The organism is Campylobacter armoricus (genome assembly GCF_013372105.1).
GTDB classification, from domain to species: Bacteria; Campylobacterota; Campylobacteria; order Campylobacterales; family Campylobacteraceae; genus Campylobacter_D; species Campylobacter_D armoricus.
The window spans coordinates 1,151,429-1,382,114 of the sequence record NZ_CP053825.1; the positions used below are offsets into that span (position 1 = coordinate 1,151,429).

Sequence of the window (230,686 nt, forward strand, 5' to 3'; positions counted from 1 at the left end):
AAAAATTGCTCTTGCATTATTTATCTACCTTGCAATCTTTTATATCAAAAATTAAAGCTTTTAATTGTTTGTTTTTTCCATTGGAAACAAAACTTTGCGTTCCGTGCTCGAAATTAAAATACTCTTTACTTACATTAGTATCTTTGCATTTTAGGCTTTGCCCTTGTAAAAAAGCATTAAGCGTTTCTTTTTTTAGCACGCCATTTCTTGCGGCACTAAGTTCAAATTTAACTGCAAAAGCTATAGCTAAAATCAGCACTAAAACCAAAATATAATTGCTAATTTTTCCCATTTTCTTACGCAAAAAAATAAAAAAAAGCAAGATTGCAAAAAAAGCTAAGATATATAAAAAAATCTTAAACATATTTTCCCCTAAGCTTTGTGCTTATATCTCCTGCACCAAAACCAATCACTAAACCATTTTCAACTAATTCACCATCAAGATAAATAGCATTTTCTTCTCTTTTGATTTCTTTTATAAATTTAGCTTTTGGGAAATATTTTTGCATATTAATTTCTATTCTAGCTTCTCCTGCTGCATAAACTGGTAAAATATAAAGCCCATCAACGCTAGATAAAACTTCACTAAAATACTCTATATTTGCACTTAGACGCGTATAGCGATGAGGTTCAAATATAGCTATGATTTTTTTGTATCCAGCTAATTTCGCATACTCATTTGCTGCTTTTAGCGTAATTTTAATTTCTGTTGGATGATGTCCATAATCATCAATCAAAGCCATATTTTCATTAGCAAATAAAATATCAAATCTTTTTTTAATACCTTGATATTTTAAAAGTCGAGTTTTAATTTCATCTATACTCGCAAATTCACTTGCGGCTAAAATAGCCAAAGCAGCGTCCATTGCCATATGCTCTCCCATACCAAAAACACTAAATTCCCCTAAATCTTTTAGTGTAAAATATGTTTTTGGTTTGAAATTTTCTACTTTCATATAAACATTTGTGATATCTTTACTTGGATAAAGTTTTTTTACATTACTTAAATTTAAACTTGCCAAAAATTCATCTTCGCCATTAATAACCTGAATCTTAGATAGGTTTAAAAAATCCACATAAGCTTTGTGTAATTTTTCTAAATCATTACTATAATAATCTAAATGCTCTGCTTCAACATTTGTTACTATAGCTAAATATGGATTTGAATTTAAAAAAGAACTATCGCTTTCATCTGCCTCAAAAATAATATTTTCACTTTCTTTATAAAGCATATTAGTGCCACTTTCTTTTAAAACAGCACCTATGATTACAGAAGCTTCTATCAAACTTGCTAAAATACTTGAAGTTGTGCTTTTACCATGAGCCCCTGCAACCGCAAAAACTCTTTTGTCTTTTAAAATCATAGGCAAAGCTTCTTTTCTTGAAAGAGTTGCAATGTTTTGCTCTTTTGCACTGATTAATTCTTCATTATCTTCTTTTATGGCAGCTGAATATACTACTAAATCTACATTTTTAACATTATCTTTATGATGAGGAATTTTTATACTCATTCCCTCTTTTTCTAATTCTTTTGTAATTTTACTTTCTTTAATATCAGAACCACTTATCTTAAAACCTTGTTCTTTTAAAAATCTCGCCAAAGCTGAAATTCCAATACCACCTATACCTATAAAATGAATTTTTTGCATTAATAACCTCATAAATTAGATTAAAAAACTAATTTTACTTATTTTTTATAACAATAATTTTAAATTTAATAAAAAATGAATATATCTTTTATACAATTTCAAATACTAAAAATTACAGGGAAAATTATGAAAGGAATAATCTATAGTAATGGGGGAGGATATAAGTCTCTTTTCTTGGCTTTAACACTCATATCAAGCCTATATGCTCAATCAAAAGAAATAACTTTTCCTGAATTTCCAACTTTGCCAGATTGCAATAATAAAGAAAATTGTAAAACTTATGATGGAACAAATGATTTATCACAAATAACTATTGCAGAACCAACTGCTGGGACAGCAAGTTTTAATTTAAAACTTGATAATAGCTTTGGTTTTGATTCAACAAAAACACAAAGCAATAATACCATCATAATAAAAAGCGCCAAAAATTTAACCGGTGCTATAAGAGCTGCAGTAGGAAAAGAAGCTGAAGTTAGTAACAATAAAATCTATATAGACTTAAGCACAAGCAATGATAAAACCATTAGTTTTGAAAAAAAAGTTGATAATGTTAATAGTTATATGCTAATGGATTATGGCGGTATTGCTGCAGGAAGTGCTTATAAAAATAGTGCTTATAACAACCAAACCTTTATCAAAGGTGCTACCATAGAAAATGCAGGAATTTATGCAGGACATGTTACGCTAAATAAACTTTTTAAAACTCCGGTAAAAGGCGACGATAATACACTTTTTTTAGAACAAACTCATGTTAAAAATGCAAGTTTAGCAGCATTTTATCTTAGTTATGAAGACAATTTTGGGCTTAAAATTGATGCAAACAATAATAAAACTTATATAAAAAATTCAACCATAGAAAACGGAGGAATTTATACAAACAATCTCATCTTATCAAACTCAAATAACAAAACCATTCTAACAGCTAACAATAACATACTGTTTTTAGACAATGTTACCACGAAAGGAAATAGCACTAATGCAAGCAATATAGGTGTAGTGCGCTTTCATAACAGATCGCCAAAAAGTATAGCTAATAACAATGATTTAGTGATACAAAATTCAAAAATCCAAGCAAATGAAATATTTGTAGTTACCGCACCATCAAATACTTTTAACATACCAATAGATATAACAGCTAATCAAAATCATTTAAAAATTAGCAAAAGCAACATCAAAATTAATAACGATAAAAAAGGTATTAGAAATCAAATAGGTATTTTTGCAGTTTATAAAGCTACAAATACTGATGAAAATAGTATTTTACTTGAGGATTTAAACATTGATAATACAAATGAAAGCTCAAATTCTAATACTTTTTACATAAGCACTGCTTTAAGTGTTCAAAATGCAAAAAAAATACCCTAAATCTAAAAAATATCAATCTCTTGAATAATACAAGCAAAGGAAGTGATATAAATGTTGTTATATCATCTATCAGCGCAGACAACAACACTTTAAGTATAGAAAATTCCACACTTGGCGAAAAGACTAATTTCATAGTAGGTGCTAGATTGGTTCAAGCAAATGCAAAAGCAAATAACAATAATATTGTTTTAAAAGATAATATTATTAAAGATGCTATCGTATCTGGAACTTATGCAAGCGCAGATAATACAAGTGCAAATGGAAATTCTATAATCTTAGAAGGAGGTAATTTTAACAACACTAGTATATTTGGTGCTAATATGGGTACAAAAACTGATACTAAAGAAGGTAGTGCTATTAATAATACCATAACCATAAAAAATTCAACTGCCACTAAAGCAGGATCAACATTAACACAGCAAGAAAATAACAATATCTTTAATTTTAAAGATCTTTATGGTGGCTATGCTAAAGATATGAAACAAGCCTATCTTGGCAATACCTTAAATTTACATTCTTTAGTAAGTACTCAAAACTTTGGTGGCTTTCAAAACATCAACTTCATTATTAATGAAAAAGTATTAAGTGAGTTAAATAAAGGAAAAAGCTTTTTAACTATCACAGGCGCCAATCCAACCAAACTCCATTCTAATATAAACAATAACAATGGAGGTTTAAACGAACACAATAATAACATCACTATCTATACCAATTTAAAAGATGGCATAGAAAGTATTAAAGAAGACATAGTGTTAATCTCTAACAACAATGGTATTACTAATTCTAATGGAGATAGACTTACTAAAGAACATTTAGATTCTATGAAATCAAAAGGTGAATTAATCAATTTTAGAAGCTTTGTCACTATACAAAGATTAAATTCAAGTGAATTTGAACTTGCTATGAAAGATAAAGATCAAGATAATATAGATGAGGAATTAATCATTAGCATACCAGAAGAACCTGATATTCCTGATAAGCCTGATAATCCTGATACACTAAATCCACAAACTAAAGCTTTATTAGAAGCTAATTTAGCTTATATACCAACTCTTATACAAAGTGATGACTTGGTTAATCAAACAATGTTAGATAGTAATGCTAATATACAATTAGATCCAAACAACAGCTTTTATGCAGCTACTAAAGGAAGCTTTTTAAGATATAAAAGTGGTTCTCATATAGATATAGATACTTTATCTACTCTTATAGCTTATGGTAAGAATATAAATACTTATAATATATTTAATTCTATATTCCTTGAAACAGGATATACCAAATACAAAACCTTTAATGATACAGTTTTAGGTAACACTTTAGGTGATGGTAAGCATAAGTATTTGGGTATGGGTTATTTTATAAAAAAACAAGATCTTTTTACTCAAGGATTATACACTCATGCTTATGTAAAAGGTGGAATTATTAAAAACGATTATGAAGTTCAAACCACACTTAAAAACATAGATATTGATACTTCAAGTGCTTACTTTGGAACATCTTTAGGTTTGGGTTATGTAAAGAATTTAAAACAAAATATTTTAATGGATTTATATTCAAGATACTATTATGATTATATCCCTAGTAAAGATTTAAACTTAGATGCAAATACTCCTTTACACTATAATGCTATACACGCTCATAGAATCAATCTTGGAGCAAGAATTTCTTATTTAAACTATCAAAACTTTAATCCTTTCATAGGTATAGCTTATGAAAATATTTTAAATGCTAATGCAAGAGGTAGTATAAAAGATAAGATAGTGGATAAAGAATACAAAATTGATAATCCTAAACTACAAGGAAGCACTCTAATAACAGAACTAGGTTTTAAATACTTCTTTAAAGATTTAGAATTTAATAGTGCTTTAAAAGGTTACTTTGGACAAAGAGAAGGGGTTAGTGTGGAAGCAAATGCAGTTTGGAGGTTTTAAGGTTTAAATTTATAACATTTTTATAGTTTTAATAAAAGTATTTTATTATTTAAAAATAATTTATTATTTATTATTTTTTAAACTTTAAAACAATACAATAACGCATCTAAAAATTTTAAGGAACAAGTATGAAAAAAAATGAAGTATTTAGGGGGGGGGGATGTGCAAATTTTCAATCTCTTTAACCTCTTCTTTGATTTTAGCACAAGCTCTTTATGCAGATAGCATATTAATCCAAGATAACAATCATACAAAAAATTTAGGATTTGAAGAAAAAATTCAAGTTGAAAGAAAAGTTACAAATCCTTCTTTTCCAAATTTTCCTGAATTTCCAAGCACTTGTGAAAGCCCTAATTGTAAAAAGTATGCCGGAACCATTGAAAATGTAGGTATTGGAGGTCAAAGTTGGGGAATCAATGTTGCTAATTCTTTTGGTTTTAATCTTGATAAAAACAAAAATCAAACAGAGCAAAATTATCAAGTGTTTATAGATGCTAATTCAAATAATGATTTAAGTAAAATTAAAGGCGTGATTCGAGGAGCTTCCGTAACTAAAGGCATACATGATGTAAATAATGGCAGAGGGGGTACTGCCATAAATTTAAAAAATAATTCTGTTTATATAAAATTAAAAAGTGATTCTGTTTTAAATTTAGATGGACAAAGCACTGATGATACAGATAGTGGTGGAAAAGGAACCATCATGGGAGCATCTTTAGGAAGGGGTGTTGAAGTTTCATCAAATCAAGTGGTTATTGATGGTGGAAGTACTAAAGCAAATGGTGTGGATGGAGGATCAATTACTTCAGGAAGCATAGTAGGTGGATTTTTAACCGCTAAAAAAACTCCCACATCAACTGTTCGAGAGAATATGTTTATAAATGATAATAGTGTTTTCATAAAAGGTGCTAAAATTAACTTACAAAATGGTGGAAATTATTTTAGAGTTATTGCAGGAGGGCTTGTAAGATTTGCAGATGCTAAAACACAATCTATGGCAAAAAACAATAAAACTTTTATAGAAAATAGCGAAATTAAAGATTTTTACAATATTGCAGGATTTTTTACTGACACTTGGGCTCCATATGCTGATTTTGAATTATCTAATAATATAGTTTTTATAAAAAATTCAATATTGGAAAATGCAGAAAAAAAATCAGGAGGTGGAATTTATGGGGCAGGGGTTAGTGCTAGCACTAAAACAAGTACAGGCAATAGCGTTTTTTTAGAAAATTCTATTTTAAAACTCAAAACAAGTACGCAAAGTTTTAGTATAAGGGGAAATAGCGCAAGTTATAGTAAAGTTGAAAATAATGTTGTTTCGATTAAAGATTCACAAATTCAAACCTTGGATGAGGCTAATGAAAATAGCAAAAGCGTTGCTATTTATGCTGCTGTGGCTCAAGAAGCAAATGCTAATAAAGTCTATATCAAAAACTCAACTTTAGGTAAAAAAATGTCTTATATTACTGCTGCATTCGTTCATGGAAATGATGGGTATAATTTTGCAGGAATTCCACCGGTAAATGAAAGTAATTTTCATATAAGAAAAGCAAGCAACAATTCTGTAATCATAGAAGATTCTACTTTAGATAGCGGAATTTTAGCTGGAGCTTTTGTTCAAAAAAATGATTACACAGATACTTCAAAGCCAAAAGTTCAAAGAAGTGCCAACTCAAACTCTCTAAGCATAAGCAATTCTATATTTAATGGCACAACTATGGTTGGAGGATTATTGGGAAGTATTTCAAGCAACCATGATAGAGGTCAAGAAGGTCAAGCAATAAACAATAAAGTTACCATAGGTGAAAATGTTTATAGTGGCACAAAAGACAATCAAAGTGTATTAAATTTAACCAATCTTTATGGTGGCTATGCTAAAGATATGAAACAAGCCTATCTTGGCAATACCTTAAATTTACATTCTTTAGTAAGTACTCAAAACTTTGGTGGCTTTCAAAACATCAACTTCATTATTAATGAAAAAGTATTAAGTGAGTTAAATAAAGGAAAAAGCTTTTTAACTATCACAGGCGCCAATCCAACCAAACTCCATTCTAATATAAACAATAACAATGGAGGTTTAAACGAACACAATAATAACATCACTATCTATACCAATTTAAAAGATGGCATAGAAAGTATTAAAGAAGACATAGTGTTAATCTCTAACAACAATGGTATTACTAATTCTAATGGAGATAGACTTACTAAAGAACATTTAGATTCTATGAAATCAAAAGGTGAATTAATCAATTTTAGAAGCTTTGTCACTATACAAAGATTAAATTCAAGTGAATTTGAACTTGCTATGAAAGATAAAGATCAAGATAATATAGATGAGGAATTAATCATTAGCATACCAGAAGAACCTGATATTCCTGATAAGCCTGATAATCCTGATACACTAAATCCACAAACTAAAGCTTTATTAGAAGCTAATTTAGCTTATATACCAACTCTTATACAAAGTGATGACTTGGTTAATCAAACAATGTTAGATAGTAATGCTAATATACAATTAGATCCAAACAACAGCTTTTATGCAGCTACTAAAGGAAGCTTTTTAAGATATAAAAGTGGTTCTCATATAGATATAGATACTTTATCTACTCTTATAGCTTATGGTAAGAATATAAATACTTATAATATATTTAATTCTATATTCCTTGAAACAGGATATACCAAATACAAAACCTTTAATGATACAGTTTTAGGTAACACTTTAGGTGATGGTAAGCATAAGTATTTGGGTATGGGTTATTTTATAAAAAACAAGATCTTTTTACTCAAGGATTATACACTCATGCTTATGTAAAAGGTGGAATTATTAAAAACGATTATGAAGTTCAAACCACACTTAAAAACATAGATATTGATACTTCAAGTGCTTACTTTGGAACATCTTTAGGTTTGGGTTATGTAAAGAATTTAAAACAAAATATTTTAATGGATTTATATTCAAGATACTATTATGATTATATCCCTAGTAAAGATTTAAACTTAGATGCAAATACTCCTTTACACTATAATGCTATACACGCTCATAGAATCAATCTTGGAGCAAGAATTTCTTATTTAAACTATCAAAACTTTAATCCTTTCATAGGTATAGCTTATGAAAATATTTTAAATGCTAATGCAAGAGGTAGTATAAAAGATAAGATAGTGGATAAAGAATACAAAATTGATAATCCTAAACTACAAGGAAGCACTCTAATAACAGAACTAGGTTTTAAATACTTCTTTAAAGATTTAGAATTTAATAGTGCTTTAAAAGGTTACTTTGGACAAAGAGAAGGGGTTAGTGTGGAAGCAAATGCAGTTTGGAGGTTTTAAAAGCGTAAATAATTTACGCTTTTAAATTAATAATTTTTAATAATCTTATCAAAAGCCCATAAATTTCTAGCTTCATTTACTTTACTAACTTCTACTACAAGCATTTCTTCTTGATCGCCAAGTTGTTCTTGTACTTCTCCAAAAGCATTGATAAAAAAGCTATCTCCATAAAATTTCCACTCATTTTCTTGCTTTAAATTGCCTATGCGATTAACCCTTAAAATGCTTGTTGAGTTTAAAAAAGCTCTAGTTTTTAAAAGCTCTAGCCATCTTTGATTACTCTCAAAAGTACTAGCTGTAGGGATAATAACTAAATCTATCTTTTTTTTCATAATCATTTGCCAAAAGATATCAAAATGAGCTTCAAAACCAAAAAGCAAAGCACATTTTAGCCCTTCATGAGTAAAAGCAAAAAGTTTAAGTTTATCAGTTTTTTTATTGTTAAAAAATTTTTCTTCGTTCCAGTGTGCATAAGGCATTAAAATTTGCTGTTCATATACTTTTACATTTTGCGGACCTACTTTTAAGCATAATTTTTTCAAACCATCGTTTTCCACGCTAATAAATGGAGCTATGATGTTTAAATCATATTTTTTAGCAAGTTTTATCAAACTTGCTTTTTTACTTTGGCTTTGTTCTTTAATCATACTTTTTGGCATGCTCTTAAGCTCACTAAAAAAGCTATTTAAAACATACTCACCTAAAACTACTAAATTTGCACCACTTTCTTTAGCTGCCTTTAAATAATAATCAAGTCTTGATTCACTCAAAGCCAAAGTTGGAAATTGTAAAGCGACAATACTACTCATCTACTTGCTCGATTTCTAATTTTGCTTTTTCAAGTATAGTTCTTGCTTGTTTTATGTTTTTTAAACCTTCTTTGTAAATTTCTACGCAGGTTTTAAGATCTAAATCTTTATTATTAAGTTTTTCCAAAGAAAGCTCAGCTTGTTTGATATGATCTTCAAATTCCATTAATTACTTACCTTATAATTTGGTGCTTCAGCTGTGATGGTTACATCATGCACATGGCTTTCTTTTAAACCTGCTGCAGTAATTTCTACAAATTCAGCTCTTTCTTGGAAAGCTTTAATATCTACTGCACCCACATAACCCATAGAAGATCTAAGCCCACCTAAAAGTTGATGCACTACACTTTTTATACTTCCCACATAAGGCACCCTACCTTCAATGCCTTCTGGCACTAGTTTATCTTGAGCTGTTCCTTCTTGGAAATATCTATCTGAACTTCCTTTTTGCATAGCTCCTAAACTTCCCATACCGCGGTAACTCTTATATTGTCTTCCTTGATAAGTAAATAACTCTCCTGGACTCTCATCAGTCCCTGCCAAAAGTGAGCCTATCATCACGCTACTTGCACCTGCTGCAATAGCTTTTGCAATATCACCTGAGTATTTTATACCCCCATCGGCAATTACTGGCACACCATACTTACCTGCTTCTATCGCACATTCATCTATAGCTGAAATTTGAGGCACACCTACACCTGAAACTATACGCGTAGTACAAATACTACCAGGTCCTATACCTATTTTAACCGCATCAGCACCTGCCTCACAAAGATCTTTAACCGCTTTAGCACTAGCAACATTTCCTACTATCACATCTACATTAAACTCAGCCTTAATTGCTTTTAATGTATCAATAATCCCTTTAGAATGCCCATGGGCACTATCCATCACTATCACATCTACACCAGCTTCCACTAAAGCTCTTACACGATCAAGCTGACCTACACCAACAGCCGCAGCTACTCTTAATCTTCCATAAGCATCTTTATTAGAATTTGGATATTCTTTGCGTTTTTTTAAATCTTTTATAGTAATTAAACCTTCCAAATGATTATTTTCATCTACTATTGGAAGTTTTTCTACTTTATTGGTAGAAAAAATTCTTTCAGCATCATCTAAGGTAGAACCTTTTTTAGCTGTGATTAAAGGCATTTTTGTCATAACATTTTCTACCAAATTATCAAAATTGGTTTCAAATCTCAAATCACGATTAGTTAAAATTCCTATTAAAATTTTATTCTCATCTACTACAGGAACACCTGAAATTCTATATTCAGCCATTAATTCTAGCGCTTCTTTAACACTTGCTTTAGCTCCTATATAAATAGGATCCATAATCACGCCACTTTCACTTTTTTTAACTCTTTTTATCTCTCTAACTTGCGAAGCTATATCCATATTTTTATGAATTACTCCTATACCACCAAGTCTTGCCATCATAATAGCAGTTCTATGTTCAGTAACTGTATCCATAGCAGCTGAAATTAAAGGCATATTTAAAGTGATATTTTTTGTAAGCTTTGTTTTAATATCCACTTCTTTAGGTAAAACTTCAGAGTATTGAGGAACCAATAAAACATCTTCAAAAGTTAAAGCGCGTTTGATGATTTTCATAATTTTTCCTTTATTTGTTTTTGATAATTTCTTCCAAGCTTAAAGCACCATCTAGCAAAGTTTGCTCATCATAGGCTTTACAAATTAATTGAGCTGAAATATTAAGCCCATTTTCATTTTTTCCTACTGGCACACTAATACCACCAAGCCCTGCTAAATTAACCGAAATAGTAAATACATCTTCTAAATACATTTGCACCGGAGTTTTAACATCATTAAAACCAAAAGCCACACTTGGAGCAACTGGCATAAAAATCAAATCACAATCATTTAAAATTTCTTCATATTTTTGCTTGATAAATCTTCTAGCCTTTTGTGCTTTAATATAATAAGCATCATAGTATCCACTGCTTAAAACAAAGGTTCCTAGTAAAATTCTTCTTTTTACTTCTTCTCCAAAGCCCTCACTTCTACTATTTACATACATTTGGTTTAGATTATCGCATTTTTCACTTCTTCTGCCATATCTTACACCATCATAACGGCTTAAATTTGCACTTGCTTCAGCTGCTGCGATGATATAATAAGCTGCAACATCAAATGTAGAATCCATCAAATCCTTATAAACAATTTCATGACCATTTGCTTTTAGCATATCTATGGTTTTTAACAAGGCTTGTTTTACATCTTCATTAGTTTGCTCAACATAATTTTTAATTACAGCTATTTTTAGCTTTTTACTTGCATTAAGTTTTGGCGTAGTTGGCTCAAAAACTATATTTGCACTTGTGCTATCTTTTTCATCATATCCTGCAATAACATCATATAAAATCGCAGCGTCTGTAACATTTTGAGTAATTACTCCAATTTGGTCAAGACTTGAAGAATAAGCAGCTAATCCGTATCTACTAACTCTTCCATAACTTGGCTTAAACCCTATACATCCACAAAAAGCAGCAGGCTGTCTTACCGAACCACCCGTATCTGAACCCAAACTTGCCAAAGCTATTCCAGCGGCCACTGCAGCTGCACTACCACCACTACTTCCACCTGGAACTTTAGCATTATCAAGCGGATTTAAAGTCTTACCATAAAAAGAAGTAGCACTTGTGCTTCCCATAGCAAATTCATCCATATTACATCTTCCAAACGGAGCAAAATTATTTTTGCGTAAATTTACAATAACACTTGCATCATAAGGTGCTACATAACCTTGTAAAATTTTAGAACCACAAGTTAATTCCCAATCTTTTACACTAATATTATCTTTTATAGCAATAGGCACACCTACACCTGAAGTATTTAAGTCTTTCCCTAAAAACTGCTCTACATAAGCACCTAAATGTTTTTGTTTATGTGCTTTTTCATTTAATTCTTTTTTTAAATTTTCTAATTCTTCATTTGAAAATTTTAAAGCTTCTTTTAAAGTTACCATTATTTATCCTTAAATTTTTTAACCAAATAAAATAAAAAAAGCGTGATAAATAAAAAACAAATTAGAGTAATCACAACCACGCTAAAAGGTAAAGCTTGCTCAAACATTTTTTGCTTTTTCTACTCCATTACATCTTGGGCATAAACACTCTTCTTCTTTTGCTAAAAATTTCCAACATCTTGGACATTTATGTAGCGAAGAACGCACGATTTTAAAGCTTAAATTATCTATTTTAAATTCACTTAAAGCTTCTTTATCATCTAAGCTTTCTACTGAGCTTACCATAAACCAATCTGCTATTTCTTCTATATCTTCACTTAAAAGCTCATTTGCACTAGTTTGCAAAGATAATTCTAAAGTCGATTTGATGAGTTTATCTTTTTTTAGTGTATCGATGATTTCAAAGAATTTTTCTCTTGATTTTATAAATAACTCATCTTCTACCTTAAATTCATAATCAAATCCATTTTTTAATACCAAATCAAATACATCTTTAGCATTTTCTTTAATAGCTGCATTTGCATGCTCTAAAGCTTCATCTATAGTATAAGTTAAACTTGGAGCTAAAAGTGTGAAAAGTTTTCTAGCTATTAGCACCATAGCACTTTGCGCACTTATTCTTTTTGTATCATCTTTAGCATTACAATACAATCTATCTTTACAAATATCTAAATAAATCCCACTTAAATCAGCACTTAAGAAATTTAAAAGCACACTAAAGCCTTTTGCAAATTCATATCTTTCAAAAGCATTTTCACAAGTTTCAAAAGCTATTTTAGCACGCATTAAAATCCACTTATCTAAAAGTGTGAAATTTTTTGTTTCTAAAAATTCTATATCATTAGTATTTGCAAGCAAAAATCTTATAGTATTTCTTATTTTTCTATACTGCTCGCTTACTTGCTTTAAGATATTATCTGAAATTTTTAAATCACTTGAATAATCACTAAGCATAATCCAAAGTCTTAAAATCTCTACTCCATAATTTTTAGCTACATTTTGAGGCAAAATCACATTACCTTTAGATTTGCTCATTTTTTGACCCTTCTCATCTACGGTAAAACCATGGGTAAGGATATTTTTATATGGAGCTTTATGATTAATTGCGGTTGAGATTAAAAGCGAGCTTTGAAACCATCCGCGGTGTTGATCGCTTCCTTCAAGATACATCGAAGCTTGATATTCTCCTGCGTCGTATCTGTTTGAATTTAGCACTGCTTCCCAAGTACTGCCACTATCAAACCAAACATCTAAAATATCATAAACTTTTTCTAAGTTATTTGGGTCATATTTGCTATTTGGCGGTAATAAATCTTTAATTTCTAAATCCCACCAAATATCAGCACCATTTTCTTCAAAAAGACTTATCAAGTGATCTAAAATTTCATCATCAAAAACTACCTCTTTAGTAGTTTTATCTCTAAAAAAAGCTATAGGCACACCCCAATCTCTTTGTCTTGATATACACCAATCAGGGCGATTTTCTATCATGGAGCTAAGTCTTTTTACTCCGCTTTCTGGGTAAAATTTCACATTATTTAACTGCTCTAGTGCTAATTCTCTTAAAGATTTTCCATCTAGCTTTTTCTCATCCATTAAAATAAACCATTGCTTTGTTGCTCTATAAATAACAGGTTTATGTGTTCTCCAACAAAATGGATAAGAATGTGTAAATTTAGAACTTTCAAGTAAAGCTTCACCGAGCAATTCTAAAATACGCTCATTTGCTTTAAAAATATGAAGTCCTATAAACTCGCTTAATAAATGTTCTGGTAAAAGTCCTTTAACTCTTAGCGTTTCATCATAACATCCACCATCATCTACTGGCATAATCACTTCAATACCATATTTTAAACATACATAATAATCATCCTCACCATGTCCTGGTGCAGTATGAACAAGTCCTGTTCCACCTTCCATTAAAACATGATCGCCTAAGATTAAAGTGGATTTTCTTTGATTAAGTGGATTGATAGCATTTAAATTTTCAAATTCAGCACCTAAAAGTTCTTTTTGAATTCCGCCCTTAGTAAAACCTTTATTTATCATAGCTTCAAGTAATGCTTTAGCAAAAATAAAACCTTCTTCAGTAATAACATATTTTTCATTTGGATTTAAAGATATAGCTTGATTTGCTGGTAAAGTCCAAGGCGTAGTAGTCCAAATGACTGCTTTTGCTTTTTCAACGCTTAATTTTTCACAAGAGTTTTTATCAAGTTCAAATGCTACAAAAATAGAGTAATCTTCTTTGTCCTCATACTCCACTTCAGCTTCTGCTAACGCGCTCTTAGCAGCCCAACTCCAAAAAACAGGCTTACTTCTTTCTAGCAAAAGTCCTTTTTTAGCTATCTTGCATAAAGCTTTGTAAATGTCAGCTTCAAAAGCATTTTTCATAGTTAAATATGGCTCATCCCAATCAGCTATTACACCTAAAGATTTAAACTCATCTCTTTGAATATTTACAAACTCTCGTGCATGTTCTCTGCAAAATTCACGAATTTCTTTTTTACTAAGACTTTGTTTTTTTTCTTTAAGCTTTACTTCAACTTGCTGTTCTATAGGCAAACCATGACAATCCCAACCCGGAGTAAAACGCACTTTTTTGCCTTGAAAATAATGCATTTTTATAATGATATCTTTTAAAATTTTATTTAAAGCATGACCAATATGCAAATGCCCATTAGCATAAGGAGGTCCATCATGCAGGGTAAAACTCTCATTTACTCCTTGTCTTTTTTGTTTCATTTTCTCATAAGCATAATTATTTTCAAACCACTTGTTAAAACGCTTAGGCTCAAGCTCTGCTAAATTTGCACGCATTGCAAAAGTAGTATTTGGAAGCAATAGCGTATCTTTATAATCCATACTATCCACCTTAAAAATTTAAAAATAGTTAATTCTACTTAAAATACTTTTAATTTGCACTTATTTTTTTGCTATAATCGCACTAAAAAAGGAAAATCATGAAACACTTAATTATTGTCATAGGAAATGAGCTTATTATAAATGAAAATTATATGCGTTATATTCAAGAAGAGTATAAAAAACAATTCTTAGAACTTCATGAGTTAAAATTTATTTCTAAACCTGATAAAGATCTTCCTTTTTTACTTGAAAAACTCTCTCAAAAATATAAATATATAACAATTTTTAGCATAAATGAATACTATGCTACTATAGCAAAAATCATAGCAACATTAAATGATGATGTTTTGATTTTAGAAAATGACACCTTAGTGCCTTCAAAAGCAACTCGTGTAAAAAATAGTTTTATAAGCAGTTTTAAACAATGCTATATTAATCTACTAAACACAAACATAGAAACAAAATTACCTCAAATTTTACAAGAACCGCAATTAAACTATGCATACTTTTGTCTTTTGGATATAGATGAGATGAGTGCAAATATTTTACTAGGAACACTAACTACTTCGTTTGATATACAGATAAAATCAAGTGCATTATTAGAAAATTTAATTTGTATAAGAGCTAGTGCTAGTCAATATGGCAAATTAGAAGGTTTTTTAAAAGGGGTTTTTAAACTTTTCACCGGTAAAGTTTTTTTAGGCAACGACCCTATAAAATTTATAGCAAAAAAACTTTTGGAAAAGAATTTAAAAATTTCCTTTGCAGAAAGCTGTACTGCCGGACTTTGTGCTTCAAAACTAGCTGAAAATTCTGGAATTTCTAGTATTTTTGAAGGCTCTTTGATAACTTATTCTAATCGCTTAAAAAACTCTTGGCTTGGAGTGAGTAATGATACCTTAGAAAGTGTAAGCGAATATTCTGATCGTTGTATTTATTTTATGCTAAAAGGAACATTTAAAACCACAAATTGTGATTTTGCTTTAGCAATTAGTGGTGTAGCAGGAGAAGATGATGATAAAAACACAAAAGCAGGCACCATCTATATAGGAGCTATGTATAAAGATGGAACCTTTTTACAAGAATGTATTCATATACAAGGTAATAGAAACTACACAAGAGAGCAAGCTAGTTTAGCTGCTTATAGCTTAATGCTTAAGTTAAAACCTGAGATTTTCCTTGGTATTTAATTTATCTAAAAAATATATTTTAAGTGATGATTAAAACAAAGGGTTAAAAATACACCCCACCACTTAAATATAATTTCATTCTATGTTCATCATCGTGTTTGTATTTATGTAATGCTCTTGCTCCATCAAGTTTTATATAATACTCATTAGCTTTATTATAAAGTATTTGCAAACCTAGCGCATCTAAGAAATGTTCATCATCTCTTCTATTACCTGAATCTTTTTCATACCAAGCATAACCTACATCATAAAAAGGAGTAAAGTAAAAATTCGTATTTGGTATATTTATTCTTACACCAAAGTTAGCTATGATAGTATTATCTCCATCACCATCTCCATTATCATAAGCTCTTACTCCATAAGCTCCACCTAAAGATGAACTCTCAGAAGAATCAAGTTCAAAATTTCCTAATACCTTTTGATAGTTTATATTAATCGTATGGGTAATGTATTCATTAAAACTATAATAATTATTCACACTAGCATTAAGTTTTCTAAACCAACCAAAGCCTTTAGAATCACTTTTAGAAGTATCTCCAAATATAGTAGTTCCATCATCATTAACCTTACCTACACTTATCTTAGCACTATAGCTTAAGGTATTGTTTTCAAATCCTCTAAATAAACCTTCTAAACCTACACTTCCTACATTAGAGCTTTTATCAAAGGTTAAAAGATCTAAGGTTACATCACTAAGTATTTTATGATAAATACTAGAAGTAAAATATAAAGATGAATTTGTATTTATCCATACAGGATAAGAAAAGTCTATACCAAAATTCCTAGAAGTACCACTAAAACCTAAACCTTCATATTCTCCACCTAAAGAATATGAACCTTGAGATATGCTTGGAGTAACTTTTAAATTTCCTATAAAGAAAGTATAACTTGCTCCATAATTGATTTGTCTTTCATCACTAGTTTGTAAGTAAAAATTATAATAATCTCCCATATTAAGTATAGAATTAAATCCCATACTAATACCAGCTCTATATTCTCCTGCACTCTTAATACCATAATTATCAGCATATAATAATACATTAGCCTTGCTATCAGGTTCTACTTCTATAACTATATCAGTTTCTCCTACATTCTCTCCTGCTTGTAAGCCTGCTAGGGTTTGAACTCCATACATTTCATTGACTTTATATACACTATCTTCTATTAATTTAGTAGAAATGATTTTGCCTTTGATTCTTTGATTTAGCTTACTTTCTAAAAAATGATCTTTGATAGTAGTTTTATTTTTAATAATATATTTGCCTAATACTCCTAAAGAAATATTTATTTGAATACTTTCTTCATCAAATTCTTGTTGAGGAACATAAGCTGTTGCTGCAGGATAACCATTTACTTGGAAATAATAAGCAATGATATTAGATATATCTTGTAAATCTTGTAGGCTAAATTTTCTAGCACTAAATTCACTTACTAAGTTTTGTAAATCTTCTTCTTTAATACCTAGCTTTTCAAAGCTAGTATCTTTATTAGTAAGAACAAACTTATATTTGGTTATAGCTATTTTATTAGTAGTAGTATTGGTATTAGTTTGGCTAGTTGGGTTGTTGTTAGAATTATGATTGGTATTAAAGCTATTATTAGTTGAGTTAGAATTATTATTTGTTTTATCTTTTATACTAGAGTTGGTGTTAGTTTTATTATTGTTTGTTTTAGTGCTTTGGTTAGTTGAGTTTTTATTAGTAGTATTAGTGCTTTGGTTATTAGTTTCTTCATTAGCTTCATCTTCTTGTTTTAGCTTTTCTTTTAATTCTTCTTTTTTTCTTCAAAGTCTTTTTTAGCTTCTTGCCCTTTTATATAGTCTTGTTTGGTTTTTAGATTTTCTTTGATGGCTTTATTTTGAGGGAGGTTTCTATCAGGGGATAATTCTATAACTTTTTCTATATCATTTTTAGCTATGCTAATACTTCCTTCATTAGCATAGATTAAAGAGCTAATTGCTATGGTGCTAAGTAAAAGTTTTTTCATGGTTTTCCTTAATTTTATATTCTTTAAATTAAAATTATTGTTTTTATTATTAGTTGATAAACACAATTATGCTTATATTTATTATAAACACTAGGATAAATCCTAGTGTTTGTTTTATATGTTTATTAGACTACATTCCCCCTACCACACAAGGATTCATAGTTTTATAATTATCACTTACTATGCAAGTTCTTGATCTTTGTTTCATAGAAGCTTCTTCTACTTCTTGCTTTTCATCTTCTTCATATTCAAAAGTAGGTGTTTGTTTTTGAGCATTAGCTACTTGGCGTGATACTTTTTTATAATCTTCATTTTCATTACCATCAACTACTATTTCATCTAAATTAGGTATAAGTAAAGCTACATTATCAAATTTACCTATTATTTTAAAGTGATTATTTGAATCAGTGCTAGTTTTATTTTGATAAGTTTGTAATAATTCTTGATTATTATTTATACTAGCAAAAAGCTCTTTACTAAGATTATCTAATCTATCTACTTCAGCTTTTAAAGCATTTAAAGTTGCATCATTTTTTATACTAGGATTTTCATTGACTTTTTTAACATAGTCATTGTATTTTGCTATGGCTATTTTTAATTGCTCTTGAGCTGTTTTTAAATCTGTTATGTTTTGATTATAATTAACAACTAAATTTTTTAAATCATCACTTAAAAAATCAAATAAATCATTTTTGTTTTTGATTGTTTTTTTAGTATTAGCTATTAAAGTGTTTTTAACACTTAAACCATTTGCTTCAAATTTATCATTACTTGCAGTGCTTAAGCCATTGTTTTCATAAGCTAAAAGAAAGTCTAAACTTTGAACTACTTCTAAAGCTTTTGTTGTATCTCCTTTTAGAAAGTATTTAGCTATAAAGTTAGTTTTTTGTTCCTCATTCATATTAGTATAGTTAGTTTTATCTTTAAGCATATTAAGTAAATTAGCTATATTTAATTCATAATGATTATTAGTAATATCATTTATGATTTCATTGACTATATCTTGGTGTAAATCATTTTCATCTAATTTTACATTAGTATCTGTAAGATCAGGTGGGTTAGATGGATTAGATGGTGGGGTTGGTGGGGTTGGTTTGCTTATAGTATTTGCTTTAGATAAAAAGTCTTGATAGACACTTTCTTGGTTTGAGTTGTTATAAGTGTGAATTTGGATTTTATCATTGCTATTACCCCAGTAGTTTTTATCAGCTGTTGCATTAGTTAATTCTCCATCTTTATGGTAGATATGGACATTGTTAAAGGTAAGCTTACCATATTTATAACCAACAAATTTACCAGCATAATTTTGATTACCACCACTTGCACTTATACTCATATTTGGATTAAAAAATATATAAATGTTTTTAGAAGCAAGGCTGCTATTAATATAACCAACAAAACCACCAGCGTAGCTACCATATCTACTACCACTACTACTACTAATATCCCCTATATTATTTAAAGAAATACTGGTAAAAACTCCACTAGCATCGCCAGCAAAACCACCGGCAGAGCTACGATCATAACTCTTACTACTAATACTACCAATATTATTTAAAGAGATATTGGTATAAGCTCCACTAGCACCACCAGCAAAACCACCGGCATAACTATTACCATTGCTATGGCTACTACTAATATCCCCTATATTATTTAAAGAAATATTAGAAAAAGTTCCATAAACCCAACCAGCAAAACCACCGGCATAACTATTACCATTGCTATGGCTACTACTAATATTTCCTATATTATTTAAAGAAATATTAGAAAAAGTTCCATTACCATTAATACTACCAGCAAAACCACCGATATAACTATAATTACGACCACTACTACTAATATTTCCTATATTGTTTAAAAAAATATTAGTAAAATTTGTGCGTTCAGTACGACCAGAAAAACCACCAGTATGACTATAAAAACCACTACTACTAATATCCCCTATATTATTTAAAGAAATATTGGTAAAAGTTCCTCTAGCTTCACCAGCAAAACCACCGGCATAGTTATCACTATCATTACCACTACTACTAACATTCCCTATATTATTTAAAGAAATATTGGTAAAAGTTCCTCTAGCTTCACCAGCAAAACCACCGGCAAAGCCATTGGCCTTTATACCACCACCCATATAATCTACATTGATATTTTTAATAGTTGCATTTTCAATTTTACCAAATATACCAACATATTTAGGTTTATCACTTAAAGAAGTTGTGTCTATATTGATATTTTTTAAAGTATAACCTTGTCCATCAAAGGTTTTGGTAAAAGCATTAGAGAAGCCAACTATCATAGAAGTACAACCTAAACCATCTATACAATAATTAGCATAGTTTTGCCAGTCTTTACCTGCTTCTCCTTGTCCTTTGTTACCTTTAAAATCTATATCATTTGTAAGTCTATATTCACTAGCTGTATCTCTAAATCCTGCTTTGTTTTCATTCCACCCTTTAGCAAAATGCCACCAATCTATATCAGAACCTATGCTAATATATTGATTATATGTTTTATCCATATTACCTTTAGTAGTAAATACAATATCATTATATTTTTTTGTAGGATTACAATAATAACCTGTAGCACTTAAATAAGCAATTCCTTTATTTTTCGCATCAGTGGTTAGATTTTTAGAATTTATAGTAGAAATATCTACATAAATTTCATTACCTTTTAAATCTATGCTACCTGCTGTGATTTGATTTAATTTTATCTCATTGTTTTCTTTATCCCAATTAGTATCAGCATCTAAAAGTATTTTATTTCCTTGAAATAAAAGACTATCTGCATTAATATTACCCATATTGACTACATTGCCAGCTTTAGATGGTTTAAATACTGGTGAAAAGCTTAAGCCATCATTAAAATTACTCATATTAGCAAATCTTTGCATAGCTGCATTATCCATTGATGAAGTAGAAGCTACAAAGCGATTAGCATTGATAGTTCCATTTTTAGTAATGATTACTCCATTAGGATTGATTAAAAATACATTATTACCATTTGCATTTAATAATCCATCTATAGTAGATTTACTTGTTCCATGAGCAATGTTTAGGTAGTTTTTATTGTTTCCATTAAAATTCACGCTCTCACCTTTACCTATACTAAAGCCACCACCCCATTGAATGACAGAGTTTGTTCCATTACCATTAATATGCATATTATTACCATTTGTAATAATATTACCACTTGTGTTGTGAGTAAATTTACCTCCACTAGGTAGAGCAAATGTAGATGAAAAAAGTAAAGAAGCGACTATATTTGAAAGTAGAATTTGTTTTGATAATTTTTTACAAGAAGAGATTAAATTAAAATTATTCAATTCCCCCCCCCGTGAAGAAAATATTAACATAAAAAAATCCTTTATTAAATTTGTGAATGTTTTTGTTTTTATTGCTTTTATAAATAAATTAATAATACAACTGCTAATAATTTTATAAATAAATATATTTAAAATATTAATATTATGTTTATAAATTTAAGCTTAATAAATTAAAAGTAATTTAATTCTAAATTTTAATAAATAGATGATGGAGATTTTTTGAGAAAAATGAAGGGGTTAAAAAGTTTGCAAGATTTTTATCTTGTTTTCTAAAATACTTTTTGGAGTAAGTCCTATAAATTTTTCATTCATTTTACCATTTTTATCAAAAAAAACCACCACAGGCACACCATAAATTCCATCTACAGCTTTTGATAAAAATGAACTTGCTTTAGCTTCGTATAAAAGTGGTAATTTTAAATTTTTATCTAAAGAAATTTTTCGTGCTTCATCGATGGATTTTACATCATTTAGCACACCTATAATAAGAAAATTTCTTTCTTTATAAAGTTCATTTAGTATAGGAATTTGCATTTTACATACACCACAATCTTGAGTGAAAAAAAATAATGCATAGGCATTGTTTAATTTTTGAATTTTTAGTGTTTTTTCAAAACCATTGTATTTAAAAGTATAATCACTACTTGAATTTAAGGTTTGGAAAATTTTGTCTGTACATGCACTTAAAAACAAAGCAAATATTATAGCCAAGAAGCAATGGACGCTTTTAAATACGACCATGGTTTTTCTCCTATTATTTTATCTTGTACTACACCATCTTTAATGACAAAAGTTGTTGGCACAGCAAAAACGCTAAATCTTTGCCAAGTAATATCTAAATCATCTTGTAAAAATGTAATATTTTTATAATCATATTTTGTAGCAAATTCTTCAAACTCTTTACCTTTATCTATAGAATCTACTGCCAAAATAGTGATTTTTTTAGGATACTCATTAGCTAGTTTTTCTAAAAGTGGCAAGTCCTTTAAACAAGAAGCACAACCTTGCTCTACAAAAGTTAAAACAACAAGATTATCAAAATCAGATATTTTAACTTTCTTACCTGCTAAATTTTTTGCTGCAAGTTCTGGTGCTTTTAAGCCAACTTTTCCGCCATTTTTGTTATTGTTTTCAAAACAAGCACTTAACAAAAATACACACAAACAAGCCAAAATTATATTTTTAATTTTCACTTTTCATTACCCCATGACTTAAAATGATGGTTCTATCAGCAAAAGTAGCTAAATCTGGATTATGAGTGATTAAAACTATGGTTTTACCATCTTTTTTTAATTTACAAAAAAGTTCTAAAATGTTTTTTTCATTAGCTTCATCTAAATTTCCAGTTGGCTCATCTGCTAATAAAATTTCAGGATCATTCACTAAAGCTCTTGCTATACATAGTCTTTGCTGCTCGCCACCACTTAATTGACTTGGTAAATGCGTAAGTCTATGTGATAATCCTACTTTTTCTAAAGCCATTATAGCATCTTTTTGCTCTATGCTAGAATGATAAAATTGAGCTAGCATAACATTTTCTAAAGCATTTAAATAAGGTATTAAGTGAAATTGCTGAAAAATTAAACCAATTTTTTCTCTTCTAATCACGCCTTTTTCTTCTTCACTTAATTTTCCAACCTCTTTATCATCTAAAAAATACTCCCCACTACTTTGAGTATCCATCAAAGAAAGTATATTTAAAAGTGTTGATTTGCCTGAACCTGATGGACCCATAATAGCTAACCACTCGCCTTGTTTTACTTCTAAATTTATATTTTGCAAAGCTTTAACTTCATTAAAATTGCGATTTAAATTTGAAATTTTTATAATATTTTTCATCACTCACCCTTTAAATTTTCACAAACATTTATTTTTAAAGCTTTTTTTAGTGGCAAAAAGCTAGCCAAAAACGCAAATACTAAAGAAACAAAAACAGCAAAAAATACCGAAAGCAACCTAAAATCTATGCTTGCATTAAAAATCAAATATCCAAAAATATTTGCTAAAAAATACCCACAAAAAGCTCCAAATAAACTCGCACTTAAACTTAAAATAAATACTTCAGCTCCAAAAAGCTTGATAATATCTTTATATTTAGCTCCTAGTGCAAGGTGTAAGGCTATTTCTTTTTTTCTTGAAAAAATCACAGCACTAAGCGTAGTATTTACACTCAAAGAACTAATGAGTAAAATCGTCAAACTAATCAAAGCCATTAAAGCTTTAATCTTTTCTAAAATCACACCTTCACTTATAGACACTGAAGCTATAACCTTAGCTTCTATATTGCCTTTACTAAGCTCTTTTGCTTTTTGATCTAAGCTTTCATAATCACCTAGTAAAATAGCTTGAGCATAATTTATCACTTCTTTAGCTGCTAATTCTTGTGCTTTTTTTAAAGAGATGATTAAAACTCCATCTTGTTCGTCATTGCTTCTTAAGATAGCTTTGATTTTTACTTTGACTATTTTAGAAATACTTGGATTATAAATTTGTAATTCTTGTCCTATTTTTAACTCTAATTGCTTTGCCAAATCAGCTCCCACAAAGGCACTATCTTCACTAAAATCGCTTAAAGAAAAACTCCCTTTTAAAATCTCTATAAAAGGTTTAGTAAGTTTTAAATTTGCAAAATCAACTCCAACCACTACTGCACTTGAACTTTCAAGATTATAAAAACCATATAAAAATGGGGTTAAAGCTTTTGCTTTTAATTTTTCTTTAGCTTGATTAAATTCATCCATACTTAAAAACTCATCATCTTTTGGTGTAATGATAAAATTAGCTCCATAAGCTTTTAATTCTTTAGATAATTTTGTATCAATATCAAAATAAATATTAAAAAATGAAGCACTAACCATAGCACCCATAAACACCGCTATAAATATAACACAAACTCTTTTGTAAGAAAAAATAAGAGATTTAAAAACCTCTTGTATAAAAAAATTATTTCCCATATAAAACCTCTGAAGTAGAAAGTTTAGAAATTCCTTTGATAGAAAATAAGCATCCTAAAAATACTATAAGCACTGCAAAAAATAAGCAAATTGGTAAAATAATCCAAGAGATTGCGATGATATGTTCAAATATACTCAAAGCAATAATTTCTGATATACCCATACCAAAAGCAAAACCCAAAACAGCTCCAACTAAAGCCACAACAACACCTTCTAAAACAAAAATCATATAAATTTGCAAAGTGCTAGCACCTAAAGCTTTTAAAAGTCCTATTTCACTTCTTCTTCTAAAAATATCTGCACTCATTAAAGACGAGATGGCTATAGAAGCTACTATTAAGCATATAATGCTAACCACTGCCATTAAAGATTGAATTTTAGATACTATTAAACTTTCTGCGTCTGAAATTGCACTTACAACTTTTGTGCTAGCACCTTTAAAATCTTCTGCAATTTGATAAGCAATAGAACTTACATAAGCAGTGCAATACCACTGATCGTATTCAAGTTGATTTAAACTATCCACATCGCGTCTTGCTTTTTGTGCTAAATCATTTTCAGGTATAGTCAAAGCCGAAACTTCTGCTTTAGCAAATAAACCTTCTTTCTTTGAAAGCTTTTGTGCTAAAAGTAAAGAAGTGATGATTTTATTCGAAAAAGCTTGAGTTAAATCTATAATACCAACAATTTTTACTTTGAAAATTTGCTCATTTTGCACAAGAGATATTTCATCATCTATTTTTAAATCATACTTTTGCGCTAAGTCTTTACCCAACATTACCTCATCTAAGCTATCATCTTTTGGATAATTTCCTTGTATTTTGCTATATTTGTATAACTCTTTAATCCCTGCATAAAAATCATCATCATCTTGCACCTTTATAGCCTTATCAAAATAAGTTCCCACCAAAGATACATTTTCATAATCTGCATCTGAAGTTTGAATTTTTACTTGAGTATCTAAAAATGGCGCAAAGGCATTGATATTATTTCTCCAAAAAATTTCTTTTATAGTGTGAAGCTTGTTTTCTTCTAAGAAATTTTGGTTTTTTAAAGGTTCATAAATTTTATTACCCACCTCTACACTCAAACTTGCACCTTTGGGTAAAACTAAAATGTTTGATCCATAACTTCTTAGTTCTTTTGTAATCTCATTGCCTATACCCAAAGTAAGATTTAACATCGTAGCCATAAGCAAAGTAGCTAAAAAAATCGTTAGCAAAGCTAGAGATTTTTGAATTTTATTTTGGAAAATAGAATTTTTTATAATCTTAATTTGCATAGTCATTTCCTAATAAATTATGAATTCTATATTTTGAAGTTTTATTTATATCAATGTATTTTAAAGGATCATTCTTAAACTCTTCATAGTTTTTTTCATTGGCAAAAAAGTATGTTCTTCCTTTATAAACATAAGATCTTGGTGCTTTTAAATTGATAAGTTCTGTATTATCGATAGGATCATAAACTTTCTTTTCTACTACTTGAGTGAAAAAATTTACCCCATCTAAAATTTCTGAAAAAGGTATGATAACTTTACCATTTTCAAATTTATATTTCATCGGTATAGGATTACATCCACCAGCTTTACCTACACTTGGTAAGAAAATTCTAACATTACAAGAAATACAAATTAATTCTCCGCCTTTTTTAACATAACCCATATCACCACAAATACTACAAGCATCAAAAACCGCCACCGGAGAGTCTTTGTCTTCTCTTTTGTTGATTAAGAAAAATCTTACCACTTTACCCTCATCGCTAATATAAGCAAAGCGGTGTAAATTGTTATCTCTTAAAATCGCTACATCAAAGACAAATTCATCATTTTCATTTGGCTCTACATAACTTGGCTCATCTATGGTTACAGGTCTTGAAGCATGCAAGTCATAAAAAAGAAAAATACAAAGACTTAAAACCATAGCGCTAAAAACGCTTGCACTAAAATTTGTGATTTTTGAATTTTTAGCATAATTTTTTCTAAATTCTATATCAAAATCTTTTTTCTTGGTATTTTCACCCACTCTTTGCTTTAGAGCTAAAACTATACAAATTCCTAACAATAAAAACCATATATAAGTATAAAATTTAGCATAATACACACTTTTTGCTACATAACTTAAATATAAACTTTCAGTTTCTATAACACCTTCTCTCATAAGATGTAATAAAATTTGAGCTAAAGTTTCATTTAGATAAAAAATCACAATAATAAATAAAAATAAATTTAAAAACTTAAATTTAAATTCTCTTAGCCATCTTGTAAAAAGATAAATTCCAAAACATAATACAAAAGCAAGCAAAATGAGCCCAAAAGAGTTAATCGCCAAAGAATCTAAGAAATTAGTGCTTAATATAGGAAAATCTATAGAAATATGTAAGTATTTTATGCCAAAAGCAAAAGATAATAAAAAAAGTAAAATAGCTTGAATTTTTTCTTTTAAAAAATTATTTCGTATAAAAGAAAAAATAATAATAACCAAAAACAATAAAACAAATAAAATATCATTAGAAAAATATAACAAATCATAATTTAGTGTCTTAGCACTAATAAAAAAAGCAAAATAAGAAAAAACAAAACCCACAAAAGCAAGTTTAAACACTAAAGAAGTTTTTAAATTATAAAAAAATAAAGCACCCAAAAGTGCATAAGGAAAAAATACTCCAAAAAAATGTACAAAATAAATCGACATAGGCTCTTCTTTGATAGAATTTATTTATAAAATCAATAATTTCATAAATAAACCCTAGCAAAAGCTAGGGAAAATCACTTAGGTTTTCCTGTGTATTTGAAGTTATATTTAACTGAAAATGGTTCAAACCATTTGCCAACACCTGTTTCTTTATCAACATGGCGACCAAAACCTTGTTTTTCTGGGCTTTCTATTAAAAATACCAGCTCATAATTTCCTATACCTGTATCCATTTTTAAATTTGCACCATAATGAGGACCATCATCTGCAACCATAGGCATAAGAGTTCCTGTTTTTACTTTACCATTATCAAGATTAGTTAGCTTGTAAGCTATGGTTAGATAAGGTATCCAAAAACCTTCTGGAAAACCGTTTTTATTGCCCTTTAATGCATGAATATCTGCTTCAAGGTGAATGTCTGCTAAACTAGCTGCAAGATCAATTCCTCTTGGTTCCATTTCGATTGGTTGTAGATAAACCGCTGCTATTTCCATACCATTTAACTCATAAGGATCACCAATTGGCACCTCTGCTGCAAAAACTGAACTAGCTAAAATACTAGCTGCTGCACCTAAACTTAATAAAGTTTTTTTCATATTTTCTCCCTTTTATTTGAAATTTGCTTTGTTATAAAAATACCCATAATGAGTAAGATTAAAACCATAAACTGAGGTATGATACTCTCATAGTAAGGATAAATTCCAAGCCATAAAATTCCTTCAAAATCAAAAGGAAGTAAGCTTGGTGTGATAACCTTAGCTTCTATGAGCTCACCGATGCCTTTGCCCGTAAAGACAAAGACCATATAAAAAATAATGTATGAAGTTATATAGAAAAATTGTTTCACTGGTATCTTTAAAGCACCAGCTTTTAGTAAATAATAAAGTATGATAAGTATAATTAAACCACTAGCTAAACCTATGAATATAAAACTATAATCTGTGCTTGTTTTTGCATCAAATAATAAAGCCTGATAAAAAAGAATAGTTTCAGCACCTTCTCTATACACAGCTAAAAACACACTAAACCATAAGGTTTTTGCTGAATTATTTGAAATAGCCTCCACTGCTTGAGTTTTTACATAATTTGCCCATTTTTTATTTTGTGCATTTGACAAAAGCCAAAAACCAACATAAAATAGTAATGCTACGGCTATAAGCATAGTAACGCCTTCTAAAAGCTCTCTACTTTGTCCGGCTTGTTCTTTGAAAATCCATGAAATAAAAAATGCAGTTACAAAGCTTAAAAATACCCCGCTCCAAAGTGCTGAATATACTATATTTAAACGCTTTTTATTGCCACTTTGAACTAGGTATGAAACAATAGCTACAATGATAATTAAAGCCTCTAAACCTTCTCTTAAAATAATACCCAAAGCCCATATAAACAAAGACATAGGTGAAGATTCTTGAATTTTATCCAAAGAACTTTCCACTAAAGCACTAAGTTCATCAAAATTTTGTTTTAATTCTTCTTTAGAAGCACTTGCTTTAATTAACGCAACTCCTTTTGAAAAATAACTTTCTATTTTTAATTTTAAAGCACTATCAATAGCTCCGATTTTACTTTCCATACCACTTGCTTCAAAAATATCCAAATAAACATTTTGTAAAGCATCTATGCTATTTAAACTAAATCCTTCATAATTTTGTAAAATATCATTGAGTGCAATTTTAATATCATCATATACTTTAGTATAATTTTTAGTATTCATAGCACTCTCTTCAAATCCTTTAACCTGAAGCAAAGTTAATTCTTCTTTAGGTAGAGCTAAAAACGCTTCATATAATAAATCTGATATAGTTGAAATTTCATCTCTTATAGTTTTTTCATCTAAAACCTTATCGTTAATTTTTCTTACAATGGTTCTAAGTTTGGTTTGAATTTTTTTATCAACACCTGCTTTAGTGTATCTTGCCACTAAAACTTCTACTTTTGAGTTTCTATAATCTTCAAACAATGCTGATTGAATTAAATCTTTAGCTTTTTGATCGTCTTTATTTATAAAAGCTAATGCTGCTTGATCAAGTTTTGAAATCATAGAATCCATTAAAAATTGTAATCTTGCATCCATAGCCGAAGCTTCTTGCAAAGCTAGCAAAGCTTGATCATCTTGAATATTTTTTTCTTGAGTGGTTGTTTGTTGTGTTAAAATTTGTGGGGTTTGACTTTTAACTTCTTCTCCGAGTAAAGCTGCAAACATCGCTTGTGCTTGTGCTTGACGCTCTTTTTCTGCTTTTAAAGATGAGTTTTCAGCTTCTTTTTTATCATAATTAGTATCACTAGCTTCGGCTTTAAGCTGAAAACCTTTTTCCAAAACAGGCACAACTTCATCTAAATCAAAATATAAACTACTAATCAATGCTTCTATTTTAGAAAAATCTGCTTTATCCTTATATAATTTTCTTAAATTAACAAATTTACGCTCCATAACAATGGCTTTTCTGCCTATATTACGACCAATAGATCCTTCCATATTTTCAAAATGTTGAAAGTATGCATCTTCTGCTAGTTTTTTTGCTTCTAAATTTTTATTTTCTTTATATAAAAGCATACTTTCATTTAAAATTTGTTTGATGGTTTGGCTTTCTTTTTGGTAGTCAATATCTCTAGCATAAACTATAGAACAAAATAAAAAAATCATTAATAAACTAAATTTTTTAACACTTATTAACACTATTTTACTCCAAAATGATATTCATTTTTAAAATCATAGTCAGAAGTATATTACTTGATTTCTTAAATTTAGATAAACATTATCATTATTTTTTTCATAATAAATCGCATAAAAAATCTACAAAATGCTACTTTTATATACAAAATAAACTAAAATTTTCTCATTTTTTGATTTTTTGTTTATTTTTTGTTTATTTTAGTAAAAAAATAAGTTTTATTTGTTAGTATTTATCGTTTAAAAATAAAGGAGCTTTTGTGCTAGTTATTACCCAAAAAAAACCAAACAAATTAAAAAAAATGCTTAAAAATTTAGGTTTTTGGGTGATTATAGGTATCATCGCTGGTATTAGCCTTGGCTTATTAGATAAAGAACTAGCTATTGCTAGTAAAATCGGAGTGGATTATTTTATACATGCATTAAAAATTTTAATAGGACCTATTATATTTTTAACTATAGTTTTAGGTGTAATTAGTCTTGAAAGTTTAAAGCAGGTTGGAAGTATAGGTGTTAAAGCCTTGCTTTATTTTGAAATAGTAAGTACTTTTGCTTTAGCTATAGGTATTTTTATAGCAAATATCATGGGACCTGGAAAAGGAATGAACCTTGACCCAAATGCTTTGGATAAAGATAGCGTAGCTCAATTTGTCAATAATAACATAGAAATAAGCGCACAAAATGAAATTTTACATATTTTAAAAGATGCCATACCTACTGACATAATGGCTGCTTTTAGCGAGGGAAAAACTTTACAAATTTTAGTTATAGCTCTAGCTTGTGCTTTTATTGTTTCACTTATGCGAATTGATGAGAGAAAAGCCATACAAAAAACTTTAGAAATAATGCAAAGTTTTGTTTTTAAAATTTTAGAAATCATTATGTATTTTTCTCCTATTGCAGCATTTTCAGCTATGGCATTTTTAGTTGCAAAATATGGACTTGAATCTTTATTCAATTTAGGATATTTGCTTGTTGTTATGTTATTTGCTTCTTTACTTTTCATCTTTGGAGTTTTAGGACTTATTTGTTTTATTGCCAAAGTCAATATTTTTAAATTTATGCGTTTTATTTCAAGAGAAGTTTTGATAGTATTTGCAACAAGCTCTAGTGAATCAGCATTAGCACCACTTATGAGAAAACTTGAAAAAGCAGGAATTTCAAAAGCTACAGTAGGCTTAGTGCTACCAACTGGATATAGCTTTAATCTTGATTGCACTAATATTTATTTAGCTATGAGTTTAATTTTCCTTGCACAAGCTTTTAATGTAGAATTATCTTTAGCACATGAAATTAGTATTTTAATTGTTCTTATGATAGCTTCAAAAGGAGCTGTTGGGGTAACTGGTTCAGGTTTTATCATACTAGGAAGCACGCTTGCAGCTTTATCAAATATGCATATAGCCGAAGCTAATAATGGTTTAGGAGCGAGCTTGGGCGAGGTTTTACCTGTAGCAGCTATTTCTATACTTTTAGGTGTGGATAAGTTTATGTCTGAAATTCGTGCGGTAGGAAATTTATGTGGAAATAGCGTAGCAGCTTTAATCGTAGCTATTTGGGATAAACAAATAGACTGGGAAAAATTCCGCTACGCCCTAGATAATCCTAAAGAATTTGCTAATGTTGGATTTGATTAAAAAACCTCTTTTTGTATTTTTTCTATATATTTTTCTCTTAATTTTTGAGTATAAAAACCCACTTTTCCATCATTAATAATTTTACTATCTGCTTTTATAACACCCAAAACCAAAAAAGTAGCTGCGGATATAAACACCTCATCAGCCTCATATACTTCTTTCATACTAAAAGCTCTTTGATCTATTTTAAGACCTAGCTCTTTTGCAAATTTTAATATATTTTTACGACGAATTCCTGGTAAAATTTCATTAGAAAATGGCTTAGTGATTAATGTTTTATCTTTAATAATAAAAGCTGAACTACTAGAAGCTTCAGTCACTAAGGCATTTTCAACCATAAAAGCTTCAAAAACTTTAGCTTTTATAGCTTCTTCTTTTGCAAGACATTGAGCTAATAAAGAAATAGATTTTATATCTCTTCTTTTCCATCTTAAATCAGCAGTAGAAATAACGCTCACCCCGCTTTTTGCTAACTCATAATCAATCACATTGCACTCAAAAGCAAAAGCCATTATAGTAGGTTTTAAACCCTTTAAAAGAGCAAAATTTCTACTAGCAACCCCTCTAGTAACTTGCATATAAAGCCCACCTTCTTTAAGTGAGTTTTTAATAATTAATTGTTCTAAAACACTTTCAAATTCTTCTTTTGTGTAAGGAATTTGTAGTTCAATTTGTGCTAAACTGCGCTCAAAACGCTCCCAAAATTCTTCTTTATCAGCTATTTTTGCATTTACTATAGGAACTACTTCATAAATTCCATCTCCAAAGATAAATCCTCTATCAAAAACGCTCACCTTAGCTTCACTAGCTTTTACAAACTCACCATTTAGAAAAACAATTTCTTTTTCTTCCACTCTAATCTCCTTTTTTTAATCAAATAAATCAATAATATCTTTTGGCAAATCAAGTTGCTTTGAATAATAAAAATACTTAGCCAAAACTAAAATTCCTATATAAAATTCTATCTTTTCATCTAAAAATTGCTCTATATAAGCATGAGCATTTTGAATGATTTCTTTTGCTCTATGTGGATTAGCTAGATAATAATCAAGCAAAGCTTCTACATTTTCATAATCATCATCAATTAAAGCAAAATGTTCATTAGGAAGTAATTTTCCCTCCATAAACCAAGTTTCATAACGCATTTTTGGTGCCAAAATCAAAGAATTTGTTTTCATAGCCCATTTTAAGTTGCTTGCTACATCATTACCTTCTAATGAAAGTAAAAATTTAAATTGAGTTTGATAAGCTCTGCTGATTTTAAAATTTAAATTTTTAATCCACTTTTCAGCTTGAATTTTTCTGCCACCAACATGAGCGATATCACAACGAGGATTATCAAAATACTTTTCAAAAAATTTAATACGATGTGGTTGATAAATTGCACCTCTGAAAAAAAGCAAGTCTTTTTTATCTTCAAATTGATTTTTATCTTGTATAAAATCAAAATGTCTATTTTTGTCTAATTTTAAAATGATATTATTAAAGCCGTTTTCAACTGGTCTTGATTTGGCTATACTTGGATATTTAAGGTTATAACTAATATCTCCAAAACCTTTAATCCACAAAAAATCATCATTAAAATACTTACTGATTGCATAAGCATCATAAGCATAGGAAGTTTTTTTAAAAGGAAATTTTCCTATTTTTTCATAATTTTCAAATTTTTTTATATCAAAAAAATTATTTTGTAGATTGTAATAATTTAAACGAGTAGTTATATTATCTATATTTTTTGATTTTAAAAGCTTTTTGAAAATATTTTGTAATTGATTTTGATAAATTTTTCTAGGTATAAAACTTTTAGCTATACCTTTAACATTCATCATAAATCTAGAATCTGCCATATTTTTCTTTCTTATTTTTAAATAATACAAATTTTAACACAAGATTTCATTTACAAGACTTAAAAATTTATCTTATTTAAAAGCAAAAATGATAAAATCATAAAAAACACAACTAGGTAATACAATGAAAATTCAGAAATTTATTTTAAATTTTATTTTTAAAGTTTCAAACCAACCTGTTAATTTAAAAGATTTACTTGAAGCAAATGCCTTGTTAAATGAAGGTATGATGGTAGATCCTGCAAAATTAAATTTTAAATTTAAGGTATTTAATTCTTATTTAATTTATGCATTATTTTGTGCTTTAATTATCATTCCTTTGATTTTAATTACGCATTATTTTTTAACTATTATTGATTTCCATATTAGTATTTTAAGTGCAATTTTTGTCACTGCTTGTGTTTTTATTGGTTATGATATTTTTAAAATTTATACTAGAAAAGTTATCAGCAAAAGATTGTTGCAAAAAGCTTGGGTTTTACATTTTCCTTATTTTGCTTATGAAAAATATTCTAAAATCGCTGAAGAAATTTACAATCAAGCTATAAAAGAAGAAATCCCAAAAAACCAACTTGAACAATATGTTTTAGAAAAAATTATTCAAAATCAAAATTAATCTAGAAAATCTAAAACTTGATTTTGAAAATAAAGTGCTTCTAATCTTCTTTGAAGCTCTTTGTTTTCTTCATATAAAACTAATTCTTGTGATCTTAAATCTGCTATATCTCTACTAATATAATAAATTTGATTTCTAATGTAAATTTGTGGAAAAAATATTACTAAAGCAAAAACTATTATCAAACCTGCATACAATAAATTTCTAGGGCTTAAATTTTTATTTTCTTCACTTATAATACCATCTAAAAGTTCATATTTATCTTCTTGATTATACTCATCTTGATTTTCTTCTTGTTTGACTTGTTCTTCTAAAATTTTTTGTTTTTTTAATGCAAGCTTTTCATCTTCTTTTTGCTGTTCTTGAGCTTTTTTTATTTTTTCTTTTTCTATTTTTTTTTGCTCTTTCAATTCCTGTTTGATTTTGGCTTTTTCTTTTCTTTTTTCTTTTAAATCTTGAAATTTTGAAACAACAAAAACATTACTTTGAGTGATAATTTTAGAAAGTTGGATAGAACCATTTCTTATTTGCCCTATTTCTTGTGGATTTTTTTCTTGATTTTTTACCTCTTGTGAAATTTTAGAATTTTTAAAAGATTTAGAGTTTTTATCACTCTTTTTATCAAATTTTTCTTTTTGTTTTTTAAAAAAATTTAATTGTAATCTAAAAGGTTTTTTTTCTTCTAGTTTAACATTAATCAAATCTTCTTTTAAATAAATACTTGATTGTTTTTTAGGTTTTTCTTTATATTCATCGTCAAAATCTGTGAATTTAGGTCGTTTTTTATTTCGAATCCTATTTTTTAATATATGATCGCTTTCGTTAAAATTTTGCTCATATTCTTCATAAGGTCTTCCTTCTTTAATAGCCCTAGAATATTTAAGCATTTTTGCACGAATATCTTGTTTTTCTTTTAAAAAATCATCATCAATCATCATTTACCTAAAATAAAAAATTCTCATTCTCGCACAGCTTGATCTATTATTATAACTTATTTCATCTTTGGAGGCACTTATGGCTTTTTTACTTAAAATTTTACCAAGACTATGGTTATTACCACATTCACACTTCATAGCTCTTGCATCGCATATACAATCTTTTTCCCACTTTTTAAAAGTATTTTTTACCATTCTATCTTCTAAAGAATGAAAACTTATAATTGCGAGTTTGCAATTTTTTAATTTTGCTTTTTCTATATTCTCAAGTAATTGTCTTAACTCTCCAAGTTCATTATTAACTTCTATACGCAAAGCTTGAAATACAAGTAATACTAAGGATATATTGCGACCTTTTAGCTTAGCATTTCCTATAATTTGGCTTAATTCTTTTGCACTTGTAATTTCTTTTTGACTTCTTGCTTTAATAATTTTTTGAGCAAGCATTGCAGCAACAGGCGTTAAATCTCCATAATCTTTAAAAATTTGCTCTAAAGCTTCCTTGCTATAAGAATTAATGACTTCTTTTGCACTCAAAGGGTTATTTTGATCCATTCTCATATCTAAAAAATCAGAATTGATTGAAAATCCTCTATCATTTTTATCAAGCTGTAAAGAAGACACACCAATGTCAGCTAAAATTCCTCTCAAATTTTGCGTAGGAATTTGGTGTAATATTTCTTTAAAACCAGTATGTTTTAATTTTATTCTATTTTGATAATTTTTCAAAAATTCTTTAGAAAACTTCAAAGCTTCTAAGTCTTTATCACAAGCAATTAAATTTAATTTTTCATGTGCTTGTAATAAAGCTTTAGAATGCCCCCCATAACCTAAAGTACAATCTAAAAAATCTCCATCATTAAAATCACTAAAAGTATCTAAAACTTCTTGTAATAAAACAGGAATATGCGGACTTTGCAAAATACACCTTTTTGAATATTTTTTAGTATAATACCTTATTTAAGTTTAAAACAAGGTTTTTAATGAACAAAGAAAATGTTATTTCCCAAATTCAAACCCTATCTTCATCAATGTTTAAAAAAAATTTCTTTGGGATATGTCATGGCTCAGTGTCAGCAAAACTTTCACAAAGTTCTTTTGTCATCAATAAAAATAATGCTTTTTTAAATCAGCTTGATGAAAAAAATTTAAGTATTTTAAAATTTAAAAAAGACTATAGCTGGAATGAAGCTAGTAGTGATTGTGAAATTCATAAAAGCATATATGAAAATATTCCTGAAGCTAAATTTATTTGTTTTGCATACCCAACTTATACTCTATCTATGAGTTTAAATCATGATTTTATAGCTCCACAAGATTATTTTGGAGAAATATTTTTAGAAGAAATTCGCGTATATAATCCTAAAAATTATGAAGACTGGGAAGATAGATCACAAACTGAAATTTATCGTCATATGCTAGAACAAAAACAAAATTTTGTAGTTGTAAAAGGATATGGGATATTTGCTTATGGTAGAACAAGCTATGAATTAGGAAAAATTGTAGATTTAATAGAAAATTCATGTAAAATCATTCATTTAGCAGAAACAAATTTATCATAATTTTTCAAAATTAATTTTTTATTAATCACAAATTATTTATAATTTGTAGTTTAATTTTATTACTTTGATGATTGGGGAAAAAATGCTCACTTGGATGCAGCATCATAAAAAATATTTAGTTATTACTATTTGGATTAGCGTTATAGCTTTTGTTGGAGCCGGTTTTGTAGGCTGGGGAAGTTATGATTTTAACACAGATCGTTCTAATTCTATCGCAAAAGTTGGTAAAGAAAAAATAAGCTATGAAGAATTTAATCTTAAATATTCTCAATTATTTAACTATTATTCTCAACTAAACAATGGCAATTACACTCAAGAACAAGCTAAAAAAGATGGCCTAGACACTTTAGCTATTAATGAATTAATACAAGAAAAATTACTTCTTTCTTACGCAAAAACTCTTGGTCTAGAAGTAAGTGAAGAAGAGGTTGCATATGATTTAGCTCATCAAAAAATCTTCCATAATGCATCTGGTGTTTTTGATAAAAAATTATATTATAGTATTTTATCTAGAAATAACTACACCTCAAAAGCTTACGAAAAGCTTATCCATGATGAATTACTACTTAAAAAAATCAATATGATTTTAAATCTACAAGTTAAAAACGAAGAACTTGATATGTTTGGTGCTAGTTTTTTAATGCAAGATAGATTAAAGATTCAAGTAATTCACGCGAGTAATAATATCGTAATTAATGAAGATGAATTAAAACAAACTTGGGAAAAAAACAAGGAGCTTTACAAAACACAAAAAAATTATGAACTAGCTACTTATTTTTTAAAACCAAATGAAGAAAAAATTGACGATAAAGAACTTCAAACTTATTATGATGAAAATAAAAACAATTATAAAGATTTTTCTGGAAAAATTTTAAGTTTAGAGCAAAGTAAAAATCAAATTATAAAAGATATGAAATTAGCTAAATTAAAACTTAAAGCAAATGAAAATTATGTAGCTTTAAGAAAAAATGAACTTAGTTTTGATCAAAATATTTCTATAAGTGATGCTGATATTTACTATCCTTTAGAACTTATACAAAAGAGCAAAGAAGGCGATTTTATTAAGCCTTTTAAATTTAAAGATGGCTATATGATAGCCAAAATTGTTAAAATCAATCCAGCTCAAATAATGAGTTTTGAACAGGCTAAAAATGAAGTTAAAAAACTTTATATCAAAGAAAAAACAAAATCTCTTTTAGAAGAAAAAGCTAAACTTGCTTTGGAAAATTTTCAAGGCATAGATATAGGAACTTATAGTAGAGATTCTACAAAAACTGCTAAAGTTGGAGAAATGATGAATGATACAGAATTTAGTGAATTTTTAATGCAGGTTTTCGATTCTAATAAAATAAAATCCTATGTTTTATTCGACAACAAAGCAGTTGTTTATGAAATAATAGAACAAACATTAGAAAATAAAAACAAAGAAGAAATTTATAAAATTATTATAGAACAAAGTGCAAGACAAACAAAACAATCTCTACTTAAAGAAGAATTGTTAAAAAAACTTATAGAATTATATCCGATACAACGCTATTACAAAGGAAATACAAATTGAATATCTTAGGAATTGATTTAGGTTCAATACAAACTTGTGCAATATTAGCACAAAAAAATGAAGAAGGTTTAAAGATTATTGGTTTTGGTAAATCCAAATCTAATGGTATTAAAAAAGGAGCAATAACAAATATAGAACTTGCTTCAAAATCCATAGAAGAAGCAGTAGCCGATGCACAAATGATGTCAGGCGTGCATTATGATAAAGTTATAGTATCTATTTCAGGTGCCTATGCTAAAAGCGTTGATAGTATAGGTGTTGTAAATATTCCAAACCAAGAGATAGGAATTAAAGAAATTCATAGAGCGGTTAGTACAGCTAAACACACAGCTAATATACCAAGTGGATATGAAATCATTCATGTATTGCCTTATAATTTTAAAGTCAATGATCTTGAGCATGTTGAAGATCCTTTGGGAATGAGCGGAAATCGTCTTGAAGTTTCTACACATATTGTAATTTCGCAAGAAGTGCATATAAAAAATTTAAAAAAAGCAGTTGAGCTTGCAGATCTTAGGGTAGATAATATAGTTCTTTCAGGCTATGCATCTTCTATAGCTTGTTTTGATGATAGCGAGAAAGAACTAGGTGCTATTTTAATTGATATGGGTGGAGCAGTTTGTGATATGGTAATCCACGCAGGTAATTCTATACGCTATAATGAATGCTTACAAATTGGATCAGTTAATATCACAAATGATTTATCTATAGCCTTACATACTCCTCCAAAAGAAGCTGAAAAACTAAAATTAAATTACGCATCTTTGGTTCAAAATGAAAATTCTATTATACAAATTCCATATATGGGTGATGAAAAAAGAAAAAATGAGGTTTCAGTTGAAGTTATTTCAAATGTAATATATGCAAGAATAGAAGAAACTATCATTATACTAGCTAAAATGCTAAGTGATAATACATGTGCTAACCAGGCAGGTGCTGGTATAGTCTTAACTGGAGGTATGACAAAATTTGCTGGACTTGATAAACTTGCTTCAGCTTATTTTGATAATAAAGCTGTTAGAATAGCAACCGCAAAAAAAGATACTATGGACGGCTTCAAGGAAATTTTTGAAGATGCTGAAAATAGTTGTGCCATAGGTCTATGTCTATATGGTGGTGGGCATTTTACTCCTTATGAATTAGATTCTAATGAAAAACTAAGATACAAAGGAGAACCTGAATTTATTAACAAACAGATCAGACAAAACCTCACCATGGAAGAAAATGAAGAAGAAAATAAAAATTTTGAGGAAATTTTTCAAAATCAAAATGATTTTGAAGATGAAAAAACAGAATTAGCAAAAGTTGAAACCAAAAAAGAAAAAAAGGCAGGTTTTATGCATAATTTTTGGAATAAACTAATAAACCAGTTCTAATTTAGGAGACACAATGAACGAATATCTAGTAGAAGAAATGCAACACGCAAAAGGTGCAAAAATTAAGGTCATAGGCTGCGGTGGCGGTGGCGGAAATATGATAGATCATATGGTAAATATGGGTTTGCATGATCTTGATCTTATTTCAGCAAATACTGATGCACAAGCTATAGCAAAATCTTTAGCAAAAACTAGAATTCAACTTGGTGAGAAAAAGACTAAAGGTTTAGGTGCTGGAATGCAACCTGAAATAGGAGCAGAAAGTGCTAGAGAAAGTTTTGAAGAAGTTAAAGCAGCTTTAAGTCAAAGCGATATAGTATTCATTTCAGCAGGTCTTGGTGGTGGAACTGGCACAGGTGCAGCTCCTGTTGTAGCACAAGCTGCTAAAGAAGTAGGTGCATTAACAGTTTCAGTTGTAACCATGCCTTTTGCTTTTGAAGGAAAACAAAGAAAAAAATTAGCTGAAGCTGGTTTGGCTGAATTAAAAAAAGAAAGTGATTCTATTATTGTAATTCAAAATGAAAAACTTCTTAGCATACTTCCAAAAAAAGCAGGTATAAAAGAAGCATTTAAACTAGTAGATGATATTTTAGCTAGAGCTGTTAGAGGTATGGTATCTATACTTTTAGAAGATGGCGATATTAATGTAGACTTTGCTGATGTTAGAACCGTTATGAGTCATAGAGGTTTAGCTTTAATGGGCGTAGGACATGGTGAAGGTGAAAACGCTATCATGGATGCATTATCAAGCGCTATAGAATCTCCGTTATTAGATGGTATGACTATGAAAGGTGTCAAAGGCGTAATTATACATTATAAAATTGGTCCTGAATGCTCATTAATAGAAATTTCACAGGCTACTCAAAGTATTAGTGATATAGCAGATGAAAACGCAAAAGTAATCTTTGGCGCAACTACTGATGAGAGTATGGGAGATCGTGTTGAAGTAACTATTATTGCAACAGGTTTTGAAGATAAAGTCGAAGCAGAAAGTGCTAAAGAGCAAGAAGAAAGCAAAAAAAATAGTTATATGAATTTGCGTAAAGCTAGCGGTGGTTTTGATGAAGAAGTAATCTCACAATTAGATGTTCCAGCTTTCTTGCGTCGCCAAATGGATTAGCATTTTTTAGTAAAAATCTTTTAATATGAATTCTTCATTATTATGTGATTTTTACGAATTGAGTATGGCCTATGCTTATTTTAAACAAAATATGCATAGGCAGATTGTTTATTTTGAAGTTTTTTTCAGAAAAGCTCCTGATAATGCCTCTTATGCTGTTTTTTGTGGATTAGAACAAATTATAGAACACATAAATAACTTCTCCTTTTCTAAAAGTGATATGGATTTTTTAAAAAACACTCAAAAATTTGATAATGAATTTTTAAACTATCTTTCAACTTTACGCTTTAGTGGAGACATATTGAGCGTAAAGGAAGGTGAATGCATTTTTACAAATGAAACCTTGATGATTATTAAAGCACCTATAATAGAGGCTTTATTATTAGAAACTTTCACACTTTTAACATTAAATCACCAATGTTTAATTGCCACCAAAGCTAGTAGAATCGCTCAAGTGGCAAAAGAAAAATTACTTTTAGAATTTGGCTCTCGTAGGGCTCATGGAGATAGTGCTGCTTTAAATGGTGCTAGAGCTGCTTTTATAGGTGGTTTTCATGCAAGTGCTTGTACTTTAGCTGGAAAAAAATTTAACATTCCTATTAGTGGAACCATGTCGCATGCTTGGATACAAATGTTTGATGATGAATTAAGTGCTTTTAGAACATATTGTCAAACTTATAAAGATAATATAAGTCTTTTAATTGACACTTATGATTATAAAAGGGGTATTGAAAATGCTATTTTAGTTTTTAATGAACTAAATGCTGAAAACACTATGCAAAATTATTCTATTCGCATTGATTCAGGAAATTTACTTAAAATATCTAAATTTATTAGAAAAAAACTAGATCTTGCGGGCTTAAAAAAATGCAAAATTGTAGCTAGCAATGCTTTAGATGAGTTTATCATTGAAAAATTATTAAAAAATAAAGCCCCTATTGATGCTTTTGGAATTGGAGAAAAACTTATCACTTCAGCAAGTTCGCCTATTTTTGGTGCTGTATATAAACTTGTAGCAATCGAAAAGAATGGTGAAATTATTCCAAAAATAAAAATTAGTGCGAGTTCAAACAAAACAACTTTACCACATTTTAAAAAGCTTATAAGATACTATAAAAACGATAAGGCAAATTTTGATATTTTATACGCACACGATGAAAATATCAAAAACTATCAAGATTTCATAGCAAAAAATTTACATGAATCTATTTTTAAAAATGGAAAATTAGTTTATAAGGTTCCTAGCTTAAAAAATATACAAGATTATCACAAAAAAAATATTGCTAATTTAGATATTAAGTTAAAAAAACTTCAAAATCCAAGTATTTATAAAGTAAAAATTTCTAAAAAATTACAAAATTTACAAAAAAAATATTTAGAAAAAATTAATCTTTTTCTCTAAGCTTTACCTCATCTTCCACTTCAAGTAAAAATCTATCTACAAGTTCATCTTCTTTAAGTTTAGCAACCACTTCACCATGTCTTATAATTAAGCCTTGATTTTTACCAAAAGCAATTGCCACATCAGCGCCCTTAGCCTCACCCAAAGCATTTACTACACAGCCCATAACGCTTATATTTAATGGCTCTTTTATATGTTTAGTTTTTTCTTCTACTATTTTAATCGCTTTGATTAAATCACTTTGAATTCTTCCACAAGTTGGACATGAGATGATATTTACACCACTTTTTTGCACTCCACTATCTTGTAAAATTGCTCTTGCTACTTTTATTTCTTCTTCAAGCTCCCCTGTCATAGAAACTCTCATAGTATCACCTATACCTTTTAAAAGTAAATTCCCTAAAGCAATAGAACTTTTTATAGTGCTATGAAATTTGGTCCCTGCTTCAGTAACCCCTAAATGAAATGGATAATCACAAAGCGGTCTTAGGGCTTCATAAGCTTTTATGGTATTTTGCACATCTGAAGTTTTCATAGAAATTTTTATATCAAAAAAATCCAAATCTTCCAATAATTTTATATTATATAAAGCACTTTCAAGCATAGCTTGGATGTTATAGCCATATTTATCACTAAATTGCTTTTCTATAGAGCCATGATTTACTCCTATTCGAATAGGAATTTGCCTTTGCTTACAAGCTTGCACTACCTCTTTGATATTTTCTTTTGAACCTATGTTGCCTGGATTAATCCTTACTCCATCAATAAAATCAGCACAAAAAACCGCTAATTTATAATTAAAATGTATATCTACTATTAAAGGTAAAGGACTTTTTGCTTTAATTTCTTTTAAAGCTCTTGCATCTACCATATCCAAACATGCCAAGCGCACTATATTAGCACCTGCAAAATAAAGCCTATTAAGCTGCTCTAAACAACCATCAACATCTCTTGTTTTAGTAAAAAGCATAGATTGTACTGAAATGGGCGCATCGCCACCTATTAAAACATTGCCTACTTTTATTTGTCTTGTTTTATATCTCATCATTATACCAATCTTAATATCATAATTTTTATATCATAATAAAAAATAAGTATAATAAGGCTTAAAACATTATAATGTTTTACAAAAAAAGGAATTTCATGAAATTATCAACCTATATTAATGCAAATATAAATCCAAATCATGCTAAAAAATTACTACATGCGTTAAAATGTAGCACTAATGAAGATTTTCATAAGCTAATTTTAAACAATATTTCAAGTGTTGTTGAGTGGTTTAATAGTGATGATTTTAAACCTTATCAAAATCATTTATATCCTCCTCTTTTTAATCCAAAAACCTTAGAATTAGACAATAGTCAATATTGTGCCAATCTAGCTTGGGATTGCAACATACCTTTAAATAATTCTAATGTTAAATTTATTTATATTTCTCCACATGGAGTTGGTGCAGCTGCTTTTTTAACACTCTTAAACCAAACATGTAATGTTTTTTGTCCGGCTTCTTGGATGCTTCAAGAAGACGCAAAATATAGATATATGGTAAATTTTATGAATTTTATGGATAAAAATATAGCTATAAATATCTCAGAGATAAATATAATAAATATCGAAAAATACTTGTGCTTATTAGATCCCAAAATTCCTATACTTTATCAAGTAAGAGATCCAATATCTTTATTAAAACATTCTTATGGAAGAGATTGGAGTAAAGTCCAAAGAACTTATGATAAAAATTTTGATTTAAATTATGATTATACATTATATATCAAATATCTAACACCAAATAAAACACATATGAAAGACGATTTTGAAACTTTATTGCATGATACATTTTTTAATCATTATCTACTGCAAAAAATAAATACAAACAATATACAATATATTGATATGAATGAATTATCTAATAAAAAATCATTTAACACTTTAACAAAACTAGCCAATAATTTTAACTTCACCCCCCCCCATACAACAACTAAAGAATTGTTTAATAGAAAAGAATTTAGAGGCTATATAAGATATTTATTACCTTTGGTATTTCATGTAAATCAAAATATAAAATTAACAATAGATAGGTATTATATCAACACTGAACAATATAATATAATGGATAAATTTTGCAATAATAATCTTAAATACGATATAGGAATTTATATTGATAAAAATAATTTAGATATTTTTTTAAATCATAAAAATTATAATCAAATTGTGAATTACCTATCTTCTTTTCTAAACGATATAAAACAAATCATTGATTTAACAGAAGATACCATGATGAAAGAAGATGAAGTTTTATACTATCTAAAACACAATATTAATGCTAGATTAAAATTAAAAAATATTTTAGATATAGAATTATCACATATAAAAAAACATCGTCCTGATATAGTCTCCTCATGGGCTTATTATCAAAATTTCAAAAGTATGTGTAATTGAAATATCATTAAAAAATAAATATGTTTTGAATTTCATATTATCAAATTCTAATGTTAATTTGATAATATATTTTCCTTACTAACCCAAAGATATAAAAAGCTGTTTTAGTATAAATTCTAAGAAAAATCAACTGGATCTATATCACAAGTAATATTTTTAAAATTTAAAGCAAAATGCTCAAATTTTACAAGCTCTTGATGCGTATTAGCACGCAACAATACATAAAAACGCCATTTTTTATTTAGCATTTCAATATCACAAGCTCCATACCCTATCAATTGCACTTGATTTAATTCTTGTACTTTGCCTGCTATAAATTCACACAAATTTAAAGCTTTATTTTTATCTTCATCTTCTATAACCAATCTTAAAAGTCTTTTAAATGGTGGATAAAGCTCTCTTCTAGCATTTAATTCATCATATAAAAAGCCATCATAATTTTGTATATACTTTTCAAAAAAAGCTTTATTTTTAGTTTGTAAAAGCACCCTGCCCTCGCCCTTACGACCTGCACGACCTGCTACTTGCATAGCAAGAGCTAAAGTCTCTTCTAATGCTTTAAAATTAGGTCTAAACAAATACTCATCAAGACCCAAAATCACACTTAAATCCACATTGTGATAATCATGCCCCTTAGCAAGCATAGAAGTACCCACTAAAATATCAATTTTTTCTTGATTAAAATCTTTTAAAATCATATTAAGCTTTTTTACACTGCTAATCTCATCGCTATCAAATCTTTTTATGATAGGATTAAATTCAACTAGTTCTTTTTCTAAAAGCTCACAAAGCTCTGCTGTACCCATTTTTTTAGCTTCAAGCATAACCCCATTACAACTTGGACAAGTTTGATCGATTTCTTTAGTGAAATTACAATAATGACATTTTAATGCATTTTTATTTTTATGCAAACTTAAAGCAATAGAACAAAAGGGACATTTAATAGTACTAGCACATTCTTTGCATAAAATTTGTCTAAAATTTGCTCTTGTAGGTAAAAAAACTATAGCTTGCTTTTTATTTCTTAAACTAATTTTTAACTCCAAAAGCAATTTTGAAGAAACACTAAGCTCACTTTCATCATATAAAAACTGCTTTTTGCTTTCAAAAAAAGTTCCTCTAAGTCTAAAATATGGATGTTTATAAAAACTCACAACACTTGGAGTAGCTGAGCCTAAAAGAATTTTTATATCCATTTTTTTTGCTATAAATAAAGCCAAATCTCTAGCATTGATTTTTGGATTATTAGAAGCTTTGTAAGAATTATCATGCTCTTCATCTATAATAATCAAACCTAAATTTTTAAAAGGTAAAAACAAAGCTGATCTTGCACCTACAACCAACATAGCTCTAGAACAAACTAAATCTTGTAAATATTCTTGCTTTTTTTTCTTTGAAATTTTAGAATGCCATAAAAAAAAATGCTCTCCAAAATATACATTTAATCTTTTTTGCATTTGCGGAGTAAGAGCAATTTCTGGCATTAAAAGCAAAACTTGCTTACCTTGTTCTAGATATTCTTTGATTAAACTAATATAAATTTCAGTTTTCCCACTACCTGTATCGCCAAATAATAAGCTAGCTTGTTTAGATTTTATAAAATCCAAAGCTTTTTGCTGATTTTTACTTAAATTAGGTGTTTTTTCTATATGAATTTTTTCACTTTTATAATCATTAATACTTTCAAACATACCTAAAACAAAAGCTATTTTACTAGCATAATAATAAGCAATAAATTGAGCAAGTTTATATTGATACTGCGTGAGTTTAAAACCTGTTTTTTCTTTTATAATTTGAGTCTTAAATTCAGGTTTTTGACATTTTTGCAAAATTATAGCTTTGAGGTTTTTCTTTCTTGCAAGATCAACAATTACCTCATCTAAAATTTCAAATTCTTCCTTACTCTCATAAGTTAAAGTATCTAAATAATATCCTTTAATGGCAAGTTGATAATAATTCAAAACCCATAATCCTTACAATTTAAACTCACACATTCTAAGAAAACTTTCTCACTATTATAAGAAAAATCTATATACTTTTTGGTATTTATAAAAAATCTATATTGAGTATTTGCTATTTTCATCCATGATTTTTTACTTGATATAATTGGTTTTTCTAAAACACTATATAAACAACAATTTCCATCTTTACAACCTTGATTTTGTTTATTATTGCAAAAAAATAACTTTTGATTTTCAGTATTTATCAAAGCATCATCTAAGGTTTTTGGGAAATTATTATCTTTAAAGAGATTTTGATTTCTTATCAATGCCAAAGATGAATTTATAATCTCTACTTCACTTTTTAATTTAAGTATTTTAGCATCATTAACACTAAAAGAGAAATGAGGATACGCAATAGCAGAAAGAATAGCAATTATAAAAATACAAAAAACAAGCTCTATTAAAGTAAAAGCTTTTTTAAAAAACATATTATTTTATTTCTTCATCAATTACATTGATAAGTTTATTTAATTCTTTTTTTAATATATAATTTTCATAACTAAGTTTTACAAAAGTATTAATGAAATTTGCAAGCTCTATTTTTCCAGTACCACTAGAAATTAAAGCAATTTCATCTTCAAGATGGTTTGCAAATTCATTACTACAAGTTACCACAAAGTCTTTTGCATAGACATTAATTGTAACTTTTCTTTGATTATTGTTTGCCAAGAACAGCCTCTATTTTTTTATAAATAGCATCACTTTGTGCATTACGAGATTTTAGCTCTTCTTCTAAACGCGCAATTTGATTACTTTTAGCCTCATTTTGTGCTTTTACGCTTACTAATTCATTTCTTAGATTTTCATTTGTTTCACAGACTTCATTGTATTTTTCAATTAACTCATTTACCTTATCTGTCATGGTGTTAATTATTCTTTCATCATACATATTTTTGCCTTTTTTGAATTTAATAGTTTAGAGTATTTAATGCATAATTGTAACAAAAAAAAATTTAATTTTATACACCATTTTGTTTTAAAATTTGAATTTTTACAAAAAATTTTGTGTAAAATTATCAAAAATACAAATTAGGAAATTTTATGTTTGAGCTCACTAGCGAATTTAAACCAAGTCCTGATCAAAAACAAGCTATAGACGGTATAGTAAAAAGTATTAAAGCAGGAAATAAATACCAAACTCTTCTAGGTGTTACAGGTAGTGGAAAAACTTTTACTATGGCAAATATTATTAAAAGTTTAAACATACCAACACTAATTATGTCTCATAATAAAAGCTTGTGCGCACAACTTTATAGTGAATTTAAAGGCTTTTTTGCAAATAATCATGTGGAATATTTCATAAGCTATTATGATTATTACCAACCTGAAGCTTATATACCAAGAACAGATGTTTTTATCGAAAAAGATAGCTCTACTAATGAAGATTTAGAAAGATTAAGACTTAGTGCTAGTGCTTCACTTTTAAGTTATGATGATGTTATTTGCATAGCAAGTGTTTCAGCAAATTATGGTTTAGGAAATCCAAGCGAATATGTAGGTATGGTTTTGATTTTAGAGCTTAATATGCAAATAAATCAAAAAGAGCTTTTAAAAAAGCTTGTAGATATGGGTTACAAACGCAATGATAATTTCTTTGATAGAGCTGATTTTAGAGTAAATGGAGATATTGTGGATATATACCCAGCTTATTATGAAGATGAGGCTATTAGGCTTGAATTTTTTGGTGATGAACTTGAAGCAATGTATCATTATAATGTTTTAGAAAATAAAAAAGGTGAAGATTTAAAAAAATTTATACTTTACCCTACAAGTCAATTTAGCGTAGGTGAAACAAGACTTAAAGAGGCTATCAAAGGCATAAAAGCCGAACTAAACGAACGATTAGCTTATTTTGAAAATGAAAATAAACTAGTAGAAGCACAAAGATTAAAACAAAGAGTAGAATTTGACCTTGAAATGCTTCAAAGTACAGGTATGTGCAAGGGAGTGGAAAATTACGCTTTACATTTAACAGGTTTAAAAAGTGGTGATACACCTTATACACTTTTTGATTATTTTTCTATCAAAAATAAAGATTTTTTAGTAATTGTAGATGAATCTCATGTATCTTTACCACAATTTCGCGGAATGTTCGCAGGAGATAGAAGTAGAAAACAAACTTTGGTTGATTATGGATTTCGCTTGCCTAGTGCTTTAGATAATAGACCTTTGATGTTTGATGAATTTATTAATAAAAATTGTAAATTTTTATTTGTTTCAGCTACACCTGCATCTTTAGAACTTGAGCTAAGCAAGGAAAATATCTTTTATCAAATCATGCGTCCAACAGGACTTTTAGACCCTAAAATAGAAATCAAAGATAGTGACAATCAAGTTGAAATATTATATGATGAAGCAAAAAAAGTCATAGAGCGTAATGAAAGAGTTTTAATCACCGTTTTAACTAAAAAAATGGCTGAAGAACTTAGCAAATATTACTTAGAGCTTGGCTTAAAAGTAAAATATATGCATTCAGAAATTGATGCAATTGAGCGTAATGAAATTATTCGTGGTTTAAGAAGTGGTGCATTTGACATTTTAATAGGTATTAATCTTTTAAGAGAAGGACTTGACTTACCTGAAGTTTCTCTCATAGCGATTATGGATGCAGATAAAGAAGGTTTTTTAAGAAGCACTACTGCACTCATTCAGACCATGGGACGAGCTGCTAGAAATGTAAATGGTAAAGTATTGCTTTTTGCTAAAAAAATTACAAAATCTATGCAAGAAGCTATTGATACTACCAACGAAAGAAGAGTTTTGCAAGAAGCTTATAATAAAAGATACAATATCACACCAACTTCAGTAACAAGGAATATAGAAGAGAGTTTAAAACAAAACCTTGAGCAAGGAGAAATTTATCGCAAAGGCAAAGAACTTGAAAAAATGCCAGCAAAAGAGCGTGCTAAGATGGTAAAAGAATTAAGAAAACAAATGTTAGAAGCGGCTAAAAATCTTGAATTTGAAAAAGCAGCTATGTTTAGAGATGAAATTAATAAACTAAAAATTTTATAGGAGAAAAAATGAAAAAAATACTCACTCAAATTATTGCCTTTTGTTTTTTGCTTGTAAGTATATTTGCTATTAATAGACTTTTCATGCAAAATGATTTTATTCCACAAAAAATCACACAAAGTAATTTCTATGATATAGTAAAAATGTATTTTTATGGAATTTATCATGATATAAGATTTTTAAGTATTGCCTTTTTACCACTTTTACTTTGTGGGTTTCTAGCTTTAATATTTTCCCATATTAACTACAAAAAACCAGTGATACTTATGGGGGGGGGTATATAGGCTATATGGCATTACCTCAAGTATTTATATAGCATTTATAGCCACTATAAGTATAATTTTTTCTTTTGCAAAATATTACTACTATGAGCTTTATGATGATAAATTTAATATTTTCTTATTTAGCATAAAAAATGATAATATTAGCACTATTTTAGATATTATCTATAATGATTATCCCATCTTAAAAATTTCGCTTTTAGCTTTATTTGTTTCTCTATGCTGTGTATTTTTAAATTTAAAAATTCTATATTATAAAACTACCAAAGGCAACTATAAAATTCACACCTTATTGTTTTTAAATATCATTTTAATTTTCATATACACACTAGCTCTTAGAGGACCATTTAAACATGTTGCTATTAATGTGCAAAATTATTCTTTTAGTGAATTCAAGGTTGTAAATGATATCATGCTAAATCCTATAATGGCTTTTGCTTGGGCTTATAAACAATACAAAGAAGAACAAAAAATACTCCCAATTGATGATAACACTGCAAAAGAAATTCAAAGCAAATTGTTTCCTTATATAGATATAAGTCAAAATAACCCTATAGCAGATATTACAAAACCAAGTATCTTTTTAAATATAATGGAAAGTTTTGGTTTAGAAATCAATGAGTATAGCTCTGAAAGAATAAATTTTTTAGGTGAATTAAAACAACATTTTGAGCAAGATTTTTTGTTTAAGAGATTTTTACCATCAAGCAATGGAACTATACCTAGTTTGGCAAATTTGTTATTTGTAAGCCCATTTTCAAATATTTCAACTAGCAAATTTCAAACAATAAAACTACCCCTTACTCCTATTGAAATTTACAAAAAAGCAGGCTATAAAATTATTTTTATAAGCGCTGGAAATGGATCTTGGCAAAATATAAAAGAATATTTAAAAAAACAAGGAGTAGATGAAATTATAGATGAAAACAGCATTATTAATTCTTACCCTCAAGCCAAAACAACACAAAATGGCTATGGAATAGCCGATGAATTTTTATATAAAAAAGCATACAAGATATTACAAGATAATCCCCATAAAACATTAATCATTGCCCTAACAATATCAAATCATCCACCATATTTAGATTATAATATAAAAATCAATCATAATCAAATACCAAATGAGCTATTAAAACTTCTTCCATATAATCATAAAAAGCAACTAGCAATATTAAAAGCATATACTTATGCAAACGATGAATTTGGAAAATTTTTGAGCAAAATAAAGCAAAGTGAGTTAAAAAATCAAATCATTATAGCTGCTACAGGAGATCATAGGTTGAGAGATTTAAAAAATAACCTATATAACACAAAAGCCTTTTCTTACAGCGTTCCTTTTTATTTATATATCCCAAAATCACTGCAATATAATATTAATTATGATAAAAATAGAGTAGGATCACATAAAGATATATTTCCAACCTTATACAATATAAGCCTTAATAATGTAGAATACATTAGCATAGGTGGAAGAAATATGCTAGGTTTAGCCAAAAACAAAAAATTAGAATTTGGGATAAATGATGCATTGTGGATTGATAATAAAGGTGTGTATATTGCAAATAAGGGATATTTTTTTGAAAATAGCACTTCACTCAAAAACACAAATCAAGAGATCATTTTAGACAAGTATCACAAAGAATTTCAAGAACTATATTATAAGTTAAACTGGTGGCAACTTAATAAAAGATTAAATAATTAAGCTAAGATAAACTTAGCTTATTTGTTTGCTCTTTCTATATATTCACCGCGTATAGTATCAACACGAATAACCTCACCTTCTAATACATGGAAAGGAATTTGCACCACTGCACCTGTTTCCAAAGTAGCTGGTTTTTTGTTTGAGCCTTGAGTATCACCTTTAAAATTTGGTGCTGTTTCGATGATTTTTAGCTCCATTACTTGAGGTACTTCCACACCGATTGCTTTTCCATTGTGAAATAAAACATCTACCATAGTTCCATCAAGCATCCATTTTTTAGCTTCACCTACATCCTCATCACTAATTGCAACTTGTTCGTAAGTTTGCGTATCCATAAATTGACAATTTTCACCATCATCATATAGATATTGCATTTGTTTTTCTTCTAAATTTGGAGATTCACATTTATCTCCTGCGTGGAAAGTTTTTTCTAAAACCTTGCCATCAATAAAAGATTTAATTTTAATACGCACAAAAGCAGGACCTTTGCCTGGTTTTACATGTTGATATTCTACGATTTTAAAAGGAATACCATCAATTTCTATTTTTAAACCTTTTTTTAAATCTCCCATTCCATAAGAAGCCATATAATTTCCTTAATTTTAAAATTAAAAAATAATTGTAACAATTAAGGCTTGTAAAAAGCCTTAAATTTCTGCATATTCTGCAAAAATACAAGCATCAACAGCTCTTAACTCTTCAAGCAATGTTTTTGAAATTTTTGTATCAAGCAAAATCACTGCCAAAGCTTTTCCAAAGCCATTTCTACCGAGTCTAAAATCAGCAATATTAACATTATTTTTTGCTAAAATTCCACTAACATTAGCTATAACCCCTGGTATATCGTTATTGTTTAAAATAACCATTTTACCCTTAGGTTTAAAATCCACATCAAAACCATTTAATTCTACTATTCTTTGTTCATTTTCACCAAAAATAGTTCCTGAAATAGAAATATTAGAATTATCAGTAACTACTTTTATGGTGATTTTATTACTATAACCACTACTTGGTAAAATACGAGAAGAAAGTTCAACACCTTTATCTTTAGCTACAAAATTTGCATTAATATAGTTTATGTTTTCTCCGAGAATTCCTCTTAAAACACTTACCGTCGCAAAAGTTAATAAAGACTCATTATACTCGCTAATTTGTCCTTCACTTTCAAGTTTAATAGCCTTAATAGGAGTTTTATCAAGTTGAGCAGCCAAAAAACCCATTTTTGAAATAAGTTCTATATAAGGTGCTACAAAACTTGGTAAATCTTCTGTCTTAATTGGTAAATTTAAGGCATTAGGATAAGAAATTCCTCTTGCTGCATTTAAAGCTTGTTCGCATGCTTGGATAGCAATATTTTCTTGGCTTTCTAAAGTATTTGCACCAAGATGAGAAGTAACTGAAACATTTTCAAAGTCTAAAAATGGATGATTGGTTGCAGGCTCTTTATTAAACACATCAATACCAAGCCAAGCTATCTTACCACTTTTCAATCCCTCACACAATGCATCTTCATTGTAAAGACCACCTCTAGCACAATTTATCAATCTTATACCATCTTTCATTTTGTTAATTTCTTCAAAAGAAATCATATCTGTTGTTTCTTTTGTTTTTGGTGTATGTATGGTAATAAAATCACTTTGAGTTAAAATTGTATCTAAAGAATTCACACATTCAATACCCAAATCAGTCATTTTAGAAGCTACCACATAAGGATCATAAGCTATAACTTTCATACCAAAAGCTTTTGCACGCACAGCCACTCTTGAGCCTATATTACCAAAACCTATAACCCCTAAAGTTTTATTCATCAGCTCAACACCATACCATTTTTCTCTTTCCCATCTTCTTTGCACTTTTAAAAAATTATGCGCATTAACAAAAGATCTTGCAGAGCACAACAGATGATTCATAGTAAGCTCAACCGCTGCTATAGTATTAGCTGTTGGTACATTCATCACTATAACACCTTTTTTAGAGCATTCATCTATATCAACATTATCAACACCTACACCAGCTCTCACTAAAGCTTTTAAATTAGAACATGCATTGATAAATTTCAAATCCACATCTGTTGAACTTCTAGTAATAGCCACATCCACATCATTTAATTTTGTTAAAAGTTCTTCTTTAGGTAAATGTGCTGCTTCAATAAGCTCTATATCATCAGCTTTTCTTAAAAGTTCAACTCCCTTGTCTAATATTGCATCACATACAATAATTTTTTTCATAACCAAACCTCCTTTAATTTTGCATTGATATTGTAAATTTTTAATTTGTCAATCAGAGCATTTAAAACTTTTTCATTATTGGTATCTAAATAAATTGCAACTTCATTTTTACTTTGAGTTAAAGTATATTTAATGAAAAAAGAATGTAGAGTTTGTTTTAAGCAAAACATAGAATATATATCATTTTTATTGACATCTAACATATAAAATTTTTGCTTTGGTTTTACTACAGAATCATCCATATTAAAACTCATATAAAATTCATTAGCAGATGGAGTAAAATCATTAATTTTAAAATTAGAAAATTTGTCTTGCCAAGTTTGTGGTAATTCTTTTTTTATTTCATCAAAAGAGTATTTAACATTTTGTGAGATAGGTAAATTCCCAACATTTACATATCTCACCATAAAAACAAAAGCAATTATTAAAGATAATCCTAAAAAAACTAAAATACCATAAAGGGTATATTTTTTCATCATTTATTAAGATAATTGATCTTTTATAATATCACCTAATGTTACTTTGTCATTATCATTAATTTCATTTAGAGTTTCTCTTTCTTTCATTCTAGTAAGACTTTTAACACTCAAGCGAATTCTATTTTTCTTTTCATCAATAAATACAATCAATGCCTCTATATCATCACCTATTTTTAGATTTGAAAAATCTATATTTCCTAAATCTTCTTTATGAATTAAAGCATCAACACCATCTTCTAGCTCTACAAAAATTCCAAAATCTTTAATATCTCTAATTTTACCAACAACAATATCATTTACTTGATGTTTTTCTGCATAAATTTGCACTGGACTTTTTTGTAATTCTTTTGTACTTAAAGAAATTTTTTGATTTTCTTTGTCTAATTTGATAATTTTTACCTCTAATGTATCACCGATTTTATACATATCTTTGCATTTATCGTTTCTATTCCATGATGCATCTTCATTATGTAGCAAACCTTCTAAATTAGCAATTTTTACAAAGGCACCAAAATTTGTTATAGAAGTAATTTTACCTTTTACCACATCGCCTATTTTGTGTGTTTTTAGGAACTCATCAAAAGGCTTAGTTAATAAATTTTTTAATGAAACTCTTAATCTTCTTTCTTTAGCGTTAATTTCAATTACTTCTACATCAAGTTCTTGTCCTTCGCTAATGTAATCTTTTGGATTTTTTACATTTTTATCCCAAGAAATTTCACTAATATGTAAAAATCCTTCAATATCATTACCTAAATCAACAAATGCACCATAAGGCTCAATATTTGAAACAGTTACTTTAATAGTATCTCCAACCTCTAAACCATCTTTAATTTCATCCCAAGGATCAGGCATAGCAAGTTTAATAGATAAAGAAAGATGTTTTTTATCTTTATCGTATTTCATAACTTTAACAGGAACTTTATCTCCTTCATTGTATAAAGAACTAGGATTTACAGGTCCTTTATACGAAATTTCACTATAATGAACCAAACCATCAATACCACCTACATCTACAAACATTCCATAAGTAGTAATTTTTTTGATAGTTCCTTCTATAATCTCTTCTTGATTTAAAACATTCGAAATAATTTCTTTGCGTTTTCTTCTCTCTTCATCCACTATTTTTTTTCTAGAAACTACTATACTTTGTGTTTCTTTGTCTATTTTAATAATTTTAACTTTGAAAGTTTTGTTGATGATGTTATTTGAATCTTTAAAGCTACTTTGTGATTTTGGTAAGAAAAATTCCACTCCATTATCATCTATAGCTACAAAACCGCCTCTATTCTTTCCAATTATTTTTACATCAAATATACTTTCATCATCTTTATAATTATCAATAAATTCTTTAACTTTTTGCTTTCTTAAAGCTTTTTTGTGAGAAAGTAAAGATCTGCCACTGCGAGAACCTACTATAGCAACTTCTAATGTATCACCTTCTTTAAAGATAAATTCGCCTTTATCATTTTGAATCTCTTCAACTGCTAAAATACCTTCTGATTTTTGTCCTACATTCACAAATACTTCATCACCTTTTATAGCGACAATTATACCTTGAGTAGTTGCCTCCTCATCAGACTTAAAAGATTCTTCAAGCATTTGCTCAAAATCTTCTTCTATAATAATATCCTCTAGTCTGTTTTGAACTTTTTTGTTCACCTCGCTCATCGTGGTCCTTTGTTTTAAATTTTAATTCTTGATTATAGTATTGTTTTCTTTAAACTTAGTTAATTTTGGTATATTCTTTGATTTTTTCTACAACTAATCTAATTACCCAATCAGGCGTAGAAGCACCTGCGCTAATGCCACATTTTTTTTTATCATTAAACCATTCTTTTTGAATTTCTTTTTCATTTTCAATCAAATAACTATCTTTGCAATAATTTTTTGCTATTAAAAAAAGCTGCTTAGTATTGGCTGAGTTTTTACCTCCAACTATTATCATCACATCACTTTTCTTTGCAAGTTCATTGATTGCTTCTTGATTTTTAAAAGTTGCATCACATATGGTATTAAAAACACGCACTTCTTTAACCCTAAGCATTAAAAAATTAACAATTTCCATAAATTTTTCTATTTTTTTTGTAGTCTGTGATACAACTGCGATTTTAGAAGGCAATTTAATATCGAGCAATTCTTTTTCATCAAGCACAACATAAGCTCTAGTGCTTACATAGCTTCTAACTCCTTTAACTTCAGGATGATTTTCATCGCCAAAAATAACGACTTCATAACCCTCATTGCTCATTTGCTCACAAATTTTTTGAGGCTTAGTTACAAAAGGACAAGTTGCATCAAAAATTTCTATATTTTTTTGTTTTAGTTTTTCTAAATCTTGTTTAGTAATACCATGAGTCCTAATGATAGCTTTTTTTTCTACACTTAATTCACTAATATTGTTTAATGTTTTAACATTATAATTTTTCCAAAGCCTTGTAATTTCTTCATTATTGTGAATCAAAGGTCCAATAGTCGCTGCATCTTTAATCTGCTCAGCTTTTTTAATTGCTCTTTTTACTCCAAAACAAAATCCATAGCTTTTTGCTAGTTCAATCTCCAATTTTAGCTCCTATTTGCCTTAAAATATTAATAAAATTTGGAAAAGAAGTTTTTATACATTCACTATCATCTATTTCCATTCCATATTTTAAACCTAAAATCAAAAAACTCATTGCAATTCTATGATCTCCAAAACTTTCTATTTTTGTACTTTTAATTTCACCGCCTTCTACTTCAAAACCATCTTCAAATTCTTTTACTTTTATGCCACATTTTTGCAAATTTAAAACTACAGCTTTAATTCTGTCACTTTCTTTTACACGCAATTCTTTAGCATTTCTTACGATACTTTTTCCTTTTGCACAAGCAAAAGCTATAGCTAAAGCTGGAATTTCATCAATAAGCCAAGCAATATTTTCATTTATCTCAACAGCTTTTAAATCTGCACTTTCAACACAAATTTCTCCAATACTTTCAAAATCTTCATTAGTAATACTATAAGTAATTTTAGCACCCATTTTTTCTAATATTTTAAAAGCTTCAATACGAGTTTTATTTAATAATACATTTTTCAAAACCACTTTTGAATTTGGTAAAATACAACTAGCCAAAGCAAAATAAAATGCTGATGAAGGATCATTTGGCACACAAACTTCAAATGCTTTTAATTTTTCTTTTAAAGGTTTTATTTTTATAGAAGTTTTTTCACTATTTAAATACTCAATACAAGCTCCCATTTTATTGAGTATAATTTCACTATGATCTCTTGATAATTCAACTTCATTAAAATAACTTTCCTTTTTTGCATTCAATGCAGCTAAAATTAAAGCCGTTTTAACCTGAGCTGAAGCAATATTACTAAAAAAATCAAAACCATCAAGTTTTGCTCCTTGTATGCAAATAGGTGCCAAATTTGCATTAGCTCTTCCATAAATCTTAGCACCTATTTTCACCAAAGGCTCACTTACTCTTTTCATTGGTCTAGCATTTAGATATTGATCTCCACTTAATACAAAAAATTCATCTTCAATAGCACTTAAAAAACCTATCAACAATCTCATAGCTGTACCTGAATTTCCACAATCTAAAATACAATTTGGAGATTTAATACTAAGTGGAGATTTAATATAAATTATCCCATTATCATCATAAACTTCAGCACCTAAAGCTTTTATAATTTCTAAAGTATGTAAGGTATCTTGAGCTTTTAAGTAGTTTTTTATCTTGCAAGTTCCTTGAGTTAGCAAGGAAAAAATGGCAAAACGATGAGATATAGATTTATCAGAAGTTATATCTTCAAGCTTTGCTTTAAAACATTTAATAGGTTTGATTTTCATCGGAGCTTTAGACCATATTCATTATTTAAAGCAACAATGATTTTATCAATGTATTTAAGAACTATATCATCTTCTAAAGTTTTTTCAAAATCTCTAAATACTAGATTAATAGTCAAACTATAAAAATCACCTAGTTTTTCATCTGTATATAAATCTACAACTCTAAAGCTTTCTAGTATTTCAATGTTTAATTGTGCAATAGTATGTTTGATTTTTTCATATTCAAAACCTTTTGGTATAACTATACTTAAATCTCTACTCATAGATGGAAATTTAGAATAAACCTTAGCTGTTTTAAATTCTTGTTTCAAACCATCTAAATCAAGCTCACAAATAAAAGTTTTTAATAAATCCTTTTCATTCTCAATACTTAAATGCACTCTACCTATAAAACCTATACGCTTGCCATTTTTATAAACATTTGCTTGCTCATATGGACTTAAAAATTTGTGTTCTGATTTTTGCAAACTAAACTCACCTATAATACTTTTTAATTCAGCTAAAAAGGTATAAAAATCCACCAATACAGGCTTAGCTTTATTTGCTATTTTAGCTTCTTCTTTATAACCACTAAAAATCATTGCAAACTTAGTATGTTCATTTGAAAACTCATCAAAGACACTACCACACTCAAAAAGTTTGATTTTCTTTTTTGAATTTCTTAGATTAAAACTTACTGCATTTAAAAGATGATTTATCAAAGTACTTCTTAAAGTATTTAATTCTTTTGTAATTGGATTTATAAGTTTATTTTTAATACATTTAAAACCTAATCGAGTTAATTCTTCTTCATTATCCAAAACATAATGAATACTTTCAAAATATCCATTATGACTTGCTCTTAATCTTAAATTTTTAAGATCTTGATAATCAAAATATACCTTATTTAAACGATTTTTTTCTCTAAATTCTAATGCTTTTGATGGAATATTATCAATACCTATAATTCTTACTATTTCTTCACTAATATCGGCAATATTAGTTATATCGCTGCGATGAAGTGGAATTTTTATATTAAATTGCTCATCATTAATTATGCTTATTTCAAAGCCTAATTTTCTAAGAATTTTTACTAAAATATTTTTATCTATAGGCATACCTATAATCTTATCTATTTCTGAACCAAAAATTCCTATTACCTTAGCTTCGCTTTCTTTAAAAACTTGTTGGCTTCCTGAAAAAATACTAATAGCATTAATCTTCAAGCATTCATTAAATAAATATTCCATTCCCAAAGCAAGTTTAGGCTCACTACCTCTTAAAGTGCGATAAATGGTATCATTTTTTTTCTTATGAAAAGCTACAGCATTGGCTATAGTTTGAGGATAAGTATAGCTTGCTTCTATGATAATAATCTTGCTTTCATCATTGATTTTAATTTTATCCTCTTGCTCTATGCCTGCTAAAGCAATCAATTCATCTTTATAATAAATTCCATACTCACCATGTTCTTGTGTTTTAATCTCTAAAACAATCTTTTCATCAATTTGACATTCTTTACAAAGTTTATGAAAATCATAAGCACAAAAAATCACCCCGCTTGCATGAGTTGCATAAGTTAAAAGATTTTCTATATTGTTGTTTTTATATGCTTCAATTAATGCAAGACGAATTTGCATGGTGATATTTAACTTAAATTCTTCCTTGATTTCTAATGCTTTATAAGCAAAAAATCCTTCCACATCACTTTGATTTTTTATACTTAATATTCTTCCTATGCCCACGCTATTTTCATTTTCTTTTAAAGGAGTTAATTCTTTTAAATTTAAATCAAGAGCCGCACTTAAATCTCTAGCAACTCCATATAAACTCAAACAATCTCCGCGATTTGGAGTAAGCTCTATCTCAATTAACTCATCATTAAAAAGCTCATAGGTATTTAAAGCTTTTCCTAAAACTAACTCTCCCATGCTTTCATCTAAAACCATAATGCCTTCATTGCTTTTTCCAAAACCAATCTCACTAGAAGAACAAATCATACCCATAGACTCAACCCCTCTAAGCTTAGCAGGTTTTATCTCAAGTCCGCTAGGAAGCACTGCACCCACTAAAGATACAGCCACAAATTGATCTTTGGCTACATTTTTAGCTCCACAAACAATTTGTAAAATTTCACTTCCAACATCTACTTTACAAATATTTAATTTATCCGAATTTTCATGTTTAATTTTTTCTAAAACCTTGCCAATTACAACTTTTTGGGGAGCTTTAACACTTTTAAAATTATCAACCTCCAATCCTATGGAATTTAAAGTATTTACTATAGTTTGTGTTGATATTTCATTTAAATCAATCCATTCATTTAACCAATTTCTACTAATAATCATCTAAATTGCTCCAATAATCTTAAATCACCTTCAAACATAGAACGCAAATCAGGAATTTTATGCAAAAGCATAGCAAAACGCTCCACTCCCAAACCAAAAGCATAACCACTTACATTTTTATAACCCACAAATTTATAAACATTAGGATCAACAACACCACACCCTAAAACTTCAAGCCATCCTGTTTGCTTGCAAACCCTACACCCACAACCTTTGCAAAACACACAAGAAATATCTACTTCAGCCGATGGCTCTGTAAAAGGAAAAAAACTTGGTCTAAAACGCACTTTTACATCGCCAAACATATGTTTTAAAAAATGTTCTAGCATATCTTTTAAATTTGCAAAATTTACCTTATCGCCCTCTTCTACCACAAGTCCTTCTACTTGATGAAACATAGGCGTATGGGTAATATCAAAATCTCTTCTAAAAACCGCACCTGGTGCTATCATTCTAATGGGTGGTTTTTGAGAAAGCATAGTTCTAATTTGCACTGGAGAAGTTTGCGATCTAAGCAAAGTTTTATCTTCAAAATAAAAAGTATCCTGCATATCTCTTGCGGGATGATTTTGAGGTAAATTTAATGCTTCAAAATTATGAAAATCATCCTCAATCAAAGGTCCTTTTTCTACGCTGAAATTTAAAGCAGTAAAATACTCTATGATTTTATCCATAGTTTGCATAATTGGGTGTAAAGCACCTGAGTTGGAAGTTTCATCAAAAAAACTAAAATCTTGCACATCTTGTTTCATTTTTTCACTTAAAGTTTTTTCTTCTAGCTCTTTTAATTTAACTTGATAAGCTTTATTAAATTCATCTCGCAATTTGTTTAAACCATTGGCAAATTCTTTTTTTTCTTCACCTTGCAAATCTTTTAACTTCGCAAATTCCAAAGTTAAAATACCTTTTTTCCCTAAAACATTTACTTTTATATTTTCAAGTTCTGCTAAAGTATTTGCAGAAGCAATTTTTTTTAACATATCTTGCAATTTTAGCTCCAACTAAATTTTTTTTAAACATTCTAATGTAAAATTATTTAAAATTAGCAAAAATAACAAAAAAAGGACTATCAAATGAGAGAAAAAACCATATTTGAACTAATTGTAGAAGGAAAAATTCCCGCCAATAAAGTTTTAGAAAGTGAAAAATTTTTAGCTTTTCATGATATCAACCCTAAAGCACCTATTCATATTTTAATCATTCCAAAAGAACATTTTGAAAATTTCCAAGAATTAAAACCTGAATTAATGAAAGAAATGACACAATTCATACAAGAACTAGCCACTCTTTTGGGACTTGATAAAAGCGGGTATAGATTAATCACTAATTGTGGAAAAAATAGCGGACAAGAAGTTTTTCACTTGCATTTTCATATGCTAGGCGGATTTGAGCTTCCAAAAAATAAAGAAACTCAAATCAATCCTGAATCACTATTCTAAAAAGAGCTTAACTCTTTTTAGATAGCAGGACCAGCTAATTTAAATTCTGCCCCTTCTTTCACATCTTCATAGCGTTTGAAATTTTCTATAAACATTTTTGCAAGTTTTAATTTGGTTTCCTCGTAAGCTTTTTTATCTTCCCAAGTATTGATAGGGTTTAATAATTTACTCTCTACACCAGCTAATTCTTTCGGTACTGCAAGATTAAATAAATCATAATTTTCAAATTCGCAATTTTTTATACTACCATCTAAAATAGCATTAATACAAGCTCTAGTTGCTTTTATACTCATTCTCTTACCAATACCATAAGCTCCACCGCTCCAACCGGTATTTACCAAATAAACATTTACATTATATTTGCTAATTTTTTCACCTAAAAGCTTTGCATAAACGGTTGGATGTAATGGTAAAAATACCTCACCAAAACACGCTGAAAAAGTTGCCACAGGTTCAGTAATACCTCTTTCAGTTCCTGCAACTTTAGCCGTATATCCACTTAAAAAATAATACATTGCTTGTTCTTTGCTAAGCTTACTTACAGGAGGTAAAACACCAAAAGCATCAGCTGAAAGGAAAATAATATTGCTAGGATGAGCTGCACTAAGACTTGGTTCATGATTTAAAATATGTTCTATTGGGTAAGATACTCTAGTATTTTCAGTTTTTGAAGCATCATTAAAATCTACACTTAAATCATCTCTTAAAACCACATTTTCCAAAAGTGCATTTTGCTTTATAGCCCCATAAATTTCTGGCTCGCTTTGAGGATCAAGATTGATACATTTTGCATAACAACCTCCTTCGAAATTAAACACACCCTCATCATCCCAACCATGCTCATCATCACCTATTAATTTCCTTTTTGGATCGGTTGAAAGAGTAGTTTTACCTGTGCCACTAAGTCCAAAGAAAAGTGCAACATCACCTTTTTCTCCAACATTGGCACTACAATGCATAGAAAGTTTATTCTCTAATGGAAGCCAATAATTCATCATTGAAAAAATTCCTTTTTTCATCTCTCCGCCATACCAAGTTCCACCAATAACTGCTATATTTTTTTCTATATTAAAAATTACAAAAACTTCTGAATTTAAGCCATCTTTTTTATAATCTTCATTTACACATTTGCAAGCATTATATACTACAAAATCAGGAATAAAATCCCTAAGTTCTTCTTCTTTTGGACGAATAAACATATTTTTTACAAAATGTGCTTGCCATGCAACTTGTGTTACAAAACGCACAGCTTTACGGCTTTTTAACGAAGCGCCACAATATGCATCTTGAATATAAATATCACTATTGCTAAGTTGTTTTTTGGCTTTTTCTAAGAGTTTTTCAAACAACGCTTCACTGATTGGTTGGTTTATTTTACCCCATGCAATATATTTTTGTGAAGGATCTTGTTTTACGAAATATTTATCCTTGGGACTTCTTCCTGTAAAAATTCCGGTATCTACACTAAAGGTGCCATTTTTAGTACATACACCTTCATTGTTATTTTTTTCATGTTTTAAAAGTTCATCATAACTAAGATTATGAAAAACTTGTCCAATATTTTCTAAACCTAAATTTTCTAAACCTTTCATCTTTACCTCCTTATTTATAAATCATTAAAGCTTGACCTTCGCTTACACTTTCACCAGCGCCAACTAAAAGTTCTGCAATTTCTCCATCTTTACTTGCACTAACTTCAATTTCCATTTTCATAGCTTCAAGCACAGCCACTACCTGACCTGCTTTTACACTATCATTTTCTTTGACTAAAATTTTAAATACATTTGCATTCATACTTGCAACGATAGCATTATCACTTATTTGAGTTTTTGTTTCTTTTGTATTATCTGTGCTTACTTTTACAGCACTTTTTACATTAACATCTCTATCAAAACCCGCACTTACTTCTACATGGTATTTATTACCATTAACCGAAACGGTAAATTGATTTTCATTAATAAGACTTGGTTTTAATTTGCTATTTTTTCTAACATTAACCTTAGCTTCACCTTTTAAAAAAGCTATACCTTTTTCTTTACAAGCTGCAACGATAAAAATATTTTCTTCGCTTATTTCTAAATTCTCTTTTTCTAATAAATTTTTAATATAAGCTATACTTTTACTCTCATCAGCATCAGCAATATCTGTTGCTAATTTTGTAGTTGGTTCTAATTTTAATTGCTCGCTTGCAAGTTTGATTACCTCAAGATCTGGAGAAACAGGAGTTTTTCCAAAATATCCCAAAACCATTTTTCCATATCCATCTGCGATTTTTTTCCAAGGTCCAAACATTACATTATTAAAAGCTTGTTGGAAATAAAACTGCGACACAGGAGTAACTGAAGTACCATAACCACCTTTTTCTACTACTTCTTGCATGGCTTTTATAACTTGTGGGAATTTATCTAAAATATTATTATCTCTCATCATTTGTGTATTAGCAGTTAATGCTCCACCTGGCATAGGCGAAAAAGGAATTAAAGGATTTACAGCTGTAGCTTCTGGCGGTAAAAAATAATCTTTCAAACAATCTTTTAACACTTCTTCATATTTTAAAATTTTCTCTTCATCCAAACCAAGATCAAAGTTACTTCCCTTTAAAGCATGAAGCATAGTTAAAATATCAGGTTGAGAAGTGCCACCACTAACAGGAGCTGCTGCCAAATCTATACCATCAACACCTGCTTCTAAAGCTGCTAAATAACACGCTATACTAACACCGGCTGTTTCATGAGTATGTAATCTTATATGAGTATTTTCTGGCAATTTTTTTCTAGCCATTTTAATAACTTCATAAATTTTATTTGGATTTGAGGTTCCGCTTGCATCTTTAAAACAAATACTATCAAAAGGAATTTGAGCTTGTAAAATTTCTTTTAAAATTCTTTCATAAAATGGCACATCATGCGCACCTTTACATTTTGGAGGTAAGTCCATCAAAGTAATAGTAATTTCATGTTTTAAACCATGCTTAACTATACACTCTCCACTAAATTTTAAATTATTTACATCATTAAGTGCATCAAAATTTCTTATCGTAGTTGTTCCGTGTTTTGCAAACATTTTTGCATGCAAATTAATAATCTCTTTACTACCTGTATCAAGTGCTACAGTATTAACCCCTCTTGCAAGAGTTTGCAAATTTGCATCTTTTCCAATAATAGCTCTAAATTTATCCATCATTTCAAAAGCATTTTCATTTAAATAAAAAAATAAACTTTGAAACCTAGCTCCACCACCGAATTCAAAATGTCTAATATCTGCTTCTTTGGCTGCTTCTAAAGCAGGAAAAAAATCATTCATTAAAACTCTAGCACCATAAACAGATTGAAAACCATCTCTAAATGTGGTATCCATCACATCAATTAACTTTTTAGCCATAATTTTTCCTTATTTTTACATCTTTGCAATTATAACTCTACTTTCTTAAAAAATAAATTTATAAAATTTGATTTAACATAATGATAACAATCGCAATGGGTGCAACAAATCTAAGTAAAAAATACCATATTTCAAAAATACTTTTACTCATAAATTTAGAAAACAAATTATAGATTTTTATTTTATCTACAAAAAATCCAACAAAAATTGCACTTGCAATAGCACCAAGCGGTAACATGAAATTAGAAGTTAATTTATCTAAAATATCAAAAAAACTTAAGCCAAAAAAACTGAAACTAGAGCCATAATTAGCACTAAAAGATAAAATACAACTCATCCCTAAAAGAAAAACCACAAAACCTATAAAAACCAAAGCCTTTTTTCTTGAAATTTTATATTCATTCACAAGATAAAAGGTAAAAGGTTCTATCATGGAAACTGCTGAAGTAATCCCTGCAAAAAACAAAGCTAGAAAAAAATAAAAGGCTAGAAAATGACCAAAAATACTACCTAAATTAGAAAATAAAGTCGTTAAAGATATAAACACAAGCCCAGCACCTTCTGCGGGATTAGCATTAAATTTAAATATAAAAGTAAATACAATAAGCCCCATCATCAAGCCAATACTGATATTTAAAAGTACAATTATGGCTGAACTTGTAATTAAGTTTGTATCATCTTTTAATGAAGCTGCATAAGTGGTAATACAACCTATACCTAAACATAAAGTAAAAAAAGCAAGTCCTAAGGCTGTTAAAACTGAGTTTAAACTAAGCTTAGTAAAATCAGGATAAAACAAATAAACAAAAGCTTCTTTAAAACCATCTTGAAAAAAACAATATACTAGCATTAAAACAAGCATAATAAATAAACTTGGCATAATCCAAACATTAAGTTTTTCTATACCACTTTTAACCCCTCTTGAAACAACAAATAAGGTAAGAAAAAATGCAATTAAAAAATACAAACTACTTTCTAAAATACTATTTTGTATTAAATTTCCAAATAAAAATCCTGCTTCTTGGGTATTAGTAGGTAAATAATAAATCGAAGTTATCATGTATTTTAAAACCCAACCCATAATAACAAGATAAAAAGATAATACAAAAATTCCACCAAGCATAAAAAATCCCGCAAATTTCCATTTTTGAGAATACTTGGTTGCTAAGCTTTTATAAGCATTTACAGGATCACTTTGGCTTAATCTTCCCATAGCAATTTCAGCCAAAAATACACAAAATCCTATACTAATAGTTAAAAGCAAATACAAAAGAACAAAGGCAAAACCGCCATTTTGCCCAACTAATGTTGGAAATTTCCAAGCATTGCCAAGCCCTATTGCCCCACCTGCCACTGCTAAAACAAAGCCTATTTTAGAAAATTTATCATTCATTTTAATACCTTAGAAAAAAAGCTGTCTAGTCATAATTAAAATAACTGCTAGAGGTGAAACATATCTTAAAAAGATATACCAAATTTCAAAATACACCCCGCGCATAAAAGGATGAAATAAAATTTGTAAAGCTTCTTTTTTAAGCACAAAACCTACAAAAAACGCTGTAATTAAAGCAGAAATTGGCATTAATAAATTTTGTATGAAAAAATCTAAAATATCAAAAAAGCTTTTTCCAAAGAAATTTAAACTCGATGCACTTACATGATAAAAAGAAAGTATAGATAAACTTCCCAAAAAATACACAATCACACCCACAAAAACCAAGGCTTTTTTTCTTGAAATTTGATAACGATTTATAAGATAAAAAGTAAAAGGTTCTATCATAGAAATAGCTGAAGTAATTCCTGCAAAAAATAAAGCGATAAAAAAAGCTATGGCTAAAATATTTCCTAAAAATCCTAATTTCGCAAAAAGAGTTGTTAATGATATAAAAATAAGCCCTGGGCCTTGTTGAGTTGGATCAGCTCCAAATTCAAATATAAAAGTAAATACAATAAGCCCCATCATTAAGCCAATAATAGTATTAATAATGATAATATTTAAAGCGCTACTTATAAAATTTGTTCTATCAGGCAAACTTGCTGCATAAGTTAAAATCACACACACACCCAAAGACATACTAAAAAATGCAAGCCCTAGTGCATCTAATATAGAATTAACACTCAATTTTGAAAAATCAGGCACAAACAAAAACTCACTAGCCTTAGAAAAACCCTCCATACTAAAAGAATATCCAAGCATTAAAATAAGCAATATAAATAAACTTGGCATCATCCAAACATTAAGTTTTTCTATACCACTTTTAACACCTTTTGATACTACATAAAAAATCACTATAAATACAAAAGTAAAACATATAAATTGAGATAAAACATCTTGGGAAAGCAAATTTCCAAAAACGGCACCTGCTTCGTTTGTGTCTTTAGGTAATTCAAAAAACCCAAAATAAGCATATTTTGCTATCCAACCTATAACAACACTATAAAAAGACACCAAAATAATAGCACCTAGCATAAAAAATCCTGCATAAGACCATGCTTTTTTATTTTTAGGTGCTAAAGTATAATAAGCATTTACAGGATCTTTTTCACTAAGCTTTCCTATACTAAGCTCAGCTAGAAAAATAACAAAAGCTACACCTAAAGTTAAAAGTAAATATATAACCACAAACGCTGAACCACCATTATTACCTACTAAAGTTGGAAATTTCCAAGCATTTCCAAGTCCAACAGCTGAACCAGCCACTGCTAAAACAAAGCCTATTTTAGAAAATTTTTCATTCATCTTTTAACCTTAAAAAAATAATTGTTTTATCATGATTAAAATCACCGCTAAAGGTGAAATGTATCTTACAAAAAAATACCAACACTCAAAGTACTTACCTTTCATATAAGGATAAAATAAAGTTTGTAAAGCTTCTTTTTTAAGCACAAAACCTACAAATATGGCACCAAATAACCCACCTAAAGGCATCATTAAATTTGAAGCAATAAAATCTAATATATCAAAAAAGCTTTTCCCAAAAAATTCCAAAAAACCCTTACTCCACTCAATACTTGATAAAATACATAAACTACCCAAAATATATACAACAAAAGCTATAAACACCAAAGCTTTTTTTCTTGTAAAATTATAAGAATTGATTAAATAAAAAGTAAAAGGTTCTATCATAGAAACTGCTGAAGTAATCCCTGCAAAAAATAGTGCAATAAAAAAAGCTATGGCTAAAATATTTCCCAAAGGCAAAAAGCCAATTGGATCAATATTTGAGAATAAACTCATTAAAGATACAAAAATCAAACCTGGACCTTGTTGGGCTGGATTTCCATTAAATTCAAATATAAAAGTAAATACAATAAGCCCCATCATAATGCCGATGATAATGTTGATAATTATGATATTAATAGTACTTGTAATGAAATTTGTTTTATCAGATAAACTTGCTGAATAAGTTATAATTGAACCCACTCCGATAGACAAAGAAAAACAAGCAAGTCCTAAGGCACTTAAAAATGCCCCTACTCCAAGCTTAGAAAAATCCGGAGAAAACAAAAACTCACTAGCCTTAGAAAAACCCTCCATACTAAAAGAATATCCAAGCATTAAAATAAGCAATATAAATAAACTTGGCATCATCCAAACATTAAGTTTTTCTATACCACTTTTAACACCTTTTGATACTACATAAAAAATCACTATAAATACAAAAGTAAAACATATAAATTGAGATAAAACATCTTGGGAAAGCAAATTTCCAAAAACAGCACCGCTTTCTTCTATACTCTTTGGCAAAGGAAAAAATCCAAAATAAGCATACTTAACAATCCATCCTATAATCACACTATAAAAAGAGACAATTAAAATAGCACCTATTAAAGAAAAACCAACTATAGACCAAGCTCTTTTATATTTTGGTGCTAAAGTATAATAAGCATTTACAGGATCTTTTTCACTAAGCTTTCCTATACTAAGCTCAGCTAGAAAAATAACAAAACCAACACCTAAAGTCAAAAGCAAATATAAAAGCACAAAAGCAGAACCGCCATTTTGTCCTACTAAAGTTGGAAATTTCCAAGCATTTCCAAGTCCAACAGCTGAACCAGCCACTGCTAAAACAAAGCCTATTTTAGAAAATTTCTCATTCATAAAGATAACCTTAAATTTTATAAACTATAAAAAACTTTTAATGTAGCTAAAAAAAACTTTAATTTATTTTAAAATATATTACTTTAATTTAAATTTCAATAATTTTAAAGTTATATTAGTGTATGATTTTAACTTTACAAATCACGAGTAGGGATACGCAAGCCGAAAGGATTTAAATCTTTATAAGGAAAAATTATGAAAAAAATCGTATTTTTAATGTTAGCTTTAAGCGGTTTTGCATTTGCAGCTGAAGGTTCTATGAATCAATGGTTAGCTTCATTTTCAATTTTAGCAGCAGGTTTAGGACTTGGTGTTGCAGCTTTAGGTGGAGCTATTGGTATGGGCAACACTGCAGCAGCAACTATTGCAGGTACAGCTAGAAATCCTGGTCTTGGTGGTAAATTAATGACTACTATGTTTATCGCTTTAGCGATGATTGAAGCTCAAGTTATTTATGCACTTGTTATTGCTCTTATCGCTCTTTATGCTAATCCATTCCAAGCATTAGTAGCAGCTTAATACAAAAAGCCCTTTTTGGGCTTAATGCGGTTATGGTGGAATTGGTAGACACGCCATCTTGAGGGGGTGGTGCGCTTTGCGTGTGCGAGTTCAAATCTCGCTAACCGCACCATTTCTAAGGAATCTTAAATAAAATGACTTTCTATATTTTAATCAGTGCATTAGCTTTTTTAATTCTTTTTTTTGCTATCAAAAATTATACTTTAAAATTAGATGAGAAAAAACTAATTGAACCTATAAAAACAAATATATATCCTGAATTTTGTGATTTAATCAATGAAGAGATGAGAAAAATAAAAAATAAGGTTTTGCAAAAAGAAATTCAACTCAAAGATGAAAATAAAAATGATGAATTTTTAGAAATACTTAGCAATATGAGTAGAAAACTCAATCATATACAAACAATGAATTTAAGTAAAAAAAATAATTCTTTATGGGAGGAGACATTATTTGAATTTTTAAACAAACTTGAAAACTTCAATGAAAAATATATTAAAAATTATGAAGAAATCAATGAAGAAATGAGAAAATCCCTCCAAGAAAAATTTTCTGCTTTAACAAAAAATTAATATAAAAGATTTTTTTATTTTAAAACTACATATATAATTTCAAAACTTATAATACTAAGGGGTAAATATGTTTGGCAATAAGAAAAAAATAAATGAAAAAATAGTTCAATTAGAACAATCTAATCAATCTTTTCAAGATATATTTAATGCCATTAGCAACACAATGGCTATGATAGAATTCCAAATTGATGGAACTATTATTACTGCAAATGAAAACTTTTTAAAAACAATGAATTACTCTCTAGATGAAATCAAAGGAAAGCATCATAGTATGTTTTGTTTGCCAGAAGTAGTTAAATCTCAAAGATATGTTGATTTTTGGAAAGATTTAAGAAACGGAAAATCTAGAAATGGACTTTTTAGACGCATTGCAAAAGGTGGTAAAGATATATACTTAGAAGCTAATTATCTACCAATTATCAATCAAAACAATGAAGTTTATAAAGTTATTAAGTTTGCAAATGATATTACACAAAGACACTATGAAATGCTTGATTTAAAAAACACCATTGATGCTGCTAATCGCTCTATGGCTATTATCGAATTTAATCCTTATGGAGAAATCCTAAATGCTAATGAAAACTTCACTCAAACTATGGGATATTCACTAAACGAAATAAAAGGAAAGCATCATAGTATGTTCTGTGAAGAAAAGTTTAGAAACTCAAAAGAATACACAATATTCTGGGAGGAACTAAGAAGTGGTAAATTCCAATCAGGAAAATTTATACGCTATGGAAAAAATAATAAATTAATCCATTTAGAAGCAAGTTACAATCCTATAAAAAACGACGATGGAGAAATTTATAAAGTTATAAAATTCGCAACAGATATTACAGATCAAGTAGTTAGAGATGAAGAAAAGTTAAAACTTATTAGCGAGTTAGCTGAACAAAATGACAATCTAACCCAAGAAGGCGATAGTGTTATAGAAAATACGGTTCAAAATATTCAAAGCATTGCTGATATGATGAATAATAGTAGCAATTTGGTTTCTTCTTTAAATGAGCAATCAGAAGAAATAAAAAATATCATTCAAACTATTAGTGATATAGCCGATCAAACCAATCTTTTAGCACTAAATGCTGCCATAGAAGCAGCGCGTGCGGGTGAACATGGTAGAGGCTTTGCTGTGGTTGCAGATGAAGTTAGAAATCTAGCCGAAAGAACTGGACACTCAGTAAATGAAATTACTACCACCATTAATTCTATCAGAAATGTAACAGCTGAAGTAGTTCAAAGTATAAAAGATGGCTTAAGTGGTGTAAATCAAAGCGTAGATTTAGCTAAAGAAGCTAGAGAGTGTATGGAAAAAATTAGAAATAGCTCCGCTCAGGTAGCACAAGCTATGCAAAATAAATAAGAGTTTTAGCCTTTAAAGGCTAAAAACTTTTCCTTTTATAAAATGCTTTATTACTTTGCCTTCTAATTTATCATTTTTATATAAATCTTTCCCATTATAGGAAGTATTTTCATCAAACACAACTAAATCAGCATCATAGCCAATTTCTATTTTTCCTTTATTTAGACCCAAAAATTGTGCTTGATTGTAACTTGTAAAATCACACAATTCTTTCCAAGTTAAAAAACCTTCTTTTACTAAATTAAAACACAAACTCATATACATAGCTATAGCATTAATTCCAAAATCTGCTTCATCAAAAGCCAAATCTTTCCTGGAACTAGGAGTATGTAAAGAAGTTAAAAAAGTGATATTTCCATTTTGAAGCATTCTCATAAGGTGTGAAAGTTCATTTTTAGATCTTAATGGAGGTAGAATTTTTGCATAAGTATTAAAATTTTCACAAGCATTTTCATCTTTAATTAAATGGTGAATTGAAATTTCACTTTGATGATTTTCTAAAAGTTCAAAAGATTTTATAATACCCAAAGCACCAAAACAAGCATTGTTTCCATAAAATTCCACCAACTCTTTCATTTTTGCTACTTCACTAATTTCAGCTATATCGCTAATTCCTATAAGTCCAAGTTCAAAGCTCATCTTACTATCATTCATAACACCATGGTCATCAAAACTCTCATCAAAGCATTTTAAGAATATAGGGCTTGATTTCATACTAGCATATTGCATACATTGTCTTAAATAATTTGCTCCTAAAGTGCTTGAAAGCTCCAAACCTTCAGCACCCAAGTCTATTAAAGTTGCAATATTTTTTAATTTTCCTGTTTTATCTAATACATTAATAGTAGGTAGAATATTAATATCTAAAGATTTTAACTTATCAAAATAAAGTGCATAACCTTGAGTGTTAGCTTCTAAACTATCTTTTAAAACTATAGTTCCAACCCCACCTCTTAAGCATGCTTTTTCTAGATTATATAATTTATCTATACTAAATTCATTATCAAGCAAACTCACATTTAAATCAATAAACGAAGGAAGCAAAGTCTTACCCTCTATGTCAATAATTTGCTCATCATCATTTAAATCATTAGCAATTTGAGTAATTTTTCCATCTTCTATTTTAAGATCAAGCTTTTGCTCACCATAAATTTTTGCATTTTTGATAATCATGATATTTCCTCCTTTGATGACATTAAATCTTTCAAAGATTTCCAAGCATTTTTACCCTCTAGCATTAAGACCACTTCATTAACGATTGGAGTATAAATTTGAAATTGTTTTGATAAAGAATGTATTGCATAAGCCGTTTGCACCCCCTCAGCTACCTCGCCAAGTTCTGTTAAAATATCTTTTATATTTTTATCACTAGCTAAACTCAAACCTACTCTATAATTTCTAGATAAATTACTTGAAGCTGTTAAAAATAAGTCTCCAGCTCCACTAAGTCCTAAAAAAGTTTCTTCTTTGGCATTGAAAAATTGTCCAAAACGATGCATTTCTACCAAACCTCTTGAAACCAAAGAAGCCCTTGCATTATTACCCAAATTTAAACCATCACAAACTCCGCTAGCAATTGCTAAAACATTTTTATATGCACCGCAAACTTCAGCACCTTTAACATCAGAGCTTGTATAAGTTTTAATATAATTTGGAAAAAAACTTGCAAATTGATTACAAAGTTCTTGATTTTCTCCACTAACAACCAAAGCACAAGGTTTTTTTTCTAAAACTTCACTTGCAAAAGAAGGACCGCTTAAAAAACAAAGTCTATCCTTGCTTATAAATTCACTAAAAACCTCATCCATAAATTTTAAACTTTTACAATCAATACCCTTAGAAGCAACAAGAATTTTTTGATTTAAATCTTTAAAATTATTTGCAAGCCACTCATGTATTCCTTGAGCGTATAAAGCAAAAACTAAATATCCATATTCTAAAGCTTCTTTGGTGCTAACAAAATAAGAAAGATCTTTTTCGTGAAAAGAAGTTATTACGCATTCATTTTTAACACTCAATGCATCATATAAAGCACTTCCCCATTTTCCTGCACCAATAACTGCTATTTTCATATTTAACCAAGTTTTGCTTTTAAAATTTCATTCACTTTAGCAGGATTAAATGCACCTTTACCTGCTTTCATTGCTTGACCAACAAAGAAACCAAAAAGTTTATCTTTGCCACTTTTATATTCAGCTACTTTATCTTCATTACTTGCTAAAATTTCATCAATAATCTTTTCAATCGCACCATCATCACTTACTTGTTTTAAACCAAGCTTTTCAATAGCATCATCAATTTCAACTTCTGTGTTTTCAAACACATAAGCTAAGATATCTTTACCTGCTTTAGCACTAATAACACCTTCTTCTATGCGTTTGATCAAAACAGCTAATTTTTCTTGCTTTATAGGTGAGTTTTCTATAGTCAATTCACCTTTTAAAAGTCCCATTAACTCGGTCGTAAGCCAAGTAATACAAAGTTTTGGATTTAATTTTTGATCAATTAAATACTCAAAATATCTACAAAGTTCTAATGAAGATACAATCACTTCACTATCACTTTCTTTAATGCCTAGTTCATTAACAAATCTAGTTTTTTTCTCATCAGGAAGTTCTGGTATATTTTGATTTAACATTTCATTATCTAAAATCACAGGCAAAAGATCAGGATCAGGGAAATATCTATATTCTGCTGAGTCTTCTTTACCTCTCATACTTCTAGTTATTAAATTAACCGTATCAAACAATCTTGTTTCTTGCACCACTTCTTGCTCATATTTCCCATCTTCCCAAGCTTCACTTTGGCGTTTTACTTCATACTCAATCGCCTTTTGGATAAAACGAAATGAATTTAAGTTTTTAATCTCGACTCTAGTATAAAGCTTATTATCACCCTTTGGACGAATGCTAACATTAGCATCACATCTAAAACTCCCCTCTTGCATATTCGCATCAGAAATATCTAAAAATCTTATAATAGAATGCAATTTCTTAAGATAAGCAACCGCTTCATCAGAGCTTCTAAGTTCAGGCTCACTAACGATTTCAAGCAAAGGCGTACCTGCTCTATTTAAATCTACCTTTGAAAAATTACTTTCGTGTATATTTTTTCCTGCATCTTCTTCCAAATGAGCTCTAGTGATACCTATGCGTTTATTTTCTCCATTTACATTGATAAACAACTCACCATTTTCCACTATAGGTATATCAAATTGTGAAATTTGATAAGCTTTTGGTAAATCAGGATAAAAATAATTTTTTCTATTAAAAATACTTTTTTTATTTATAGTTGCATTAACTGCTTTTCCAAATGCTATAGCTTTTTTAACTGCTTCTTGATTTAATACAGGCAAAGCACCTGGTAAAGCTAGGCATGTTGGACATACATTTGTATTTGATTTTTCTCCAAAAGAAGTTGCACATGAGCAAAAAATTTTTGTTTTTGTATTTAATTGTGCATGAACTTCAAGTCCTATAACAACTTCAAACATTAAAATTTCCCTTAAAAATTTTTATTTATTTTAGCGTTTTTTATTTCAAAAAGAGTTTAAAAAAGAATAAAAGAAGAATATTAGAAAAGAAAAAAGCAAAAAATATTTTTTGCTTTTTAAAAATTAATGATGTTCATCAACTATAGTTGCACCTGCTAAATAAACATAAGTTAAAATCATAAAAATAAAAGATTGTAAAAATGCCATAAAAGTTAAAAGCATATAAGCAGGTAAAGGTGCTACCCAAGGCACAAGTGCTAAAATAACTGCCAAGAATAAATCATCTCCTTTAATATTTCCAAATAAACGGAAAGATAAAGAAATAACTCTTGAAAAATGAGAAACAATTTCTATAGGAAACATTAATGGTGCTAAAATTTTTACAGGCCCCATAAAATGTGCAAAATATTTAAAAAATCCTTGAGTTCTAATGCCTTCAAAATGATAATATATAAATACAATAATAGCCAAAGTTGCACTAAAATTTAAACTTGCACTTGGTGCTTCAAATCCAGGAATAATACCTATAATATTACTAAAAAAAACTATAAAACCTATTGTTGCTACTAAAGGTAAATATTTTCTAGCAGCTTCATCACTACCCATGGTATCTTTCCCCATACTTAGAATGCCTTCCATATATGCTTCAGCTAAATTTTGACTACCCCTTGGAACAATTTGCATTGATCTTGTCGCAAGCTTTGCTAGAATTAAAGAAATTACAACCACTATACCCAAATGAAAAAAGTATGCGAAAGTATGACTAGAATCTATAAAAGAACTAAATAAAAATAAATCCTTCATTAAAAATCCTTAGCAGAATGTTTCAAAGCTAATATTATAAAAAAAAAATGCTTATATTTTAATGAAAAAATGCTTATTTTTACATCCACTCCAAAACTTCTTTTAAATCTTTTGCTATAAAGCACTTTAAGCTGAGTTCTTCCATAGGTTTAACCGGAACTATAGCATTTTTAAATTTTTGCATTTTTGCTTCTTTTAAACGCGTATCGAGTGAAAATACCTCCTTAATCTCGCCATTTAAACTAAGCTCTCCCACAAAAACACTATCTTTACTTAAAGGTCTATTTTTAAAACTAGAAATTATAGCCGCAACCACAGCCAAATCAGCTCCTGTTTCATTTATCTTCACTCCACCACTTACATTTATGAAAACATCATATCTTCCAAGTGGAATTTCAAGCTTGCGTTCAAGTAAAGCTATTAACATATCTAAACGATTTTTTTCATATCCTGTAGCACTTCTTTTAGGATAAGTGCTTTCACAAACTAAAGCTTGAATTTCAAGCACCAAAGCTCTACTTCCTTCCATTACTACACTTAAAGCACTTCCACTAACTGCCTTTCCTCTTGTAAAAAATCTATTAGCTACATCTTTAGCACTAATTAAACCCTTTGAAGTCATTTCAAAAATTCCGATTTCACTTATATTTCCAAAGCGATTTTTAAAACCTCTTAAAATTCTTACTTCTTTATTAGTATCACCTTCAAAATAAAGCACTACATCTACCATATGCTCCAAAATTCTAGGACCTGCTATGGCTCCATCTTTTGTTATATGACCTATTATAAAAGTGCTTATATTATTTGCTTTGCAAAAACGCATAAGTTCAAAAGTAATTTCTCTAACTTGAGTTATACTACCTGCTGCTGAAGTGATTTTATTAGAATATAAAGTCTGTATAGAATCAATGATTAAAATTTCATAATCTTTTTTAGAAAGTTCGCTTAAAATATCTTCTAAACAAAGTTCAGTTAATAAAAACAAACTCTCACAATTTGCATTTAAACGATCTGCACGCATTTTGATTTGCGATTTACTCTCTTCTCCGCTTACATACAAGACTTTTTTACCACTTCTTGCTAAATTTGAAGCAATTTTTAATAAAAGTGTAGATTTACCAATCCCGGGAGAGCCTCCGATTAAAACCAAAGATCCAACTACAAGCCCACCGCCTAAAACCAAATCAAGCTCGCTATCTTGAGTGCTTATACGAGTAAAATTTTCTACTATAACATCATTAATACATACTGCAGAACTTGGAGTACTTGAAAAAGAATTTAATTCTTTTAAAATTTTAATTTGTTCTTGTTTTAATTCTATAAAACTATCCCAAGAGCCACAATCAGGACATTTTCCAAGCCATTTACTTTGTTGATTTCCGCAAGCTTGACATTCAAATAAAATTTGTTTTTTAGCCATTTAATCACCTAATTTTTAAAAAATTATATATTAATTAGCTTTTAAATTTCTTTTTACAAGCTCTTCTTTTAAAGGATTTATATTGTTTTTGATCTCTTCTTTTAATAATTTAATATTTGCTATTAAAACCTCAAATAAAAATACATGATCTTTAATCCATGTTATATTTTTACCAAGCCATTCTTCTTCATTTTTAGGATTTAAAACATAAATTCTTGCTAAATTAAATTCAAATTGCTGCAAAAAAGGTCTAATAAATTCATATAAAAAAGTTTTACAATACTCATCAAGTTTTGTTTTATAAATATCTAAATCATTTATACTTTTAATTATCAATTCTTTCTTGTCTTTAAATGCTGTCAAAGCTTGAATTTTATTTTCTATTTGTATTAGATTTTCAAAATAAAGTTCAAAATCTTTAATAAATCCATCACAAAACTCTAAATTATCATTAATTACTTTATAACTTTGCAATAACAAATCATCTTGAGTTTTTTTATCTAATGGCGATGGTTTTTCAAAAGGCTTTGTTAAATTTTCATCTAAAAATTCTTCACAACACTCTTTAAATGGTTTTTCTATAGTGCCTTCTATCCTAGCTCCACCTTCTGTGGCATTATAAAATTTAAAACCTTTTTTGCTAGCTATATAATTTTGTATAGTGAGTCTAAATGTATTCCAAGTACTATGAGTAAAAACTTCGCCATACCCTCCATAAGCTGTAGATAATTCTTTTGTCATATTACTTTCATAACCTGCACCATAAATGTAATCTTTAGGATGCGAACTACCATCTTTCCCATATGCTAAATCTTGACCTATAAAAATGATATTTTCATGATTTAACTCACATGCTATATGCAAAGCATTTAAAGCAACAGTACTACCTGCTGATAAATTACCAAAACTATTTAAATTTAGATTGTCAATAAATTTAGTTGTATAAGGAACTAGTGTATATTTTCTATTTGTTTTTTCCAAATATTCAATTGATAACGAATGCACCAATCCTACTAAAATAAAAATAATATCTTTATCTATATTTTCATAATTTTGTTTTAATAATTCAGATGTTACTTCAGTTCTTTCACTCATTAAAACAAAATCAGGTTTAATATCATTTTTTGCTAATATAGAATAAGCACTATCAACACAAAATATACTAAATTGATCTTGATATTGTTTAAGCAAGGAAAGTTGCTTACTCAAAGATGGTCCAGTAGATACTATAATAGCTGATTTTACTTGATTTTTATTAGAATTTATGAAGACTTGAAGTGGAAAATTACTAATCATTTTAGGCAAATTATAAATAAATTGTGCTATACCTTGTAGAGTATCTTTTATATCATCGCCTTGATATATAACAATAGTTTTTAAACATTGGATAATTTTTTCACTTAAATTTAATATCTTTTCATGGTATATTTCATAATATTCATTATGCAAATGCAAATCATAAAGTCTTAAAAAATTAAAAAATGGAGGAGTTTGAAAAAAATTCATTAAATCTAACTCAGAAATATCACTATTTAAAATTATAAGTCTTTGTTCTTTTAATTCTTGAGAAAAATCTATAAAACTAAAGGCTAAATATAAAATTTCAAGTTCATCTTCAAAAACAACTATATGCTTTAAATGATGATTTTGCAATAAACTTTTATATAAAATTCCATTGCCAAAACCATAAAAATACAAAATAGGATATAAAAGATATTTATCATTATAAAAAGAAATTTTTTCTTGCAAATGTAAATTTGGATTTTGATAAATTGGAGTATTAGTTTGCACATTTAAAAAATTTAACTCTATATACCCCCCCCCATTTTCTATTTTTTGAAATTGATTTATCTTTATATCTTTTAATTTATTATACAAATAAGGATTATTTAATGCGGTTAAATTTTTTGATAAAACACTCATTTAAAAATAGGCTCCAAAATAGCTTCTAAGTATTCTTTAACATTAAATTCGCAAATATCATCCATTTTTTCACCCACACCTACATAAATAATAGGCAACTCAAGCTCTCTTGCTATACTAAATAAAGCCCCACCTTTTGCAGTACCATCAAGCTTTGTAATTACAACCCCATCTAGCTTTACAAGCTCATTAAAAGCCTTAGCTTGTAAAATTCCAGCCACTCCTTGAGTCCCATCTAATACTAAAATTTTTCTATGTGGAGCTCCTTGCATCGCTTTAGCACTAATACGAACAATTTTTTCTAATTCATTTGCTAAATTTTTTTGATTTTGCAAGCGTCCTGCGGTATCAAGCAAAACTCTATCATATCCTTTTGCTAAAGCTTTTGATATAGCATCATAAGCAACAGCTGAGGGATCATGTCCTTGAGAAGTAGCAATGATATCCATATCAAGTTTTTGAGCCCAAAGTTTGAGTTGTTCTATAGCTCCTGCTCTAAAAGTATCACACGCTCCAAGTATGACTTTTTCATTATTTTTTTTATGCAAATTAGCCATTTTAGCTATGCTTGTAGTTTTACCAACTCCATTTACTCCCAAAATCAAATCAACAAAAGGTTTAGCGTTAATAGTTTGTGGCTTATCATAGATAAAATAAGTTCCCATTACACGCTCTAAATCAGCTTTTTTAACCTCATCATTTGGCGGTAAATAATAAATAATTTCTTCTACTATTTCATAAGCCACATCAGCTTCTAAAAGCATTTCTTCTAAAAGATCTTTTGTGATGACTTTGTTGTCTGCTTTGACTAAATTAATACTTTCTAAGGTTTTTTTTAAACCATTTTTTAAAAATCCAAACATTACATTATCACTTTTTGTATATCTATATCTAACATTTCTTCAGGAATCATTCCTAAATATTCTTTAATTTTTTCCCCGTTAGTATCAAATAATACCATAGTTGGAATAGCATTAACATTTAAAATTTTAGAAAAAATAAAATTATTTTCCCCTAAAGCTACCGGAAAATTCATTTTATTTTCTTGTATAAAATCAATTACTTCTTGATTTTTATTTTCCTCTAAAGATAGTGCTATAACTTCGAATCTATCTTGATATTTTTTTTGCAAATTATTTAAATGAGGAATTTGTGCTTTACATGGAGCACACCAAGTAGTAAAAAATACAAACAATTTTGCTTTAGAATTATCATCAAAACTAAAACCTTGCTCATAACTTTTAATAAACATTTTTCTACCATCAATGAATTTTAAAGTAAAATTAATATTATTGCTTTGAGATAGACTTGAATTATCTGAATTTTCAACAGTTGAATTTTTTTTATCATTTGAACATGAAAATAAAAAAAACATAGAAAAAACCATTAACAAAATTTTAAATTTCAAAGAATATCCTTATATTTTTTTAAGCTTAAAAGTATAACATAAAAAGTTAAAACCTAAGGAAAGCTTTGATAAAAAATAGTTTTAGAGTAGAACAAAAAAATAAGCTCAAACAAAAATTAAACTACCAATACAAACAGGATTTTTTAGTCTATAAAGAAATAAAGAAAATACTCAAATTTTATAAAAATTGTAAGAATATTCTTATATATATTCCTTTAAAATACGAAGTAAATCTTTATAAATATAGGCATTTTCTAGCAAAAAAATATCAAATTTTTGTTCCATTTATGCAAGATAAAAGTTTAAAGGTAGTAAAATTAAGATTAGCTCTTGATAAAAAGAGTTTTGGGGTATATGAACCAAAAAATTCTTTTTTACAAACTCAAATAGATGTAGCAATCATTCCTGTTATAGGTGTTGATGCAAATTTAGGTAGAGTGGGTCATGGTCAAGGCTTCTATGATAGGTTTTTCGAATCAATTTCTTATAAAAAACCTTTAGTTATTTTTACACAAATAATAGATGCAAGAAGTCATCAATTTTTTAGTCAAAACCATGATATAAAAGGGAATTTTTATATAAACCCTTATAAAAAATATTTTAGGAAAGTAAAAAACAATGATAGAAATATTAGTCGCATTAATAGCCGTTTTTATAGGCGCAGGGATTGGATATGTAGTCGCCAAAAAGATTAATGATGCAAATTTCAATATCTTTTTAGAGCAAGCAAAAGCAAAAGCAAAAGCTATAGAATACGAAGCTGAATTAGTTCTTAAAGATGCAAAAAATTCTGTGGCTGAAGCTGAATTTAGTGCAAAGAAAAAATTTGATGAAAAATTACAAAAACTTCAAAAAGAGCATTCTAGTAAAATAGAAGATTTAAACAAAAAAGAACAATTTTTAAATCATCAAGAAAAACTTCACGAAGAAAGTAAAAATAAACTCATCAAAGAAAAACAAGATATGAAAGCCTTGATAGAAGAAAATGAGAATTTAAAGCACAAATATACTCAAAAACTCAATGATGTTTTAAAAATTCTTGAACACTCAGCTGGACTTACTCAAGAAGAAGCTAAAACTATAATCTTACAAAAAACCGAAGAAAAATCAAGAGATGAAATCGCACATATAGTTAGAAAATACGAAGAAGAAGCGAGAAATGAAGCTAAGAGAAAGGCTAATTTTATTTTAGCTCAAGCTACTTCAAGATTTGCTGGAGAATTTGCAGCTGAAAGACTTATAAATGTAGTAAATATCAAAAATGATGAATTAAAAGGACGCATTATAGGTAAAGAAGGCAGAAATGTAAAAACTTTAGAAATGGTTTTAGGAGTAGATATTATCATAGATGATACACCTGGGGCAATTATAGTAAGTTGCTTTAACCTTTATAGACGCGCAATAGCCACCAAAGTAATAGAACTTTTAGTAGAAGATGGAAGAATCCAGCCTGCGAGAATAGAAGAAATTCATGAAAAAGTTTGTAAAGATTTTGAAGATAATATCCTAGAAGAAGGGCAAACTATAGTAATGGATTTAGGATTAAATCAAATTCATCCTGAAATTGTTAAATTAATAGGAAAATTAAGATATAGAGCAAGTTATGGACAAAATGCACTAGCTCATTCTTTAGAAGTAGCCCACTTAGCAGGTATAATCGCAGCTGAATGCGGTGGAGATGAAAAACTCGCAAGAAGAGCTGGAATTTTACACGATATAGGCAAAGCCCTAACGCATGAATTTGAAGGTTCTCATGTGGATTTAGGTGCTGAGCTTTGTAAAAGATATAAAGAACACCCAGTGGTAATTAATGCAATTTATGCTCATCATGGCCACGAAGATGCTACAAGTATAGAATCAGCAGCAGTTTGTACAGCAGATACACTAAGTGCAGCTAGACCTGGTGCAAGACGCGAAGTTTTAGAAGCTTTCTTAAAAAGAGTTAGCGAGCTTGAAGATATAGCAAAAAGTAAAGAAGGGGTTAAAAAAGCATATGCAATTAATGCTGGTAGAGAAATTAGAGTCATAGTCAATGCAAAATTAATCAATGATGATGAATCTATACTTTTGGCTAAAGAAATTGCTGAAGAAATTCAAGAAAAAGTTCAATATCCTGGTGAAATTAAAGTTAATGTTATCAGGGAAATAAGAGCTATTGATTTTGCAAGATAAGGTTTTACATGCAAGAAATGATAGATAATCTTAGCACTTATGGTTATTTGATTTTATTTTTTTACTCATTTGGTGGAGGTATGGTAGCTATACTTGCTGCTGGAGTGCTTTGTGCAAGTTCTACTAAACTTGATTTACATTTATGTATTTTTTTAGCTTTTTTAGCTAATACAATAGGTTCAACTTTACTTTTTGTTTTAGGAAAATACTATAAAAAAGACATAATGCCTTATTTTAAAAACCATAGAAGAAAAATTGCTCTTGCAATGATAAAAATCAAAAAATACGGGGACCTGCTTTTAGTAGTACAAAAATTTATCTATGGGGTAAAGACTATTATTCCTATAGCAGCAGGTCTTTGCAAATTTAGCTTTATAAGATTTTTCATCATCAATACTTTAGCTAGTTTGATTTGGGCTATAGTTTTAGGTTATGCTGGTTTTATTTTTGGAAATACTTTAAAAGAAGCTTTTGAGGTATTTTCTAATTATCCTTATATAGCACCTATTTTTATAATCACTTTAATCCTTATAATATGGTTATATCTATCACGCTTTTCTAGGAAAAAATGAGTTTAAAATTCTCTATAAAAGATTCTTATAGAGAATTTTTTATTTTATTTTTATGCTTTATATGTGTCTTTGGTATTAATTTAAGTTATGAATATAAAAAATATCAAAACTTTAAAATTTCAAAGCATTTATTATTAAAAGATAATGTAGTTTTATCAAGTTATTATAAAACAAATAAAAAAGGTAAAAAATATCAAGTTTTAAAATTAAAAAACTCCGATTTTGTCTTTTATACCACTAATTTTAAAGAACTTAATATAAGCAAAAACGATGTATTAAATCTTAGAATTATTACTAAAAATATTAATTTTAAAGATTATCTTAGTAAAAGTTTTTTTGCGCCAAGTTATGATTTTAATATAACTAAAACAAAAAAAGAAAAAGTTATTGTGGAATATTTTTTAAATCAACATCATAATGAAAAAACAAAAGAATTTTTTGGAGCTTTATTTTTTGCAAAAAATATTTCTTATGAGCTTAGAAATGATGTCAATTACTATGGCATTGCACATTTAATAGCTATAAGTGGCTACCATTTAGGATTGTTATTTGCTTTTTGCTTTTTTATACTTGCTCCTTTATATGCCTTTTTTCAAAAACATTATTTTCCTTACAGAAGTTTAAAATTAGATCTTAGTATTTTTTGTTTTTTTCTTTTATTTTTATATATATTCTTAATAGACTTTACACCTTCATATACCAGGGCTTTATGTATGGCATTGTTTGGATTTTATCTACTAAGCAGGGGTATTAAAATTTTAAGCTTTAAATTTTTGTTTTTAAGCATTATTCTTTGCATAAGTATTTTTCCAAGATTACTTTTTAGTGTGGGGTTTTTATTTTCTAGTCTAGGTGTTTTTTACATTTATTTATATCTTTATCATTTTAAAAATAATTTTTCCAATTTAATTCATATAGTATTATTGAATTTATGGACATTTTTAGCAATGATTATCCCCGTATTATATTTTTTTCCTTTGTTAAGCTTCCAACAATTTTTAGCAATTCCATTGAGTGCTATATTTATTATATTTTATCCATTAGTATTATTTTTACATCTTATTTCTTATGGAAATTTGCTAGATGGATATTTATTAAATTTTTTTGAAATAAAATTTTATAGCATAAACTTTTCCATATCTTTTAAATACTACATATTATATTTAATTTTATCTTTTATTGCTATTTTACATAAAAATTTAGCTCTTTTTGTAGTTTCTCTTGGGTTTATTCCCTTTATTTTCTTGATTTAAAAGCAAATAAGTTTTTAATCCTAAAAGATAAATAATCCAGGAAATATAAATCCATAAAAAGAAAAATAAAATTACAGAAAAAGAACCATATACATTTAAATAAGTTTTATTATATACAGCATAATATACAAAAACCATCTTAGAAATATACCAAATCACAGAGGCCCCAAAAGAACTAATCAACAGGGCTTTTAAATCGCCTTTTTTACTTACAGAGCTTGAATAAGATACAAAAAATAAAGCCCAAATAATCACATAAGGTAAAATCTCAAAAAGATTCAATGCAATATTAAATTCATCCAAAGTTTTTTGTATAAAACCTGAAATATAAAAACTCACTCCAAGTCCAAGTGGAGTTAAAGTTGCTAGTGTCCAATAAGAGCTAATGCTATGCCAAAGACTTTTGGAATCTTCCTCTAAAAGCTTATTAATAACATAATCATAGCCTGAAAAAAAAGCTAAAGAAGTTAAGGCCATAGCTAAAAGTCCAATTAAACCCAAATTAACACTATTTTTTAAAAAAGTATTGATATATTGTATGATTATATCTTGTTGAGTTGGGATTAAAAAAGTAAAAATTAAATTTTTAATTTTTTCTTGATATATTTCAAAACTTGGAATTTGAGTAAAAACCCAAAAACACAAAAACAAAAGTGGTATTAAAGATAAAATAGTATAAAAACTCAAAGCTGCGGCATAATTTAAAATTTCTTTATCTCTTAAAGCTAAAAGAATTTTAAATAAGTTTTTAAAATTCATCAAAGTCCCATTTTAAAGGGATTGAGTATATTATTTGGATCAAAAGCCTTTTTGATATTTCTCATCAATTCCATTTCAGCTTCGCTAAAAGCAAGCTTCATAAAGGGAGCTTTTGAAATACCTATGCCATGTTCCCCGCTTAAAGTCCCACCTAAAGATATAGTAAGTTTAAACACTTCTTCTACTGCTTCATAACCCTTTTTTACTAATTCTACATTATTTTTATCACTTACCATTACATTAGTATGCACATTACCATCACCAGTATGACCAAAACAAGGTATTTTAAAACCATATTTTTTAGAAATTTCGGTTATGCCTCTTAAAAGCTCAGGTAGTTTTGAACGCGGCACCGTTATATCTTCATTAAGCTTTAAATTTCCATACATAGCTATACTTTGAGAGCAATTTCTTCTTGCAAACCAAATATCAATAGCCTCTTGCTCATCTTTTGCTATTTTAAATTCTCTTACATTTGATTCTAAAAAGCTTTCTTGTAAAATTTTTAAATCCTCCTCCAAAGCTTCTTCTACATTACCATCAACATCAGCAATTAAAATCGCACCTGCATCTATAGGCAATCCTTTTTGAAATTTTTGCTCTATAGCTTGTATGCTTAATTGATCTAAAAATTCCATTGAAACTGGAGTTACACCTTTAGCTAAAGTTTTATATACTGCATTCATTGCATCATCAATACTATTAAAAATCCCCATAGCTGTTTTTTTAAACTTAGGTAAAGCAACTAATTTTAAAGTAATCTCGCTAAGCACGGCTAAAGATCCTTCACTTGCTATTAAAATTCCAGCTAAATTATAACCTGCTACATCTTTTATGGTTTTTTTACCTGCCCTAATGATTTCTCCATTAGGCAAAACCGCTCTTAGTGCCATTACATAATCTTTAGTTATACCATACTTAGCAGCTCTCATACCTCCTGCATTTTCGCTGACATTACCTCCTATTGAAGAATACTCCATACTTGCAGGATCAGGTGGATAAAATAAACCATATTCTTTTACTTTTTCTTGCAAAGCCATATTTATCACACCAGGTTGAACCACTGCTACTAAATTTTCAAGATCAATTTCTAAAATTTTATTCATATGCTTTTCAAAGCTTAATACCACACCACCATTAATAGCTAAGCTTCCACCAGTAAATCCACTACCTGAACCTCTAGGAATAACTATAATTTTATGTTCATTACAATATTTTAAAATTTGAGCAATATCATTTTCATCTCGCGGAAAGAGTACTCCATCTGGTAAATAATGTTTTTTTGTTGCATCATAACTATAAGCTCTTTTATGAATCGGATCAAAATAAGCATTTTGTCCGCCTAAAAGACTTTTGAAAAAATTTTGATGAATTTCTTGCATTATTTTTCTCTAGTTAAGCTAATTAATTTTTCATAATATATATAATAATTCCCAATCACTTCATCATTTAAGCTAAAAATATCACTTTTATAACCTGTAATTCTTGAGTAGAATGGAATTTGCAAATCCTTTGCTTTAGGAATTTCAAACTCTTGTATTTTTTCAAAATCTTGACAATCAACTATCTCAGCTTTTTTTTCTAAAGCAACTACTAAAAGTCCTACTGCATTTTTTGAACAAAACGATCTAAAATCTGATCTTCTTGGGCTTTGGCGATACTCTTGTATCATATGAGCACCAAATAAATCAGGATGTAAAAAGTAAAGATTGTTTAATTTTTGAGCAATAAAATCATATATGCTTTTATCAGGAGCTATAATCAATGCCCTATCATATAAATAATTTAAAATAACCTTATCACCAACTTGTGGCAAAACATTTGGTAAAGGCATTGCATCTTGTGCTAACATATCAAAAACTTTAAATTCTAATTTAACATAACCATTCTCACGCCCTATTACACTTGCTCTTGCAATAATAGATTTTTGGGTATCAATTTCATGAACTACTATACCACTTGAATGTAATAAAATTTTAGGATCATCTTTTACATAACCATAAATATCATCTACTTTTTCAAGTTTTGTTTGTATTAAATCAAAATTTTTAGCTTGTAAAAACGCTAAAAAACAACAAAGTATTAAAATAATTTTTGACAATTTATACTCCTTAAAGACGACTAAAAATTAAATTATATTGTTTTTTCCTTACAAAATTGTAAGAAAAATTAAGTAAAATACAAATTTATGTTTTAAATTTTATAAGGTTTTAAAATATTATGAAAAGAATATTAATATCATTGCTTATTTCTATAAAGCTTTTTGCAATTTCAAGTGTCGAAGAACTTTCTTGGGAAAATGGTAAAACTTTACTTGATTTTTTACAAGATCATTCTATACCACTTAACTTATATTATAGCCTTGATGCAGAAGACAAAGAACTAAGTGCAGAAATTGCAAGTGGTATAAAATATCAAATGTTAAAAGATGAGCAAGGCGAACTTGAGCAAGTTTTAATCCCAATAAGTGATGATTTACAAATCCACATATATAAAAACACAGAAAATAAATTTGTACTTAATTTTACTCCTATTTCCTACACCAAAGAAACTAGAACTTTATATGTAAAAATCAACAATTCGGCTTATCAAGATGTTTATGATGAAAGCGGTAGTGTAACTTTAGCAAGAGCTATGGTGCGTGCTTTTAGAAATAGTGTAGATTTTAAAAAAGTAAAAAAAGGTGATAGTGTTGTTTTAATCTATGAGCAAAAAAGAAGACTAGGGAAGCTTTTTGGAGATATTAGTATTAACGCTGCTTTAGCAAACATCAGAGGAAAAGAATATTCAGTTTTTTTATATAAAGATTCTTATTATAACGCACAAGGAAAAGAGCTTGAAAATTTCTTTTTAACCAAACCTGTACAATACACAAGAATTTCAGATCGTTTTACTAGAGCAAGATATCATCCTATCTTGAAACGCTATAGAGCACACTTAGGTATTGATTATGCTGCACCTACTGGCACTCCTGTTAAAAGCGCAGGAGAGGGAACTATTAGTTTTATTGGTAATAAAGGTGGATATGGTAAAGTGGTGCAAGTAAAACATATATCAGGATATATGACTTTATATGCTCATCTTAGTCGTTTTGCTAAAATCAAACGAGGACAAAAAGTTAAACAAGGGCAAGTAATAGCTTATGTAGGATCTACTGGTATGAGTACTGGTCCGCATTTACATTTTGGACTTTATTTTAACAACAAAGCAATCAATCCCGAAACTATAGTAAAAATTCCAAAATCAAGTTTAAGTGGTAAAAATAAAGAAGAATTTTTAAAAATAGCAAAAACATATGAAAATCGCTTGCAAAATGTTAATGAAGATTTTAAAAATCCACCAAAAGAGCAAAATATAGAAAATTTTATGGAGCTTTGAGATGTTTAATGATTTTTTAGAAGCACAAGAACTTTTAAAAAATATATCTAAAGACCAAAGCACTTATGAGATTAATGAAGCTTTAAAAACCATTAAAAAACATAATGAAGATTTGTATTTACAAACTTTAAAATCTTTTGATACTTCTACGCTTGCAAATGTTGCTACAATAACTCCTGATCATATTTTAGAAGATATTTTAGAACATTTAAGCATTACTAAAATAGCTAAAATGGTAGAAGAATTAGAAAGTGATGATGCAACAGATTTAATTAAGCGTTTTGAAGAGCTAAATTCTGAAAAAACTCTAGCTATTTTAAATCGCTTAAGCTCAGAAGACAAAGAAGAAATTTTACGCTTAAAAAACTATGATGAAAATACTGCTGGTGCATATATGCAAACAGAAATTTTTACAGCATCAATTGATGAAAGCATAGAAAAAGCTATTAAAAGATATAGAATACTAAAACATTCAGGACAAGTAAATCAAATTTTTCAAATTTATATAATTGACGGAAATGGCAAATTATGTAATTCTATTAATTTAAGCGATCTTTTGCTTTGGGATTTTAAATTGAGTTTTGCAGATATTATTAAAAATAATAGCGAAAAATATAAAAGCTATTGTATTAAAGATTATGAAGATATACAAAAAGCTATTGATATAGTCGAAGATTATGATTTAAGCGTTCTAGCTGTTATAAATGACAATGGAGTGCTTTTAGGAAGAATCACATATGATGATATACATGATCTTATCCAAGAAAACGCAACTGAACAAATTTATAATCTTGCAGGGGTTGATGCAGATGTTGAAGAAGAGAGTGCATTTAAAGCAGCCAAAGCAAGAGCTTTTTGGTTAATGATTAATCTTACTACTTCATTAATTTCAGCAAATATTATCAGTCTTTTTTCAGGAGAGATAGAAAAACTTGTAGCTTTAGCAGTGCTTATGCCTATAGTAGCTTCTATGGGAGGAAATACAGGCTCACAAGCTCTAGCAGTTACAGTTAGAAAACTCTCACTTAATGAAGTCGAATTTAAAGATGCTAAAAAAGTTATACTAAGAGAAAGCGGAATTTCTTTATTAAATGGATTGATTTTTGCAATTATTATGAGCATTATAGCTTTTATATGGTTTAAAACAGCTCTTTTGGGACTTGTTATAGCTTTATCAATGTTAATCAATCTAGCTTTAGCAGGTTTTGTAGGCTCTTTTGTGCCTTTAACTTTAAAAAAATTTAAAATAGATCCCGCAGTAGGTTCTAGTGTGGTTATCACTGCAATTACTGATGGACTTGGATTTTTTAGCTTTTTACTTTTAGCTAAAATGATATTATTATAACAAAGGAAAAATATGTCAACAATAATGTATAAAGAACAAAAAATAGAACTCACAGGAGAAGAAATAAAAGTTGGAGATATGGCACCAAAAATTACCTTAAGAACAAAAAATTTAGCTCCTGTAGAAATAGCACCTATTGGTAAAACACAAATTATCTTAACATTCCCTAGTTTAGATACTCAAATTTGCTCCAAACAAGCAAAAGAAAGCAATAAAAGATTAGCGACGATGAAAAATATTGAAGTAATTATAGTAAGCATGGATTTACCTTTTGCAATGGATCGTTTTTGTGCAACCGAAGGAATTAACAACTTAATCGTTGCAAGTGATTTTGCTTTTAAGGAGTTTGGCACTAGCTATGGGGTTTTAATATCCAATAGTATTTTTGCAGGTCTTTTAGCAAGAGCTGCATTTGTGATTAAAGATGGAAAAATTGTCTATAAGCAAGTGGTAGAAGAATTAATGGGAAAGATTGATTTTAAAGATTTAGAGCTTTTTATGCATAAAAATTATGGTTACTCTTTGAATTAACCTTCAAAGTTAGTAACCACAAAATCTTCTTTTGGAGCTTCAATAAAGCACGATTTTTCTTTTAAGAAAAGCAAATTTATATGTCCTACAGGACCATTTCTGTTTTTACCTATAATGAGTTCAGCCTTTTCTTGTACGGGATTTGGCATAAATTTTCTCTCATAAGTTTTTCCTTCATTTTTTGCTTTATTTTCTCGTTCTTTTTCTTCTTGTTCTCTATAAACTTCGTCTCTATATACAAATAAAATGGTATCTGCATCTTGTTCTATAGCACCACTTTCTCTTAAATCGCTAAGCATAGGACGCTTATTTGCTCTACTTTCTAATGAACGATTAAGTTGTGAAAGTGCTATAACTGGCATATTTAATTCCCTTGCCAAAAGCTTTAAACCTCTTGAAATTTCACTTACTTGTAAATGTCTATCATTAAAAGCTGAATTACTCATCATAAGACCTATATAATCTACCACACAAAGCTCTATACTTTCATCTTGTGCTTTGATTTTTCGCAAAATTGCACGAATATCAGCTATACTTGCATAACCACTATCGTAAATATAGAGATTTTTTTTCGCATACTCATTACAAGCATCTCCTACTCTGCTCCATTCATCATCGTTTAAATCAGCTATAAGAATTTTTTGCAAAGGAATGGAAGTCTTTGCACTGATTAATCTTTGCATAATTTGAGTTGCAGGCATTTCTAATGAAAACATTACAACACCTTTATTTTGTTTTAGCGTTTTTTCTATAAAATTAAGACAAATTGTAGTTTTACCCATGCCAGGGCGTGCTGCAATAATTACAAGATCACCTGGTTTGAAACCTTTTGTCATTTTATTAAGCTCACTAAAACCTGTATCAAGCCCTAAAATATCTTTATTTTCAGATTCTTTTAATTTTTTAAACTCATCCATAAGCTCAGACATAACCATAGTCATATCTTTAATACTATTACTATTAACACGATTTGTAAGATTAAAGATTTCTTTTCCTATCTCATCTGAAATTTGCGAAATACTCTTATCTTCATTTACTCTTGTAGGTATAGTATAAGCAAAATTTAAAAGCTGGCGTCTTATGGATTTTTCTCTTAATTCATACGCATATTTACTAACATCTGCAATAGAAGTAGTAGCTAAAACTTCGGCTAAAACTTGCTCATCTACTTTTTTATGCTTTCTTATAAAACTTGCACTTATAGGCTCACCTGCATTTACACAAGCTAAAATTGCTTTATAAATATCTTGATGAGCTTTAAGTGAAAAATCATTAATTTCAATATCTGAAGACACACTAAAAAATGAATCCACGCTATATATACAAGAACTTAAAATCGCCCTTTCAAGATCTAAATCAAAATGCTCATTATTTTGAATCATAATTTACTCCTTTTTATAAATTTATAAATAAATCTGTAGATAAATATCTTTCTGCTGTATCATTTAGCATAGTTAAAACTTTTTTATTTGGATTTTCTAGAGCAATTTTTTTTGCTATATATACATTTGCACCACTTGAAATTCCTACCATGATACCATTTCTACCAAGCTCTAAAGCTGTGTTTATAGCATCTTCATTACTTACACAAGCTATTTCATCTATAATTTCTTGATTTAAAATTTTAGGAATAAAATTAGCACCTATGCCTTGAATTTTATGACTTGAAGTAAAATTTTGGCTCAAAAGTGCAGATGTAGCTGGTTCTATAGCAATAATTTTAACATTAGGATTGTGTTCTTTTAAAATTTCTCCCACCCCACTAATAGTCCCACCTGTACCAAAACCTGCTATAAAAATGTCAAGATCAGGTAAATCTTTTATAAGTTCTAAAGCGGTATTTTTTTTATGTGCATTTTTGTTATTAATATTTTCAAACTGACTTACCATAAAAGAATTTGGAATTTCACTCAAAAGCTCATTAGCTCTATCTAAAGCTCCTTGCATACCCTTACTAGCTTGTGTAAGTTCTAGTTTTGCTCCAAAAAAACTCATCATTTTTCTACGCTCTATACTCATAGATTCAGGCATAGCAATGATAAGCTTTAATTTTAAACTAGCACATATCATAGCCAAAGCTATACCGGTATTTCCGCTTGTAGCTTCTACGATAGTTGTTTCTTGGTTGATTTTACCACTACTTAATGCTTGCTTAATCATTTCCATAGCAGCTCTATCTTTTATAGAATGACTAGGATTTAAGTATTCACATTTACCATAAAGATTTGGTGCAAATTCTTTTAAAGAAATTATTGGAGTATTGCCTATGCAGTCTAAGATACTATTAAAAATTGACATACTTTTCCTTTAATATTTTTAAAATAATATCAAAAGAAAACTAATATTTATTTATGGAAAAAAACGCAAAAGTATCTAACTTTTGCGTAAAGAATTATTTTTTAGCTTTTTTAGCAGTTTTAGCAGCAGCAACTGCATCTTTAAGGTTTTTACCTACTTTAAATTTAGCAACTTTAGTAGCAGGAATTTTGATTTTAGCACCAGTACTTGGCACTCTAGCTTCTCTAGCAGCTCTTTCAGCCACAGAAAATGTACCAAAACCGATGAAACTAATGCTATCACCTTTAGCTAATACTTCAGTAATAGTAGCGATTACTGCATCAGTAGCTGCAGTAGCATCTTTTTTAGTTAGCCCTGAAGTTTGAGCAACTTGAGAAATAAAATCTGCTTTAGTCATAAAAAGCTCCTTGATTAAAATAATGATTTTTAAAGTTTAGCACATTTATCGAGCTTTTGCAAGGGGTTTTGATATAAAAATTCATAATAACTCTTATTTATTTAAAACACCACTTGTATTTATTTGCTTAATTAAAGGATTTAAATCATAATTTTTGATTTTTTCTACCATAATTTTAAAATACTCATCCATATTTTCAGGCGTTAAAATATTGGTTTGGTTTTTAATAGCATCAAGTTGCATTGAATTCATATCTATGTTATAATGATTTAAATCTTTGTAGTTTGCTATATTATCAGCATAGTCCAAATCATCAAACCCATAAATTTTAACATTTTCAAATGTTTTTGATTTTTGAATAATATATTTTATCAACTCGGTCCATTGTTAGTAATATTGAAAATCAACCTGTGCCATCTTGTGATAAATTCTAGAATAAGTTGGTAAAATTAAAGAAAATTGAATTTTTGGATACATTTTAACATAGTCTAGTATGTAAATATCAATATGATTTTTTAAAATATTAAAATCTATACTCGAATAACCATGTATATAGTTTCCATTGTATAATTGCATAATTTTTTTAATATCCTTTCGGACACCTTCTTCTATATTTTTAACCCAATTTTCAATTCCTCCAAATTGTTTTTGAGCAATTGGACTTTTAATCCACTTTGGCAAATTTTCCAACTCAGTATCACTTCCGACACATTTTTTACCACTGGAAAAACTCAACGCACATAAAATAAATTTTCTATTAAGATAAAATTTTAAATCATCACAATAATTATCATCATATAAAAAATCAAAATTTTTAGTATCATGATTTTCTATGCTCATAATAGCAAATTCATCTAAAGATATTATCAAATGCTTAATATCTCTTTTTCTTAATATATAATCTAAAATAATTTTTCTTTGATCAAGAGTGCTTCCACCTATTGATAAATTTTCCTCCGAGCTTAGAAGATGCTTCAGAGGATGAAGTATTTTGAAGCATTGAAGTACCTAAAATCACAGAATCAAATTCATTATGATCTATTATCCCCCTAGCACCGATAATTACATCGTTGTAATATGTTTTTTTTCTAAACCAAGGTTCATGGTAAAGTTGCAATGGATCATAAACATAAAGCAAAATACCTAAAGATAATATAAATGGTAAGGGTATTACTAAAGAATAAATTACAAATTTTTTATAAGATTTAAACATTTTTATCCTTAGAAATTAAAATAAATAAATTCAGTATAAGGAACTACACCCAAAGTTATTAAAGCTATATATAAAAGAAACATAATTAATAAAGAATTTTTATAGCTAGGCTTAAAATTTTCAAGTTTTTCTATGCTATTTTTAAATCCAACACATAAAATAATACAAATGAAAATATAAAGCAAGGTTTCATTGCTACCACTAATTTGTGCTAAAGATTCTTTCATTATATGCCATTTTATAGGCAACTTTATCCAAGTTATACCAAACATAGCCTTTAATAAATTTATAGCTCCTTGGATATTCTCACTTCTAAAAAATATCCACGCAAGATTAATAAAATTAAAAGTTACAAACCATGCAAATATTTTATAAATAATATTTTCTTTAAATTCAGCATTTGAAATTATAAATGTATATATTCTATGAAGCATCATAGCTAGTCCATGCAACACTCCCCATATCACAAAACCCCATCCAGCTCCATGCCATACTCCACTTACAAAAGCTACTATAAAAAGATTTCTTAAATTTATAATCCTAGCAACCCTATTACCACCTAAAGGTATATATAAATAATCTTTTAAAAATTTGCCTAATGTTATATGCCATCTTCTCCAAAAATCACTTATATTTAATGCTTTATAAGGAGAATTAAAAATTAATAGGAAGTTTTATACTAAAAAATAAAGCTATACCTATAGCCATATCACAATATCCACTAAAATCAAAATAAAGTTGAAAAGTATAAGTGCCCAAGCTTCAAAAATATTTAAAGCATCACCATTTTCAACTATCTTAAACCCTGCATTAGCCCAAAGTGCAAAAGAATCAGCAATATATACTTTCTTAAATAAACCCATGGAAAATATAAATAATCCTTTAGCTATATTTTCCCAGTTAATAAAAGTAGAATTATTCCAAAGCATGCTTTTAAATTGAGGCATCATTTCTTTATGATGAACTATTGGACCTGCTATAAGTTGAGGAAAAAATGTTATAAACAAAGCATAATCTAAAATATTTATTTTATATGAATTTTCACTTTTTAAACCTTCTATATTTGTTCTTTTATAACAATCTACTAAAAAAGCAATTTGTTGAAAAGTAAAAAAAGATATAGCTAAAGGTAGTAATATATGTGGCAAAGGAATATTAAAATCTAGTTGGACTATTTGAAATAATACATTGAAATTTTCTAATAAAAAATCAGTGTATTTAAAAAAAGCAAGCAAGGCTAAATTAAAAATTAACCCACTATAAAATAATAGCTTTACCCCCCCCCTTTTTTTTTTATTGAGTAAAATTAAATTTGCAAGATAAAAATTTACACCCATAGAAAGCAATAAAATCAAGACATATTCAACTTTCCAAAAAGCATAAAAAAACAAACTTGCCAAGACTAAAAATAATTTTGCACTTTGAATATGATTAAATTTTTTAAGCATATAAAATATAATTAAAGTTACGGGTAAAAATATAAATATAAATTCATAAGAACTAAAAACCATTTATACTCCTAAAAGATTTTTTGCTAGATTTATCACTAATTCAGGTTTTAAATCTTTCATACATTTGTGGTGTTTTAAAGGACAAACCTTTTGCATACAAGGCATACAAGCTAAATTTAAATGAGCTATTTTGGCATTTTCTTGCCAAGGTGATGTTTGACTGAATTTAGTCGAGCCAAAAATAGCCACTGTTTTCACCCCATAAACTGCACCTATATGCATAGGACCACTATCGTTTGTGATGAGTAAATCAAGCATAGAAATATTTTTACATAAAGTATAAATGCTAGTTTTACCACAAAGATTTTTTGCTTTTATGCCTTCTTTTAAAAGAAAATGCTCAATTTCATCACAAATTTCTCTCTCACTCTCTACTCCAAAGATTAAAATTTGGTGTGTGGAGCTAAATTCTTTTGCTACCCTTGCAAAATAATTTGCTTCCCATCTTTTCGCACTTCCAAAATGCGCACCTGGATTTATACCTAAAATTTTTTGAGTTGATTTTTCTTTTATAGGAAGTTTTAAAGAATTTGAAGTGGCTTTAAAATTTAAGGCTTTTTCTATGAAATTTAAGTATTTTAAAACTTGGTGTTCTTCTTTTAGAATATTTTTATCAAAATAAAATCTTTTTTTTGCTTTGATTAGATTTAAAATGATCTTACTTGAAAATGCTGAACGAAATGAAAAAGCTAAATCAAATTTGCCAAAGCTTTTTCTGGCTTTTAAAATTTGTTTGTATCTTTGCTTTTTATGTTCTACTAAAATTTGAGTATTTTCAAAACGCTTAAAAAGCTCTGTACTCACAAAAGAACCATAAAAAGTAAATTTAGCTTTAGGATATTTTTCTTTGATAGCATAAATAGCCGAACTAGCCATCACCGCATCACCAAGCCATGTAGGAAGATTGATAAAAATATTCATAATTTTCCTTAAAAAATAAAAGCTATAATTATATCATCACTTTACTTAAAGAGCTAATATGAGTCAAATTTCCATCATACTCCCAACTCATAATGTAGAAAAATATATAGCTAGAGCATTAGATAGTTGTATAAATCAAAGCTTTAAAGATATAGAAATCATTGTAGTAGATGATTGTGGAAATGATAAAAGCATAGATATAGCAAAAGAATATGCTAGTAAAGATAAAAGAATAAAAATTATTCATAATCAAGAGAATTTAGGGACCTTTGCTAGTAGAAATATAGGTGTATTAAATGCAAAGTCAGATTTTATAATGTTTTTAGATCCTGATGATTATTTAGAGTTAAATACCTACAAACTTGGATTTGAAAAAATCAAAAATGCGGATATAGTAGTGTTTGATGCTTATGTTCATAGAGTTAAATTAAAAAAATTTTATAGGTTTAAGCAAGATGAGCTTTTTAAAAAAGAGGAATTTTTAGAATTTTTACTTGAGCAAAAGCATTTTTGCTGGAGTGTTTGGGCAAAAATATATAAAAAAGATTTGATTTTAAAAAGTTTTGAATACATTAACTTTAAAGAAAAACTTTGCTATGGAGAAGATGTGCTTTTTAACTATATAAATTTTATGTTAAGCGAGAGTTTTTTTGTGTCAAAAGAATGTATTTATCGTTATGAATTTAATGAAAATGGTAGATATGAAAACAAAAATAAAGAAATTTTACTTCAAAATTATAAAGATAAAAAAATAGGTTTTAAACTTATAAAAAGGATTTCAAGTAATTTTAATCATAAAGAATTTAATGAAAAACTACTTGAAATTTTAAAAATAGAAACTTTGGGATTAAAAAATAGAATTCTTAATTTTAAATTATCTTGAATATTTTTTGGAAAAATATTTTTTTATAACACTTGGTGTTTTTAAAACATCATATACAAATTTTACAAAGCTATTAGATAATAAATACATTTTTTTATACCTTTTTATAGCTTTTTCACTTGGAAATAATTTAGTTTTAATAGCTTCTTGCGGTTTAGCCATGGGATTATATGTATTATTATTTATATCTTTTGCCAAAGAAATAAACTCATTAATAGGACTTCTTGGGCATATAGAGTAAATTTTAACATTATACTTTTTTTGCAAGAATCTTATGATTTCAATATCTTTATTTTTATGATGAATATTGCTACTTTTTAAATCATACTTATATGTGCTATAAAAATGTGAATTTCCTTGTTCGTAAAAATCCATTCCTGCTATATAAATTTTCTTATATCCACATGCTACAGCACAACAAATCGCATAAGTCCCAGTAAGCATTTCTGCCCGAGCAAAATTGTAACAAACATCAAAATCTATAATGGCACTAAGCTCTGTTAATTTTGAAAAATAAACATCATATCCATTAGTAGCCAAAGGGAAAAAATATTTAAAATTTTCTCTAAATATTTTTTCTTTCCTATCTTGAAAATTATACATCTTACACACTATATTTTCACATTCATAATCACCATTTTGTATAAGTTTTTGCATCATATAATATTGTTCAAAAAATTCTCTAATGATAAAAAAACTAGCTTTTATTTTTCTTCCTAAATAATACTTTTCTTCCAAATAAAAATGATTACATCTAAATACATCATAATCTAATGGTAATAAAGAATAATCAATTTCTTCAATACTAGGACCATTACCAGCTACGACAACAGCTTCTTTCATCTAATCCCCCCCCCCCCAAAAAACGCAAAATTATATCAAAAAAATTATTTAAAATTAAAAAATTATAAACCTTTCAAAATTCTTTGTTCAATTTTTTCTATTAAATTTATAAACCCTCTTTTTATAAGTTCATCTTTTGTTAATACTATGCTTTTTTGTAAAACTTCTTTTTGAGAATCTATATGAGCTATAATAAGTTGTATCCAATTTAAATGTTCTTTTATCCATAACATTGATTTATTATGGCTATCTTCTGGTGTTTTTGGATTTAACACATAGATTCTTGCTAAATTTAATTCAAATTGTCTGATTAAAGGATTAAGCACCTCACATAAACTATACATTAATAAACTTTCTACTTTTATTTTAATCATGTTTATTTTATGCATAATACTTTCTAATAATTTTTTATTATTTTCATGTTTTATCAAATTGATATCATTTGATATTGATTTGAGTTCGTAATTAAAATCTTTACTTAATTTTTCACAATTTTGTATATCTTTATTTATTCTATAATATGCTTTTAATAATAACTCATTTTGTTTATTTATACTTAAATTTGAAAGCTTAGGAAAAGATTTATCTAAATCTTTTTTTAGTAATTTTTCACATACCCTTGCAAAAGGTTCTTCTATAGTTCCATTAATTCTTACTCCTCCTTCCGTGCAATTATAAGTAATAGAAATATGATTTTTAGATATTAAATCTTCTAATATACTTTTAAACCAAAGCCAAATGCAATGTGTTTTTACTAAACTATTTCCACCATAAGCTAAAGTATCCTCATAATTATATAAATCACTTTCATATCTTGATGTATGTTGATAATCTTTAGGATGTGATTCCCCAATATCATTATAAGCTAAATCTTGTCCTATTAGTATAATGTTTTTATGACCTAAATTAAAAGCTAAAGTATATGCCATATGAGCTACACTAGCTCCCATTCCAAAATATCCAAAATGATTAAGCTTTACATTAACAATAAAATTAGAAGGATTAGAAACTACACATATCCTACTCCCTATAGTCTGTTTATTTTCTAAATATTTAATAGTATTTGGATGAACTACAGATTTTACAATAAATAAAATATCTTTATCAAATTCACCAAAGTCGTGATTAAAAAATTCACTTGTAAAATCGGTTCTCTCAAGCGAAAAAACATAATCAGGTTTGATATTTGCTTTTGCAAGTATAGGATAAGCACTATCAGCACAAAATATACTAGCTTTGCTTTGGTATTGTTTTAAAAGTGTAAGTTGCTTGGTTAAGCTAGGTCCTGTTGAGACTATGATAGCTGTATCGCTTAAATTTTTTCTTTTATTTAATAATTCTTTATAGCTTAAATTACACACCATCTTTGGTATATTGCAAATAAAATGCTCAATGCCTTGTAAATAATCTACAGGAGAATTTCCATGAGAAAATATACTTTCTTTAATCACTTCTTGTATTAAAGAATTCAGTTTTAAAATTTCTTCCTGATACCTGCCATCATAATAATTACAATGTATTTCTAAAAAATAAGTCCTTAAAAAGTTAAATATATAATTATTAGAACACAAAACTTTTAAATCATATTTGGTTATTTTTTTTGGGTTGATTAGTAACAATCTACCTTCTTTTAACTCTTTGGAGAAATCTAGAATGCTAAATATAGTATAAATAAGTCTTATATCAGATTCAAAAACTAATATCAATTTATGGTTTTTATTTTGCAAAAGAGCTTTATATAAAATTCCATTTCCAAAACCATAAAAAAATAAAATAGGATATAAAAGATACTTATCATTGTATAAATTTAATGTTTTATTTAATTCTTCTAGTGGCTTATCATAAAGCCTATCCCCCCCCCCGTCTATGATATTTATATCTAAATTGTCATCACCTTGCACTATTTGATAAGCTTGATTTACTTTTTTTAATTGTTCTTTTAAATTATAATCGAACAATGCATTAATGTTATTTTCTAAAATACTCATCAAAGCCCCCATCCATCATCTACTATTATAGTTTGTCCTGTTATAAATTTAGAATAATCAGACATTAAAAACAACAAAGTTCCACACACATCATTAGCATCTAGCATACCTTTAGAGGCACAACACTTTCTATAAGCATCTAAAAAAACTTGAGGCTGATTGTCTTTTATACCACCAAAGGCTACGCTATTTACTCTTATATTTGTATTAAAAAGCTCCTTGGCAAGCCAAACGCCAAGATGGTTAATACCCGCTTTTATAACACTATATTCTAAAGAACTTTGCATGGAAGTTCCTTTATAATTTTCAAATTTAGGTGCATATACACCCATAATTGAACTAAGATTGATGATATTTCCAAAACCTTGCTTTTTAAAAAATTTTACCATTATATTAGCTATAAAAATAAAACTAGCCAAATGTAAATTCAAACTCTCACAAATTTGCTCATAACTTGCCTCATAATATTCAATCTTACCCCAGTCTTTACTGCAAGGATAAGCACAATTAACAAAAGCATCAATTTTTCCAAATTTTAAAACAGCTTCTTTTAAGCAATTCTCAATTGCTTTTTGATCATTTATGTCGATTTTTTTGCTTAAAATGCGTTCTTTATTGTTTAATTTTAATGCTAAGCGAAATAATCCCTCCTCATTAATATCTGCAATAATAATTTTTCCATTATGCTCTAAACACGCTTTGCTTAAAGCACTCCCTATGCGACCACATGCTCCTATTATAAATATTACTTTATCTTTAATCATTAAAAATCTTCCTGTTTTAAATTAGCCTTTTTGATTAAAAATTCTACTATTTCAAAATCAAGCTCACTATCTATATCAAAGGCTGTTTTTTCATCCATTACATATAAACTTGTATCAGAACCAAAAACACTATCGCTATTTAAAAGTCTATTTTTCTCAAATATATAAATACTAGCATTCATATCATAACATTTTGGACTACTTTGACGCGTAGTGAAATTTCCTTTTTTACTTGTGCTTATTTCATTGTCATAAATTTCTATAAGATTAAAATAAGGATTGCGTCTTGCAGGAGTAGCTGTGATTAGATTGGACTTTTTTTCTTGTTTAAAAAGCTCATAGGCTTTACAAATATCTTTACTATTTCGCAAAGGTGCAGAAGCATCAAGATCTATTATGGTTTTAAATTCTTTATTGTAGTATTTTTCACTTTTTAACAAACAATCTCGTATTGCTGGTAATTTTGCCGCATTATCAGATGATAACTCTTTATCTCTTTTAAAAAAAACCTCTCCGCCATACTTTAAAGCAACTTTAGCAATTTCATCACTATCTGTACTAATTACTATATGTTCAAAAAGTTTGGAATTTTTAGCTTGGATTATACTATAAGCAATTAATTCTAAATCATTAATTTTTCTTATATTTTTATTTTTGACGCCTTTACTTCCACCTCTTGCACAAATAGTGCATAAAATATTATCCATTTTTAACCTTATCGCATAATTTCAATACTTTAAAAGCTTCATTTAAAGTGCATAAATTTTCATCTTTTTTTAAAATTGCTTTGTGCATATTTTTTAAAGTATTGATTGTATCATTTTCGTATTTTTTTTCTTCCGTTAAACCATTTTTATCAAAAATAAATAATTGATTTAAAATCAAATCAGCTTTGTAAGATTTTTCTTTAGAGCAAAATACAATTTCTCGTTTAATAAATTTAGAAAAATAATCAAGTCTTATATGAATTAACTTTTTCTTAGCTTTTAAAGCTAAAAAAGCAAAATCATCACTATTTATTTTAAGCTCTGAAATTTTTAAATTTTGACTATACAAAAGTTTTAAATGATTAAAAAAATAAAAAGTTAAATCAATCTCATGAGATAAATCTAGCAAAACCCCTCCACCTAATTCTTTTTTAGCACTATAATTTTGTCTATAATCACAATTTCTCCAATTTGGCAAATATGAAGAACAAACAAATTTGGCAAAATAAATATCTTGATCATTTTGCACTATGCTTTTTAAATCTTTCACCAAGGGATTAAACCTTAAAAGATAAGCTATGTAAATTTGATTATTGAGACTAGGTATGAATTTTTTATATTTTTCAAATAAGGGTTTTTCAACCAAAATGATTTTATCTTTTACATTTTCATCTATGAATTTTAAAGTTTTAAAATGCTCTGTTGTTATATTTGCTATGATAAATAAATCATATTCTTTTAAATTTACTTCACTTATATGAAAAAAATTTCTTTGCTTATAAGTTTTAGAAACTATATCAACTTCATATCCAAGCTCTTTTAAGGCTAAAAAATGCTTTTTACCTATACTTCCAAATCCTATGATTAAAGCTTTCATTGAAAATCTACAACCGCCTTTTCATACTCTTCAAGTCTTCCTATATCAATCCAATAATCTTGCAATACATAAGAATTTATTTTTAACTTTTTATCTAATAATAGTTTGATTAAATTAGGCATATCCAAATATGCATTTTTTTCAATATATTTTAAAACTTGTGGTTCTAATACATAAATTCCCGCGCTAACTAAAAAATTTTGCACAGGTTTTTCTTTTATATCTTTTATAATATTATTAGAAATTTTTACAACACCATAAGGAATTTGAAATTCAAATTCTCTAAGTACAACGCTCATCATCGCTTTACTTTTTTTATGCTCTTTGATAAGTTGTTCAAAATCAAGTTTAGTTAGAATATCTCCATTCATCACAACAAACGAATCTTTCATATCTTTTATTAAAGATAAAGCCCCAGCTGTGCCAAGTTTTTGTTTTTCTTTAATGTAAGAAATTTCAATGCCAAGGTTCTTACCATTTTGAAAATAATCACAAATAACTTCTTTTTTGTAATTTACACAAAAAATAAATTTTTTAAAACCTTGTTTTTTGAAATTTAAAACAATATTTTCAAGTATAGGCTTTTTGCCTACTTTTAACATAGGTTTTGGGGTATTCTTAGTAAGCTCACCTAATCTACTTCCAAGACCTCCTACCATCAACACCACTTCGTTTTCAAAGCTTTTTTCTTTGAGAATTGAAGCAATGGATTTTATAGCTATGACTTCATTTTTATCGTTTAAAACAGGAAAATCATAAATATCAGTTTGACTAGCTAATTTTAAAAGCTCTTCCTTGCTTGTGCTTTCTTTTATAGTTAATGAATTTTTAGTATAAATAGCCTCTATACTATCACTAAGGTTTCCACCACTTAATAAAGCTCTTCTAATATTAGAATCACTAATTACACCCAAGAATTTATTATTTTCTACCACCAAGGCTATTCTAACACGCTCATTACCTATAACTTTTAAAGCCTCTTGTATGCTTGCATTTTTAGTAAGTTTTAGTCTTTCTATACTCATTGTATATCCACAAATTTTTTATATAAAATATCTTTTAATGAAATATTTTTTAAAATATTTTTTATTAATAAACTTGTATTTTTATATTCAAAAGGATTAATAAAGTTTTTTAATTTTTCTTGATATTCTTCAGTTTTAGCATATAAAAATGCCTCTTTTAAATTTACAATATCACAATTTATAATATTATCAGCAAAAATCCTTCCTTCTTGTCTATTGCCTATATTTATACAAGGTATTTTTAAAAAAGGGCTTTCACAAATCCCGCTGGAACTATTTCCTATAAGCATATTTGCTATTTTCATTAAGCTTAAATATTTTTTAGAGCCCAAATTATTAAATAATTTTGCTTTATGTGAATTTTTCATACAATATATACTTAAAAGTTCATTTATATATAAACCATTTTCATCTGCATTTGCTTTAGTAAAAACTAAAGTAGAATTTTCCAAACTATCTAAAAACTCAAGTAGCAATTGTATTTCTTTTTTAATGCTTGATTTTTGTATGGTTTGAGGATGATAAGTTATCAAATACACATTTTCATTAAATTCCATATTTAATTCTTTTTGCAACTCATCTTTACTTAAAAATTTCATATTTTTAATGATTTCTCCACCCAAAGAACCCACATTAAAAACCCTATCTTTACTTTCTCCAAGTTGCAAAATTCTATTTGCGTAAGTTTGAGTACTAACAAAATGCAAATGCGCCATTTTACTAATAGCATGCCTAATACTATCATCAATAGCCCCTAAAGTAAGCTCGCCACCGCAAATATGCGCTAAAGGAATTTGCATCATCAAACAAGTGCTAGCACAAGAAAGCATTTCATATCTATCGCCTAATATCACCACAATATCAGGTTTTAATTCTTCAAAAGCTTCACAAAGTGAAATTTGCAAAAGTCCCATACTTTTACAAATACCTATCCCATCATTGCTATTAAGTAAAATTGGAATTTTTTTATTGATATTAAATTCTTTTTCTATTTCCTGATAAGTAAAACCAAAATCTTTACTTAAATGAGCTGCTGTGATAATAAGTTGTAAAGTTAATTCATCATCTTGTTCAATATGCTTACACAAATTTCTTAACAAATACCATTCAGCCCTAGTGCCACTAATAACACAAATTTTTCTACTCATCAATTAACTCATCTTCAACATAATCTCTACTAGCAATTTTACCTAAATATTTATCATACTTCATAGCACAAATTCCATTTCCTGGACGCTTTGTAGTAAGATTTTCTTCACTAAAGTATTCACCCTTTTTTATAACTTTTTTAGCTACAAGGGATTTTCTAGCTATAATTTTGTTTTTACTTTCACTTTGACTTGGTTTTTTTATGCCATCTCCCAAGGCTTGTTCTAATTCTCTTATGCTCCTAATCATAGCTTTTAACTCATCAGGCTCTAAAGAAGCTTGATGATCAGGACCTTGCATGGTCTTATCTAAAGTAAAATGCTTTTCTATCACACAAGCTCCCATAGCCACAGCTGCTATAGGTATAGTTATACCTAAAGTATGATCAGAATATCCTATGGGTAGATGAAAAGCATTTTTTAAAGTTAGCATAGCTTTTAAATTTACATCTTCAAAAGGTGTAGGATACTCGGTATTACAATGCAAAATGATAATCTTATCTCTTTGGGTGCCATTTTGTATTAAAATTTCTAAAGTTTTTTCAATCTCGCCTAAAGTAGCCATTCCAGTTGATAAAATAATATTTTTATTTAAACTAGCAATTTTTTTTAGATAAGGAAGATTGGTTATTTCTCCGCTTGGTATTTTAAAAATCTCCACACCAAGCTCTACAAGCAAATCAATGCTTTCTAAGTCAAAAGCAGTAGAAAGAAATTTAATATTACATTTTTTACAATGCTTTATTAAAATTTCATGATCTTGCTTAGAAAGTTCTAGTTTTTTAATCATATCAAGCTGATTTTGATTTTCATCAGTAGTTTGAAGTTGATACTCTGCTTTTTTTGCATTCTTACTTACACAATCACCAGCTATAAAGCTTTGAAATTTCACATAATCAGCACCAGCCTCACTAGCTACTTCAATAAGTTTTTTTGCGATATTTATATCACCATTATGATTAACTCCAGCTTCAGCTATGATTATGGTTTTTTGCATTTTACTCCTTTATGCCAATATATATAAAATGATGAGCGCTTCCTTCATCTTCAAAATCAAATATATTTATGGGATCATACTCTCCTAAATATAAAGTTTTAAATGGTTTAAATAAAGCTATCATATCTTGTGCTTTTTCTATAAAATTTATATAACTTTCTTCCTTTAATCTAGCATTTAAAACAACCTTTCTTAAATCGGTATTTTCTTGTTTTATAGAATGCTTATAATAACCATTTTTAGTACTCATCATACTTGCAAAGAAAATTGCACCATCATTGGATAAATCATAAAAATCATTTATAGTATTTTGCAATTGTTTAGATGGTATATAATATAAACTTTGATTAGCAAAAATTAAATCCATTTTTTCTTGAAAAAGATGTTTAAAGCTAGAATTTGGTTCTATGATATGTAATCCCCCCCCCCCTAATGATAACCTTTTCCAGTTTTCTTTTATGCTTGGTATTATATCTATACCAAAAGGTTTAAAACCCTTGCTCTTAAAATAAGCACAATGAGTACCATTGCCACAGCCAAAATCTAGCATATTTCCACTAGTTTTATTTAGTTTATATTTTAAAATTCTTTCATAAAATCTTATTATATGGCCATCTGGATACACTATTCCATAACCTTGTTGGTATTTTTTATCATAAGCTTTTAAAGATGAAATCATAATTAATCCTTTATTGTAATTGATATTTTAATTTATATTCTCCAAATTCATTTTTATAAAATAAATCTTTATTATAATGTTTTTGCACTATTTGCCAAAATTTAGATTTTGAAATTCCTAAAAAATTGCAAAAATCTTCCACACATTTATTATCTAAATTATGATCTTTTTGTTTTACTATTTTTACAGCTTCTTCTCTACTTAGCATACCATATCTTACAAATCTAGCAGCACAATCACTAGCCATAGCATGACCAAATTTAGGATATTTCATCCAAGCATGTATGATATAAGCTATGCTATCTATTTGATCAAAATTTTCAGCACAATGAGTCCTATCCCATTCACCTTGTAAATCGCTAAAACCTCTACTTTTAGCAAAAATATAATTAGAATAAGAATTCCACTTGATAAAATAACTTAAATATATAGGATCTAACTTACCAATATCATCTTGACTAGGATTAAAAAACAACTGCAAATTTTCTTCTTTTATTTCATCATCTATAAATTCATTAATATCCAAATCACTTGCCACTCCATTTAAAAATATATCTTTAGCACTATAGGTTTCTTCACAATACCCCCCCCCATACTCATAAGATACATTTTCTCCATAAACAAGCAATGGAGTATTAAATTTCAAAGCCATAGCAAAAGGATAAGAATATATGAGTCTATCTATAAACCAAGTTGGTTTTCCATATTTTTCAAAGGTTTTTAGCATAACTTTTTTTTGAGTTTTTATATCAGGCTTTAAACTTATAAGATGGCAACCAAATTCTTCAGAAATATTTTTTAAATTTTTCTTACCAGCTTCAGTCATGGTAAAATTATCTTCCACGCTAAATAATATAGGATTCATACCTAATTTTTCTTTCATAATATGCACTTGAAAATGCGAATCTTTGCCACCACTTACAGCTATAGCACAATCATATTCATATTTTCCATTCATCCTTCTATATTTATCACAAAGTTTTTCCAGCTCCTTAAATCTGGCTTTATAATCAATTTTTTCTTTATTTTTATGATTAATACAAGCTGAGCAAATATTTTTATCATCTATATCTTTGCTAAATTTAATACCTGGTCTAGTATCTGGCATCACACAATAATCACAATATGTCATTAAATTGTCCTACTAAATATTTAATATTGCGGCTATGTTATCTAAAATTTGTAAAATTAAATCTTTAATTTCTATATTTTAAAAAATAATTATTATCGTATTTTTCACACATATTGTTATATATTTCATCATTAATAACAATTCCACCTATATAAAAATAAACAAATTGTTTTGAAAATTTTGATTTAAATGCAAACAAACTATCATCATCTTTTACTCCACCTCCTAAAATACATTTTTGTTTTCCTTTTTGATTTGAAAATTCAAAAAAATGATCTAGCAATAAAGCATTTGCATTATTTTTAAGAGTATTTGCACTTAAATGATAATAAGTTATTTCTTCACCCATGAAAAATGAAGCAAAAGCTATATCTTCGTTATTTAATCTTGCTTTAAATACTACATAATCTTCAAAATTCCACAATTTTTCAAAATATTCTTTATCAAAAAAATAAAATTTACTAGCCTTATTTCTTAGCATAGTTTTTTGATAAAGCTCATAAAAATTTAATGTTTCATTTTTATCACATTGTAAAATTTCAATCAATCTTCTAGCTTGATTTACAATACTTTTCATTCTCAAACTATAATTCTTTCGAATTGAAGCAATAGTATTTGTAGTATCTACTATGATTATCTTTTTTTCTTGTCTAAAAAAATTTAAATATTTTTTATAAATATCTATATTTAAATCAAAAGGGTGAAATCTGATAAAAAAGGCTATGATGTTTTGTTTTTTAGCGGTGTTTTTAAATTTTATTATACTTTGCTTGATAAAATTTTCATCATTGCTATTACACGATACCCCCCCCCCATAACCATATACGCTTTGTAAATCAAAATATTTAGAAGATTTTATTGGATATTTATTTGCAATGATTTTAAAATATTTATCACCATCGAAATTTTCAAAGACAAACACTTCTCCATACAATCTCGCATAATTTTCATTAAGATAAATATCATTATTAAACTGCAAATTTTCTACCTTCTATGATTAATAATTCATTATAGATAATTCCATTATTTTCGCAGCTAATTTTATGCAAATGCTCTAATACAAAATCATTTGCATTATAAAGCTCTTTAGAGCTTAACTCATCATCACAACGCAACAATCCTACACCTGTGTAAATACCCTCTTTGATTTCTTGAAGATCAAATTTATGTTTATCAAAACCAAAAGTATTACTTCCTATAGTTGCAGAAATAAATTTGCCATTTGGTTTTAATTTTTTTATACTTTTTTCAAAAATTGCTTTTGTTTTTTCTCTTTCATTGCAACACCATGACAAATTTTCTATGATACAATCAAAACTCTCATCTTCAAATTCATCTAACTTTTCAAAATAATCACCAATTTTTATATCTTTTACAAGGTTTAATAAATTTTCTTCTTTCATTCTTTTTAAAAATCTATCTACTCCATTTTGACTCCACTCTATTCCGCTTACACTAAAACCTTCTCTTGCACAAAACCATAAATTTGCTCCTGTACCAAGTCCTAGTTCTAAGATATTAATATCTTTTCTATTAGAAACATTATAAAAATTTCTAGCTATAAAGCGTATCAAATATTCACTTGGATATTTACCCCATTCTTTATTTGCAAAGATATTTTCCCAAATTTGAGAGTTATTCATAATTTACTTCCTTCTATGATATAAAGCTCTTTTTCTACAATATCTTTTTCTTTTGAAATTAAAGTTTTAACACAATCAACTTTATAATTTGCTCCATTATATAATGATACAATATCTTCATTATCACAATATCTAATTTCCCCGGTAAAAGCATCAGGACCTTGAGTAGGCTTACAAGTATGATAAGCTAAATTTTCATCATGATAAAATCCAAGATTATTAAAACTTGGCGTTGCTGAAATAAATTTAGCTTTTGATTTTAATTTTTTCATAACTTTTTCAATAATTTGTTTTGTTTTATCAAAATCATTATAAGCTAAAGAATAATTATCTATAAAACAATCAAAACTCTCATCTTCAAATTCATCTAACTTTTCAAAATAATCACCAATTTTTATATCTTTTACAAGGTTTAATAAATTTTCTTCTTTCATTCTTTTTAAAAATCTATCTACTCCATTTTGACTCCACTCTATTCCGCTTACACTAAAACCTTCTCTTGCACAAAACCATAAATTTGCTCCTGTACCAAGTCCTAGTTCTAAGATATTAATATCTTTTCTATTAGAAACATTATAAAAATTTCTAGCTATAAAGCGTATCAAATATTCACTTGGATATTTACCCCATTCTTTATTTGCAAAGATATTTTCCCAAATTTGAGAGTTATCTCCTAAATTCTTTGAAATTTCAGAATTTAAAATAAATTTATTTTCCATCATACTCCTTTTTTTAATTTATATGTCTAAACATTATAAATATCGCTTTTATATTTTTTTAAATTTAAAGGATTACTGAACCATTCTATAGTTTGACTTAGACCTTTTTCTATATCGTATTGTGGTATAAAATTAGTAAGATTTTTGATTTTGCTATTATCACATCTAAGTCTAAAAACTTCACTATTTTCAGGTCTAATACGCTCATTTTCTATGATAAATTCCACATTTGAATTCATAAGTTTTTTAATAAGCTCTAAAGTATCTTTAATGCTAATTTCATAATTTGAGCCTATATTTACCACCTCGCCTATGGTATTTTTACATTGAGCTAACTCTAAAAATCCTGCACAAGTATCTTTTACATAGTTAAAATCTCTAGTAGGAGTTACATCTCCAAGCTTGATCTGTTTAGCCCCATTTGCAATTTGTGTGATGATAGTAGGTATAACCGCTCTTGCACTTTGTCTTGGACCATAAGTATTAAAAGGTCTTGCTATGGTTAGTGGAAGATTGAAAGCATTATAAAAACTCATCGCCATTGCATCAGCACCTATTTTACTAGCTGAATAAGGACTTTGTGCTTGCAAAGGATGTTTTTCATCAATAGGCACATACAAAGCAGTGCCATAAACTTCACTCGTGCTTGTATGGATGATGCGTTTTACATTATTTTCAAGCGCACCTTGACATATGTTTAAAGTCCCATTGATATTAACTTCCACATAAGATGAAGGAGCGATGTAAGAAAATGGTATAGCAATCAAAGCAGCCAAATGAAAAATGATTTCTACATCTTTAGTGATATTTTTACAAAAAAATGGATCTCGAATGTCTCCACAAACTACTTCAATATCTTTTAAACACTTGATATCTTCAAGCCATCCCCAATGATTAAAAGAATTATACTGGCTTAAAGCTCTAATCTCATATCCATAAAATGACGACTCTTGCATTTTGCTTTGCTCATAAAGCATTTCAACCAAATGCGAACCTATAAAACCATCTGCACCTGTGATTAATATCTTTTTCATGATTTTTCTTTAATTTTTTGTGTAATGATAGCATTTATATGAAAAATAAAGTAATTTTATGGCAAAATTATTGGGATAAAATATTAAGGTTTAGAATATGAAACAAACAATTTCCAGCTTTTGGTATACACCTAAAGGATATAAAGGTATAGGTTTAATGGAACTTTTATCTATAAAGTCTTTTTTGGATAATGGATATAAATTTGAACTTTATACTTATAATTTAGATGATAGAATTTTTAATAAATTAAATGAAATTTTTGATAATTTTGAATTAAAAGATGCAAATGAGATTATACCATTTAAAAATTATTTTAGCGATGATAGAGGTGCTGGAGTAGCTGCTTTTTCTGATTATTTTAGATTTAATATGCTTTATCTCAGGGGGGGGGTATGGGTAGATCTTGATATGATTTGTTTAAATTATTTGGATTTAAATCAAGAATATGTATTCTCTCAAGAAATTGACGAGGATGAAACAAAACCAAGGATAACAACTTCATTTTTAAAATTTCCTCAATACTCAGATTTTGGAAAAAATCTCATACAAGAAGCTAATAAAATAATAAATAATCAAAAAATTATAGAATGGGGTGCTATAGGACCTTGGTTTTTAGCAAATCATGTAAAAAAAATGGGTTTAGAAAGTTTTGCATGGGATTATAAAATGACTTGCCAAATTTCATATTTGGAAGCTAAAAATTTTATAGATCCTAATAAAAATATAGACACAACACAACCATTTTTGCATTTATTTTCAGAAATATGGAATACCTATCATATAAATAAAAATCATTTTTATAAAAAAGGAATTTATGCAGATTTATTAAAAAAACATGAAATTATGGATTTAACAAAAAAACTTGATTTTGAATTTTCTTTTAAAGATAAGTATTATCCATTGTTCTCAATACTTTTTTACGCAAAATATTATATAAAACATCCTAGAAGAATTTTTATAAAAAATAAGCGAATTTAATCATATATTTTTAAGTAATTTAGCCCATTTTTTTATAATAACTTCTTTACTGAATTTTACTTTTACTATATCCTTTGCACCCCCCCCCATAGTTTTTCTTAAACTTTCATCATCCATTAAAATGCAAAGTTTTTTTGCGAATTCTTTTAAATTTCCATCATTTATTAAAAATCCACTTTTTTCATTTTCTATTAATTCGCTTGGACCTGTGTTTATATCAAAAGATATTATAGGCAAAGCATAAGAGCTAGCTTCTATTAATACCATAGGAAAACCTTCATAATGACTACACATCACATAAACACTAGCATTTAAATATTCTTTTTCTATTTCTTTAGTGAATGGTTTTAAAATGATTGAATTCTCAAGATTATTTTCTTTAATTTTTTCTTCTATGGTGTTTTTTAAATCACCTTCACCAACTATGGTTAAAGTCCAACCTTGATATTTTTTATTTTTTTGCACCAAATTCCAAATTTCAATAAGTCTTAAAAAACCTTTTTCATCATTTAACTCAAATCTTCCTATACTTAAAACATTTTTTTGTTTATAATCGTTGCTTTTTTCAAGGATAGAAGGAATAAAATTTGGTATAACTTGGATATTTTTATGATATTTTTTCCATTCATTTATTTGCTTGTTAGATAAAATAACTAAAGTATTAAAATATTTTAAATTTCTTAATAAATCTTTTGAATAATATATAAAATTTCCATGCATAATTTGAATAGTTTTAACTTTTTCAAAATTTTTCTGATTGAATAAAAAATAATTATTATTAATTACTACATCGTATTTTAAAGAAAATTGTTTTATTTTTTTATTTTGAAAATATATTTGCATTCTTTCATAAAAATACTTATATTTAAATTTTAGTTTAAACAATAAATATAATAAAACATTATATTTATATTTTCTATATATGTCTTTGCTTGTATATTTTTGCTCTTTATCGTTTAAAAAATAAATATTGATTTCTTTATCAATTTCAAAAAATAATTCATTTTTTTTATATACGCTAAGTATATCAACTTGGTGTGTGTTTGATAAAGCATTTGCTAGATTGCTTACAACTCTAGCTACACCACCTTTCAAAGTAATATCTATATCCATAATTAATATTTTCAATCTTATCTCCAAAAAATAAAAAATATAATATAATTTTATTATAAAAATTCAAAACAAGGTTTATTGTGTCACAAATTTCAATCATATTACCAACTTATAATGTAGAAAAATATATAGCTAGAGCATTGGATAGTTGTATAAATCAAAGCTTTAAAGATATAGAAATCATTGTAGTAGATGATTGTGGAAATGATAAAAGCATAGATATAGCAAAAGAATATGCTAGTAAAGATAAAAGAATAAAAATAATACATAATAAAGAAAATTTAAAATTATTAAGAGCTAGATATGAAGGAGTAAAAGTAGCAACTTCGCCTTATATAATGTTTTTAGATCCTGATGATTATTTAGAACTTAATGCTTGCGAAGAGTGTATTAAAATTTTAAAAAATGATAATTTAGACTTTATATGGTTTAATTTTATATATCATACACAAAATGGCATTAAAAAAGATAGTTTTTTAAAGGATAACTTTTTTACAACAACTGATTATTGTCAATATATTTTAATAAGTCAAAAAAACATTTGTCATTGGAATCTTTGCTCAAAAATTATCAAAATAGACACATATAAAAAAGCTTTTACCTATATAGAAAATTTAAACATGAAATTAACTATGGCCGAAGATGCTTTATTGTATTTTTTTATAATTTTAAACTCCAAAAAAATAGCTACTAGTTCATTGCATATATATTATTATTTTCAAAATCAAGAAAGTTCTGTTAATACAAATAATATAATAGAAATTCAAAAAAACTTAAATGATGAAGAAAAAGTTATTAAAATTTTATCCTCATTTTTAAAATCCAATATCAATATAAATAAAAATATATTTATATTTTTAAAAACTATAATTATACAATTAAAAATAAATAATTTAAATAGAGAAATAAATTACAATAAATTAAAATATAACTATATTATATACAAATATAGAAAAATTATTAACAAAATTTTACAAAAATACTATAAATTTATTAATTTTCTAACTTTAAGAATACACAATGAATAATCCTTTAATTTCCATTATCATACCAATTTATAATGTAGCTCCATATTTAAAAGAATGTTTAGAAAGTGTTATCAATCAAACTTATAAACACTTGGATATTATTTTAGTAGATGATGGAAGTAATGATGAAAGTTTAGATATAGCCTTAAAATATCTAGATAAAGATGAAAGAATATTTTTAATTTCTAAGGAAAATGGGGGTTTGAGTTCAGCTAGAAATATGGGATTAGAATTTATAAAAGGTACTAAACTTAGAAGCTTTTTTGAAAATAATAAAGAACAAGACATAATCTCTTTTACTTCAACTCATACTTTTAAAAAAAATACAAAACAAATTAGCAAAGAAACTATTGACTCAAATTTCAAACAAATTCAAAGCAGATATATAAAAACAAATATAGAAAATATAAACGATCTTTTGGTTCAAGAACTACCAGATTCTATAATTCATTTTTTAGATTCTGATGATTATTTTTTAAATGATTGTATAAAACTTTGCATAAAAGAAATGATTGAAAAAAAATTAGATATTTGTATGCATGGTTTTGATGAATATCATGAGCGTAATTCTTACTTTTTAAAAAATCCTCCAACCAACTTGATGTTAAAAAGTGATAAAGTATTTTTTGATAGCGGTATAAAATTATTACAAAAAAACAATTTTCTTCAATTTTATTTTGCTTGGCAAGGAGCTTTCAAATCTGATATTTTAAATAAATATAATCTTCGCTTTACTCATGGAATTTATCACGAAGACCACGATTTTGGAACAATTTTATTTTGCTTGGCAAGAAGAATATTTTATACTGATACAACTTTAATGATTTATAGAATTAGACAAGGCTCTATAACCAACATTCAAAATAATACCATGCCAAAAAAATTACCTAAATACTTAAAAAATCTAGCAGGGGGGGGGCATTTTAATAATTATCAAGAACTTAGAGAGTATTTTCATTTGTATTGCTTGCTTGTTATTGCCTTAAAAATACAAAATTTTAACAATCAAAACTCCTTTTTAAGAAAATCTTCAAAAAGTTATATATATTCCATTATACAGAGAAAAATTACAAAAGATCCATTAGAAATCAAGAATAAAATATATAATTATGTAAAATTTGTTAAACTTTATAAAATATATTTTACCATTAGATTATATTTTAGACATCCAAAAAAAATATTCCAAAGAATATTTTCATTATTTAAAAATTAAAATCATTCTTGTAATTTTATATCCAATTTTTGAAATCTTATAAGATTTTAAAAATTTCAATTTTTCTTTAACACACAAAGGATCTTTGTTAAAACTACTAATCTTAATTGCATTTTTAACATAAAAATACAAAATAACTTTTTTCAAAAATAAAGAGATTGTTTTATCTTGATAACTATTAATAAAACTAATTAATTCTAAGGCTATCAACACCCAACTAGCATATTTAAAATACTCCTTTGCTAAAAACGCATCTCCGTTAAAAGCATCCAATATGTTTCTAAAATGAGGAAGTATGTTATCTTTAATAATTATCTTATCTTGATTTGTTGATGAATTTGCTCGAATTCTGTAATAATAAAATACTTTAGGATAAACATAAATACTTTTAGCTTGAGAAAAAAGCAAAATTCCAAATAAATGATCTTCAGCAAAAATATGATTTTTAAATTTTAATTTTTTCTCTTTTATATAATTAAAATTTATCATACCAGAACACACAAAAGAAAAATCTTTCATCTTACTTTTTGCTAGATATCGTAGCCATTCTAGTGAAGTAATCTTTTTTTCTTGTTTTATATTAATGTCTTTTAGCCTGCTACTTTGACTTTGATTTTTGCAAGGTATTTCATAGTATTTAGCCTCATCAAACCACACCACATCTACCCCATCCATTCTAGACACACATTCTTCTATGCAGTTTAATTCCCAATAATCATCAGAATCTAAAAAGATAATATAATCTATAATAGGATAAGTAAAGTTAGTTAAATCTTGTTCGTTATTAAAAGCTTTATAACTTTTATATACAGTGTATATTTCATAAGGATTATTACCTTCTATGTTAAATTCTATTAAAGAATTTTCTTTTAAATTTTTAGTTTTATTTTTGAGTTTATATTCTCCACTAAAATATTCTATACCTACATTTCTAGCACTACTTTGTCCTCCATTTTTTTTATCAAAAAGAGTGATTCTTTTATCTTTTAAAGTATATTCTTTTGCAATATTAAGTGAGTTTTCATCTATACTACCATCATTTACTAGTATGATTTCTAGATTAGTATAGCTTTGATTGATTACACTATCTAAACATTCTTTTAAATATTTTTCTACATTATATATGGGGATTATTACACCAATGGTTTTCATACACAACCTTAATTATTTTTGATATTATATCAAAAAACTTTTTAGGAATGTATATGCAAATACACCACAACCACTTACTTTATAATAATTTAACAAAAAAACTAAGTTCGTTTATACCTATAAAATCAACAAGAAGAAAATTAAGAAATCATATCCAGTATAAGTTAGAACACCCTAAAGTAGCTAACTATCTTTCAAACAACTATATAAATCCTTTTATAAAAGGAGAAATTCCACAATTTTCTTTTGAAAAAAAATACCATTTTAAAAACGATAAAATCATTTGGCAGTTTTGGTACCAAGGTAAAAATCAAACTTCTTTAGCTATACAAAAATGTTTTAAATCTATACAAAAACATATGGGAAATGAATATACAATCATTATACTGGATAAAGATACTATAAAAAATTATCTTGATTTCCCATCATTTATTATAGAAAAATTAGAAAATAATTTTTTTGGAGAAAAAACCATAACTTTTTTTTCAGATCTTTTAAGGGTTAGCTTGCTTGCAACCTATGGTGGAATTTGGTGTGATGCAAATATTTTTTTGAGTGATAAAATTCCACAAGAATTATGTAAAAAAGATTTTTTCGCTTTTGAGAGATCAAAAATGAAACCGAGCAAAGAAAGATTAAATAAATTAGCAAAAAGTGGATATTTTTCTTATGGATATTTTAACTGGAATGATGATTTTAAGGTTAAAGTTTTAAGTAGCTTTCTAATAGCCAAAACAAATAATAATTTTATAAAAGCTTTACAAGATATATTAATATTTTATTGGAAAAATGAATCATCTAATATAAATCATTATTATTTTGCCCTGCATGTTATCTTTGAACTTTTAAAAGAACATGGCTTTGCAAATGATACTTATAAAAACATGAGTGATATAGAATGCCATTTATTGCAATTTAGCGCCAAAGAAAAATTTAATCCAACTCTTTGGGAAGAAATTCAAAAGCAAAGTTTTTTACACAAACTCACGCATTTTAAGTCTATAAAAAAAGATTCAATGATAGATAAAATCATCTTGCAAGGTTGATTTTATCTAAAAACACCTTTTATTTTTTGCCAAATTTTCCAAAGTTCATAAGGAATTTTTGTTTGGATAAAAGGTTTGATTACAGGTAATTTTTCCTTTAATTTCAAAGGATCTTTTTTAAATTTTTTAATCATCAAAGCCTTTTTTACATAAAAAGGTAAAAATGTCTCTTTTATAGCCAATGTATTTTCACTTTTTTGATCTTTAAAAAATTCTATTAATTCTAAAGCTGTTATCATCCTACTTGCTGCTTTTAAATAATTTTTTGCTTCTTTAGCGTTTTCTCCAAAAGCTTCATATAGATCTTTAAAATACTCTGACACATTTGCCTTTGTAACTTTTTTATCATGATTTGATATACTATTTGCTCTCAAACGACACAAATACAATCTTTTTGGCAAAATATAAATATTATTAGCACTAGCAAACAAAACCATACCAAAATGTATATCTTCATTGATAATTTTATTGATAAATTTAAGTTTTAATTGTTTTAAAAATAAAAAATCTATCATACCACCCCAACTAAATGAAATATCCCTAGAACCTACTTTTATAGCCTGTTTAGCATAATCTCTTGGAGTGATAGTGCATTCTTGAGTAAAATTAAATACACTCATCCTTGTTTTTTGACCCTTATCTTCTATACCATCATCATAAATACAAGCATGGTCAAACCACAATACATCTACATTTTGCATTCTTACAACGCACTCTTCTATGCAGTTTAACCCCCAATAATTATCAGAATCTAAAAAGATAATATAATCAATCTTTGGAATTTCTAGTTTATCATTCACTAAAGCATTTTTATGCTTATAAATTTTATAAATATTTTGCGGATTGTTACCAATAACTTTAAAAATGCTTAATTCATTTTCTTTTTCAATACATTGTGTTTCATATTCACCATAAAAAAATTCTATACCTGTATTTCTAGCACTGCTTAAACCGCCATTTTTTTTATCAAAAAGAGTTATTCTTTTATCTTTTAAAGTGTATTCTTTTGCTATGTTAAATGAGTTTTCATCTGTGCTACCATCATTTACTAGTATGATTTCTAAGTTAGTATAAGTTTGATTGATTACACTATCTAAACATTCTTTTAGATATTTTTCTACATTGTATATGGGGATTACTACGCCTACTTTTTTCATGCTTTATCTCCAAGTTGTTTTTTCATTTTTTATAGTTTCAAGATAAATTTGATGATTGATTTCAAGCATATTTTTGCTATTTTCTTCATGGTAGATATGATAAGCTAGGGCATTAAATTTAAGCCTTTTAAATACTCCATTATTAAATAAAAATCTAGCTACAAACTCACTATCTTCCCTACCCCAGCCTATAAATTTTTCATTAAAACCCTCAATGGCTTCAAAATCGCTTTTATAAAAACTCATATTGCAAGTTTTACTACCTTTAACAAGCTGTGATTTTTTAAAAAATTTCTTAGTTAGCTTTGAAAATTTATATACACATTTAGCTAAAAAAACATTTCTTTGGTTTTTAAAACCCTTTTTATTAAATGCCAAACTAAAATCATTTTCGTTTAAAAGCTCCTTGCTTTCTTTTTCATTTAAAATCACTCTTGAGCCTTGTAAAATAGTCTTTAAGCTAGCAAATTTTAAATGATCATTAATAAAGTTTTTTTCTAAAATCATATCCCCATCGATTAAAACAATATATTCACTATTTGAAGCATTAATTGCTTTATTGCGGCTTGCTGCGGCACGAAACCCCTCATCTTCTTGCCAAATATGCTCTAACTTACAAGGAAAATCTTTTTGATAAGCTTGTATAAGCTTGGCTGTACCTTCCCTGCTTCCATCATCAGCTATTAAAACCTCATCTGGTAAAGGCTCTAAGTTTTTAACACTATCTAAAACTAAAGCAAGCCTTTCTTTTTGATTATAGGTTGTGATGATTAATGCACAAGTTTTTGGCTTTTGCCTTTTAAGCTCATATAATTTCATATATTTAAAAAAAGCTCCTAAACCATTACAAGTACTTATGATAAAGCCTTTATAGCCATAAAAGATTCCCTTTTTTAAAATATAATTTCTAAAAAAAGTCCAAATTCCCCTTAGCAAAGCCTTACAAACACTACTTTCTTTATGTAAATTTTGCAAAGCCCAAAGCTTGGAGTATTTTTGAAGTTTATCTAACAAACTATCGATATCTTCAAAAGCAAAATGCCTCAAACCATTTTGTAACTTAATCTTTTTACTATCTTCATGTAAAATCAAACTCTCATGTACTAAATTTTCATTAAAATTAGTATGGGTTTTATTAAATACTCGCATTACATAATCAGGCCACCACCCACAAGCTTTAATCCATTCTCCATTGTATAAATTTTCTCTTGGTAAGGCTATGATATCTTCTTTATTAGGCTCAATTTGCTTTAGTTCTTGTAAAAATTCTTTTTTAGCAAGTTCATCTGCATCGATATTAAAAATCCAATCATTACTAGCATAGCTTATGGCTAAATTTTTCAAAGGTCCAAAACCTATAAATTTATGCTGATAAATCTTGATATTTTTATAACTTTTACTAAACTCATAAGCGATTTTTAAAGTATCATCACTGCTATCATTTTCTATCAAAACAATCTCGCCAAATTCTTGTAAAGTCTCCAAACAAGCTTTTAAAGTTTTTTGAGCATTTTTTACAATCATTATCACACTAATTTGTTTTAAATCCATTTTAAATCCTACAAGTACAATTCATGATTATATCTTTTAAATCTCTTATGAAAGAAAAAATACTCATCAGGTTTAAATTTTATCATTTCTTCACAAGTTTTTGCTTGGTATTTTGTAAGCTCTTCTATGGAATGCTCATTTGCATCCATAGGATCAAAAGTTTTGATAAAAAATTTATCATCTTTTTGATATACAAAGCAAGGTAAAATCACCCCTTTTACTTTTTTAGCAAGCACACTTGCACCTACTATAAAATTTACTTCTTGATTAAAATATTGTATTTTTATACTTTCACTATCTACCGCATCTTGATCGGTTAAAATTCCAAGAGCTCTACCTTCTTTTAAGGCTTTTAGCATTTTTTTAAGTCCGCCTTTTTTCTCTATAAGCTCTATATTAAATTGTGTGCGATTTTTGCTTAAAATTTTATCCATTATTTTACTATCTAAAGCTCTACCTACTATAGAAATTCCTTCAAATTTGGCTCCACAATAAAGAGCTAAAAGCTCCCAATTGCCATAATGAGCCGTAGTTACGATCAAGGGTCTTTTACTTTGCATTAAATTTAAAATTTGTTTCTCATCGTCAAAACAAATTTTGTTAATGATTTCTTCTTTACTCGCATTTTGATTTTTGATAAAATCAATTCCAAATTTAGCAAAATTTTTATAAATATTAAGGCTAGTTTCATCACGCCATTTTTGATTTTTTTCAGGAAAGCAAATTTTTAAGTTTATATCGATAATTTTGCGGTGTTTATGATTTAACTTATAGGTTATTAAAGCAACCAAATTTGCAAAAGAATTTAAAATTTTTGAAGGTAAAAACATAACAAGAGTTTTTAATATATAAAAAAGTATTAAATATATATAATTTATCATTTTTCCAAAAGCTCACAAGCTAATTTAAAAATATCTTTTTCATCGATATTTTGTATGCAAAAATCACTTTTATCTATATGTTTTGAATGTAGTATTTTTTTACCCGCATTGATAGTTTTATTAATATTTGTTTCATAGGTATTTCTTTGACTAGGCGTTGCCCCAAAGATCGTTATAGAGGGCTTATTTAATGCAAAAGCCAAATGAGTTGGTCCGCTATCATTTCCGATAATCAAATCACTTGCCTTAGTTAAAGCACAAAGCTCACTTAAGCTTAATTTTGGTGCAAGTTCTATTTTTAAATGTTTTAAGTTTAAGACAATATCTTTAGCAAAATTAAACTCACCTACATTGCCCCAACCAAGCATAATTTTTGCATTAGTAAAATACTCTAAAAGCATTCTACAAAGCAATATCAAACGCTCTTTTGGGTAAATCTTATTAGGCGTAGATGATCCTACATGTATGAGTATATTTGGTGTATTTTCTCCTAAAGACAATCTTTGCTCCAAGCTTTCTTTCAACTCATCATCTACACTAAAACAACTTTGTTTTAGCTCTATATCATTATAATCAAAATGTTCATTTAATACATAAGCTACCAAAGAAAGATTACGCACGATAATATTTTCTTCATAATTGCACGCAAATTTATGCGTATAAAAATTACTCGCAAAACTCTCTTTAATACTTTCTTGATCAAAACCAAAAGTATTAGCACATAAAAATTTACTCACTAAAGCAGATTTAATCAAACCTTGCAAGTCAATCACAACATCATATTTGTTTTGTCTTGCTTCAAAAAGCATAGCAAAAACTTCTTTAAATTTTCTATCTTTCAAAGGCAGGGCATATACTTCATTAATCATTGGATGATCTTGCAACAAACCTGCAAATCTTGCATCTACAAACCAATCAATACTCGCCTTAGGATAATGCTTTTTAATAAATTGCAAAACAATCACCGCATGGATGATATCTCCAAGTGCAGATAATTTAACCAATCCTATTTTCATATGCTACTTTATTTTTAAATTTTCTGTTATGATTGTAACAAAGATTTTTTTAAAAAAAGGTTTATTATGCAAGAATATATTTGTGTGTTTGATTGTGAAAGTATTCCTGATATAGAGCTAATTAAACACATTTATGATTTTAATGGCGATGATTTAAGTATTAGCAAACAAGCTTTAAGTAAGCAAAAAGAAGAAAGCGGAAGTGAGTTTTTACCCTTACCTTTTCATAAAATTATAAGCATTTGTGCAGTGATTGCAGATAAATTTGGAAATTTCATAAAAGTTAATAAAATCAAAGGCGAGAGTGAAAAACAAATGCTAGAAGAATTTTTTAACTTCATAGAAAAACACCAACCTCGTCTTGTTAGCTTTAATGGTAAAAGCTATGATATGCCTTTGCTTGTCATAAGAGCTTTAAAGTATAATATCAACGCAAGTGCGTATTTAGATGCAAGTGATAAATGGAATAATTACAAAAGTAAATTTGCTGAAGAAAAGCATTGTGATTTATTAGAATCTTTAGGAAGTTTTGGTCAAAAAGGTTTAAGGCTCGATACACTTTGTGCTATGGCAGGACTTCCTGGAAAGTATGATATGCATGGAAATGAAGTATTAGAACTTTTCTATCAAAACAAAGTAGAAAAAATTCACGAATATTGTGAAAGTGATGTGCTAAATACCTATATGTTATTTTTAAAATACGAACTCATTAAAGGAAATTTAACTCAAGAAGATTATCTAAATATTTTGGAGCATTTTAAAGAACAGCTTTTACAAAAACATAGCGATAAAAGTTATCAAAAACCATTTTTAGAGGCCATAGAAAAAGAAAAAAATAAGTTTTAAATTAATTAAGAAAAGTATATTAAAATAACTATTATTAAACATCACAAAAAGGATAAAAATGAAAATTTTAATCACCGGTGGCGCAGGATACATAGGTTCTCATACTTTAAAACAATTTTTAGAAACAAATCATGAAATTTGTGTGTTAGATAATCTTTCAAAAGGTAGCAAAAAAAGCTTAGATGAACTTTCTAAGATTAAACCTTTTAAGTTTTTTGAGCAAGATTTAAGCGATTATGCTGGGATTAAAAAACTTTTTAAAGAAGAAAAATTTGATGCGATTGTGCATTTTGCAGCAAGTATTGAAGTGCCTGAAAGTATGGAAAATCCTTTAAAATACTATATGAACAACACCGCAAATACAAGCAATTTAATCCAAACTTGTTTAGAAACAGGTGTAAAGAAATTCATTTTTTCTTCAACCGCAGCTACTTATGGAGAGCCACAAACTCCTATCGTAGATGAACAAAGTCCGTTAGCACCGATTAATCCTTATGGGCAAAGCAAACTAATGAGTGAAAAAGTCTTACAAGATGCTAATATGGCTAATCCTGAATTTAAATACTGCATTTTAAGGTATTTCAATGTAGCAGGTGCTTGCATGAGTTATCCTATAGGTCAACGCTATCCAAAAGCTACTTTGCTTATCAAGGTTGCTGCTGAAGTAGCCATGGGAAAAAGAGAAAAGCTTTATATTTTTGGCGATGATTATAATACCAAAGATGGCACTTGTATAAGAGATTTTATCCATGTTGATGATATTTCAAGTGCGCATTTAGCCGCTTTAGAATACCTAGAGAATAACGAAAGCAATATTTTCAATGTTGGCTATGGACATGGCTTTAGTGTAAAAGAAGTTATTGAAACCATGAAAAAAGTAAGTGGAGTTGATTTTAAAGTAGAGCTTGCACCAAAAAGAGCTGGGGATCCTTCTGTACTTATTTCAAATGCAGATAAAATCAAAACTCTAACTAATTGGAAACCAAAATATGATGATTTAGAATTAATCTGCAAAAGTGCTTATGAGTGGGAAAAACAGTGTTAAAAAAACTTTTTTATATACTCAATGCCCATGATAAGAAATTTTTATTTGCTTTACTTATTTTTTCTATTTTTATAGGATTTATAGAAAGCTTTGCTATTTCTTTAATCATGCCTTTTGTATCAGTGGCGAGTAATTTTGAGCTTTTAGAAAAAAGCTCCTATTTTCAACCTATATATGAGTATTTAAATTTACCAAGTTATAAAATTATTGCTTATTTTGGCTGTATATTAATCGCCTTTTATATTTTTAGAGCCTTTTTAAATGCTTTTTATTTTCATTTGCTCGCACGCTTTTCTAAAGGGCGCTATCACAGCCTTGCTTGTCGTATTTTTGATAAATACTTACATCTTGAATATGAAAATTTTACTAATAAAAATCAATCAGAACTTTTAAAAACTATCACTCAAGAAGTATTTCATTTAAGCACTTTAATTAGTGCATTTTTGCTTATGCTAAGTGAAAGCTTTGTGGTGTTTTTGCTTTATACTTTATTGCTAATTATCAACTATAAAATCACCCTAGCTTTAAGTGCTTTTTTACTTTTAAATGCTTTTATTTTGATTAAAATTCTCTCACCCTTAGTGAAAAAAGCTTCCATAGCTAGAGAAGAGGCGATGAAAAATTATTTTGAAATTTTAAATGCAAATTTAAACAATCTTAAAATCATCAAACTCAAAACCAAAGAACAAAGCACACAAAAGCTTTATGAAATTCAAAGTGGGCTTTTTGCCAAAGCAAACATTAGCAATGAAAGCATGTCAAGCATACCTAGAATTTATCTCGAAGGTATAGGTTTTTGTATGCTTTGTTTTATCGTGGTGTATTTGGTTTTAAGATATGAAAGTGATATTTCATCTATTTTAGCAACTATTACCATTTTTGTAGTAGCTCTTTATAGGCTTATGCCAAGTGCAAATCGTATCATTACAAGTTATAATGAAATCACATATTATAAAAACTCTTTAGATATTATTTATAACATACTTAATGAAAAAGAAGAAAAGCTAGGTGATGAAAATATTGAATTTAAAGAAAAAATCGCTTTAAAAAATCTTTTCTTTGCTTATAAGGGTAAGAAAAATTTATTTAAAAATTTAAATTTTACACTTAAAAAAAATGAAAAAATCGCTTTTATAGGCAAAAGTGGGAGTGGAAAAAGCACTTTGGTCGATCTTATCATAGGTCTTTTAAAACCAAGTGATGGAACAATTTTTGTTGATAGTGTTAAATTAAGCGAAAATAATTTAAAAAGTTTTAGAAGTAAAATTGGCTACATACCTCAACAAATTTATCTTTTTAATGATTCTATTGCTAAAAATATTAGTTTTGGAGAAGAAGTTGATGAAAAACTTTTACATAAAGTTATAAAACAAGCTAATCTTGAAAGTTTTGTTAATTCACTTGAAGATGGAGTGCATACCAAGGTAGGTGATTCAGGTTCGTTTTTAAGTGGCGGACAAAGACAAAGAATAGCCATAGCAAGAGCACTTTACCAACAACCTGAAATTTTAGTTTTAGATGAAGCAACTAGTGCTCTTGATCAAGAAAGTGAAGCAAAAATTATGGAAGAAATTTATAAAATTTCAAAAGATAAAACTTTAATCATCATCGCTCATAGACTCTCAACCATACAAGGCTGTGATAGAGTATTTGAAGTAGATCATGGAAATTTAAAGGAACAAGTATGAAAATCACTTTCATTATAGCGACTTTAAATTCAGGTGGTGCTGAAAGAGTATTAGTCACTTTAGCTAATGAGTTTTGTAAAAATCATGAAATAAATATTATTAAATTTCATAAAGAAGACTCATTTTACAAGCTTGATCCAAAAATCAACCTTTTCACCCTAGAACAATTTGACTTTTCTACTCTTTATAATAAAATAGTCTCACGCATTAAAAAATTCAAAGCTTTAAAACAAGCACTTAAAAACCATGAAAGTGATGTTTTTATCTCATTTTTAGATACAACCAATATTGCTTGTATTTGGGCAAACAAAGACTCAAATATACCTTTAATCATTAGTGAACATAGCTCTTATACTTATTTAAAATCTAAAATTTGGAAATTTTTACGCCGTATAAGTTTTCCTTATGCTAATGCTTTAACAGTGCTAAGTAATGATGATAAAAAATACTATGAAAGCTTTGTTAAAAAAGTTATCAATATGCCAAATCCTTGCCATTTTCACCCCATAAAAGAAAATTTAGAAAAAGAAAATAATGTCATTTTCGTAGGCAGACTTGATCATAACAAAAACGCTTCAATGTTTTTAAAAGCTATTGCAAGGTTGGATAAAAATTTACAAAATCAATATAATTTTTTAATAGCAGGTGATGGAGAATTAAGACAAGATTTAGAACTAGAAGCCAAGAGTTTAAATATCAAAGTTCAATTTTTAGGTAAAGTTGAAAATATGCAAGAATTATACAAAAAAGCAAAAATTATTTGTCTTTGTTCTTTTATAGAAGGTTTGCCAACGATTTTACTTGAAAGTTTATATTATCAAGTAGCACGCATTAGTACTAAATACACAAGTGGTCACAAAGATTTAATCGATGATGGTAAAGATGGGTTTTTAGTAGATTTAGATGATGAAAAGGCTTTAAGTGAAAAACTCACCCTTTTAATGCAAGATGAAAATTTAAGAAAAGAATTAGCACTCAATGCTCAAAAACGATGTAAAGATTATGAAGTAGCCAATGTGGCACAAAAGTGGCTTGGTTTAATCAAAGAAGTAAGGGTTTAAAATGAAAAAACTTGCAATTTTTATATATTCTTTAGGAAGTGGTGGTGCTGAAAGAGTTGTATCCACATTGCTACCGATTTTAAATTTGAAATACGAAGTACATTTGATTTTGATGAATGATAAAATTTCATATGATATTCCTGAAGTTAATATTCATTATCTTGAAAAATCAATCCCAAGCGAAAGTAATTTAGCCAAATTTTTAAAACTACCCTTACTAGCTATGAAATACAAAAAACTTTGTGAAGATTTAAAAATAGATTTACAATTTGTATTATTAAATAGACCTAATTATATTGCATTAATGGCAAAATCTCTAGGACTTAAATCAACTCTTATCATCAATGAATGCACCACTCCAAGTGTGATTTATAAACACAATAATCTAAATTCTTTTATCAATAAATTTCTTATAAAAAAGCTTTATAATAAAGCAGATTTAATCTTAGCAAATTCTTTAGGCAACAAAGAAGATTTAATACAAAATTTCAACATAGAAGCTAAGAAATGTGATATTTTATACAATGCCATAGATTTAGAGAATATTTTAGAAAAATCTAAAGAGAAAATAGACTTTAAAGAGCCTTTTATACTAAGCGTTGGAAGGCTTGATCATGGTAAAAATCATACTATGCTTATAAGAGCTTATGCAAAAGTTAAAACTGATTTAAAATTAGTCATTTTAGGTGAGGGTATTTTAAAAGATGAGCTTTTAGCTTTAATTGAAGAATTAAATTTAAAAAATAAAGTCTTTTTGCTAGGTTTTGATAAAAATCCTTATAAATACATGAGTAAATGTGATTTTTTTGCTTTTGCTTCAAGTTTTGAGGGTTTTTCAAATGTTTTAATCGAGTGCTTAGCTTGTAATTGTGCTGTGCTTTGTACTGATCACAAAAGTGGTGCAAGAGAGTTATTTTTAAATGATGAATTTGGGCTTTTAGTAAAGGTAGATGATGAAAAAGCTATGCAAGAAGGTTTAGAAAAAATGTGTAATGATGAAGAATTAAAAACAAACTATAGACAAAAAGCTTTTTTGCGTGCAAAAGAATTTGATAAAATTAGCATAGCAAAGCAATTGTTTGAATTTTTTAATAAGGTTTAAAATGAAATTTCAGCAAAACTTTACTAGTAATAATTCTATAAAATATACTTGTGTTTTAATCCTTCTAGCTTTTGCTTTTAGTATTTTGTGTAGATTATACTGGGTAGCTTGGGCGAGTGAGTTTTATGAGTTTTTCTTTAATGATCAACTTATGATCACAACTAATGATGGTTATGCTTTTGCAGAAGGTGCAAGAGATATGATAGCAGGCTTTCATCAAGCTAATGATTTATCTTATTTTGGAAGCTCACTTTCTACTTTAACTTATTGGCTTTATAATATTTTACCTTTTAGCTTTGAAAGTATTATTTTATATATGAGTACTTTTTTTGCTTCTTTGATTGTTGTGCCTATTATATTAATCGCAAGAGAATACAAACTCACTACTTATGGCTTTATAGCAGCTTTGCTTGCAAGTATTGCAAATAGTTATTATAACCGCACTATGAGTGGGTATTATGATACTGATATGTTGGTTTTAGTTTTACCAATGTTTATTTTGCTTACTTTTATACGCTTAACTATCAATAAAGATATTTTCACCCTTCTTTTAAGTCCGATTTTCATCATGATTTATTTATGGTGGTATCCATCAAGCTATTCTTTAAATTTTGCCATGATAGGACTTTTTGGACTTTATATTTTAGTATTTCATAGAAAAGAAAAGATTTTTTATCTAGCTATTGCTTTAATGATTATTGCTTTAAGTATGCTAGCATGGCAATATAAACTTGCTTTTATTGTATTGTTATTTGCTATTTTTGCTTTTAAAGAAGAAAAAATCAATTTTTATATGATTTGGAGTCTGATTTTTATCAGTATATTGATTTTGTTTTTGAGTGGTGGTTTAGATCCTGTTTTATACCAGCTAAAGTTTTATGTTCTCAAAGCTTCAGATGTACAAAATTTAAAAGATGCTGCTTTTGTATATTTTAATGTTAATGAAACCATTATGGAAGTAAATACCATTGATCCTGAAGTATTTATGCAAAGAATTAGCTCTAGTGTTTTGGTATTTATTCTTTCTTTTATAGGTTTTATCTTACTTTGTAAAGATCACAAAAGTATGCTTTTAGCCCTACCTATGCTTGCTTTAGGTTTTATGGCTTTAAGAGCTGGGCTTAGATTTACCATTTATGCAGTTCCTGTAATGGCTTTGGGTTTTGGATACTTTTTATATGCATTTTTTAATTTTTTAGAAAAAAAACAAATAAAACTTAGTTTAAAAAATAAAAACATCTTACTAATATTCATTACATTTTTTAGCATAATACCTGCCTTATTACATATATATTATTATAAATCATCTACCGTTTTTACTTCTTATGAAGCTAGTATTTTAAATGATTTAAAAAATAAAGCTCAAAGAGAAGATTATGTTCTTACTTGGTGGGATTATGGTTATCCAATACGCTATTATAGTGATGTAAAAACCTTAATCGATGGTGGAAAACACCTAGGAAAAGATAACTTCTTCTCATCTTTTATCTTAAGCAAAGAACAAATTCCAGCAGCTAATATGGCAAGACTTAGTGTGGAATATACAGAAAAATCTTTTAAAGAAAACTATCCTGATATTTTAAAAGCTATGGTTAAAGATTATAATCAAACAAATGCTACAAATTTTTTAGAAAGTTTAAATAATAAAGATTTTAAATTTGATACTAACAAAACAAGAGATGTATATATTTATATGCCTTATAGAATGTTACGCATTATGCCTGTTGTAGCTCAATTTGCAAATACAAATCCTGATAATGGAGAACAAGAAAAAAGTTTATTTTTCTCTCAAGCTAACGCTATAGCTCAAGATAAAACCACAGGTTCTGTTATGCTTGATAATGGAGTAGAAATTATCAATGATTTTAGAGCTTTAAAACTAGAAGGTGCGACTATACCTTTAAAAGCTTTTGTAGATATAGAATCAATCACTAATGGCAAATTTTATTACAATGAAATTGATTCAAAAGCTCAAATTTATTTACTCTTTTTAAGAGAATACAAAAGCTTTGTGATTTTAGATGAAAGTCTTTACAATAGTTCTTATATACAGATGTTTTTATTAAATCAATACGATCAAGATTTATTTGAGCAAATTACCAATGATGCAAGAGCAAAAATTTATAGGCTAAAAAAATGAAAATAGGAATTTTAACCCATAGTGCAATGAGTGTGTATTATTTTCGTCTTGCACTCATTAGAGCTTTAGAAAAAAATAATCATGAAGTTATAATCATCACTCCAAAAGATGATTTTGCTATCAAATTACAAGAGCTAGGCTATAAGGTTTGCTTTTATGATTTGGCTAGATCAAGCATTAATCCTTTGGTTGTTTTTAAAAATCTACTTAGTTTAAAAAATACACTTAAAAGTTTAAATTTAGATCTTTTACAAACAAGCGCACACAAAAGCAATACAACAGGTATTATAGCAGCTAAAATGGCAGGCATTAAATATACTTTTGGCTTGGTTGAGGGCTTAGGAAGTTTTTATATTGATGATGATTTTAAAAGCAAATTAGTAAGAATGAGTATTAACTTACTTTATAAAATTTCTTTTAAACTTGCCAATGGTTTTATTTTTGTCAATGAAAGCAATGCTTTATTTATGAAAAATTTAGGCTTACAAGAAGAAAAAATAAAAATCATTAAATCAGTAGGGTTAAATTTAAAACAATTTTTACCTTTAAAAATTACCACAGAAGAAAAACAAGCTTTTTTAAAAAAATATAATATGCCCGATAAACCTATTGTTTTAATGATTTCAAGAGCACTTTGGCATAAAGGTATTAAAGAATTTTATGAAGCAAGTAAAATTTTAAAAGATAAGGCAAATTTTGTTCTAGTGGGTGGAGTTGATGATAATAAATCTTGTGCTCCATTAGAATTTTTACACTCAAATGATGTTTTTTATCTAGGTGCAAGAAGCGATATTACACATTTATTAAATTTATGCGATATTTTTGTTTTACCAAGTTATAAAGAAGGCTATCCAAGAACCGTTTTAGAAGCACAAGCTTGTAAAAAAGCGTGTGTGGTAAGTGATGCTGAAGGTTGCATTGAAGCAGTGGATAATGCCATAGATGGTTTAATTTGTAAAAGCAAAGATAGTAAAGATTTAGCAGAAAAAATTGCTGTTTTATTAGAGGATGAAAAACTAAAAAATACTTTAGCACAAAATGCTTTTCTTAGGGCACAAAATTATGATGAGAATATCATAGCTTTGAAATATCTTGACTTTTATAGGGGTTTTATAAATGTATAAAAATGGTTTAAAGCGTGTTTTTGACTTTTTTTTGGCTTTGATTTTATTAGTTATTTTTTTACCCTTTATAATACTCATTGCAATTATCTTAAAAATTGTGCAAGGAAGTGTTCTTTTTAAACAAGCAAGACCGGGATTGAATGAAAAAATTTTTTATATTTATAAATTCAAAACAATGAGTGATGAAACAGATAAAAATGGAGAATTACTTCCTGATGAATTACGCCTAAAGCCTTTTGGCAAACTAGTTAGAAGTTTGAGTTTAGATGAATTACCGCAGCTTTTTAATGTACTTAAAGGTGATATGAGTTTCATAGGCCCAAGACCTTTGCTTGTAGAATACTTGCCCTTATACAACCAAGAACAAAAAAAACGCCATAATGTAAGACCTGGTATTACAGGTTGGGCACAAATTAATGGACGAAATGCTATTTCTTGGGAGCAAAAATTTAAATATGATGTAGAATATGTGCAAAATTGTTCTTTTTTATTTGATCTTAAAATATTTTTTATGACTATCATTAAAGTTTTAAAAAGAAGTGGGGTTAATAAAGAAGGAACTGCTACAACGGATAAATTCAATGGACACAACTAAAAGTATTTATATATACGGTTCTAGCGGACATGGCTTAGTCTGTGCTGATGTGGCTAAAAATTTAGGATATGAAAAAATCATTTTTTTAGATGATTATAAAGGCTTAAAATATCATTCAAATTTAGAAAAACACGATATGTTTATTGCTATTGGTGCAAATCATATTAGAGAAAAACTTTTCAAAAAAGCAAAAGAAGATGGATTTAGATTAGTAAATTTGATACACAAAAGTGCTATTATTAGTTCAAGTGCTTTTTTGGACGATGAAGGTATTTTAATTATGCCAAATGTAGTAGTTAATGCTAAAGCTAGTATAGCAAAAGGCGTGATTTTAAATACTGCTTGTGTGATTGAGCATGAGTGTTTTGTAGATGAATTTAGCCATATTAGTGTTGGAGCTAAATTAACAGGAAATGTAAAAATAGGCAAGCGTTGTTTTTTGGGAGTTAATTCAAGCGTTATTCCTTGTATAAGTGTAAATGATGATATAACCTTGGGCGCAGGAGCAGTTGTGGTTAAAAACTTAACTTCTAAAGGCATTTATACTGGAGTTCCTGCTAAGAAAATAAAGGAGGCAAAATGAGATTTTTTTTATCAGCACCACATATGAGTGGAAAAGAATTAGAATATATACACAAAGCTTTTGAAAGTAATTACATAGCACCTTTAGGTGAGTTTGTTAATGCATTAGAACAAAGCATTAAAGATTATACAAAAAGCTCTAATGCTCTTGCTCTAAATGCAGCCACTGCAGCTATTCATCTAGCTTTAAGAGTTTTGGGTATCAAAGAAGGTGATGTAGTGTTAGCTTCAAGTTTTACTTTTATAGCTTCAGTAGCACCGATTTCTTATATGAATGCTACACCTGTATTTATTGATTGTGATGAAACTTATAATTTAGATGTAAATTTATTAAAAAAAGCTATCAAAGAAAGTCCTAAAAAGCCAAAAGCTCTCATTTTAACACACCTTTATGGCAATGCTTCTAAAATGGATGAGATTGTTCAAATTTGCAAGGAAAATGAGATTTTTTTAATCGAAGATGCTGCTGAAGCTTTAGGAAGTTTTTATAAGAACAAAGCTTTAGGAACTTTTGGAGATTTTGGGATATACTCTTTTAATGGTAATAAAATCATCACAACAGGTGGTGGAGGTATGCTTGTAAGTGAAAATTATCTCAACCTTGAAAAAGCAAGATTTTATAGCACCCAAGCTAGAGAAAATTGTCTTCATTATGAGCATAAAGAATATGGTTATAATTATAGAATGAGTAATATCTTAGGTGCAATCGGCACTGCACAAATGGAAATTTTAGAAGAAAGAGTTAATAAAAAGCGTGAAATTTATAGCTGGTATAAAGAATTTTTAAGTGGAACTTTTACCTTTTTAGATGAACTTGAAAATACTAGATCAAATCGTTGGTTAAGTACTACTATACTTGATTTTGATCAAAACAAACTTAATACTTATGAAAAACATTGTATTTGTGAAAATAAAAATGTTCAAATTCAAGATAAAATTTTAAAAATTATTCAAACTTTAAAAGATAACAAAATCGAAAGTCGCCCACTTTGGAAACCTATGCATTTACAAGAGCTTTACAAAGGCTGCGATGCTTACTTAAATGGTAATAGTGAGTTTTTCTTTAGCAATGGAATTTGTCTTCCAAGTGCAACTACTATGAGTAAGGCTGATGTAGAAGAGGTTTCTACTTTAATCTTAAATACCTTAAAGGACTAAGATGGATTATAAAAGCAAACGCTTAGGTTTTTTCCTAAGTGCTGATATTTTACTTTTTGTAATAAGCATTTATTTGTCTTTTTCTTTACGCTTTAGTGCAGATATCCCAAGCAATTTTTATGAAGGTATGTTTAAAAGTGCTGTGATTTTAATCTTACTTAAAATCATTTTTCTAGCATTTTTTAGAATTTATCAAGTTGCTTGGAGATTTTTTTCACTTAATGAAGCACGCAAATTAGTCATTGCGTTAGCTTTAGCAGAACTTGTATTTTTGGCAATTTATTATTTTTATGATGATTTTTTCAACCCTTTTCCTAGAAGCGTTATAGGAATAGATTTTGTTTTATCTTGCATGCTAATTGGAAGTTTGCGTATTAGCAAAAGAATGGTGGTTGATTTTAGAAAACCAAAATACAATGACGAATATCCTTGTATAGTAGTTGGAGCTACTTCAAAGGCTTTGCATTTATTAAAAGGAGCTAAAGAAGGAAGCTTGGGACTTTTTCCTATAGCTGTAGTAGATGAGCGTAAAAACTTAATAGGCACTTATTGTGATAAATTTATAGTTGAAGAAAAAGAAGCGATTAAAAAATATACCGCTGAAGGTATTCATACTGCTATCATTGCTTTAAAACTTGAGCAAGAAGAACTTAAAAAGCTTTTTGATGAGCTAATTGCTTATGGGATTAATGATATAAAACTCTTTTCTTTTACACAAAATGAAGCTAGAGATATAAGCATTGAAGATTTACTAGCACGCAAACCAAAAGATTTAGATAATGCTTGCGTAATTGATTTTATCAAAAATAAAATAGTTTTAGTTAGTGGAGCCGGTGGAACTATAGGAAGTGAGCTTTGCAAACAATGTATCAAATTTGGCGCAAAACACTTAATCATGCTTGATCATAGTGAATATAATTTATATAAAATCAACGAAGAATTAAGCCCGTATAAAGAAAAAATTGAACCTATTATGATGAGTATTTTAGACAAAGAAGCTCTAGAAAAACTTTTACAAGAAAAAAACATAGATTTAATTTTACACGCAGCAGCTTATAAACATGTTCCTTTGTGTGAGCAAAATCCACATTCGGCTATTTTAAATAACATCATAGGTACCAAAAATTTAATCGATCTTGCAAAAACTTATAAGGTTGCTAAATTTGTTATGATAAGTACTGATAAAGCTGTAAGGCCAACTAATATCATGGGTTGTACAAAAAGAATTTGTGAGCTTTATGCGCTAAGTTCAAGTTGTGAAAATTTTGAAGTAGCTTGTGTGCGTTTTGGTAATGTTTTAGGCTCAAGTGGAAGTGTTATACCTAAATTCAAAGCCCAAATTGCTGCTAATGAGCCACTTACCCTTACTCATCCTAATATAGTGCGTTATTTTATGCTAGTAGATGAAGCTGTACAACTTGTCTTGCAAGCTGCTGCTATTGCTAAAGGTGGAGAATTATTTGTCCTTGATATGGGCGAACCAGTAAAAATTATGGATCTAGCTAAAAAAATGCTTTTACTTTCTAATAAAAAATTAGAGATAAAAATCACTGGACTTAGAAAAGGTGAAAAGCTCTATGAAGAACTTTTAATTCACGAAAATGATTTAAAAACGCAATATGAAAGTATTTTTGTAACTACTAGTGAAATTAAGGATCTAAAAATTTTAAATAAGGAAATAGAAAGATTACTTCAAAGCCCAGATCCTACAAAAGTTTTAAAGGAAATTGTACCTGAATTTAATCACAATAAAAATGGAGAATAATTAAATTCTAATTTTATTTTAAAATTGATATAATATACACTTTAATTGATTAATAAAAATAAAAATGATACAATTACATTTTAGTGTAAATTAAATAATCTAATAAAGGAAAAAAAGTGAAGTTATTGGTAGTTGATGATAGTTCTACTATGAGAAGAATAATCAAAAATACTCTTGTGAGATTAGGTCATAAAGATGTTTTAGAAGCTGAACATGGCGTTGAAGCTTGGGATTTACTTTCACAAAATGATGATATTAAAATTTTAATAACCGATTGGAATATGCCTGAAATGAATGGCTTAGAATTAGTCAAAAAAGTAAGAGCAGAAGAAAAATACACTGATATGCCTATTATCATGGTAACCACAGAAGGTGGTAAAGCTGAAGTTATCACTGCCTTAAAAGCAGGTGTAAATAACTATATTGTAAAACCTTTTACTCCTCAAGTATTAAAAGAAAAGCTTGAAGATGTTTTAGGAACTAACGAAGGTTAATTATCTAAGTTTTTTATGCAAACATATTATTACGAACTTTTTTTTCAAACAGACAAGGAATATTTAGATTTATTCCTTGATCTCGTTTTTTCTCTAGATATAGACGCCATAGAAGAAAAAGATGAGGGTGTTTATATACGCTCAGAAGAAGATATAGAACTCATTCAAATAGCCTTACATAATTTTCATCAAAAATTATGTGAAAAATTTAACACTAATATTTATTTTCACTCTACTTTAGAAAAAAAAGAAAATAAAAACTGGATAGAAGAATATAAAAAAGGCATACAAGCTTTAACCATTGATAAAATCCACATCCATACTACTTGGCAAGAAGCAAAAAAAGATAAAATTAATATCATCATAGATCCTGCCTTGGCTTTTGGCTCAGGACATCATGAAAGTACCTATACTTGCATAGAATTTTTACAAAAATACGCAAATAATTCTAAATTTTGCTTAGATGTAGGCTGTGGAAGCGGGATTTTAAGTATCATCATGGCAAAACTTGGAGCTAAAGTTCAAGCTTGTGATACTGATGAATTAGCTATAGTTGCCAGCAAAGAAAATGCAAAATTAAATCAAGTTTTATTTGATGATATTTGGGTAGGTTCTGTTAATAAAAGCTTACATAAATATGATATAGTTGTTGCAAATATCATTGCTGATATTTTAATCATACTAGAAAAAGATCTAAAAGACAAAACCAAGGAAGGTGGAATCTTAATCTTATCTGGTATTTTAAATAAATATGAAGAAAGAATTAAAGATAAATTCAAAGATTTAACTTTATTAGAATGCAAGCATAAAGGAGAATGGTTGAGTTTAGCTTACAAAAAGGAAAAATTATAATGAATAAAAAACCAAACGATCAAAAAGATAATCAAAATAATAGCTTTTTTAATAAAAATCCTATTTTTATTTTCGCTATTTTTGCCATTGTAGCAATCCTCTTATTTAAAGGATTTTCTGATGATGGTAGTATGGGTATTATGGGTGGAGAGAATACTAAAAAAGTTACCTATTCTGAATTAAAAACTCTAATCGAAAACAACCAAATTGCTCAAGTTAATATAGGTCAAACTACCATAAAAGCCGTATCTAAAGCAGGAAATATGGTATATATTACCAAAAAAGTTTCAAACGATGCTACTTTTGTTCCTTTGCTGGATTCAAAAGGTGTTTCTTATGGGGCTTTTAATGAAAGTAATTGGTTTATAGATATCTTACTTTCATGGGTTTTACCAGTATTTATTTTCTTTGGTATATGGATGTTTTTAGCCTCTCGTATGCAAAAAAATATGGGTGGTTCTATCCTTGGTATAGGAAGTTCTAAAAAACTTGTAAATTCAGAAAAACCAAAAGTTAAATTTAATGATGTAGCAGGTGTTGAAGAAGCCAAAGAAGAAGTAAAAGAAATTGTTGATTTTTTAAAATATCCTGAAAGATACATTAATCTTGGAGCAAAAATTCCAAAAGGACTTTTACTTGTAGGTCCTCCAGGTACAGGTAAAACCCTACTTGCAAAAGCTGTGGCAGGTGAAGCTGATGTTCCATTTTTTAGTGTTTCAGGATCATCATTTATAGAAATGTTTGTAGGTGTTGGGGCTAGTAGAGTTAGAGATTTATTTGAAAATGCTAAAAAAGAAGCTCCAGCTATTGTTTTTATAGATGAAATTGATGCTATAGGTAAATCGCGTGCAGCAAGTGGTATGATGGGTGGCAATGATGAAAGAGAACAAACTCTAAATCAACTTTTAGCTGAAATGGATGGCTTTGGCACTGAAAGCTCACCAGTAATTGTTTTAGCAGCGACAAATCGTCCTGAAGTTTTAGATGCAGCATTACTTAGACCTGGGCGTTTTGATAGACAAGTTTTGGTTGATAAGCCAGATTTTAAAGGTAGATGCGATATATTAAAAGTTCATATGAAAGATGTGAAAATTTCACCTGAAGTCAAAGTAGAAGATATTGCAAGATTAACAGCAGGACTTGCGGGTGCTGATTTAGCAAACATTATTAATGAAGCCGCTTTACTTGCAGGTAGAGATTCTAAAAAACATGTAGAGCAAAAAGACCTAGTCGAAGCGGTAGAAAGAGCCATAGCAGGTCTTGAGAAAAAATCACGCAGAATTAATGATAAAGAGAAAAAAATCGTGACTTATCATGAATGTGGTCATGCTTTAATAGCTGAAACCACAAAAGGTGCTAAAAAAGTTAGTAAAGTTTCTGTTATACCAAGAGGACTTGCGGCTTTAGGATACACACTTAACACTCCTGAAGAAAATAAATTCTTAATGCAAAAACATGAACTCTTAGCCGAAGTAGATGTGCTCTTAGGTGGGCGTGCGGCTGAAGAGATTTTTATTAAAGAAATTTCAACAGGTGCAAGTAACGATCTTGAGCGCGCAACTGATATTATCAAAGCTATGATTTCTATGTATGGTATGAGCGAAATAGCAGGGTTAATGGTACTTGAAAAACAAAGAAGTACTTTTTTAAGTGGCGGACAAACTATAAAAGATTATTCTGACAAAATGGCACAAGATTTAGATGAGTATGTGAAGAAAACTCTAGATGAACGCTATGCAGGGGTAAAAGAAATTTTAAAAACATACAGCGGAGCTATAGAAATAATGGTTCAAGCATTATATGAAGAAGAAACTATTGATGGTACTAAAGTAAGAGAAATAATTAAAAATTATGAAGAAGAAAACAATCTTCCAACGCGTTTAGAAGAAAAAGAGTTAGAAACTACTAAGGAAAACTAATGAAAACAAATTTTATTGCAAAGGCTGGTTGGAATTTACTTATAATTCTAGCCATAGTCTTTGTAATAGCTCAATTTATATGGGGATTTTCCTGGCTTTTATGTTGTATTTTTATACTTTTTGCTTATCTTTTTAGAACAAGCAAGATTGATTATATAGCAGATACAAATACTATAATATCTCCTATAGAAGGGAAAATCAAATGCATAAAAACAAGCTCGTATAAAGAACTTGGAGAATGCATAGAAGTGCAAATTGTTAATAGCATTTTTTCACAAGGAAACATTATAGCTCCACTTGATATGGATGTAGAAGAAAGCAGAATTAAACATGGACTTTTTTTATGTCCATTTATGAAAAATACAAATTTAATGAGCGAAAGAATGCTATTTTTAGCTCGTTCTAAAAATAAACAATGGGCTTTGCGTATTATTTTTGGAGCATTGAATAGAAAAACTCATATATACGATTTTGGACATCATTTAAATCATGGACAAAATATAGGCTTTATGCTTGATGGCAGTATAAGCTTATTGCTCCCAAAAGATTCCAGAATTTGCGTCAATGAAAACGACAAAGTTCGTGTTGGTGCATTGATAGGATACTTAAATCCATGAATTTTAAATTAATTTATATTTTACCAAATCTTTTTACAGCTGCTTCGATATTTTTAGGAATCATTTCAGTAATAGCCTCTATCAATCAAAACTTTGATAAAGCTTTAATTTATATCATTTTATCATTAATTTGTGATGGTCTAGATGGACGCGTAGCAAGAGCTACTAATTCTACTTCTAAATTTGGTATTGAGTTTGATTCCTTAGCTGATTTAATAGCATTTGGTGTTGCACCAGCTATGCTTTTTTATATGAGTATAGGTTATGAATACGGTCGCTTTGGTTCTTTAATCGCAGGTTTATTTGTGGTTTTTGGTGCCATACGCTTAGCAAGGTTTAATGTTACTACAGGAACCTATGAACCTTCTGTTTTTATAGGATTACCTATACCTACAGCTGCTGTTGTAAGTGCTTTATGGGTAAGTGCTTATTTGTATTATGATTTTTTGCATGAATATTCCTTATTTATTGTATGCATACAAATGCTTTTAGCATTTTTAATGGTTAGCAATATAAGATATCCGAGTTTTAAAAAAATTGATCTTAAAAGAGCTAATGTTTTAAAAGTTTTAATACTTTTAGTGATTTTATTTTCTATGCTTTATTTATACTTTTTAGAAAGTGCATTGATTGTTGCTAGCTTGTATGTGCTTTATGGTATTACACGAGGCATTTTTACTTTAATGCGTAAATCTAAAAAAGAATAATTTATTTTCACTTCACTTTTTATTTATATACTTTACTTAACAAATTAAGGAGTTAAAAATGAATAAAAATAAATTATTTAGACAAATTCACATCTACATTAGCTTATTTTTCTTGCCACTTGCATTTTTATATGCCATCACCGGCTTTGCTTATATAGCTGGTCTTGATGGGGAAAGTGGAGCTAAAATTCAAGATTATAAAATTCAAGCTGTTATTCAAGAAGGAGCCGAAGCTGAATTTTTAATCGATTTTTTAAAAAAAAATAATCTAAAACTACCATCTTCTTTAGAACCAAAACTTAACAAAAAAGGAAATGGTATAGAAATTGGAACTATTAGCTACACGGCTGGTATCATCAAACTGGATGAAAACCATTATAAAATAACTACCAAATCTCGAAGCTTACTTGGAAATATGATTTTGCTTCATAAAGATAAAGGTATGTGGTATTTTTCTGTACTTGGCTTAGCTTTTGCACTTGCTATGATAATCCTTTATATATCAGGGTTATTAATTACTCTTATAGCTATACGAAAAGATAGAGGTAAGCAAATAGCAATACTAGGAATTGGTTTTGCTATAACTTTAATCATAGCTTATCTTAGTATTTAAATTTTAAGGTATATCTTATAAACAATAAGATATACTTTCCATTTTAATATGGACAGATGGGTGAGTGGCTGAAACCACACCCCTGCTAAGGGTGCAGATCTTAACGGGTCTCGAGGGTTCAAATCCCTCTCTGTCCGCCACCTTTATAAAAATTTACAACTTTTATTGATATAATTACATATTAAGTTTGATTGATTTTTGAAGGTAAGTTAATTAACGCTATGCAAATTTACGCTTCTATAGATTTAAAATCTTTTTATGCTTCAGCTGAATGTGTTTTAAGAAATTTAGATCCTTTAACAACAAATCTCATCGTAGCAGATGAGTCAAGAACAGATAAAACCATTATACTAGCAGTTTCTCCTGCACTAAAAACTTATAATATACCTAGCAGATTAAGACTTTTTGAGTTTAAACAAAAAATCCATTTATTAAATTTTGAAAGACTAAAACAAAACCAAAAGCAACACTTCAAAGCCAAAAGTTTTAATAAATTAGAACTTGAAAATGACTTAAACTTAAAAATAGACTACATTGTTGCTAAACCTAGAATGGCTACTTATATAGAATTTAGCTCAAAAATATATAGTATTTATTTAAAATATTTTGATACTAAGGATATACATATATATTCTATTGATGAAGTTTTTATAGATCTTAGCTCTTATCTTGATAAATATAAACTTTCAGCTTATGAGCTACTTACTAAAGTTTTGCTTGATATTTTACATACAAGTAAAATCACTGCAACAGCTGGCATAGGTACAAATTTATACTTAGCAAAAATTGCTATGGACATACTTGCCAAAAGACAAAAAATAGATGAAAATGGTTTGCTTATAGCCTTTTTAGATGAAAAATTATATAGATATAAAATGTGGCAGCACAAACCTTTAAAAGATTTTTGGCGTATAGGTAAAGGTATTGCCTTAAAACTTGAAAATTTAAACATTCATACTATGGGAGATCTTGCAAGATTTTCTTTAAAACATGAAGCTTTGCTTTATAAATACTTTGGTGTAAATGCTGAACTATTAATCGATCATGCTTGGGGTATTGAAACTTGCACGATGAAAGATATCAAAAATTATAAATCACAAAATCACTCTAAAGTCATGGCTAAAGTTTTACCTTTTGCATATGATAATAATCAAGCAATGAAAGTTTTAAAAGAGCTTGTCGATCATTTAGTACTTGAACTTATACAAAATAACCTTAAAACAAACCATATCACACTAAATATACAATATGATAAAAGTAATTTAGAAAATTCAAGCCTTTTAGCTTCTTATAAAGGAGCTATTACTAAAGATAATTATGGAAGAACTATACCTAAAAATGCTCATGGAAGTATAAATTTAGAAAATTTTACCTATTCTTTAAAAATCATCAATAAAAAAGCCTTAGAGCTTTTTTGCAAAATCAGCGATAAAAACTTAAGCATTAGAAAAATCAGCCTAAGTTTAAATAATATCACAGATAAAGCTCAAGAAAATTTCCAAGAATTAAATTTATTTAGTGATTTTAATGCAATTTTGCAAGAAAAAAATCAACTTGCAAAAGAAGAAAAACTCCAAAAAGCAAGACTTCAAATCATACAAAAATTTGGTAAAAAGGCCATATTAAAAGCCTCAAGCTTAGATGATGAAACCAAAGAAATTTCTTCTTTAATAGGAGGTCATAATGCATGATGATTATAAAGATATAATAGATATAAAATATGAAAAATCAAAACAATTCCCACCAATGTCAAGAGAAAAAAGAGCAGCACAATTTGCTCCATTTTCAGTGCTAAATGGTTTTAGTGAAGCTATTTTAAAAACGCAAAAAGATATGGAAAAAACATTAGAAAATAGTAAATATCAAGAAGAAAACTAAATTCTTCTTGATTAAATTTTATTTTACATTGGAGTATTTTTCAAACTCACCACTTTCATCGATTTCATTGCCATAAAGTTTATACAATTCATAGTAGTATTTTACAAATTCTTTACATTCTTCATCAAGTGGTAAAAATACCTCATCTTCTAAAACACAAAATTCATCTAAATAATTTTTCGCATCTTCTTTTAGCATATAATGTCTTGCCAGCTTGTAATAATTTTGCATAAACACAGCCTTAAAGGCTTCATAAGCTTCCTCATCAAATTTAATGTTTAATTTCTCATTTGCAAAAGATAACACCCCTGATTTAAACAATAATGACAAATGAATCAAACCTTCTGTATAATAAGGCTTAACCTCCTCTACTCTTTGCCAAGCGATCAATCCTATAGCCCTTTTAATAAGCTCATAAAACACAGGAAGCTTTAAATCATCTTCTTCATGCAAAAAGAAATTCACAAGCCCGCCCGCAGTAGCTTTAAACTCTTCTATATTTTTAAACACACCACTTTCATTCATTTTCTTTTCGCTATCATTTGCCACAAAGAAAATATGCCCAAACTCATGACCTATGGTAGAAACCTCATAAATTCTTTTCCATAATTTTTCATTATAAAATAAAATTTCTCTACCATAATCTAAAAATTCTTTTTCAAATACCATAGAAGAAAGCTTCATAAAAGGCTTAGTTTTAGCATTTTCATAAACATAATTTAAAAAAGCAAAAATCTTTTTGCCTGCTATATTGCTTACATATTCATCATTTGGCACTACTTGAGCAGAAAAAAGCCCCTTAAGCTCTGCTCCATAAAAAATCATAGGCATACAAATATAAAGCTGAGTTTTTTCAAGATTAAAATTCACTTCATCAAACAAAGCTTCATCTTCTTCATCTAAATTTGCATACACCATTGCAAAACTTTCTTTAATTTTTTCTTTAAACACGCTCCCATTAAAATCGCTCACATCTTCTAAGCGTATATCCCATTCAAGTGCCACAGCATGCGTATAAGAGTCTTCATAGTATTCTAAAGGATGACCAATTTGTAATGGGCATTTTACTTCCATCCATGCAAGTTCTGCTTCTTGCCATTTTTTAACTACTTCGTTATTATCTTTTTCACAAAAAGCAAATTTTAATTTTTCTATATAATCAATATAAGCATTTTTTTCATCATCTAAAGCACAATTTCTTAGTTTTTCTAATAATTTATCAAACTCATATTCAAGTTTTAAAACCTCATTTTCAAAAGCTTTTGCATAAGGTAAAAATCTCCAAAGAGTTCCAATTTTTACTAAAGCCCCATAACTTCTTTCACAAATTTCACCATCTTGATTAAGCTGATAAAGCTCATTTTGTTTTAAAAACTCCAATGCATCACTTAAATTTGGAAATTGTTCTTTTAAAATTTTATTGTTTGTATCTAAAATTTGCTTACTCCAAACAAGTTCAAATGAATTCATAACTACACCTATATTATGCACACCTTGAACTAAATTAAAGTAAAATTCATCTAATAAATTTTTACTTTTAATCTCATCGATTAAATCTTGGTGTTCTACTTCATAAAAGGCTCTTACTAAAGAAAAAACTTTATATTTTATTTGAGAAATTTCTTCTTCACTCAAGCCTTTTTTCTCAAGTTCTTGGACTAAATTTTCTTCTTTTAAATCCACCAAACGACGCAACATCGCCAACACATTGCTTTTTTCATTTTCAAGATTAGCTAGTTCTAAAGCTCTATCTATCAAAGGATGGTTTTGATTAGTTTGAAGTATATTATAAAGACTATTGATATTTTGTTTCCTATTTTTCACAATTTTTGCTATTTGCTTAAAATCATTCATTTTTTACCTTTCTTTATTTTTAAAACTTAATTATAATGTTTTTTTTAAAACACAAGGAGAATGTATGAAAGATATGGGAGAACCTAAGCTAAGAGTTATAGCTATGCCAAGCAATACAAACCCCGCTGGTAATATCTTTGGTGGTTGGATCATGTCACAAATTGATCTAGCCGGAGCCATTGCCGCAAGAGAACTTTCCCCACAAAGAGTTGTCACGGTTGCAGTAGATAAAATCATTTTTAAAGAGCCGATTTTCGTAGGTGATTTGGTATCTTGCTATGCAAAAATTATCAAAGCAGGCAATACTTCTATCACCGTAGAAGTAGAAGTAGTTACCCAAAGAGCTAATGAATATGGCCGTGTATATTGTATGCATGTAACTTCAGCTGTAGTAACTTATGTAAGCGTAGATAAAGATGGAAATAAATTTCCTATTGATGCTGATTTAAAAAGATTACACGGCTTTTGATATATTTTATTGTATTTTTAAAAAACTTTTTATATCATCACAAAAAACTTTACTAAGGCTTATATATGCGTGGATATAAAATATTTTCTGGTTCAGCAAATGAGGAATTTGCTAAAAAGATCTCAAAATACCTTTCATTGCCTCTAAGCAATGCAGGTGTGAAGCGTTTTAGTGATGGTGAAATTAGTATTCAAATAGATGAAAGTGTGCGTGGTAAAGATGTATTTATCATACAAAGTACTTGTGCTCCAACCAATGATAACCTAATGGAGCTTTTAATCATGACAGATGCTTTGCGTCGATCAAGCGCAAGCTCTATCACAGCTATCATTCCTTATTTTGGCTATGCAAGACAAGATAGAAAAGCAAGTCCTAGAGTGCCAATTACAGCAAAATTAGTAGCAAATCTCATAGAATCAGCAGGAGTAGATAGAGTAGCTACCATAGACTTACATGCTGGACAAATTCAAGGTTTTTTTGATATACCTGTGGATAATCTTTATGGAAGTATTATTTTTAATGATTATATTAAAAATAAAAATTATAAAAATCCTATCATCGCAAGTCCTGATATAGGTGGTATAGCAAGAGCTAGAAGCGTAGCAAAAGCTTTAGGACTTGATATAGTTATAGTGGATAAAAGACGCGAAAAAGCCAATGAAAGCGAAGTGATGAATGTCATCGGTGATGTAAAAGATAAAGAAGTAATTTTAGTAGATGATATCATCGATACAGCAGGAACCATAGTAAAAGCTGCTGAAGTGTTTAAAAGCAAAGGTGCAAAATCTGTGATAGCTTGCTGTACTCACCCTGTACTTAGTGGTGTAGCTTATGAAAGAATAGCCAAAGATGCATTAGATGAGCTAGTAGTAACTGATACTATACCTTTAAAACAACAAATGGATAAAATCAAAGTCTTAAGCGTAGCACCTATTTTTGGTGAGGTAATACGCAGAGTTTATCATAACGAAAGTGTGAATTCTTTATTTGTATAAAAATTTTTGCAAGGTAATCCTTGCAAAAAAACTAAATATTTGTTAATATAAAAGCAAAATTTTTAATAATGGTGGGGGGGGGATATGAATAAAAATGAAATGATTCAAGCTTTAGAAGACATTTTAATGCTAAATCCAGGAGAGTTAAAAGAAGATAGTATATTAAAAGACTATGAAGATTGGGATAGTCTTGCATTTTTAAATCTGATGGCTCTTTTTGATTCAAAATTCAATATGAATATTACTTCGGAAGAAATTTCTAACTTAAAAACAGTAAATGATATTTTGAAACTAGCTAAGATAATATAATCTTAACTCAAAATAAATAAGGACCGATAATGCAAAATTTCTCCAAAGGTAAAATAAGACATATTTGTTCTGTATTGCCAAGTAAAAAAGTTTCAAATTTTGATAACCCATTTTTTAGCGAAAAAGATAAACAAAAAATCATCAAACAAATTGGGGTTGAAACAAGATATATTTTAGATAAAGATAAAAACGAAAAAATAAGTGAGTTATTTATTAAAGCAGCAGAAGCTACTTTAGAAGCACTTAGATGGGAAAAAAATACCATTGATGCAATAATAGTTCTAACACAAAGTAATGAATTTCGTTATCCAGCTATGGCTTGCTATATTCAAGGAAAAATAGGTTTAAGAAAAGAAAATTTGATTGCTTTTGATGTAAATTTAGGTTGTAGTGGCTATGTGTATGCACTTAATATTGCTTATAATTATATATCTAATGGATTAAAGCGTGTTTTGCTTTTAGTTGGTGATGCTTCAAGTGAAACCATTTTACCTGATAATAGGGAAACTGCTTTTTTATTTGGAGATGGTGTTAGTTGCACAGCGGTTGAAGCAGAAAATAGTAAAAGCTATTTCTGTTTTAAAACTTTAGGTGAAGGATATGATCTCATTATAGCTCCATATAAAGATGGATATATGCAAATGAAAGGGATTGAAGTATTTGATTATACTATTAGAAATATACCATTAGCATTTGAAAATATATTAAAATTAGCAAATTTAACAAAAGAACAAATTTCACAATTTTATTTCCACCAAGCCAATTCTTTTGTTTTAAACTATCTTGGAAATAAACTAGGTATAAGTGAAAAATTGCCAAATAATATGCTTAATTTCGGAAATGAAAATTCAAATTCTATTCCCTTATTAATTTGTGATTTAAAAAATCAAAATTATAAAAATGTTATGTTAATGGGTTATGGAGTTGGTTTTTCAGTAGCAACTTGCATTTTAGAAGAATTAGATTGCACTTGCAACATAATCTATAATAAATTGGATAAATGATGCATTGTTGGGACTATAATACTGACATTACACAAAAGAAAGAATTTGAAAATATTTACAAGACATTTTGGCATTTTGGAATTCATAAAAGCGAAATTCAAAACAATAAAGATTATGTTGTCTTAAAAATATATGATTTTGAAATTGTTTTTTATAATGATAATGGTGATATTATTGCTTTTTATAATATGTGTCCGCATCGAGGAGCTAAACTTATGTTTTCTGATGAAAGCAATAGCATTTATTATGGAAATTCTGAAATAAAATGTCAATATCATCATTGGATCTATAAAAATTCAAAACTTTCAATTCCATCAAAAGTAGAATTTAAAGATGCTGAAAAATTAGATCTTTTTAAAATTAATATTGGTTTTTGCGGAGATTTTATATTTTTTTCCCATAACCCATCAACAACACTTAATGAGCAACTTGGTGATTATTATGATGAGCTTAAAAACATAAGCCAAAGCATTCAATGCTTTATTGGCCTTAATAGTCCTATAGATTACAACTGTAATTGGAAAATAGGTATTGAAAATAGTCTGGAAGCTTATCATATTAACTATGTACATCCTTGCTCCTTAGGCATACTCTCTATTAAAGATACACCAAGTTATAGCAAAACAAATTCTAAAACAAATGCTAATATTTATAATAGTAAAATTTATACTAAACTTGAAAAAGTACGAAATATTTTTAATAAAAACAATTACATTGATAATAAATATTTTTCATATCATCTCTTTCCATTTGTAATAATAAGTTCAACATTTGGATATGCCTATTCGATTCAAAATTATTTTCCAAACACTCCAAATAAAACTCATTTTATTTCAAGAAATTATATTAGCAAGTCAAAATTAAATGTGGAAGCTTTTAGCAAAGAAGTTATTAATATGAATAAAACTATATTCAAAGAAGATGCACAAGTTTGCAATTTAATACATGGTAGTAAGTTTTTAAATGGTGAGTTTAAATACCACTATGCTAAAGAATTAGAAAAAAGAATCATTTATTTCCATAATCAATATAATAAATATATGGAAACAGAATGAATACATTTAATCTAACAAATAAAGTTTGTTTAATCATAGGAGCAAGCAGTGGGCTTGGTAGAGCAACTTGTAAATTTCTTGACTCTCTTGGAGCAAAAGTAATAGCTGTCTCAAGAAGAGAAAGCGAACTTAAAAAACTACAAAATGAGTGTTCTAATCTTTCTTACAAAATTCACGACTTTAGTTCCACATATAAAATTAAAGAATTAGTAGATGAAATTGTACAAGAAAATGGAAAAATCAATGCTATGGCTTATTTTAGCGGTGTAGCTTGCGTAAATCCTTTGCGAATGATTCATATTGATAAAGCTAAAGAAATTTTTGATATAAATTTTTTCGGTTGTCTTGAATTATTAAAATGCCTTTATGATAAAAGAAAATCTGAAAAACTTAGCGTTGTTTTAATTAGTGCAGCATCACTAAAAATAAGTATCTCCTCAATGAGTATTTATGATGCTTCTAAAGGGGCTTTAACTTCTTTAACTATAAGTCTAGTAAAAGATTTTGCAAAATTTGGTTTTAGAATTAATAGTATTTTACCTGGACACATTGACACCGAAATGACAGAAAAAATATCTAGCATACGCTCAAAAGAATATGAAAATGAACTTAATAATTTTTATCCTTTAGGTATAGGAAAAGAAAATGATATAGCACATTTATGTGCTTTTCTTTTAAGCCCACTAAGTTCTTGGATAACAGGTCAAAGTATAGTAGCAGATGGTGGGAGAAGCGTCTATTGATCGATTCTAAAAATCGATTCATTCTTCTTAAATTCAACTATCAAATCATCATAAAATTTTCTAGCTTCAATTAAAGCTAAACTAGTATTGCCAAATTTTATTTCATTATAATAGTCTTTTAACTTCAAAAATTGCGTAATTTTTTCATCACTAGTTACTACACCCTGATGTCTTACGAAAAAATTAATCTGTTTTTCATATTGGTTGTTATTTTCATCTATTATTAAACCTTTAAAAATTTTATTATATCTATAACTAATCTTACAACTTTCTTCTGGATAATGTACAAAAGTATAGCATTCTTTATTGCCAAAATTTAAAATTTTGCCATTATTGTAAGTTAAAATTTCATATGTACAATCATTACCAAAACATGAATCACAATCTTTATTTAAAAATAGTTCTTCGCGTGCTCCCTTAATTGCAAAAGAAAATATAGGATCATTTGTTCTTTTTACTCCTTCTTGCTTTCTAAAAAATTCATTCAAAGCCCCTACTGCTGTTTTAGACTTTACCTTATCATAAACTTCATTATTACAAAAGCTATAAGTAAATGTTGGCATTAATAAAGTGCCATCTTTTCCAATAACCTCAAATAAACTTTCAATTAAAGCACTCAAAAATTCATTAATATTTAATAAAGGTATTCCGAAGTTAAAAATTTCACTATGGGCGCATACAATATCACCATTTTTTATTCCTAAATCATATAAAGCTTTAATTAAATCATCTTGTGTATATATTTTATTATTATGTTTTAGTATATTTTTCATTCAATTTTCCAAAATATTATATTGTATTGTTTTCTGGTGGAGACGAGGGGAATTGAACCCCTGTCCAAAAATAAAACAACCACGGCATCTACATGCTTAGCAAAGGTGAAAACTTCATCTAGCCAAACTCACCTTCCAAAATTTCAAGCTAGACTAAGACTTTAACTTCAATTAAAATTTGTCAAATTTCAATCTACACTATCAAAAATGACCAAATTCTAAGCTAGATAGTATCACTTAAAATTCAGGCTCAACTGAACTTACGCAGCTTTAGCGTAAGCAGGAGCAAATTTAACGTTGTTTGCGTTTAATTTTAATTTGAGCTTTATACGCTTTGCTCAAAGCGACATGCCACCAAGGCCACTCTACTCCTGTCGAAGCCAAGTCGTCCCCATTATTTAGAAATTTTATCAGGAACATTTGCAATTTGAGGATTAAACACGCTTAAAAAAGAAGCATTTTTTTCATAATCACTACAATACTTATCAAGCTGTTCGCCCACTAAAAACATCCAATCCACAAATTCATCACTAGCAGGACCATCAAATTTAGCTGCTTCTTGCATAATTTCTTCACAAAAAGTACAAAAATTTGTAATTTCATCTAAATTTAGTCTTTTAGCTGCCCAAACTACATTATGGATATTTTGCTCTAAGTCTTTTAAGGCTTCTTTGTATTTTAAGCTATCGCTGCTTAGCTTTACTATCAAAGGCTCTAAAATATCGCAAAGACTTCTAAAAAAGTATAAAAAACGCTCAATTTCTTCAAGCTCGTAATCTAACTCTAATTGCTCTAAAATTCCCATAAAAACTTCTATAATCTAAGTTTAAATGTTTATTTTAGCAAATTTTAGATAAAATTAAAATTTCTTACAAAATAAAATGGAAAAAATATGGATAGAATCGTAGAGATTGAAAAATTCTCCCCTGATGAAACTTATGAAACAAGCCTTAGACCTTCAAATTTTGACGGCTATATAGGACAAGAAAATATTAAAAAAAATTTAGAAATTTTTATCAAAGCTGCTAAAAAAAGAAATGAATGCCTAGATCATATACTTTTTAGTGGTCCTGCAGGACTTGGCAAAACAACTCTAGCAAACATTATTTCTTATGAAATGAATGCAAATATCAAAACTACAGCAGCCCCTATGATAGAAAAAAGCGGGGATTTAGCTGCGATTTTAACTAATCTTAACGAAGGAGATATTTTATTTATCGATGAAATTCATCGTTTAAGCCCTGCCATAGAAGAAGTGCTTTATCCTGCTATGGAGGATTTTCGTCTTGATATTATCATAGGTAGTGGTCCTGCTGCACAAACGATAAAAATCGATTTGCCTAAATTTACACTCATTGGTGCTACTACAAGAGCAGGTATGCTAAGCAATCCTTTACGCGATCGCTTTGGTATGCAATTTCGCTTAGAATTTTATAAAAATGAAGAACTTGCTATCATTTTAGAAAAAGCGGCTTTAAAGCTTAATAAAACTTGTGAAAAAAAAGCTTCTTTAGAGATAGCCAAACGCAGTCGCTCTACCCCAAGAATTGCCCTAAGACTTCTAAAAAGAGTAAGAGATTTTGCTGATGTAAATGATGAAGAAATTATCAGCGAAAAAAGAGCTAAAGAGGCACTTGATTGTTTAGGAGTAAATGAACTTGGTTTTGATGCGATGGATTTAAGATATTTAGAGCTTTTAACCGAAGCTAAAAGAAAACCTATAGGGCTTTCTAGTATAGCAGCAGCATTAAGCGAAGATGAAAATACCATAGAAGATGTTATAGAGCCGTATTTGCTAGCAAATGGCTATATAGAAAGGACAGCAAAAGGACGCATCGCAAGTTTAAAAAGCTTTGATGTTTTAAAATTAAAATACAACAAGGGTTTATTTGATGAAAAATAGTAATTTTTTCTTAATTAGTTTTATATTGATTATTTTATTTTGGGTGCTTTTTTTATTTAAACCTTTTTTGATGAATATTGCCATAGCAAGTTTGATGGCTGTTTCAACTTCAAACATCAACATAAAATTTCTTAAAATTTTCAAAGGTAAAAAAGTCGTTGCCGCAGCAGCTACAACTATATTTATGCTAGCATTGTTTTTTATACCTTTTGTATATGCCATTATAGAGTTAGCTAAAGCTGCAAAAGGTTTTGATATAAGCTATTTTAACAATACTTTAGAGTATTTTAAAAACTACTCTTTACATTTGCCTGAATCTTTAAGTTTTATTGAACCAAAGATAAAAGAAACTTTAGCAAGTATTGATTTAAATTCTATTTCTAAAAATGTCTTAACCTATCTTTCAAGCATAACCAAATTTGGGACTAAATTTCTAACTGATATAGTGTTAATTTGTGTGTTTTATTTTTTCGCCAATCTTTATGGAACACAGCTTATAGGATATATCAAAACTATAGTTCCTATGAAAAAAGAAGAAACACAAGGTATTTTAAGCGAAGTAAGCAATGTAATGTCGGTAGTATTTTACTCTATGATGATAAATGCTATTTTGCAAGGTGTGCTTTTTGCTATCATTACTAAAATTTATGGATATGATGCTATTTTAATGGGGATATTGTTTTGCTTTAGCTCTTTGATACCTGTAGTAGGTGGGGCTTTGATTTATGTGCCCGTTTCTTTATATGAATTTGCTAACAACAACCTAAGCGGTGCTTTAGTGATTTTCATCTATAGTGTGGTAATGATATCTTTTATCGCAGATACTTTAGTAAAACCTTATGTGATTAAGTGGATTAATGAAAAATTAGTTCAAATTCCAACACAAATCAATGAACTTTTGATTTTCTTTGCAATGATAGCAGGAATTTCAAGCTTTGGTTTTTGGGGTATTATACTCGGTCCTGCTATTTTGACTTTTTTCATCTCTACTTTAAAATTATATGTGCTTTTAAAAGAAAGACATTTTGTATAATCTATACTGCCAAAGCAGTATAGATTTGCTACATTCCCCCTACCACACAAGGATTCATAGTTTTATAATTATCACTTACTATGCAAGTTCTTGATCTTTGTTTCATAGAAGCTTCTTCTACTTCTTCTTTTTCATCTTCTTCATATTCAAAAGTAGGTGTTTGTTTTTGAGCATTAGCTACTTGGCGTGATACTTTTTTATAATCTTCATTTTCATTACCATCAACTACTATTTCATCTAAATTAGGTGTAAGTAAAGCTACATTATCAAATTTACCTATTATTTTAAAGTGATTATTTGAATCAGTGCTAGTTTTATCTTGATAAGTTTGTAATAATTCTTGATTATTATTTATACTAGCAAAAAGTTCTTTACTAAGATTATCTAATCTATCTACTTCAGCTTTTAAAGCATTTAAAGTTGCATCATTTTTTATACTAGGATTTTCATTGACTTTTTTAACATAGTCATTGTATTTTGCTATGGCTATTTTTAATTGCTCTTGAGCTGTTTTTAAATCTGTTATGTTTTGATTATAATTAACAACTAAATTTTTTAAATCATCACTTAAAAAATCAAATAAATCATTTTTGTTTTTGATTGTTTTTTTAGTATTAGCTATTAAAGTGTTTTTAACACTTAAACCATTTGCTTCAAATTTATCATTACTTGCAGTGCTTAAGCCATTGTTTTCATAAGCTAAAAGAAAGTCTAAACTTTGAACTACTTCTAAAGCTTTTGTTGTATCTCCTTTTAGAAAGTATTTAGCTATAAAGTTAGTTTTTTGTTCCTCATTCATATTAGTATAGTTAGTTTTATCTTTAAGCATATTAAGTAAATTAGCTATACTTAATTCATAATGATTATTAGTAATATCATTTATGATTTCATTGATTATATCTTGGTGTAAATCATTTTCATCTAATTTTACATTAGTATCTGTAAGATCAGGTGGGTTAGATGGATTAGATGGTGGGGTTATGTTAGGAAGTTGCACTATAGGTCTTGCTATGGTGTTATCTTGTTGTTTGAATTGATTGTAGGCTTGATTTTTATCATTATCATTATAAGTGTGAATGTTTATTTTATTGCTAACATAATCATTTGTATTAAAATCATTCCAGTAGTTTTTATCAGCTGTTGCATTAGTTAAATCATTAGCATGATGGTAGATATGGACATTGTCGAAGGTGGGATTATAATTATCTTTATAACCACCAAAGAATTTACCAGCATAATTTTGATTACCACCACTTGCACTTATACTCATATTTGGATTAAAAAATATATAAATGTTTTTGAAAGTAGAATGGTTATAATTACTATGATTAATCTCACCAGCAAAACCACCAGCGTAACTATCACTATGACTACTATTACTACTATTACTACTACTAATATTTCCTATATTATTTAAAGAAATATTGCTAAAAGTTCCACTAGCATAACCAGCAAAACCACCGGCATAGCTATCACTATTACTACTATTACTACTATTACTACTACTAATACTTCCTATATGATTTAAAGAAATATTGCTAAAGGTTCCATAAGCACCACCAGCAAAACCACCGGCATAGCTATAAATACCGCTACTACTACCACTAATATTTCCTATATTATTTAAAGAAATATTGCTAAAAGTTCCAATAGCATCACCAGCAAAACCACCGACATTAATACCACTAATATTTCCTATATGATTTAAAGAAATATTGCTAAAAGTTCCTCTAGCAATATTAGCAAAACCATTACCACTAATATTACCTATATTATTTAAAGAAATATTGCTAAAGGTTCCATTATCAATATAACTAGCAAAACCACCGGCATTATCATAACTACTAATATTACCTATATTATTTAAAGAAATATTAGAAAAAGTTCCACTAGCATTACCAGCAAAACCACTAATAAAACCATAGTTAGCTTTTATCCCACCACCCATATAATCTACATTGATATTTTTAATAGTTACTCCACGAATATAACCAAATATACCAACATATAAAGGTTTATTATCTAAAGAAGTTGTGTCTATATTGATATTTTTTAAAGTATAACCTTGTCCATCAAAGGTTTTGTTGTAATAAAATTCCACCATCATAGAAGTACAACCTAAACCATCTATACAATAATTAGCATAGTTTTGCCAGTCTTTACCTTCTACTCCTTGTCCTTTGTTACCTTTAAAATCTATATCATTAGTTAGTCTATATTCACTAGCTGTATCTCTAAATCCTGTTTTGTTTTCATTCCACCCTTTTACAAAGTGCCACCAATCTATATCAGAACCTATACCTACATATTTTGCATTAGAAAAATTAGTATTATTATGATTTATTCCATTATAAGCTTTACTTTCATAATCAAAATTACTAAATGAAGATGGATTATAATAATATCCAGTAGCATTTAAATAAAGTGAGCCTTTATCTTTAGCTGTGATATATAATTTATTTATATCTTTTAAAGTAGCAATATCAGCATGTATTTCATTACCTACTAAATGTATATTTGCTTTTTTATCTTTATCTAAAGCTGTAATTTGATTGAAAGTTTTACTCTTTGTATTAAAAGAACTTTGTAATAAGACTTTATTCCCTATAAGCAATACTTTATTTGCATTAATATTACCCATATTGATTACATTACCTAATTTGTTAGGTTTAAATACTGGAGAGAAAGTTAAGCCATCATTAAAATTACTCATATTAGCAAATCTTTGCATAGCTGCATTATCCATTGATGAAGTAGAAGCTACAAAGCGATTAGCATTGATAGTTCCATTTTTAGTAATGATTACTCCATTAGGATTGATTAAAAATACATTATTACCATTTGCATTTAATAATCCATCTATAGTAGATTTACTTGTTCCATGAGCAATGTTTAGGTAGTTTTTATTGTTTCCATTAAAATTCACGCTCTCACCTTTACCTATACTAAAGCCACCACCCCATTGAATGACAGAGTTTGTTCCATTACCATTAATATGCATATTATTACCATTTGTAATAATATTACCACTTGTGTTGTGAGTAAATTTACCTCCACTAGGTAGAGCAAATGTAGATGAAAAAAGTAAAGAAGCGACTATATTTGAAAGTAGAATTTGTTTTGATAATTTTTTACAAGAAGAGATTAAATTAAAATTATTCAATTCCCCCCCCAGTGGAGAAAATATTAACATAAAAAATCCTTTATTAAAAATTTTATATATGTTAATATTATATTTATAAAAATTAACTTAAATTAATGTGTTAAAATTTAGTTTTAAGTTCATCTTCGCTTGTGATTTTTTTATCATATTTTATAACCAAGAATTTAGCGTTTTTATATACATCTAAAACCCCGTTTAAATTTTTAATCTTATTTAAATCATACTTAATTTCTAAAGGCAAATAAATATTTTTAAAATCTGCTGGACTTTGTAAAAACAAAAGCAACACAAACCAAATCAAAGACAAAGCTATCAAAATAAAAGCAAGAGCAACTAAACTAAAATGGTGTAAAAAATACCCTCCTACAACACCACCTAAAAAGCTTCCAAAATAACCAAAAGCATTAAATACACCCAAAGCTGCACCTTTTTCATTTACCTTAGCAAATTTACTCGCACAACTTTGCATAATAGGCTCATGCAAATTAAATCCTATAAAAAACACTACAACACCCACCATAAACACTAAAGCATTATGTGAAAAAGCAAATATAATATAAGCGATGATAAAAAACGCCACTCCTAAAAGTAAAATTTCTTTACTTAAACCTCTTTTTTCTCCTAAAGAGCCTGATAAACCCATAGCTAAAAAACCAAGGACCATAGAGCTAACATAAACATGCCATAAATTTTCGCTCGGGTAGTTAAACTCATGCACCAAAACCAAAGGTATGCTTAAAAATGCTATACTCATAAGCATTTTTTGCATACAATTAGTAAGATTCATCAAAGCTAGGTTTTTTTCTTTTAGAAGTTTTTTTAATGGGGTTTTTGTATTTTCATGCACGATTGTATGCTCTTTTGGCACTACACTAAATAAAAGAACGATACAAACTAAACTCAAAATCGCACTCAAATCAAACAAACTTGAAAGTCCAAATTTAGCACTCATTAAAGGAGATAGCACCAAAGAAGCTGCAAAAGAAAGTCCTATGAATGATCCCATGATAGCCATAGCCTTGCCACGATTTTCTTCATTGATAAAATCACTTATCATAGCAGTAGCAACAGCACCTATAGCCCCTGCTCCTTGTAATAACCTTCCAAACATCATAGTATAAATATCATTAGCATACGAGCATACCAAAGAACCTACGATAAATACTACAAGCCCTATAAGCATAGTTTTTTTACGCCCTATTTTATCTGAAAGCATTCCAAAAGGCACTTGTAAAGCCATTTGAGTTAAAGCATATACACCTACCAAAAGCCCTACTAAAAATTCATTAGCCCCTTTTAAATTTAAAGCATATAAACTTAAAACTGGTAAAACTATAAATAAACCAAAAAATCTAGTTCCCACTATAAAAGATAAAGGTAAAACGGTTTTTAACATCTTTACTCCTTCATAAAGGATAATTTTACTATGATTTTGATAAACTTTTTTTAAAGCCAAGATAAAAAGAGAATTTTATGAAGAAAAAATTAAAAATCATTCTAGCAACTTCTAATACACACAAAGTAGAAGAAATCAAAAAAATTTTAACTACTTATGAAATTTATGCACTAAATGAAATCATCACTCCTTTTGAAATCATTGAAGATGGTAAAAGTTTTAAAGAAAATGCCTTGATAAAATCTAAAGCTATTTTTAATGCTTTAGGTAAAAAACAAAATGAATTTATAACCTTAAGTGATGATAGTGGTATAAGTGTAGAAGCTTTAGATAATGCACCAGGAATTTTTTCAGCAAGATATTCCAAAGAAGGCACAGATGAAGCTAATAGAAACAAACTCATTCAAGCTTTACATAAAAAAAATCTAACTCAAAGTAATGCTTTTTATACCGCAGCTATTGCTATAAGCTCAAAGTATGGACATTTTAGCACGCATGGATATATGCATGGTCTTGCCATTGACACTCCAAAGGGAAATAATGGCTTTGGATACGATCCTTTATTTATCCCAAAAGGTTTTGATAAAACTTTAGGCGAGTTAGATGAGAAAATTAAATTAAAAATTTCTCATCGTTCTTGTGCGTTAAAACTATGCACTTATATATTAAAAATTATAGAAAGAGTAGAAAATCAATGAAGCAATTTTTAAAATTTTTAGCTATTGTTTTTGTTGCATATGTAGCTTGGATGATGCTTTATTATGATTTTGTTTTAAAATGATAATAACTTACAATAAAACTTGGTAATAAAAATAAAGCACCAAATAAAAGCAAGCTCATCGCCAAAACCGTAAGCAATCCAAAATAAATCGTAGGGATAAAATTACTGCTAATCATTACCAAAAAGCCCAAAATAATAGTAACACTAGTGTAATAAATAGCACTACCTATACCAAAATGAGAAGCTTTTATAGCATCTTCTAAACTTTTATGTTTTAACTCTTCTTTAAAACGATGGATATAATGAATCATATCATCAACCCCTATTCCTATACAAATAGCAGCTATAGTAATACTCATAATATCAAGTGGTATATTTAAAATTCCCATTAAGCCAAATACTAAAGCTAGAGGTATGAGATTAGCTAAAATTGCCACAAAGGCATAAACAAAACTTCTAAAAATCACTACAAACAAAGCAAATATCACAAGCACCACAAAAACTAAAGTATCAAATTGTGATGAAAAAAGACTTTGAAGCATATTATTATATAAAGGCATAATACCACTAATTTTAATCTCTACATTATCATTTTGCAAAAGCTCGTTTAAGTCTTTTTCAAGTTGTTTTAAAAAAGCATCGCGTCTTAAATTTGGATCACTATCTAACATACGCACACTAAATCTTAACTCATTATTTTCTATACTCACAAAAGGAGTTAAAACTTGCTTTTTAAAACTCTCATCTAAATTTTCATATAAAAATGCCAAAGCAAAATCATCTAAAGCTTTACCATCATTGATACTTTTTCCAAGCTCTAATAAACTTTGCAAACTAAGCACAGAACCTACATATTTTTGCTTACTTAAAAACTGATGAACCTTAGTGGCTATTCTTGTCTTTTCACTGCTAAAAAAATACCTATCATCTTTAGCTAAATCATCAAATTCTTGTTCGAATTCATCAACGCTTTCATTTTGTTTTGAGTTATGCTTAAATTTAACAATCACATCTAAAGGCATAGTTCCGCCTAGCTCTTTATCTATAATCAACAAACCTTGTTTTATTCTAGAACTATCCTTAAAATAACTTACAAAGCTATTTTCTACTTTGATTTGTGAAATTCCAAACAAAGCAAATACCACACAAATTACACTTATGCTATAAATAATTTTTCTATGCTTTAAACTTACATTAGCACAAAAACCCAAAAATTTTAAAGAACTTTGATTGAGTTTTTTAAATTCAAAGCGAGGTAAAAGCATTAAAACACTTGCAAAATATATATAAGCTAAAATCAAACTCACACTTATGCCAAGGCTCATCATAATGCCAAGTTTTATTATAGGCTCTATATCTGAAAATACAAAACTTAAAAATCCAACTATGGTAGTTAAAATAGCAAAAAAACTTGGATTTGCTTTATTTAATAAAGTTGAAAGTAATATTTTATAAACACTTGATTTTTGATGTTTATGTGAATTTTCTATAAAATGTACTATTAGATGAATTACCACAGAAACGCTAATAATAAGCACTAAAGCTACATAGTTTGAAGAAACTATGGTAATATCAAAACCCAAAAGTGCAAAAATTCCACTAGAAGTAAAAAGCGAAATCACACAAATTCCCAAAGCCAAAAACACTAAACGCAAAGAGCCAAAAAACCACCAAAGAACAATAAATAAAAGACCTATCAAACTAAGTCCATAAATTTTTAAATCACTCTTTACATAATCAATCATATCATTAGCAATCATTTCCACACCGCCAAGGTGCAAAAAATCCCCGCTTTGGCTATATTTAAAAACTATGTTATTTATTTCTTCTAATCTTTTTGCACTAAATTCTCTTGAACCTTCTTGATGTTTTTTAATCAAGGCTCTAAAATACTCTTTTTCATTTTCATTTTTTGCACTATCCCTTAATTTAATCAAATCATTATAGATAATATCAGGTGCAAGATATATCAAAATTCCTGTTGTTTTTGCATCTTTTGAGATGATATTATTTTTATAAAAAGGGTGATTTAAAATTTCTTTTTTGGCTAAATTTATATCTATATCTTGACTAAAAATATTAGGTATATTTTGAATAAGCTCTTTTAATTCTTTATCTTTAGAACTTGTAAGCAAAGGTGCATTAGCAATAGAAAATACTTTTTCAACCCCTTTGACTTTTGTTAAATCAAGAGTTAAATTTTTGATGGTTTCTAAATTTTCTTTACTAAAAATATCTTTATCTTTAGGAGCAAAAGCGAGCATTAAAAAATTATCATTACCATAGCGTTCTGAAATCTCTCTATATAGTTTCAAGCCTTTATCATGTTCTAAAAGTAAGCTTTCAGCACTTGCATCTACACTTAAATTTTTAGCAAAAAAACTAAAAAATACACAAAAAATTAAAGTAATCCCCAAAGTTAGCTTTGGAAAATTAAGAAAGGTTTTTAAAATTTTACTTAGCATTATTTAGAAAAATCAACACTAGAAAGTTTTTCAAGCAAAGTATTAAAATCACTATTTTGTATAATGTCTTTAAATTGTGAGCGATAGGTTTGTATAATGCTTATACCAAAAATATCCACATCATAAATTTGCCAATCATTGTTTTTATCATAAAATTTAAAAATTACAAAATTTTCTTTTCCATCTACTATCATAGAAGTTTTTAAAAAGGCTCTTTTATTTTTTTCTTCTAATCCAACTACCTTTAATTTTTGCGAATCATATAAAGCAAGTTTATCTGTAAAGCTTTTTTTAAGATTTTTTTCAAAAGCCTTATTAAATCGAGTTTTTTCACTCTCGCTTAATTTTTCATACCTTGTAGAAAGACTAAGTTTTGCCATAAGAGTATAATCAAAAATACCATCAAAAAGAGTAAAAATTTTCTCTGCTGCTTTATTTTTATCGTTTTTATTTTGATCTAAAATTTTTAAACTTTCATCAATTTTTTCTTGCATAGTTTTTGAAATATCTTGCAAATTTAAAGCAAAAGCAAATGCTATACTAAAAAATAATATTATGATTTTTTTCATTAATTTCCTTGTTTTATAAGTTCTTGACGCCTTTGCTCATAAGCATCGCGTATAAAAATATAATAATCTACACTATTTTGGTAAATATCATCAATTTTTTCATACTCAAAACTTAATTCATTAAGTTTTAATGCAGCATTTACACCCACTCCAAGCCAAAAATTATCTATATAAGCTTCAGGAACTAAAAACCAATCTATAGGTAAAGCTAGAGCATCTCTTACATTAGATGGTCCTAAAATAGGTAAAACCAAATGTGTTCCACTATTTACTCCCCATTTTCCTAGAGTTGTTCCAAAATCAACTTCATAACTTTTTAAAGAAGTTTTACTTGCACTATCTAATAAACCAAAACCAAAAATAACATTCATACAAAATCTACCAAATTCCTCGCCTGCTTTTTTAAATTCAAAAGTTAAGAGATGGTTAATAATTTTTGCAGGAGATCTTGTTGTATCAAAAACATTTTTAACTCCAGTTCTTACAAAACTTGGCGTGATACTTTTATAAGAAATAGCAATAGGTCTTAAAATATATGTATAAAGATCATAATTAAATTTACTCATAGCTTTATTATAAGTATAAAAACTATCTTTGACTTCTTTTTTTTGGTATTCTTGTTCGAAATCTTCAAAATCATTAGCTAATATTAAAGTACTAAAAAACAAGCACAAGCAAATTATATATTTTGACAATTTTTTTCCTTAGATTTTATGTATAAATAAGAGTGCGAATTATACAAAAATAAAAATAAATTTTTACACTAAATGTTTTAAAATATTCTTTTTTTGAAAATAAAAATTTTTATTTGCTTATATAATAAGTTTTAGAAAATATGTAAAAAATTCAAATTTATTTTTGCGTTTAAAAATAAGTTATAATTTTTCCAAAATTTACAGCTAAAAGGATAGAAAATGAAAAAGTTTCTTGCACTAATTTTTTTGTGTATTTTTGGATATAGCGCTGATGTAAATATAGCAGCAGCTGCAAATGTAGCTTATGCTTTTAAAGCTTTACAAAAAGAATTTCAAAAGCAAAACCCAGATATTAGCGTCAATGTAAGTTTAGGGGCAAGTGGAAATTTAGTTTCACAGATTAAAAATGGAGCACCATTTGATATTTTTATGGCAGCAAATATGAAATTTGCTCAAAATTTATATGATGATAATTTTGCAAGTACAAAACCTGTTATTTATGCTCAAGGAGCTTTAGCTTTACTAAGCGTAAGAATGGATTTAAGCAAAGGACTAAATACCTTAAATGATGAAAAAGTAAAAATCATCACCATAGCTAATCCCAAAGCTGCTCCTTATGGACAAGCAAGTATAGAAACTATGCAAAATTCTAAAATTTATGAACAAGTAAAAGGAAAAATCGTAGAAGCAAAATCCATAGGAGAAGCTTTAACCCAAACATTAAAAGCAGCTGATGTAGGTTTTATAGCAGCAAGTGCATTATATGAAGATGGATTAAAAAAATACAATCTTGAAGAAGGAAAAAATTATATTCTAATAGATTCAAATCTTTATGAACCTATCAATCAAGGTATTGTTATCACTTCTTATGGAAAAGATAATGCTAAAGCTAAGAAATTTTATGATTTTATACTAAGTCCTGAAGCTAAAGAAATTTTCAAGGCTTATGGTTATATTGTCCCATGATTAAAGCCAAAATAAAAAATATTAAAAATCATGAAAATATTAACTGGGTGGAATTTAGCACCCAAAATCATATTTTTTTTATGCTTTCTTTGGAGCTTAATGAAAAAGCTTGCATTAACCACGAAGTATTACTTGCTTTTAAAAGTAGCGAATGCTTGCTTAGTAAAAAAAACTTAGAAAATTCATTTTTAAATACTTTTTATGCAAAAATCATAGATATTTTCCAAGGAAAAATCATCACTATAATAAGATTAGAAAATGAAGTTTGCACTTTTGAAGCACAAATTAGTACTTTTGAATTTTTAGAACAAAATTACCAACTCGATGAATATATATTTGCTTATATTCACCCTAGTGCTTTATTTATCAAAGAATATTTATGCTAAAACTTGATTGTGAGAAAAAATTCAAAAATAAAGAAAAAGAATTTCATTTAAAGGCTAAATTTGAAATTTACGAAGGTGATTTTTGTGCTATTTTTGGTAAAAGTGGAAGTGGTAAAACTACACTTTTAAGAATTCTAGCAGGTTTTGAAAAAGCACAAGGAGTTTGCACTTTTAATGATACAATTTTTTTTGATGATAAAAACTTTCTAAGCCCGCAAAAAAGAAAAACAGGTTTTGTTTTTCAAGATTATGCTTTATTTGAAAATATGAATGTAGAACAAAATTTACTTTATGCAAAAAATGATCTTAAATTTGCCAACGAACTTTTAGAACTTTTAGATTTAAACAAACATAAAAAAAGCCATATTTTAGAGCTAAGCGGAGGTCAAAAACAACGCGTAGCTTTAGCAAGAGCCATTATGCAAAAACCTAAACTTTTGCTTTTAGATGAGCCATTTAGTGCTTTAGATAATGAGATAAAAGTGCATTTGCATGATTATCTTTTAAATATACATAAAACTTATAAAATCACTACTATTTTAATCAGTCATGATGTTAGTGAAGTTTATAAACTAGCCAACAAAGTCATCATTTTAGAAAATGGAACTATCATCAAAGAAGGCTCGCCTAATGAAGTTTTTTTAAAAACACAAGGCTCGCAAAAATTTGTCATAAAAGCACGCATTTTAAATCTACAAAAGCAAGATAGCATATTTATAGCCATACTTGCTATAGGTAATCAAATAAGCCAAGTAGCACTAAGTCCCTTAGAAGCTAAAGATTTTAAAGAAAATGATGAAGTGTTTTTAAGTCAAAAAGCCTTTGCACTAAATTTAACTAAGATATAAAAAGTAATGTTAAAATAACATAATTAATATTATAGTAAAACTATGAATTACTTATGGATTTTATCTTGAAATTTTATACTAGCTTATGGTTATTTGATAGCCTCTATTACACCACATTTTATCCTTTTGTAATTTCGTTTTTAAATTAAAAGATACAAAATGCATTAGTTAGTTTTGGTAATTAGTATAGTTTTTGAAGAAATTGTAACAAGCTCGATGAATTATGCAAAGCATTAGTAAAAACAATCTTTATTTAATTATTTTTGCGATATTTTTTCATTTTCTTTAACAGACTTTTTTATGTTTTGAAAAAAATTGATTTAAGTATAGCTTATGTGTTTGGGTAGGTTGTGATATAACACTTATTAATATTGTGGATTTTTAATCTTTAAAGAAGAATAACCATTAACAAACTTATTTTTATCGTTTTAATCATTACTAGAGTGGCGGGATAAAACTTAGTGCTTAAACCTTTTGGCTTAAAGCACATTCATACTTTGTATCATTACTTTTGCTTTGCATTCAGCACAACAATATAGTGTTTTTATTTTAGCTTCATCTCCCATAAATTTTGGCTTCATAATGCTAGCGATTTTTTCAACAGCCTTTTTAGTAGCAAATTCTTTTCCACATTCTACACAGGCAAAAAGCTCATCTTGAGCTAAAACCATAAAAGAAAAATACTCTTTTTCTAAATCTATCCCGCTTCTTTGAAGTATCAAAGTATCTTTTTCAGCACAACTTGCCTCACAATATCCACAGGTGGTGCATAAACTTGCATTAAACTTCAAAGAATTATCCTTAGTATCAGCTACTAAAGCTCCTACATTACAAGCTCCTACACAAGAAAGACATAAGGTGCAGGTATCTGTATTGATAGTGATTTTTCCATAGCGTATCCATTCTTTGCTTGGGATATTGCCTAAATTTTCTTCTTTTATAAGCTCTCTTAATCTTATAGCAAAATCTTCTCTTTTTAAAAGCGCAGGATTATAAGAAATAAATTTAAGATTTTCTATAAAATGAGCTTGATTGATAGCTTCTAAAAGTTCTTTTTCTTCTTTAGCTAGAAAAATTGCGTTTTGTTTAAATTTTCTTTGAAAAATTTCATTCATCAAAGCTATCACTTCTAAAGTACCTTGTGATAAACCATCACTATAAAAAATCACACTCGCACCACTTGTTTGAAGCATAGCTAAAAAATGTGCTTGATCAAGATAGTTTTCACCTTTAATCATAAAAGGCATTACATCTTCTTTTAAGGTGATATTTAAATTTTCTATAGGCATTTTTTCAGGAATGATTAAGATGATTTTATCTTCAAAAAATTTTAAAATTTCATAAAAACTATTGCGTGGCATAGGCGCATAATCAAGCGCTCCACTAGGACAAATACCTACACAATCACCACAATTTATACAATCAATATAAGAAAATTCTAACTTTCTTTGCTCATCATCTTTTAAAATAGCCACACTAGGACAAATTTCAGCACATTTTCCACAATGAATACTTCTTCTTCCATGATATTGACAAATACTATCATCATAACTAATGTAGTTTCTAAATTTATATTTTGGAGAATTAGAATTTAAAAGTTTTATAAGTTCTTCTTGACTTAAAGTAGTTAAATCATAGCAACCACTTTGTTGATCAAAACTTTCTTTTTTTACATCATATAAGAAAAAATCACAATCAATTTCTACTTGCTCATTATCTTTTAATGCTATCACGCAAAGCTCACCTACACAACCTAAAACGCCCAAACACTGCTCATTACTTAGCTTTAAAACCTTGTAGTCTTGTTTTTTTAAACTTTCTATAAGCTCATTTTGATCCTCATCACTTGCAATGATTACATTTTTACCCACTTCTTTGGTGTATTCTAAATCAAGCCCTAAATCATAAATTTTAGATCTAATCTTATACAGAAAATCGATGGTTTTTGCTTTTTTAAGCACATCATCTTTAGAATTTTTAAGGTAAAAATTAATCTCAGGTGCATAAATTTCAGGGTTTAAAAGCTTTGAATTTCCTATAAAAACTTCTTCATCACAGGCTTTTTGAACTATGCTAATATTATCACTTAAAGGAATTAAATCTTCATTTTCTAAAAATACAAAATCTTTCATCATACTCTCTTTTAAATTTTTAATTTTAATTATATAAATTTCATTATAAAAAAGTTATAATTTTACTAATTTATTCTTAAGGTTTAAGATGAACAAATTTAGAAATTTTCCACCTATAAACACGCTTATAAATGACAAAAACTTAATTAAATATCCTTTATATTTAAGAACATATTTTTCAAAATTAGTTGTTTCAAATTGTAAAAAAGAGCTTAGTAAAAATGAAAATTTAAATTTTAGTTTGCAAGATTTGCTAGGTAAAATCACTCAAAGTATTGATGAGTTTTTAAATACACAAAGTCAAAGCTTGATCAATGCCACTGGAGTTATCATACATACTAATCTTGGTCGTAGTATTATTGATGAGAGTATTTTTGAAAGAACCAAAGAAATCATCTGCTCTTATTCTAATTTAGAATTTAATATGCAAACTGGCAAAAGAGGCTCAAGATATGACGCACTTAGTGCGAATTTAAAAATATTATTTGATTGTGAAGATTGTTTGGTTGTTAATAACAATGCTTCAGCTGTATTTTTAATCTTAAACACCTTAGCAAAAAATGAAGAGGTTATTACCTCAAGAAGCGAGCTAGTTGAGATTGGGGGAAATTTTAGAATTCCTGAAGTTATGATTGCAGCTGGGGTTAAACTAAAAGAAATAGGCACGACCAATAAAACTCATTTATATGATTATGAAAAAGCTATCAATGAAAATACTAAGATGATTTTAAAAACTCACCGCTCTAATTTTGCTTTTAAAGGATTTTTTGAAGAGGTGAGCTTAAGTGAAATTTATGCTTTAACAAAAAAGAAAAAACTTATATCTTATTATGATTTGGGTGCTGGTTGGTGTGAAAAAATCAATAAACAACTAAGTAAAAATGAGCCAAGTGTGAAAGAGCTTTTAAAACATTGTGATATTTTAAGTTTTAGCGGCGATAAACTTTTTGGCTCTACTCAAGCAGGCATTATACTTGGAAAGAAAAAATACATTCAACAGCTAAAGAAAAATCAACTTTTAAGAATGCTAAGGGTTGATAAAATCACCCTAGCTTTTTTAAATGAAACTACCAAAGCATACTTAGAAAAAGAATATGAAAAAATTCCTACTTTAAAACTTTTAAATGATGATATAAAAATCATAGAAAAAAAAGCTCTTTTTGTTAAAGAAAGAATTTCTACCAAATGTGAATTAAAATCTTCAAAAAGTTTAGTAGGTGGTGGCTCTATGCCCGATAAAAGCTTAGATACTTTTACACTAAGTTTTAACGGCAAAGCTTTGCTTTTACAAGAAAAATTTAGAAAAAAAGGTGTGATTGGACGCGTTGAAAATGAGCATTTTGTGCTAGATTTTAGAAGTATTTTAGAAAAAGATTTAAATAAAATAATAAGCATTATTAAAGAGGTGTTTCATGCATAGTATCATCATAGGCACAGCTGGGCATATTGACCATGGTAAAACTTCACTTATTAAAGCTTTAAATGGTTTTGAGGGTGATGATTTAAAAGAAGAGAAAGAAAAAGGTATTACGATTAATCTTAGCTTTTCAAATTTAAAAAGTGAAAATTTAAATATTGCTTTTATCGATGTGCCTGGGCATGAAAGTTTGATTAAAACTATGATAAGCGGTGCTTTTGGTTTTAGAGTGTGTATGTTTGTCATAGATATAAATGAGGGTTTAAAGGCTCAAAGTATAGAGCATTTAAGGGTTTTGGAATTTTTAGGCGTGAAAGATATAGTGCTTATTTTAAGTAAGGTTGATTTATGCAAGGATTTAGCGCAAAAACAAATAGAGCTTTTAAAAGAATTAAAAGCCTTTAAAATCAATATCTTAAAAGTTTTTCCAACTAGCATTTATAATGAGCAAAGTATATTAAATTTAAAAAATTATCTACTTAGTTTAAAACCTAAAGAAAATGATGAAAATTTGATTTTTAGATACTATATAGATAGGGTTTTTTCTCTAAAAGGTATAGGCACGGTAGTAACTGGAAGTTTAAATGAAGGAAAAATCAGCAAAAATGAAAAAATATTTTGCCTTGAAAATCAAAAAGATATCATTGTAAAAAACATACAAATTCATGAAGAAAATGTTTTAGAAGCAAAAGCTTATAATAGAGTTGCTTTGAGCTTAAATTGTGATTATCGTGAGTTAAAAAAAGGCTATGTGTTAAGCAAAAAAGGTATTTTTAAAAGTTTTAAAAGTATTGATGGAGTTATTTTTACCACAGAAATTAAACATGGAAGTGTTTTAGAATTTTGTAGCGGATCAAAAAAACTTAATGCAAAAATTAGTGTAATCAAAGAATTTGAAGATAAAACTTATATTAGCTTAGAATTTGATAAAAACTTACCTTTGTGTTTTGATGATAAATTTATTTTGCTTGAAAATGGGCGTATTAAAAGTGGTGGCGTGGTGTTAAATGCAGTGAGCGAGCCTTTAAAAAAAGATGCAAAAGCAAAGTATTTAACACTTTTAGAACAAAAAGATTTTAAAAAAGTGTTTGAGCTTTTAAAACAAACTCATAAACTTGGTTTTGGCTTGCTTTCAAGTTATCAGCGTTTCAAACTCACTCATGAACAAGCTTTAAATTTAGCAAAAAGCTTAGATTGTGTTTTTGTCGATGAACAAGCTTTAAATGTGTATGATTTAAATGCCATGCAAACTTTGAAAGAATTTATTAATTTTATTTTTTCTAAAAATCCTTATGCTTTAATCTCGCCTCATTCTATCGCCCTAAGGCTTACTTGGGCAAGTGAGAGCTTTTGTGCTTATACGCTCAAGCAAATGCAAGAAAAACTGGACTTTAAAGATGGCATATGGTTTTTAAAAGGACAAGACTTTGAAAAATTACAAGAAAAGGCTCATTGTGAGCTTTACGAAATTTTAAAAAAAGAAGGTATAAAACCTACCGCACCTTATAATCTTTATGAGTATTTAGAGCTTGATAGGAAAAATGGAGATCTCATCTTAAAAAAACTTACTAAAGAAAATAAAGTCAAAAGACTAGCTCACAATCTTTTTATAGAAAAAAATGCTCTTGAAAATCTTATGCAAGAATTTTTAAAACTATTACAAAATCATCATTTAGATGTAAGTTTTGTAAAAAATCATTTTCAAATTTCAAGAAAATATGCCATAGCCTATTTAGAATATCTTGATAAAAATTACCCTCAAGTAATAAAAATAGATGAAAAAAGAATGTTAAAAATCTAAGTATTAAAATTTAAATTTTATAATATATAAAATTTAAAATAAAGGAAAATGATGAAAAAATCTTTAGCTCTTTTGACCCTTGCTGGCTCTTTATTTGCAGCAAGCAATGAAGAAATTATTAATTTTTTTAAAAAAAATCCAAATTTATCTAATGCAAACATTAGTGTTTCTAGTAGAGAAAAAATTCCTGATACTAACTTTGAAGCCGTGATAGTTAATTTTGAAATTAGTGGTAAAAATTTCCAAGAAATCGTTTTTACTCAAGCAAATATCATTACAACTGAAGTAATTGATGTAAAAAAAGGTGAGTTTTATTCTCAAGTTTATCAAGCAAAACTTATGGAAAAACAACAAGCTGAATTTGCTAAAAAAGCCTTAGTTGAACTTAAAAAAGAAAAAATGTTTATTTCTTTAGGTGATAAAAATAAACCTTTACTTTATGTTTTTAGCGATCCTGAATGTCCATATTGTAGAATGCATTTAGATAAAATAGAAGAAACACTAAAAACTCATCAAGTTAAATTTATCTTAACTCCTATCCATGACACTAGTGCTTTTGAAAAATCTGCATTAATTTATCAAGAAAGTAAAAATGCTAAAAGTGATGAACAAAAAATCACCATTATGAAAAAATATTATGATGAAAATCTTAAAGATTATAAAAAACCTAGTGAAGCTGAAGTTAAAGCAGTAAGAGAAACTTTTGCAAAATACTCTAAACTTGGTCTTCGTGCTGTTCCAACTATAATCGATGCTCAAAAATAATCTTTTCTCGCTTGTGCTTGCACTATTTTTAAGTGCTTGCACAAGTGGTCCTATGCAGACTTTTATACAAACAAGCAATGAGGGTATTTTCCTATATGCTAATAAAAATCAAAGTTTTTCTTTACACATCAATAATCCTTCAAAATTAAATACAAATTTAGAAGCCAAACTCGCTCAAAAATTACAAAATTTAGGTCTTGTTTTAAACAATACTAGCAGTGAATATAAAATTTACATCAATATAGTAGATTTTAAGAAATTTTCCTATGCACAAAGGTTACTTGCTTCTAATGCGAGATTTTTTTATAACGACTTTGATAAAATAGATGATGTATTTGAAATGGAAGTGGAAAATTACTACCTTTTACAAGTTAATTTGCAAATAATTTCTAAAAACTCTACTCAAAGCACCTCACTTTTAGCAAGAACTGCTTATCTTAGCAATATAGATAGAGCCAAAGAATCTTTAGAGGAAAAAATTGCTAATCAAATAGCAAGCTTTTTTTATATGCAATAAAGATGGCATTTAAGCCATCTTTTAATATCCATCAATCACCTAAAATCAGCTACCTTTTGTTAAAACCCACTATATTTAAATCTACTGCTAAATTTTTTTTATGATTGTAAGCTTTTACATATTCATAAGAATTGTCAAAATATTTTTCATTATTTTATGTAATCTTGCATCAACTTTTTCACAATTTCTATTGATACATATTTACACCTTATTACATTTTAAGTTAAGAAGTAACTACTCCTATATATCTAACCAAAATAAAAAATTTAATTTAATTTAAAATCAATAGCTTTAAGCATTTATATATTATCACTTGCCACCATAGCAATTTATAATATCTTGCTGTTTGTTTTAGCTAAAAATTTTTTTAGTGCCATTTGCTCCTTTACTCCTATTTTGTAATAAATTAGCTTCAAGTAAGCACTAATTTCTTTTTGAGAAAGATTTCTTGATTTAGAATAATTTAGCAAAATATATTGTGGAATGAAAATTTTACTTTTTATGAAATTTTTCATCATTTTTTTATAAATAGAAAAATTTTTAACACAAGAAAAGCGAGCAAAAACAAAAGGTAAATTTGTTTTTTCATACCATAATTCACACAAATCAATATAATCTTTTGGATTTTGCAAATAAAGTTTTAAAGCCTTATCACCGATGACAACCTCCCCTTTTTGCTTTAAAACTTTTGCAAGAGCATTAGAAGTTGCAGAACTTGCATCTTCTTTGCTTTGAGAATGTTTTTTCACCAAAACGCTTTTTACCTTTTTGTTTGCACAAATTCCTACATTTAAGGTTTTGTATTTTTTTCTACGACTTTCAATACTTGAAATAATCGCCGCATCAATGCGTCTAAAATACAAATGGCGATTTAGTTTGCTAGGAACCCCTTTTTTGTATTCTGTAGTTTGCTTAACATAGTTAGGAAAAGCTGATTTTTTAAGATAGATATGCAAAGGAAGCAAGTTAAGATAATCTATCTTTCCAAAAATCATCATTACCTTTCTATTATTAAGTTTTAATATCCTATAAAAAAATATCTTAAATATAAATTAATTTAATTAAAAATATTATCAATACTAAAATTTATATCAAAATTTGTCATTTGTTATGAAAAATTATTCTAATCATTGAATATAACTAATCTAAAGATTAGAAGAGAAGAAAGTTTATGGAACTAAAAATTAATCAAGTTTTATTTAAAAAATATTTTTTAAATAAAACTTATCATATAAAATTATTGCAAACTTGTTAGATATTTTTGATAATCAAATTCTTTTGCTAAAGCCACACCATCTTCAACTGCAGCTTTTGCCACAGCAGCACTTACAACAGCTTTTACCCTACTATCAAATGGCTTTGGTATTACATAATCTCTGCCAAAACTAAGCTCTTCTACTCCATAAGCTTGTTTTACCTCATCAGTAACTTCAAGTTTGGCTAAATCTGCCAAAGCTTTAGCTGCAGCTATTTTCATATTTTCGGTGATTTTAGTTGCTTTAACATCTAAAGCACCTCTAAAAATAAATGGAAAACCTAAAACATTGTTAATTTGATTTGGATAATCGCTTCTCCCAGTTCCAACTATAGCATCACTTCTTACTCTTTTTACATCTTCAGGCATTACTTCGGGTACTGGATTAGCTAAAGCAAAAATGACAGGATCTTTAGCCATAGATAAAACCATCTCATCGTCTAAAATTTTAGGTGCACTTAATCCTAAAAATACATCAGCTCCTTTTAAGGCTTCTCTTAAAGTGCTATCTTTAGTATCACTTACAAATTCCAATTTATATTTGTTTAAATCATCTCTTTGGGTATTAATCACACCTTTACTATCTACTAAAATGATATTTTTTACACCTAGATTTCTATACATTCTAGCACTTGCAATACCTGCTGCACCCGCACCACTTACTACCACTTTAATATCTTCAAATCTTTTACCACTAATTTCCATAGCATTCATAAGTCCTGCTGTAGAAATAATTGCTGTGCCATGTTGATCATCATGCATTACAGGAATTCCAAGATCTTGCAAAGCAGCTTCTATTTCAAAACACTTTGGTGCTGATATATCTTCTAAATTTATTCCACCAAAAGTAGGTGCTATAGCCTTACAAAAAGTAACAATCTCATCTATACTATGCACATTTATTTCCAAATCATAGGCATTAACATTAGCAAATTTTTTAAATAAACAAGCCTTTCCCTCCATAACAGGCTTACTCGCACTTGCTCCTATATTTCCAAGTCCTAAAACCGCACTCCCATCACTAACTATAGCAACTAAATTTGCTTTATTAGTGTATTTATATGCTAAAGTTTCATCTTTAGCAATTTCTAAACATGGCTCTGCTACACCTGGTGAATAAGCCAAAGATAAATCATGAGCACTGCTCATAGGTTTTCTAGCTATAATATCAACTTTACCACCTAAGTGATATTCCAAAGCTTCATCTTTTAAATTCATTATTTCCCCTTCATGTAATTTAGTAAATTTTCTATCCTAAGTTTAGCCTTTTGCACTCCTAAAAATTCTAACACTTCAAATATACTAGGACTTACAGAACTTCCAGTGAGTGCAATGCGTATAGCTTGAGCTAGATCTTTTAATTTAAGATTATTTTCTTCTAAGAATTGGTTGGTTAATTCTTCAAATTCACAAGCAACTTTTTGCTCATTCAAAACCATAGCGTATTTTTTCAAATAAGTTAAATTTGTTTCATTAATAAATTTATCTATAGCCTTTTGATCATATTCTTTTGGGTCATTTAGTAACACTTTTGCTCCATTGATTATGTCATGCAAGGTTTTAGCTCTCTCTCTTAACATATCAAGTAAAAAACCTGCTTTTTCAAATTTACTCAAATCAAAATTTAAATCTTTTAATTGTCTATTAATTTCCTCAAAAGATAAAGTTTTAATATAATGAGTATTAAGCCATTCTAACTTTTTAAAATTATAACAAGATGCACTTTTATTAATATGATTTGGATTAAAAAGTTCTTGCATTTTCTCTAAAGAAAAAATCTCATCATCTCCATGACTCCATCCAAGTCTTACTAAAAAATTTAACAAAGCTTGAGGTAAAATCCCCATATTTTTATATTCCATCACATCAGTAGCTCCATGACGCTTAGAAAGTTTTTTGCCATCTTCACCATGTATCATAGCCACATGATAAAATTTAGGAATTTTAAAGCCAAGTGCTTCATAAAGTACGATTTGTTTTGGAGTATTTGATAAATGATCATCTCCTCTTATAACATCACTCACACCCATTAGTGCATCATCAATTACAACGGTTAGATTATAAATAGGACTACCATCACTTCTTGCGATTACAAAATCATCTAAAATATCTTCAGCCTTAAAGCTAACTTCACCTTTAATACCATCTATAAATTTAATCTCTCCACTTTGAGGAGCTTTTATACGCACTACAGGCTCTATACCACTTGGTGGTGTTCCTTTAAATTCCCTGTATCTACCATCATATTTTGGACGCTCTTTAGCTGCTTCTTGCTTAGCTCTTAGCTCATCAAGCTCTTCTTTACTCATATAACAATAATAAGCCTTACCCTCATCAAGTAATTTTTGAATATATTTTTTATAAATATCAAATCTTTGGGATTGATACTCTATCGTCCCATCATAATCAAGCCCACACCATTTAAATGCTTCTATAATAGCTTGCGTAGCTTCTTGTGAATTTCTTTTCAAATCCGTATCTTCAATACGCAGTAAAAATTTACCCTTATTTTTTCTTGCATAAAGATAATTATATAAAGCCGTTCTAAGTCCTCCTATATGTAAATATCCAGTTGGGGAAGGAGCAAAACGCGTAGTAATTTCTTGCATATTTTTACCTTTTTTAAATTTTTATTGTTATAATGCTATATTTACACTTAAATAAAGGTTTCAAAATGAGAAAATTTTTAATATCTTGTTGTTTTGCTGCAAACATTTTATACGCACAATCTCTTGGTGGAGTAGCAATGATAGTAGAAAATCAGCCTATCACCCTTTATGATATAGAACAAACCATGAAAGAATTAAAAACTAATGATAAACAAAAAGCTATTGCTTTTTTGGTAGATGATAAGATTCAACAAAGCGAAGCCAAAAAGTTAGGAATTTATATAAGTACTTTTGAGCTCAATGAAAAGCTAGCACAAATTGCAAAAGGTAATAATACTGATATTAATGGTCTGCAAACAAAAATAGAAAAAGATGGTTTGAGTTTTGAAGTATTTAAAAATAAAGTTAGAAAAGATTTAGAAAGAGAAAAACTTTATAGAAGTATAATGCAAAATGCAAAAATCAATATCGACGATGAAACACTAAAACATTTTTATGAAAATAATCTTGATAAATTCAGCACCTTTTCTAATATAGACTTAGTTGTTTATAATTCTACAAATCCAGAACTTTTACAACAACTTACACAAAATCCTATGTATAAAAATTCTCAAATTAAATCAAAAGCCATTAGTCTAAATGCGGCAAATTTAGATCCAAGATTGTTAGCTTTGCTTAATAATACAAAAATAGGCGGATTTACTCCTGTATTAAATGGTGAAAATACCTATATAACATATTTTATAAAAGAAAAATATGGAAAAAATCCAATCGAATTTAATCTAATTAAAGATCAAATCACCAATGCTTATACAATAAATCAAAAAGAACAAGCTTTAAAAAACCATCTTGATAAAATTAGAGCAAACGCTCATATAGAAGAATTAAGATAGGTAAAACCTATCTTAATTAATGTCTTGAAAGATAATTTGTATCATAATTATTGTTGATAAAATCTGCATTATCCATCATAGCTAAATGAAAATCTTTTGTTGTTTTAATTCCACCTATAATAAGCTCTTGTAAGGCAATTTTCATTTTTGCTATAGCCGTGTTTCTATCCTCTCCCCAAACAACTAATTTTCCTATCATAGAATCATAATAAGGAGGTACACTATAATCTTGATAACAATGGCTTTCCATTCTTACATTGCGTCCTGCTGGTGCTACATATTTTGTAATTTTACCTGGACAAGGCAAGAAAGTTTTAGAATCTTCAGCTGTAATTCTACATTCTATAGAATGACCTTTAAGTTTAATTTCTTCTTGTTTTGGTAAAGGATAACCTTCAGCTACTTTAATCATAAGCTCGATAATATCTACCCCACTAACCATTTCACTCACGCAATGCTCAACTTGTAAGCGCGTATTCATCTCAATAAAATAAAAATCTAAATTTTTATCTACCAAAAACTCAAAAGTCCCTGCACCCTCATAATCAATAGCCTTAGCAGCTTTTACTGCTGTTTCATGAAGCCTTGCTCTTGTTTTTTCATCTAGTAAAATTGCAGGAGATTCTTCTATAAGCTTTTGATGGCGTCTTTGCATAGAGCAATCTCTCTCACCTAAATGAATCACATTGCCAAAACTATCTCCTACAATTTGCACTTCTATATGGCGTGGATTTTGGATATATTTTTCCATATACATAGTTCCATCACCAAAAGCACTCATAGCTTCACTTTCAGCCGACCAATAAGCTTTTTCTAAATCTTTTTCATCTTCAACCACTCGCATACCACGGCCACCACCACCCGCTGCTGCTTTTAAAATCACCGGATAGCCTATTTCTTTAGCAAGTTTTTTTGCTGCTTCAACTCCATTTAAAGCCCCATCACTTCCTGGAATCACAGGCACACCCGCTCTTTGCATTACTTGTTTTGCTTTACTTTTATCACTCATTAGTGCCATAGCAGCTACTGAAGGACCTATAAATTTGATATTGTGTTTAGCACAAATTTCTACAAAATTTTGATTTTCACTTAAAAATCCATATCCTGGGAAAATCGCATCAGCTTCGCTTATTTCAGCTGCACTTATAATCGCTGGAATATTTAAATAGCTTTCTGAACTTCTTGCATTTCCTATACAAATACTTGCGTCAGCATATTTTAAATATAAAGCATCTTTATCTGCGGTAGAATACACACAAATTGCCTTTTTTCCCATTTCTTTAATAGTTCTTAAAGCTCTTAGTGCAATTTCGCCACGATTTGCAATTAAAACTCTTTTAATTTCCATTTTATAATTTCTCCACCACAAATAAAGGCATACCAAATTCTACAGGCTGACCATCTGCTACTAATACTTCTACTATCCTACAATCATATTCAGCTTCAATTTCATTCATAATTTTCATTGCCTCAATAATCGCTATAGTACTTCCTTTTTTAATAGTTTGTCCTGCTTTAGCAAAAGGTGCTGCACCCGGACTTGGAGCTTGATAAAAAGTCCCTACCATAGGACTATTTATAGTTGGTTTATTAGAAGAGTTTGAGCTTGCTTTGGTTTCATTGACTACATTTACATTGATTGGTTGTGGAGCTGGAGTAACAGGGGCTGGAGCTGGTAATTCACAACACAAATCTTTTTCAAGCTCTATTTCAAATCCATCTTGTTCTTTTATTTTAATCTTGCTTATATTCGCTTCTGCAAAAAGTTGCATTAATTCTTTGATTTCTTCTTTTATCATATATTCTCCTTATTTATAAGACTTAATTTATAATTATATATAAAAATATTAAAAATAACTTCAATTATTTATTTTTTACTTTTATTTTAAGATATAATTTAAAAATTCACTTTAATTATAAAGGACAAAAATGGGCTTAAAAGCAGATAATTGGATCAAAAAAATGGCACTAGAGCATAATATGATAGAACCATTTTGTGAAGCAAATATAGGTAAAGGTATAGTTAGTTATGGGCTTTCAAGCTATGGTTATGATATAAGAGTTGGGAGAGAGTTTAAAATTTTTACTAATGTAAATTCCACTGTAGTAGATCCTAAAAATTTCGTAGAAGAAAATGTAGTGGATTTTGTAGGTGATGTGTGTATAGTTCCAGCAAATTCTTTTGCACTTGCAAGAACAGTTGAGTATTTTAAAATGCCAAATGATGTTTTAGCTATTTGTCTTGGAAAAAGCACTTATGCAAGATGTGGAATTATAGTTAATGTAACCCCTTTTGAACCAGGCTTTGAAGGACATATCACTATAGAAATTTCAAATACCACTCCACTTCCTGCAAAAATTTATGCCAATGAAGGTATAGCACAGGTCTTATTTTTGCAAGGAGATGAGACTTGTGATGTAACATATGCAGACAAAAAAGGTAAATATCAAGCCCAAACAGGTATAACTTTGCCAAGAATTTTAAAATAGTTTTATTTTTAGACGATATAAAAAGGTTATCAAATATTAGGAAACAAGTATGTTTAATGGAAAAAACATTTTAATCACTGGTGGCACAGGAAGTTTTGGAAAAACTTATACTAAAACATTACTTCAAAAATACAAACCTAAAAAAATCATCATCTATTCACGCGATGAACTCAAGCAATTTGAAATGGCAAGAGAATTTAACGATATTTGTATGCGTTATTTTATAGGCGATGTAAGAGATAAAGAAAGATTAAATGTAGCTATGAAAGATGTGGATTTTGTAATCCATGCTGCTGCTATGAAGCATGTGCCAATTGCAGAATATAATCCCATGGAATGCATAAAAACCAATATAAATGGTGCTCAAAATGTAATTGATGCATGTTTAGAAAATAATGTCGAAAAATGTATAGCTCTTTCAACTGATAAAGCTTGTAATCCTATTAATTTATATGGAGCTACAAAATTAGCAAGTGATAAACTTTTTGTAGCAGCAAATAATATAGCAGGATCATCTCATACTAAATTTAGTGTAGCAAGATATGGAAATGTAGTAGGCTCAAGAGGTTCAGTGGTGCCATTTTTTAAAAAGCTAATAGAACATGGGGCAAAAGAGCTTCCTATAACAGATGAAAGAATGACTAGATTTTGGATATCTTTAGAAGATGGGGTAAATTTTGTATTAAATAATTTTGAAATTATGCACGGAGGGGAAGTTTTTGTACCTAAAATTCCATCTATGAAAATTGTTGATTTAGCTAAAACTATGGCTCCAAATTTAAAACATAAAATCATAGGCATAAGAGCGGGTGAAAAACTCCATGAAATAATGATTTCAAGTGATGATAGTCATTTAACTTATGAATTTAAAAATTATTATGCAATTAGTCCAAGTATTCAATTTAACACCATAGATGTTGATTTTAGTATAAATGCTAAAAAAGAAAAAGGCAAAAAAGTCCAAGATGGTTTTTCATACAGCTCTGATAATAACACAAAATGGGTTAGTAAAGAAGAACTTTTAGATATAATCAATCACACAGAGCTTGAAAAATGATAACTTATTCTCATCAAAATATAGATCAAAGCGATATAGAAGCTGTTATAAATGCTTTAAAAGATGAAATTTTAACAGGTGGGAAAAAAGTAGAAGAATTCGAACAAGCACTTTGCGAATATGTCGGAGTAAAATATGCTTGCGTTTTAAATTCAGCTACCTCAGCACTTCATCTTGCATATTTAAGCTTAGATGTTAAAGAAAAAATTGTTTTAACTACTCCTATAACTTTTGCTGCTACTGCAAATACTGCTTTAATGGCCGGTGCAAAAGTAGAATTTATAGATGTAAAAAGTGATGGAAATATAGATGAAAAAAAATTAGAACAAAGATTAAAACAAGATAGCAAAAATATAGGTGCAATTTGCGTTGTTGATTATGCTGGCAACAGCGTAGAAATGGATGAGATTTTAAGTCTTTGTAAAAAATATAACATAGCTTTAATAGATGATGCAAGTCATGCTTTAGGAAGTATTTATAAAAATGGAAAAGTGGGAAGCAAGGCTGATTTAAGCATTTTTTCTTTTCATCCTGTAAAACCCATCACTACTTTTGAAGGTGGTGCTGTAGTTAGCAATGATAAAAATTTGATAGAAAAAATAAAATTACTAAGATCTCATGGAATTTATAAAAAAAGACTATGGGATAGTGATATGTGTGATTTAGGGTATAACTATCGTTTAAGCGATGTAGCTTGTGCTTTAGGTATAAATCAACTTAAAAAACTCGATCAAATGCTGGAAAAAAGAGAACAAATAGCAAGTTTTTACGATAAAGAATTTGCAAAAAATCCATATTTTTCTACTATAAAAATCAAAGATTATAAAAAAAGCTCAAGACATTTATATCCTATATTGCTTTATCCTGAGTTTTATTGTCAAAAAGAAATAATTTTTCAAAAATTATTAGATTTGGGTATAGGTGTGCAAGTGCATTATAAACCAACTTATGAATTTAGTTTTTATAAAAATTTATACAAAAATATCTTTTTAGAAAATGCTGATAATTTTTATAAAGCTGAACTTAGCATACCATGCCATCAAGAAATGAGCTTAAAAGATGCAAATTTTATAAAAGAAAATTTATTTAAAATTTTAGAAAATTCTAAAAAGGATTGTAATGCATGAATTAAGCATGTATGAGTTAGCTAAAAAACTTTTTCCAATTTGCAGAAGTATTACAGGAGTTGGTTTTAGAGCTAGTTTAAAAATACTTGATGATGCTATGGGGGGGGGTATTTTAAAAATTCACTCCATAAAAAGTGGGACTAAAGTATATGATTGGGTAGTGCCACAAGAATGGCAAATAAATGATGCTTATATCATAACTCCAGATGGAGAAAAAATTTGCGATTTTAAAAAAAATAATTTACATGTATTAAATTATAGCGAAGGTATAAATGATGAAATTTCACTAGATGAATTGCAAGAGTATTTATACTCCATAGAAGATTATCCAGATGCCATACCTTATATAACAAGCTATTATAAAAAAAGATGGGGCTTTTGTATAGAACATGAAAAAAGAGAAAAACTTAAAAATGGAAAATATAAAGTTTTTATAGATGCAAAACATTTTGATGGGATTTTAAACTATGCTGATTTTATAATACCTAGCACACAAAACAATAAAGAAGAAATTCTAATCTCTACTTATCTTTGTCATCCATCAATGGCAAATAATGAATTAAGTGGGCCTATAGTAGCTACATTTTTAGCAAAATGGCTTTTAGAACAAAAAGAAAGAAAATATAATTATCGTTTCGTGATAATTCCTGAAACTATAGGCTCTATAGTATATATAAATAAAAATTTAAATCATTTACAAAAATATGTAAAAGCTGGATTTGTATTATCTTGCATAGGTGATGATAATGCTTATTCTTTGATCCATTCCCCAAGTGAAAATACTCTAGCTGATAAAGTAGCACTCTATACTTTAAAAAATAAAGAAAATTTTAAAAGATTTTCATTTATAGACAGAGGATCAGATGAAAGACAATACTGCTCACCTTTAGTAAATTTACCTGTAGTATGCATTTGCAGAAGTAGATTTGGTGATTATAAAGAATATCACACTAGTAAAGATGATTTAAATTTCATAAGTGAAAAAGGTTTGCAAGGCGGTTTAAAAGCTATGCAAGAAATTATAATGAATTTAGAAATCAATGAAATTTATAAAAATACAATCTTTTGTGAGCCAAATTTAGGAAAAAGAGGGTTATATCATACTATAAACACTTCATCAACCAATAAAATTCCATTATCTTGTAATTTTTTGGCTTATTGTGATGGAAAAAATGATATTTTGGATATAGCTGATAAATTAAATTTACAAGCTTATGAAATAAAAGAATTAATAGAAAAATTAAAAGAAAATGAGCTTATAATATGAAATACTTTTTAGAGCACAATAATAAAAAATACTCAAATTTTGATTTAATAAAAGCTTTTGAAAATTTAGGCATTAAAAAAGGTGATATTTTATGTGTGCATACTGAATTATTCAACTTTGGCATACCTTTACTTCCTAGAAATGAATTTTTACAAACTATAATTGATTGTTTTTTTGAAGTCATAGGAAAAGAAGGAACACTTATAATGCCGACTTTTACTTATAGTTTTTGTAAAAATGAAGTTTATGATAAATTAAACTCTCCTACAAAAATGGGTGCTTTAAATGAATATTTTCGCAAACGGGGGGGGGTAAAACGCACAAATGATCCTATATTTTCTTTTGCTATAAAAGGTGCTAAACAAGATTTATTTTTAAAAGATACAAAAAGTTGCTTTGGAGAAAATTGTGTATATGAAATTTTAACACAAGAAAATGGAAAATTAATAAACTTTGGAGATACCTTATCTTTTACTTATTTTCATTATCCTGAGGAATATTTTGGAATTTATTATAGGTATAATAAAATATTTAAAGGGCTGGTAATAGATGAAAACAGACAAATATATAAAAAATCCATAAATTTTTATGTTAGAAAAGAAAATTTATATCCAGATACAACTAAAATAAAGAATTTTTTAATTTCAACGCAAAACTATAAAAATATCTCCTTCGGAGGAGATAATATTTTTATATCCAATATAAAACAAATTTTTAATTCAACCCTAGAATCCTTTAAAAATCATCAGTATATATATGTTTGATAACTTCTTAATAAAACAATAATTCTGTAGAGCATTCTAATTTTGCAATATACAAAGAACATATTGAAATTCCAACACCAAATCCTGACAACAAAACATTTCTAGAATTTATTTCTCCTTGCTCTGACATTAAAATAGGAATTGACGCACAACTAGTATTTCCATATTTATGAATATTTATAGGCATCAACTCTTCTATATTATCCACGATATCAAGTTTTCGTGCAATTTCTTTCAATGCAAAAATATTAGCCTGGTGTAAAAAAAATTTTTCAGTGTCTGCAATTTTAAAACCATTGCTTTTCATAAAATTTAAAATACTAATAGGAACAATATTGCACATAAAATCAAAAAGTTCTATTCCTTTCATTTGCATACAAGCCGCAATATTCATATTTCCATCATCATCAATAAATTCTTCAAATGAAGAGGAATTTATAGGATTTTTATTTCCTCCATCTTTTGCTATAATCAATTGACTTTTATTGCCAAATGTTTCAAACATAAATGTATTCTTGTAATTTTCATTTTTTGAATATTCTAACGCAGTACAACTAGCACCATCGCTAAATAAAAATGCAACTGATTTATTTTTAGGATAAACAAAATCATTCATTGCATCACCTACAAATAACAAAATTCTATTATTAGTTGAGTTAATATGACTCATTGCGCTAAACAAACCGTAAGTATATCCAGAACATCCCATTGCAATATCATAAGCAAAACAATTATTATGGATACCCAATTTATCTTGTAAAAGCGCTGCCGTAACTGGAAATCTATATTCATGGGTTTGAGAGACAACTATAATACCTTTGATGGAGTTTTTATCCCAAGATAGTGCATCTATTACATGTTGTCCTGCTTTTATAAATAAACTCAATATTGATTCATCATTTTTTCGATTTAAAACATACCTATTTTCCACCCCTGATGATTTAATGATTCTATTTTTCACCCTATCATCAAATAATTTATTATCGTAATTGTTTATTTTATACGAAGGTAATATACCGCATATATAAGATATTTTTGCATTAGTAATTGTCATTAAAACCTACCGAATTTAATATATCTCTAACATAGATAAATTTTTTAATATCCTCGGGTTTGATTTTAAGATTAAATTCTCTATCAATAAAAACACTTAATTCAAAAAAAGCAATACTATCCCAATCTTGAAAGTTTTCAAGAATATCATCTTCTAATAAAGTATTTTTTGGAATACTTAAAATCTCTTCAATTGCATTTAAAAATTCGTTTTTTTTCATACAATACTCTTTCTTAAGGATTAAAAAAAAATTATATTATGACGATTATACATCAATAATTTCAAAAAAAGGCTTATAAAAATTATGAAAAATAAATTCTATGAAATTTTAGGAAATATTTTAGAAGTAAAAGTTGATGAAAATTCAAATTTAAGTATGGATAATTGTAAAAACTGGACTTCTTTAGCTCATATAGATATAATCATGAGCCTAGAGGAAGAATTTGAAATAAAATTTAATAAAGAAGAATTAGCAAATTTAAAATCACAAAATGATTTATTAAATGCCATAAAGGAAAAATTGTGTTAGAGAATACAAAAGAATTATTCAAACTTATAGAAGAAAAAAACGAATTACATAAAAAATGTTTAGCTAGTTTAAAGCTTTCTGATGAAGAATTCAATGATTTAGAAAAACTTATAATATATTATAAAGATGCTTTAAATATAAGCTTAGAAGAACAAACTCAAAGTTATCTAACTATCTTAAATGATACTTTGGAAGAAACTAAATATTTTATAGAATTTGGTAAATACAGATATAGCACCTTAGCTGAAGTTAAAGATAAGGTTTATTTTAATGAAAACTATATGAAACAATACATGATTGGATTGGCTATATCATCTTTTATATGGAATGCACATATAGAAGTTAGGAGATATTTTGTAGATTTTATAAATGAAAAAAAAGATATAAAAAACACCTATTTAGAAATAGGCCCAGGACATGGAGAATTTTTTATTCAAGCTCTAAGAAGTGCTAAATTTAAAGAATATTATGGTATAGATATATCTCCTACAAGTTGCCAAATGAGTAAAGATATGGTAGAAAATCAAGTTGGAAAAACTGATGCTAAATATGAGTTTATATGTAAAGATTTTGCAAAATGTGATTTTAACAATAAAGCTGATTTAGTTGTGATGGGCGAAGTCTTAGAACATGTAGAAAAACCTTTAGAATTTATGCAAAATGTAAAAAATTTATTAAATGATAACGGGGAAATCTTTGCAACTATACCTATCAATGCTCCCTCAATTGATCACATATACCTATTTTCTCATCCTGATGAAGTAAAAGATTTATTAAATAAAGCAGGATTAAAAATAAAAGAAAGTAAATATTTTATGGCAAATAATTATTCTTTAGAAAAAGCCTTAAAGACTAAAAATGCTATAGTTATGGCTGTGGTATTAACAAAACAATGAATCTTTTTTCACCAAATTTAAAAAGAAATGATTTAATAAAACTTTGCAAAGAAAATAATTTTCAAAGCATAAAAATAAATGTTTTTAGAAATCATTCCTTTGAAGTTATATCAAGCATTATAAATGCATTTTTAGCTTTTAGCAAACTTAAAGCTGAATTTAATATAAGCTCTTATGATGATAGCTTAAATTTTGATAATTATAAAGACGCAAAAATCAATATCATATTTTTAGATTTAAACAATTATAAAAACAATATAGACGATTTTATAAAAGAAAAAATACAAGAATTATCAAATCTTAGCAAAGCACCTATAATAACACTTTTACTAGGCAAAACTTCTTTAAAAGAATATGATATTTATGAAATTTTAAAGCCTTTTATTGATAAAAATTTAATTATAGATGAAAGTAATTTTGAAATAAATGCAAGCAGATTAAGCAATAAAGCTTGTATAAGCTTGGCACAAATTTTAGGCCTTAGCATAATACCCTCTCTTTTAAAACCGAAACTAAAAACCATTATAACAGATCTTGACAATACCTTATATGATGGAATTTTAGGCGAAGATGGAATAAATAATTTAAAATTAAATCAAAATCACAAAAATTTACAAAATGAACTTTTAAATTTAAAAAATCAAGGAATTTTACTAGCCATATGTTCTAAAAATGATGAAAAAGATGTAAAGAATTTATTTGAAAAAAGAAAAGATTTTCCTTTAAAAATAGATGATTTTGCACTTATAAAAGCAAATTGGCAAAGCAAAGATGAAAATATAAAAGAAGTTATAAAATTTTTTAACATAGGCTTTGATAGTGTTTTATTTATAGATGATAATATAGCAGAAATTGAAAATGTAAGATATTTAGGTATAAAAACCTTATTAGCAAATGAAGAAAGTTATTTTGCGTTAAAACTTTTTCCTGGACTTTTGAAAACAAAATTAAGCAAAGAAGATGAACTAAGAAATGCTGACATAAAAGCAAATTTACAAAGACAAGAATTAAACAAACTAAGCCAAAAAGATTATTTTGAAAATTTACAAATTCATTTAAAATTTGAAATAAATAATAAACAAAGCTTAGAAAGAATAAGCCAACTTTTAAATAAAACAAATCAATTTATATCAAATTATTCTCGTATGAGTTTAAAAGAATGTGAAGATTTTATGCAAGAAAATGCTATTTTAACTATAGCTATGAGTGATAAATTAAGCGATAGTGGCATAATAGCCATTTTTATAGCTTGTAAAAATAATGATGATTTGATAATAAAAGATCTTTGTATAAGCTGTAGAGCCTTAGGAAGAAAATTAGAAAAGATTATGTTTTTTAAGGCTTTAGAATTATTAAAAAAATATTTTAACACCAAAAACATAAAGCTTTATTTTCAAAAAGGACCAAGAAATACTCCATTTTTGGAATTTTTGCATTCTTTAAAAAATGATATTAAAGATGATTATGCACTTATGTATGAAGAAAAAATATCTTATGAAGGACTTGTAATTGAAAGCTAAATTTCAAAATGGAACTATATCTGGCATAAGTGTATGTGTGCCACCAAAATGCATAGATATAGATGATTGTTTAGTAAATGTATTTAAAAATGATGAAAAATTGTTAAAACGAATGAAAAAAATTTCAGGATTGCAAAAAAGATTTATAGCTGATGATGATATTAGCACTACGGATTTAGCTTATGAAGCAAGTATAAATTTATTTAATATGCTTGATTTTGATAAAAACGAACTTGATATGGTGATTTTTGTTACTCAAACTCCTGATTTTTTTATGCCATCTTGTGCAAATTATTTGCACAAAAGATTAAATTTAAATCAAAAAACCATAGCCTTTGATATAAATCAAGCTTGTGCTGGATATTTATATGGACTTTTTACTTGTTTTTCTTTTATGAAAAATGAAAATATAAAAAATATTTTATTGCTTTGTGGAGATACTTTAAGTAAAAGTATAAATCCTTTAAATGTAAATTTAGCACCTATTTTTGGAGATGGAGTAAGTGCTAGTTTGATACAAAATAAAAAGAATTTAAGCTTTTTTGAACTTTATTCTGATGGCAATGGTTTTGATAGACTTATCATTGCAAATGGTGCTTTTTCAAAACTTAAAAAAAGCACAAATGAAGATATTTTTAAAATAGATGAATATAGATCTTTAAATAATCTTTACATGGATGGAGCTGAAATTTTTAACAAAGCTTTAGAATTAGAAAGTCAAGGTGTTAAAAATATGCTTGAATTTTGTGGTAAAAATAAAGATGAGATTGATTATTTTTTATTCCATCAATCAAATAAATTCTTAGTAGATAATTTAATAAACGATTTAAATTTAGACAAAGAAAAAGCTCCAAATTTTTTAATGGAAAAATATGCAAATTTAAGTGCTTGTTCTATACCTGCCCTACTTTGTCAAATGCAAAAAAATGATTTTGATGCTATTTTAAGTGCTTTTGGAGCTGGATATGCTTATGGAAGTGCTTATATAAATTTTGATAAAAATTTTAAAACAGATATAATTTCAATTTACAAAGGAGAAAAAAATGACTAAAGAAGAATTATTAAAACAAATCGCAGATGCTATGCATATGGATGAACCATTAAAAGAAGATATGATTTTAGATGATATAGATGAGTGGGATAGTCTTGCCTTTGTTTCTATAATGGTACTTTTTAAAAATGTTTTAAATATACAAATAAATGGTGATAATCTTAAAAAATGTGAAAAGGTAAGCGACCTTTTAGCTTTGGCTAAAATTTAAGTTTTTAGAGATTATTGTTTAATCTCTAACTTTATTTGATTATCTTCTTCCTTAAAAGTATATATCAAATCATCACATTTATAAGATATTTCTTTTTCGCATGATTTATCTTGCAAAGGTTCTTTTAAAATTTCATTTAAATGTTTTTTTATTAAAGTTTTAATTGACATACCCATACCATGTTCTAAATTTTTTATAAATTTCCCATCTATATCTTTTTCACTTGTTATCTTAATAAAATCAATATCAAAACTTAAATTTTTTAAAATATCAAATAATTCTTCTTTGTCTTCAAAAGGTGCAATTTCCATATCAAATTTAGAATGATAAAAAATATATTTTGGTTTTGGATACAGACTTTGGGTTTTCAAATGCTCTTTTACCAATATATCTCTAATCATTCTTCTAGCATTGGAAAAATAATTTGGCGAAGAAGAATTAGAAGTCCAAAAGGTTTTATCAAAACAACAAAGCCTAATATTATTAAAAAAATGAAAAGTGCCAAAACAAAGATATTTTGTATAATCAATCTCTTTACCAAATCCTATAATTCTCCATATCTTCTCAAAGCATACATAAGAAGAATTATCTATAACAGCATCAACATTCCAAGGAGAAATTTTTGCACATAAATTGGATAAATACCCACCATGTGAAGAACCTACCAAAATAGTCTTTATACCCCCCCCCATAATTTTAAAAGGAAGATTGGCTTTTATATATAAAATAGCATTGATTATATCTGTTGCTTGCATAATGCCAAAATTTTGATATTCATCTTTGGTTGGTTGTAAAGTTACACTCAAATCCAAATAATAACTTCTATCAAACTCCCAATTATTTTTCATATCCCCAATTTTTTTGTTAAGATAATCCATAGCAGGATAAAATTCTTCAAAAGTATTTAGCTTTTGTATATTATAAGGAATTTCTATATTTAAAGCTTTTAAACTAGCTTCAAATATAAGTTTATCAATATTGTCTAAATAAAATTTAGCTCCAGTTTGAGGACGATTTCCTATACAATGATAATTTACACTTAAAACAGCTACATTATACTCTGAAACAATAAAATTTGCTAAATGATTTTTATAATTATCATTTGAATCTCCACCAAGTCCTTGTATAATACAAACTAAAGCTTTTATTTCTTTACTATCATCATAAATAAGTTTAAACTCAAGCTTACTTTCTCTTTTTATATTTAATTCTACATCATCGCAAGAATTGATTTCATAGGTTTTGTTGATTATCATTGTTAGTCTTTATTTTAAATTATTTCTAAAACAAATTTATCATCTTTATCCTTAAAAGTAAAAACTTTGTTTTTACAAGGATAACTTATACTATCTTCTTTCATTGTGAAAGTTTTATCTTTTAATTTTTCAAGCATTTTTGGCAATTCTTTGTTGAAAAGGGATTTATCAGAGATATTGCCTCCATGTGTTGCATCTTTAATGTATTTACCATCTATATCTTTTTCATTGATTAAATGAAAAATTACTTCATAGCCTAAAATTTCATAAATCCTCATTAATCCTATTTTATGTTCAGCTAAGACTAAAACATCTTTAGCACTATGATAACTTATATAAACTATATCTTTGTTTTTTTGAGCTTGCAAGATTAAATGATCTTTATTAAGCAAAGCCCTTATTAAATAATTTTCATCAGCAAAATAATAAGATGAATTTGGATCTTTGCGGGTCCAATGGGTTTTAACTTGACAATGCACTATAGTATTTGGATCATAAAAAATATAATCCTCTTTATCAAATTCTTTTCCTAGAAAATATTCAAAAGGAGGTAAGGCGCCACCTGAATTATCTATCACTCCATCTACATACCAAGGAGCTATTTTTGAAATAAGCAACGCTAAATAACCCCCATAAGACCCCCCCCCATAAATCTTAGGTAAAGATTTAAACTCAGGATAATTTTTCATAATATCTTTTAAAGCATTGATATGATCAATTGCAGCCATAATGCCATAGTTTTGATATTCATTGTTGGGTGGGATAAGACTGCCATTAAGATGTGCTCTATAAGGTTGAATCAACAATCCTCGATTTTTTAAATCATCAATAGTTTGATTTAAAATATCCCAATATTTCCAAACATTGTATTCATTTAAAGAATCTGCATTAATATTTAAATTTTCTAATGCTGCTTTAAATTTTGGCAAATCATCTTCCAAAAAAGCAGTAGTAGCACTATACTTATCCACATCAGATTTTCTTTGGCAAAAACAATGATATAAAACACTCACAGCTATTACATCAAATTTTTTAGCTACAAATTTTCTATTAAAATCAACAAAAGCCATATGTGCATTTGCTCCATAACCGCCTATAACAAAAACTATAGCTTTGATATCTTTACTATCATCATAAGTAATTCTATATTCAAGTTTAGATTCTCTTTTTATATTTAATTCTACATCATCACAAGAGTCTATAAAATATGTTTTATTAATAAGCATTTTAAGCCTTTTAAAATTATTATTAAATTATACTTTATTTTAAAAAAATAAAGAAAAAATATGAAAAAAAATCTTTGTATAATACCAGCTCGTGGTGGTTCAAAAAGAATTCCTAGAAAAAATGTAATAGATTTTTTAGGAAAGCCTTTGATATCTTATAGTATAGAAAGTGCTTTAAATTCAGGTATTTTTGATGATGTAATCATCTCAAGTGATGATGATGAAATTATCGAAGTAGCATTAAAATATGGTGCAAAAGCTCCTTTTGTGCGTAAAAAAGAACTAAGTGATGATTATACAAGTTCCACTGCTGTAATCCAAGATGCCATTAAAACTTTAGAAAAACAAGATCAATTTTACGAAAATATTTGCTGTCTTTATGCTACTGCTCCTTTGATAAATGAAGATGTTTTAAAAAAAGCTTATTGTGAATTTATAAAAGAAGATTGCAAGTTTTTATTTTCAGCTTGTGAATTTGAATACCCCATACAAAGAGGATTTTATTTAGATAAGCAAAATAAAGTTTATATGTTTGATGAGTTAAATTATAACAAACGCTCCCAAGATTTAACTAAGGCTTATCATGATAGTGGGGCATTTTATTTTGGTAAAAAAGAAGCATGGCTTAGTGAAGATTTTATGTTTAAACCACATTCTAAGGCATTTTTACTTCCAAGAAATAAAGTTTGTGATATAGATACTCCTCAAGATTTAGAATTTGCTAAAATGCTGTATCAATTTCACAAAGGCAATAAATGTTTATAAACAAAATCAAAGGTTTTAAGTATCCTGATATGGAGCTTGTTAGATGGTTTTTTAAAAATAAGTTAGATAGTTTAAAAAATGCAAAAGTTTTAGAATTTGCTTCTCATAATGGCAACAATCTTTCTTTATTTGCAAATTATGATTACGAATGTATAGGGGTAGAACTTAGCAAACAAAACCATGAAAATGCCATTTATAATTTTAATAATATAATGCATTATAAAAAAGCTAGATTTTTTAATGAAAATATGCTAGATTTTGCAAAAAATCATAAAGGCATAAATGCAGATGTATTTTTAATACCAAATGTTATAAATTATATAAGTAAAGATGATTTTAAAAATTTATTAAAAAATTCAAGATTAAATAATTTATATGGGGGGGGGTATGCTCACTTTTTCTTAAGAGCAAGAAGCATAAAAGATCATAGATATGGTCTTGGAAAAAGACTAGAAAATGGTAGTTTTATACTAGAATATGATGAATTTAGTGGTGAAAAAGATTGTCTTTGTACTGCTTATCAAGAACACGAGCTTGTAGAAATTTTAAAAGAATATTTAGATTTATATGATTTTGAAGTAATAACAAGCGAAAATATAAATATAAAAAATAAAGTTTATATAAAAGATAGTGATATAATAATATATGGAAAAATAAGGAATTAATATGTATATAAAAGATTTAAAAGGATTAAAATTTCCAGATAATGCAATTATAAAATTTTTTTTCAAAAATAATTTACACAATAAATCAAATCTAAAAGTTTTAGAATTTGCTTGTTCTAATGGAAATAATTTATCTTTATTTGCAAATTATGATTATGAATGCATAGGTGTTGATTTAAATAAAGAAAATATAAATAATGCAAATTATAATTTTAAAAATGTCATACAAGCTAAAAAATATGAATTTTTTAATGATGATATTTTAGAATTTCCTATTAAGAACAAAAATATAAATGCAGATGTATTTTTAATACCAAATGTTATAAATTATTTAAAAAGAGATGATTTTATAAAACTTTTGAAATTATCAAAAGAAAATAATATGCATAAAGAAAATGCTTTATTTTTCTTAAGAACTAGAAGTATTAAAGATTTTAGATATGGATATGGTGAAAAAATAGAACATAATTGTTTTAAAGTTATTGATGATACAACGAGTGAGCTAGGTTGTATAAATACTTTATATCAAGAATATGAATTAATACAAATTTTAAAAGAACATCTAGGTTTATTTGATTTTAAAGTTTTAAATTATGAAAGTACAAATGTAATGGGAGATGATGAGATATTAGTAAATGATAATGATATAGTAATTTATGGAAAAATACAATGAAAATTAACATAAAATTCATGGGGGGGGTATATGCATACCACTCAAAAAAGGTTAGCATATGCAAATAGCTATTATGCAACCTACCTTCAATCCTTGGATAGGTTATATGTATATGATAAAAAGTGTTGATACTTTTGTTTTTTTAGATAATGTTCAATTTGAAAGAAGATCGTGGCAAAATAGAAATAAAATTAAACTACAAAATAAAACTTTCATGCTAGGATTAAATTTACAAAAAACATCTCAAAAGACATCACTTCAAGATATTTTATTTGAAAAAGATGATAAATGGAAAATAAAATTTCTAAAAACCATTTATCATGCTTATTCTAAAAGCATTAATTTTGATAAATACTATCATATTTTAGAAAATGCTTTATACAAACATACTCATTTAGTTCATTTTAATATGGAGTTAATTAAAATTTATTGTCAGCACTTAAATATTCAAACACCCATTTTACAAGCTTCTAATCTAAATATAACAAATAAAAAAAAAGAAAAACTTTTACTTGAAATTTGTAAAACACTAAAAGCAGATAAATATCTTTCTCCAGAAGGTTCAAAAAACTACCTTGAAGAAGAAAAAGCACAAGAAATGTTTAAAAATGCTAACATACAAATTAAGTATTTTAATTTCATCCATCCAAGATATGCTCAATTAGGATCTAACTTTATTCCCTATTTGGGGATTTTGGATTTTTTGTTTAATGAAAAAAATCCAAAAGAAAAATTCAAAGAAGTTATAAAAGAAAATGAAAGTTTTAATAAGAAGTGATAGCTCAAGCCAAATAGGACATGGGCATATAAAAAGAGATTTGATATTGGCAAAACAATATGAGAATGTATCTTTTGCGTGTTTAGCCCTTAAAGGATCTTTAATAGATGAGATTCCTTATCCTGTTTATGAATTAGCAAGTGCTAGTATATATGAGCTTATCAATCTTATAAAAAAAGAAAATTTTGATCTTTTGATTATTGATCATTATGAAATCACAGCTAGTGATGAAAAACTCATTAAACTTGAAACAGGAATTAAAATTTTAAGTTTTGATGATGAGATTAAAGAACATTTTTGTGATATCTTACTAAATGTTAATGCCTATGCTAAGGAAAGTGACTACGAAGGGTTGCTTCCAAAATACTGCGAATTAAGATGCGGTTTTTCTTATGCTCTAATACGCGATGAATTTTACCAAGAAAGTAAAACACAACGAGAAAAGATTTATGATTATTTCATTTGCATAGGTGGAAGTGATAATAAAAATCTTTCTTTTAATATAGCAAACAAACTTGATAAAAACAAAACCATTATCATAGCAACAACAAAAGCAAATATTCATTTAAAATCACTTCAAAAGTTAAGCCAACAAAATTCTAATATTCAAGTTCATATAGATTATCCAAATTTAGCAAGATTGATGAATGAAAGCAAAAAACTTATTATCAGTGCAAGTTCATTGGTAAATGAAGCTCTGATTTTAAAAGCCAATTTTAAAGCGATAGCTTATGCTAAAAACCAAGAAAGGCTTGCCATATGGCTTGCCAAAAAAGGCTATGAGGTAGAAAACTTAATATGATTTTTTTAAAAGATTTTAATGATTTAACACAAAAAGAAATTAAATTAGTTTTAAAATGGCGAAATGATGAAAATATTGCTAAATTTATGAAAACACAAAATATTAGTTTAAAAGAACATTTACATTTTTTAACTAATCTAAAATCTGATAAAACTAAAAAATACTTTCTAGTCTATGATGATAAAGATACCATTGGTGTAATTGATTTTATCAACATTACTCAAACTTCATGTGAATTTGGACTTTATGGTATTAAAAAAGGTGTTGGAAAAATATTAATGCAAGAAATTAAAAACTATGCTTTTAGTGTTTTAAAAGTTCAAACTTTAAACGCTTGTGTTTTTAAAGAAAATATAAAAGCTTTAAATTTATATTTAAAGCATGGTTTTGAGGTTATTAAAGAAGATAATAATTTTTATTTTGTAAATTTAAACAATCCTCACAGGGATATTATTTTTTAAAAGCTCATTTTTAACATCATTTGGAGTATATTGACTAAAATGAAATATAAAAGCACCGGCTAATGCATTTGCACCAAGTTGTATAGCTTTTACTCCATCTTGAGGCTTAGAAAGTCCCCCATTGATAATAAGTGGAATTTTTAATTTACCTTTGAAATACTCTAGTAATTCCCAATCATACCCCAAAGAACTTCCTTCTTTATCAACACTTGTTAAAAGTATCTCTCCTGCTCCTAAAGACTCATATTTTAATGCAAGCTCAAGCGGATCAAGATTTAAAACGCCATTATTAAAAACTTTAAATTGATTTTTATCTTTTTTTACATCTATAGAACACACCACACAAGAACTTCCAAAAGTGTTAGTAGCTTCTTTTATAAAATTTGGATTTTGTAATGCTATAGAATTAATACTAATTTTATCCGCACCTATATCTAGCACTTTTCTAATATCTTCTAAAGTTCTAATCCCACCTCCAATAGTCAAAGGCATAAAACATTCATTTGCTATATCTTCTAAACTCTCAAAATCTATAAAACCATTTTTATTAATATCTAAAACTATAAGCTCATCCACATTTCTAGCATTATAAATTCTTGCAGTGCTTTTTAAATATCCTATTGTTCTAAAAGAACTAAAATTTACGCTTTTTACAAGTTGTCCATCTTTTAATAATACACAAGGTATAACTCTAGTTTTAAGCACACTAAGCCTTTAAATTTGCAAAATTCTCCAAAAGTCTTAAACCAACATTTTGACTTTTTTCAGGGTGAAATTGCACAGCAAAAATATTATCTTTTTCAAAACTTGCACAAAAAGGTTTTTCATACTCACAAAAAGAAGTCTCCACACTCTCTAAACACTCTACATAATAAGAATGTACAAAATAAAAATCACTTTTTTCTAAAATCCCATTATAAAGCTTACTTTTTTTATTGCTAAATTGTAAATTATCCCAACCACTATGCAATACTTTTTCTTTACTTAAATTAAATTTTAAAACCTTTGCTCTAACAAAATCAAGCCCTTCGCACTCTCCGCCCTCATATCCTTTGCTAGCAAAAAGTTGCATACCAAGACAAATCCCCAAAATAGGCTTTTTATCTTTTAAAACACATTCTTTTAAAAGTTCATCTAAAGAAAGTTTTTTTAAATTTTCCATGCCTTGCCTAAAAGATCCAACACCCGGTAAAACTAATTTAGAAGCTCTTTTAATATCTTCTTTTTTAGAACTCACAATTACTTCTTGATTAATCTTTTCAAAGGCCTTTAAAACAGATTTAAAATTCCCTAAATGATAATCCACAATACAAATCATTTTAAAATAAACTCATCTTTTTTTATCAACGATCCATCACTATCTCTTAAAAATTTACCATTTTCATCGCGTTTGAAAATTTTTTTATTTGTAAAAGAATCTACTATTTTTTCAAATTCTTTTTCACTAAAACCACTAAATTCTAAGTATTTTTTTATAGCTTTTTTTGGAACTCTTCCATCATATTTATTTACGAGCCTAATACCTTCTTCACGGCTAATATAACCAAGTCTTATATCTAAACACGCATTATCCGTAGCTCTTCCAAAGCCATATTTGCAGTATTTTAAATAATCATGTACATGATTTGAATAACAATCTAAATTTTCAAAATTCTCATAAGTAGTTTCAACTGGCTTAATACTTGTTTTAAAACCATTTTCTTTAGATATTTTTAAATTATACTTATAATCCCATTTGAAATAATACCCTAAAAATAACCCCGTAACCCCTACTTTTTGAAGCTCCTCATCACTTGGATAAGTATAAAAATACAAATCCTTTTCACTTATATCATCAACACCAATCATATCAGAAATTCTATTGCCTAAAAGTCCTCCAAATTCTTCAAGCCATTCTCTACCTAGTATATTTTTTTCTTTAGAACTAGCTGGTCCTCCATATTCTATTTGAGGACTTTCACCCCAAATTATTAAAGGTATATTAAAATTAACTGCAATTTTTGGAACACAAGTAAAAATTCCTAAATGGTTTTGCCATTCATTATCCCCTGTTCTTATCAATGCTTCACGAGATAATTTTTTATATATCAAAGGATTTCTTTTAATATGGATTAAATCTACACCAAGATTATTTAAATTACGAAGATTTTTCTTACCTAATTTAGTAGGGATACTTGGCTCAAAACAAACACATAAAGGATTAAGCCCAAGCTCAAGACATTTCAAAACTTGATAAGTAGAATCTTTCCCACCACTAACTCCTATCACACAATCATACACAGGATGTTTTTTGTATTTTTTTATAAGATCAAAAAATTCTTTTTCGCGTTCTTGCCAATTAATTTCATAATTTTTAGCTTCTTGTGAGCGACATGCATCACAAATTCCATTTTCATCAAAATGCAAATCAGGCTTAGTATTTGGCATTACGCATTTTTTGCAAAAAATCACTCATCCCCCCCCCAAAAAAAAATATATATTCTTTTTATTTTCAAATCGACTATAATTATATTTTCTAAAGCTAAATAATTTTATTATGTTGTAATGATTTTTTTATAAACGAAGGTTTATTATGGATTTAACTTTACTTCCTTATTTGATTATAGGAATTTTTTCAGGTATGGCTTCTGGAGTTTTTGGTATAGGTGGCGGTATGATCATCGTTCCTTTTATGCTTACTCTAGGGCTTAGCTCTCATCATGCTGTAGCAATTTCAGTAGTGCAAATGATCTTTGCTTCTATTTTTGGTTCATATTTAAACTATAAAAAGAAAAATTTAATCTTAAAAGATGGTTTTATCATAGGCTTTGGTGGCTTTTTAGGTGCGATGTTTAGTGGTATTTTACTCTCATATTTTTCAGATATAACCTTAACAAGTATTTTTTTATGTGTAAGTATTATTTTCTTTTTAAAATTTGCTTTTAATCAAAAAAGCACCATTGGAAATATCGATCATTCTAAAGTCCTAAAAAATTCTGTTTTGCTAATTTGTGGTATATTTACAGGAATTTTTGCCATATCTTTAGGTATTGGAGGCGGGCTTTTAATCACCCCTATTCTAGCTTATTTTTTAGGTTATGATACTAAAAAAGTAGTTCCGCTTAGTTTATTTTTTGTGATATTTGCTTCAATTTCAGGAATTAGTTCTTTTTTTTATAATGACATTATCGATAAAGAAGTATTACAAAATGGAAGTCTAGTGGGGCTTAGTTCTATGCTAGGGGTTTATATTGGCATCAAAATCATGGAAAAACTTAATCTTAAATCCCATCGTATAGCACTTTTAGGTATTTATACTCTTTCTATAGCTATGACTATTGTGAGTTTGATTAAAAAGATAAATTTATTTTAATCTATCAGCAAATTTTTGTCTATTAGAAGTATAAACAAAGCTCAAAACTTCCGCTACTGCTTTAAAAAGCTCTGGCGGGATAAGATCATTTACTTCGCAAGATTTGTAAAGTTCTCTTGCTAAAGGTGGATTTTCATAAATCATAACATTATATTCATATGCCATATCTTTTATACGCAAAGCTAAAAAATCCACCCCCTTAGCTAAAACTTTAGGTGCTGATTCTTTAGAACTATCATAACGCAAAGCAACAGCATAATGAGTAGGATTGGTAATTACAACATCAGCACTAGCAACATCTTGCACCATTCTACGCCTTGCTGCTTCCATTTGCAAACGGCGAATTCTTCCTTTTACCAAAGGATCTCCTTCGCTTTGCTTATATTCATCTTTAATTTCTTGCTTACTCATACGCAAATTTTTAAAGTATTGATATCTTACCAAAAGTATATCTAAAAATCCTATAATCAAAAAAGCTATAATAACAACAGCTGCTAAAATTATAGCCTTATCTCTAAGCCATAAAAGTTGAGGATAAATTGTATAAAGTTCTACTCTAGGGAGTTCTTTCATAAACTGCAATAAAAAAACAAAAGCTATACCAAAAACTATCCCAACTTTTAGTATAATTTTTAAAGCTTCAATAATTTTCTTCAAAGAAAAAAGATTTTTAAGACCATTAATAGGATTAATTTTATTAAAATTTGGAGTAATTGGCTTAGTAGTAAAGATAAATCCAAATTGCATTAAATTACCAAGCACACCTGCTACCATAATAATTAAAGTAATAGGCAAAACCATAATAAACATTTCTATCATGGTTTTAACAATAATTTTTTGTAAAATTTTCAAATCAATTTCAATACCTATAAAGCTTTGATAAAATCTATATAAACCACTAATTCTCTCACCTATAAAGGGTAACATAGCCAAAACCACAACTACAGCTATAACAAGCACAGCTACAGCTGAAGCATCTTGACTTTTTGGGACATTGCCCTCTTGTCTTGCATCTTCTATTTTCTTGGATGTGGGTTCTTCTGTTTTTTCTTGATCATCAGCAGCCATAAAAAACCTTACTAAGAATTAAAAGTAAGATTATAACATTTAAATCCAAGTATCAACAAATTTAAATACTTGGATTTTATATCTATCTAAAACCTCTTCTTCCTAGCATCTTCTAAGATATCATTAGCTATCTTATTAACATTATCAGATATTACTGCACTATCATTAGCTATTTTTAAGTTCTCTTGGGTTACATGATCAATTTGAGCTACAGCATCATTTATTTGAGTAATACCTGTAGTTTGTTCTTTAATACTCTCACCCATTTCATTAATAGATTGAACTAAGATATTAGTATTAGCTTCTATTTCACCTAAAGACTTTTGAGTTCTTTCAGCTAGGTTTCTAACTTCATCAGCAACAACAGCAAAGCCTCTACCGTGTTCTCCTGCACGAGCAGCTTCAATAGCAGCATTTAATGCAAGCAAGTTAATTTGATCAGCAATATCACCTATAATAGAAGTAACATTTTTAATCTCTTCACTTTGAGCAATAACTTCACTAGTTTTATGAGATACATTTTGCATAGAAGAAGTAATTTCTTCTAGTGCTGCTGCTGTTTCTTCTAAAGAAGAAGCTTGGCTTGATGAAGAATCTGTTAAATCTTTAACAGCACTTTGTAATTTACCACTTTCAGTAGCAAGTAAAGAAGCAAATTCTGATGATTGTCTTAACATAACTACTATTTCTTTACCTAAGGTATTAGTAGTTACTTCAACTCCACCTTTAGCATTTTTAACTTCAGTTGTAAAGTCTAATGCCTTATAGCTATCAAATACTCTATTAATTTCATTCATATTAGAACCAATTTTTGCTTCTAATACATTAAGCATTTCATTTAATACATTTTTTAATTCTATTAATTGAGGATTAGCAGGAATTGCAGTAATTCTTGCTGTTAGATTACCACTTTCTATTTCTTTAGCTGTATCTACTGATTGTTCTACTGCTTTAGCATCTTGTTCTAGTGCATTTTTAGTTTTAGTGATATTTTCATTGATAGCTTTAGCCATAGCACCAAACTCATCATTAGTATTAACATTAATCATAGTAGAGTCTTTTGTTTTATGATTGATGAAATCAAAGAATGAGTTAAGGCCGGTTTGGATGATAGCGATAGGTTTTAAATTTTTAACAATAGCAAATCTTATTAATACCAATGCTATAACTATAGCTATTAATGCTATGATAATTTGTTGGAATAAAACTTTATTAACTGCTTCTGTATATACAGATTCATTGGTAATAGAACATACAATATATTTAGGGTTTAGTGATTGAGTACAAGTTGCTACTTGAGTTTTACCTTGACTATCTTTAGCATAAAATAGAGTTTCTTCTTTATTTGGGTCAATTAAGTCAGGATTAGCTTTAATTGCATTAGATATATTAATACTTAAATCATTTTTAGTAAGCATTCTATCTTTTTCTTCATGAAAAACTATAGTTCCTTCTTTATCATACACAGCAGCATAAGAGCTATTAGAATGACCTAAAGCTAAAACATCTTTAGCGAAAGTATGAAGATTATAATCACCACCTACAACAGCCAAAAGTTTTCCATTGTTAAAAACAGGAGTTGTATAAGATATAGTTATTGAATCATCTTCTATACTTTTATAAGGATCGCTCACTGTTAATTTTTTAAGTTGCTTTGATTCTTGATACCATGGTCTAGTTCTTGCATCAAATCCTGTTTTTTCAGGACTTCTAACAACTTTATTTGACTGATACAAGCTACCATCTTTTTCAAATCCAATATAAACTACATCAAATCCAGCTGAATTTTTTGTAACTTCTAGTAAATCAAACAATTCATCGGTATTTAAATTTGGGTTTTTTGACACAAGTTCAGCAATAGAGCTAATAGCACTTCTTTTAGATAAAGAGTATATATTATATGCTCCATTTACATCAAACATAGTCTTTTTTTGTATTTCTTCTAAGTAGTAAGCAGTGTTTTGTTTAGTTTCATAATAGTTAATTGCATTAACAACTATTAAAATAATAGCTATTAAAAAACAAACTAGCATTGTAAGTTTGCCAGATAAGCTTTTTGATATAAACATTAAAAACTCCTTTGTTTTTTATTTAAAGCAGGAATTTTATTTTATCAAATTAAATAAAAAATTAATATTTAAATAGTTAACTATCAAAGATATAGAGTAGTAATAATGAAGAAAAAACCAAAAGATAAACTTTTGGTTTTTTAATTTATAGTTTATTTTCATTTTTACTAAGATAATCAGCAACACCTTTAGGATCAGCTTTCATACCTTCATCACCTTTGTTCCAACCAGCTGGACAAACCTCACCATGTTCATTAGTAAATAACATAGTATCAACCATTCTAATCATTTCATCAATATTTCTACCAAGTGGTAAATCATTTATAACAGCATGACGAATTGTTCCATCAGCATCAAGCAAAAAAGAACCTCTTAAAGCAACTGCTTCACCAAATAATACATCAAAATTCCTAGCAATTTGCTTTGTTAAATCAGCCACTAAAGGAAATTTAACTTGACCAATACCACCTTGATTAACTGGCATATTTTTCCATGCAAAATGTGAAAATTCATTATCGCAAGATACACCAATTACTTCAATACCTCTATCTTTAAAGTCTTGATATCTTTTATCAAAAGCTATAATTTCAGATGGACAAACAAAAGTAAAATCTTTTGGATAGAAAAATACTACAGCACCTTTTGGTCCAATATTTTTATAAAGATTAAAGTCTTCAACTATTTCATTACTTCCTAATACAGCTGGTGCTGTAAAATCAATAGCTTTTTTGGTTACTATCATAATTATCTCCTAATTAATAAATTTTATTTGTAACGAAATAATATCATTTGTAAATTTAAAATTATATTAATTGTGTAAAATTATCCATAAATTATTTTTATTATCAAAATTAAAAGATTTTAAGAATAAAATTAAGACTATTTTGATAATCTTATATTCAGTATTTAATATTAAGGAGTAAAAAATGGCAGTTAAAATTACTGATATTTGTATAGCATGTGGTTCTTGTATAGATGAGTGTCCTGTTAGTGCAATCGTAGATGATGCAAACAATCCAGAAGGTGAAGATAGATATTATGTATATGCTGATAAATGTGTTGAGTGTGTAGGACATAATGATCAACCAGCTTGTGCAAGTGCTTGCCCGACTGATGGCTGTATTGTATGGAGTGATGTAGTTAGCGGGCAACCAAGCCGTGACAATATCGGAAACGATTTAAGAGATGGTTCAACTCCGGTATTTGCCTAAATAATACTTTATACAAGTATCTTTAAGCTAAAGATACTTGTAACTTCTTCTATAAAATACTAAATTTATATAATTTTAAAACATTTTTTGTTATAATTAACTCTTTTATAAACATAAAACTTTAGAAGGGAATGATTTTGGAAAAAACACTTTCTATTATTAAACCTGATGCAGTAAAAAAAGGTGTTATTGGTCAAATTTTAACACGCTTTGAAAGCAATGGCCTAAGAATAGCAGCAACAAAAAAAATACAGCTTTCAGAAAAAGAAGCACAAGAATTTTATGCTATACATAAAAATAGACCTTTTTTTAAAGATTTGGTTGAATTCATGATCAGTGGTCCAGTTGTGGTTTCTGTTTTAGAAGGCGAAAATGCTGTATTGAAAAACAGAGAGTTGATGGGTGCTACAAATCCAAAAGAAGCGGCTCCTGGTACTATTAGAGCAGATTTTGCAGATAGTATTGACGCAAACGCAGTTCATGGAAGTGATAGCTTAGAAAATGCAAAAATTGAGATAGAATTTTTCTTTTCAAAAACTGAAATTTTATAATGAAAATTGCCTTTGCAAAACTTAGCTCTGTAGCTTATCCTTTTAAACTAGATCTTGATAATATAGTTTTTGAAGGAACTATTACAAAAGTTAACCCAAAACTAGCTAAAATAAAAGCTAATTTCAAAGGATTTACTTATAGAAATTGCGATCGATGCGGTGATGAAATGGAGCTTGAAATTAATCAAAACATAGAGCTTTTTGCAAGTGATGGAATTTTTAAAGATGAAAATAACACTTTAAGTGACACTATGGAGTTTTTTGACTCTCATATAGATTTAATAGAACTTGCTACAAGTGAATTACAGTCTTATTTAAGTGATTATTTTTATTGCAACAAATGCTTATCAAATTAACAAAGGAGTAAAAAATGGCGGTACCTAAGAGAAGAGTGAGTAAAACTCGTGCAGCTAAGCGTAGAACTCATTATAAAGTTACTCTACCTATGCCTATTAAAGACAAAGATGGTAGCTACAAAATGCCTCATCGTGTAAATCCAACAACTAAGGAATATTAAAAAACAATGATTAGCATTGCTATTGACGCAATGGGTGGAGATTTTGGGGAAAAACCTATTATTGATGGAGTAATCCAAGCTTTAAGTGAGAAAAAATTTAAGGCTGTTTTAGTAGGGGATCCTCAAAAACTAAAAAAAATGATCCCTCAAGAATTAAATTCATTTATAGAATACGAAGAAGCTTACGATGTATTTGCTATGGATGAAAATTCTACCGATGCCTTAAAAAGAAAAAATAGTACTATTTATAAAGCTATCGATTTAGTAAGAAATCAAAAAGCTAAAGCTGTTGTTTCTGCTGGACATAGTGGTGCTACTATGAGCTTAGCTACTTTAAGACTTGGAAGATTAGCCAATATTGCTAGACCTGCAATTGCAACTTTAATGCCAAATATTAATTCTAGAACTCTTGTATTAGATGTTGGAGCAAATGTTGATTGTAAAAGCGAACATTTATTTCAATTTGCTATTATGGGTGAAGCTTATGCTAAAGAAATTTTAAAAATCGACAAACCTAGAGTTGCATTACTTTCCAATGGAGAAGAAGAATGCAAGGGCAATGAGCTTACCAAAGAAACACATCAATTATTAAAACAGCTTCCAAATTTTGTTGGAAATGCAGAAGGGAGAGATATTTTTAATGGTTCGATTGATGTATTAGTATGTGATGGATTTAATGGTAATATTTTACTTAAAACTGGCGAGGGTGTTGCAAGTGTTATAACAAAACTTTTAAAACAAGAAATTCAAAAATCTTTTTTAGCAAAACTTGGTTATCTTTTGGTAAAACCAGCATTTAATGAATTAAAAACACATATAGACTATGAAGAATATGGTGGTGCTCCTTTACTTGGTGTAAAAGAATGCGTTATCATAAGTCATGGAAAAAGTGGTCCAAAAGCTATTAAAAATGCTATTTTTCAAGCGTTAAATTTTGCCCAGTCAAATATCAATACAACGATAGAAAAAGAACTTTCTCATTATGAAATCAAATAAAGCTTCCTTAAAAAGCATAGCTTCATATATACCTGAAAAAATTTTAAATAATTTCGATTTAGAAAAAATGGTTCAAACTGACAATGAATGGATATTAAGAAGAACAGGAATAGAACAAAGACATATAGCAAATGATGATGAAAATACAAGTGATCTTGGCACTAAAGCAGCTATTAAAGCTATACAAAGAGCAAACTTAAATCCTCAAGATATTGATGCTATTATTGTCGCTACTTTAAGCCCAGATTACTTCACTATGCCATCAACCGCATGTAAAATTGCTCATAATTTAGGTTTAAAAAATATCACTGCCTTTGATATCTCTGCTGCTTGTTCGGGATTTATTTATTTATTAGAACTTGCTAAGTCTATGGTTGAAAGTGGTATTAAAAAAAATGTGCTAATAATAGGTGCTGAAAAAATAAGCTCTATTATAGACTATACAGATAGAAGCATGTGTGTTTTATTTGGAGATGGAGCTGGAGCTGGAGTTGTATCATTAGATGATAATTTTCCCATTATAGATATTCACACTGCAAGTGATGGTGAATTTGGTGATTTATTAATGACTCAACGCTCCCAACAAAGTAATATTTGTATGCCACTTTCTATGCAAATGAAAGGCAATGAAGTTTTTAAAATCGCGGTAAATACTTTAAGTAATGATGTAATTAATATTTTAGCTAAAAATAATATCAACGCAAATGAGATTGATCTTTTTATACCTCATCAAGCTAATTTAAGAATTATTAAAGCCGTTCAAGAAAAATTAAATTTTAAAGATCAACAATGTGTAGTTACTGTACAAAAATATGGAAATACTTCAGCTGCTTCTATACCTATGGCTATAAATGATGCTTATGAAGATGGTAGATTAAAGCAAGGTTCTTTAATACTTTTAGATGCTTTTGGCGGAGGTTTTACCTGGGGTTCAGCACTACTTCGTTTTGGAGGAAAAAACGATAAATAATATTTTATTTATCGTTTAAAAGTCCCTATTTGATCTAATACTGATTTTTTAGTTTGATTATCTGATGAATCCACACGAATATAAAATTCGACCCTATTATTTATTTCATCTTCTTTATTGGTAGTTAATGGAAAATTATCACCAAAACTGACAATTATTAATTGAGTTGGATTTATCCCTCTAGAAATCAAATAATCTGCTACAACTTGAGCTCTTTTGCTTGCTAAATCAAAATTTCTTTTAGGATCTTTATCACTTGCATCGGTATAACCTCTAAGCTCTATTTGAGCTTGAGGTGGCATTCTTTTTAATACTTCACCAATACGCTTTAAAAAATCTTGCACATCGGCTGAGTCAATTTGTATGCTACCTCTAGCAAATTCAACCCTTGCAGGCAAATTTAAAATTATATTATTTTCCCTTTGATCTAATGCTGCTTTTAATTTTTCTATGTTTTCTTGTTGAGTAATACTTAATTTTTTAAGTTTTTCAAGTTCTTCAACATTGGCATTAGATGGAGCACTATATTTATTATGAACTTCACTCTCTTTTTCTAAAGGATTCGAAGCAGTAAATTCAAAAATTTTAACAAATTCAGTTTTTAAGGCTTCTGTTTTAGCAGGATTGCTTTCAGAAATCGCCCAAAGAGCGATGAAAAGTGCCAAAAGCAAACTTAAAAAGTCTGCATAAGGCACAGCCCATCTTTCACCTGTTGGACATTCTGGACATTTATGTTTTTTTCCCATTTCTAACTCTTATTTATCAAATTGTGAAATTCTAGGCTCACCTTGCCCAAGATAATTAAACAATTTAGCCTCTAAATCTCTAGGATTAGCACCTTCTGCAATACTTACAATAGCATGTGAGATAACTATTCTTTCTTTAATCAACTCATGAGCATTAGCTTTAATTTTATGTCCCCAAGGACCAAATAAAGCATAAGAACCAAAAATTCCAGTAACTGTTGCAGTAAATGCACCTGCAATACCTGCTGCCATAGCTTGAGGATCATCTAGAAGTTGTAACGCAAGCATAAGACCCATAACTGCACCAACAAGCCCCATAGTAGGACAAGTCTCACCAAAACGAATCCAATATTCAGCAGTTTCTTTATAATACTCTTCCATTTCTTCTATTTGAATCTCCATACTTTCTTTAATCTCTTCTACACTCTTACCATCAACCATCATCATCATAGTTTCTTTTAAAAACTCATTATCAATTTCATTTGTTTTTGATTCTAAAGCCAAAAGCCCATCTCTTCTTGCTATAATAGAGTATTCTACAAGCTCAGCTATCCTTTGACTTAAATTTACACCCGCACCTTTAAATGCGAGTTTTAATTCTTTATATGCTGCTTTAACAAATTTTTTATGAGTTGCAGTCATTGCACAAAAAGCTGCGGTTGGAACCACAATCAAAAATGAACTAAAATGTAAAACATGCAAAGGGTTACCACCCTCTAATATATCCCCTACAGAAATGCTAACAACAGCTAATACCATCCCAAGTATGGTTGAAAGATCCATTAATTATTCTCCTTATTTTAATGCGCCCCAATTTTTGGCAATACTTGATGAAGTTTTCAATTTAACTTTTAATTTTACAATATTTTCCATAATATCACTAGCTTTTTTTGCAAAATCTTGACAAAATTCATCTTTTACTTCAAAAATAAGCTCATCATGAATTTGTAAAATCAAATACTTGTTTTCATCTAAATCTTTCGCAATTTCTATCATTGCAAGTTTTATTATATCGGCAGCAGAACCTTGAAGTGTAGAGTTAATGCTCTCTCTTTCATACATTGCAACTTGCATTGGTTTTGCATTTTCAAAGTCAAAATAACGCTTGCGTCCTAATAGAGTCTTTATAAATCCGTTTTGTTTAGCTTCATTTTTTACTTTTTCAAAATAAGCTTTTATGCTTGTAAAATTTTCAAAATATTTTTCTATATATTCTTTAGCTAATTTTGCTTCAATCTTTAAATTTTGACTCAAAGTTTTATAGCCCATTCCATAAATAAGTCCAAAATTAATGCTTTTAGCAATACTTCTTGTTTCATAATCACTACGATTAAAAATCATAATAGCAGTTTTTGCATGAATATCCTCATCATTAAAAAATGCTTCTAACAATTTCTCATCTTCACTAAAATGAGCAAGCATTCTAAGTTCAATTTGCGAATAATCAAGAGAGATAAAACTAAAACCTTCTTTAGCTATAAAACATGATTTATAATCTTTAGCATATTGGCCATGTGCAGGAATATTTTGTAAATTTGGATCTTTAGATGAAAGGCGTCCTGTAGCTGTTCCTGTTTGTAAAAAACTTGAATAAATTCTTGAGTTATCATCTTTTTTAGCTAGTTTTAACAAAGGTTCACAATAAGTAGAAACTAATTTTGCAAGCTCTCTGTAAGCTAAAATTTCTTTGATAATTGGATGAGTATCTAAAATAGCATTTAAAACCTTTTCATCGGTAGAATAACCTGTTTTACTTTTTTTACCACTTGGTAATTTAAGCTTTTCAAATAAAATATCCCCTACTTGCTTAGGAGAATTAATATTAAATTTTTCACCCGCTAAATCATATATTTTTTCACTAAGTATTTTTATATCTTGATTAAAACTTTGCATTAAATTTTCAAGTTTTTGAGTATCAAGTTTAATACCATTATTCTCCATCATTATAAGTACTTTTATAAATTCAAATTCACTTTTTTGTGCAAGATCAAACAAAGGTTTTTCTAAATTTTTCAAAAAATACAAATAAAATCTCAAAGTAATATAAGCATCCTCAGCAGCATATTTACAAGCTTTTTCTACATCAACCCCTGCAAAATTTTCCCCTTTTTTTACTAAATCCTCAAAATGCAAAGTCTCATAATCAAACAATCTTTTTGCTAAATCATCCATATTTACACGCAAACTTGGCTCTTTAAGCCACGCAAGTATCATAGTATCAGCATAATTTTTTGGAGGAACCAAGCTAAAATTATTTTTTATGATTTCAAAATCATATTTAAGATTGTGACCTATTACCATGCTTTGATAAATTTTTTCTATACCTTTTTTAGCCGCTTGCATAGAAACTTGCTCACAAACTCCTAAGTAATCATGTGCAAGTGGTACATAAAAGGCTTCACTTTCATGAAAACAAAAACTAAATCCTACTATCTTTGCTTCTTTGGTATCTAAGCCTGTAGTTTCTGTATCAAAAGCAACAATGCTTTGCTTATCAATTTTTTCTAAAATTGTAAATAATTCTTTTTCATCTAAAATCAATCTTGCATTAAATCCTAAATTTTTACCTTTATTAATAGGATTAGTGCGTAGTTTTTTTAATAAAGTATTTAATTCATAATATTCTAAAATATCCATAATCTTAAGCAATGGTTCATCTTTTGGATATTCACAATTTAAAAGCATATTTTTTACATTTAAATCTTCATATAAAGAAGCAAGTTTTTTACTTAAGAAGGCATTTTCTTTACCCTCAAGAAGTAAATTTCTACTTCTATCATTACGCACTAAGGCTAAATTTTCATAAATTCCTTCAATACTTTCAAACTCATCTAGTAAATTCTTAGCACCCTTAGCTCCGATTCCTTTTACCCCTGGAATATTATCTGAACTATCTCCACAAAGTGCTAGAAAATCTCTTATTTGACTAGGTTTTACCCCATATTTTTCTAAACATCCTGCTTCATTATAATCATTTTTTGAAATAGGACTATAAATACTAACTTTATCATCTTTTATAAGTTGATATAAATCCTTATCTTGAGTGATAATTCTTATAAAAATATCCTTATCTTCGCACTCTTTAACTAAAGATGCGATGATATCATCAGCTTCATACCCTTCACAAGAAAAGCTTGAAAAACCCATTTTTTCTATCATTTGAATGCAAATTGGAATTTGAACTAATAAATCAGGTGGAGGTGGAGTGCGGTTGATTTTATAATTTGGATCTATTTCGCTTCTAAAAGTTTTTCCTTTACTATCAAGAGCAAAAATAATCATATCGCTAGGATGTTCATTTTTCAAGCTATAAATAAAATTAGCAAAACCACTGATCATATTACTGGGCTCACCTTTTGAATTTTTTAAACCCTTCAATGCATAAAAAAGCCTAAAGAAAAAGCCAAAAGTATCAATTATTGTCAAAGTTTTCATTTTTTTCCTATGTTAAAAAATTAATAATAATTATCACCCAAATTTATTTAAAAATCGGTAAAAAGTTTAAATTTATATTTTAGACATTTTAGATAGAATTACTATTTTGAAAAATCAAAATAAAGGTTTAATCTTGCAAACAAAATCAATCGCGGATGAAAATTTTCAAACACCACAAGGAAAAAAATCTTTTAAAAAGGCTGTATTTTCGTGTTGGCTAGGAACTGCTATGGAATATGCAGATTTTGCGCTTTATGGCTTAGCTGCAGCTACTATTTTTTCAGAAGTTTTCTTTCCTGAACAAACTCCTGTTATAGCGTTATTGCTTAGTTTTGTTACTTATGGAATAGGTTTTATTGCTAGACCTATTGGGGCTTTATTTTTTGGATATTTAGGAGATAAATACGGAAGAAAAAATGTATTAATGAGCACCATTGCATTAATGGGTATTTCAACTACTTTAATTGGTTTTATACCAAGTTATGCAGTAATTGGAATTTGGGCCCCTATATGTTTGGTTATTTTGCGTTTTATGCAAGGCTTTGGTGCAGGTGCTGAACTTTCAGGTGGGACCGTTATGCTTGGAGAATATGCTCCCAGCAAGCATAGAGGTTTAATCTCTTCTATCATTGCTCTTGGATCAAATAGCGGAACCTTGCTTGCAGCTTTTGTATGGCTTTTAGTTACAAGTATGGATGATGCTAATTTTAAAGAATGGGGGTGGAGAATTCCTTTTATAGGAAGTATTTTCATAGCACTTTTTGCTGTTTATATGCGTTTAAATGTAAAAGAAACCCCTGTTTTTGAAAAACAAAAAGAACTAATGCTAAAAATTCGTCATGAAAATGAAATTCATATGAAAAAAGATGAAAGAACTTTTTGGCAAAAAAGTCGCGCATTTTGGACCATGGTAGGCATAAGGATAGGTGAAAATGGTCCTTCTTATCTAGCACAAGGATTTATAGTAGGTTATGTAACTAAAATTTTACTTCTTGATAAATCAGTTGCCACAACTGCTGTTGTTATCGCTTCTTTGGTAGGATTTTTAGTTATACCTTTAGCAGGGTATTTGAGTGATAAATTTGGAAGACGCATTACTTATAGAACTTTTTGCTTGCTTTTAATGCTTTATGCCTTTCCTGCTTTTATGTTACTTGATAGTAAAAATGAAATTATCGTGATTTTAACCATCATCATAGGTATGTCTTTGGCATCTTTAGGGATTTTTGGCGTGCAAGCTGCATGGGGTGTAGAACTTTTTGGAGCAAAAAATCGCTATACCAAAATGGCACTAGCAAAAGAGTTTGGCTCAATACTTTCAGGAGGGACCGCTCCTATGATAGCTTCAGCTTTACTTGCTTATTATGGCACTTGGTGGCCAATAGCCTTGTATTTTGTTATCACCGCAGGCATTGGTTTTATCACAACTTTTTTTGCACCAGAAACTAGAGGCAGGGATTTAAATTTAATAGAAGATGCAATATGATACGCCTTATTTTAGATACTGATATAGGCAATGGCATAGCAGGGGCTAATACTGATGATGGTTTAGCCCTTGGACTTATTTTAGCCTCCAAAGAAATCAAACTTGAAATGATTAGCACTTTAAGTGGAAATGTACAAGCTTTAACCGCTTACAGCGTTGCTAAAGACTTATTAAATAAGCTTGATCTAGACATACCTTTGTATTTAGGTGCTCATGAAGCTTTATATGAGGATAGTCATTTTTGGAGACAAAGACTAGATAAAAGCGTAGAAGAGTTTAAACTTACTCATCTTTGGGATCATATAAAACCTATAAAAATCTTAGAAAACATAAATCCAAATGCTTGTATGAAAATGGGCGAACTTATCATGCAAAATCCAGGTGAAATTTCAATTTGTGCTATAGGACCTTTAACAAACATAGCTATAGCTATGAAACTTTTTAAAGACTTTGATAAAAATGTGAAAGAAATTTTTATTATGGGTGGAAGTTTTGATATGCCTTATCATATCAAAGATACAAATTTTGGCTTTGATCCTGAAGCCGCTAGCATAGTTTTAAACTCAAGAGCTAAAATCACTCTTGTTCCTTATAATGCAACAATGCAAACTATGCTCACACATGAAGATTTAAATGCTTTAGAAAATCAAAATCCTCTTTGTGATTTTTTAGTGCAAACTTTAAGAGTTTGGATTGATTATGCAAGTAAAACAAGAGGTACAAATGGCACATGGATACATGATGCATTAACTATTGCTTACATGCTTAATCCAAATTTAGCAAGTTTTGATGAGTATTTAGTAGATGTTGTTTGTGATAGTACTTTTGCTAGAGGAAGCTCTATAAGATGTTTTAAAGATGCAAAAATGCCTATGAAAAATCACGAGCTAAAAAACACCATAAAAGTTTTAAAAGATATTAATAATGCTAAACTTTTAAGTCTTTTAAAATCAAGACTTTCAAATGGAATTTGCTATGAAAATTACAAAAGCATAACGACTTAATTTACCCAAGGCTATAAAAATACTTGCTTTTAAAAAAGAATACTTAGCAAATCCAAGGCCTAGCGCAAAAAGATCCCCCACTATGGGTAAAAAGGTAAAAAAGGCATACAAAGACCCAAATTTTTTAAAGTTTGCATTGATTTTTTCTAATTTACACAAAGAGCCTTTAAAATATTTTTCTAAAATTTGACTCTCTCCAAAATAAGCTAAAGCATAGGTACTCAAACAACCTAAAGTATTTCCCAAGCTTGCGACAAATAAAACCATATAAGCATTAAAATCTAATTTTACAAAAACAAGCACAAAAGCTTCACTTGCCATAGGTAAAAGCGTGCTAGAGAGAAAACATACTATAAAAAGCCCTATATAACTTATATCATTATACAAAAAATCAAACATTTAAAATTTCTTGGTATTTATTTTCTAAACTATTAATTTTAAAGAATTTTTAATAATAATTATCTTAGAATGTAAAGTCATTTGATAATTTTTAAAGGAAAAATCATGGAAAGGAAAAATTTTTCTAAATTAAATTTAGAATACTCATTTAATAAAGCTTCTTTTTCTTGGCGTTAAGCCTGCCACTACATTTTTAATCATTTTTATTTTACATTTTTAGTTTTTAGTTAATCATTTTTGATTTTAAATTATTAATCATTTTTAAGGAAATACTATGAAAAAATATTATGGAAAATTTGGTGGGCAATTTGTGCCAAATGAGGTAAAAATAGCACTGGATGAAGTAGAAAAAGCTTTTTTAAAATTCAAAAAAGATAAAGATTTTAATACAAAATTAAAAGAGCTCTTAACTAATTATGTAGGAAGACCTACCCCTTTATATCATGCTAAAAATTTAAGCAAACTTTATAATCATGAAATTTATTTAAAAAGAGAAGACTTAACTCACACAGGAGCTCATAAAATCAATAATGCCATAGCTCAAGCATTAATAGCAAAGAAAATGAATAAGAAAAAAATTATTGCAGAAACTGGAGCAGGACAACACGGGCTTGCAACTGCTACTGCAGCAGCACTTTTAGGACTTGAGTGCGAGATATTTATGGGAGCTATTGATGTAAAAAGACAGGCTTTAAATGTCTATAAAATGGAGCTTTTAGGAGCAAAAGTTCATGCGGTAGAAAGCAGAAGTAAAACTTTAAGTGATGCGGTTAATGAGGCTTTAAATTTTTGGGTTAAAAATACCAAAGAAGTATTTTATGTAGTAGGAAGTGCGGTGGGACCTTATCCTTATCCACAAATTGTTGCACATTTTCAAAGCATTATAGGTAAAGAATGCAAAATACAACTTAAAAAATTAAATAAAAAAGTAGATTATATCATAGCAGCAGCTGGAGGTGGTAGCAATGCTGCTGGAATTTTTCATGCATTTTTAAAAGATGAAAAAGTTAAGCTCATAGGTGTTGAAGCAGCAGGTTTAGGAAAAGATACACCTTATCATGCAGCCACGCTTACTAAAGGCAAAGAAGGTATTATCCATGGTATGAAAACCAAAGTTTTACAAGATGATAAAGGAAACGTTGCTCACACCTTTAGTATTTCTGCTGGACTTGATTACCCTGGAATAGGCCCTTTACATGCATATTTACAAGAAAGCAAAAGAGCAAGTTATCATGCTATTAATGATGATGAGTGCATTAATGCGTTAAAATTATTATGTAAAGAAGAAGGTATTATACCTGCTATTGAAAGCTCACATGCATTAGCTTACTTAGAAAAGCTTTGTCCTACTTTAAAGAAAAAAAGTGTAATAATCATAAATCTTTCAGGAAGAGGTGATAAGGATATGCAAAGTATTTATGAGTATAAAAAAGGTGAAATTTATGGTTGAAACTTATTTGGATTATTTTTAGTTTATAATAGTTTAATTATTATTTTAATAATATTTTATAAAAATAAAAAGGAGTTATTTTGGAATTTACTATACTTGTTTTACTTGCAATTTCAATTTTATTGATTTTGATTAAACCAGAAAAAGAAAAATTGATTTTTGGAATTTTTCTATGTGGAGCCTTGCTAAACTATTTTATGTATTTAGTTGCAAGCTTTGATTCTATTATCCCAAGTGGCAATTGGTAAGAAAGAGGTAAGAATTATGAATACTTATTTAAACAAAAATGATCAATATTTTTATCTTTTTATGACTACCGCTGTTTTACTTATTTTAGCTATACCAGTAGGTTTTGCAAATATGTATTTAGGATATTTCCATAATGAATCCCCTTGTACGCTTTGTTGGTTTGAGCGTATTGGTATGATTATAATTGGTGTGCTTGGAATGCTTATATTGCGTTATGGTCCTCAAATAAAATATATTGTATGTGTGTTTTTATTTGCAGGATATGGGATTTATATGGGAATTCGTCATACGGCTAGTTGGTGGCAAAGAGATATTGGTATAGGTTTAGGGGATAAATTAGTAGGAGCACATACTTATACTTGGGCTGTTGTTGTGTATTGGTGTGTTGTTATAGTAATGGGGCTTGCTTTGTTATTTATACGAAAAAATAGCTCAATGATGGAAGATCTTGCTAATAAAGAAATTAAAGTTAAACCTTTAAATGCCTATTCAAAATTTGTTATAGTTATATCTTTTATAGTTGTATGTTCTAATGCTTTCCAAGCTTTAATAATCAATGGTTTGCCTCCTTATACAGGAAAATCAAATCCTGATCGTTTAACATTTGATATGAGCATCATGAGTAAAACTTGGACTACAGAAGTTTGGAGCAGACTTAGCAAATTCAACCTTTTAGGTAAAAATGTTCCAGAAGATGTTTTTATCAAAGATTTAGTAGAGCCAAAAAACCTACATTTTGACAAAAATACTTCAAATGGCGCTTTTGAAATTTCAAAAAAATTAGAACTACTAAATACTTATAATATTGAAATACCAGAATTGATAAAATTTAAACATATTAATGCTATAGCATATAATAAAAATAGCAATGAATTTGCTCTTGTAACCAATGAAATGGCGGTATCATATACTAAAGATTTTAAACAATCTAGTGGTTTTGTTTTATTTGATAAAACCAATGGAAACGATATGAGATATATCGTAGATGCAACATTTATAGGTAATAAATTTGTATTAGGTGCTTCAAATAAAACTTTTACAGGAATAGAAAAAACAGATGAAGTAATTGATGAAATGCTAGAATGGCAAACTTTTAAAGAAACCACAAAAGGCATAGCACCTGCATTTTATACCAAAAAGAATGAAAATTGGTTTGAGCCTTCAAGAAAATATATTTTAACTATAAGAGCAAAGCAAAATTATATACACTCTTATGCCAATGATGGTCAATTTTTGTATTTAATTACCATACCAAACAAATTTAGTAAAAAGCTTGTATTGTCTTATGCAAGTACTAAAGACTATTTACTAAGCGGAGAGAAAATACTTGAGGTTAGTGAAAAATTAAAGCTCAAAGATAATAGAAATATCAATGATTACTATATAGTAGGTGCAGATATTTTCGAAGATAAAATGTTAGCATTAAGTTTAAATTACAGCACATTACTTGTAATTGATTATAAAAATGCAAAAATAATTGATGCTTATGAGATACAAGGACTTGATAATCCAAAATCCCTAGCTATAAAAAATGATGTCATTTATATTTTAGATCGCACAAATGACAAGAAAGATATTATAAAAACTTATAAAAATCCTTTATAATTTTTCCTGCCCTTTCGTGGCAGGAATTTTTGATATTTCGTTTTAATACTTGTTAATTTTTCTTAAGATATCATCTTTAATATCAAACATACAATAGCCATTACCAACCAATTCCTTTAATAATACTCTTTTGAAAAATAAACTTCACAATAAAAACTCAAAAATTTACTACTTCTGATAAACAAAACACAATAAACATCCATATAATTTCAAGATATTAATTGTTAAATCTTTATCTATATTTATATAGCTCATATAACTTAATTTTTATACTTTTGATAATTTTAAATTTCTTAAAATTTATTAGCTAATTTATTTTTAAAATTTCTAATAAATTTCTCATAAAAATAAAACTATAAAATCAATAATTACACAAAAAATTTATTTCACATCATTTTTTCTTTTTAATCAAATTTATTTTTGCTATTATTAAGTTCTAAATTTAAATAATATCCTGTATAAGAACCGGTTTTTTTGTGATTTTTAGCAAGATCTTTCACGCTACCTTTAGCTATAACCTTACCACCTTTAACTCCACCTTCAGGTCCCATATCGATGATATAATCAGCATTTTTAATCACATCTAAATTATGCTCTATTACAAACACGCTATTTCCAAGATCAACTAAATGTTGCAAAACCAAAATGAGTTTATTAACATCCTCAAAATGAAGCCCTGTTGTAGGCTCATCAAGTATATAAAGAGTTCTTCCTGTATCACTTCTACTTAACTCTTTAGCTAGTTTGATACGCTGTGCTTCCCCACCACTTAAAGTAGTCGCATTCTGTCCTAAGGTAAGATAATCAAGCCCAACTTTTACCAAAGTATCTAATTTTTGTCTTATTTTTGGCACAGAAGTAAAAAACTCACTTGCTTCAATAATACTCATATTTAAAACATCAGCTATACTTTTACCTTTGTATTTAATTTCCAAAGTAGCATCGTTATATCTTTTACCATTACATACATCACAAGTTACCATTACATCAGGCAAAAAATGCATTTCTATTTTAATCTCTCCATCGCCACTACATTTTTCACATCTTCCACCTTTTACATTAAAAGAAAAACGCCCTGCTTTATAGCCTCGCATTTTAGCTTCTTTAGTAGCTGCAAAAAGATTACGAATTTCATCCATAGCACCTGTATAGGTAGCAGGATTTGAACGCGGAGTGCGTCCTATAGGACTTTGATCAAGATAAATCACCTTATCAAGTTTTTCCAAACCTTCTATTTTCACTCCACTTAGTTTTTTAACTTTTTTAGCGCGGTTAAGCTCTTCTTTTGCAAAAGGAAGTAAGGTTTGTAAGATTAATGAACTTTTTCCACTTCCTGAAACACCTGTAATTGCCACTAGATTATGTAATGGAAAATTTACACTTAAATTTTGGATATTATTAATACTCACATCTTTTAAACTTATAAATTCTTTTTGTTCTCTATTTTTTTGATGAGCAATTTGCTTTTTACCACTCATATAAAGTGCTGTTTGACTTTTGCTTTTTAACAATTCTTTATAAGTGCCACTAAAAACCACTTCACCGCCAAATGAACCAGCATTTGGTCCAATATCTACAATAAAATCTGCTTCTTCTATGGTCATTTTATCATGTTCTACTACGATTAAAGTATTGCCTTTTTGTTGAAGATTTCTCAAAGTTTTAATAAGTTTTGCAGTATCTCGCTCATGCAAACCAATGCTTGGTTCATCTAAAACATACATCACTCCACTTAAACCACTACCAATTTGAGATGCTATACGAATTCTTTGAGCTTCTCCACCACTAATTGTCCTCGCATCTCTTCCTAAAGACAAATACCCAAGTCCTACATCATAAAGAAAAAATAATCTTTCATTAATTTCTTTAAAAATAGGTTTAGCAATTAACTTTTCTTGCTCGTTCAAATAAGAGAAATTATCTTCATTAAAAAAAAAGGCTGTAGCATTTTCTATACTCATATCTAAAATTTCACCTAAATTTTTATCAGCCACTCTAACTGCTAAACTTTCAGCTCTTAAACGATGACCTCCACAATCTTTGCAAATTTTTTCACTCATATATTCACTTAAATCTTTTTCATCTTTTAGCATTTCATAAGCATATTTTACAGCACCTTCAAATTTACGATTTAATCTATGTCTTTTCCATAAAAAGTTAATTTCTTTCGCATTACCATAAAGCACTAGACGCTTTTCTTCTTCACTTAACTCACTATAAGGAATTTTCACTCTTATATCATTTTGCTCACAAAAGGCCATTAAAAACTTATAATAATAACTTTTATTAAATCCGTATAAAAGTTTTATGGCTCCTGTTTCTAAACTCAATTCTTCATTAATAAGCTTTTTCATATCAAGCGTGTATCTTATGCCAAGACCATCACAACTTGAACAAGCTCCTTTTGGAGAGTTAAAAGAAAAACTCAAAGGTTCAAGTAAAGGAAAAGAAATTTTACAATCAAAACAAGCATTATGCTCACTATAATGAAAATGCTTAGCTATATTTAATTCTTCACTATTTAAAACTTCAATTTCCACTTCGCCAAAACTCTCACTAAGACCTTTTTCTATATCGCTTGCAAGTCTTGCTAGCATATCTTCTTGCACCTCAAGTCTATCTATCACAAGTTTTATTGTATGCTTTTTGGTTTTAGCAAGTTCAATATCCTCATCAAGACGAGTCAAAACCCCATCAATTTGTGCTCTTACATAACCTTTTGCTACTAAATTCTCCAAAAGATCGGCAAAAGTTCCTTTTTTTTCTTTAATCAAAGGAGCATAAATGATAATTTTTGCTCCTTTTGGAAGCTTTAGAATCTCTCCTACAATATCTGCTGCACTCATAGATGAAATTTTTTGTCCACATTGATGACAATGCTGCACTCCAATTCTTGCATATAAAAGTCTTAAATAATCATAAATTTCAGTGATAGTTCCAACGGTTGATCGAGGATTTTTAGAAGTTGTTTTTTGATCAATAGCAATAGCAGGGGTTAGACCTTCTATTTTATCGACATTTGGCTTACCAACTTTATCTAAAAACTGCCTTGCATAAGCACTCAAGCTTTCTATATATCGACGCTGTCCTTCTGCATAAAGTGTATCAAATGCCAAAGTTGATTTACCACTTCCACTAAGTCCTGTAAAAACTATAAGTTTATTTTTTGGAATTTTTAAATTTATATTTTTGAGGTTATTTTCTTTAGCACCAATGATATTTATATTATCATCCATAATTTTCCCTATATTTAAAAATGAATTTTATATTTTACATAAGTAAAATAAAATACTTCTTTATTATTCAAATTAATTTTAAGAATCATATAAATTAAAATATTATATAATGATTATCAAAATTAATTTAAAGGACAGAAAATGAAATTTTCAAAAATTGTTTTTTTAGGATTTTTTATTACTAGTTCTGCTTTAGCACATCAATTTTTTCCAATGCAAACTAATGATGGATATAAAGTAGGTTTTTGGGCTGATGATCATTGGGGCCAATATCAACCTGATAGAATTTTTGGAATTAGTGCAAAAGATTCAAAAGGGAAACTACTAAAAGCAGGATATGACTACCAAAACGATAAAATTTTCATAGATGGAACACCTGCTGTAGCAAGTATTAATTATGATTTTGGATATTATACCTTTACAAGAAATGGCAAACACTACGCGCAAAATAGATCGCAAATAACTGATATTGCCGGAGCAAACGAAGTTGTTCAAACAAGAAAAATATTTAAAATGGGAAAAAGTATTTTTAGTTGGAATGAAGGATCTAATAAACCTTTGGGATTAAAATTTGAAATTATTCCTTTGCAAAATCCATTAATACTAAAAGAAGGAGACAAGCTCAAATTACAAGTTTTATTAGATGGAAAACCAATAAAAGGGGTAGAGTTTGAAGATCAAAATGATGATATTGAAAATATTACAACAAACGATAACGGCATAGCAACAATAACACTAACAAAACCAAAAGAAAGATTACAAATTATAGCTGCAAATATAAAAATTCCATATAATCTAGATAGATATGGTGACACTTTACAACTAACAGCTACTTTGAGTTTTCAATCTAAGTAAAATATATTTTCACTAATATAAACATTTTTATATTAGTGAAATCTCTATTATAATAATTTATTTATAATTTCTTGTTATAAATGAAAGTATCTTAAGCATGTTTTCCAATAAAAAACCTCATAAATTCACTTAACTTTTGAACTTTTTCAACACTGATAGAATTATAAATACTTGCACGAATTCCACCTAGTATTTTGTGTCCTTTAAGCCCTATCATACCATTTTCTTCAGCTTCTTTTACAAAAATTGGTTCTAAATTTCTATCATGAGCTATATTAAAACTAACATTCATTAGCGATCTATCTTCTTTTTTAGCATGACCTTTATAAAAACCATTACTCTCATCAATCACATCATATAAAATTTTAGCCTTTTGTATGTTTTGTTCATTGATTTTTTCTAAGCCACCTTGATTTAAAAGCCATTTCATTTCAAGATTAAACATATATATAGCAAAGGTTGCAGGAGTGTTGAATAAAGAATTATTTTCAGCATAAACACTATATTTTAACATGCTAGGTATATTTTTATTTTTACTACGCTCTATCATATCTTTACGGATAAATGCACATGCAAGTCCTGAAATTCCAGCATTTTTTTGCACTCCACCAAAAAGCATAGCAATATTAGAAAAATCTATCTTTTTAGAGAAAAAATCACTAGAAGCATCAATTATCAAAGGACTTTTAGTTTTTGGATATTCTTTATATTGGGTTCCATAAATAGTATTATTAGAACATATATAAGCATAATCTGCATTATCACTAAATTCAAATTGCGGAATATAATCAAATTCACTTTCTTGACTACTTGCTACTATTTTTGTATTTACTCCTAAAATTTCAGCCTCTTTTATAGCCTTTTTAGTCCAAACTCCAGTATTAGCAAATTCACAAACCCCACCTATATATAAATTCATAGGTATCATAGCAAATTGTAAACTAGCTCCACCTTGCATCAAAAGTACTTCATAATCATCATTTACATCATAAAGCTCCTTTGCCATTTTAATGGCTTCAAAATGAACTTCTTCAAAAACCTTTCCGCGATGAGAAACTTCCATAATAGAAAAGCCTTTACCATGATAATCAAACAAATGTTCTTGTGCTTCTTTTAAAACCTCATCAGGCAAATTTGAAGGACCTGCACTAAAATTCATTACTCTCATTTTCTCTCCTTTTTATAGTATTTGAGCCTCTTTACTCTTATTTATAGAGCAAAGTTTTATAATATCTCCTTTTTTTAGCTTTTCAAGAGAGATATTTTTGCCATCTTTTTGTAAATTTATCAAATTTTTGCTTTTATCAAAAAAAATTTTATGTTGAGTTAAAAGTTCTTCAAAATTACCAAGTTTATTTTCATAATTTAATAATTTTAAATTTAAAATGCTCTCTAATTGACTTTGTAAAAAATCAAGCTTTTGTTTTTTAAGAAAAAAAGCATTTTCTAAAGACTTAGCTTTGGCTAAATTTTGTAAATAATCAACTTTATTTTGATATAATTTAAGATGGTTTAATATTTGATTTTTTAAATGCATACTAAGCTCATCAAGTCCTTGCTCTAAACTTAACTTATTTGGAAAAATCATATCAATAGCTGCACTTGGAGTTGGTGCTCTTAAATCTGCTACAAAATCACTAATAACATAATCTATCTCATGCCCAATAGCAGAAACAATAGGCGTTTTTAGAGAAAAAATACATCTTGCTAATTCTTCATCATTAAAACAAAACAAATCTTCCCTACTTCCACCACCCCTTGCTAAAATGATTGCATCAAATTCATACTCATCAGCTTTTTTTAAAGCATTTATTAAAGAATTTGGAGCACTTTGTCCTTGAGTGAGTGTATTAAAAATAGTTATTTTGCAAAGATTGTATTCTTTTTGCGAAATTAGTTTTAACATATCTTGTAAAGCCGCTGAAGTAAAAGAAGTGATTATGCCTATTTTTTTAGGAAATTTAACAATACTTTTTTTAGAATTTGTATCAAACAAGCCTTCTTTTTCAAGCTTTTCTTTTAAAGCTAAAAATTTAGCCTCTAAATCTCCAAAACTTGTTTTTTGCATACTTTTAGCAATAAATTGATACCTTCCACTTGCTTCATATAAACTCACATAACCTCTAAGATCAAGCATATCACCCACTTTAGGTTTAGCTTGAACAAATTGATTAAAGCCTTTAAACATCACACAAGCTATACTTGATTTTTCATCTTTTAAGTCAAAATACCAATGCCCTGAATTATGAATAGTTATTTTAGAAACTTCCCCACTTAATTCTATATCATCAAGATGAAATTCCAATAAACTTTTAGCTTTTAAATTAAGTTCTGAAACTTTCATTTTTTTCTTGCAATAAACATAGAGCAAACACCAAAACTAAAGCTTTTATACTCTAGCATTTCAAAATATTCTTTCAATTCTTCAATAAAGTCTTCTTTGCTTAAAAAATCTTCTATAGAATTTGGTAAATACTCATATGCACTATAATTTTTACTGATAAAACCGCCTATTTTTGGCAAAATATTTTTTAAATAAAAATCTCTACAAGTTGCTATAAAACCACCTTGCTCCCTTTTTGTAAATTCAAGTACAAGTAAAATACCATTCTTTTTCAATACTCTTGCAAATTCTTTTATAGCTTTTTTCCTATCTACTACATTGCGTATGCCATAACTTATACTTATGATATCTGCACTTTCATTTTCAAGTGGAAGCTCTTGTGCTTTTGCCTGTATAAAAGTTGCATTTGGGATTTTTTTCTTCGCCACTTCAAGCATACCTATACTTGGGTCTATACCTTTGATATTAATAATATTTTTATTTGATTTTAAAGCTTGATTTTGCCACTCTATGATCATATCGCCTGTTCCACAAGCTATATCTATAATATCAAGTTCATTGTTAGAATACTTAAAAACACCTAAACAAGCTTTTTTTCTCCAACTCACATCACTTCCAAAGCTTAAAATTCTATTAGTTTTATCATAAGTTGGTGCTATATCATCAAACATTTTAACTATTTTTTCTTGCTTTTGCATATTTATCCTAACTATATATTTTTAACTTAATGATACTTTTATTGATTTTTTTAATTGTTTTATTACAATTAAGAAGAATATTTTCTAATTTATTATATCTAAAATATAATTTTAATTTATTGATACTTTTTTCTTCAAACATTGTTGCAAAATTACATAATAAAAAATTAATTTTATCTATTTCTTTTTCAATATTTGATTGGGATTTTACAATTTTTTTCTTTAAAAAAACTAATTCTTTTCTTAGTTTAAAGGCCACCAAAGACTTTAAAATTTGATCTCTTTCACCTTGATAAAATTCACAATCATTTTTTAAAATAAAATCTATATCTAAAAAGATATTCTCTATTTTTTTTCCACTTAAAATAAAAACATATTTTTCCAAATCAATTTCATATGTTTTATCTACATCAATTTGCTCTGCTAATGCCAAAAAAATATTTTTAAGTTTTTCCATAATGTTTTTTTCAAAAATATTATGGAAAATTTCTAAAAAAATATTAATTTGATAAAGGTTTAAAGAGAATTGTTTAATAGAATTTACATTTACATTTTGTAAAAATTGGATTTTATCATTTTTTAATCTTTTTAAAAGAACGAAAAGTAAAATTTTACAAGCTACAAAACTTTGAATCTGACTTGGAAAATTTAAATCAATATCTTCTTGCTTATCTAAAATTTTAATAATTTTAGTGCTATTAAAAATTTTTGAAAAATCTCCATATAATGCTAAATTTTTGGTATAAAATTTTTCATTGTCTGTAATTTCTTTGTAATTTTTAAAAAAATGAGGTAAACTAAAATGTTTTGCCTTTTCAAAAGTAGGAAAAATAATCTTTAAAATCACCAAATCTTGCAAATTATCTCTAAATTTATAAATATAAAATTTTAATTCATTAATTTCAAAACAGATTCTAGTTTTATTGATAATATTTCCTATAGCTTTTTTATATTGGTGTTGAAAATCTTTTTTAGAAATTTCATAAGTTTTTTTATCTAAAATATCATGTAACTTATAAAGTGAAAACCGATAATAATTTTGATTTATTTTTTTATATTTAATATCACAAAAAGGATTTATACGCGTAAAAAAAACGCGTATTTTATCTTTAGAATAGGCAATTTTTTCATTATTTAAAATTTTTAAAAAATCATCATTTGGGAGTAAAAAGCGTCTTTGAACTTCACAAACCATTTTATTTTTTACAAGCTTTACAACCATTTACATAAGCAAATACACCTAAATAATCAATAATATTTCCAATTTTTTTCTCAAGATCTTCTTGATACTTGCTAAGACCACTATCTTCATAGCACACATCTTCTATATAATTACATTTGCTACAGATTACATGAATATGAGGATATTCATAAATATCATAACAAGTTTTTTGATTTGGGGTATTAATTTCTACTACTAAACCTTGCTCTTTTAAAGTATTTAAATTTTTATATACGGTTGCCAAAGAAATTGATGGATATTCTTCTTTTATGCTTTCGTATAAAGATTCAATATTAGGATGCTCATGGCGTTGTAAAATTTTTAAAATACAAAGTCTTTGTGGAGTAGCTTTTAAATCACAATTTTTAAGCATTTGAATAAGTTCCATAATAATTCTCCAAATATTTTTTTGTTTAGTATAACAATTTTTTTATAAAAAAATAATTATATTAAAGGATATTTTTTATCTCTTAATAAAATTTAATTTTTTGACATATTGAATTTATATCAAGTTTTAAAGATTCTTCCACTTCACTAGTTTTACCATGTGTTATAAAATGATCATCATATTCGAAACTGACTAACTTTATATGGTGTAAATTTTCATTTTGTAAAAAATTTGCTATTATACTACCTACACCACCTATTTTAACACTATCTGAAAAAATAAACCAAATTTTTGTATTTTGTGCTAATTGCCTTAAGAGTTCCTCATCTATAGGTTTGATAAAAACTAGATCCACTAAACTCGCATAGTCTTTTCCAAGCTCATCTAAAACAAACTTTGCTTTACCCACTCCTTGTCCAAAACCTAAAAATACTCTATCGCTTTGCGTTTTAGATAAAATTTGAGCTTTTCCTAGATTAATTTCACAAGAAGTAAATTCATTGCTTAATAAAAAATTTCCTCTAGGATAACGAAAAGCAAAAACACCTTGATGAAAATAAGCATATTCCATAATTTTTTGCATCATTGCTTCATCTCTTGGAGCAGCTATGGTTACATTAGGTATAGCACTTAAAAAACTTACATCAAAAATTCCTTGATGAGTTTCTCCATCTTCACCCACAATTCCAGCCCTATCCATAGCAATAACTACATTTAAATTCATAATCGCACAATCATGGATTACTTGATCATAAGCTCTTTGCATAAATGTGCTATAAATAGCAATAAATGGTTTAAAACCTTCTTTTGCCATAGCAGCCATTGAAGTAACTGCATGTTGTTCTGCAATAGCTACATCCCAAAAACGCTCTGGATATTTTTCTATAAGTTTATCAAGTCCTGTTCCGCTTGGCATAGCTGCTGTAACACCGACTATATTGTCATATTTTTGAGCTAATTTTAAAAGAGTATTTGAAAAAATTTCGGTAGCAGATCTTGCATTTGAATTCTGTTTTAGACTTTCCCCGTTATTTCTATCAAAAGCACCAACTCCATGCCATTTTGCATTTTTACCTTCGGCTAAAGCAAAACCTTTCCCTTTTATAGTTTGCGCATGGACCACACAAGGTTTATTCATCGCTTTAGCTTGATTTAATGCATTAATAATCTCATTTAAGTTATGTCCATCTATAGGACCTATATATTCAAGCCCTAATTCTTCAAACAAAAGTCCTGGCGTAATAAGCCTAAGACTTTCTTCGAAGCGTTTTGCCATATAAGATGCACCTTGAGGAAAATACTCCAAAAGATTTTCTATGCGTTTTTTAAATTTTTGATAAAACTGCGTTGCCATTGCCTGAGAAAGATATTTTGATATAGCACCTATTGGTTTTGAAATACTCATTTCATTATCATTTAAAATAATTACACAAGGATATTCTCTATCGCCGAGCTCATTTAAAGCTTCATACGCCATTCCTGCACTTAGTGCACCATCCCCTATTAAAACTACAGGTAAGCGATCTTCATTTTTTAATTTTATGGCTTTACAAGCTCCTACCGCTAAAGATATAGAAGTGCTAGAGTGTCCTGCTACAAAATAATCTCCTTCATCAGGTTTTGTATAGCCACTTAAACCATTAAATTGTCTTAAAGTATGAAAACAATTAATTTTATTGTTTAAAAGCTTATGTGGATAAGATTGGTGTGAAACATCAAAAATAAAAGGATCTTTTTGTGTATCAAAAACATAATGCATTCCAATACTAAGCTCCACAACTCCTAAATTTGAAGATAAATGCCCTCCATTTTTACTTACCGTATCTATAATAATTTCACGCAAACTACAAGCTAAACTTTCTAGCTCTTTTATTTGCATATTTTTTATATTTAAATTATTTAAATCTATCATTCATTAGCCATATTTTTTATTTTTTGCAAACGATTGTTAAGATTAGATTCTATATTGCCTGCATCAGACAATATTAAAATACTTCCTTTATTAATAGCATCATCAAGACTAAATTTGATATTATTTTGTTCTTGTAAGTTGGTTTTAACATATTCAAAATCATTAGGATTTAATTTTAATTCTATTTTGGTAGCACTTTTAAGCTCATTCATAAGCTCTTTTGCTAAATTTAATGCTATAAGCGATGAATTTTCTTCAAGTTCTTTTGCAATAACTTCTTTTGCAATAATCACAGCAGTATCGGCTAATTCTTTTTCATTTTTAGATAAGAACTCATTTAAAGTTTGTATTGTATTTTCAAGTTTTTCTATGCTTTTTAGATATTTTTCCTTTAGATCTTCTAGCTCACTTTCAAATTTTTTTTGTGCATCTTCATAGCCTTCTTTGATATATTTTTCTTTTGCATGTTCTAATTCTGTATTTAATCGATTACTAAATTCTGCTTCTTGACTTTCTATTTGCATTTGCAACTTGATGATATTACCTGACATTTCATCAGTTTTTTTAAGCAAATCTTCCACGAAATCAGGTTGAATTTGTGGTTGAGCGGTTTGAACTTGATTTTCTACTACACTTAAATCTTCTGTAGTCACATTGTTTTGAATTGGAAGTGATTGTGATGATTGTTGATTTTCTTCTTGATTTAACTCTTCATTAGAATTCATTTCACTCATTACTTTAAAATGATAGCCTTCTACAACATGACTTGCAATATTATTAGTTGAAATTACATTAGTTAATTTAGCCATAATCTTACTCAATCATCTCATCAGCCTCACCCACTTGGATAAGACCTTGTTCAGCTAGTTTTTGCACTACTTCAACAACTTTTCTTTGGGCTTCTTCCACATCTTTTACACGCACAGCGCCCAAAAATCCCATTTCTTCTACAAATGCTTCAGCTGCACGCGTAGACATATTGGACATAAATTTTTGTTTTAAATCCTCGCTTGCACCTTTTAAACCTATCATTAAATCACGCTTATCAGCAGCTTTTAAAACCTCCCTAATTGCGTTAGTACTAAGTTGAGAAATATCATCAAAGGTAAACATTAGATCTTTAATAGTTGTAGCGAGTCTCTCATCACTTTGCTCAATATAAGAAAGCGTTGTTTTAGAAGCTTTTTGTCCTAAGCGATTAAGTACTTCAGCAACTGCTCTTGGTCCACCCACTTCAACTTTATAAGAAGTAAGGCTTTCAAGTTTGCTTTCAAGTACAGCAGAAACTCTTTTAATAATAGATGGTGAAATATCTCCAAGATTTGCCATTCTTATTACAACTTCAGCTCTTAATTCATCGCTAAAATACTCTAAAGTTTCAGCAGCTTGAGTAGTATCCATATGTGCTAAAATCAAAGCTATGGTTTGCGGGTGTTCTTTAATAATAAAATCTGCAAGTTGTTGTGGTTTAATTTGAGAAAGATAGGCAAAATTTTGGTTATTTTCCATACTTTTGGTGAGTTTTTCTAAAATTTTATTTGCAATTTCAGGTCCAAAAGTTCTAAATAGAATTTCTTTAGCATATTCCAAACCACCACTTTTTAAATATTGGCTTGATTGAAGTAGGGTATAAAATTCTTCAAGAACAGCAGTTGCTACGGGCTTATCTACATTTTTTGCTAAAGCAATATAGCGAGAAATTTCAGTGATTACATTTATATCCATATGAGAAAATAAAACCGTAGTTACATCTTCTCCAAGTTGGATTAAAAATATTGCGACCTTTTCTGGCATAGAAAGGTCATCATAAACCATTTTTTGTTCTTCACTAAGCTTTATCATTAAATATCCTTCTCACCAAATTCAGCTTCATTTTCAACAAGCTTTTGCAACAACAATGCTACTTCTTCGCCTTTTTCATTTGCAACTGCTCTTAATTTCTCAAGTAAAACATCATATTGTAATGCATCTTCATCAAAATTATCTCCAAAACCAAGCTGCTCTTCCACTTTCCTTCTTGCTGCATTAAATTTCTCAATCGCATCTTCTGCTTCATCAATGACTTGTCCATCTTTTCCTTCCATTTCTTCCTCAAGCTTAATATCTGCAAGCATTTTTTGAGAAAATGGAACAATAACCTTTTTGTAAAAAATGAAAAGTAAAATTGCTGCAAATACATACTTAACAGGTGGAATAAATGGTTCAACAAATCTTGAATAAAAAGTTTGCACTTTATTTTCAACTTTAGCTGTTCTATGAAATTCCAAATTATTTACTTCAACTGCATCACCCCTAGCAAGATTAAATCCTATAGCACCTTTAGTAAGATTTTCAATAGCTTTAATTTCTTTATCATTCAAAGGAACATATTCATTGGTGATATTTCCTTGATCATCTGTGATAACTTTATATTTTCCATCCACTACAACTGCTGCAGAAATTCTTTTAACAGTTGCAAATTGCTTAGTGGTATTAGTAATTTTTTTAGAAATTTCATTATTAGTTGTGGTTTGATTTTTAGTGTAAATCTCACGCGCACCTTTATCGTCTAAACCTTCTACAGGTCCTATATTTGAAACAGCTCCTGGCACACCTTGGATTTCCTTATCTTTATAACCTTCTTTGTGTTCTTCTAAAGTTTGCTCACTACGCACAACGGTGTTTGGATCATATACTTCACTTTGTGATTCTTCCTTAGAAAAATCATAATCGATGCTAACCTTTGCCACTACTCTATCATATCCACCTGCAAAAGGAGCAATAGAAGCGACAATTTTTTGCTCTAATTCATATTCTTGATCTCTTTTATATTTAATCTGTGCTGCAATTAAATCACTTTCAAAAGCACCTTCATCATCTAAAGGAATACCCTTTTGATCCATAATTTTTACATTTTCAGGAGTAAGCTTTGTTACCGAAGAGGCAATTAAATTTTTAATCCCCATAATTTGCTTTTTATTAAGCTTTAAACCTTCTTTTATCGTCAAAGCTACTGAAGCTGTTGGTGGGACTTGTTGTTGGGTAAAAAGTGTATCTTTGGCAAAAGCAATATGCACAGTTGCACTATGAATAGGTTCTAAACTTTCAATCGTTCTAGCAAGCTCACCTTCCAATGCTCTTTGATATTTTACTTTTTGCTCAGCCTCTGTTGCTCCAAATTCTTGCTTGTCAAAAAGTTCAAAACCAACTTTATTATCCTTAGGAAGCAACCCCGCAGAAGCAACAGCTAAACGCTGTTTATACACTTGATCATTTGGGACCAAAATAGTTCCTTCATTTCGTAAAATATAAGGAACTCCACTTTTTTCAAGTTGAGTAACTATCATCGCCGAATCACTAGTATTGGCATTTTCAAATAATACCGAATATCCAGCTTCACTAGCCACAGTAGAACCACTTCTAAAAAGGGTTAAAAATACTAAAAATCCAACTACAACTACAATAGAAGCGGCAATAATAATACGCTGTCTTAAACTTAAATTTTGATAAAGTTGACCAACTTGGTGCAGTATAGTTTTATAATCCATTTATTTCCTACAAACTAAAAATTTTTAGAAAATTCTTCAAAAAACCTTGAATTTTCATATGCTGTTCCCATGCTTATACGCACAGCATTTAAACCATAACTTTGTAAATTTCTTATTATTATACCTTTTTTAAGCAATTTTTCAGATAAATCTGTGCTATTTTTTTCATCAAAAAAATAAGTTATAAAATTTGTATAGCTTGGAATATATTTTATGTCATATTTTTTAGCAAAATCTTCATATAATTTCATTTGTGAAAAATTATTTTCTAAAGTTTTTTGCACAAACCCTCCATCATTTAAAGCTGCAACAGCTGCTTTTAAACTTAGATTAGTTACATTAAATGGTGCTCTTAATTTATAAAATGCATTGATAATTTCTTTGCAAGCTATACCATAACCTACTCTCATACCACCTAAACCATAAAGCTTAGAAAAAGTTCCTAGATACACAACATTTTGAAATTTATGGATTAATTCTTTAGGATTGATATGTTTTTTACTATCTTTAAACGAAGCAAATTCATTATACGCTCCATCAATAGCCACCAAACAATCTTCATCAATTTTTTTTATAAATTCAAAAACATCATCTGCATCTAAACACTCTCCTAAAGGATTATTTGGCAAACACAAAAAAATCACTTTTATTTCATTTTTATGCTTTTGATATAACTCATATAACTCGTTTAAATCATGTGTTAAACTCGGAGTTTTATAAACTTTAACTCCAAATTGTTTTGCATAAATTTCATACATAGCAAAACTAACCCCACATTGCAAATAAGCTTTAGAATGATCAAGTTTTGCATGCACAATATATTCTATAATTTGATCACTACCGCTACCTATAATGATATTTTCGTTTGAAATATTATATTTTTGAGACAGAGATTGTTTTAATTCACTCATAGTATCATCAGGATATAAATGAGCCAAATGTGCATTATTTACAATAGCTTCTTTAGCTTTTTTACTTGTTCCATAAGGATTTTCATTGCTTGCTAATTTAATAACTTCTTTTAAACCATATTCTTTAGCAATTAATTCTATATCTTTGCCACTTTCATAAGTTTTAATAGCTTCTAAAAAAGGATTAAATTTCATTACTTTCTCCTGATAAATATGATCCAAGCCATTTTATATGTTCAGCTTTTTTTAAAACTCTTTGAACATTTTCATCATCAATATGTCCTTCAAAATCTATATAAAAACTATGTACAAATTCTCTTGTTTTTATAGGGCGTGATTCAAGTTTTGTTAGATTAATTCCTTCTTTTTTAAACTCATATAGCAAATCACTAAGCCCACCAGGTTTATGTGCAGCTAGTGCTAAAATAGAAGTTTTGCAATGAGGCATTTGTGGTATTTTAACATCACTTAAAATCAAAAATCTAGTGCG

The 230,686-nt window shown here is 28.2% G+C and carries 216 protein-coding genes, 2 tRNA genes, 1 other RNA gene and 3 pseudogenes (2 of these 222 cut by a window edge); 100 read left to right on the forward strand and 122 right to left on the reverse strand.

Annotation, left to right across the window (positions count from 1 at the left end; all coding sequences use genetic code 11):
• The 3 genes from CARM_RS05950 to murC all read right to left on the reverse strand — a co-directional run.
• On the reverse strand, positions 1 to 17 hold the beginning of the coding sequence (locus CARM_RS05950) for an endonuclease MutS2 (protein WP_139426958.1). It extends 2,182 nt beyond the left edge of the window; the window shows 17 of its 2,199 coding nt (coding positions 1–17); its start codon is at positions 15 to 17; its stop codon lies off the left edge, out of view.
• Positions 17 to 292, reverse strand: coding sequence for a hypothetical protein (locus CARM_RS05955; protein WP_217907087.1), 276 nt, complete (start codon positions 290 to 292; stop codon positions 17 to 19). Before CARM_RS05955 ends, CARM_RS05950 begins: the two co-directional genes overlap by 1 nt.
• 64 nt (positions 293 to 356) lie before the next feature.
• Positions 357 to 1,649: a UDP-N-acetylmuramate--L-alanine ligase gene (gene murC, locus CARM_RS05960; protein ID WP_139426953.1), complete on the reverse strand. Its 1,293-nt coding sequence runs from the start codon at positions 1,647 to 1,649 to the stop codon at positions 357 to 359.
• 126 nt (positions 1,650 to 1,775) lie between these two features.
• Between murC and CARM_RS05965 the strand changes: the two genes are divergently transcribed.
• From CARM_RS05965 to CARM_RS05980, 4 genes are all read left to right on the forward strand, one after another.
• Complete coding sequence (locus tag CARM_RS05965) at positions 1,776 to 3,014, forward strand: hypothetical protein (protein WP_139426951.1); 1,239 nt, start codon at positions 1,776 to 1,778, stop codon at positions 3,012 to 3,014.
• Positions 3,015 to 3,034: 20 nt separating this feature from the next.
• Positions 3,035 to 4,945, forward strand: a complete 1,911-nt coding sequence (locus tag CARM_RS05970; RefSeq protein ID WP_139426950.1) for a hypothetical protein — start codon at positions 3,035 to 3,037, stop codon at positions 4,943 to 4,945.
• Positions 4,946 to 5,105: 160 nt separating this feature from the next.
• Positions 5,106 to 7,763 carry a hypothetical protein gene (locus tag CARM_RS05975; protein ID WP_176301009.1) on the forward strand — a complete coding sequence of 886 codons (2,658 nt, stop codon included), beginning with the start codon at positions 5,106 to 5,108 and terminating at the stop codon, positions 7,761 to 7,763.
• 131 nt (positions 7,764 to 7,894) lie between these two features.
• Positions 7,895 to 8,284, forward strand: a complete 390-nt coding sequence (locus tag CARM_RS05980; RefSeq protein WP_425321093.1) for a hypothetical protein — start codon at positions 7,895 to 7,897, stop codon at positions 8,282 to 8,284.
• 26 nt (positions 8,285 to 8,310) lie between these two features.
• Here CARM_RS05980 and CARM_RS05985 read toward each other — a convergent pair whose 3' ends face one another.
• The 5 genes from CARM_RS05985 to ileS form a co-directional block, all read right to left on the reverse strand.
• Positions 8,311 to 9,093 (reverse strand): carbon-nitrogen hydrolase family protein, encoded by a 783-nt coding sequence (locus tag CARM_RS05985; RefSeq protein WP_139426913.1) that lies wholly within the window; start codon positions 9,091 to 9,093, stop codon positions 8,311 to 8,313.
• Positions 9,086 to 9,259: an exodeoxyribonuclease VII small subunit gene (gene xseB / locus CARM_RS05990; RefSeq protein ID WP_139426911.1), complete on the reverse strand. Its 174-nt coding sequence runs from the start codon at positions 9,257 to 9,259 to the stop codon at positions 9,086 to 9,088. Before xseB ends, CARM_RS05985 begins: the two co-directional genes overlap by 8 nt.
• Complete coding sequence (gene guaB, locus CARM_RS05995) at positions 9,259 to 10,710, reverse strand: IMP dehydrogenase (protein WP_139426909.1); 1,452 nt, start codon at positions 10,708 to 10,710, stop codon at positions 9,259 to 9,261. The genes xseB and guaB overlap by 1 nt, the downstream gene beginning before the upstream one ends.
• Before the next feature lie 10 nt (positions 10,711 to 10,720).
• Positions 10,721 to 12,085, reverse strand: a complete 1,365-nt coding sequence (gene gatA / locus CARM_RS06000) for an Asp-tRNA(Asn)/Glu-tRNA(Gln) amidotransferase subunit GatA (protein ID WP_139426907.1) — start codon at positions 12,083 to 12,085, stop codon at positions 10,721 to 10,723.
• A 99-nt stretch (positions 12,086 to 12,184) separates the two neighbouring features.
• The gene (ileS, locus tag CARM_RS06005; RefSeq protein ID WP_139426905.1) at positions 12,185 to 14,950 is read right to left on the reverse strand and encodes an isoleucine--tRNA ligase; all 2,766 of its coding nucleotides are present in this window, start codon (positions 14,948 to 14,950) and stop codon (positions 12,185 to 12,187) included.
• Positions 14,951 to 15,048: 98 nt separating this feature from the next.
• Between ileS and CARM_RS06010 the strand changes: the two genes are divergently transcribed.
• Complete coding sequence (locus tag CARM_RS06010; RefSeq protein WP_176301010.1) at positions 15,049 to 16,140, forward strand: CinA family protein; 1,092 nt, start codon at positions 15,049 to 15,051, stop codon at positions 16,138 to 16,140.
• Positions 16,141 to 16,183: 43 nt separating this feature from the next.
• Here CARM_RS06010 and CARM_RS06015 read toward each other — a convergent pair whose 3' ends face one another.
• Complete coding sequence (locus CARM_RS06015) at positions 16,184 to 17,599, reverse strand: ShlB/FhaC/HecB family hemolysin secretion/activation protein (RefSeq protein WP_244948523.1); 1,416 nt, start codon at positions 17,597 to 17,599, stop codon at positions 16,184 to 16,186.
• On the opposite strand from CARM_RS06015, the gene CARM_RS08445 reads away from it, so the two are divergent.
• Positions 17,511 to 17,720: a hypothetical protein gene (locus tag CARM_RS08445; RefSeq protein ID WP_244948519.1), complete on the forward strand. Its 210-nt coding sequence runs from the start codon at positions 17,511 to 17,513 to the stop codon at positions 17,718 to 17,720. The genes CARM_RS06015 and CARM_RS08445 overlap by 89 nt on opposite strands.
• A gap of 184 nt (positions 17,721 to 17,904) precedes the next feature.
• On the opposite strand, the gene CARM_RS06020 is transcribed toward CARM_RS08445, so the two are convergent.
• From CARM_RS06020 to CARM_RS06065, 10 genes are all read right to left on the reverse strand, one after another.
• Positions 17,905 to 18,126: a hypothetical protein gene (locus tag CARM_RS06020; RefSeq protein WP_176301011.1), complete on the reverse strand. Its 222-nt coding sequence runs from the start codon at positions 18,124 to 18,126 to the stop codon at positions 17,905 to 17,907.
• A 130-nt stretch (positions 18,127 to 18,256) separates the two neighbouring features.
• Positions 18,257 to 21,481, reverse strand: a complete 3,225-nt coding sequence (locus tag CARM_RS06025; protein WP_176301012.1) for a two-partner secretion domain-containing protein — start codon at positions 21,479 to 21,481, stop codon at positions 18,257 to 18,259.
• A 207-nt stretch (positions 21,482 to 21,688) separates the two neighbouring features.
• The gene (locus CARM_RS06030) at positions 21,689 to 22,192 is read right to left on the reverse strand and encodes a TlpA family protein disulfide reductase (protein WP_139425758.1); all 504 of its coding nucleotides are present in this window, start codon (positions 22,190 to 22,192) and stop codon (positions 21,689 to 21,691) included.
• Positions 22,153 to 22,623: a TlpA family protein disulfide reductase gene (locus CARM_RS06035; RefSeq protein WP_176301013.1), complete on the reverse strand. Its 471-nt coding sequence runs from the start codon at positions 22,621 to 22,623 to the stop codon at positions 22,153 to 22,155. Before CARM_RS06035 ends, CARM_RS06030 begins: the two co-directional genes overlap by 40 nt.
• 10 nt (positions 22,624 to 22,633) lie before the next feature.
• A complete protein-coding gene (locus CARM_RS06040; protein WP_139425754.1) occupies positions 22,634 to 23,290 on the reverse strand; it encodes an ABC transporter ATP-binding protein in 657 nt (218 codons plus the stop codon).
• The gene (locus CARM_RS06045; RefSeq protein ID WP_139425752.1) at positions 23,290 to 24,405 is read right to left on the reverse strand and encodes an ABC transporter permease; all 1,116 of its coding nucleotides are present in this window, start codon (positions 24,403 to 24,405) and stop codon (positions 23,290 to 23,292) included. The genes CARM_RS06040 and CARM_RS06045 overlap by 1 nt, the downstream gene beginning before the upstream one ends.
• Entirely contained in the window at positions 24,395 to 25,687 is a 1,293-nt protein-coding gene (locus CARM_RS06050) for an ABC transporter permease (protein ID WP_139425750.1), read from the reverse strand. The genes CARM_RS06045 and CARM_RS06050 overlap by 11 nt, the downstream gene beginning before the upstream one ends.
• Positions 25,677 to 27,098 (reverse strand): Fe-S-containing protein, encoded by a 1,422-nt coding sequence (locus tag CARM_RS06055; RefSeq protein WP_139425748.1) that lies wholly within the window; start codon positions 27,096 to 27,098, stop codon positions 25,677 to 25,679. The genes CARM_RS06050 and CARM_RS06055 overlap by 11 nt, the downstream gene beginning before the upstream one ends.
• Before the next feature lie 74 nt (positions 27,099 to 27,172).
• A complete protein-coding gene (locus CARM_RS06060) occupies positions 27,173 to 27,694 on the reverse strand; it encodes a ferrirhodotorulic acid transporter, periplasmic binding protein (RefSeq protein ID WP_012661874.1) in 522 nt (173 codons plus the stop codon).
• Entirely contained in the window at positions 27,691 to 29,742 is a 2,052-nt protein-coding gene (locus CARM_RS06065; protein WP_139425746.1) for an FTR1 family iron permease, read from the reverse strand. The genes CARM_RS06060 and CARM_RS06065 overlap by 4 nt, the downstream gene beginning before the upstream one ends.
• Before the next feature lie 329 nt (positions 29,743 to 30,071).
• On the opposite strand from CARM_RS06065, the gene CARM_RS06070 reads away from it, so the two are divergent.
• Positions 30,072 to 31,406 (forward strand): cation:dicarboxylate symporter family transporter, encoded by a 1,335-nt coding sequence (locus tag CARM_RS06070; protein ID WP_139425764.1) that lies wholly within the window; start codon positions 30,072 to 30,074, stop codon positions 31,404 to 31,406.
• On the opposite strand, the gene CARM_RS06075 is transcribed toward CARM_RS06070, so the two are convergent.
• Positions 31,403 to 32,266 carry a D-amino acid aminotransferase gene (locus CARM_RS06075; protein ID WP_412842194.1) on the reverse strand — a complete coding sequence of 288 codons (864 nt, stop codon included), beginning with the start codon at positions 32,264 to 32,266 and terminating at the stop codon, positions 31,403 to 31,405. The genes CARM_RS06070 and CARM_RS06075 overlap by 4 nt on opposite strands.
• A 9-nt stretch (positions 32,267 to 32,275) precedes the next feature.
• A complete protein-coding gene (locus CARM_RS06080) occupies positions 32,276 to 33,253 on the reverse strand; it encodes a glycosyl transferase family 90 (protein WP_139425742.1) in 978 nt (325 codons plus the stop codon).
• A gap of 124 nt (positions 33,254 to 33,377) precedes the next feature.
• Here CARM_RS06080 and CARM_RS06085 point away from each other — a divergent pair, with 124 nt between their 5' ends.
• Entirely contained in the window at positions 33,378 to 33,869 is a 492-nt protein-coding gene (locus CARM_RS06085; RefSeq protein WP_139425739.1) for a hypothetical protein, read from the forward strand.
• Here CARM_RS06085 and CARM_RS06090 read toward each other — a convergent pair.
• Together CARM_RS06090 and rsmH are read right to left on the reverse strand one after the other, a co-directional pair.
• On the reverse strand, positions 33,866 to 34,804 hold the full coding sequence (locus CARM_RS06090; RefSeq protein WP_139425737.1) for a 6TM ABC transporter family protein: 939 nt from the start codon (positions 34,802 to 34,804) through the stop codon (positions 33,866 to 33,868). The genes CARM_RS06085 and CARM_RS06090 overlap by 4 nt on opposite strands.
• Before the next feature lie 3 nt (positions 34,805 to 34,807).
• A complete protein-coding gene (gene rsmH / locus CARM_RS06095; protein ID WP_139425735.1) occupies positions 34,808 to 35,725 on the reverse strand; it encodes a 16S rRNA (cytosine(1402)-N(4))-methyltransferase RsmH in 918 nt (305 codons plus the stop codon).
• Between the two features lie 62 nt (positions 35,726 to 35,787).
• Here rsmH and CARM_RS06100 point away from each other — a divergent pair, with 62 nt between their 5' ends.
• The 5 genes from CARM_RS06100 to CARM_RS06120 all read left to right on the forward strand — a co-directional run bounded on the left by CARM_RS06100 (position 35,788) and on the right by CARM_RS06120 (position 41,822).
• Positions 35,788 to 36,366 carry a class II aldolase and adducin N-terminal domain-containing protein gene (locus tag CARM_RS06100; RefSeq protein WP_139425733.1) on the forward strand — a complete coding sequence of 193 codons (579 nt, stop codon included), beginning with the start codon at positions 35,788 to 35,790 and terminating at the stop codon, positions 36,364 to 36,366.
• An 82-nt stretch (positions 36,367 to 36,448) separates the two neighbouring features.
• Complete coding sequence (locus CARM_RS06105; protein ID WP_139425731.1) at positions 36,449 to 37,924, forward strand: peptidylprolyl isomerase; 1,476 nt, start codon at positions 36,449 to 36,451, stop codon at positions 37,922 to 37,924.
• Positions 37,921 to 39,300, forward strand: coding sequence for a cell division protein FtsA (gene ftsA, locus CARM_RS06110; RefSeq protein ID WP_139425729.1), 1,380 nt, complete (start codon positions 37,921 to 37,923; stop codon positions 39,298 to 39,300). Before CARM_RS06105 ends, ftsA begins: the two co-directional genes overlap by 4 nt.
• Positions 39,301 to 39,313: 13 nt before the next feature.
• Positions 39,314 to 40,420: a cell division protein FtsZ gene (ftsZ, locus tag CARM_RS06115; protein WP_139425728.1), complete on the forward strand. Its 1,107-nt coding sequence runs from the start codon at positions 39,314 to 39,316 to the stop codon at positions 40,418 to 40,420.
• Between the two features lie 25 nt (positions 40,421 to 40,445).
• On the forward strand, positions 40,446 to 41,822 hold the full coding sequence (locus CARM_RS06120; protein ID WP_139425726.1) for a nicotinate phosphoribosyltransferase: 1,377 nt from the start codon (positions 40,446 to 40,448) through the stop codon (positions 41,820 to 41,822).
• Here the strand turns inward: CARM_RS06120 and ispG are convergent.
• Positions 41,806 to 42,870, reverse strand: coding sequence for a flavodoxin-dependent (E)-4-hydroxy-3-methylbut-2-enyl-diphosphate synthase (gene ispG / locus CARM_RS06125; protein ID WP_139425724.1), 1,065 nt, complete (start codon positions 42,868 to 42,870; stop codon positions 41,806 to 41,808). The two genes, CARM_RS06120 and ispG, sit on opposite strands and share 17 nt — an antisense overlap.
• Before the next feature lie 95 nt (positions 42,871 to 42,965).
• On the opposite strand from ispG, the gene CARM_RS06130 reads away from it, so the two are divergent.
• The gene (locus CARM_RS06130; protein WP_161593865.1) at positions 42,966 to 44,261 is read left to right on the forward strand and encodes a DUF2972 domain-containing protein; all 1,296 of its coding nucleotides are present in this window, start codon (positions 42,966 to 42,968) and stop codon (positions 44,259 to 44,261) included.
• 116 nt (positions 44,262 to 44,377) lie between these two features.
• Here CARM_RS06130 and CARM_RS06135 read toward each other — a convergent pair whose 3' ends face one another.
• From CARM_RS06135 to CARM_RS06150, 4 genes are read right to left on the reverse strand one after another with little or no spacing between them, the layout of a single operon-like run.
• Complete coding sequence (locus tag CARM_RS06135; protein ID WP_139425720.1) at positions 44,378 to 46,222, reverse strand: primosomal protein N'; 1,845 nt, start codon at positions 46,220 to 46,222, stop codon at positions 44,378 to 44,380.
• Positions 46,219 to 46,692, reverse strand: a complete 474-nt coding sequence (locus CARM_RS06140; RefSeq protein ID WP_139425718.1) for a type II secretion system protein — start codon at positions 46,690 to 46,692, stop codon at positions 46,219 to 46,221. Before CARM_RS06140 ends, CARM_RS06135 begins: the two co-directional genes overlap by 4 nt.
• A gap of 1 nt (position 46,693) precedes the next feature.
• Positions 46,694 to 46,933, reverse strand: coding sequence for a hypothetical protein (locus CARM_RS06145; protein ID WP_139425716.1), 240 nt, complete (start codon positions 46,931 to 46,933; stop codon positions 46,694 to 46,696).
• Positions 46,920 to 47,153: a cell division protein ZapB gene (locus tag CARM_RS06150; RefSeq protein WP_139425714.1), complete on the reverse strand. Its 234-nt coding sequence runs from the start codon at positions 47,151 to 47,153 to the stop codon at positions 46,920 to 46,922. The genes CARM_RS06145 and CARM_RS06150 overlap by 14 nt, the downstream gene beginning before the upstream one ends.
• A 152-nt stretch (positions 47,154 to 47,305) precedes the next feature.
• Here CARM_RS06150 and uvrB point away from each other — a divergent pair, with 152 nt between their 5' ends.
• The 3 genes from uvrB (at position 47,306) to CARM_RS06160 (ending at position 51,262) form a co-directional block, all read left to right on the forward strand.
• Positions 47,306 to 49,279 (forward strand): excinuclease ABC subunit UvrB, encoded by a 1,974-nt coding sequence (gene uvrB / locus CARM_RS06155; RefSeq protein ID WP_139425712.1) that lies wholly within the window; start codon positions 47,306 to 47,308, stop codon positions 49,277 to 49,279.
• Between the two features lie 8 nt (positions 49,280 to 49,287).
• Positions 49,288 to 49,563, forward strand: a complete 276-nt coding sequence (locus CARM_RS08450) for a hypothetical protein (RefSeq protein ID WP_236103490.1) — start codon at positions 49,288 to 49,290, stop codon at positions 49,561 to 49,563.
• Positions 49,564 to 49,927: 364 nt separating this feature from the next.
• A complete protein-coding gene (locus CARM_RS06160) occupies positions 49,928 to 51,262 on the forward strand; it encodes an LTA synthase family protein (RefSeq protein ID WP_236633108.1) in 1,335 nt (444 codons plus the stop codon).
• A 17-nt stretch (positions 51,263 to 51,279) separates the two neighbouring features.
• Here CARM_RS06160 and efp read toward each other — a convergent pair whose 3' ends face one another.
• The 8 genes from efp to pheS are packed head-to-tail and all read right to left on the reverse strand — an operon-like array spanning position 51,280 to position 61,115.
• Positions 51,280 to 51,849, reverse strand: coding sequence for an elongation factor P (gene efp, locus CARM_RS06165; protein ID WP_039667340.1), 570 nt, complete (start codon positions 51,847 to 51,849; stop codon positions 51,280 to 51,282).
• 60 nt (positions 51,850 to 51,909) lie between these two features.
• Positions 51,910 to 53,490, reverse strand: a complete 1,581-nt coding sequence (serA, locus tag CARM_RS06170) for a phosphoglycerate dehydrogenase (RefSeq protein WP_139425710.1) — start codon at positions 53,488 to 53,490, stop codon at positions 51,910 to 51,912.
• Positions 53,487 to 53,969: a hypothetical protein gene (locus tag CARM_RS06175; protein WP_139425708.1), complete on the reverse strand. Its 483-nt coding sequence runs from the start codon at positions 53,967 to 53,969 to the stop codon at positions 53,487 to 53,489. Before CARM_RS06175 ends, serA begins: the two co-directional genes overlap by 4 nt.
• 3 nt (positions 53,970 to 53,972) lie before the next feature.
• Positions 53,973 to 55,640: a 30S ribosomal protein S1 gene (locus tag CARM_RS06180; protein ID WP_139425706.1), complete on the reverse strand. Its 1,668-nt coding sequence runs from the start codon at positions 55,638 to 55,640 to the stop codon at positions 53,973 to 53,975.
• Positions 55,641 to 55,695: 55 nt separating this feature from the next.
• On the reverse strand, positions 55,696 to 56,532 hold the full coding sequence (locus tag CARM_RS06185; RefSeq protein WP_139425704.1) for a 4-hydroxy-3-methylbut-2-enyl diphosphate reductase: 837 nt from the start codon (positions 56,530 to 56,532) through the stop codon (positions 55,696 to 55,698).
• Entirely contained in the window at positions 56,522 to 57,808 is a 1,287-nt protein-coding gene (aroA, locus tag CARM_RS06190) for a 3-phosphoshikimate 1-carboxyvinyltransferase (protein WP_139425702.1), read from the reverse strand. The genes CARM_RS06185 and aroA overlap by 11 nt, the downstream gene beginning before the upstream one ends.
• On the reverse strand, positions 57,805 to 60,135 hold the full coding sequence (gene pheT / locus CARM_RS06195) for a phenylalanine--tRNA ligase subunit beta (RefSeq protein WP_139425700.1): 2,331 nt from the start codon (positions 60,133 to 60,135) through the stop codon (positions 57,805 to 57,807). Before pheT ends, aroA begins: the two co-directional genes overlap by 4 nt.
• The gene (gene pheS / locus CARM_RS06200) at positions 60,132 to 61,115 is read right to left on the reverse strand and encodes a phenylalanine--tRNA ligase subunit alpha (RefSeq protein ID WP_412842193.1); all 984 of its coding nucleotides are present in this window, start codon (positions 61,113 to 61,115) and stop codon (positions 60,132 to 60,134) included. The genes pheT and pheS overlap by 4 nt, the downstream gene beginning before the upstream one ends.
• Before the next feature lie 93 nt (positions 61,116 to 61,208).
• On the opposite strand from pheS, the gene CARM_RS06205 reads away from it, so the two are divergent.
• Entirely contained in the window at positions 61,209 to 61,574 is a 366-nt protein-coding gene (locus CARM_RS06205) for a histidine triad nucleotide-binding protein (protein WP_139425695.1), read from the forward strand.
• A gap of 17 nt (positions 61,575 to 61,591) precedes the next feature.
• On the opposite strand, the gene pckA is transcribed toward CARM_RS06205, so the two are convergent.
• From pckA to CARM_RS06230, 5 genes are read right to left on the reverse strand one after another with little or no spacing between them, the layout of a single operon-like run.
• Positions 61,592 to 63,166, reverse strand: a complete 1,575-nt coding sequence (gene pckA, locus CARM_RS06210; RefSeq protein ID WP_139425693.1) for a phosphoenolpyruvate carboxykinase (ATP) — start codon at positions 63,164 to 63,166, stop codon at positions 61,592 to 61,594.
• 10 nt (positions 63,167 to 63,176) lie between these two features.
• Positions 63,177 to 64,955, reverse strand: coding sequence for a biotin/lipoyl-containing protein (locus tag CARM_RS06215; protein WP_139425691.1), 1,779 nt, complete (start codon positions 64,953 to 64,955; stop codon positions 63,177 to 63,179).
• A gap of 58 nt (positions 64,956 to 65,013) precedes the next feature.
• A complete protein-coding gene (locus tag CARM_RS06220; protein WP_139425689.1) occupies positions 65,014 to 66,348 on the reverse strand; it encodes a sodium-dependent transporter in 1,335 nt (444 codons plus the stop codon).
• A 9-nt stretch (positions 66,349 to 66,357) separates the two neighbouring features.
• Entirely contained in the window at positions 66,358 to 67,695 is a 1,338-nt protein-coding gene (locus tag CARM_RS06225) for a sodium-dependent transporter (protein WP_139425687.1), read from the reverse strand.
• Between the two features lie 9 nt (positions 67,696 to 67,704).
• Entirely contained in the window at positions 67,705 to 69,057 is a 1,353-nt protein-coding gene (locus CARM_RS06230; RefSeq protein WP_139425685.1) for a sodium-dependent transporter, read from the reverse strand.
• A 195-nt stretch (positions 69,058 to 69,252) separates the two neighbouring features.
• Here CARM_RS06230 and CARM_RS06235 point away from each other — a divergent pair, with 195 nt between their 5' ends.
• The 4 genes from CARM_RS06235 (at position 69,253) to cetZ (ending at position 71,508) form a co-directional block, all read left to right on the forward strand.
• Entirely contained in the window at positions 69,253 to 69,576 is a 324-nt protein-coding gene (locus CARM_RS06235; RefSeq protein ID WP_012661906.1) for a F0F1 ATP synthase subunit C, read from the forward strand.
• Positions 69,577 to 69,602: 26 nt separating this feature from the next.
• Positions 69,603 to 69,688 (forward strand) — tRNA-Leu (locus tag CARM_RS06240).
• Between the two features lie 22 nt (positions 69,689 to 69,710).
• Positions 69,711 to 70,145 (forward strand): hypothetical protein, encoded by a 435-nt coding sequence (locus CARM_RS06245; RefSeq protein ID WP_139425683.1) that lies wholly within the window; start codon positions 69,711 to 69,713, stop codon positions 70,143 to 70,145.
• A gap of 67 nt (positions 70,146 to 70,212) precedes the next feature.
• Positions 70,213 to 71,508 carry an energy taxis response protein CetZ gene (gene cetZ, locus CARM_RS06250; RefSeq protein WP_139425681.1) on the forward strand — a complete coding sequence of 432 codons (1,296 nt, stop codon included), beginning with the start codon at positions 70,213 to 70,215 and terminating at the stop codon, positions 71,506 to 71,508.
• Between the two features lie 12 nt (positions 71,509 to 71,520).
• On the opposite strand, the gene CARM_RS06255 is transcribed toward cetZ, so the two are convergent.
• From CARM_RS06255 to CARM_RS06290, 8 genes are all read right to left on the reverse strand, one after another.
• Positions 71,521 to 72,681 (reverse strand): metal-dependent hydrolase, encoded by a 1,161-nt coding sequence (locus CARM_RS06255; protein ID WP_139425679.1) that lies wholly within the window; start codon positions 72,679 to 72,681, stop codon positions 71,521 to 71,523.
• Entirely contained in the window at positions 72,678 to 73,580 is a 903-nt protein-coding gene (locus CARM_RS06260; RefSeq protein ID WP_139425677.1) for an NAD(P)H-dependent glycerol-3-phosphate dehydrogenase, read from the reverse strand. The genes CARM_RS06255 and CARM_RS06260 overlap by 4 nt, the downstream gene beginning before the upstream one ends.
• Before the next feature lie 2 nt (positions 73,581 to 73,582).
• Entirely contained in the window at positions 73,583 to 75,001 is a 1,419-nt protein-coding gene (gatB, locus tag CARM_RS06265; protein WP_139425675.1) for an Asp-tRNA(Asn)/Glu-tRNA(Gln) amidotransferase subunit GatB, read from the reverse strand.
• A gap of 123 nt (positions 75,002 to 75,124) precedes the next feature.
• Entirely contained in the window at positions 75,125 to 75,805 is a 681-nt protein-coding gene (locus tag CARM_RS06270) for a F0F1 ATP synthase subunit A (protein WP_139425673.1), read from the reverse strand.
• 79 nt (positions 75,806 to 75,884) lie between these two features.
• Complete coding sequence (gene radA, locus CARM_RS06275) at positions 75,885 to 77,225, reverse strand: DNA repair protein RadA (protein WP_139425671.1); 1,341 nt, start codon at positions 77,223 to 77,225, stop codon at positions 75,885 to 75,887.
• A gap of 30 nt (positions 77,226 to 77,255) precedes the next feature.
• Positions 77,256 to 79,148, reverse strand: coding sequence for a motility associated factor glycosyltransferase family protein (locus CARM_RS06280; RefSeq protein ID WP_139425669.1), 1,893 nt, complete (start codon positions 79,146 to 79,148; stop codon positions 77,256 to 77,258).
• The gene (gene ftsY / locus CARM_RS06285; protein WP_039665909.1) at positions 79,145 to 80,011 is read right to left on the reverse strand and encodes a signal recognition particle-docking protein FtsY; all 867 of its coding nucleotides are present in this window, start codon (positions 80,009 to 80,011) and stop codon (positions 79,145 to 79,147) included. Before ftsY ends, CARM_RS06280 begins: the two co-directional genes overlap by 4 nt.
• Complete coding sequence (locus CARM_RS06290) at positions 80,011 to 80,556, reverse strand: TlpA family protein disulfide reductase (RefSeq protein WP_236103495.1); 546 nt, start codon at positions 80,554 to 80,556, stop codon at positions 80,011 to 80,013. Before CARM_RS06290 ends, ftsY begins: the two co-directional genes overlap by 1 nt.
• A gap of 65 nt (positions 80,557 to 80,621) precedes the next feature.
• Here CARM_RS06290 and CARM_RS06295 point away from each other — a divergent pair, with 65 nt between their 5' ends.
• The 4 genes from CARM_RS06295 to CARM_RS06310 are packed head-to-tail and all read left to right on the forward strand — an operon-like array spanning position 80,622 to position 84,553.
• A complete protein-coding gene (locus CARM_RS06295; RefSeq protein ID WP_139425667.1) occupies positions 80,622 to 81,251 on the forward strand; it encodes a 5-formyltetrahydrofolate cyclo-ligase in 630 nt (209 codons plus the stop codon).
• Positions 81,175 to 82,728, forward strand: a complete 1,554-nt coding sequence (gene rny / locus CARM_RS06300; protein WP_139425665.1) for a ribonuclease Y — start codon at positions 81,175 to 81,177, stop codon at positions 82,726 to 82,728. The genes CARM_RS06295 and rny overlap by 77 nt, the downstream gene beginning before the upstream one ends.
• A gap of 8 nt (positions 82,729 to 82,736) precedes the next feature.
• The gene (locus CARM_RS06305) at positions 82,737 to 83,300 is read left to right on the forward strand and encodes a DedA family protein (protein WP_139425663.1); all 564 of its coding nucleotides are present in this window, start codon (positions 82,737 to 82,739) and stop codon (positions 83,298 to 83,300) included.
• Positions 83,297 to 84,553 (forward strand): ComEC/Rec2 family competence protein, encoded by a 1,257-nt coding sequence (locus tag CARM_RS06310; protein WP_139425661.1) that lies wholly within the window; start codon positions 83,297 to 83,299, stop codon positions 84,551 to 84,553. The genes CARM_RS06305 and CARM_RS06310 overlap by 4 nt, the downstream gene beginning before the upstream one ends.
• On the opposite strand, the gene CARM_RS06315 is transcribed toward CARM_RS06310, so the two are convergent.
• Genes CARM_RS06315 through CARM_RS06325 form a run of 3 tightly spaced genes read right to left on the reverse strand, consistent with a single transcriptional unit; the run spans position 84,500 to position 87,404 of the window.
• Positions 84,500 to 85,312 (reverse strand): YihY/virulence factor BrkB family protein, encoded by an 813-nt coding sequence (locus CARM_RS06315; protein WP_139425659.1) that lies wholly within the window; start codon positions 85,310 to 85,312, stop codon positions 84,500 to 84,502. The genes CARM_RS06310 and CARM_RS06315 overlap by 54 nt on opposite strands.
• A complete protein-coding gene (locus CARM_RS06320; protein ID WP_139425657.1) occupies positions 85,312 to 86,694 on the reverse strand; it encodes an FAD-linked oxidase C-terminal domain-containing protein in 1,383 nt (460 codons plus the stop codon). The genes CARM_RS06315 and CARM_RS06320 overlap by 1 nt, the downstream gene beginning before the upstream one ends.
• Complete coding sequence (locus tag CARM_RS06325) at positions 86,694 to 87,404, reverse strand: plasminogen-binding N-terminal domain-containing protein (protein ID WP_412842191.1); 711 nt, start codon at positions 87,402 to 87,404, stop codon at positions 86,694 to 86,696. Before CARM_RS06325 ends, CARM_RS06320 begins: the two co-directional genes overlap by 1 nt.
• Before the next feature lie 128 nt (positions 87,405 to 87,532).
• On the opposite strand from CARM_RS06325, the gene CARM_RS06330 reads away from it, so the two are divergent.
• The 3 genes from CARM_RS06330 to tpx are packed head-to-tail and all read left to right on the forward strand — an operon-like array spanning position 87,533 to position 90,566.
• A complete protein-coding gene (locus CARM_RS06330; RefSeq protein ID WP_139425654.1) occupies positions 87,533 to 88,690 on the forward strand; it encodes a peptidoglycan DD-metalloendopeptidase family protein in 1,158 nt (385 codons plus the stop codon).
• A gap of 1 nt (position 88,691) precedes the next feature.
• The gene (gene mgtE / locus CARM_RS06335) at positions 88,692 to 90,035 is read left to right on the forward strand and encodes a magnesium transporter (RefSeq protein WP_139425651.1); all 1,344 of its coding nucleotides are present in this window, start codon (positions 88,692 to 88,694) and stop codon (positions 90,033 to 90,035) included.
• Positions 90,036 to 90,047: 12 nt separating this feature from the next.
• Positions 90,048 to 90,566: a thiol peroxidase gene (gene tpx, locus CARM_RS06340; protein ID WP_139425649.1), complete on the forward strand. Its 519-nt coding sequence runs from the start codon at positions 90,048 to 90,050 to the stop codon at positions 90,564 to 90,566.
• On the opposite strand, the gene CARM_RS06345 is transcribed toward tpx, so the two are convergent.
• From CARM_RS06345 to waaF, 8 genes and pseudogenes are all read right to left on the reverse strand, one after another.
• Entirely contained in the window at positions 90,563 to 91,948 is a 1,386-nt protein-coding gene (locus CARM_RS06345) for a replicative DNA helicase (protein ID WP_139425648.1), read from the reverse strand. The genes tpx and CARM_RS06345 overlap by 4 nt on opposite strands.
• A 13-nt stretch (positions 91,949 to 91,961) precedes the next feature.
• Positions 91,962 to 92,864 (reverse strand): cysteine synthase A, encoded by a 903-nt coding sequence (cysK, locus tag CARM_RS06350; RefSeq protein WP_139425646.1) that lies wholly within the window; start codon positions 92,862 to 92,864, stop codon positions 91,962 to 91,964.
• Between the two features lie 94 nt (positions 92,865 to 92,958).
• The gene (locus tag CARM_RS06355; protein WP_139425644.1) at positions 92,959 to 93,261 is read right to left on the reverse strand and encodes an HU family DNA-binding protein; all 303 of its coding nucleotides are present in this window, start codon (positions 93,259 to 93,261) and stop codon (positions 92,959 to 92,961) included.
• Positions 93,262 to 93,354: 93 nt separating this feature from the next.
• Positions 93,355 to 93,636 (reverse strand): hypothetical protein, encoded by a 282-nt coding sequence (locus CARM_RS06360; RefSeq protein WP_139425642.1) that lies wholly within the window; start codon positions 93,634 to 93,636, stop codon positions 93,355 to 93,357.
• A 12-nt stretch (positions 93,637 to 93,648) separates the two neighbouring features.
• The gene (locus CARM_RS06365; RefSeq protein WP_139425640.1) at positions 93,649 to 94,131 is read right to left on the reverse strand and encodes a hypothetical protein; all 483 of its coding nucleotides are present in this window, start codon (positions 94,129 to 94,131) and stop codon (positions 93,649 to 93,651) included.
• Between the two features lie 52 nt (positions 94,132 to 94,183).
• The gene (locus CARM_RS06370; RefSeq protein ID WP_139425638.1) at positions 94,184 to 94,474 is read right to left on the reverse strand and encodes a hypothetical protein; all 291 of its coding nucleotides are present in this window, start codon (positions 94,472 to 94,474) and stop codon (positions 94,184 to 94,186) included.
• 8 nt (positions 94,475 to 94,482) lie between these two features.
• Positions 94,483 to 95,985 (reverse strand): annotated as a pseudogene (locus CARM_RS06375) (MBOAT family O-acyltransferase).
• A complete protein-coding gene (waaF, locus tag CARM_RS06380; RefSeq protein ID WP_139425636.1) occupies positions 95,986 to 96,906 on the reverse strand; it encodes a lipopolysaccharide heptosyltransferase II in 921 nt (306 codons plus the stop codon).
• 58 nt (positions 96,907 to 96,964) lie between these two features.
• Here waaF and CARM_RS06385 point away from each other — a divergent pair, with 58 nt between their 5' ends.
• Entirely contained in the window at positions 96,965 to 97,789 is an 825-nt protein-coding gene (locus CARM_RS06385; RefSeq protein WP_139425634.1) for a glycosyltransferase family 2 protein, read from the forward strand.
• Here CARM_RS06385 and CARM_RS06390 read toward each other — a convergent pair.
• The 14 genes from CARM_RS06390 to CARM_RS06455 form a co-directional block, all read right to left on the reverse strand.
• Positions 97,781 to 98,632 carry an alpha-2,3-sialyltransferase gene (locus CARM_RS06390; RefSeq protein WP_139425632.1) on the reverse strand — a complete coding sequence of 284 codons (852 nt, stop codon included), beginning with the start codon at positions 98,630 to 98,632 and terminating at the stop codon, positions 97,781 to 97,783. The genes CARM_RS06385 and CARM_RS06390 overlap by 9 nt on opposite strands.
• Before the next feature lie 62 nt (positions 98,633 to 98,694).
• Complete coding sequence (locus CARM_RS06395) at positions 98,695 to 100,620, reverse strand: motility associated factor glycosyltransferase family protein (protein WP_236633240.1); 1,926 nt, start codon at positions 100,618 to 100,620, stop codon at positions 98,695 to 98,697.
• Entirely contained in the window at positions 100,620 to 101,384 is a 765-nt protein-coding gene (ptmA, locus tag CARM_RS06400; RefSeq protein WP_139425628.1) for a flagellin modification protein PtmA, read from the reverse strand. The genes CARM_RS06395 and ptmA overlap by 1 nt, the downstream gene beginning before the upstream one ends.
• A complete protein-coding gene (locus CARM_RS06405; RefSeq protein WP_139425626.1) occupies positions 101,384 to 102,091 on the reverse strand; it encodes an acylneuraminate cytidylyltransferase family protein in 708 nt (235 codons plus the stop codon). The genes ptmA and CARM_RS06405 overlap by 1 nt, the downstream gene beginning before the upstream one ends.
• Entirely contained in the window at positions 102,084 to 102,968 is an 885-nt protein-coding gene (locus CARM_RS06410) for a Gfo/Idh/MocA family oxidoreductase (protein ID WP_139425624.1), read from the reverse strand. Before CARM_RS06410 ends, CARM_RS06405 begins: the two co-directional genes overlap by 8 nt.
• Complete coding sequence (locus CARM_RS06415; RefSeq protein WP_139425622.1) at positions 102,965 to 103,993, reverse strand: nucleotidyltransferase family protein; 1,029 nt, start codon at positions 103,991 to 103,993, stop codon at positions 102,965 to 102,967. The genes CARM_RS06410 and CARM_RS06415 overlap by 4 nt, the downstream gene beginning before the upstream one ends.
• Entirely contained in the window at positions 103,990 to 105,144 is a 1,155-nt protein-coding gene (neuC, locus tag CARM_RS06420) for a UDP-N-acetylglucosamine 2-epimerase (protein ID WP_139425620.1), read from the reverse strand. The genes CARM_RS06415 and neuC overlap by 4 nt, the downstream gene beginning before the upstream one ends.
• A complete protein-coding gene (gene neuB, locus CARM_RS06425) occupies positions 105,134 to 106,138 on the reverse strand; it encodes an N-acetylneuraminate synthase (protein WP_139425618.1) in 1,005 nt (334 codons plus the stop codon). The genes neuC and neuB overlap by 11 nt, the downstream gene beginning before the upstream one ends.
• A gap of 1 nt (position 106,139) precedes the next feature.
• Entirely contained in the window at positions 106,140 to 106,817 is a 678-nt protein-coding gene (locus CARM_RS06430) for a class I SAM-dependent methyltransferase (protein WP_176301014.1), read from the reverse strand.
• A gap of 10 nt (positions 106,818 to 106,827) precedes the next feature.
• Positions 106,828 to 107,949: an N-acetyl sugar amidotransferase gene (locus tag CARM_RS06435; RefSeq protein ID WP_139425611.1), complete on the reverse strand. Its 1,122-nt coding sequence runs from the start codon at positions 107,947 to 107,949 to the stop codon at positions 106,828 to 106,830.
• A 64-nt stretch (positions 107,950 to 108,013) separates the two neighbouring features.
• The gene (locus CARM_RS06440) at positions 108,014 to 108,928 is read right to left on the reverse strand and encodes a hypothetical protein (protein ID WP_139493285.1); all 915 of its coding nucleotides are present in this window, start codon (positions 108,926 to 108,928) and stop codon (positions 108,014 to 108,016) included.
• Entirely contained in the window at positions 108,918 to 109,592 is a 675-nt protein-coding gene (locus CARM_RS06445; RefSeq protein WP_139425610.1) for a class I SAM-dependent methyltransferase, read from the reverse strand. Before CARM_RS06445 ends, CARM_RS06440 begins: the two co-directional genes overlap by 11 nt.
• A complete protein-coding gene (locus tag CARM_RS06450; protein WP_139425607.1) occupies positions 109,589 to 110,311 on the reverse strand; it encodes a class I SAM-dependent methyltransferase in 723 nt (240 codons plus the stop codon). Before CARM_RS06450 ends, CARM_RS06445 begins: the two co-directional genes overlap by 4 nt.
• A gap of 26 nt (positions 110,312 to 110,337) precedes the next feature.
• Positions 110,338 to 111,345 (reverse strand): NAD-dependent 4,6-dehydratase LegB, encoded by a 1,008-nt coding sequence (locus tag CARM_RS06455; protein WP_139425605.1) that lies wholly within the window; start codon positions 111,343 to 111,345, stop codon positions 110,338 to 110,340.
• Between the two features lie 97 nt (positions 111,346 to 111,442).
• Between CARM_RS06455 and CARM_RS06460 the strand changes: the two genes are divergently transcribed.
• Positions 111,443 to 112,324, forward strand: a complete 882-nt coding sequence (locus CARM_RS06460; protein ID WP_139425603.1) for a glycosyltransferase — start codon at positions 111,443 to 111,445, stop codon at positions 112,322 to 112,324.
• Here CARM_RS06460 and CARM_RS06465 read toward each other — a convergent pair whose 3' ends face one another.
• Positions 112,325 to 113,452 carry a glycosyltransferase family 4 protein gene (locus CARM_RS06465; RefSeq protein WP_139425601.1) on the reverse strand — a complete coding sequence of 376 codons (1,128 nt, stop codon included), beginning with the start codon at positions 113,450 to 113,452 and terminating at the stop codon, positions 112,325 to 112,327.
• Between the two features lie 65 nt (positions 113,453 to 113,517).
• On the opposite strand from CARM_RS06465, the gene CARM_RS06470 reads away from it, so the two are divergent.
• Both CARM_RS06470 and CARM_RS06475 read left to right on the forward strand, forming a co-directional pair.
• The gene (locus CARM_RS06470; RefSeq protein ID WP_139425599.1) at positions 113,518 to 114,465 is read left to right on the forward strand and encodes a glycosyltransferase family 2 protein; all 948 of its coding nucleotides are present in this window, start codon (positions 113,518 to 113,520) and stop codon (positions 114,463 to 114,465) included.
• On the forward strand, positions 114,458 to 115,678 hold the full coding sequence (locus CARM_RS06475; RefSeq protein ID WP_139493267.1) for a glycosyltransferase family 2 protein: 1,221 nt from the start codon (positions 114,458 to 114,460) through the stop codon (positions 115,676 to 115,678). Before CARM_RS06470 ends, CARM_RS06475 begins: the two co-directional genes overlap by 8 nt.
• Here CARM_RS06475 and CARM_RS06480 read toward each other — a convergent pair.
• Positions 115,664 to 116,830, reverse strand: a complete 1,167-nt coding sequence (locus tag CARM_RS06480; RefSeq protein WP_139425597.1) for a glycosyltransferase family 2 protein — start codon at positions 116,828 to 116,830, stop codon at positions 115,664 to 115,666. The two genes, CARM_RS06475 and CARM_RS06480, sit on opposite strands and share 15 nt — an antisense overlap.
• A 53-nt stretch (positions 116,831 to 116,883) precedes the next feature.
• On the opposite strand from CARM_RS06480, the gene CARM_RS06485 reads away from it, so the two are divergent.
• The gene (locus tag CARM_RS06485) at positions 116,884 to 117,876 is read left to right on the forward strand and encodes a capsular polysaccharide synthesis protein (RefSeq protein ID WP_139425595.1); all 993 of its coding nucleotides are present in this window, start codon (positions 116,884 to 116,886) and stop codon (positions 117,874 to 117,876) included.
• Here the strand turns inward: CARM_RS06485 and CARM_RS06490 are convergent.
• The 4 genes and pseudogenes from CARM_RS06490 to waaC all read right to left on the reverse strand — a co-directional run bounded on the left by CARM_RS06490 (position 117,860) and on the right by waaC (position 122,481).
• Positions 117,860 to 119,033, reverse strand: a pseudogene (locus CARM_RS06490) (glycosyltransferase family 2 protein). The gene CARM_RS06485 and the pseudogene CARM_RS06490 sit on opposite strands and share 17 nt — an antisense overlap.
• Positions 119,034 to 119,036: 3 nt before the next feature.
• The gene (locus CARM_RS06495) at positions 119,037 to 120,584 is read right to left on the reverse strand and encodes a glycosyltransferase family 2 protein (RefSeq protein WP_139425592.1); all 1,548 of its coding nucleotides are present in this window, start codon (positions 120,582 to 120,584) and stop codon (positions 119,037 to 119,039) included.
• An 8-nt stretch (positions 120,585 to 120,592) separates the two neighbouring features.
• Positions 120,593 to 121,465, reverse strand: coding sequence for a lipid A biosynthesis lauroyl acyltransferase (locus CARM_RS06500; protein ID WP_139425590.1), 873 nt, complete (start codon positions 121,463 to 121,465; stop codon positions 120,593 to 120,595).
• Complete coding sequence (gene waaC, locus CARM_RS06505) at positions 121,462 to 122,481, reverse strand: lipopolysaccharide heptosyltransferase I (protein WP_139425588.1); 1,020 nt, start codon at positions 122,479 to 122,481, stop codon at positions 121,462 to 121,464. The genes CARM_RS06500 and waaC overlap by 4 nt, the downstream gene beginning before the upstream one ends.
• A 66-nt stretch (positions 122,482 to 122,547) precedes the next feature.
• On the opposite strand from waaC, the gene CARM_RS06510 reads away from it, so the two are divergent.
• From CARM_RS06510 to CARM_RS06605, 20 genes are all read left to right on the forward strand, one after another.
• Positions 122,548 to 123,327 (forward strand): 3'-5' exonuclease, encoded by a 780-nt coding sequence (locus CARM_RS06510; protein ID WP_139425586.1) that lies wholly within the window; start codon positions 122,548 to 122,550, stop codon positions 123,325 to 123,327.
• A gap of 58 nt (positions 123,328 to 123,385) precedes the next feature.
• Positions 123,386 to 124,372: a UDP-glucose 4-epimerase GalE gene (gene galE / locus CARM_RS06515; protein ID WP_139425584.1), complete on the forward strand. Its 987-nt coding sequence runs from the start codon at positions 123,386 to 123,388 to the stop codon at positions 124,370 to 124,372.
• Positions 124,366 to 126,060: a BC-type lipopolysaccharide transporter PglK gene (gene pglK / locus CARM_RS06520; protein ID WP_139425582.1), complete on the forward strand. Its 1,695-nt coding sequence runs from the start codon at positions 124,366 to 124,368 to the stop codon at positions 126,058 to 126,060. The genes galE and pglK overlap by 7 nt, the downstream gene beginning before the upstream one ends.
• Complete coding sequence (pglH, locus tag CARM_RS06525; protein ID WP_139425580.1) at positions 126,057 to 127,121, forward strand: GalNAc-alpha-(1->4)-GalNAc-alpha-(1->3)-diNAcBac-PP-undecaprenol alpha-1,4-N-acetyl-D-galactosaminyltransferase; 1,065 nt, start codon at positions 126,057 to 126,059, stop codon at positions 127,119 to 127,121. Before pglK ends, pglH begins: the two co-directional genes overlap by 4 nt.
• 1 nt (position 127,122) lies before the next feature.
• On the forward strand, positions 127,123 to 128,223 hold the full coding sequence (gene pglJ, locus CARM_RS06530) for an N-acetylgalactosamine-N,N'-diacetylbacillosaminyl-diphospho-undecaprenol 4-alpha-N-acetylgalactosaminyltransferase (RefSeq protein ID WP_139425578.1): 1,101 nt from the start codon (positions 127,123 to 127,125) through the stop codon (positions 128,221 to 128,223).
• 1 nt (position 128,224) lies between these two features.
• On the forward strand, positions 128,225 to 130,363 hold the full coding sequence (gene pglB / locus CARM_RS06535; protein WP_139425576.1) for an undecaprenyl-diphosphooligosaccharide--protein glycotransferase: 2,139 nt from the start codon (positions 128,225 to 128,227) through the stop codon (positions 130,361 to 130,363).
• Complete coding sequence (pglA, locus tag CARM_RS06540) at positions 130,360 to 131,487, forward strand: N,N'-diacetylbacillosaminyl-diphospho-undecaprenol alpha-1,3-N-acetylgalactosaminyltransferase (RefSeq protein ID WP_139425573.1); 1,128 nt, start codon at positions 130,360 to 130,362, stop codon at positions 131,485 to 131,487. Before pglB ends, pglA begins: the two co-directional genes overlap by 4 nt.
• Positions 131,480 to 132,082: an undecaprenyl phosphate N,N'-diacetylbacillosamine 1-phosphate transferase gene (pglC, locus tag CARM_RS06545; RefSeq protein WP_139425572.1), complete on the forward strand. Its 603-nt coding sequence runs from the start codon at positions 131,480 to 131,482 to the stop codon at positions 132,080 to 132,082. Before pglA ends, pglC begins: the two co-directional genes overlap by 8 nt.
• Positions 132,069 to 132,665, forward strand: coding sequence for a UDP-N-acetylbacillosamine N-acetyltransferase (pglD, locus tag CARM_RS06550; RefSeq protein ID WP_139425569.1), 597 nt, complete (start codon positions 132,069 to 132,071; stop codon positions 132,663 to 132,665). Before pglC ends, pglD begins: the two co-directional genes overlap by 14 nt.
• A complete protein-coding gene (pglE, locus tag CARM_RS06555; protein WP_139425567.1) occupies positions 132,662 to 133,822 on the forward strand; it encodes a UDP-N-acetylbacillosamine transaminase in 1,161 nt (386 codons plus the stop codon). The genes pglD and pglE overlap by 4 nt, the downstream gene beginning before the upstream one ends.
• A 1-nt stretch (position 133,823) precedes the next feature.
• The gene (gene pglF / locus CARM_RS06560; RefSeq protein ID WP_139425565.1) at positions 133,824 to 135,587 is read left to right on the forward strand and encodes a UDP-N-acetylglucosamine 4,6-dehydratase (configuration-retaining); all 1,764 of its coding nucleotides are present in this window, start codon (positions 133,824 to 133,826) and stop codon (positions 135,585 to 135,587) included.
• A gap of 116 nt (positions 135,588 to 135,703) precedes the next feature.
• Entirely contained in the window at positions 135,704 to 136,081 is a 378-nt protein-coding gene (locus CARM_RS06565; RefSeq protein ID WP_066008527.1) for a chemotaxis response regulator CheY, read from the forward strand.
• A gap of 15 nt (positions 136,082 to 136,096) precedes the next feature.
• Entirely contained in the window at positions 136,097 to 136,933 is an 837-nt protein-coding gene (locus CARM_RS06570; protein ID WP_139425563.1) for a 50S ribosomal protein L11 methyltransferase, read from the forward strand.
• Positions 136,933 to 138,852 carry an ATP-dependent zinc metalloprotease FtsH gene (ftsH, locus tag CARM_RS06575; RefSeq protein ID WP_139425562.1) on the forward strand — a complete coding sequence of 640 codons (1,920 nt, stop codon included), beginning with the start codon at positions 136,933 to 136,935 and terminating at the stop codon, positions 138,850 to 138,852. The genes CARM_RS06570 and ftsH overlap by 1 nt, the downstream gene beginning before the upstream one ends.
• Complete coding sequence (locus tag CARM_RS06580; RefSeq protein ID WP_139425560.1) at positions 138,852 to 139,469, forward strand: phosphatidylserine decarboxylase; 618 nt, start codon at positions 138,852 to 138,854, stop codon at positions 139,467 to 139,469. The genes ftsH and CARM_RS06580 overlap by 1 nt, the downstream gene beginning before the upstream one ends.
• Positions 139,466 to 140,176, forward strand: a complete 711-nt coding sequence (pssA, locus tag CARM_RS06585) for a CDP-diacylglycerol--serine O-phosphatidyltransferase (RefSeq protein ID WP_139425558.1) — start codon at positions 139,466 to 139,468, stop codon at positions 140,174 to 140,176. The genes CARM_RS06580 and pssA overlap by 4 nt, the downstream gene beginning before the upstream one ends.
• Before the next feature lie 58 nt (positions 140,177 to 140,234).
• On the forward strand, positions 140,235 to 140,789 hold the full coding sequence (locus CARM_RS06590) for a hypothetical protein (RefSeq protein WP_139425556.1): 555 nt from the start codon (positions 140,235 to 140,237) through the stop codon (positions 140,787 to 140,789).
• A 50-nt stretch (positions 140,790 to 140,839) separates the two neighbouring features.
• Positions 140,840 to 140,929: transfer RNA gene (locus CARM_RS06595), tRNA-Ser, on the forward strand.
• Between the two features lie 81 nt (positions 140,930 to 141,010).
• Positions 141,011 to 142,480 carry a Y-family DNA polymerase gene (locus CARM_RS06600; protein ID WP_139425554.1) on the forward strand — a complete coding sequence of 490 codons (1,470 nt, stop codon included), beginning with the start codon at positions 141,011 to 141,013 and terminating at the stop codon, positions 142,478 to 142,480.
• Entirely contained in the window at positions 142,473 to 142,667 is a 195-nt protein-coding gene (locus CARM_RS06605; RefSeq protein ID WP_139425552.1) for a hypothetical protein, read from the forward strand. The genes CARM_RS06600 and CARM_RS06605 overlap by 8 nt, the downstream gene beginning before the upstream one ends.
• A gap of 18 nt (positions 142,668 to 142,685) precedes the next feature.
• On the opposite strand, the gene ciaB is transcribed toward CARM_RS06605, so the two are convergent.
• On the reverse strand, positions 142,686 to 144,521 hold the full coding sequence (gene ciaB, locus CARM_RS06610; protein WP_139425550.1) for an invasion protein CiaB: 1,836 nt from the start codon (positions 144,519 to 144,521) through the stop codon (positions 142,686 to 142,688).
• Between the two features lie 64 nt (positions 144,522 to 144,585).
• On the opposite strand from ciaB, the gene CARM_RS06615 reads away from it, so the two are divergent.
• The 6 genes from CARM_RS06615 (at position 144,586) to CARM_RS06640 (ending at position 149,096) form a co-directional block, all read left to right on the forward strand.
• Complete coding sequence (locus CARM_RS06615) at positions 144,586 to 144,990, forward strand: acyl-CoA thioesterase (protein ID WP_039619080.1); 405 nt, start codon at positions 144,586 to 144,588, stop codon at positions 144,988 to 144,990.
• 65 nt (positions 144,991 to 145,055) lie between these two features.
• Positions 145,056 to 145,985 carry a ribose-phosphate pyrophosphokinase gene (locus CARM_RS06620; protein WP_039619082.1) on the forward strand — a complete coding sequence of 310 codons (930 nt, stop codon included), beginning with the start codon at positions 145,056 to 145,058 and terminating at the stop codon, positions 145,983 to 145,985.
• Positions 145,986 to 146,069: 84 nt separating this feature from the next.
• Positions 146,070 to 146,294, forward strand: coding sequence for an acyl carrier protein (locus tag CARM_RS06625; protein ID WP_139425548.1), 225 nt, complete (start codon positions 146,070 to 146,072; stop codon positions 146,292 to 146,294).
• A gap of 29 nt (positions 146,295 to 146,323) precedes the next feature.
• Entirely contained in the window at positions 146,324 to 147,298 is a 975-nt protein-coding gene (locus tag CARM_RS06630; RefSeq protein ID WP_139425546.1) for a ketoacyl-ACP synthase III, read from the forward strand.
• Entirely contained in the window at positions 147,295 to 148,353 is a 1,059-nt protein-coding gene (locus CARM_RS06635; RefSeq protein WP_139425544.1) for an aromatic ring-hydroxylating oxygenase subunit alpha, read from the forward strand. The genes CARM_RS06630 and CARM_RS06635 overlap by 4 nt, the downstream gene beginning before the upstream one ends.
• Positions 148,350 to 149,096: an SDR family NAD(P)-dependent oxidoreductase gene (locus CARM_RS06640; RefSeq protein WP_139425542.1), complete on the forward strand. Its 747-nt coding sequence runs from the start codon at positions 148,350 to 148,352 to the stop codon at positions 149,094 to 149,096. The genes CARM_RS06635 and CARM_RS06640 overlap by 4 nt, the downstream gene beginning before the upstream one ends.
• Here CARM_RS06640 and CARM_RS06645 read toward each other — a convergent pair.
• The 3 genes from CARM_RS06645 to CARM_RS06655 form a co-directional block, all read right to left on the reverse strand.
• The gene (locus tag CARM_RS06645) at positions 149,090 to 149,869 is read right to left on the reverse strand and encodes an AAC(3) family N-acetyltransferase (protein ID WP_139425540.1); all 780 of its coding nucleotides are present in this window, start codon (positions 149,867 to 149,869) and stop codon (positions 149,090 to 149,092) included. The genes CARM_RS06640 and CARM_RS06645 overlap by 7 nt on opposite strands.
• Positions 149,870 to 149,903: 34 nt before the next feature.
• Positions 149,904 to 150,262, reverse strand: a transfer-messenger RNA (tmRNA) gene (gene ssrA, locus CARM_RS06650).
• A gap of 1 nt (position 150,263) precedes the next feature.
• Positions 150,264 to 150,674 (reverse strand): hypothetical protein, encoded by a 411-nt coding sequence (locus tag CARM_RS06655; RefSeq protein ID WP_039667406.1) that lies wholly within the window; start codon positions 150,672 to 150,674, stop codon positions 150,264 to 150,266.
• Between the two features lie 87 nt (positions 150,675 to 150,761).
• Here CARM_RS06655 and ruvB point away from each other — a divergent pair, with 87 nt between their 5' ends.
• Both ruvB and CARM_RS06665 read left to right on the forward strand, forming a co-directional pair.
• Complete coding sequence (gene ruvB / locus CARM_RS06660) at positions 150,762 to 151,772, forward strand: Holliday junction branch migration DNA helicase RuvB (protein WP_139425538.1); 1,011 nt, start codon at positions 150,762 to 150,764, stop codon at positions 151,770 to 151,772.
• Entirely contained in the window at positions 151,762 to 152,805 is a 1,044-nt protein-coding gene (locus CARM_RS06665; RefSeq protein WP_139425537.1) for an AI-2E family transporter, read from the forward strand. The genes ruvB and CARM_RS06665 overlap by 11 nt, the downstream gene beginning before the upstream one ends.
• 28 nt (positions 152,806 to 152,833) lie before the next feature.
• Here the strand turns inward: CARM_RS06665 and CARM_RS06670 are convergent, their stop codons facing one another.
• Both CARM_RS06670 and CARM_RS06675 read right to left on the reverse strand, forming a co-directional pair.
• On the reverse strand, positions 152,834 to 155,998 hold the full coding sequence (locus tag CARM_RS06670) for a two-partner secretion domain-containing protein (protein WP_176301015.1): 3,165 nt from the start codon (positions 155,996 to 155,998) through the stop codon (positions 152,834 to 152,836).
• A gap of 70 nt (positions 155,999 to 156,068) precedes the next feature.
• The gene (locus CARM_RS06675; protein WP_139426815.1) at positions 156,069 to 157,364 is read right to left on the reverse strand and encodes an MFS transporter; all 1,296 of its coding nucleotides are present in this window, start codon (positions 157,362 to 157,364) and stop codon (positions 156,069 to 156,071) included.
• Positions 157,365 to 157,441: 77 nt separating this feature from the next.
• On the opposite strand from CARM_RS06675, the gene rdgB reads away from it, so the two are divergent.
• Positions 157,442 to 158,062 (forward strand): RdgB/HAM1 family non-canonical purine NTP pyrophosphatase, encoded by a 621-nt coding sequence (gene rdgB, locus CARM_RS06680; RefSeq protein WP_139426816.1) that lies wholly within the window; start codon positions 157,442 to 157,444, stop codon positions 158,060 to 158,062.
• 61 nt (positions 158,063 to 158,123) lie between these two features.
• On the opposite strand, the gene CARM_RS06685 is transcribed toward rdgB, so the two are convergent.
• Genes CARM_RS06685 through CARM_RS06695 form a run of 3 tightly spaced genes read right to left on the reverse strand, consistent with a single transcriptional unit; the run spans position 158,124 to position 161,814 of the window.
• Complete coding sequence (locus tag CARM_RS06685; protein WP_139426818.1) at positions 158,124 to 160,550, reverse strand: efflux RND transporter permease subunit; 2,427 nt, start codon at positions 160,548 to 160,550, stop codon at positions 158,124 to 158,126.
• Positions 160,550 to 161,119 carry a Tgt2/MlaC family protein gene (locus tag CARM_RS06690; RefSeq protein ID WP_139426820.1) on the reverse strand — a complete coding sequence of 190 codons (570 nt, stop codon included), beginning with the start codon at positions 161,117 to 161,119 and terminating at the stop codon, positions 160,550 to 160,552. The genes CARM_RS06685 and CARM_RS06690 overlap by 1 nt, the downstream gene beginning before the upstream one ends.
• Positions 161,119 to 161,814 (reverse strand): MlaA family lipoprotein, encoded by a 696-nt coding sequence (locus CARM_RS06695; protein ID WP_139426822.1) that lies wholly within the window; start codon positions 161,812 to 161,814, stop codon positions 161,119 to 161,121. The genes CARM_RS06690 and CARM_RS06695 overlap by 1 nt, the downstream gene beginning before the upstream one ends.
• Before the next feature lie 219 nt (positions 161,815 to 162,033).
• Here CARM_RS06695 and modA point away from each other — a divergent pair, with 219 nt between their 5' ends.
• Genes modA through CARM_RS06710 form a run of 3 tightly spaced genes read left to right on the forward strand, consistent with a single transcriptional unit; the run spans position 162,034 to position 164,014 of the window.
• Complete coding sequence (modA, locus tag CARM_RS06700; protein ID WP_139426824.1) at positions 162,034 to 162,780, forward strand: molybdate ABC transporter substrate-binding protein; 747 nt, start codon at positions 162,034 to 162,036, stop codon at positions 162,778 to 162,780.
• The gene (locus CARM_RS06705) at positions 162,777 to 163,166 is read left to right on the forward strand and encodes a hypothetical protein (RefSeq protein ID WP_139426826.1); all 390 of its coding nucleotides are present in this window, start codon (positions 162,777 to 162,779) and stop codon (positions 163,164 to 163,166) included. The genes modA and CARM_RS06705 overlap by 4 nt, the downstream gene beginning before the upstream one ends.
• On the forward strand, positions 163,160 to 164,014 hold the full coding sequence (locus CARM_RS06710) for an ABC transporter ATP-binding protein (protein WP_139426828.1): 855 nt from the start codon (positions 163,160 to 163,162) through the stop codon (positions 164,012 to 164,014). Before CARM_RS06705 ends, CARM_RS06710 begins: the two co-directional genes overlap by 7 nt.
• Before the next feature lie 479 nt (positions 164,015 to 164,493).
• Here CARM_RS06710 and CARM_RS06715 read toward each other — a convergent pair whose 3' ends face one another.
• A complete protein-coding gene (locus tag CARM_RS06715; protein ID WP_139426830.1) occupies positions 164,494 to 166,146 on the reverse strand; it encodes a 4Fe-4S dicluster domain-containing protein in 1,653 nt (550 codons plus the stop codon).
• 88 nt (positions 166,147 to 166,234) lie between these two features.
• On the opposite strand from CARM_RS06715, the gene selA reads away from it, so the two are divergent.
• Genes selA through CARM_RS06735 form a run of 4 tightly spaced genes read left to right on the forward strand, consistent with a single transcriptional unit; the run spans position 166,235 to position 170,646 of the window.
• On the forward strand, positions 166,235 to 167,566 hold the full coding sequence (gene selA / locus CARM_RS06720; protein ID WP_139426832.1) for an L-seryl-tRNA(Sec) selenium transferase: 1,332 nt from the start codon (positions 166,235 to 166,237) through the stop codon (positions 167,564 to 167,566).
• Entirely contained in the window at positions 167,559 to 169,364 is a 1,806-nt protein-coding gene (gene selB, locus CARM_RS06725; RefSeq protein ID WP_139426834.1) for a selenocysteine-specific translation elongation factor, read from the forward strand. Before selA ends, selB begins: the two co-directional genes overlap by 8 nt.
• A 51-nt stretch (positions 169,365 to 169,415) precedes the next feature.
• A complete protein-coding gene (locus tag CARM_RS06730; protein ID WP_139426836.1) occupies positions 169,416 to 170,129 on the forward strand; it encodes a bifunctional thiol oxidoreductase in 714 nt (237 codons plus the stop codon).
• Positions 170,116 to 170,646 carry a hypothetical protein gene (locus CARM_RS06735; RefSeq protein WP_139426838.1) on the forward strand — a complete coding sequence of 177 codons (531 nt, stop codon included), beginning with the start codon at positions 170,116 to 170,118 and terminating at the stop codon, positions 170,644 to 170,646. The genes CARM_RS06730 and CARM_RS06735 overlap by 14 nt, the downstream gene beginning before the upstream one ends.
• 329 nt (positions 170,647 to 170,975) lie before the next feature.
• Here the strand turns inward: CARM_RS06735 and CARM_RS06740 are convergent, their stop codons facing one another.
• The 3 genes from CARM_RS06740 to gltX all read right to left on the reverse strand — a co-directional run bounded on the left by CARM_RS06740 (position 170,976) and on the right by gltX (position 174,510).
• Positions 170,976 to 171,641: an MqnA/MqnD/SBP family protein gene (locus CARM_RS06740; RefSeq protein ID WP_139426897.1), complete on the reverse strand. Its 666-nt coding sequence runs from the start codon at positions 171,639 to 171,641 to the stop codon at positions 170,976 to 170,978.
• A 242-nt stretch (positions 171,642 to 171,883) separates the two neighbouring features.
• Positions 171,884 to 173,119: a malic enzyme-like NAD(P)-binding protein gene (locus tag CARM_RS06745; protein WP_139426839.1), complete on the reverse strand. Its 1,236-nt coding sequence runs from the start codon at positions 173,117 to 173,119 to the stop codon at positions 171,884 to 171,886.
• Positions 173,119 to 174,510 carry a glutamate--tRNA ligase gene (gltX, locus tag CARM_RS06750; protein WP_139426841.1) on the reverse strand — a complete coding sequence of 464 codons (1,392 nt, stop codon included), beginning with the start codon at positions 174,508 to 174,510 and terminating at the stop codon, positions 173,119 to 173,121. Before gltX ends, CARM_RS06745 begins: the two co-directional genes overlap by 1 nt.
• 65 nt (positions 174,511 to 174,575) lie before the next feature.
• On the opposite strand from gltX, the gene CARM_RS06755 reads away from it, so the two are divergent.
• A complete protein-coding gene (locus tag CARM_RS06755; RefSeq protein WP_161593813.1) occupies positions 174,576 to 175,403 on the forward strand; it encodes a peptidylprolyl isomerase in 828 nt (275 codons plus the stop codon).
• A gap of 16 nt (positions 175,404 to 175,419) precedes the next feature.
• Here the strand turns inward: CARM_RS06755 and CARM_RS06760 are convergent, their stop codons facing one another.
• Complete coding sequence (locus CARM_RS06760) at positions 175,420 to 176,751, reverse strand: acetyl-CoA carboxylase biotin carboxylase subunit (RefSeq protein WP_139426845.1); 1,332 nt, start codon at positions 176,749 to 176,751, stop codon at positions 175,420 to 175,422.
• 1 nt (position 176,752) lies between these two features.
• Positions 176,753 to 177,202 (reverse strand): acetyl-CoA carboxylase biotin carboxyl carrier protein, encoded by a 450-nt coding sequence (accB, locus tag CARM_RS06765; protein ID WP_139426848.1) that lies wholly within the window; start codon positions 177,200 to 177,202, stop codon positions 176,753 to 176,755.
• A gap of 130 nt (positions 177,203 to 177,332) precedes the next feature.
• On the opposite strand from accB, the gene dcd reads away from it, so the two are divergent.
• Genes dcd through CARM_RS06790 form a run of 5 tightly spaced genes read left to right on the forward strand, consistent with a single transcriptional unit; the run spans position 177,333 to position 182,108 of the window.
• The gene (gene dcd / locus CARM_RS06770) at positions 177,333 to 177,893 is read left to right on the forward strand and encodes a dCTP deaminase (protein ID WP_139426850.1); all 561 of its coding nucleotides are present in this window, start codon (positions 177,333 to 177,335) and stop codon (positions 177,891 to 177,893) included.
• A 49-nt stretch (positions 177,894 to 177,942) separates the two neighbouring features.
• A complete protein-coding gene (pseB, locus tag CARM_RS06775; protein WP_139426852.1) occupies positions 177,943 to 178,950 on the forward strand; it encodes a UDP-N-acetylglucosamine 4,6-dehydratase (inverting) in 1,008 nt (335 codons plus the stop codon).
• Positions 178,947 to 180,077 carry a UDP-4-amino-4,6-dideoxy-N-acetyl-beta-L-altrosamine transaminase gene (pseC, locus tag CARM_RS06780; protein WP_139426854.1) on the forward strand — a complete coding sequence of 377 codons (1,131 nt, stop codon included), beginning with the start codon at positions 178,947 to 178,949 and terminating at the stop codon, positions 180,075 to 180,077. Before pseB ends, pseC begins: the two co-directional genes overlap by 4 nt.
• Positions 180,070 to 181,344 (forward strand): DUF4910 domain-containing protein, encoded by a 1,275-nt coding sequence (locus tag CARM_RS06785; protein ID WP_139426856.1) that lies wholly within the window; start codon positions 180,070 to 180,072, stop codon positions 181,342 to 181,344. Before pseC ends, CARM_RS06785 begins: the two co-directional genes overlap by 8 nt.
• A complete protein-coding gene (locus CARM_RS06790) occupies positions 181,341 to 182,108 on the forward strand; it encodes an AAC(3) family N-acetyltransferase (RefSeq protein WP_139426858.1) in 768 nt (255 codons plus the stop codon). The genes CARM_RS06785 and CARM_RS06790 overlap by 4 nt, the downstream gene beginning before the upstream one ends.
• 7 nt (positions 182,109 to 182,115) lie before the next feature.
• Here the strand turns inward: CARM_RS06790 and CARM_RS06795 are convergent, their stop codons facing one another.
• Together CARM_RS06795 and CARM_RS06800 are read right to left on the reverse strand one after the other, a co-directional pair.
• Positions 182,116 to 183,162, reverse strand: coding sequence for a ketoacyl-ACP synthase III (locus CARM_RS06795; protein WP_139426860.1), 1,047 nt, complete (start codon positions 183,160 to 183,162; stop codon positions 182,116 to 182,118).
• Complete coding sequence (locus tag CARM_RS06800; protein ID WP_139426862.1) at positions 183,149 to 183,382, reverse strand: acyl carrier protein; 234 nt, start codon at positions 183,380 to 183,382, stop codon at positions 183,149 to 183,151. The genes CARM_RS06795 and CARM_RS06800 overlap by 14 nt, the downstream gene beginning before the upstream one ends.
• Positions 183,383 to 183,466: 84 nt before the next feature.
• Between CARM_RS06800 and CARM_RS06805 the strand changes: the two genes are divergently transcribed.
• The 5 genes from CARM_RS06805 to CARM_RS06825 are packed head-to-tail and all read left to right on the forward strand — an operon-like array spanning position 183,467 to position 187,369.
• Positions 183,467 to 183,691 carry an acyl carrier protein gene (locus CARM_RS06805; RefSeq protein ID WP_139426864.1) on the forward strand — a complete coding sequence of 75 codons (225 nt, stop codon included), beginning with the start codon at positions 183,467 to 183,469 and terminating at the stop codon, positions 183,689 to 183,691.
• Positions 183,685 to 184,587, forward strand: a complete 903-nt coding sequence (locus CARM_RS06810) for a class I SAM-dependent methyltransferase (protein WP_139426866.1) — start codon at positions 183,685 to 183,687, stop codon at positions 184,585 to 184,587. Before CARM_RS06805 ends, CARM_RS06810 begins: the two co-directional genes overlap by 7 nt.
• Positions 184,584 to 186,107, forward strand: a complete 1,524-nt coding sequence (locus CARM_RS06815; RefSeq protein WP_139426868.1) for an HAD-IIIC family phosphatase — start codon at positions 184,584 to 184,586, stop codon at positions 186,105 to 186,107. Before CARM_RS06810 ends, CARM_RS06815 begins: the two co-directional genes overlap by 4 nt.
• Positions 186,097 to 187,158: a beta-ketoacyl-ACP synthase III gene (locus tag CARM_RS06820; protein ID WP_139426870.1), complete on the forward strand. Its 1,062-nt coding sequence runs from the start codon at positions 186,097 to 186,099 to the stop codon at positions 187,156 to 187,158. The genes CARM_RS06815 and CARM_RS06820 overlap by 11 nt, the downstream gene beginning before the upstream one ends.
• The gene (locus CARM_RS06825; RefSeq protein WP_139426872.1) at positions 187,151 to 187,369 is read left to right on the forward strand and encodes a phosphopantetheine-binding protein; all 219 of its coding nucleotides are present in this window, start codon (positions 187,151 to 187,153) and stop codon (positions 187,367 to 187,369) included. The genes CARM_RS06820 and CARM_RS06825 overlap by 8 nt, the downstream gene beginning before the upstream one ends.
• An 11-nt stretch (positions 187,370 to 187,380) precedes the next feature.
• On the opposite strand, the gene CARM_RS06830 is transcribed toward CARM_RS06825, so the two are convergent.
• The gene (locus CARM_RS06830; protein WP_139426874.1) at positions 187,381 to 188,625 is read right to left on the reverse strand and encodes a DUF2920 family protein; all 1,245 of its coding nucleotides are present in this window, start codon (positions 188,623 to 188,625) and stop codon (positions 187,381 to 187,383) included.
• Positions 188,626 to 188,639: 14 nt separating this feature from the next.
• Complete coding sequence (locus tag CARM_RS06835) at positions 188,640 to 189,851, reverse strand: DUF2920 family protein (protein WP_139426876.1); 1,212 nt, start codon at positions 189,849 to 189,851, stop codon at positions 188,640 to 188,642.
• A gap of 60 nt (positions 189,852 to 189,911) precedes the next feature.
• Here CARM_RS06835 and pseF point away from each other — a divergent pair, with 60 nt between their 5' ends.
• The 6 genes from pseF to pseH are packed head-to-tail and all read left to right on the forward strand — an operon-like array spanning position 189,912 to position 193,995.
• Positions 189,912 to 190,616, forward strand: coding sequence for a pseudaminic acid cytidylyltransferase (gene pseF, locus CARM_RS06840; protein WP_139426878.1), 705 nt, complete (start codon positions 189,912 to 189,914; stop codon positions 190,614 to 190,616).
• Complete coding sequence (locus tag CARM_RS06845) at positions 190,607 to 191,281, forward strand: class I SAM-dependent methyltransferase (protein WP_236633062.1); 675 nt, start codon at positions 190,607 to 190,609, stop codon at positions 191,279 to 191,281. The genes pseF and CARM_RS06845 overlap by 10 nt, the downstream gene beginning before the upstream one ends.
• 1 nt (position 191,282) lies before the next feature.
• Entirely contained in the window at positions 191,283 to 191,954 is a 672-nt protein-coding gene (locus tag CARM_RS06850) for a class I SAM-dependent methyltransferase (RefSeq protein ID WP_139426880.1), read from the forward strand.
• A gap of 58 nt (positions 191,955 to 192,012) precedes the next feature.
• Positions 192,013 to 192,732 (forward strand): WbqC family protein, encoded by a 720-nt coding sequence (locus tag CARM_RS06855; protein WP_176301016.1) that lies wholly within the window; start codon positions 192,013 to 192,015, stop codon positions 192,730 to 192,732.
• Complete coding sequence (pseG, locus tag CARM_RS06860) at positions 192,710 to 193,534, forward strand: UDP-2,4-diacetamido-2,4,6-trideoxy-beta-L-altropyranose hydrolase (protein ID WP_139426882.1); 825 nt, start codon at positions 192,710 to 192,712, stop codon at positions 193,532 to 193,534. Before CARM_RS06855 ends, pseG begins: the two co-directional genes overlap by 23 nt.
• Entirely contained in the window at positions 193,531 to 193,995 is a 465-nt protein-coding gene (gene pseH / locus CARM_RS06865; protein ID WP_139426885.1) for a UDP-4-amino-4,6-dideoxy-N-acetyl-beta-L-altrosamine N-acetyltransferase, read from the forward strand. The genes pseG and pseH overlap by 4 nt, the downstream gene beginning before the upstream one ends.
• Here pseH and CARM_RS06870 read toward each other — a convergent pair.
• Genes CARM_RS06870 through pseA form a run of 3 tightly spaced genes read right to left on the reverse strand, consistent with a single transcriptional unit; the run spans position 193,963 to position 196,446 of the window.
• Positions 193,963 to 194,700, reverse strand: coding sequence for a HisA/HisF-related TIM barrel protein (locus CARM_RS06870; RefSeq protein WP_139426887.1), 738 nt, complete (start codon positions 194,698 to 194,700; stop codon positions 193,963 to 193,965). The genes pseH and CARM_RS06870 overlap by 33 nt on opposite strands.
• Before the next feature lies 1 nt (position 194,701).
• On the reverse strand, positions 194,702 to 195,313 hold the full coding sequence (hisH, locus tag CARM_RS06875) for an imidazole glycerol phosphate synthase subunit HisH (RefSeq protein ID WP_139426889.1): 612 nt from the start codon (positions 195,311 to 195,313) through the stop codon (positions 194,702 to 194,704).
• Positions 195,310 to 196,446, reverse strand: coding sequence for a pseudaminic acid biosynthesis protein PseA (gene pseA / locus CARM_RS06880; RefSeq protein WP_139426891.1), 1,137 nt, complete (start codon positions 196,444 to 196,446; stop codon positions 195,310 to 195,312). The genes hisH and pseA overlap by 4 nt, the downstream gene beginning before the upstream one ends.
• Before the next feature lie 121 nt (positions 196,447 to 196,567).
• On the opposite strand from pseA, the gene CARM_RS06885 reads away from it, so the two are divergent.
• A complete protein-coding gene (locus tag CARM_RS06885) occupies positions 196,568 to 197,347 on the forward strand; it encodes a sulfite exporter TauE/SafE family protein (protein WP_139426893.1) in 780 nt (259 codons plus the stop codon).
• On the opposite strand, the gene flhB is transcribed toward CARM_RS06885, so the two are convergent.
• The 4 genes and pseudogenes from flhB to CARM_RS06900 all read right to left on the reverse strand — a co-directional run bounded on the left by flhB (position 197,339) and on the right by CARM_RS06900 (position 201,226).
• A complete protein-coding gene (gene flhB, locus CARM_RS06890; protein WP_139426895.1) occupies positions 197,339 to 198,415 on the reverse strand; it encodes a flagellar biosynthesis protein FlhB in 1,077 nt (358 codons plus the stop codon). The two genes, CARM_RS06885 and flhB, sit on opposite strands and share 9 nt — an antisense overlap.
• Before the next feature lie 86 nt (positions 198,416 to 198,501).
• A complete protein-coding gene (locus tag CARM_RS08615; RefSeq protein ID WP_414641182.1) occupies positions 198,502 to 199,464 on the reverse strand; it encodes a methyl-accepting chemotaxis protein in 963 nt (320 codons plus the stop codon).
• Positions 199,465 to 199,746: 282 nt separating this feature from the next.
• Positions 199,747 to 200,484: pseudogene (locus tag CARM_RS08620) on the reverse strand (cache domain-containing protein); the annotation flags it as partial.
• A 145-nt stretch (positions 200,485 to 200,629) separates the two neighbouring features.
• Positions 200,630 to 201,226 carry a peroxiredoxin gene (locus CARM_RS06900; RefSeq protein ID WP_139426000.1) on the reverse strand — a complete coding sequence of 199 codons (597 nt, stop codon included), beginning with the start codon at positions 201,224 to 201,226 and terminating at the stop codon, positions 200,630 to 200,632.
• Positions 201,227 to 201,410: 184 nt separating this feature from the next.
• Here CARM_RS06900 and CARM_RS06905 point away from each other — a divergent pair, with 184 nt between their 5' ends.
• The 6 genes from CARM_RS06905 (at position 201,411) to CARM_RS06930 (ending at position 204,729) form a co-directional block, all read left to right on the forward strand.
• Positions 201,411 to 201,695 carry a DUF362 domain-containing protein gene (locus CARM_RS06905; RefSeq protein WP_139426002.1) on the forward strand — a complete coding sequence of 95 codons (285 nt, stop codon included), beginning with the start codon at positions 201,411 to 201,413 and terminating at the stop codon, positions 201,693 to 201,695.
• A 137-nt stretch (positions 201,696 to 201,832) separates the two neighbouring features.
• On the forward strand, positions 201,833 to 202,246 hold the full coding sequence (gene ndk / locus CARM_RS06910; RefSeq protein WP_139426005.1) for a nucleoside-diphosphate kinase: 414 nt from the start codon (positions 201,833 to 201,835) through the stop codon (positions 202,244 to 202,246).
• A complete protein-coding gene (locus CARM_RS06915) occupies positions 202,246 to 202,602 on the forward strand; it encodes a DUF177 domain-containing protein (RefSeq protein ID WP_139426006.1) in 357 nt (118 codons plus the stop codon). The genes ndk and CARM_RS06915 overlap by 1 nt, the downstream gene beginning before the upstream one ends.
• Positions 202,603 to 202,616: 14 nt before the next feature.
• On the forward strand, positions 202,617 to 202,763 hold the full coding sequence (gene rpmF, locus CARM_RS06920) for a 50S ribosomal protein L32 (RefSeq protein ID WP_139426008.1): 147 nt from the start codon (positions 202,617 to 202,619) through the stop codon (positions 202,761 to 202,763).
• A gap of 6 nt (positions 202,764 to 202,769) precedes the next feature.
• The gene (gene plsX, locus CARM_RS06925) at positions 202,770 to 203,759 is read left to right on the forward strand and encodes a phosphate acyltransferase PlsX (protein ID WP_139426010.1); all 990 of its coding nucleotides are present in this window, start codon (positions 202,770 to 202,772) and stop codon (positions 203,757 to 203,759) included.
• Positions 203,746 to 204,729, forward strand: a complete 984-nt coding sequence (locus CARM_RS06930) for a beta-ketoacyl-ACP synthase III (RefSeq protein WP_139426012.1) — start codon at positions 203,746 to 203,748, stop codon at positions 204,727 to 204,729. Before plsX ends, CARM_RS06930 begins: the two co-directional genes overlap by 14 nt.
• A gap of 8 nt (positions 204,730 to 204,737) precedes the next feature.
• Here CARM_RS06930 and motB read toward each other — a convergent pair whose 3' ends face one another.
• The 3 genes from motB to polA are packed head-to-tail and all read right to left on the reverse strand — an operon-like array spanning position 204,738 to position 208,910.
• Positions 204,738 to 205,475 carry a flagellar motor protein MotB gene (gene motB, locus CARM_RS06935; protein WP_139426014.1) on the reverse strand — a complete coding sequence of 246 codons (738 nt, stop codon included), beginning with the start codon at positions 205,473 to 205,475 and terminating at the stop codon, positions 204,738 to 204,740.
• Between the two features lie 9 nt (positions 205,476 to 205,484).
• Positions 205,485 to 206,258, reverse strand: a complete 774-nt coding sequence (motA, locus tag CARM_RS06940) for a flagellar motor stator protein MotA (protein WP_139426016.1) — start codon at positions 206,256 to 206,258, stop codon at positions 205,485 to 205,487.
• A 12-nt stretch (positions 206,259 to 206,270) separates the two neighbouring features.
• Positions 206,271 to 208,910: a DNA polymerase I gene (polA, locus tag CARM_RS06945; RefSeq protein ID WP_139426018.1), complete on the reverse strand. Its 2,640-nt coding sequence runs from the start codon at positions 208,908 to 208,910 to the stop codon at positions 206,271 to 206,273.
• Between the two features lie 130 nt (positions 208,911 to 209,040).
• On the opposite strand from polA, the gene CARM_RS06950 reads away from it, so the two are divergent.
• Entirely contained in the window at positions 209,041 to 210,396 is a 1,356-nt protein-coding gene (locus CARM_RS06950) for an MFS transporter (RefSeq protein ID WP_139426256.1), read from the forward strand.
• Complete coding sequence (locus CARM_RS06955; protein ID WP_176301031.1) at positions 210,396 to 211,400, forward strand: nucleoside hydrolase; 1,005 nt, start codon at positions 210,396 to 210,398, stop codon at positions 211,398 to 211,400. Before CARM_RS06950 ends, CARM_RS06955 begins: the two co-directional genes overlap by 1 nt.
• Here the strand turns inward: CARM_RS06955 and CARM_RS06960 are convergent.
• The gene (locus CARM_RS06960) at positions 211,356 to 211,799 is read right to left on the reverse strand and encodes a YqaA family protein (protein WP_139426022.1); all 444 of its coding nucleotides are present in this window, start codon (positions 211,797 to 211,799) and stop codon (positions 211,356 to 211,358) included. The genes CARM_RS06955 and CARM_RS06960 overlap by 45 nt on opposite strands.
• A gap of 274 nt (positions 211,800 to 212,073) precedes the next feature.
• On the opposite strand from CARM_RS06960, the gene trpB reads away from it, so the two are divergent.
• The 3 genes from trpB to CARM_RS06975 all read left to right on the forward strand — a co-directional run bounded on the left by trpB (position 212,074) and on the right by CARM_RS06975 (position 215,103).
• Entirely contained in the window at positions 212,074 to 213,249 is a 1,176-nt protein-coding gene (gene trpB / locus CARM_RS06965; protein ID WP_139426024.1) for a tryptophan synthase subunit beta, read from the forward strand.
• An 80-nt stretch (positions 213,250 to 213,329) separates the two neighbouring features.
• Complete coding sequence (locus tag CARM_RS06970; RefSeq protein WP_161593803.1) at positions 213,330 to 213,497, forward strand: hypothetical protein; 168 nt, start codon at positions 213,330 to 213,332, stop codon at positions 213,495 to 213,497.
• Between the two features lie 16 nt (positions 213,498 to 213,513).
• Positions 213,514 to 215,103: a disulfide bond formation protein B gene (locus CARM_RS06975; protein ID WP_139426026.1), complete on the forward strand. Its 1,590-nt coding sequence runs from the start codon at positions 213,514 to 213,516 to the stop codon at positions 215,101 to 215,103.
• A gap of 404 nt (positions 215,104 to 215,507) precedes the next feature.
• Here CARM_RS06975 and uvrA read toward each other — a convergent pair whose 3' ends face one another.
• Positions 215,508 to 218,339, reverse strand: coding sequence for an excinuclease ABC subunit UvrA (uvrA, locus tag CARM_RS06980; RefSeq protein ID WP_139426029.1), 2,832 nt, complete (start codon positions 218,337 to 218,339; stop codon positions 215,508 to 215,510).
• A 141-nt stretch (positions 218,340 to 218,480) separates the two neighbouring features.
• Here uvrA and CARM_RS06985 point away from each other — a divergent pair, with 141 nt between their 5' ends.
• Positions 218,481 to 219,194, forward strand: a complete 714-nt coding sequence (locus tag CARM_RS06985) for a DUF4198 domain-containing protein (protein ID WP_139426031.1) — start codon at positions 218,481 to 218,483, stop codon at positions 219,192 to 219,194.
• A gap of 91 nt (positions 219,195 to 219,285) precedes the next feature.
• Here the strand turns inward: CARM_RS06985 and serC are convergent, their stop codons facing one another.
• The 11 genes from serC to pheA form a co-directional block, all read right to left on the reverse strand.
• Positions 219,286 to 220,362: a phosphoserine transaminase gene (serC, locus tag CARM_RS06990; RefSeq protein ID WP_139426033.1), complete on the reverse strand. Its 1,077-nt coding sequence runs from the start codon at positions 220,360 to 220,362 to the stop codon at positions 219,286 to 219,288.
• Positions 220,363 to 220,374: 12 nt separating this feature from the next.
• Positions 220,375 to 221,538, reverse strand: coding sequence for an exodeoxyribonuclease VII large subunit (gene xseA / locus CARM_RS06995; protein WP_139426034.1), 1,164 nt, complete (start codon positions 221,536 to 221,538; stop codon positions 220,375 to 220,377).
• Positions 221,535 to 222,236, reverse strand: coding sequence for a bifunctional demethylmenaquinone methyltransferase/2-methoxy-6-polyprenyl-1,4-benzoquinol methylase UbiE (gene ubiE, locus CARM_RS07000; RefSeq protein ID WP_139426037.1), 702 nt, complete (start codon positions 222,234 to 222,236; stop codon positions 221,535 to 221,537). The genes xseA and ubiE overlap by 4 nt, the downstream gene beginning before the upstream one ends.
• A gap of 7 nt (positions 222,237 to 222,243) precedes the next feature.
• Complete coding sequence (locus tag CARM_RS07005) at positions 222,244 to 223,458, reverse strand: CYTH domain-containing protein (RefSeq protein WP_217907089.1); 1,215 nt, start codon at positions 223,456 to 223,458, stop codon at positions 222,244 to 222,246.
• A complete protein-coding gene (perR, locus tag CARM_RS07010; RefSeq protein WP_139426041.1) occupies positions 223,433 to 223,846 on the reverse strand; it encodes a peroxide-responsive transcriptional repressor PerR in 414 nt (137 codons plus the stop codon). The genes CARM_RS07005 and perR overlap by 26 nt, the downstream gene beginning before the upstream one ends.
• Positions 223,847 to 223,928: 82 nt before the next feature.
• Positions 223,929 to 225,758 (reverse strand): 1-deoxy-D-xylulose-5-phosphate synthase, encoded by a 1,830-nt coding sequence (gene dxs / locus CARM_RS07015; protein ID WP_139426042.1) that lies wholly within the window; start codon positions 225,756 to 225,758, stop codon positions 223,929 to 223,931.
• The gene (gene fliH, locus CARM_RS07020; protein ID WP_139426044.1) at positions 225,755 to 226,567 is read right to left on the reverse strand and encodes a flagellar assembly protein FliH; all 813 of its coding nucleotides are present in this window, start codon (positions 226,565 to 226,567) and stop codon (positions 225,755 to 225,757) included. Before fliH ends, dxs begins: the two co-directional genes overlap by 4 nt.
• A 4-nt stretch (positions 226,568 to 226,571) precedes the next feature.
• On the reverse strand, positions 226,572 to 227,600 hold the full coding sequence (gene fliG, locus CARM_RS07025) for a flagellar motor switch protein FliG (protein ID WP_139426046.1): 1,029 nt from the start codon (positions 227,598 to 227,600) through the stop codon (positions 226,572 to 226,574).
• Positions 227,600 to 229,285 carry a flagellar basal-body MS-ring/collar protein FliF gene (gene fliF / locus CARM_RS07030; protein WP_139426048.1) on the reverse strand — a complete coding sequence of 562 codons (1,686 nt, stop codon included), beginning with the start codon at positions 229,283 to 229,285 and terminating at the stop codon, positions 227,600 to 227,602. Before fliF ends, fliG begins: the two co-directional genes overlap by 1 nt.
• Before the next feature lie 14 nt (positions 229,286 to 229,299).
• A complete protein-coding gene (gene hisC, locus CARM_RS07035) occupies positions 229,300 to 230,391 on the reverse strand; it encodes a histidinol-phosphate transaminase (RefSeq protein WP_139426050.1) in 1,092 nt (363 codons plus the stop codon).
• Positions 230,381 to 230,686 carry the end of a prephenate dehydratase gene (pheA, locus tag CARM_RS07040; protein ID WP_139426052.1) on the reverse strand. Its footprint extends 768 nt past the window's final position, so the window shows 306 of its 1,074 coding nt (coding positions 769–1,074); its start codon lies beyond the right edge, outside the window; its stop codon occupies positions 230,381 to 230,383. Before pheA ends, hisC begins: the two co-directional genes overlap by 11 nt.

Bases quoted from the DNA above. Each gene is read 5' to 3' on its own strand.
- CARM_RS05955 (WP_217907087.1), bottom strand. From the start codon at position 292: ATGGGAAAAATTAGCAATTATATTTTGGTTTTAGTGCTGATTTTAGCT.
- murC (WP_139426953.1), bottom strand. From the start codon at position 1,649: ATGCAAAAAATTCATTTTATAGGTATAGGTGGTATTGGAATTTCAGCT.
- CARM_RS05965 (WP_139426951.1), top strand. From the start codon at position 1,776: ATGAAAGGAATAATCTATAGTAATGGGGGAGGATATAAGTCTCTTTTC.
- CARM_RS05975 (WP_176301009.1), top strand. From the start codon at position 5,106: ATGTGCAAATTTTCAATCTCTTTAACCTCTTCTTTGATTTTAGCACAA.
- CARM_RS05980 (WP_425321093.1), top strand. From the start codon at position 7,895: ATGGATTTATATTCAAGATACTATTATGATTATATCCCTAGTAAAGAT.
- CARM_RS05985 (WP_139426913.1), bottom strand. From the start codon at position 9,093: ATGAGTAGTATTGTCGCTTTACAATTTCCAACTTTGGCTTTGAGTGAA.
- xseB (WP_139426911.1), bottom strand. From the start codon at position 9,259: ATGGAATTTGAAGATCATATCAAACAAGCTGAGCTTTCTTTGGAAAAA.
- guaB (WP_139426909.1), bottom strand. From the start codon at position 10,710: ATGAAAATCATCAAACGCGCTTTAACTTTTGAAGATGTTTTATTGGTT.
- gatA (WP_139426907.1), bottom strand. From the start codon at position 12,085: ATGGTAACTTTAAAAGAAGCTTTAAAATTTTCAAATGAAGAATTAGAA.
- ileS (WP_139426905.1), bottom strand. From the start codon at position 14,950: ATGGATTATAAAGATACGCTATTGCTTCCAAATACTACTTTTGCAATG.
- CARM_RS06010 (WP_176301010.1), top strand. From the start codon at position 15,049: ATGAAACACTTAATTATTGTCATAGGAAATGAGCTTATTATAAATGAA.
- CARM_RS08445 (WP_244948519.1), top strand. From the start codon at position 17,511: ATGATATTAGATATATCTTGTAAATCTTGTAGGCTAAATTTTCTAGCA.
- CARM_RS06020 (WP_176301011.1), bottom strand. From the start codon at position 18,126: ATGAAAAAACTTTTACTTAGCACCATAGCAATTAGCTCTTTAATCTAT.
- CARM_RS06025 (WP_176301012.1), bottom strand. From the start codon at position 21,481: ATGTTAATATTTTCTTCACGGGGGGGGGAATTGAATAATTTTAATTTA.
- CARM_RS06030 (WP_139425758.1), bottom strand. From the start codon at position 22,192: ATGGTCGTATTTAAAAGCGTCCATTGCTTCTTGGCTATAATATTTGCT.
- CARM_RS06040 (WP_139425754.1), bottom strand. From the start codon at position 23,290: ATGAAAAATATTATAAAAATTTCAAATTTAAATCGCAATTTTAATGAA.
- CARM_RS06045 (WP_139425752.1), bottom strand. From the start codon at position 24,405: ATGGGAAATAATTTTTTTATACAAGAGGTTTTTAAATCTCTTATTTTT.
- CARM_RS06050 (WP_139425750.1), bottom strand. From the start codon at position 25,687: ATGCAAATTAAGATTATAAAAAATTCTATTTTCCAAAATAAAATTCAA.
- CARM_RS06055 (WP_139425748.1), bottom strand. From the start codon at position 27,098: ATGTCGATTTATTTTGTACATTTTTTTGGAGTATTTTTTCCTTATGCA.
- CARM_RS06060 (WP_012661874.1), bottom strand. From the start codon at position 27,694: ATGAAAAAAACTTTATTAAGTTTAGGTGCAGCAGCTAGTATTTTAGCT.
- CARM_RS06065 (WP_139425746.1), bottom strand. From the start codon at position 29,742: ATGATTTTTTTATTTTGTTCTATAGTTTATGCTAGAGATATTGACTAC.
- CARM_RS06070 (WP_139425764.1), top strand. From the start codon at position 30,072: ATGCTTAAAAATTTAGGTTTTTGGGTGATTATAGGTATCATCGCTGGT.
- CARM_RS06080 (WP_139425742.1), bottom strand. From the start codon at position 33,253: ATGGCAGATTCTAGATTTATGATGAATGTTAAAGGTATAGCTAAAAGT.
- CARM_RS06085 (WP_139425739.1), top strand. From the start codon at position 33,378: ATGAAAATTCAGAAATTTATTTTAAATTTTATTTTTAAAGTTTCAAAC.
- CARM_RS06090 (WP_139425737.1), bottom strand. From the start codon at position 34,804: ATGATTGATGATGATTTTTTAAAAGAAAAACAAGATATTCGTGCAAAA.
- CARM_RS06100 (WP_139425733.1), top strand. From the start codon at position 35,788: ATGAACAAAGAAAATGTTATTTCCCAAATTCAAACCCTATCTTCATCA.
- CARM_RS06105 (WP_139425731.1), top strand. From the start codon at position 36,449: ATGCTCACTTGGATGCAGCATCATAAAAAATATTTAGTTATTACTATT.
- ftsZ (WP_139425728.1), top strand. From the start codon at position 39,314: ATGAACGAATATCTAGTAGAAGAAATGCAACACGCAAAAGGTGCAAAA.
- CARM_RS06120 (WP_139425726.1), top strand. From the start codon at position 40,446: ATGAATTCTTCATTATTATGTGATTTTTACGAATTGAGTATGGCCTAT.
- ispG (WP_139425724.1), bottom strand. From the start codon at position 42,870: ATGATGAGATATAAAACAAGACAAATAAAAGTAGGCAATGTTTTAATA.
- CARM_RS06130 (WP_161593865.1), top strand. From the start codon at position 42,966: ATGAAATTATCAACCTATATTAATGCAAATATAAATCCAAATCATGCT.
- CARM_RS06140 (WP_139425718.1), bottom strand. From the start codon at position 46,692: ATGTTTTTTAAAAAAGCTTTTACTTTAATAGAGCTTGTTTTTTGTATT.
- CARM_RS06150 (WP_139425714.1), bottom strand. From the start codon at position 47,153: ATGTATGATGAAAGAATAATTAACACCATGACAGATAAGGTAAATGAG.
- uvrB (WP_139425712.1), top strand. From the start codon at position 47,306: ATGTTTGAGCTCACTAGCGAATTTAAACCAAGTCCTGATCAAAAACAA.
- CARM_RS08450 (WP_236103490.1), top strand. From the start codon at position 49,288: ATGAAAAAAATACTCACTCAAATTATTGCCTTTTGTTTTTTGCTTGTA.
- efp (WP_039667340.1), bottom strand. From the start codon at position 51,849: ATGGCTTCTTATGGAATGGGAGATTTAAAAAAAGGTTTAAAAATAGAA.
- serA (WP_139425710.1), bottom strand. From the start codon at position 53,490: ATGAAAAAAATTATTGTATGTGATGCAATATTAGACAAGGGAGTTGAA.
- CARM_RS06175 (WP_139425708.1), bottom strand. From the start codon at position 53,969: ATGATGAAAAAATATACCCTTTATGGTATTTTAGTTTTTTTAGGATTA.
- CARM_RS06180 (WP_139425706.1), bottom strand. From the start codon at position 55,640: ATGAGCGAGGTGAACAAAAAAGTTCAAAACAGACTAGAGGATATTATT.
- aroA (WP_139425702.1), bottom strand. From the start codon at position 57,808: ATGAAAATCAAACCTATTAAATGTTTTAAAGCAAAGCTTGAAGATATA.
- pheT (WP_139425700.1), bottom strand. From the start codon at position 60,135: ATGATTATTAGTAGAAATTGGTTAAATGAATGGATTGATTTAAATGAA.
- pheS (WP_412842193.1), bottom strand. From the start codon at position 61,115: ATGTTAAAAAAAATTGCTTCTGCAAATACTTTAGCAGAACTTGAAAAT.
- CARM_RS06205 (WP_139425695.1), top strand. From the start codon at position 61,209: ATGAGAGAAAAAACCATATTTGAACTAATTGTAGAAGGAAAAATTCCC.
- pckA (WP_139425693.1), bottom strand. From the start codon at position 63,166: ATGAAAGGTTTAGAAAATTTAGGTTTAGAAAATATTGGACAAGTTTTT.
- CARM_RS06215 (WP_139425691.1), bottom strand. From the start codon at position 64,955: ATGGCTAAAAAGTTAATTGATGTGATGGATACCACATTTAGAGATGGT.
- CARM_RS06220 (WP_139425689.1), bottom strand. From the start codon at position 66,348: ATGAATGATAAATTTTCTAAAATAGGCTTTGTTTTAGCAGTGGCAGGT.
- CARM_RS06225 (WP_139425687.1), bottom strand. From the start codon at position 67,695: ATGAATGAAAAATTTTCTAAAATAGGCTTTGTTTTAGCAGTGGCTGGT.
- CARM_RS06230 (WP_139425685.1), bottom strand. From the start codon at position 69,057: ATGAATGAGAAATTTTCTAAAATAGGCTTTGTTTTAGCAGTGGCTGGT.
- CARM_RS06235 (WP_012661906.1), top strand. From the start codon at position 69,253: ATGAAAAAAATCGTATTTTTAATGTTAGCTTTAAGCGGTTTTGCATTT.
- CARM_RS06245 (WP_139425683.1), top strand. From the start codon at position 69,711: ATGACTTTCTATATTTTAATCAGTGCATTAGCTTTTTTAATTCTTTTT.
- cetZ (WP_139425681.1), top strand. From the start codon at position 70,213: ATGTTTGGCAATAAGAAAAAAATAAATGAAAAAATAGTTCAATTAGAA.
- CARM_RS06255 (WP_139425679.1), bottom strand. From the start codon at position 72,681: ATGATTATCAAAAATGCAAAAATTTATGGTGAGCAAAAGCTTGATCTT.
- CARM_RS06260 (WP_139425677.1), bottom strand. From the start codon at position 73,580: ATGAAAATAGCAGTTATTGGTGCAGGAAAATGGGGAAGTGCTTTATAT.
- gatB (WP_139425675.1), bottom strand. From the start codon at position 75,001: ATGTTTGAAGTTGTTATAGGACTTGAAGTTCATGCACAATTAAATACA.
- CARM_RS06270 (WP_139425673.1), bottom strand. From the start codon at position 75,805: ATGAAGGATTTATTTTTATTTAGTTCTTTTATAGATTCTAGTCATACT.
- radA (WP_139425671.1), bottom strand. From the start codon at position 77,225: ATGGCTAAAAAACAAATTTTATTTGAATGTCAAGCTTGCGGAAATCAA.
- CARM_RS06280 (WP_139425669.1), bottom strand. From the start codon at position 79,148: ATGAGTGTTTTATCAAAAAATTTAACCGCATTAAATAATCCTTATTTG.
- ftsY (WP_039665909.1), bottom strand. From the start codon at position 80,011: ATGTTTGGATTTTTAAAAAATGGTTTAAAAAAAACCTTAGAAAGTATT.
- rny (WP_139425665.1), top strand. From the start codon at position 81,175: ATGATAGAAATATTAGTCGCATTAATAGCCGTTTTTATAGGCGCAGGG.
- CARM_RS06305 (WP_139425663.1), top strand. From the start codon at position 82,737: ATGCAAGAAATGATAGATAATCTTAGCACTTATGGTTATTTGATTTTA.
- CARM_RS06310 (WP_139425661.1), top strand. From the start codon at position 83,297: ATGAGTTTAAAATTCTCTATAAAAGATTCTTATAGAGAATTTTTTATT.
- CARM_RS06315 (WP_139425659.1), bottom strand. From the start codon at position 85,312: ATGAATTTTAAAAACTTATTTAAAATTCTTTTAGCTTTAAGAGATAAA.
- CARM_RS06320 (WP_139425657.1), bottom strand. From the start codon at position 86,694: ATGCAAGAAATTCATCAAAATTTTTTCAAAAGTCTTTTAGGCGGACAA.
- CARM_RS06330 (WP_139425654.1), top strand. From the start codon at position 87,533: ATGAAAAGAATATTAATATCATTGCTTATTTCTATAAAGCTTTTTGCA.
- mgtE (WP_139425651.1), top strand. From the start codon at position 88,692: ATGTTTAATGATTTTTTAGAAGCACAAGAACTTTTAAAAAATATATCT.
- tpx (WP_139425649.1), top strand. From the start codon at position 90,048: ATGTCAACAATAATGTATAAAGAACAAAAAATAGAACTCACAGGAGAA.
- CARM_RS06345 (WP_139425648.1), bottom strand. From the start codon at position 91,948: ATGATTCAAAATAATGAGCATTTTGATTTAGATCTTGAAAGGGCGATT.
- cysK (WP_139425646.1), bottom strand. From the start codon at position 92,864: ATGTCAATTTTTAATAGTATCTTAGACTGCATAGGCAATACTCCAATA.
- CARM_RS06355 (WP_139425644.1), bottom strand. From the start codon at position 93,261: ATGACTAAAGCAGATTTTATTTCTCAAGTTGCTCAAACTTCAGGGCTA.
- CARM_RS06370 (WP_139425638.1), bottom strand. From the start codon at position 94,474: ATGTTTAAATCTTATAAAAAATTTGTAATTTATTCTTTAGTAATACCC.
- waaF (WP_139425636.1), bottom strand. From the start codon at position 96,906: ATGAATATTTTTATCAATCTTCCTACATGGCTTGGTGATGCGGTGATG.
- CARM_RS06385 (WP_139425634.1), top strand. From the start codon at position 96,965: ATGAGTCAAATTTCCATCATACTCCCAACTCATAATGTAGAAAAATAT.
- CARM_RS06390 (WP_139425632.1), bottom strand. From the start codon at position 98,632: ATGAAAGAAGCTGTTGTCGTAGCTGGTAATGGTCCTAGTATTGAAGAA.
- CARM_RS06395 (WP_236633240.1), bottom strand. From the start codon at position 100,620: ATGAGTATTTTAGAAAATAACATTAATGCATTGTTCGATTATAATTTA.
- ptmA (WP_139425628.1), bottom strand. From the start codon at position 101,384: ATGATTAAAGATAAAGTAATATTTATAATAGGAGCATGTGGTCGCATA.
- CARM_RS06405 (WP_139425626.1), bottom strand. From the start codon at position 102,091: ATGGATAATATTTTATGCACTATTTGTGCAAGAGGTGGAAGTAAAGGC.
- CARM_RS06410 (WP_139425624.1), bottom strand. From the start codon at position 102,968: ATGAAAGCTTTAATCATAGGATTTGGAAGTATAGGTAAAAAGCATTTT.
- CARM_RS06415 (WP_139425622.1), bottom strand. From the start codon at position 103,993: ATGAGTATAGAAAGACTAAAACTTACTAAAAATGCAAGCATACAAGAG.
- neuB (WP_139425618.1), bottom strand. From the start codon at position 106,138: ATGCAAAAAACCATAATCATAGCTGAAGCTGGAGTTAATCATAATGGT.
- CARM_RS06430 (WP_176301014.1), bottom strand. From the start codon at position 106,817: ATGATTTCATCTTTAAAAGCTTATGATAAAAAATACCAACAAGGTTAT.
- CARM_RS06435 (WP_139425611.1), bottom strand. From the start codon at position 107,949: ATGACATATTGTGATTATTGTGTGATGCCAGATACTAGACCAGGTATT.
- CARM_RS06445 (WP_139425610.1), bottom strand. From the start codon at position 109,592: ATGAATAACTCTCAAATTTGGGAAAATATCTTTGCAAATAAAGAATGG.
- CARM_RS06450 (WP_139425607.1), bottom strand. From the start codon at position 110,311: ATGGAAAATAAATTTATTTTAAATTCTGAAATTTCAAAGAATTTAGGA.
- CARM_RS06455 (WP_139425605.1), bottom strand. From the start codon at position 111,345: ATGAAAAAGATATTAATCACAGGTGCAGATGGTTTTATAGGTTCGCAT.
- CARM_RS06460 (WP_139425603.1), top strand. From the start codon at position 111,443: ATGAAACAAACAATTTCCAGCTTTTGGTATACACCTAAAGGATATAAA.
- CARM_RS06475 (WP_139493267.1), top strand. From the start codon at position 114,458: ATGAATAATCCTTTAATTTCCATTATCATACCAATTTATAATGTAGCT.
- CARM_RS06480 (WP_139425597.1), bottom strand. From the start codon at position 116,830: ATGAAAACCATTGGTGTAATAATCCCCATATATAATGTAGAAAAATAT.
- CARM_RS06485 (WP_139425595.1), top strand. From the start codon at position 116,884: ATGCAAATACACCACAACCACTTACTTTATAATAATTTAACAAAAAAA.
- CARM_RS06495 (WP_139425592.1), bottom strand. From the start codon at position 120,584: ATGGATTTAAAACAAATTAGTGTGATAATGATTGTAAAAAATGCTCAA.
- CARM_RS06500 (WP_139425590.1), bottom strand. From the start codon at position 121,465: ATGATAAATTATATATATTTAATACTTTTTTATATATTAAAAACTCTT.
- waaC (WP_139425588.1), bottom strand. From the start codon at position 122,481: ATGAAAATAGGATTGGTTAAATTATCTGCACTTGGAGATATCATCCAT.
- CARM_RS06510 (WP_139425586.1), top strand. From the start codon at position 122,548: ATGCAAGAATATATTTGTGTGTTTGATTGTGAAAGTATTCCTGATATA.
- galE (WP_139425584.1), top strand. From the start codon at position 123,386: ATGAAAATTTTAATCACCGGTGGCGCAGGATACATAGGTTCTCATACT.
- pglH (WP_139425580.1), top strand. From the start codon at position 126,057: ATGAAAATCACTTTCATTATAGCGACTTTAAATTCAGGTGGTGCTGAA.
- pglJ (WP_139425578.1), top strand. From the start codon at position 127,123: ATGAAAAAACTTGCAATTTTTATATATTCTTTAGGAAGTGGTGGTGCT.
- pglB (WP_139425576.1), top strand. From the start codon at position 128,225: ATGAAATTTCAGCAAAACTTTACTAGTAATAATTCTATAAAATATACT.
- pglA (WP_139425573.1), top strand. From the start codon at position 130,360: ATGAAAATAGGAATTTTAACCCATAGTGCAATGAGTGTGTATTATTTT.
- pglC (WP_139425572.1), top strand. From the start codon at position 131,480: ATGTATAAAAATGGTTTAAAGCGTGTTTTTGACTTTTTTTTGGCTTTG.
- pglD (WP_139425569.1), top strand. From the start codon at position 132,069: ATGGACACAACTAAAAGTATTTATATATACGGTTCTAGCGGACATGGC.
- pglE (WP_139425567.1), top strand. From the start codon at position 132,662: ATGAGATTTTTTTTATCAGCACCACATATGAGTGGAAAAGAATTAGAA.
- pglF (WP_139425565.1), top strand. From the start codon at position 133,824: ATGGATTATAAAAGCAAACGCTTAGGTTTTTTCCTAAGTGCTGATATT.
- CARM_RS06570 (WP_139425563.1), top strand. From the start codon at position 136,097: ATGCAAACATATTATTACGAACTTTTTTTTCAAACAGACAAGGAATAT.
- ftsH (WP_139425562.1), top strand. From the start codon at position 136,933: ATGAATAAAAAACCAAACGATCAAAAAGATAATCAAAATAATAGCTTT.
- CARM_RS06580 (WP_139425560.1), top strand. From the start codon at position 138,852: ATGAAAACAAATTTTATTGCAAAGGCTGGTTGGAATTTACTTATAATT.
- pssA (WP_139425558.1), top strand. From the start codon at position 139,466: ATGAATTTTAAATTAATTTATATTTTACCAAATCTTTTTACAGCTGCT.
- CARM_RS06590 (WP_139425556.1), top strand. From the start codon at position 140,235: ATGAATAAAAATAAATTATTTAGACAAATTCACATCTACATTAGCTTA.
- CARM_RS06600 (WP_139425554.1), top strand. From the start codon at position 141,011: ATGCAAATTTACGCTTCTATAGATTTAAAATCTTTTTATGCTTCAGCT.
- CARM_RS06605 (WP_139425552.1), top strand. From the start codon at position 142,473: ATGCATGATGATTATAAAGATATAATAGATATAAAATATGAAAAATCA.
- ciaB (WP_139425550.1), bottom strand. From the start codon at position 144,521: ATGAATGATTTTAAGCAAATAGCAAAAATTGTGAAAAATAGGAAACAA.
- CARM_RS06615 (WP_039619080.1), top strand. From the start codon at position 144,586: ATGAAAGATATGGGAGAACCTAAGCTAAGAGTTATAGCTATGCCAAGC.
- CARM_RS06620 (WP_039619082.1), top strand. From the start codon at position 145,056: ATGCGTGGATATAAAATATTTTCTGGTTCAGCAAATGAGGAATTTGCT.
- CARM_RS06625 (WP_139425548.1), top strand. From the start codon at position 146,070: ATGAATAAAAATGAAATGATTCAAGCTTTAGAAGACATTTTAATGCTA.
- CARM_RS06630 (WP_139425546.1), top strand. From the start codon at position 146,324: ATGCAAAATTTCTCCAAAGGTAAAATAAGACATATTTGTTCTGTATTG.
- CARM_RS06635 (WP_139425544.1), top strand. From the start codon at position 147,295: ATGATGCATTGTTGGGACTATAATACTGACATTACACAAAAGAAAGAA.
- CARM_RS06640 (WP_139425542.1), top strand. From the start codon at position 148,350: ATGAATACATTTAATCTAACAAATAAAGTTTGTTTAATCATAGGAGCA.
- CARM_RS06645 (WP_139425540.1), bottom strand. From the start codon at position 149,869: ATGAAAAATATACTAAAACATAATAATAAAATATATACACAAGATGAT.
- CARM_RS06655 (WP_039667406.1), bottom strand. From the start codon at position 150,674: ATGGGAATTTTAGAGCAATTAGAGTTAGATTACGAGCTTGAAGAAATT.
- ruvB (WP_139425538.1), top strand. From the start codon at position 150,762: ATGGATAGAATCGTAGAGATTGAAAAATTCTCCCCTGATGAAACTTAT.
- CARM_RS06665 (WP_139425537.1), top strand. From the start codon at position 151,762: ATGAAAAATAGTAATTTTTTCTTAATTAGTTTTATATTGATTATTTTA.
- CARM_RS06670 (WP_176301015.1), bottom strand. From the start codon at position 155,998: ATGTTAATATTTTCTCCACTGGGGGGGGAATTGAATAATTTTAATTTA.
- CARM_RS06675 (WP_139426815.1), bottom strand. From the start codon at position 157,364: ATGTTAAAAACCGTTTTACCTTTATCTTTTATAGTGGGAACTAGATTT.
- rdgB (WP_139426816.1), top strand. From the start codon at position 157,442: ATGAAGAAAAAATTAAAAATCATTCTAGCAACTTCTAATACACACAAA.
- CARM_RS06685 (WP_139426818.1), bottom strand. From the start codon at position 160,550: ATGCTAAGTAAAATTTTAAAAACCTTTCTTAATTTTCCAAAGCTAACT.
- CARM_RS06690 (WP_139426820.1), bottom strand. From the start codon at position 161,119: ATGAAAAAAATCATAATATTATTTTTTAGTATAGCATTTGCTTTTGCT.
- modA (WP_139426824.1), top strand. From the start codon at position 162,034: ATGAAAAAGTTTCTTGCACTAATTTTTTTGTGTATTTTTGGATATAGC.
- CARM_RS06705 (WP_139426826.1), top strand. From the start codon at position 162,777: ATGATTAAAGCCAAAATAAAAAATATTAAAAATCATGAAAATATTAAC.
- CARM_RS06710 (WP_139426828.1), top strand. From the start codon at position 163,160: ATGCTAAAACTTGATTGTGAGAAAAAATTCAAAAATAAAGAAAAAGAA.
- CARM_RS06715 (WP_139426830.1), bottom strand. From the start codon at position 166,146: ATGAAAGATTTTGTATTTTTAGAAAATGAAGATTTAATTCCTTTAAGT.
- selA (WP_139426832.1), top strand. From the start codon at position 166,235: ATGAACAAATTTAGAAATTTTCCACCTATAAACACGCTTATAAATGAC.
- selB (WP_139426834.1), top strand. From the start codon at position 167,559: ATGCATAGTATCATCATAGGCACAGCTGGGCATATTGACCATGGTAAA.
- CARM_RS06730 (WP_139426836.1), top strand. From the start codon at position 169,416: ATGAAAAAATCTTTAGCTCTTTTGACCCTTGCTGGCTCTTTATTTGCA.
- CARM_RS06735 (WP_139426838.1), top strand. From the start codon at position 170,116: ATGCTCAAAAATAATCTTTTCTCGCTTGTGCTTGCACTATTTTTAAGT.
- CARM_RS06740 (WP_139426897.1), bottom strand. From the start codon at position 171,641: ATGATTTTTGGAAAGATAGATTATCTTAACTTGCTTCCTTTGCATATC.
- CARM_RS06745 (WP_139426839.1), bottom strand. From the start codon at position 173,119: ATGAATTTAAAAGATGAAGCTTTGGAATATCACTTAGGTGGTAAAGTT.
- gltX (WP_139426841.1), bottom strand. From the start codon at position 174,510: ATGCAAGAAATTACTACGCGTTTTGCTCCTTCCCCAACTGGATATTTA.
- CARM_RS06755 (WP_161593813.1), top strand. From the start codon at position 174,576: ATGAGAAAATTTTTAATATCTTGTTGTTTTGCTGCAAACATTTTATAC.
- CARM_RS06760 (WP_139426845.1), bottom strand. From the start codon at position 176,751: ATGGAAATTAAAAGAGTTTTAATTGCAAATCGTGGCGAAATTGCACTA.
- accB (WP_139426848.1), bottom strand. From the start codon at position 177,202: ATGATAAAAGAAGAAATCAAAGAATTAATGCAACTTTTTGCAGAAGCG.
- dcd (WP_139426850.1), top strand. From the start codon at position 177,333: ATGGGCTTAAAAGCAGATAATTGGATCAAAAAAATGGCACTAGAGCAT.
- pseB (WP_139426852.1), top strand. From the start codon at position 177,943: ATGTTTAATGGAAAAAACATTTTAATCACTGGTGGCACAGGAAGTTTT.
- pseC (WP_139426854.1), top strand. From the start codon at position 178,947: ATGATAACTTATTCTCATCAAAATATAGATCAAAGCGATATAGAAGCT.
- CARM_RS06785 (WP_139426856.1), top strand. From the start codon at position 180,070: ATGCATGAATTAAGCATGTATGAGTTAGCTAAAAAACTTTTTCCAATT.
- CARM_RS06790 (WP_139426858.1), top strand. From the start codon at position 181,341: ATGAAATACTTTTTAGAGCACAATAATAAAAAATACTCAAATTTTGAT.
- CARM_RS06795 (WP_139426860.1), bottom strand. From the start codon at position 183,162: ATGACAATTACTAATGCAAAAATATCTTATATATGCGGTATATTACCT.
- CARM_RS06800 (WP_139426862.1), bottom strand. From the start codon at position 183,382: ATGAAAAAAAACGAATTTTTAAATGCAATTGAAGAGATTTTAAGTATT.
- CARM_RS06805 (WP_139426864.1), top strand. From the start codon at position 183,467: ATGAAAAATAAATTCTATGAAATTTTAGGAAATATTTTAGAAGTAAAA.
- CARM_RS06815 (WP_139426868.1), top strand. From the start codon at position 184,584: ATGAATCTTTTTTCACCAAATTTAAAAAGAAATGATTTAATAAAACTT.
- CARM_RS06825 (WP_139426872.1), top strand. From the start codon at position 187,151: ATGACTAAAGAAGAATTATTAAAACAAATCGCAGATGCTATGCATATG.
- CARM_RS06830 (WP_139426874.1), bottom strand. From the start codon at position 188,625: ATGATAATCAACAAAACCTATGAAATCAATTCTTGCGATGATGTAGAA.
- CARM_RS06835 (WP_139426876.1), bottom strand. From the start codon at position 189,851: ATGCTTATTAATAAAACATATTTTATAGACTCTTGTGATGATGTAGAA.
- pseF (WP_139426878.1), top strand. From the start codon at position 189,912: ATGAAAAAAAATCTTTGTATAATACCAGCTCGTGGTGGTTCAAAAAGA.
- CARM_RS06845 (WP_236633062.1), top strand. From the start codon at position 190,607: ATGTTTATAAACAAAATCAAAGGTTTTAAGTATCCTGATATGGAGCTT.
- CARM_RS06850 (WP_139426880.1), top strand. From the start codon at position 191,283: ATGTATATAAAAGATTTAAAAGGATTAAAATTTCCAGATAATGCAATT.
- CARM_RS06855 (WP_176301016.1), top strand. From the start codon at position 192,013: ATGCAAATAGCTATTATGCAACCTACCTTCAATCCTTGGATAGGTTAT.
- pseG (WP_139426882.1), top strand. From the start codon at position 192,710: ATGAAAGTTTTAATAAGAAGTGATAGCTCAAGCCAAATAGGACATGGG.
- pseH (WP_139426885.1), top strand. From the start codon at position 193,531: ATGATTTTTTTAAAAGATTTTAATGATTTAACACAAAAAGAAATTAAA.
- hisH (WP_139426889.1), bottom strand. From the start codon at position 195,313: ATGATTTGTATTGTGGATTATCATTTAGGGAATTTTAAATCTGTTTTA.
- CARM_RS06885 (WP_139426893.1), top strand. From the start codon at position 196,568: ATGGATTTAACTTTACTTCCTTATTTGATTATAGGAATTTTTTCAGGT.
- flhB (WP_139426895.1), bottom strand. From the start codon at position 198,415: ATGGCTGCTGATGATCAAGAAAAAACAGAAGAACCCACATCCAAGAAA.
- CARM_RS08615 (WP_414641182.1), bottom strand. From the start codon at position 199,464: ATGATTAATGTTAATACTAATGATGAGTTTGGTGCTATGGCTAAAGCT.
- CARM_RS06900 (WP_139426000.1), bottom strand. From the start codon at position 201,226: ATGATAGTAACCAAAAAAGCTATTGATTTTACAGCACCAGCTGTATTA.
- CARM_RS06905 (WP_139426002.1), top strand. From the start codon at position 201,411: ATGGCAGTTAAAATTACTGATATTTGTATAGCATGTGGTTCTTGTATA.
- CARM_RS06915 (WP_139426006.1), top strand. From the start codon at position 202,246: ATGAAAATTGCCTTTGCAAAACTTAGCTCTGTAGCTTATCCTTTTAAA.
- rpmF (WP_139426008.1), top strand. From the start codon at position 202,617: ATGGCGGTACCTAAGAGAAGAGTGAGTAAAACTCGTGCAGCTAAGCGT.
- plsX (WP_139426010.1), top strand. From the start codon at position 202,770: ATGATTAGCATTGCTATTGACGCAATGGGTGGAGATTTTGGGGAAAAA.
- CARM_RS06930 (WP_139426012.1), top strand. From the start codon at position 203,746: ATGAAATCAAATAAAGCTTCCTTAAAAAGCATAGCTTCATATATACCT.
- motB (WP_139426014.1), bottom strand. From the start codon at position 205,475: ATGGGAAAAAAACATAAATGTCCAGAATGTCCAACAGGTGAAAGATGG.
- motA (WP_139426016.1), bottom strand. From the start codon at position 206,258: ATGGATCTTTCAACCATACTTGGGATGGTATTAGCTGTTGTTAGCATT.
- polA (WP_139426018.1), bottom strand. From the start codon at position 208,910: ATGAAAACTTTGACAATAATTGATACTTTTGGCTTTTTCTTTAGGCTT.
- CARM_RS06960 (WP_139426022.1), bottom strand. From the start codon at position 211,799: ATGTTTGATTTTTTGTATAATGATATAAGTTATATAGGGCTTTTTATA.
- trpB (WP_139426024.1), top strand. From the start codon at position 212,074: ATGAAAAAATATTATGGAAAATTTGGTGGGCAATTTGTGCCAAATGAG.
- CARM_RS06975 (WP_139426026.1), top strand. From the start codon at position 213,514: ATGAATACTTATTTAAACAAAAATGATCAATATTTTTATCTTTTTATG.
- uvrA (WP_139426029.1), bottom strand. From the start codon at position 218,339: ATGGATGATAATATAAATATCATTGGTGCTAAAGAAAATAACCTCAAA.
- CARM_RS06985 (WP_139426031.1), top strand. From the start codon at position 218,481: ATGAAATTTTCAAAAATTGTTTTTTTAGGATTTTTTATTACTAGTTCT.
- serC (WP_139426033.1), bottom strand. From the start codon at position 220,362: ATGAGAGTAATGAATTTTAGTGCAGGTCCTTCAAATTTGCCTGATGAG.
- xseA (WP_139426034.1), bottom strand. From the start codon at position 221,538: ATGAAAGTTTCAGAACTTAATTTAAAAGCTAAAAGTTTATTGGAATTT.
- ubiE (WP_139426037.1), bottom strand. From the start codon at position 222,236: ATGCAAAAGCAAGAAAAAATAGTTAAAATGTTTGATGATATAGCACCA.
- CARM_RS07005 (WP_217907089.1), bottom strand. From the start codon at position 223,458: ATGGTTGTAAAGCTTGTAAAAAATAAAATGGTTTGTGAAGTTCAAAGA.
- perR (WP_139426041.1), bottom strand. From the start codon at position 223,846: ATGGAACTTATTCAAATGCTTAAAAATTGTGATTTAAAAGCTACTCCA.
- dxs (WP_139426042.1), bottom strand. From the start codon at position 225,758: ATGATAGATTTAAATAATTTAAATATAAAAAATATGCAAATAAAAGAG.
- fliH (WP_139426044.1), bottom strand. From the start codon at position 226,567: ATGGCTAAATTAACTAATGTAATTTCAACTAATAATATTGCAAGTCAT.
- fliG (WP_139426046.1), bottom strand. From the start codon at position 227,600: ATGATAAAGCTTAGTGAAGAACAAAAAATGGTTTATGATGACCTTTCT.
- fliF (WP_139426048.1), bottom strand. From the start codon at position 229,285: ATGGATTATAAAACTATACTGCACCAAGTTGGTCAACTTTATCAAAAT.
- hisC (WP_139426050.1), bottom strand. From the start codon at position 230,391: ATGAAATTTAATCCTTTTTTAGAAGCTATTAAAACTTATGAAAGTGGC.